Annotated in this window: 202 protein-coding genes, 6 tRNA genes and 4 pseudogenes (2 of these 212 only partly in view); 118 read left to right on the top strand and 94 right to left on the bottom strand. The window is 54.9% G+C overall.

Annotated elements, in window-relative coordinates; translation table 11 throughout:
* Together U738_RS19410 and U738_RS19405 are read right to left on the bottom strand one after the other, a co-directional pair.
* On the bottom strand, window positions 1-381 hold the start of the coding sequence (locus tag U738_RS19410) for a 3-isopropylmalate dehydratase large subunit (RefSeq protein WP_035584342.1). The gene continues 852 nt to the left of window position 1, outside the view; only the first 381 of its 1,233 coding nucleotides appear in the window; its start codon is at window positions 379-381; its stop codon lies off the left edge, out of view.
* Window positions 378-1,520 (bottom strand): homocitrate synthase/isopropylmalate synthase family protein, encoded by a 1,143-nt coding sequence (locus U738_RS19405; RefSeq protein WP_035584339.1) that lies wholly within the window; start codon window positions 1,518-1,520, stop codon window positions 378-380. Before U738_RS19405 ends, U738_RS19410 begins: the two co-directional genes overlap by 4 nt.
* 257 nt (window positions 1,521-1,777) lie before the next feature.
* Between U738_RS19405 and U738_RS23845 the strand changes: the two genes are divergently transcribed.
* On the top strand, window positions 1,778-2,407 hold the full coding sequence (locus U738_RS23845) for an acyl-homoserine-lactone synthase (RefSeq protein ID WP_035584336.1): 630 nt from the start codon (window positions 1,778-1,780) through the stop codon (window positions 2,405-2,407).
* A gap of 10 nt (window positions 2,408-2,417) precedes the next feature.
* Here U738_RS23845 and U738_RS19395 read toward each other — a convergent pair whose 3' ends face one another.
* The gene (locus U738_RS19395; protein ID WP_035584334.1) at window positions 2,418-3,125 is read right to left on the bottom strand and encodes a LuxR family transcriptional regulator; all 708 of its coding nucleotides are present in this window, start codon (window positions 3,123-3,125) and stop codon (window positions 2,418-2,420) included.
* Window positions 3,126-3,686: 561 nt separating this feature from the next.
* Between U738_RS19395 and U738_RS22740 the strand changes: the two genes are divergently transcribed.
* The 3 genes from U738_RS22740 (at window position 3,687) to U738_RS22735 (ending at window position 5,660) form a co-directional block, all read left to right on the top strand.
* Window positions 3,687-4,052 (top strand): DUF7673 family protein, encoded by a 366-nt coding sequence (locus U738_RS22740; RefSeq protein WP_051912825.1) that lies wholly within the window; start codon window positions 3,687-3,689, stop codon window positions 4,050-4,052.
* Window positions 4,053-4,145: 93 nt separating this feature from the next.
* Window positions 4,146-4,736, top strand: a complete 591-nt coding sequence (locus U738_RS19385; RefSeq protein WP_035584332.1) for a competence protein CoiA family protein — start codon at window positions 4,146-4,148, stop codon at window positions 4,734-4,736.
* Window positions 4,737-4,742: 6 nt separating this feature from the next.
* Window positions 4,743-5,660, top strand: coding sequence for a hypothetical protein (locus U738_RS22735; RefSeq protein WP_051912824.1), 918 nt, complete (start codon window positions 4,743-4,745; stop codon window positions 5,658-5,660).
* Window positions 5,661-5,699: 39 nt separating this feature from the next.
* Here the strand turns inward: U738_RS22735 and U738_RS19375 are convergent, their stop codons facing one another.
* Window positions 5,700-6,017: a hypothetical protein gene (locus tag U738_RS19375; protein WP_035584330.1), complete on the bottom strand. Its 318-nt coding sequence runs from the start codon at window positions 6,015-6,017 to the stop codon at window positions 5,700-5,702.
* A gap of 120 nt (window positions 6,018-6,137) precedes the next feature.
* Between U738_RS19375 and U738_RS19370 the strand changes: the two genes are divergently transcribed.
* On the top strand, window positions 6,138-6,923 hold the full coding sequence (locus U738_RS19370) for an SOS response-associated peptidase (RefSeq protein ID WP_327050270.1): 786 nt from the start codon (window positions 6,138-6,140) through the stop codon (window positions 6,921-6,923).
* 69 nt (window positions 6,924-6,992) lie between these two features.
* Here U738_RS19370 and U738_RS19365 read toward each other — a convergent pair whose 3' ends face one another.
* The 4 genes from U738_RS19365 to U738_RS19350 form a co-directional block, all read right to left on the bottom strand.
* On the bottom strand, window positions 6,993-7,634 hold the full coding sequence (locus U738_RS19365; RefSeq protein ID WP_035584326.1) for a hypothetical protein: 642 nt from the start codon (window positions 7,632-7,634) through the stop codon (window positions 6,993-6,995).
* 57 nt (window positions 7,635-7,691) lie between these two features.
* The gene (locus U738_RS19360; protein ID WP_152561161.1) at window positions 7,692-8,060 is read right to left on the bottom strand and encodes a hypothetical protein; all 369 of its coding nucleotides are present in this window, start codon (window positions 8,058-8,060) and stop codon (window positions 7,692-7,694) included.
* Window positions 8,061-8,104: 44 nt separating this feature from the next.
* Window positions 8,105-8,353: a helix-turn-helix domain-containing protein gene (locus tag U738_RS19355; protein ID WP_035584320.1), complete on the bottom strand. Its 249-nt coding sequence runs from the start codon at window positions 8,351-8,353 to the stop codon at window positions 8,105-8,107.
* Window positions 8,354-8,416: 63 nt separating this feature from the next.
* Window positions 8,417-8,698, bottom strand: a complete 282-nt coding sequence (locus tag U738_RS19350) for a hypothetical protein (protein WP_035584318.1) — start codon at window positions 8,696-8,698, stop codon at window positions 8,417-8,419.
* Window positions 8,699-9,451: 753 nt separating this feature from the next.
* On the opposite strand from U738_RS19350, the gene U738_RS19340 reads away from it, so the two are divergent.
* The 4 genes from U738_RS19340 (at window position 9,452) to U738_RS19320 (ending at window position 16,202) form a co-directional block, all read left to right on the top strand.
* Complete coding sequence (locus tag U738_RS19340) at window positions 9,452-9,793, top strand: hypothetical protein (RefSeq protein WP_035584315.1); 342 nt, start codon at window positions 9,452-9,454, stop codon at window positions 9,791-9,793.
* Window positions 9,794-9,805: 12 nt separating this feature from the next.
* Complete coding sequence (locus U738_RS19335; protein WP_035584312.1) at window positions 9,806-10,168, top strand: hypothetical protein; 363 nt, start codon at window positions 9,806-9,808, stop codon at window positions 10,166-10,168.
* A gap of 372 nt (window positions 10,169-10,540) precedes the next feature.
* Entirely contained in the window at window positions 10,541-14,164 is a 3,624-nt protein-coding gene (locus tag U738_RS19325) for an SIR2 family protein (RefSeq protein ID WP_035584305.1), read from the top strand.
* A 553-nt stretch (window positions 14,165-14,717) separates the two neighbouring features.
* Window positions 14,718-16,202: a hypothetical protein gene (locus tag U738_RS19320; protein ID WP_035584302.1), complete on the top strand. Its 1,485-nt coding sequence runs from the start codon at window positions 14,718-14,720 to the stop codon at window positions 16,200-16,202.
* A gap of 223 nt (window positions 16,203-16,425) precedes the next feature.
* Here U738_RS19320 and U738_RS19315 read toward each other — a convergent pair whose 3' ends face one another.
* The 5 genes and pseudogenes from U738_RS19315 to U738_RS19295 all read right to left on the bottom strand — a co-directional run bounded on the left by U738_RS19315 (window position 16,426) and on the right by U738_RS19295 (window position 19,938).
* Window positions 16,426-16,995 carry a hypothetical protein gene (locus U738_RS19315; protein ID WP_035584299.1) on the bottom strand — a complete coding sequence of 190 codons (570 nt, stop codon included), beginning with the start codon at window positions 16,993-16,995 and terminating at the stop codon, window positions 16,426-16,428.
* A gap of 192 nt (window positions 16,996-17,187) precedes the next feature.
* Window positions 17,188-17,577, bottom strand: coding sequence for a hypothetical protein (locus tag U738_RS19310; RefSeq protein ID WP_152561160.1), 390 nt, complete (start codon window positions 17,575-17,577; stop codon window positions 17,188-17,190).
* A gap of 150 nt (window positions 17,578-17,727) precedes the next feature.
* Window positions 17,728-19,326 (bottom strand): annotated as a pseudogene (gene tnpC / locus U738_RS19305) (IS66 family transposase).
* 46 nt (window positions 19,327-19,372) lie between these two features.
* Window positions 19,373-19,729, bottom strand: coding sequence for an IS66 family insertion sequence element accessory protein TnpB (tnpB, locus tag U738_RS19300; RefSeq protein ID WP_035584294.1), 357 nt, complete (start codon window positions 19,727-19,729; stop codon window positions 19,373-19,375).
* Complete coding sequence (locus U738_RS19295) at window positions 19,726-19,938, bottom strand: hypothetical protein (protein WP_035584291.1); 213 nt, start codon at window positions 19,936-19,938, stop codon at window positions 19,726-19,728. Before U738_RS19295 ends, tnpB begins: the two co-directional genes overlap by 4 nt.
* Window positions 19,939-20,040: 102 nt before the next feature.
* On the opposite strand from U738_RS19295, the gene U738_RS23365 reads away from it, so the two are divergent.
* The 6 genes and pseudogenes from U738_RS23365 (at window position 20,041) to U738_RS19275 (ending at window position 22,855) form a co-directional block, all read left to right on the top strand.
* Window positions 20,041-20,193 (top strand): hypothetical protein, encoded by a 153-nt coding sequence (locus U738_RS23365; protein WP_157693164.1) that lies wholly within the window; start codon window positions 20,041-20,043, stop codon window positions 20,191-20,193.
* Between the two features lie 35 nt (window positions 20,194-20,228).
* The gene (locus U738_RS23510) at window positions 20,229-20,465 is read left to right on the top strand and encodes a hypothetical protein (protein ID WP_197671987.1); all 237 of its coding nucleotides are present in this window, start codon (window positions 20,229-20,231) and stop codon (window positions 20,463-20,465) included.
* Between the two features lie 33 nt (window positions 20,466-20,498).
* A pseudogene (locus U738_RS23505) lies at window positions 20,499-21,008 on the top strand (IS3 family transposase).
* Between the two features lie 67 nt (window positions 21,009-21,075).
* Window positions 21,076-21,294 (top strand): annotated as a pseudogene (locus tag U738_RS23050) (integrase core domain-containing protein); the annotation flags it as partial.
* Window positions 21,295-21,441: 147 nt separating this feature from the next.
* Window positions 21,442-22,653 carry a hypothetical protein gene (locus U738_RS19280; protein ID WP_035584285.1) on the top strand — a complete coding sequence of 404 codons (1,212 nt, stop codon included), beginning with the start codon at window positions 21,442-21,444 and terminating at the stop codon, window positions 22,651-22,653.
* A 1-nt stretch (window position 22,654) separates the two neighbouring features.
* Window positions 22,655-22,855 carry a hypothetical protein gene (locus tag U738_RS19275; RefSeq protein WP_035584282.1) on the top strand — a complete coding sequence of 67 codons (201 nt, stop codon included), beginning with the start codon at window positions 22,655-22,657 and terminating at the stop codon, window positions 22,853-22,855.
* A gap of 285 nt (window positions 22,856-23,140) precedes the next feature.
* Here U738_RS19275 and U738_RS19270 read toward each other — a convergent pair.
* Window positions 23,141-23,557: pseudogene (locus U738_RS19270) on the bottom strand (ATP-binding domain-containing protein); the annotation flags it as partial.
* Window positions 23,558-23,639: 82 nt separating this feature from the next.
* Entirely contained in the window at window positions 23,640-24,530 is an 891-nt protein-coding gene (locus U738_RS19265) for a LysR family transcriptional regulator (RefSeq protein WP_035584276.1), read from the bottom strand.
* Between the two features lie 143 nt (window positions 24,531-24,673).
* On the opposite strand from U738_RS19265, the gene U738_RS19260 reads away from it, so the two are divergent.
* From U738_RS19260 to U738_RS19230, 7 genes are all read left to right on the top strand, one after another.
* Window positions 24,674-25,540: an SDR family NAD(P)-dependent oxidoreductase gene (locus U738_RS19260; protein WP_035584273.1), complete on the top strand. Its 867-nt coding sequence runs from the start codon at window positions 24,674-24,676 to the stop codon at window positions 25,538-25,540.
* Window positions 25,537-26,382 (top strand): SMP-30/gluconolactonase/LRE family protein, encoded by an 846-nt coding sequence (locus U738_RS19255; RefSeq protein ID WP_035584270.1) that lies wholly within the window; start codon window positions 25,537-25,539, stop codon window positions 26,380-26,382. The genes U738_RS19260 and U738_RS19255 overlap by 4 nt, the downstream gene beginning before the upstream one ends.
* Before the next feature lie 141 nt (window positions 26,383-26,523).
* Window positions 26,524-27,573, top strand: coding sequence for a DUF2235 domain-containing protein (locus U738_RS19250; protein ID WP_050714143.1), 1,050 nt, complete (start codon window positions 26,524-26,526; stop codon window positions 27,571-27,573).
* A gap of 208 nt (window positions 27,574-27,781) precedes the next feature.
* Window positions 27,782-28,102 (top strand): DUF427 domain-containing protein, encoded by a 321-nt coding sequence (locus U738_RS19245; protein WP_050713298.1) that lies wholly within the window; start codon window positions 27,782-27,784, stop codon window positions 28,100-28,102.
* 266 nt (window positions 28,103-28,368) lie between these two features.
* Window positions 28,369-30,507: an ATP-dependent nuclease gene (locus tag U738_RS19240; protein ID WP_035584261.1), complete on the top strand. Its 2,139-nt coding sequence runs from the start codon at window positions 28,369-28,371 to the stop codon at window positions 30,505-30,507.
* Window positions 30,507-32,288, top strand: coding sequence for a UvrD-helicase domain-containing protein (locus U738_RS19235; RefSeq protein WP_035584258.1), 1,782 nt, complete (start codon window positions 30,507-30,509; stop codon window positions 32,286-32,288). The genes U738_RS19240 and U738_RS19235 overlap by 1 nt, the downstream gene beginning before the upstream one ends.
* A 339-nt stretch (window positions 32,289-32,627) precedes the next feature.
* Complete coding sequence (locus tag U738_RS19230) at window positions 32,628-33,152, top strand: hypothetical protein (protein WP_035584255.1); 525 nt, start codon at window positions 32,628-32,630, stop codon at window positions 33,150-33,152.
* 284 nt (window positions 33,153-33,436) lie between these two features.
* Here the strand turns inward: U738_RS19230 and recD are convergent, their stop codons facing one another.
* The 4 genes from recD to U738_RS19210 are packed head-to-tail and all read right to left on the bottom strand — an operon-like array spanning window position 33,437 to window position 40,198.
* Complete coding sequence (recD, locus tag U738_RS19225) at window positions 33,437-35,710, bottom strand: exodeoxyribonuclease V subunit alpha (protein WP_035584252.1); 2,274 nt, start codon at window positions 35,708-35,710, stop codon at window positions 33,437-33,439.
* Window positions 35,711-35,730: 20 nt separating this feature from the next.
* Window positions 35,731-39,486: an exodeoxyribonuclease V subunit beta gene (recB, locus tag U738_RS19220; RefSeq protein ID WP_035584249.1), complete on the bottom strand. Its 3,756-nt coding sequence runs from the start codon at window positions 39,484-39,486 to the stop codon at window positions 35,731-35,733.
* 55 nt (window positions 39,487-39,541) lie between these two features.
* Window positions 39,542-39,850 (bottom strand): nucleotidyltransferase family protein, encoded by a 309-nt coding sequence (locus tag U738_RS19215; protein WP_035584246.1) that lies wholly within the window; start codon window positions 39,848-39,850, stop codon window positions 39,542-39,544.
* Between the two features lie 54 nt (window positions 39,851-39,904).
* Complete coding sequence (locus U738_RS19210) at window positions 39,905-40,198, bottom strand: nucleotidyltransferase domain-containing protein (protein ID WP_035584243.1); 294 nt, start codon at window positions 40,196-40,198, stop codon at window positions 39,905-39,907.
* Window positions 40,199-40,318: 120 nt separating this feature from the next.
* Between U738_RS19210 and pncB the strand changes: the two genes are divergently transcribed.
* Window positions 40,319-41,500 (top strand): nicotinate phosphoribosyltransferase, encoded by a 1,182-nt coding sequence (gene pncB / locus U738_RS19205; protein WP_035584240.1) that lies wholly within the window; start codon window positions 40,319-40,321, stop codon window positions 41,498-41,500.
* Between the two features lie 53 nt (window positions 41,501-41,553).
* Here pncB and recC read toward each other — a convergent pair whose 3' ends face one another.
* Window positions 41,554-45,171 (bottom strand): exodeoxyribonuclease V subunit gamma, encoded by a 3,618-nt coding sequence (recC, locus tag U738_RS19200; RefSeq protein WP_035584238.1) that lies wholly within the window; start codon window positions 45,169-45,171, stop codon window positions 41,554-41,556.
* A 175-nt stretch (window positions 45,172-45,346) separates the two neighbouring features.
* Here recC and U738_RS19195 point away from each other — a divergent pair, with 175 nt between their 5' ends.
* The 3 genes from U738_RS19195 (at window position 45,347) to chrA (ending at window position 48,852) form a co-directional block, all read left to right on the top strand.
* On the top strand, window positions 45,347-45,778 hold the full coding sequence (locus tag U738_RS19195) for a hypothetical protein (RefSeq protein ID WP_035584235.1): 432 nt from the start codon (window positions 45,347-45,349) through the stop codon (window positions 45,776-45,778).
* Window positions 45,779-45,863: 85 nt separating this feature from the next.
* Window positions 45,864-47,546, top strand: coding sequence for a dihydroxy-acid dehydratase (ilvD, locus tag U738_RS19190; protein ID WP_035584233.1), 1,683 nt, complete (start codon window positions 45,864-45,866; stop codon window positions 47,544-47,546).
* 112 nt (window positions 47,547-47,658) lie between these two features.
* The gene (chrA, locus tag U738_RS19185; protein WP_172821665.1) at window positions 47,659-48,852 is read left to right on the top strand and encodes a chromate efflux transporter; all 1,194 of its coding nucleotides are present in this window, start codon (window positions 47,659-47,661) and stop codon (window positions 48,850-48,852) included.
* A gap of 125 nt (window positions 48,853-48,977) precedes the next feature.
* Here chrA and U738_RS19180 read toward each other — a convergent pair whose 3' ends face one another.
* Window positions 48,978-49,250, bottom strand: a complete 273-nt coding sequence (locus U738_RS19180) for an XRE family transcriptional regulator (protein WP_008958942.1) — start codon at window positions 49,248-49,250, stop codon at window positions 48,978-48,980.
* Between the two features lie 221 nt (window positions 49,251-49,471).
* Here U738_RS19180 and purE point away from each other — a divergent pair, with 221 nt between their 5' ends.
* The 3 genes from purE to U738_RS19165 all read left to right on the top strand — a co-directional run bounded on the left by purE (window position 49,472) and on the right by U738_RS19165 (window position 52,936).
* Window positions 49,472-49,987, top strand: a complete 516-nt coding sequence (purE, locus tag U738_RS19175; RefSeq protein WP_022522693.1) for a 5-(carboxyamino)imidazole ribonucleotide mutase — start codon at window positions 49,472-49,474, stop codon at window positions 49,985-49,987.
* An 11-nt stretch (window positions 49,988-49,998) separates the two neighbouring features.
* Window positions 49,999-51,183, top strand: a complete 1,185-nt coding sequence (locus tag U738_RS19170; protein ID WP_081899158.1) for a 5-(carboxyamino)imidazole ribonucleotide synthase — start codon at window positions 49,999-50,001, stop codon at window positions 51,181-51,183.
* Between the two features lie 163 nt (window positions 51,184-51,346).
* Window positions 51,347-52,936 carry a sensor domain-containing diguanylate cyclase gene (locus tag U738_RS19165; protein WP_035584227.1) on the top strand — a complete coding sequence of 530 codons (1,590 nt, stop codon included), beginning with the start codon at window positions 51,347-51,349 and terminating at the stop codon, window positions 52,934-52,936.
* On the opposite strand, the gene U738_RS19160 is transcribed toward U738_RS19165, so the two are convergent.
* The 7 genes from U738_RS19160 to U738_RS19130 all read right to left on the bottom strand — a co-directional run bounded on the left by U738_RS19160 (window position 52,933) and on the right by U738_RS19130 (window position 58,903).
* Complete coding sequence (locus tag U738_RS19160; RefSeq protein WP_035584224.1) at window positions 52,933-53,736, bottom strand: TraX family protein; 804 nt, start codon at window positions 53,734-53,736, stop codon at window positions 52,933-52,935. The genes U738_RS19165 and U738_RS19160 overlap by 4 nt on opposite strands.
* Window positions 53,737-53,874: 138 nt before the next feature.
* Window positions 53,875-54,642, bottom strand: a complete 768-nt coding sequence (locus U738_RS19155; RefSeq protein ID WP_035584221.1) for a transporter substrate-binding domain-containing protein — start codon at window positions 54,640-54,642, stop codon at window positions 53,875-53,877.
* Window positions 54,643-54,818: 176 nt separating this feature from the next.
* A complete protein-coding gene (locus U738_RS19150; protein ID WP_035584218.1) occupies window positions 54,819-55,550 on the bottom strand; it encodes an ABC transporter permease in 732 nt (243 codons plus the stop codon).
* Window positions 55,550-56,254 (bottom strand): ABC transporter permease, encoded by a 705-nt coding sequence (locus U738_RS19145; RefSeq protein WP_008958949.1) that lies wholly within the window; start codon window positions 56,252-56,254, stop codon window positions 55,550-55,552. Before U738_RS19145 ends, U738_RS19150 begins: the two co-directional genes overlap by 1 nt.
* 15 nt (window positions 56,255-56,269) lie before the next feature.
* Window positions 56,270-57,040 carry an ABC transporter ATP-binding protein gene (locus U738_RS19140; RefSeq protein WP_035584215.1) on the bottom strand — a complete coding sequence of 257 codons (771 nt, stop codon included), beginning with the start codon at window positions 57,038-57,040 and terminating at the stop codon, window positions 56,270-56,272.
* A gap of 205 nt (window positions 57,041-57,245) precedes the next feature.
* Window positions 57,246-58,223: a succinylglutamate desuccinylase gene (locus U738_RS19135; protein WP_035584212.1), complete on the bottom strand. Its 978-nt coding sequence runs from the start codon at window positions 58,221-58,223 to the stop codon at window positions 57,246-57,248.
* A 239-nt stretch (window positions 58,224-58,462) separates the two neighbouring features.
* Window positions 58,463-58,903, bottom strand: coding sequence for a hemerythrin domain-containing protein (locus U738_RS19130; protein ID WP_035584209.1), 441 nt, complete (start codon window positions 58,901-58,903; stop codon window positions 58,463-58,465).
* Window positions 58,904-59,118: 215 nt separating this feature from the next.
* Between U738_RS19130 and wrbA the strand changes: the two genes are divergently transcribed.
* On the top strand, window positions 59,119-59,718 hold the full coding sequence (gene wrbA, locus U738_RS19125) for an NAD(P)H:quinone oxidoreductase (RefSeq protein ID WP_035584206.1): 600 nt from the start codon (window positions 59,119-59,121) through the stop codon (window positions 59,716-59,718).
* 112 nt (window positions 59,719-59,830) lie between these two features.
* Here the strand turns inward: wrbA and U738_RS19120 are convergent, their stop codons facing one another.
* Both U738_RS19120 and U738_RS19115 read right to left on the bottom strand, forming a co-directional pair.
* Window positions 59,831-60,859 carry an SMP-30/gluconolactonase/LRE family protein gene (locus U738_RS19120; protein ID WP_035584203.1) on the bottom strand — a complete coding sequence of 343 codons (1,029 nt, stop codon included), beginning with the start codon at window positions 60,857-60,859 and terminating at the stop codon, window positions 59,831-59,833.
* Window positions 60,860-61,028: 169 nt separating this feature from the next.
* Window positions 61,029-62,102, bottom strand: coding sequence for a tartrate dehydrogenase (locus U738_RS19115; RefSeq protein WP_035584200.1), 1,074 nt, complete (start codon window positions 62,100-62,102; stop codon window positions 61,029-61,031).
* 184 nt (window positions 62,103-62,286) lie between these two features.
* Between U738_RS19115 and U738_RS19110 the strand changes: the two genes are divergently transcribed.
* The gene (locus U738_RS19110; RefSeq protein WP_035584198.1) at window positions 62,287-63,210 is read left to right on the top strand and encodes a LysR family transcriptional regulator; all 924 of its coding nucleotides are present in this window, start codon (window positions 62,287-62,289) and stop codon (window positions 63,208-63,210) included.
* Window positions 63,211-63,214: 4 nt separating this feature from the next.
* On the opposite strand, the gene U738_RS19105 is transcribed toward U738_RS19110, so the two are convergent.
* Complete coding sequence (locus tag U738_RS19105; protein WP_035584195.1) at window positions 63,215-63,751, bottom strand: lipocalin family protein; 537 nt, start codon at window positions 63,749-63,751, stop codon at window positions 63,215-63,217.
* A gap of 173 nt (window positions 63,752-63,924) precedes the next feature.
* Here U738_RS19105 and U738_RS19100 point away from each other — a divergent pair, with 173 nt between their 5' ends.
* Window positions 63,925-64,353: a secondary thiamine-phosphate synthase enzyme YjbQ gene (locus tag U738_RS19100; RefSeq protein ID WP_035584192.1), complete on the top strand. Its 429-nt coding sequence runs from the start codon at window positions 63,925-63,927 to the stop codon at window positions 64,351-64,353.
* Window positions 64,354-64,466: 113 nt separating this feature from the next.
* Window positions 64,467-66,713: a glycosyltransferase gene (locus tag U738_RS19095; RefSeq protein WP_035584189.1), complete on the top strand. Its 2,247-nt coding sequence runs from the start codon at window positions 64,467-64,469 to the stop codon at window positions 66,711-66,713.
* Here the strand turns inward: U738_RS19095 and U738_RS19090 are convergent.
* The 3 genes from U738_RS19090 to U738_RS19080 all read right to left on the bottom strand — a co-directional run bounded on the left by U738_RS19090 (window position 66,695) and on the right by U738_RS19080 (window position 69,681).
* Window positions 66,695-67,414, bottom strand: coding sequence for a TVP38/TMEM64 family protein (locus U738_RS19090; RefSeq protein WP_035584187.1), 720 nt, complete (start codon window positions 67,412-67,414; stop codon window positions 66,695-66,697). The two genes, U738_RS19095 and U738_RS19090, sit on opposite strands and share 19 nt — an antisense overlap.
* Before the next feature lie 77 nt (window positions 67,415-67,491).
* Window positions 67,492-68,430, bottom strand: a complete 939-nt coding sequence (locus U738_RS19085; protein WP_035584185.1) for an ABC transporter substrate-binding protein — start codon at window positions 68,428-68,430, stop codon at window positions 67,492-67,494.
* 75 nt (window positions 68,431-68,505) lie between these two features.
* The gene (locus tag U738_RS19080; protein WP_035584182.1) at window positions 68,506-69,681 is read right to left on the bottom strand and encodes a TauD/TfdA family dioxygenase; all 1,176 of its coding nucleotides are present in this window, start codon (window positions 69,679-69,681) and stop codon (window positions 68,506-68,508) included.
* 180 nt (window positions 69,682-69,861) lie between these two features.
* On the opposite strand from U738_RS19080, the gene U738_RS19075 reads away from it, so the two are divergent.
* The 4 genes from U738_RS19075 (at window position 69,862) to U738_RS19060 (ending at window position 73,438) form a co-directional block, all read left to right on the top strand.
* Window positions 69,862-70,725, top strand: coding sequence for a LysR substrate-binding domain-containing protein (locus U738_RS19075; protein WP_035584179.1), 864 nt, complete (start codon window positions 69,862-69,864; stop codon window positions 70,723-70,725).
* 104 nt (window positions 70,726-70,829) lie between these two features.
* Window positions 70,830-72,278, top strand: a complete 1,449-nt coding sequence (locus U738_RS19070; protein ID WP_035584176.1) for an alanine/glycine:cation symporter family protein — start codon at window positions 70,830-70,832, stop codon at window positions 72,276-72,278.
* 198 nt (window positions 72,279-72,476) lie between these two features.
* On the top strand, window positions 72,477-73,085 hold the full coding sequence (locus tag U738_RS19065) for an FMN-dependent NADH-azoreductase (protein WP_035584174.1): 609 nt from the start codon (window positions 72,477-72,479) through the stop codon (window positions 73,083-73,085).
* Between the two features lie 53 nt (window positions 73,086-73,138).
* Complete coding sequence (locus tag U738_RS19060) at window positions 73,139-73,438, top strand: MGMT family protein (protein ID WP_022522712.1); 300 nt, start codon at window positions 73,139-73,141, stop codon at window positions 73,436-73,438.
* A gap of 140 nt (window positions 73,439-73,578) precedes the next feature.
* Here U738_RS19060 and U738_RS19055 read toward each other — a convergent pair whose 3' ends face one another.
* Together U738_RS19055 and U738_RS19050 are read right to left on the bottom strand one after the other, a co-directional pair.
* Complete coding sequence (locus tag U738_RS19055) at window positions 73,579-75,147, bottom strand: carbon-nitrogen hydrolase family protein (protein WP_035584172.1); 1,569 nt, start codon at window positions 75,145-75,147, stop codon at window positions 73,579-73,581.
* A 42-nt stretch (window positions 75,148-75,189) separates the two neighbouring features.
* Complete coding sequence (locus tag U738_RS19050; protein ID WP_035584169.1) at window positions 75,190-76,104, bottom strand: DMT family transporter; 915 nt, start codon at window positions 76,102-76,104, stop codon at window positions 75,190-75,192.
* A gap of 181 nt (window positions 76,105-76,285) precedes the next feature.
* Here U738_RS19050 and U738_RS19045 point away from each other — a divergent pair, with 181 nt between their 5' ends.
* The 5 genes from U738_RS19045 to U738_RS19025 all read left to right on the top strand — a co-directional run bounded on the left by U738_RS19045 (window position 76,286) and on the right by U738_RS19025 (window position 84,677).
* Entirely contained in the window at window positions 76,286-78,307 is a 2,022-nt protein-coding gene (locus U738_RS19045) for an NADPH-dependent 2,4-dienoyl-CoA reductase (protein ID WP_035584166.1), read from the top strand.
* Between the two features lie 172 nt (window positions 78,308-78,479).
* The gene (locus U738_RS19040) at window positions 78,480-79,526 is read left to right on the top strand and encodes a threonine aldolase family protein (protein WP_035584163.1); all 1,047 of its coding nucleotides are present in this window, start codon (window positions 78,480-78,482) and stop codon (window positions 79,524-79,526) included.
* A 293-nt stretch (window positions 79,527-79,819) separates the two neighbouring features.
* Window positions 79,820-81,742: a PrkA family serine protein kinase gene (locus tag U738_RS19035; RefSeq protein WP_035584159.1), complete on the top strand. Its 1,923-nt coding sequence runs from the start codon at window positions 79,820-79,822 to the stop codon at window positions 81,740-81,742.
* A 35-nt stretch (window positions 81,743-81,777) separates the two neighbouring features.
* A complete protein-coding gene (locus tag U738_RS19030) occupies window positions 81,778-83,067 on the top strand; it encodes a YeaH/YhbH family protein (protein ID WP_035584156.1) in 1,290 nt (429 codons plus the stop codon).
* Between the two features lie 41 nt (window positions 83,068-83,108).
* Window positions 83,109-84,677: a SpoVR family protein gene (locus U738_RS19025; protein ID WP_035584149.1), complete on the top strand. Its 1,569-nt coding sequence runs from the start codon at window positions 83,109-83,111 to the stop codon at window positions 84,675-84,677.
* 125 nt (window positions 84,678-84,802) lie between these two features.
* On the opposite strand, the gene U738_RS19020 is transcribed toward U738_RS19025, so the two are convergent.
* Window positions 84,803-85,117, bottom strand: a complete 315-nt coding sequence (locus U738_RS19020) for a high-potential iron-sulfur protein (protein ID WP_035584146.1) — start codon at window positions 85,115-85,117, stop codon at window positions 84,803-84,805.
* Between the two features lie 374 nt (window positions 85,118-85,491).
* Between U738_RS19020 and U738_RS19015 the strand changes: the two genes are divergently transcribed.
* Window positions 85,492-85,767, top strand: coding sequence for an Lrp/AsnC family transcriptional regulator (locus U738_RS19015; RefSeq protein ID WP_008958975.1), 276 nt, complete (start codon window positions 85,492-85,494; stop codon window positions 85,765-85,767).
* A 104-nt stretch (window positions 85,768-85,871) separates the two neighbouring features.
* A complete protein-coding gene (locus tag U738_RS19010) occupies window positions 85,872-86,717 on the top strand; it encodes a DNA/RNA non-specific endonuclease (RefSeq protein WP_035584144.1) in 846 nt (281 codons plus the stop codon).
* Between the two features lie 34 nt (window positions 86,718-86,751).
* Here the strand turns inward: U738_RS19010 and U738_RS19005 are convergent, their stop codons facing one another.
* The 6 genes from U738_RS19005 to U738_RS18980 form a co-directional block, all read right to left on the bottom strand.
* Window positions 86,752-87,657: a LysR substrate-binding domain-containing protein gene (locus tag U738_RS19005; RefSeq protein ID WP_035584142.1), complete on the bottom strand. Its 906-nt coding sequence runs from the start codon at window positions 87,655-87,657 to the stop codon at window positions 86,752-86,754.
* Between the two features lie 82 nt (window positions 87,658-87,739).
* Complete coding sequence (locus tag U738_RS19000) at window positions 87,740-89,764, bottom strand: CocE/NonD family hydrolase (protein WP_035584139.1); 2,025 nt, start codon at window positions 89,762-89,764, stop codon at window positions 87,740-87,742.
* Entirely contained in the window at window positions 89,761-91,311 is a 1,551-nt protein-coding gene (locus U738_RS18995) for a BCCT family transporter (protein ID WP_200882507.1), read from the bottom strand. Before U738_RS18995 ends, U738_RS19000 begins: the two co-directional genes overlap by 4 nt.
* A gap of 314 nt (window positions 91,312-91,625) precedes the next feature.
* A tRNA-Leu gene (locus U738_RS18990) sits at window positions 91,626-91,712 on the bottom strand.
* Window positions 91,713-91,757: 45 nt separating this feature from the next.
* A tRNA-Leu gene (locus U738_RS18985) sits at window positions 91,758-91,844 on the bottom strand.
* A gap of 79 nt (window positions 91,845-91,923) precedes the next feature.
* Window positions 91,924-92,010: transfer RNA gene (locus U738_RS18980), tRNA-Leu, on the bottom strand.
* 249 nt (window positions 92,011-92,259) lie between these two features.
* On the opposite strand from U738_RS18980, the gene rnr reads away from it, so the two are divergent.
* The 9 genes from rnr (at window position 92,260) to U738_RS18935 (ending at window position 100,233) form a co-directional block, all read left to right on the top strand.
* Window positions 92,260-94,677: a ribonuclease R gene (gene rnr / locus U738_RS18975; RefSeq protein WP_035584136.1), complete on the top strand. Its 2,418-nt coding sequence runs from the start codon at window positions 92,260-92,262 to the stop codon at window positions 94,675-94,677.
* Window positions 94,678-94,679: 2 nt separating this feature from the next.
* The gene (gene rlmB / locus U738_RS18970; RefSeq protein ID WP_035584133.1) at window positions 94,680-95,465 is read left to right on the top strand and encodes a 23S rRNA (guanosine(2251)-2'-O)-methyltransferase RlmB; all 786 of its coding nucleotides are present in this window, start codon (window positions 94,680-94,682) and stop codon (window positions 95,463-95,465) included.
* A gap of 234 nt (window positions 95,466-95,699) precedes the next feature.
* Window positions 95,700-96,077: a 30S ribosomal protein S6 gene (gene rpsF, locus U738_RS18965; RefSeq protein ID WP_007113338.1), complete on the top strand. Its 378-nt coding sequence runs from the start codon at window positions 95,700-95,702 to the stop codon at window positions 96,075-96,077.
* 33 nt (window positions 96,078-96,110) lie between these two features.
* Window positions 96,111-96,338 (top strand): 30S ribosomal protein S18, encoded by a 228-nt coding sequence (gene rpsR / locus U738_RS18960; RefSeq protein WP_007113337.1) that lies wholly within the window; start codon window positions 96,111-96,113, stop codon window positions 96,336-96,338.
* Window positions 96,339-96,350: 12 nt separating this feature from the next.
* Complete coding sequence (locus U738_RS18955) at window positions 96,351-97,202, top strand: hypothetical protein (RefSeq protein WP_035584130.1); 852 nt, start codon at window positions 96,351-96,353, stop codon at window positions 97,200-97,202.
* A 15-nt stretch (window positions 97,203-97,217) separates the two neighbouring features.
* On the top strand, window positions 97,218-97,664 hold the full coding sequence (gene rplI, locus U738_RS18950; RefSeq protein WP_035584127.1) for a 50S ribosomal protein L9: 447 nt from the start codon (window positions 97,218-97,220) through the stop codon (window positions 97,662-97,664).
* 259 nt (window positions 97,665-97,923) lie between these two features.
* On the top strand, window positions 97,924-99,312 hold the full coding sequence (gene dnaB, locus U738_RS18945; RefSeq protein ID WP_035584124.1) for a replicative DNA helicase: 1,389 nt from the start codon (window positions 97,924-97,926) through the stop codon (window positions 99,310-99,312).
* Between the two features lie 123 nt (window positions 99,313-99,435).
* Window positions 99,436-99,729 carry a hypothetical protein gene (locus U738_RS18940; protein ID WP_035584122.1) on the top strand — a complete coding sequence of 98 codons (294 nt, stop codon included), beginning with the start codon at window positions 99,436-99,438 and terminating at the stop codon, window positions 99,727-99,729.
* Window positions 99,730-99,930: 201 nt separating this feature from the next.
* On the top strand, window positions 99,931-100,233 hold the full coding sequence (locus tag U738_RS18935; protein ID WP_035584120.1) for a DUF6482 family protein: 303 nt from the start codon (window positions 99,931-99,933) through the stop codon (window positions 100,231-100,233).
* Between the two features lie 17 nt (window positions 100,234-100,250).
* On the opposite strand, the gene U738_RS18930 is transcribed toward U738_RS18935, so the two are convergent.
* The gene (locus U738_RS18930) at window positions 100,251-100,649 is read right to left on the bottom strand and encodes a thiol-disulfide oxidoreductase DCC family protein (protein WP_035584119.1); all 399 of its coding nucleotides are present in this window, start codon (window positions 100,647-100,649) and stop codon (window positions 100,251-100,253) included.
* Between the two features lie 22 nt (window positions 100,650-100,671).
* Window positions 100,672-102,273: a cryptochrome/photolyase family protein gene (locus U738_RS18925; RefSeq protein WP_035584117.1), complete on the bottom strand. Its 1,602-nt coding sequence runs from the start codon at window positions 102,271-102,273 to the stop codon at window positions 100,672-100,674.
* A 130-nt stretch (window positions 102,274-102,403) separates the two neighbouring features.
* Here U738_RS18925 and hemH point away from each other — a divergent pair, with 130 nt between their 5' ends.
* From hemH to rloA3, 13 genes are all read left to right on the top strand, one after another.
* Window positions 102,404-103,483: a ferrochelatase gene (hemH, locus tag U738_RS18920; protein WP_035584114.1), complete on the top strand. Its 1,080-nt coding sequence runs from the start codon at window positions 102,404-102,406 to the stop codon at window positions 103,481-103,483.
* A 228-nt stretch (window positions 103,484-103,711) separates the two neighbouring features.
* Window positions 103,712-106,063 carry a putative monovalent cation/H+ antiporter subunit A gene (locus tag U738_RS18915; RefSeq protein ID WP_035585644.1) on the top strand — a complete coding sequence of 784 codons (2,352 nt, stop codon included), beginning with the start codon at window positions 103,712-103,714 and terminating at the stop codon, window positions 106,061-106,063.
* Window positions 106,056-106,487 carry a Na+/H+ antiporter subunit B gene (locus tag U738_RS18910; protein ID WP_035563150.1) on the top strand — a complete coding sequence of 144 codons (432 nt, stop codon included), beginning with the start codon at window positions 106,056-106,058 and terminating at the stop codon, window positions 106,485-106,487. Before U738_RS18915 ends, U738_RS18910 begins: the two co-directional genes overlap by 8 nt.
* Window positions 106,488-106,505: 18 nt before the next feature.
* On the top strand, window positions 106,506-106,853 hold the full coding sequence (locus U738_RS18905; RefSeq protein WP_007113325.1) for a Na+/H+ antiporter subunit C: 348 nt from the start codon (window positions 106,506-106,508) through the stop codon (window positions 106,851-106,853).
* Entirely contained in the window at window positions 106,850-108,454 is a 1,605-nt protein-coding gene (locus tag U738_RS18900; protein ID WP_035584111.1) for a Na+/H+ antiporter subunit D, read from the top strand. Before U738_RS18905 ends, U738_RS18900 begins: the two co-directional genes overlap by 4 nt.
* Entirely contained in the window at window positions 108,451-108,924 is a 474-nt protein-coding gene (locus U738_RS18895; protein ID WP_022522734.1) for a Na+/H+ antiporter subunit E, read from the top strand. The genes U738_RS18900 and U738_RS18895 overlap by 4 nt, the downstream gene beginning before the upstream one ends.
* Entirely contained in the window at window positions 108,924-109,193 is a 270-nt protein-coding gene (locus U738_RS18890) for a monovalent cation/H+ antiporter complex subunit F (protein WP_035584108.1), read from the top strand. The genes U738_RS18895 and U738_RS18890 overlap by 1 nt, the downstream gene beginning before the upstream one ends.
* A complete protein-coding gene (gene mnhG, locus U738_RS18885) occupies window positions 109,186-109,590 on the top strand; it encodes a monovalent cation/H(+) antiporter subunit G (RefSeq protein WP_035584105.1) in 405 nt (134 codons plus the stop codon). The genes U738_RS18890 and mnhG overlap by 8 nt, the downstream gene beginning before the upstream one ends.
* Before the next feature lie 219 nt (window positions 109,591-109,809).
* Window positions 109,810-109,950, top strand: coding sequence for a DUF2256 domain-containing protein (locus U738_RS23045; protein WP_081899156.1), 141 nt, complete (start codon window positions 109,810-109,812; stop codon window positions 109,948-109,950).
* A 100-nt stretch (window positions 109,951-110,050) separates the two neighbouring features.
* The gene (locus U738_RS18880; RefSeq protein ID WP_035584103.1) at window positions 110,051-111,508 is read left to right on the top strand and encodes a DASH family cryptochrome; all 1,458 of its coding nucleotides are present in this window, start codon (window positions 110,051-110,053) and stop codon (window positions 111,506-111,508) included.
* Window positions 111,505-111,951, top strand: a complete 447-nt coding sequence (locus tag U738_RS18875) for a DUF3429 domain-containing protein (protein WP_035584100.1) — start codon at window positions 111,505-111,507, stop codon at window positions 111,949-111,951. Before U738_RS18880 ends, U738_RS18875 begins: the two co-directional genes overlap by 4 nt.
* A 68-nt stretch (window positions 111,952-112,019) precedes the next feature.
* On the top strand, window positions 112,020-113,291 hold the full coding sequence (locus tag U738_RS18870; protein ID WP_035584097.1) for a lytic murein transglycosylase: 1,272 nt from the start codon (window positions 112,020-112,022) through the stop codon (window positions 113,289-113,291).
* A 41-nt stretch (window positions 113,292-113,332) separates the two neighbouring features.
* Window positions 113,333-113,887, top strand: coding sequence for a retropepsin-like aspartic peptidase RloA3 (gene rloA3 / locus U738_RS18865; protein ID WP_035584094.1), 555 nt, complete (start codon window positions 113,333-113,335; stop codon window positions 113,885-113,887).
* Window positions 113,888-113,909: 22 nt separating this feature from the next.
* Here rloA3 and U738_RS18860 read toward each other — a convergent pair whose 3' ends face one another.
* A complete protein-coding gene (locus tag U738_RS18860; protein WP_035584090.1) occupies window positions 113,910-114,623 on the bottom strand; it encodes a 16S rRNA (uracil(1498)-N(3))-methyltransferase in 714 nt (237 codons plus the stop codon).
* Window positions 114,624-114,759: 136 nt separating this feature from the next.
* On the opposite strand from U738_RS18860, the gene phaR reads away from it, so the two are divergent.
* From phaR to coq7, 6 genes are all read left to right on the top strand, one after another.
* Window positions 114,760-115,275, top strand: coding sequence for a polyhydroxyalkanoate synthesis repressor PhaR (gene phaR, locus U738_RS18855; RefSeq protein WP_035584088.1), 516 nt, complete (start codon window positions 114,760-114,762; stop codon window positions 115,273-115,275).
* 67 nt (window positions 115,276-115,342) lie between these two features.
* On the top strand, window positions 115,343-116,629 hold the full coding sequence (gene purD, locus U738_RS18850; RefSeq protein ID WP_035584084.1) for a phosphoribosylamine--glycine ligase: 1,287 nt from the start codon (window positions 115,343-115,345) through the stop codon (window positions 116,627-116,629).
* Window positions 116,630-116,669: 40 nt separating this feature from the next.
* Window positions 116,670-117,110, top strand: a complete 441-nt coding sequence (locus tag U738_RS18845) for an acyl-CoA thioesterase (protein ID WP_035584081.1) — start codon at window positions 116,670-116,672, stop codon at window positions 117,108-117,110.
* Window positions 117,110-117,982 (top strand): phosphoribulokinase, encoded by an 873-nt coding sequence (locus tag U738_RS18840; protein ID WP_035584077.1) that lies wholly within the window; start codon window positions 117,110-117,112, stop codon window positions 117,980-117,982. Before U738_RS18845 ends, U738_RS18840 begins: the two co-directional genes overlap by 1 nt.
* Before the next feature lie 30 nt (window positions 117,983-118,012).
* Window positions 118,013-118,354 carry a histidine triad nucleotide-binding protein gene (locus U738_RS18835; RefSeq protein WP_035584075.1) on the top strand — a complete coding sequence of 114 codons (342 nt, stop codon included), beginning with the start codon at window positions 118,013-118,015 and terminating at the stop codon, window positions 118,352-118,354.
* A gap of 38 nt (window positions 118,355-118,392) precedes the next feature.
* Window positions 118,393-119,034, top strand: a complete 642-nt coding sequence (coq7, locus tag U738_RS18830) for a 2-polyprenyl-3-methyl-6-methoxy-1,4-benzoquinone monooxygenase (RefSeq protein ID WP_035584072.1) — start codon at window positions 118,393-118,395, stop codon at window positions 119,032-119,034.
* Window positions 119,035-119,144: 110 nt separating this feature from the next.
* On the opposite strand, the gene ettA is transcribed toward coq7, so the two are convergent.
* From ettA to U738_RS18810, 4 genes are all read right to left on the bottom strand, one after another.
* Window positions 119,145-120,806, bottom strand: a complete 1,662-nt coding sequence (gene ettA / locus U738_RS18825; protein WP_035584069.1) for an energy-dependent translational throttle protein EttA — start codon at window positions 120,804-120,806, stop codon at window positions 119,145-119,147.
* A 174-nt stretch (window positions 120,807-120,980) separates the two neighbouring features.
* The gene (locus U738_RS18820; RefSeq protein WP_035584066.1) at window positions 120,981-121,193 is read right to left on the bottom strand and encodes a PA3496 family putative envelope integrity protein; all 213 of its coding nucleotides are present in this window, start codon (window positions 121,191-121,193) and stop codon (window positions 120,981-120,983) included.
* Window positions 121,194-121,380: 187 nt separating this feature from the next.
* Window positions 121,381-121,815, bottom strand: coding sequence for a PAS domain S-box protein (locus U738_RS18815; protein WP_035584062.1), 435 nt, complete (start codon window positions 121,813-121,815; stop codon window positions 121,381-121,383).
* Window positions 121,816-122,061: 246 nt separating this feature from the next.
* On the bottom strand, window positions 122,062-123,375 hold the full coding sequence (locus U738_RS18810) for an MFS transporter (RefSeq protein WP_035584060.1): 1,314 nt from the start codon (window positions 123,373-123,375) through the stop codon (window positions 122,062-122,064).
* Window positions 123,376-123,468: 93 nt separating this feature from the next.
* Between U738_RS18810 and U738_RS18805 the strand changes: the two genes are divergently transcribed.
* The 9 genes from U738_RS18805 to U738_RS18765 all read left to right on the top strand — a co-directional run bounded on the left by U738_RS18805 (window position 123,469) and on the right by U738_RS18765 (window position 142,534).
* Window positions 123,469-123,738, top strand: coding sequence for a SelT/SelW/SelH family protein (locus U738_RS18805; RefSeq protein WP_035584056.1), 270 nt, complete (start codon window positions 123,469-123,471; stop codon window positions 123,736-123,738).
* Window positions 123,735-124,613, top strand: a complete 879-nt coding sequence (locus U738_RS18800) for a DMT family transporter (RefSeq protein ID WP_035584053.1) — start codon at window positions 123,735-123,737, stop codon at window positions 124,611-124,613. Before U738_RS18805 ends, U738_RS18800 begins: the two co-directional genes overlap by 4 nt.
* A gap of 283 nt (window positions 124,614-124,896) precedes the next feature.
* Window positions 124,897-126,480, top strand: a complete 1,584-nt coding sequence (locus U738_RS18795; protein WP_035584050.1) for a TolC family outer membrane protein — start codon at window positions 124,897-124,899, stop codon at window positions 126,478-126,480.
* A 124-nt stretch (window positions 126,481-126,604) separates the two neighbouring features.
* On the top strand, window positions 126,605-128,782 hold the full coding sequence (locus U738_RS18790) for a type I secretion system permease/ATPase (protein ID WP_035584047.1): 2,178 nt from the start codon (window positions 126,605-126,607) through the stop codon (window positions 128,780-128,782).
* Window positions 128,782-130,212 (top strand): HlyD family type I secretion periplasmic adaptor subunit, encoded by a 1,431-nt coding sequence (locus tag U738_RS18785; protein WP_035584044.1) that lies wholly within the window; start codon window positions 128,782-128,784, stop codon window positions 130,210-130,212. The genes U738_RS18790 and U738_RS18785 overlap by 1 nt, the downstream gene beginning before the upstream one ends.
* Entirely contained in the window at window positions 130,212-130,838 is a 627-nt protein-coding gene (locus tag U738_RS18780; protein WP_035584041.1) for a response regulator transcription factor, read from the top strand. Before U738_RS18785 ends, U738_RS18780 begins: the two co-directional genes overlap by 1 nt.
* A 200-nt stretch (window positions 130,839-131,038) precedes the next feature.
* Window positions 131,039-135,889, top strand: coding sequence for a retention module-containing protein (locus U738_RS23760; RefSeq protein ID WP_035584038.1), 4,851 nt, complete (start codon window positions 131,039-131,041; stop codon window positions 135,887-135,889).
* Window positions 135,780-142,127: an immunoglobulin-like domain-containing protein gene (locus U738_RS23635; protein WP_327050279.1), complete on the top strand. Its 6,348-nt coding sequence runs from the start codon at window positions 135,780-135,782 to the stop codon at window positions 142,125-142,127. The genes U738_RS23760 and U738_RS23635 overlap by 110 nt, the downstream gene beginning before the upstream one ends.
* An 86-nt stretch (window positions 142,128-142,213) precedes the next feature.
* Window positions 142,214-142,534 (top strand): hypothetical protein, encoded by a 321-nt coding sequence (locus U738_RS18765; protein ID WP_035584035.1) that lies wholly within the window; start codon window positions 142,214-142,216, stop codon window positions 142,532-142,534.
* A gap of 39 nt (window positions 142,535-142,573) precedes the next feature.
* Here the strand turns inward: U738_RS18765 and U738_RS18760 are convergent, their stop codons facing one another.
* From U738_RS18760 to U738_RS18750, 3 genes are all read right to left on the bottom strand, one after another.
* Complete coding sequence (locus U738_RS18760) at window positions 142,574-144,475, bottom strand: bifunctional diguanylate cyclase/phosphodiesterase (RefSeq protein ID WP_035584032.1); 1,902 nt, start codon at window positions 144,473-144,475, stop codon at window positions 142,574-142,576.
* A 14-nt stretch (window positions 144,476-144,489) separates the two neighbouring features.
* A complete protein-coding gene (locus tag U738_RS18755; protein ID WP_035584029.1) occupies window positions 144,490-145,191 on the bottom strand; it encodes a transglutaminase-like cysteine peptidase in 702 nt (233 codons plus the stop codon).
* 161 nt (window positions 145,192-145,352) lie between these two features.
* Window positions 145,353-146,063 (bottom strand): arylesterase, encoded by a 711-nt coding sequence (locus U738_RS18750; RefSeq protein WP_035584027.1) that lies wholly within the window; start codon window positions 146,061-146,063, stop codon window positions 145,353-145,355.
* A gap of 76 nt (window positions 146,064-146,139) precedes the next feature.
* On the opposite strand from U738_RS18750, the gene U738_RS18745 reads away from it, so the two are divergent.
* The 4 genes from U738_RS18745 (at window position 146,140) to U738_RS18730 (ending at window position 151,693) form a co-directional block, all read left to right on the top strand.
* Window positions 146,140-146,940: an ABC transporter ATP-binding protein gene (locus tag U738_RS18745; protein WP_035585641.1), complete on the top strand. Its 801-nt coding sequence runs from the start codon at window positions 146,140-146,142 to the stop codon at window positions 146,938-146,940.
* Entirely contained in the window at window positions 146,937-149,507 is a 2,571-nt protein-coding gene (locus U738_RS18740) for an ABC transporter permease (RefSeq protein WP_035584023.1), read from the top strand. The genes U738_RS18745 and U738_RS18740 overlap by 4 nt, the downstream gene beginning before the upstream one ends.
* A gap of 249 nt (window positions 149,508-149,756) precedes the next feature.
* The gene (locus U738_RS18735; RefSeq protein ID WP_035584017.1) at window positions 149,757-150,662 is read left to right on the top strand and encodes an alpha/beta fold hydrolase; all 906 of its coding nucleotides are present in this window, start codon (window positions 149,757-149,759) and stop codon (window positions 150,660-150,662) included.
* Between the two features lie 14 nt (window positions 150,663-150,676).
* Window positions 150,677-151,693 (top strand): patatin-like phospholipase family protein, encoded by a 1,017-nt coding sequence (locus U738_RS18730; protein WP_035584015.1) that lies wholly within the window; start codon window positions 150,677-150,679, stop codon window positions 151,691-151,693.
* Between the two features lie 4 nt (window positions 151,694-151,697).
* Here the strand turns inward: U738_RS18730 and U738_RS18725 are convergent, their stop codons facing one another.
* Window positions 151,698-152,267, bottom strand: coding sequence for a Smr/MutS family protein (locus tag U738_RS18725; RefSeq protein WP_035584013.1), 570 nt, complete (start codon window positions 152,265-152,267; stop codon window positions 151,698-151,700).
* Between the two features lie 162 nt (window positions 152,268-152,429).
* On the opposite strand from U738_RS18725, the gene prmB reads away from it, so the two are divergent.
* The 5 genes from prmB to phaC all read left to right on the top strand — a co-directional run bounded on the left by prmB (window position 152,430) and on the right by phaC (window position 157,632).
* Window positions 152,430-153,389, top strand: coding sequence for a 50S ribosomal protein L3 N(5)-glutamine methyltransferase (gene prmB / locus U738_RS18720; protein WP_035584011.1), 960 nt, complete (start codon window positions 152,430-152,432; stop codon window positions 153,387-153,389).
* A gap of 13 nt (window positions 153,390-153,402) precedes the next feature.
* Window positions 153,403-154,494 (top strand): chorismate synthase, encoded by a 1,092-nt coding sequence (gene aroC / locus U738_RS18715; protein WP_035584009.1) that lies wholly within the window; start codon window positions 153,403-153,405, stop codon window positions 154,492-154,494.
* Between the two features lie 90 nt (window positions 154,495-154,584).
* Complete coding sequence (locus U738_RS18710; RefSeq protein WP_035584007.1) at window positions 154,585-155,022, top strand: hypothetical protein; 438 nt, start codon at window positions 154,585-154,587, stop codon at window positions 155,020-155,022.
* A gap of 151 nt (window positions 155,023-155,173) precedes the next feature.
* Window positions 155,174-155,584, top strand: a complete 411-nt coding sequence (locus tag U738_RS18705) for a phasin family protein (RefSeq protein ID WP_035584005.1) — start codon at window positions 155,174-155,176, stop codon at window positions 155,582-155,584.
* A gap of 143 nt (window positions 155,585-155,727) precedes the next feature.
* Complete coding sequence (phaC, locus tag U738_RS18700; RefSeq protein ID WP_081899155.1) at window positions 155,728-157,632, top strand: class I poly(R)-hydroxyalkanoic acid synthase; 1,905 nt, start codon at window positions 155,728-155,730, stop codon at window positions 157,630-157,632.
* 81 nt (window positions 157,633-157,713) lie between these two features.
* Here the strand turns inward: phaC and ahpF are convergent, their stop codons facing one another.
* Entirely contained in the window at window positions 157,714-159,270 is a 1,557-nt protein-coding gene (gene ahpF, locus U738_RS18695) for an alkyl hydroperoxide reductase subunit F (protein WP_035584003.1), read from the bottom strand.
* Between the two features lie 162 nt (window positions 159,271-159,432).
* On the bottom strand, window positions 159,433-159,996 hold the full coding sequence (ahpC, locus tag U738_RS18690) for an alkyl hydroperoxide reductase subunit C (RefSeq protein ID WP_007113282.1): 564 nt from the start codon (window positions 159,994-159,996) through the stop codon (window positions 159,433-159,435).
* Window positions 159,997-160,369: 373 nt separating this feature from the next.
* Here ahpC and U738_RS18685 point away from each other — a divergent pair, with 373 nt between their 5' ends.
* From U738_RS18685 to U738_RS18670, 4 genes are all read left to right on the top strand, one after another.
* Window positions 160,370-161,473 (top strand): polyamine ABC transporter substrate-binding protein, encoded by a 1,104-nt coding sequence (locus U738_RS18685; protein ID WP_035584001.1) that lies wholly within the window; start codon window positions 160,370-160,372, stop codon window positions 161,471-161,473.
* Window positions 161,474-161,572: 99 nt separating this feature from the next.
* Window positions 161,573-162,754, top strand: coding sequence for an ABC transporter ATP-binding protein (locus U738_RS18680; protein WP_035583999.1), 1,182 nt, complete (start codon window positions 161,573-161,575; stop codon window positions 162,752-162,754).
* A 65-nt stretch (window positions 162,755-162,819) separates the two neighbouring features.
* On the top strand, window positions 162,820-163,731 hold the full coding sequence (locus tag U738_RS18675) for an ABC transporter permease subunit (RefSeq protein ID WP_035583997.1): 912 nt from the start codon (window positions 162,820-162,822) through the stop codon (window positions 163,729-163,731).
* A 10-nt stretch (window positions 163,732-163,741) separates the two neighbouring features.
* The gene (locus U738_RS18670; protein ID WP_035583995.1) at window positions 163,742-164,572 is read left to right on the top strand and encodes an ABC transporter permease subunit; all 831 of its coding nucleotides are present in this window, start codon (window positions 163,742-163,744) and stop codon (window positions 164,570-164,572) included.
* 21 nt (window positions 164,573-164,593) lie between these two features.
* Here U738_RS18670 and U738_RS18665 read toward each other — a convergent pair whose 3' ends face one another.
* Window positions 164,594-164,803 carry a CPXCG motif-containing cysteine-rich protein gene (locus U738_RS18665; RefSeq protein ID WP_035583993.1) on the bottom strand — a complete coding sequence of 70 codons (210 nt, stop codon included), beginning with the start codon at window positions 164,801-164,803 and terminating at the stop codon, window positions 164,594-164,596.
* A 146-nt stretch (window positions 164,804-164,949) separates the two neighbouring features.
* Between U738_RS18665 and U738_RS18660 the strand changes: the two genes are divergently transcribed.
* Entirely contained in the window at window positions 164,950-165,378 is a 429-nt protein-coding gene (locus U738_RS18660) for a DUF3617 domain-containing protein (RefSeq protein WP_035583991.1), read from the top strand.
* A 94-nt stretch (window positions 165,379-165,472) separates the two neighbouring features.
* Here U738_RS18660 and U738_RS18655 read toward each other — a convergent pair whose 3' ends face one another.
* A complete protein-coding gene (locus U738_RS18655; protein ID WP_035583989.1) occupies window positions 165,473-168,619 on the bottom strand; it encodes an efflux RND transporter permease subunit in 3,147 nt (1,048 codons plus the stop codon).
* Window positions 168,619-169,701, bottom strand: a complete 1,083-nt coding sequence (locus U738_RS18650; RefSeq protein WP_035583987.1) for an efflux RND transporter periplasmic adaptor subunit — start codon at window positions 169,699-169,701, stop codon at window positions 168,619-168,621. Before U738_RS18650 ends, U738_RS18655 begins: the two co-directional genes overlap by 1 nt.
* 135 nt (window positions 169,702-169,836) lie before the next feature.
* On the opposite strand from U738_RS18650, the gene U738_RS18645 reads away from it, so the two are divergent.
* A complete protein-coding gene (locus tag U738_RS18645) occupies window positions 169,837-171,021 on the top strand; it encodes an NAD(P)/FAD-dependent oxidoreductase (RefSeq protein WP_035583985.1) in 1,185 nt (394 codons plus the stop codon).
* A gap of 67 nt (window positions 171,022-171,088) precedes the next feature.
* Here the strand turns inward: U738_RS18645 and U738_RS18640 are convergent, their stop codons facing one another.
* The 4 genes from U738_RS18640 to U738_RS18625 all read right to left on the bottom strand — a co-directional run bounded on the left by U738_RS18640 (window position 171,089) and on the right by U738_RS18625 (window position 173,233).
* Window positions 171,089-171,400 carry a YqjK family protein gene (locus U738_RS18640; protein ID WP_035583983.1) on the bottom strand — a complete coding sequence of 104 codons (312 nt, stop codon included), beginning with the start codon at window positions 171,398-171,400 and terminating at the stop codon, window positions 171,089-171,091.
* On the bottom strand, window positions 171,375-171,779 hold the full coding sequence (locus U738_RS18635) for a phage holin family protein (protein WP_035583981.1): 405 nt from the start codon (window positions 171,777-171,779) through the stop codon (window positions 171,375-171,377). The genes U738_RS18640 and U738_RS18635 overlap by 26 nt, the downstream gene beginning before the upstream one ends.
* A complete protein-coding gene (locus U738_RS18630; protein ID WP_035583979.1) occupies window positions 171,779-172,111 on the bottom strand; it encodes a DUF883 family protein in 333 nt (110 codons plus the stop codon). Before U738_RS18630 ends, U738_RS18635 begins: the two co-directional genes overlap by 1 nt.
* A 90-nt stretch (window positions 172,112-172,201) precedes the next feature.
* Window positions 172,202-173,233 (bottom strand): phospholipase A, encoded by a 1,032-nt coding sequence (locus U738_RS18625; protein ID WP_035585637.1) that lies wholly within the window; start codon window positions 173,231-173,233, stop codon window positions 172,202-172,204.
* Window positions 173,234-173,432: 199 nt separating this feature from the next.
* On the opposite strand from U738_RS18625, the gene mscK reads away from it, so the two are divergent.
* Entirely contained in the window at window positions 173,433-176,750 is a 3,318-nt protein-coding gene (gene mscK, locus U738_RS18620; RefSeq protein WP_035583977.1) for a mechanosensitive channel MscK, read from the top strand.
* 9 nt (window positions 176,751-176,759) lie between these two features.
* Here mscK and U738_RS18615 read toward each other — a convergent pair whose 3' ends face one another.
* Genes U738_RS18615 through U738_RS18605 form a run of 3 tightly spaced genes read right to left on the bottom strand, consistent with a single transcriptional unit; the run spans window position 176,760 to window position 180,890 of the window.
* Window positions 176,760-177,518, bottom strand: a complete 759-nt coding sequence (locus tag U738_RS18615; RefSeq protein ID WP_035583975.1) for a TlyA family RNA methyltransferase — start codon at window positions 177,516-177,518, stop codon at window positions 176,760-176,762.
* Window positions 177,519-177,563: 45 nt separating this feature from the next.
* A complete protein-coding gene (locus U738_RS18610) occupies window positions 177,564-179,636 on the bottom strand; it encodes a hypothetical protein (protein ID WP_035583973.1) in 2,073 nt (690 codons plus the stop codon).
* 30 nt (window positions 179,637-179,666) lie between these two features.
* Window positions 179,667-180,890 (bottom strand): ATP-grasp domain-containing protein, encoded by a 1,224-nt coding sequence (locus U738_RS18605; RefSeq protein WP_035583971.1) that lies wholly within the window; start codon window positions 180,888-180,890, stop codon window positions 179,667-179,669.
* 206 nt (window positions 180,891-181,096) lie between these two features.
* On the opposite strand from U738_RS18605, the gene U738_RS18600 reads away from it, so the two are divergent.
* The 3 genes from U738_RS18600 (at window position 181,097) to U738_RS18590 (ending at window position 182,857) form a co-directional block, all read left to right on the top strand.
* Window positions 181,097-181,426 carry a DUF1820 family protein gene (locus U738_RS18600; protein WP_035583969.1) on the top strand — a complete coding sequence of 110 codons (330 nt, stop codon included), beginning with the start codon at window positions 181,097-181,099 and terminating at the stop codon, window positions 181,424-181,426.
* Window positions 181,427-181,514: 88 nt separating this feature from the next.
* A complete protein-coding gene (locus U738_RS18595) occupies window positions 181,515-182,150 on the top strand; it encodes a TIGR04211 family SH3 domain-containing protein (RefSeq protein ID WP_035583967.1) in 636 nt (211 codons plus the stop codon).
* Window positions 182,151-182,224: 74 nt separating this feature from the next.
* Entirely contained in the window at window positions 182,225-182,857 is a 633-nt protein-coding gene (locus U738_RS18590; RefSeq protein WP_035583966.1) for a hypothetical protein, read from the top strand.
* Between the two features lie 49 nt (window positions 182,858-182,906).
* Here the strand turns inward: U738_RS18590 and U738_RS18585 are convergent, their stop codons facing one another.
* A complete protein-coding gene (locus U738_RS18585) occupies window positions 182,907-183,500 on the bottom strand; it encodes a YajG family lipoprotein (RefSeq protein ID WP_035583964.1) in 594 nt (197 codons plus the stop codon).
* A 166-nt stretch (window positions 183,501-183,666) separates the two neighbouring features.
* Between U738_RS18585 and U738_RS18580 the strand changes: the two genes are divergently transcribed.
* Window positions 183,667-184,275 carry an alpha-ketoglutarate-dependent dioxygenase AlkB family protein gene (locus U738_RS18580; protein WP_035583963.1) on the top strand — a complete coding sequence of 203 codons (609 nt, stop codon included), beginning with the start codon at window positions 183,667-183,669 and terminating at the stop codon, window positions 184,273-184,275.
* A gap of 104 nt (window positions 184,276-184,379) precedes the next feature.
* Here U738_RS18580 and U738_RS18575 read toward each other — a convergent pair whose 3' ends face one another.
* From U738_RS18575 to cysP, 4 genes are read right to left on the bottom strand one after another with little or no spacing between them, the layout of a single operon-like run.
* Complete coding sequence (locus U738_RS18575; RefSeq protein WP_035583962.1) at window positions 184,380-185,474, bottom strand: sulfate/molybdate ABC transporter ATP-binding protein; 1,095 nt, start codon at window positions 185,472-185,474, stop codon at window positions 184,380-184,382.
* On the bottom strand, window positions 185,471-186,298 hold the full coding sequence (cysW, locus tag U738_RS18570; RefSeq protein WP_035583960.1) for a sulfate ABC transporter permease subunit CysW: 828 nt from the start codon (window positions 186,296-186,298) through the stop codon (window positions 185,471-185,473). Before cysW ends, U738_RS18575 begins: the two co-directional genes overlap by 4 nt.
* Complete coding sequence (gene cysT / locus U738_RS18565) at window positions 186,298-187,152, bottom strand: sulfate ABC transporter permease subunit CysT (protein WP_035583959.1); 855 nt, start codon at window positions 187,150-187,152, stop codon at window positions 186,298-186,300. Before cysT ends, cysW begins: the two co-directional genes overlap by 1 nt.
* A 26-nt stretch (window positions 187,153-187,178) precedes the next feature.
* Window positions 187,179-188,189, bottom strand: coding sequence for a thiosulfate ABC transporter substrate-binding protein CysP (cysP, locus tag U738_RS18560; protein ID WP_035583957.1), 1,011 nt, complete (start codon window positions 188,187-188,189; stop codon window positions 187,179-187,181).
* A 209-nt stretch (window positions 188,190-188,398) separates the two neighbouring features.
* Here cysP and rpe point away from each other — a divergent pair, with 209 nt between their 5' ends.
* Window positions 188,399-189,091: a ribulose-phosphate 3-epimerase gene (gene rpe / locus U738_RS18555; RefSeq protein WP_035583955.1), complete on the top strand. Its 693-nt coding sequence runs from the start codon at window positions 188,399-188,401 to the stop codon at window positions 189,089-189,091.
* A gap of 13 nt (window positions 189,092-189,104) precedes the next feature.
* On the opposite strand, the gene U738_RS18550 is transcribed toward rpe, so the two are convergent.
* Window positions 189,105-190,403 (bottom strand): NAD(P)/FAD-dependent oxidoreductase, encoded by a 1,299-nt coding sequence (locus U738_RS18550; protein WP_035583953.1) that lies wholly within the window; start codon window positions 190,401-190,403, stop codon window positions 189,105-189,107.
* 119 nt (window positions 190,404-190,522) lie between these two features.
* Between U738_RS18550 and U738_RS18545 the strand changes: the two genes are divergently transcribed.
* Complete coding sequence (locus tag U738_RS18545) at window positions 190,523-191,236, top strand: phosphoglycolate phosphatase (RefSeq protein ID WP_035583951.1); 714 nt, start codon at window positions 190,523-190,525, stop codon at window positions 191,234-191,236.
* On the opposite strand, the gene U738_RS18540 is transcribed toward U738_RS18545, so the two are convergent.
* On the bottom strand, window positions 191,213-192,133 hold the full coding sequence (locus U738_RS18540; protein WP_035583950.1) for a metal ABC transporter substrate-binding protein: 921 nt from the start codon (window positions 192,131-192,133) through the stop codon (window positions 191,213-191,215). The two genes, U738_RS18545 and U738_RS18540, sit on opposite strands and share 24 nt — an antisense overlap.
* 343 nt (window positions 192,134-192,476) lie before the next feature.
* On the opposite strand from U738_RS18540, the gene U738_RS18535 reads away from it, so the two are divergent.
* From U738_RS18535 to trpC, 3 genes are read left to right on the top strand one after another with little or no spacing between them, the layout of a single operon-like run.
* On the top strand, window positions 192,477-193,097 hold the full coding sequence (locus tag U738_RS18535; RefSeq protein WP_050713352.1) for an anthranilate synthase component II: 621 nt from the start codon (window positions 192,477-192,479) through the stop codon (window positions 193,095-193,097).
* A gap of 37 nt (window positions 193,098-193,134) precedes the next feature.
* On the top strand, window positions 193,135-194,154 hold the full coding sequence (trpD, locus tag U738_RS18530; protein WP_035583948.1) for an anthranilate phosphoribosyltransferase: 1,020 nt from the start codon (window positions 193,135-193,137) through the stop codon (window positions 194,152-194,154).
* Window positions 194,155-194,194: 40 nt separating this feature from the next.
* Window positions 194,195-194,998 (top strand): indole-3-glycerol phosphate synthase TrpC, encoded by an 804-nt coding sequence (gene trpC, locus U738_RS18525; RefSeq protein ID WP_035583946.1) that lies wholly within the window; start codon window positions 194,195-194,197, stop codon window positions 194,996-194,998.
* Between the two features lie 10 nt (window positions 194,999-195,008).
* Here trpC and U738_RS18520 read toward each other — a convergent pair whose 3' ends face one another.
* The 7 genes from U738_RS18520 to U738_RS18490 form a co-directional block, all read right to left on the bottom strand.
* A complete protein-coding gene (locus tag U738_RS18520) occupies window positions 195,009-198,149 on the bottom strand; it encodes an efflux RND transporter permease subunit (protein WP_035583944.1) in 3,141 nt (1,046 codons plus the stop codon).
* Between the two features lie 17 nt (window positions 198,150-198,166).
* The gene (locus tag U738_RS18515) at window positions 198,167-199,228 is read right to left on the bottom strand and encodes an efflux RND transporter periplasmic adaptor subunit (protein ID WP_235208664.1); all 1,062 of its coding nucleotides are present in this window, start codon (window positions 199,226-199,228) and stop codon (window positions 198,167-198,169) included.
* 135 nt (window positions 199,229-199,363) lie between these two features.
* A complete protein-coding gene (gene ydiJ / locus U738_RS18510) occupies window positions 199,364-202,465 on the bottom strand; it encodes a D-2-hydroxyglutarate dehydrogenase YdiJ (RefSeq protein WP_035583941.1) in 3,102 nt (1,033 codons plus the stop codon).
* Window positions 202,466-202,568: 103 nt separating this feature from the next.
* Window positions 202,569-203,159 carry a DUF4202 domain-containing protein gene (locus U738_RS18505; protein WP_035583939.1) on the bottom strand — a complete coding sequence of 197 codons (591 nt, stop codon included), beginning with the start codon at window positions 203,157-203,159 and terminating at the stop codon, window positions 202,569-202,571.
* A gap of 167 nt (window positions 203,160-203,326) precedes the next feature.
* Window positions 203,327-204,574, bottom strand: coding sequence for a dicarboxylate/amino acid:cation symporter (locus U738_RS18500; protein WP_035583938.1), 1,248 nt, complete (start codon window positions 204,572-204,574; stop codon window positions 203,327-203,329).
* A 309-nt stretch (window positions 204,575-204,883) separates the two neighbouring features.
* Window positions 204,884-205,162, bottom strand: a complete 279-nt coding sequence (locus tag U738_RS18495; RefSeq protein ID WP_035583936.1) for a type II toxin-antitoxin system RelE/ParE family toxin — start codon at window positions 205,160-205,162, stop codon at window positions 204,884-204,886.
* Window positions 205,159-205,443, bottom strand: a complete 285-nt coding sequence (locus tag U738_RS18490) for a type II toxin-antitoxin system RelB/DinJ family antitoxin (protein ID WP_035583934.1) — start codon at window positions 205,441-205,443, stop codon at window positions 205,159-205,161. The genes U738_RS18495 and U738_RS18490 overlap by 4 nt, the downstream gene beginning before the upstream one ends.
* Before the next feature lie 423 nt (window positions 205,444-205,866).
* On the opposite strand from U738_RS18490, the gene serS reads away from it, so the two are divergent.
* Window positions 205,867-207,144: a serine--tRNA ligase gene (gene serS, locus U738_RS18485; RefSeq protein ID WP_035583932.1), complete on the top strand. Its 1,278-nt coding sequence runs from the start codon at window positions 205,867-205,869 to the stop codon at window positions 207,142-207,144.
* On the opposite strand, the gene U738_RS18480 is transcribed toward serS, so the two are convergent.
* Window positions 207,089-207,943: an SIMPL domain-containing protein gene (locus tag U738_RS18480; protein ID WP_035583930.1), complete on the bottom strand. Its 855-nt coding sequence runs from the start codon at window positions 207,941-207,943 to the stop codon at window positions 207,089-207,091. The two genes, serS and U738_RS18480, sit on opposite strands and share 56 nt — an antisense overlap.
* Window positions 207,944-208,162: 219 nt before the next feature.
* Here U738_RS18480 and U738_RS18475 point away from each other — a divergent pair, with 219 nt between their 5' ends.
* On the top strand, window positions 208,163-209,260 hold the full coding sequence (locus U738_RS18475; protein ID WP_035583928.1) for an AI-2E family transporter: 1,098 nt from the start codon (window positions 208,163-208,165) through the stop codon (window positions 209,258-209,260).
* A 91-nt stretch (window positions 209,261-209,351) separates the two neighbouring features.
* On the opposite strand, the gene trxA is transcribed toward U738_RS18475, so the two are convergent.
* Window positions 209,352-209,675: a thioredoxin gene (gene trxA / locus U738_RS18470; protein WP_007113240.1), complete on the bottom strand. Its 324-nt coding sequence runs from the start codon at window positions 209,673-209,675 to the stop codon at window positions 209,352-209,354.
* A gap of 397 nt (window positions 209,676-210,072) precedes the next feature.
* On the opposite strand from trxA, the gene cysB reads away from it, so the two are divergent.
* Window positions 210,073-211,047 (top strand): HTH-type transcriptional regulator CysB, encoded by a 975-nt coding sequence (cysB, locus tag U738_RS18465; RefSeq protein ID WP_035566650.1) that lies wholly within the window; start codon window positions 210,073-210,075, stop codon window positions 211,045-211,047.
* Window positions 211,048-211,060: 13 nt separating this feature from the next.
* Here the strand turns inward: cysB and U738_RS18460 are convergent, their stop codons facing one another.
* A complete protein-coding gene (locus tag U738_RS18460) occupies window positions 211,061-211,681 on the bottom strand; it encodes a phosphoadenosine phosphosulfate reductase domain-containing protein (RefSeq protein WP_035583926.1) in 621 nt (206 codons plus the stop codon).
* A gap of 117 nt (window positions 211,682-211,798) precedes the next feature.
* Entirely contained in the window at window positions 211,799-213,154 is a 1,356-nt protein-coding gene (pabB, locus tag U738_RS18455; protein ID WP_035583924.1) for an aminodeoxychorismate synthase component I, read from the bottom strand.
* Window positions 213,155-213,414: 260 nt separating this feature from the next.
* On the opposite strand from pabB, the gene U738_RS18450 reads away from it, so the two are divergent.
* From U738_RS18450 to prpD, 6 genes are all read left to right on the top strand, one after another.
* Complete coding sequence (locus U738_RS18450; RefSeq protein ID WP_035583923.1) at window positions 213,415-214,158, top strand: GntR family transcriptional regulator; 744 nt, start codon at window positions 213,415-213,417, stop codon at window positions 214,156-214,158.
* A gap of 69 nt (window positions 214,159-214,227) precedes the next feature.
* Window positions 214,228-215,118: a methylisocitrate lyase gene (prpB, locus tag U738_RS18445; protein ID WP_035583921.1), complete on the top strand. Its 891-nt coding sequence runs from the start codon at window positions 214,228-214,230 to the stop codon at window positions 215,116-215,118.
* 70 nt (window positions 215,119-215,188) lie between these two features.
* Window positions 215,189-216,316 (top strand): bifunctional 2-methylcitrate synthase/citrate synthase, encoded by a 1,128-nt coding sequence (gene prpC / locus U738_RS18440; RefSeq protein WP_035583919.1) that lies wholly within the window; start codon window positions 215,189-215,191, stop codon window positions 216,314-216,316.
* Window positions 216,317-216,382: 66 nt separating this feature from the next.
* Window positions 216,383-218,995, top strand: a complete 2,613-nt coding sequence (acnD, locus tag U738_RS18435; protein ID WP_035583917.1) for a Fe/S-dependent 2-methylisocitrate dehydratase AcnD — start codon at window positions 216,383-216,385, stop codon at window positions 218,993-218,995.
* Between the two features lie 15 nt (window positions 218,996-219,010).
* Window positions 219,011-220,189: a 2-methylaconitate cis-trans isomerase PrpF gene (prpF, locus tag U738_RS18430; protein WP_035583914.1), complete on the top strand. Its 1,179-nt coding sequence runs from the start codon at window positions 219,011-219,013 to the stop codon at window positions 220,187-220,189.
* A gap of 70 nt (window positions 220,190-220,259) precedes the next feature.
* Window positions 220,260-221,768 carry a 2-methylcitrate dehydratase gene (prpD, locus tag U738_RS18425; RefSeq protein WP_035583911.1) on the top strand — a complete coding sequence of 503 codons (1,509 nt, stop codon included), beginning with the start codon at window positions 220,260-220,262 and terminating at the stop codon, window positions 221,766-221,768.
* Window positions 221,769-221,847: 79 nt separating this feature from the next.
* Here the strand turns inward: prpD and U738_RS18420 are convergent, their stop codons facing one another.
* Complete coding sequence (locus tag U738_RS18420) at window positions 221,848-222,129, bottom strand: ComEA family DNA-binding protein (RefSeq protein WP_035583909.1); 282 nt, start codon at window positions 222,127-222,129, stop codon at window positions 221,848-221,850.
* 281 nt (window positions 222,130-222,410) lie between these two features.
* On the opposite strand from U738_RS18420, the gene pyrF reads away from it, so the two are divergent.
* Window positions 222,411-223,112, top strand: coding sequence for an orotidine-5'-phosphate decarboxylase (gene pyrF / locus U738_RS18415; RefSeq protein ID WP_035583907.1), 702 nt, complete (start codon window positions 222,411-222,413; stop codon window positions 223,110-223,112).
* Window positions 223,113-223,129: 17 nt separating this feature from the next.
* Here the strand turns inward: pyrF and lapB are convergent, their stop codons facing one another.
* The 3 genes from lapB to U738_RS18400 all read right to left on the bottom strand — a co-directional run bounded on the left by lapB (window position 223,130) and on the right by U738_RS18400 (window position 225,037).
* Window positions 223,130-224,335, bottom strand: a complete 1,206-nt coding sequence (gene lapB, locus U738_RS18410; RefSeq protein ID WP_035583905.1) for a lipopolysaccharide assembly protein LapB — start codon at window positions 224,333-224,335, stop codon at window positions 223,130-223,132.
* Window positions 224,336-224,641 carry a LapA family protein gene (locus U738_RS18405; RefSeq protein ID WP_035583902.1) on the bottom strand — a complete coding sequence of 102 codons (306 nt, stop codon included), beginning with the start codon at window positions 224,639-224,641 and terminating at the stop codon, window positions 224,336-224,338.
* Between the two features lie 99 nt (window positions 224,642-224,740).
* On the bottom strand, window positions 224,741-225,037 hold the full coding sequence (locus tag U738_RS18400) for an integration host factor subunit beta (protein ID WP_007113226.1): 297 nt from the start codon (window positions 225,035-225,037) through the stop codon (window positions 224,741-224,743).
* A 206-nt stretch (window positions 225,038-225,243) separates the two neighbouring features.
* Here U738_RS18400 and U738_RS18395 point away from each other — a divergent pair, with 206 nt between their 5' ends.
* The gene (locus U738_RS18395; protein ID WP_035583899.1) at window positions 225,244-225,537 is read left to right on the top strand and encodes an FAD assembly factor SdhE; all 294 of its coding nucleotides are present in this window, start codon (window positions 225,244-225,246) and stop codon (window positions 225,535-225,537) included.
* A complete protein-coding gene (locus tag U738_RS23630) occupies window positions 225,497-225,925 on the top strand; it encodes a hypothetical protein (RefSeq protein ID WP_231896832.1) in 429 nt (142 codons plus the stop codon). Before U738_RS18395 ends, U738_RS23630 begins: the two co-directional genes overlap by 41 nt.
* Here U738_RS23630 and nadB read toward each other — a convergent pair.
* From nadB to uvrC, 6 genes are all read right to left on the bottom strand, one after another.
* Complete coding sequence (nadB, locus tag U738_RS18385; RefSeq protein ID WP_035583897.1) at window positions 225,902-227,503, bottom strand: L-aspartate oxidase; 1,602 nt, start codon at window positions 227,501-227,503, stop codon at window positions 225,902-225,904. The genes U738_RS23630 and nadB overlap by 24 nt on opposite strands.
* 535 nt (window positions 227,504-228,038) lie before the next feature.
* Window positions 228,039-228,125, bottom strand: a tRNA-Leu gene (locus U738_RS18380).
* 68 nt (window positions 228,126-228,193) lie between these two features.
* A tRNA-Cys gene (locus U738_RS18375) sits at window positions 228,194-228,267 on the bottom strand.
* An 87-nt stretch (window positions 228,268-228,354) separates the two neighbouring features.
* Window positions 228,355-228,429: transfer RNA gene (locus tag U738_RS18370), tRNA-Gly, on the bottom strand.
* A gap of 84 nt (window positions 228,430-228,513) precedes the next feature.
* Window positions 228,514-229,062 carry a CDP-diacylglycerol--glycerol-3-phosphate 3-phosphatidyltransferase gene (gene pgsA, locus U738_RS18365; RefSeq protein ID WP_035583895.1) on the bottom strand — a complete coding sequence of 183 codons (549 nt, stop codon included), beginning with the start codon at window positions 229,060-229,062 and terminating at the stop codon, window positions 228,514-228,516.
* 96 nt (window positions 229,063-229,158) lie between these two features.
* Window positions 229,159-230,686: the 3' portion of an excinuclease ABC subunit UvrC gene (gene uvrC, locus U738_RS18360; protein WP_035583893.1), read on the bottom strand. 287 nt of this gene lie beyond the right edge of the window; only the last 1,528 of its 1,815 coding nucleotides appear in the window; the start codon falls outside the window, past its right edge; the stop codon is at window positions 229,159-229,161.

Below are 230,686 nucleotides of genomic sequence, written 5' to 3'. Positions count from 1 at the left end.
GCCTGTACATGTATGCGAATCGGAACCTATAACAATTGTTCCAGGCTCATACCATCCTTGCTCAAGAGCCACCACATGGCTTATTCCCTCTCCAGCCCTAAAGACCTGTACTCCGAGCGATTCTGCAAATTCCTCTGCTTCACGGAGTCGGGCAGCAATGTGTTTGTCTGGAGACAACACCGAATGATCAAAAAACACCCCTACGTGTTCTTGATCAAACACATCCGAAAACCCGTGTTTTTTGAACAATTTGCTTATGGTTGGGGAGTTTCCGTCTTGGAGATAGACGCGATCCACACGAGCGGTGACTAGCTCACCTTCATGTATGCTGTCTCGGTCCGCATGCTTGGCAATGACCTCCTCGACGAATGGTGAGTTCATTTTGTTGCCTCCGCCTTCTGGTCCAGTTCCCGATATAAGCTCAGAAGCTGTGCTGGCTCAATTTGCGAACCCTGTCGAGTTGACTCAGTGCGTACTCTAGCAAGGCAGGCAGACAGCACTTCTTCTCTAATGGTGATACTATTCTGCTCAAGCACACTGCGTAACGTTGCACGGCCTGAATGCTTACCGATCACATAGCGTCTCTTATTTCCTACCTCTTCGGGTGTGAACGGCTCAAAGGTGGAAGTATCCTTCAACATTCCGTTAACATGTATACCCGATTCATGCGCAAATACATTATCTCCTACAACAGGTTGCCAAGCTGGGATAGGCTGTTTGCTGGCTACTGCTACTTGTTCGGACAGCTCCTTGAGCTTCGTGGTGTCCATTCCTAAGTCACGCCCATATAGATGTTTCAGTGCTAGGACCATTTGAGCCATGTCGGGCATCCCGGCTCGCTCACCCATTGCATTAACGCAAACATGAAAGTAACGTGCGCCAGCACGAAGGCCGGAAATCGTGTTAGCAACTGCAAGCCCGAAATCATTATGGCAATGGCATTGAGTATCTATAGAAGAGACTTGTCCTACTGCATCAACGCGCCTGGCATACTCTTCTGGCCCTAAAATTCCGATGGTATCTGATAACCGCAGACGGTCTGCTCCTGCTTCAGTTATTGCTATTGCATACTCCTGCAAGAAGGGTATTTCCGTTCGGCCTACGTCTTCTGCGCTAATCGATACAAAAACGCCTCTATCCTTGGCATATTTAATAAGGTCTGAGACCTTCTCAATGAGCCATACTCTATCTTTACCAATACTCCCTTTTAAGTGGTTAGTAGAAGTTGGCAGGCCTATGTGAACAGCCTTGAAACCCAAGTCTATCGAGAATGCTATGTCTTCCTTGATACCCCTGTTCCATCCAATCAGTGTTACTTCATCCCTCCGTTCGAGCATTTCTTTCAGGGTTTCTACCTCCTCACCACCCATTGCAGGTATGCCAGGCTCGATCCACTTTACTCCAGCCTCGATAAGTTTATTGAATAACTGAAGTTTTACCTCTTTTGAAAATGCTACCCCTGGTGCCTGCTCACCATCTCGGAGGCTAGTGTCTTCTAATATAATATCGTGACGCATCATGGCATAATTCCTCTGTACCTTAAGTTGTCATTTTTTCGTCATGCAGTTCTGAGTTTTAGCACAGCCACATCGGTACGCCACTGTCCTTTCAGACAGTGGCGTATCTAAAATGGCTTACCTAGGCTCGTGCTTGGCAATAGTCAAAATATGGAAAAACTTACTTTTTTGTTTTAAACAACACCACGCCGGCACCTACTCACTTCTATAAAGAATGATAGGTTATCGGTTTACTTAAGACCTAATATGAGGTATTACCTGTGCTTGCCAGACAACAATTAGAGTCGTTTTCTGTCCATACGAGCCACTACAACGATCTTGATGAGTCGACTCTCAAGCAACTTTATAAATTAAGGAAGCACGTCTTTATCGATCGCTTGAAATGGAATATTGTAAGTTATAATGGTGGGAATTCAGAGAAAGACGAATATGACAACTCAGACTCATACTATATTTATACTATGAGCGATGGCATTTTAAGTGGTTGTGTTAGGCTTCGCTCGTCCTCTAAGGCCACGCTTTTTACTGGTGCCTTAAGCTATGTTCGGCCAAGCTATTTAGAACCCTCCATATCGGCTGTAACTTGGGAGGCTAGCAGGTTTTGCCTTAAAAAGTATTCAGCGAGTAATTCATCCCCTCATAGAAACAGGTTTGGGATCGATCTCCGCACAATTTCAATATTCAAAAGTATGGTTGAGTTTGGCATTAATAATGAAATCTCTCAATATGAAGCAGCTATAGTTCCTGCAATGAGTAGGGTTTTGAGGCAATCTGGTTGGGAACACCGAATGCTTAACAAGGATGTAGCAGCCTTCGGCGAGCCTATACTCTATGTCTTATTACCCTGTACCGAAGCCATACATAGTAAGTTGTCCTATGAAATGTATTAACCTATGCAACTTATATTTCGTTATTTTTAATAGCTGCAGTTAGTGCCTGTCTTACATTGCATGCATTTAGCTTTGTGGCTGAGACGTTAATATGATATTTAACCGTTCTCTCTGTTATCCCTAATATCATGCCAACTTCGGCATATGTCTTTCCCATTGAAGCCCAGTACAAGCACTCACTCTCCCTTTCTGTGAGTATTTTATTTTTCGTTGGCATCATATAATTTGGTCTATACATATGCGAGAGATGGGCTAAATATATGAAAGTTTCCAACTCTCGTTCGACCAGCGTTTTTACTTTATCATGGTCACTTGGCGCTGCAAAGTTAACCAATCCAAAGGAGACCCCTGGTTCATGTATCGGTATTGAATAGCCTTGTTCTATTCCATAAGCACTTGATTCTTTAAAGATAGCGTCCTGATACAGATGATGCTCCGTCCAGCAAAAAGGTATCGAGCTTCGCGATGCGGTTTTTATTACAGGGTCCTTTTGATATAAATTGCTTTGGCGATATTTCTCGACCCATTCGTGAGGATAGTTACCTTCGATAACAGCCTTGCTGTGCTGGGTTTCATGTCGATATATGCAAACATAGCTAAAATAAGGGATGCTGAGCTTTGCGAAGGCCCATGAAAGCACCTCCGAATACCAGCTACAATCATCTCTTGAAAGAGTGTTTTTAACCTCCTGCAGGATGGCTTCTTTATCCTTAATCATTTTAATCCCTTATTGTTTGATTGTTTTAGGGTTTGTCTAAAATAACTCTAGTTGCGTTCAACTTTGCAAATAATCTCTGACTACAAAAATCTAGCGCGATTTGAGCCTTTCATCTGTAAGTTAACTACGTCTCGCCCTGCTCAACTATTTAACAATGTCCCTGTCGTTCGGTAATTCAGGCTATTTCCCAAGCCACCCTAGAACATTTACTGGCGATCACCTAGCCACATCGGAGGTACATGTTATGCATATCTAAAGGAAGTCTAGCGTGTCTCATGGCTTCCATCCAATGAATCCACCATCAAGTGTTCCAATTGAAGTGCGCAGGGCATGCCTACTCAGCGCAGTCTGGTAAGCTCGAGCATGGCCGCGTGTATGCATTTGGCGCGTTCGCCATCAATGTGCCAATTGTTAGGCTTTCATTCTTTCATATAGGCTATACCGCCGCTTGTAATTACCGAAGACGGGGAGCTACATGGAACCTAAATTTTGTTCCGTAAGCCAGGCAACATGGCCATGTCCATACACGGCTCGCCAAACCAGACTTTAAACAGGCCCAAGATGACGACACCGGACTCCAAGCAACTCTCTGACCACGCCAGGCAGGCACACGAAAAAGTTGATGCCTTTGAGCCCCGCAAGATTGAGATACAAGACCGCGGCCTACCTGCTCTCCAGCGCTTGGCCGCCAATGCCTTGGGATATACCCACCAGCCACACCATATCCGACGCATACTGCTGGCCACCTATAACGGGGAAGCCTGGCCCCTCGATTTGACCCGGCTACGTAGGCTGGATGCTGACCTCATCGCTGATGCGCTTACGGTCATCGAATGGTCGACCTATGCCGATGCTGAGCTGTTTGAGTATCTGCCTGACGGCGACCGCTTCATGCAGCAGCTCGCCGACATTGAACGAGAGCCCTAGCCGCATATGTCCCATACAAGCCCTACCCCCTCCCTTTCCAGGAGACAGCTACCGAGCATCTTCAGGTAGTGCGGCATCGCTTGGCGCCAGCTCATGACATACAGCGCAAAAATTCCCTACGGGCTTCGCCAGGACCGGCTGGTACATATCAGCCAGTTGACCCCGGCCGAACGCGGTGATCGTTGCGGCTGTGTCTGCCCAGAGTGCAGAACGCAGCTGATCGCCAAGATGGGCAAGATCGTTCGCCACTACTTCGCACACGCCCCGGGCATACGCCCATGCGCTGGCGGGGCTGAAACGGGCATACACCTGGCAGCGAAACAGCTGATCGCTGATCGTAAGGAAGCGCCCATCCCCCTGCTTCTAGCGCAGATCGAGGGAATGGATACCGATGGCTACAAGCACACCGAATCCAAGGTTATTTTTCCCGGCTGCGATCGGCAATCCGTGGATGACGCGAAGCTCGAGTTCAGCCTGGGTGACATCCGCCCTGATTTGATCGTGACCCTGGGCCAGGTAGAGATCCTGGTTGAGGTGGCCGTCACCCATTACATCGACGCCGAAAAACTGCAGCGACTCGAAAGCCGTGGCCTGCGCTGCATCGAAATCGACCTGGGGGATATACCGCGTGACCTGATCCCAGCTGACCTCGAGGAGCATGTCTTTAACTACCACCGGGCCTAATGGATCGTGAATCCCAAGATCCACGCAGAGCAGGAGAAACTGCGCCCCAGGCTCCAGCAGCAGATCGAGCGGGCCAACAACCGAATCGCTCAGGCAAAGGCTGCCCGGGAGCGCGAGGAACAGCGCCAGCGCGAACGCTATGCCCAGAGGGAGGCCTACTTTCAGGCACAAGCTGAGAAGCAAGCCGAGCAGAAGCGCCAATGGGAGGTGGAGCAGCGGCTGGCGCGAGAAAAGGCTCGAAAAGAGGCTGATGCCCGACAACGAGAGGCCGAGGCAACTCGCCAGCGGGAAGCCAAGGCAAGGGCCGAGGCCGAACGGAAACGGCGACAGGAATCCTGGGCTGACGAGCGCCAGCAACTCGACTTGGAAAGCATGCGCCAGCTTGCCAGGGAACTATCAGCGGCCTGCCAGCGTATCGAAAGCCACCTGGCCACGGCGCCAGCGTCATCACGGCTCTGCCTACCACTGGCACGGCGCCATGTCCAAAGAGACATCTACAGGATGGACCTGGAGCCCATCCCTGCCGCGATCGAGACACGCACCGAGTACGACTGGATGTTCGGGGTGCCTGCCCGGGAGTGGAAACTAGCGGCCTTCCTGGGGGCGGTTTATACCCGGGAGAACCTTCAACGACAGACCTGGATCGCCATCCAAGACATCGAGCGCTGCCTCGTTGAATTCGGATACCGGCCTGTCGTCGCACTTCACCGCGCCGAGCAGTTGCTGACTACGGCTCGATACTACCAAGTGCTTGAAGACGACCCCGCGATCACTGCACTTGGGCAGCTGCCACGGCCGCTGGCTGCGATCGCAGAATTCGTTGCGGAATTGGACAATTTCAACATGATCCAGCTGCGGGCAGCCGAGCTGGATGAGCTTACGCTGACCCTCAAGCCTGCCGCCAGCTGGCGCTTACGCGAATAGCCGGCTCAAAGGCCGGCTACGGAGCTGGAAGTGGGGTGCTCAGGCAGAAAGGAATTGAGATTCAGCTTTGGCCTCGGCGTCCGTATAGACCTTGATTAGAGCACCGTCAGCGATTGCTTTGCCCTCGAGCGCATCCTTGACCAGGCAATACTCGGTGAACACTTGCCTAATGAGCTGACCGGCATCAGCCAGCTCGTCATCGATGTGGGTATCAGCATCCAGGGCATCCCAGTGCAGACCTTCTGACATCCCAGTGAGCATATCCTCGGCAGTGGTTTCCCGCGGGTCAGAGTCTTGGGCGATGAAATCGCTCACCACCAGCTCGATGAGGTGTTGGCGCTTATCTGATCCGGTCATGCTTGAGTATTCAGTCATTGGCTTACCCTGGTCTCGATATGTTCGGTGGCAACGTGGCGACCTACCAACCTGCCGCTTAGGTTATGCCTCCATTGTAGTGTGCAATGCACACTTTTTGCAATGCATTTAAGCGCACACCGGCAATCAGTCCTTGTCGAGCTACCAGCGATCGGCAGCTCGCGGTGTGTTATTCGACAATCCCTCGATTGGCAGTTATTTCTTACATTAACAGCTCAATGCGGCCCACCAGGGGGAGGGGATATGTGTAGTCGATACGAGGCGCCTGATGCCGATCAGCTGATGCATGCCTTTGGCGTTGCGCCAGATCAGGGGATGCAAAGCGAACTCTGGCCAGGGTACATCGGCCCATTTCTCCGAGCGCCCCAGGCAAGCGATCCCGATGACGAGGCCGCTCCCTCTGTGGAGGCACTGACTGGGATGTTTGGCCTACTGCCGTTTTGGGCAAAGGACACCAAGCTGGCGCGGAGAACCTACAATGCGCGATCGGAAACGGCCGATAGCAAGCCGTCATTCCGTTCTGCGTGGCGCCAGGGGCAGCACTGCATTATCCCCGCGACGTCGATCTACGAGCCCGATTGGCGCTCTGGGAAGGCGGTCCCGACTCGAATTACTCGGGCAGATGGTGGCCTCATGAGTATTGCCGGTCTATGGGAGAAATGGACCAACCCAGACGGTGAGACTGTGCATAGTTACTCGATGCTCACGGTAAACGCCGACGTTCATCCCCTGATGCGAAACTACCACCGTCAGGGGAGCGAGAAGAGGATGGTGGTTGTCTTGCCGAACGGGGCGCTCAAGGACTGGCTGACAGCGCCAGCGGCAGAGAGCAAGGCGTTCATGCGGCAGTATCCAGCGGATCGACTGCAGGCTGAGCCCAGGCCCTAAGGGCTTGGCTTGATACTCAAGGGCTCAGCAATGCTGGCATGTTTAGCGGGTAATAGTTCAGGTCATGGCTTAAAGAGCTTGATTGTAAAGATTAGACAAAAACCGCTCAATAGTCTTGATAGTTGAGTCTATATAATTCATCTCGACCTTGATCTGGTTGTTCCAACCATAACCGAGGTCAGGAGTATTGTTTACAATGTTCTCTATAGTCGAAGGGGGGGTAGTGCTTTTCACATATCCCTCTTCGTGAACAATCTGGTTTCTCAGTTTATTCAAATCACTAATAGCGCTCCAAAGAGCGTTCATGCCGCCAGAACTGAAGTCTACGCTGACCATTTTTTCTAGGTACATTTTAGACCGAACAACCCCTTCACCTCTCAGGTCAGTCACCGCGATCGGCAAGCTGTTCTTCTTATCAACTCGCTTACACAGTTGGTGCATCTGCCTTTCAAGGAATGAGTAAAGAGATACGAGGGTCGACTTCCTAAATGTGTCAATGAAAGTATTTTCTATCTCGTGTATATCGTCGGATATAAACTCGATTATATCGTTGTATTCGTCCTCATCCTGACCGTAGTTATCTGGCGACAAGTCATAAGATTCGACAATCGCTCGTTTGTCACTTTGGAACTTGGCATCCAGCTCCTCCGTGTACTTTCTAAAGCCTTCAAGCCTTGCGACACAGGCGTCAATCAAAATACTTTTCATCATACTGCTGGATACTCCCCATTCTAAAAAATCGCGTGCTGCTTCCTCCCGATTATCAGCCTACCCCACCCAGGGCGTAATCGAAGTGATGGCATAAACCGAGCGCTCCGGCACACCTTCGGAGGTGTCGACACGTTCAATTTCCTGCCCCTCTGCTAAGGGCCGGTCAAGGAAGTCGATAAAAGTCTCAGTGGAATCGCCGTGACTCCACTCTGCCTGGTAGCAACGGCAGCCCTTGTTCACGTCTGTGAGCAGGAGAGGGTAGAGAGTCAATAACTCGCCAAGGTCGCTACGTTCCTTTGAATAGCCATATATCTCTTCTGTCTGCAGTCGACCATCTTGGTTCACGACTGCCACCAGGCGCATCACGCACTTGCGATCGGCCGTGTACTCAAGGTCGATCTGAATTGCCCTGTTGCCTGTAGTCATAGATGTCTCCGAGGGCATCTCATTCAACTCCATGTCTGTCAGCCTTAGCTCTTCGCCTTAGGAATCTTTACCCCATCCAGCTTGTAGTGCTCACCTAGCTCAATGGCGCGGCGCACCGACTCCAATACGGGTTTGCGCACAGCACGGTAGCGGGTCGAGCCAGGCGAGGCGAACCAACCCTTCACCGTCTCCACGCTGTACCCAGTCAGGGTGGCCACATGGGTCTGGTTCAAGCCATGCCTCTCCATAAGCTGACGGAGGGCTTCATTCGTTGGTGTCTCGGAAGTGCTCATGAATGTCTCTCTATATATCGCCACAGGCTAATGCCAGCAGCGCTAGTTCTTGGATGACGCTTACTAGGCCTCTAAGCCCCAACAGCGTCTAGCGCGATCCCTGGCACTCTCTCGGTCGAACGTATCAGGTAGAGCAGGGCAGCTGTCCTGGTTGAAGTGCGCAAGCAGATCGCCAAACAGCGAGGAGTCACGCAAGTCGAGGTCGATACCCACCAGCACATCGACCGCTTGGTGTATCTCCACGACAGACCAGGGCTCCAGTTGGGCAATGAACTCATTGTCACGAATCAGCCGCTGGATCTCTGGATGCTCCTTGATTGTCTCGAGCTGCACGGTTGACGCCATGAGGCCTCCGTTTTCATAGGTACTGTTGACAGTTTAATGTGCAATGCACACCAATTCAATACTAACCAATCGTCAAACAGCGCAAACCATAGCCCATGTAGGCAAGGGTAGAGTATGCCCCGAGCAATCTACCGCAGCCCAATCGATTATTAAAAAAGTGTTCTTTGCACACTATTATGAGGTTGCTTAGTCAACGACGCCTTATTGGGAGCCAAAATGTCCATTTACTTCATTCCACTCTTCTCGCTACCAACAATCATTGAAGGGCCTGGTGACTATCTCACTCGCGGCGGGGAGCGGGTTACTATTGAACGCACTTCAGCACGGCATGACTTGAACTGTGTGGGGCACTATTCGGAATGCGGTACAGCTGAGCGGTGGCATAAAACGGGCCGCATTATGGCGACCTCCGAGACTCGTAACGACATCGTAAAGCGCCTCTAAACGCTAACCAATGGTCAGGTATCAACCATGAACAGCCATAGCATATACCCACCGCTTAATTCGCCTGCAGTCCTGCCGGAAACCCTGAAGCGTGGCCTACAGGTTCAAACACGCTATTTCTATGCGGACAGCGCGCCTGGCAATAAAGCCACAGTAGTCCGCCACTGGAGCACTCCTGCAGGCATCCAGGTCCGCTGTAACTTTGGGAAAGACCTAGGGGGGAATAGCCTGCTGAAAACCATGCCGATCGACGCCCTATCCCTGGGAACGCCCGCATCAACTGACCAAAGAAAAAAAGGAACCGAATAGATGACCACCAAGAAGCACACCAAAAACATGCCTGACAGCAAAAAAACATTTGCGGAAACGGTAATGCCTCTCATGACTCACTTTTTGTTCTACATCACTTTATTTGCCATTTTAGTGGTGTTTTTTGTCTTCACTATAAACCCCAAGGCCTCTTTGCTTTCTGGCGCGACTATGTTGTCTATCCTCCTTCCCGCTTATCAAACCGTTAACGATAGCGGCTGGGACAAGGGGTTTCGCGAATTGCCAAAAGCCAAGCGTTGCAATCTTGTAATGACGATTATTGGCATGGTGGTGACTGCTATTTCATTCCTGGCAGGCACCAGCACTCTGTTCGTTTGCTAGCAAGGGGGAGACATGCTTGCTGAAATTCAACTGGATATGTTGTTCAACGCCGATTTGAACGCGAACGACATGGCAATCATGCGTACTCAGCGGATGATAGCTCTCGGAGGGACTAAGGAAATGGAGCTGGCGCTGGCACGAATCCAGCTTGAGCCCCATGAGGGCCGGTGGATGTGGGCAGTATCGATCAACTCTTCAAACGGCAGCGAGAGCGGATACAGGCCGTTGCCGAAGTGGGGCAAATTTGCCCAGACCCGGGAGGGCGCTCTTGGAATGGCTGCCGATGAATTGCGAGGGCAGCTAGGCCGTCTGACAGATCGAGAGCGGTTGCGTGTCATTGCTTGGTTAGGGAGCATTCTGCCCGCCACCCAATAACGATCGGAAATTAAGACACCGTACAAAGGCCTCCACTTCTGTGCAGCCAGCCATAGCTCTCAGTGTATGTATCCTGGCTAACCAAATTGTTACGCATGCGAAACATCAACGATCTTTGAAAGGCCGGGTGACCCTCTTGCTAGAAGTGGAACCCATAAAGCGCATCATTAAGATCCAGACACGCGCTTTCTATACGGTCAGTGCCCCAGGCAATAAGGCCGAAGTGGTGCACTACTGGCGATCTGCCAACAAAATTGCGGCGTTGAATTTGTCCCAGAGAGACAAGTGGTTACTGACCACTTAGGAAAAAAATAATAGGTATGCTTATCTGCATGATAGCCTGCTACGAAACTAGCGGGGGAGGAGATGCAGATGGAGAGCCTAAAGTTTTCCAATGAAGGCCCAGCGTTCCCAGGCCACTTGGTAAATGCCATGTTCGCTGGTGACGTTGTGTTCCTGTGTGGTGCTGGCATCAGCGCCCCCCAACTCCCCACCTTTAAGGCGTTGGTTGATGAGTGCTTTGCGCGTCTTCGCTTAAACATGAGCGCTTCAGAAAATCAATCTTATAAGGATGGACGGTACGAGGAAGTGCTGGGATCAGCCAGTCGTAGAATTGTCGATCCAGCCGAGTTGGAAAGAACGATCATGGACTTGCTTGGTCCGCAAATTGATCATGATCTTAGCCACCACCACACCATCCTGAAGTTGTCACGCAATCTCAATAACCAACCATTAATCATCACCACAAATTTCGATACATTGCTTGAACAGGCACTATCGGAGCAAGAAGACCCAGAGCAAATAATATCGCTTAGTTTCGCTGGGCAAGATCTCCCGCCACCAGGCAATGCAAATTTTGGTGGGATTATCCACCTTCACGGCCGCATCGAGAATGAAGAGCTCGGGCTCAGTGCGACACCATTAGTTATGACAAGCTCAGATTATGGTGAGGCGTACATGCGTGCTGGATGGGCGTCACGATTCCTCTTTGATCTGTGCCGATGCAAGACAGTCGTCTTGGCTGGGTATCGTGCTGGTGATGCACCAGTAAGATATTTTCTGAATGTGCTTGAAGCTGACCGCCAACGTTTTCCAGACTTGCATAAAGTTTATGCCCTTGAAGCGGTAACCGAGGACAAGAAAGTCGATACTCGCTGGGAGGCCTTGGCAGTAGAACCTATCGCCTATAAATATCATATTGAGCCTGAGACTAAGGCTGAAAATCACAGCGTTCTATGGCGCGATCTTGAAAGGCTTGCAGATGTGATCGAGCGCCCCAGTGTGACACGTCAACAATGGGCACGCGAAATTCTCGGCAAACCCTTTGCTGAAGCCGATCCCCTTGAGCTAGATCGTATAGCTTGGCTGTATCGCGGACATCGCGACCTTTGGTGGGTTGCCATTAAAACGATTGAGGATGCAGATTGGTTCGATTTTTTAGCTGATCGCAAGCTATGGAGTGATGAAGAGGCGCCGCGGATTCTTGCTGCGTGGGTCGCTCTTGATTTCCAATCAGCTGACCGATTTCAGTTGGCGATAGAATGGTTAAGGAAGCTGGGGAAGCCGTTCGCACATGAGATCTCTCGCCGCCTTCAGCAGCCTCAAGCGCTCCCTGAGTTCTGGGTACGTGCGTGGCGTTTGCTATCAATCAGCGAGCCTAGACCGAACAACCAATCCGATGAAGCGATGCCGTCCTTTATGCTCGTACAAGTGCTCCAAAGTGCAGTAGTGCTTAATGACGACTTGGAGCGGGCTGTTAGGCTTCTTAGGCCTGTTCTCGAGCTGAGACCAAAACTCACCAGCTTTTACACTGAACCCGATCCTGAGACACCAGAAAGGATTAATCAGCTAGCCTGGCCATATCTTCGATTGCGAGATGAAGTCGGCGCGGAAAGGCTAATGAATGCTCTTATCGAGTTTCCACAGCCTCAGGTCATTATGTCTATTGCAACCGCACAACTAGCGTCCGTAGCTAGGCTCTCGCTCGACATCGGCGACATCAGCGAAGACTTTGACAGAAGCAGTAGTAACGTACCCTCTATCGAGCCACACCCACAAAATGCTCATCGAGACGGATTGATCTACCTCGTACAACTACTCGCCAGCAAACTCCCTGAAGCGGCTGACGCGGATTGCCTTACTACCCGAAATCTTGTTGACGTGTGGCCAACGATGCCAGGCCAGCTCGGCACCCGACTTTGGCTCCATGCGTTGCGTAACAACAAGTTATTCACTGCAAATGAAGCAATTGAAGGGCTAATGGCTCTTACGCTCGCCGATTTCTGGACGTTGCGCCGCGAACTTGCCCTCGTCTTGCGAGACCGCTCAGCGGATGCCGATGCGGATTCGTTAGCCCTCATAGAACACCGTATTCTGACCGAAGGTCAGAATTACTTCGATCGCTACGAAATAGAGGCAGGGCAAGCCGACTGGCGAGTTCATGCTCTCGATACCGCCGTGTGGCTGCGGCTCAATATGCTAGCCGTTGCTGGCAGACTTTCCGATGCGGGTGCGGCCGAGTTAGAGGAAATTAAGAGGCGGCGCGATTATCTTGCTCGGGAAATCGATGACCAAGATTTTTTTGATTCATACTCATCTGGAGTGCGATTGGTCAAGGGTGACGCTCAGCCGATAATGGACGCTTCAGACACAGATCGAATTGAAATCGCACGCAAAGCTATGCACAGCCAAGACATAGAGCAGCAACTGGGCTGGAGAGCCTATTGCCAAGCCGATCCCCATGGCGCGTACGACACGCTAACGCAAGAAGAACTCGACGAGCCGAATGCCTTACTTTGGAGCGGTTTAATCGAAACCTTGTCTACTGCTAAAGAGGAGAGCGATCAGAGCCGCAATCAACTTGTATCGAGCATTTTTTCAGCTTTAGAGCCAGCAACCAACGAATTCCTCGCGCTAGTTATTAATCCCCTCGCAAACCTTTATGGCAGTGCTCAACGGCGACCTGAGTCTACAGTTATCAAATGGTGGCCGAGGCTATTCGACATTGCAGTGAATAACGATTCGACTCCCTTTGAGTTGGGTAATGATCTCATTGATGAAGCGATCAATTCACCCGGGGGGCGTCTGACAATTGCGGCTTTAAGTGACATCAGTGAACACAAGCAATCAGGCGAGCCAATCAACCTGGAGCTTATTAACGCGATCACCCAAGCTGCTTCAGCCGAGGGCCGACAGGGGGTGATGGCGCGTGCAATACTTGTTGAGAACGCGGCTTTTGTTGACTCGCTTGATGAAGAGCAGATCAACAAACCGCTTGAAATGGCTCTTAGAGGAGATACGAGCGAAGCCGTGGCGTTGCGATCGGTCATGGTAGTGCATGGGCGCCTATCGCGGCCCGCTTATCGAGCGTTCAGCAAGCATATCCTTCGTGGAGTTACTGAGGTCGATAGCCAAGGGAGTGCCCCTACTGTTGCGGCCAGGATTATTTCGCCCGCGCTGTCTATTGTAAGTGGAGATTCAGAGTCTGCGGACTGGGGCATCATGCTAACGGACGTCGCTGAGGCTCTGCGCAGTGGCCCACCAGCGTTGCGCGTGGGTGCCGCAAAATTCCTGAATCAATGGATCACCTATCAGTTCAAGGGAGACCCATCCACAGCATGGCGCAGCTACATAGGGCCATTACTCGCGAAAGTCTGGCCTCGCGAGCGGATGCTGCGTGAGAGGGAGCTAACTCCCCATTTTGCAGACTTGGCCGTAAATTCAGGAGAAGCCTTCCCAGAAGCCCTTAATATGCTGCAGCCTTATCTTGAAATATCTGAAAATCAACATGTCACACATACAATCTCTAAGACGCAAATCCCCGAGAATTTTCCCAGCGAAACGCTGGCTCTACTTTGGAAATTGTTTGGTGTGGGTAGCACCGGAGATCTATATAACGCCCACCAGATATTAGACCGACTCATCGAAGCTCAACCTAATATTGAGGTGGATAGGCGTTTTCAATGGCTAAACCAGCGTACTGTCCGATATGAATGATCAACCACACGCAAAACGGTATTAGGTAAGCCGCCACCAGGACTACACACTGCCGATCCTTCTACCGGCAGGGCAGAACTTAAAATGCCTGCTGGCGCCTTTGGGCCTGAGGGAGGTGGTTCGGATTGAGGTAGGGCGGGGAGACCCGCCTTCCCCTAGCCAGGGAAGGGGACTGAAAGGTATCCGCTACTGGCCTCGCCACAACCAGCAGGCGGCAAGGTTATCAACCATCTGCAATTACGCCTGGGCAGCCTGGCTGGCGCCAGGAGCAAGAAACAACGGCAGATAAAAACGGATTTGAAGCCGCCGATAAGCCGCTGAATGTGGCACAGCTATTTACACTACAACGGTTAGTTCTAGGGCTGTTGTAGTCGAGGAAGTGGCCCTATTAAGACTATGATCACATCACCACTGTGACAGAACCGTATTACCAATAACTTTTATAGCATTTAAGAAATTGATTTTAAACATGTTTGCATCATCATCAAAAAAGACGGTTCCACCACGTAGTGGAATGTTATAAATAGCGCTCTGTGACATTGGAATCTGACACATGTTAGCCGATACCCTGAAAACTCTTGGTCCTTGCTTGAGCACGGACCTGACAGACTACTTAGTAACCCATAAGGGGTTGTCTCAACAGGCGGCGCGTCAGCGCGTAAGCCGAGGTGGCGTGCGGATAAAGCGGCTAGCACATCTTCCTTTCGGCAGAAGGGCAAAATTTCTTTATCACGAAGACGACTTCGCGTCTCCACGGTATTGGGAAAATCTTTATGAAGCTATATTCAAAGCAAACGGACCCTATGCACGCGCCTTAGGGGCCGTTCAGGCACGTGGCGCCGTGCCACTGGAACATTTTAAAGGCGCATGTGGTGCGCCTGTTGCTCAGAGAAAGCAAATCTCCGCAAAAACATTGTTGGATCGTATGATCTCCGCGAACGTTTTAGTCGAGGAAACCTTGCCTGGGCTGGGGCTATGCGTGATGACCAAGGAGACGTATGAACGTTATCAGAACCAATTGGATAAACTAGCGGCTGCTACCCGATCTCGTCTCATCGCAGAGAGCATCTTATTGGATAGTGTTCGAGAATGGCTGCGAAGATTGGCTATGGTGAGTTACAACTCTGTTCGGACACGTGAGTCGGAGATGCCTCGTGTTGGCACCTTTAACTGGGATTTGACTGCTCCAAGCTACCTAACATCCGTAATAACTCGACAGAAGGATGAAGGGATTAAGCCAGGCTACGTAGTATGCGATATATTATTGATCGACCACGCGCAGCTTACACATGTCGAACCTTTCTTGCATAAAGTACGGTCACTAAATGCGCTCAAAAATATCGGGCGGACCATGTTTATTATGGTGGCACATAGCTACGATGAGGATGCATTCAGAGCCTTGCGATCGGCTGGCATTATGCCAGCCACCCCAAAATCTCTATTCGGAGAAGACATTGCCATTGGCTTTCGTGAACTTATTCAAACGCTCAAGAAAGCTGCCAAGGGTGTCGTCGAACCTGTTAAGTTTGATCAACTTTTCTCTACGTTCGGTAAACTTGAAGGTGCTGTCGGCAACATGCGGGGCGCTTTCTTCGAGTTATTAGTGGCCGAGGTGGTACGCAAAACAGCAGCGGGACAAGTTAAGTTGAATAAGATATGCAAGGGTGCAGACGGCGATGCAGAGGTGGACGTTTATCATCTAAACGAAGGTATCACAGCCCAAATGATCGAATGCAAAGGGGTCGCACCCGACACCTTCGTTGACGATGATGCTGTAGGGGTGTGGTTGACTACACGGATTACTCGTGTGCGTCATCATCTTCAAAGACTTGGGTGGTCAGATCCGCTTCCTCGTTTTGAACTTTGGACTAGCGGGGCGTTGTCCACACAGGCTCAGGAGAGGGTGGAAAGGACGCGGCTCGCCAATGCAAAAAAATTCGAACTCTTAGTAGTAGAGGGCGATGCGCTACGTACCTTGGTCAAGGGTTTGAACGATAAAGCATTGCTCAACACATTCGAACAACATTTTTTGCCATAGATGACCACATGAGGATTGCTTGATAAAGATCAGAAAACCTCTTCAAATTCGTAACAAAAATTCAAAGTTGATAACTCTATGAACTCTGCCGGCATCGACACCTGCGCCTTACTTACAATGCTAGGATTGATTGCTGCGGTTTGGGCAGTCGTACCAAGCACGGGAGGGATGACACGCCTTCCCCTGGCCAGGGAAGGGGGCTGAAAAGAATTCGCTACAGTGCCTAGGCTGGCCCCGATACGATCAGGAGTCGGCCATGGCTACCAACCAACCGCGATAACGCCTGGGCAGCCTGGCTGGCGCCACGCGCACGAAACAGCTGGCGCACTACCGCTGGTATGAAACGCCATGCGCCCATCAATCCCTTGGGAAGGGAGCCTTTCACCCACTCCTCAGCCATCACATCGGGATCGACCCTGATCTCTGTGATCGATAGATGCTGGTTTGTGCCAGTCCTCACCAAGCTACGGTAATACGCATCAGGCTCAAGAACAGAGGCGGCGCTAAGTTGATTCCACGGCTGGTGATAGAGGACGTTAGCTGAAGGGCTATCGCTCCACGAACCCAGGGTCTCGACTGGCCCTTCCCATTTAAGCCCCAGGACAACGCCATAGCCTCCAAAAATCTGCTGTTGCCCAGCTTGAGGCAATCGCTCGCCGTCAGCATCGAGCAACAGCATATTCAAACAGGCATCGGCACACAGCACGTCATGCGAGAACGGCTCGAATACACCACTAGACAGTATGTGATGCGCCGCTTGCGGCGAGGTAACGTGATGAAGGTAATTGGCCAAGTTGGGTTCCTCTTGTCAGTAAAGGGGTGAAATGAAGCTTCATCCCGGCAGGCTGGAGCATTAACGAGCCGGGATGGAGTGATGCAAACGATCGGGGAGCTTGTCCCCGTCTTCTAGCGTGCCAGCAGGTAATGCTTCGAGCACGCACTCGCCCATAAGTCGACGCCTAAAGCCAAAGTAGGGGGGGGGCTGTCACATGCTCAGCCATTCTGGCTGGCTCACTACCGGCAGCAGGGCGTGTCGTGTGTCCATATCGGCTTGATCCATGGTGGTGGGCACTGGCTCGCCAACCTCCAGGGCAATCGCGTACACGAGGCGATCCCAAAGTGCTCTGATCACACCATCCCCAATCGCGGCAAACGCAACGGGAAAAGTCAGTCTCGGCAGCTCGGCATAAATATCTTGAATCGATTTCGAGTCATCTACGGCAACACCGAGCAACCAGGCATTGGCGCTCGTAAGCTGCTGCAAAATCGAGTAGTGGGTATAGAGACGATTCAGCCCCCTGACTCGGCATATATGAAGACTCACATGCCTGGCCAGGCGGGTTGCCTCATTCCGAACCCGCAAATGTTGATGCATCGTTCATACCTCACAGCAGCGCGATGGCTTCAGCTCTCGTCACACTGAGCCTGAAGTAGGACGGCAATTTCTCGCTCGACTGACGCGACCACTGGCTGCAACGTCTCATCAACGTAAGCGCGCCATAAACCCCATCTATGCAGGCTTTGCTTAGACCGGTAATGTCTCTTTCCACTGCCAGGGCAACAGCGTGTTCAGTTCGTCATCGTTGTTGAGGGTGGGCAGTGTCTCGAAGACGTGCTGCAAGTACTCGTAGGGTGAGAGGCCATTGGCTTTGGCGGTTTCGATCAGGCTGTAGATCGCCGCGCTGGCCTGTGCACCGCTGGGGGTGTGGCTGAATAACCAGTTTTTGCGGCCAACGACGAACGGGCGGATGGCGTTCTCTGCTGGGTTATTGTCCAGCGGGATCAGGCCATCGTCCAGGAACCGGGTCAGGCGGGGCCACTGATGATCCAAGTAGTGCAGCGCTTTCCCCAGTGCGCTTTTGGGCAGCACCTGGGCCAGTGACTTGTCGAGCTAGGTGCGAAGTTGATCGATTAATGGGCGGCTCTTCTGGTCACGCAGTGCGTGACGCGCGTCGGGCTCAAGCGCCTTGGCCTGTTTTTCCACGCCATACAGCTTACGGATCTGGTTCAGCGCCCAGTCCGCCTTGCCGGTCTTGCCTTTGGGCTGCACCTTCTGGGCCTCGACGAACTTACGCCGGGCATGCGCCCAGCAGCCCGCATGGGTGATCCCATTGCGGCGCACAACCTCGGCGTAGCCTTCATAGCCATCGGTGATTAAGCGACCCGCATAGTCGCCCAACAGATCAACGGGCACCCGTCCGGCGCGGCTGGCGGCGTAGTCGAAAAGAACGACTTGTTGGCCCGGCGGCCCACCGCGCTGCACCCACATGTAAGACGTGGCACTCGCTTGACGATCCGCTTCTTGATTCACCTGGAGCGTTGTCTCGTCCATGTGGATCAGCGGTGCGCTGAGCAGGTGATGACGTAACGTCTCGATCAATGGGGTGATGCGTTCACCGGCCTGCACCATCCAGCGGGCCAGGGTATTGCGGGGGCTCTCGGCACCATGGCGGGCGAAGAGTTGGCTTTGTCGATATAGCGGCAAGGCATCCTGGTACTTGGCGGTCGCCACATACGCCAACAGCGTGGCGCTGGCATTGCTTTTGGGGAGTAGCTTAGCGGGTGCCGCGGCGATCTTAACGCCCTCTTCGCAGGTTCGGCACGCATACTTGCGCCGGACATGACGGATGACCTCGACCCGTGCGGGCACCACGTGAAGTTCCTCGCTAACCGCTTCACCCATGACCGTTAGCGCGGTGCCATCGTCCTGACAGTGGCGAGCTTCTTCGGGGAGTTCATGCACCACCTCAACCCGTGGAAGTTCGGGCGGCAACGCCACCCGGCCACCCCGGGTTCGGCGTGTCGTCGGCGTGGCGGGCTCGACCGTGGTGTCATCCACGACATCGTTATCTGTCGCCTCGGTGGCGCCGTCTTCCTCGTCAACCGCCACTTCGGCTTCGTTGATCAGCAAGTCTTTCTGATCCACCTGATACTTCTCAGTGGAAGGGCCGAACTGGCGCTCCAGGGCCAACCGGAACTGTTCAAACAGCGATTGCTTGGTGGCTTCCCACTGGGCTTCCTTTTTCTCCATCAACGCCACTAGCCGCGCATTTTCAGCGTCAGCAGCGGCCAGCTTGCGCTCAAGCTGGGTGATCGTTGGCGAGGAGGAATCGGCGTTTTTCATACCGCCTAGTTTACCAAAAACGCCGCTAAAACAAGAGCAAAAAAAGCTAACCAACCTGCTGAAAATACAACGCTTTGTGGGGTTGCATCGCCTTCAGATTCACACCATCCAGCAGCCAGTTAAGTTCCTGGCCCGTCAGCGTCACCGTGTCGCCTTCCAGGTGTGTTGGCCACTTAAAGCGTTCGCGTTCCAGCCGCTTGTACCACACCACAAAACCGTTACGCTCCCAAAACAGCAGCTTCACCTTATCGCGTTGGCGGTTACCGAACACAAAGAGCGCCTGCTCAAACGGATTCAAGTCCATGGCCTCCTGAACCAGCAGGGCCAACCCATCGATTTGTTTTCGCATATCCACAGGCTCGCGGCACAGGTACACCGTCAGATCGGTACCGGGGCGGATCATGTCACCACCTCCACCGACAAAAATCGCGCGGGGCGGCAACGTGGTGGCACCGGTAACCCTTGCACGCTTAACCGCCTTTCCCACGTCAGCAGGTCGGTGAGGGTTAACGCCTGTGAGTCGGCGTAATCACTTAACGGCATGTTCCGCATTGAGGCAACGTAAAGATGCCCTAACCAAAAGGCCTGGGTCGGGTTGAGTTCACAGTGCATGAGGATCTCCAAACCAAAGAGATCGTCAGTGTGATCAGCACTGATTAGCTTGCCTAGATGGGGTTAATGGCTCGCTTACGGATCGAAGAGGACCAACGCAACATGGAGACCGGGTTCCGAGTCCGGCCCAAGGCTATCCGCGAGCAGTACGAGTCCGATCTGCGGGAAACCAAGGAGGCGCTGGGCGAGGCTAACCTGCAGATCTATGCATTAAAAAAGTTCAAACGCCTGCTCGACGAGGACGAGAACTCATAAGGTCGTTGCAGGCGGAACTGGCCCAGGAGGGCCACGTGGTATCACTCGTCAAGCTATGTCAGTGGCTGGGGCTCCCCCGGCGGACGCTGTACTATCGTCTCAAACCGCGTCGCCGGGTGATCAATACCGATCTCGCCGCTCGGGTAAAGCTGGCTCTGGAGCGATTCCCCACCTATGGTTATCGTCGTCTGGCGTGTGTGCTGGGTGAGAACCGCAAACCGATCCAGCGCATCCTGCAGTTGAAGAACTGGCAGGTACGCAAGCGACCGTAGGGCTTCCGGCCGCGTGCCCGGAGTCTGCCCTCAGTGACCACACGACTGGATGAGCGCTGGGCCACCGACCTGACGCACGTTTGGTGCGGCGAGGACCGACGGGCCAGCTTGGCGATGATCATCGATTGCTGCACGCGAGAAATTCTCGGTTGGCGACTATCGGACAATGGCAGCAGCAAGACCGCCGAGGCCGCGCTGGAAGAGGCTCTGGTGTATCGATTCGGCGCGCTGGGTCGTTTTCATCAACCTCTGGCACTGAGGTCGGTTAATGGCCTCGTATTCAGCAGTCGGCATTACACGGCGACAGTGAAGGCCTATGGGCTCACCCAGGAGTTCACGACGCCATATACACCGGAGCAGAACGGGCTTGTCGAGCGCTTCTTCCGATCATTGAAGGAGGAGTGCATCTGGTAGCATCGATTTGAGTCGTTGGGCCAAGCTAGAGCGGTTCTCGGGCGCTGGATGCGGTACTACAACGAAGAACGGCCACATCAGTCACTAGGCTATGTGGCGCCCCGAGCACACCCTGCAATAGCTGCGTAGGGTGTGCAAAAACCAGGGGGGCATTACAAATCTTCCCATCCCACTCACCCGCATAACCTCCCTCGTCATCGAATCGTTCAATGGGCGCTTTCGAGATGAATGTCTGGATGAGCATTGGTTCACCAGCCTTCATCACGCCAAGGTTGTCATCGAAGCATGGCGGCGGGAGTACAACAAAGAAAGACCGAAAAAGCGTCTTGGAGGGCTGACGCCTTCAGCCTATGCCGAGCAACTGGTGGTAAAACACGATAAAGTTACTTCTGACTCTAAACTCGGCTACTACTGAAGATGGCTTGACGTCGCTCCTGTTTCTACCGGGTTGCCCAAAGTGCTGCGGTTATTCTATGAATCCAGGTGATAAAGATTTGAAACCGCTTTGTAAAGTACTTTTATCTCATTGTCCTGATACGTCAACGAACATGGAATTTGATCTATGACCCCACTTAAGCGACTTGAGAAATGGCTTTACAGAAAGGCCGAAGGAAAGCCCATGCTGCAATGGTTTGTTGATGGCGAATTTCTGTTTGACTACACAAGCCCTCCTTTGAAGATAGTGGAGCTTGGCCTTACGTTGTTTCTCGGCGTGGTTATCACGTTCTGGTGGCGCCTGCCTCCCGAAGTACCGGTTGGCCTTTATCTATCGGTGCTGATGATAACACTGCTATTGGTTGGGGGTATCAACTACTTCCAACATGTGATCGGTTCTGAAAAGCAGGGTACTTTGAACGATCTGATCAAGTCGGTCAGTCGCAATCAGGACGATCTGACCAAACTCCTAGCCACCATGCCGCCACCGCATGCGATGGAGACCTTTATTCTCTCGTACAGCAAAACGCTGGACTTGAAGCGCAATCTGGGCTCCTACATACCCGAAGATGCCGAAGGGCTTGAGCAAAGGTTGAAGGATCTGAAAACCGGTGTCTTGATGTGCCTTCATGGTTTGGCCCGACTATACGTTCAGTACGAGCATAAACCCCGCTCTACCACCTGTTATGCCCACTGGCTGGAATACAGGGGAATGGCCGACCTCAATGCGGATGATACGCTGAAGCAGGCCGTGCGGGACAAGATCCAGTTCGTGGAGAACAAGGACGATCCCCTGTATGGGTTAGCGGGTGTTCTTCATGTCGATCCCGAGATGACAGTTCAGGTAGGCCGTACAGAAGCCAAACCAAAAGCTGATGAGAACGTCACGGAGATGTATCTCCCTTTCCCCGAGGAACGGGAAAGTGACACAGCCTCCACTAAGACGCGGTTTCTCCCTGTCGCCCCGCTGGCATTCCATCTAGGGCAAGTGGACTACAACAACGTCAGCCAGCAGATTACGAAGGACAGCCTCCAGAAGGAGTGGAATATCAGTTCCGAGGTCATGGATGAGGTGCTTGAGTTTTTTGGCAAGAGTGGTTCGGTCGGCAGTGTCGTCGGCTATAAGCTGAGCCTCAACATTGAAGGCGATACTGAACATCTAGGTGTTCTGGTTGTCTCGTCAAAAAGTGAGGACTCGAAGGATGGAAAAGCTGCAATTGATGCCTACTTGAATCTTTGCCGACCATTGATTGAACTGCAAAAAGAGTTTATATCTGATATCATAATAGTCAGGGCTATGTTATCAGAGCCCAAAGCCACCACCCAGTTGGAGGTGTGAAATGGAAAAGTTAACTACTGCAGAACGAATCAAAAAGCTTCGCATGGGCAACCCCGAGAGCGCAGCCAAGATCGCTGAACGCTACTACGAGGAGTCTCAGGCTCAGATGAACGGTGAGTTCGTAAACCTGCGCGACAACGATCATTACGTCGCCAGGCCAGATGGCTCCCTGGAGAAGGTGGCCGAGGCTGCTACATTCTGACACCGCTACGAATCCCCAGAACCCGTCATCAAGCTTTTTCAGTGCATCAAATAAGTCTTTGGCTATCGCAAAATCCGCTGTCGTAGCCTAGCCAAAACACCTACTGTTCGCACTTACTAACAGCGTTTCCAACCTGCTGATCGGAACCTCATTCGCTACCGTTACTCGCCAGAGCGCGTCCTGACACTTTATTGTAAACGCGTGAGGTCGAAACCAACATATGTGAACTCAAATTGGCTGTTGGCCGAAAACCGTCACTACGAGCACTGGTAATGTCGGATTTGATTACAACCTTCTCAACCCACTCACTCTCATAACCTCCCTCGTCACCGCATCATTCAATATCCCGCGTTTGGCTTCGATCAGCCTGAGCCATTCGCGGGCGCGGGTGATGCCAGTGTAGACCAGCTCGCGGGTGAGAATGGGGTTAGGCGTGGGTGGTAGCAGCGAGGCGGTGTGCAGGAATTCCGAGCCCTGGGACTTGTGTACCGTCATCGCGAAGACGGTTTCTACCGCGTGCAGGCGGGAAGGCAGCACCCAGTCGATGGGTTTTTCCGGGTCGCTGGTGGGGAAGGCGACGCGCAGTAATGATTTACCCGGCGTGCGCAGGTTCGGCACCGCGAGGGTAATGCTAATGTCGCCGTTCATCAGCTTCAGGCCGCAGTCATTTTGCGTCACCAGTACCTGGCGGCCTTCATACCAGCTTATTCAATGCGGTGTCGTCATTGACTACCTGGATGGCGTTAGCTCCAACCAGCTAATGCCTTGCCAGGTTAAGGTGCTGTCATTCAGTCGAACGAATAAAGGCCTCAACGGGGGGAGATAAATGACGGTAACCCAACACAAGATCGAATTGAGCTTCAGAACCCGGTAACGAACGATAGCTGATTCGGTCTCCCTGAAAGCCACGCATGCTTTCGGGAACAATAGATACGCCGCCTCCGACTGCTATCAACGACAGCACGGCATGCATTCCGTGTGCCTCTTGCGTCACCCTGGGTACAAAGCCTGCATTAGCGCAAAGGCGGATAACCTGCAGGTGAAAGCCGCGCCCCTCCACCATTGGCCATAGAATGAAAGGTTCGTCAGAGAGGTCGGCAAGCGTTAATGTTGGCCGCCTACAGAGAGGATGATCTTTCGGGATGGCCATGCATAATCGATCACTATCGAAGCGTGTCTGCTCGATATCTTCAGCATTCACAAGCGGTGGGATCAAAACACCCACGTCCAGTGTTCCGTCGCGCAACGCGCCAATCTGTGCAGCAGTCGTTGCCTCACGTAGCTCAAGACGAACCTCAGGATGGCTTGTCCGAAATTCACGAATGACATCAGGTAGTCGCCCATAAAGCGAACTTCCCACATAGCCTAGGCGCACTAAACCTGCTCTGCCTGCCGCGACATCTCGTGTTGCGGTAATGGCTTGTTCTGCTCGTCGAAGCGTTTCGTATGCTTCATCAAGGAATCTCTTTCCCGCAGGGGTTAAGCCAAGAACACGGTTGCCACGCTCAATCAGGGTGACATTGATATCGCCCTCCAGCTTGCGGATCGCGCTGGTAAGAGGGGGCTGCGACATATTCAATCGCGCTGCAGCACGGTGAAAGTGTAATTCTTCCGCCACAGCCACAAATTGCTCCATTGCACGCAAGGTGATATGAGCTTTGGTGTCTGACGTCATGCTGTAACTCCGAATATGCCATTAGTAATTCAATGCTCTTATGATATTAAAAATATATCAAATCACCATATTATTAGTATTTTATGTATTGTATTGCCCGTTTCATACTTTCACTAGTGTTCTCAGAAAGAACGGAGTGTGAAATGGTGAATTTTAAAGGGCAGGTGGTACTTATCACTGGATCAGGTCGCGGGCTTGGTTTTTCGTATGCTCAATGCGTTGCACGACTTGGTGCAACAGTTCTGATCCAGGATAACGGTGCCGGTTCTGATGGTAATGGAGCGGATCCACAGGTTGCGGAGCTTGCAGCAGAGCAACTTCGGTTGGAAGGTCTGGATGCAAGAGCAGTATCAGCAGATATTGGAACGCGTGAAGGCTGCCATGCACTAGTACGCAGTGCTCTGACAATCAACGGACGGTTGGATGCTCTGATTCATAATGCAGGGTGGGTAGCCTATGAAAACATTGACGCTATAGAGGAACGCGCCTTTGACCAAATGATGGCCATCGCCGCGAAGGCACCTCTTTGGCTCGCACAGGCAGCTTGGCCTGCGATGAAAGCAGCGGGCTATGGCCGCATCGTCATGATCACTTCTTGTCGAGCGCTCTACCCACAGTATGTTCAGAACGGGCTCGCTTCCTACGCGGCTGCCAAGATGGCGGTGGTGGGAATCATGAATGTGCTTGCTGCTGAAGGCAAAAAGGATGGGATTATCGTCAATGCGGTTTCGCCCGTTGCCAAGACACGCATGTGGGGAATAGAGGGTGAACCAGATGAACTGCGTCCTACCGATGTCGCGCCAGGCGTGGCGTATCTTGCATCTTCGCAATGCGCCGAAAGTGGTTGGATACTGCGTGCCGCGAACGGGCAGTTTCATGCCACCAAGGCAATGGAATCCGAGGGAGTGGACTATCCGCGTGATCTGCGTGCAGTACGTGTCTCAACAGCGGATGAGATGGCTGCGAACTGGCCGCTGATCGCTATTCCTAGCGTGGAGCCTCGCTCATGAACGAGGTGACAGTGGCATTCTCAAGTCAAGCAGTGCTGGGAGAGTCACCTATTTGGAGCGGATCCACTGCTCGGCTTCTATGGGTAGATACCCTGGGGGCTTCGCTCAATATATTCGACCCAATAACGGGCCATAATGTAGTACATGCGATGCCCAGCCCGTTAGGCTTTGTCGCTGAGACATCGGCTGGCCGGTGGATCATTGGCACCGGTTGTCATGTTGAGCTAGTCAGCAGGTCAGGTGATAGGCAGCGAATAGCGACCGCGCCGCATGCCCAAGAAGGGTGCCGGCTCAATGATGCTAGCCTCGACCCTTCAGGCCGCCTGTGGGTGGGCTTGATGAATGAAGAGCTAAAAGAAGGCTCGGGCTATCTTTACCGACTTGATCCTGATAGCGCGTGGCACACTGTCGATTCGGGATTCACGCTCATTAATGGAATTGACTGGAGCCATGATAGGAGCACGCTCTATGTGACAGACTCCCGGCAAGGTGTCATCTACGCCTATGATCACGACCCCTTATCCGGTGAGGTTAAAAACCGACGATCCCTCATCCTTATCAGCCCCAATAAAGGCAAGCCTGATGGGCTGACGGTAGATAGGGAAGGATTCCTGCTCAGTGTTCTTTTTGATGGCGCTGCTATCGCCCGGATATCTCCAGAGGGATATATCGCTAGTACGATTGCGCTCCCTGTTCCACGCCCTACGAGCTGTGCCTTTGATGCTACGGGCCAACACCTCTTCGTTACCTCGGCACGACTTGGTTTGTCCAGAAGCGAGATAGAAAGAGCGCCTGCATCGGGGGCGCTGCTTCGAATTGACTATAAACAGGTGACGGCATGAAGTTACGACTAACCTTCATTAAATAATGTTGAGGTCGCAGGTACGTATTGCCCAAGAGAGCATTGCGCATCGTCTGCCTCTCATATACAGCGGTCATGAGCACTGTTCAAAAGCGTGCATTATCGTGGGGGGGGGGGCACCATGACGAAACAAAAACTGATTCTGCTATTCGATGGGACGTGGAACGACCCTGAAGACCAAACCAATGTTTATCGTATTACCCGGTTGATCCATGATGACGATGACGGTATCAGGCAGAGGTTCTATTACAACCCCGGCGTAGGGACATCTAAGTTTCAGCGCTTTACCGGCGGAGCCTTCGGTCACGGGCTGAGCACAAACCTACAGGAAGGCTATGACTGGCTGGCAAGGCGTTACAGTGAAGGCGATGAGATCTGGATATTCGGGTTCAGCCGTGGTGCCTACACCGCCAGAAGCCTGGTGGGGATGATTCGTAAATGCGGGCTAGTGCATGTCGTCACGCCAGGGTTGCTCGATAAGGCCGAAAGTATTTATCGAAACCGCGATTTGCACCCCGATTCTGAGGTGTGCACAGGGTTCAAGGAGAGCTTCAGCCTCCAGCCCAGGATTCATTTCATTGGTGTGTGGGATACCGTTGGCGCGCTGGGCGTGCCCGGAACCAACCTGTTCAAAAGCAAATACGATTGGCACGATACCGAGCTTTCCAGCATTGTCGATCATGCCTATCAAGCGGTCGCGCTGGACGAACACAGAGCGACTTACAACGTATCGCTCTGGACAAGCAAGGATGGCAAGCAGAAAACGGGCAATCGCGACGTAGAGCAGTGCTGGTTTATCGGCGCCCACGCCAATGTAGGCGGCGGCTATGGTGCTGACGACACACTGGCCGATATATCGCTGAGCTGGATGTTAGCCAAGGCGCAAAAGGCAGGCCTAAAAGTGGCACCCTACGAAGTTGCTGAGGATGCCTGGAAGACAGCACCCAAAGACTCGTTTTCTGATTTCCTGAGGGGGTTCTACGCCAGATACAAACGCCTTGGAAACACCTCTGACGGCCGTTTTTACCGACAATATGCGGAAGTGATGCCAGGGCAGTGTGCGGTGAATATTTCAGTCGATGAGAGTGTTTGGAAGCGCTGGGCCGATACAACGTGTGAGTACCGGCCGCGTACTTTGACCGATGTCCCCCTTTTCCCACCGGAGGAGTAGGCCGAGCGGGCACTTTTGACTCGCAGGCTACGAGCTGGCGCTATGCCGCATTCACCCAGGCGCCATAAGCAGTCGCATGAAAGTGATGGCTGACCTAGATCACGAAGTGGCCACTATCGACTAAAAACTAAGTATTCAAAGTAGGTTTAACCTAAGTTAACTGCTAGTCTCGAAGCATTAGAGCGAAAAACGCCGCAGGGATAATATGATGCAGAATGCCCGCATAACGCTTCACCCAAGCAAGCAGCGCATGCAGGTGCAGGTTGATAGCATTCTGATAGCCGACTCCACCAATACGCTCGAACTCCGCGAACACGGCTACTCGCCACGCCATTACTTTCCACGTGAAGACGTGCGGATGGATTTACTCACCGTTTCAGAGACCATCACTTATTGCCCCTTTAAAGGGCATACGGTGTATTTTTCGCTGGGTGAAAGTCGGGATATTGCTTGGAGTTATGAGGAGCCGATTGAAGGTATGAAAGCTTTAGCAGATAGGGTTGCATTTTCTGAGGAAGTTAGCGAATGACGCTTTTCGACCCAAAGCTGACGTTCGCATATGCAAATAATACGTCACAGGCAGGGTGCTTGAACGTCTACCTACTGCGTTCATAACCAAGCAGGTGGCTCAATATAATTGCACCGCAAGTTCTACCTAGAACAAATCCTACTGACGGCTGCTGCAACTCATCAAAAACTCCATTTGATGATTTATAAGGGAATATCGATACCGTTAAGTTACGCTGGTTTCCGTATAAAAAATTTATTCAAGGGAATGGGAGCATCCAGAAAACCATGCATATTTCAAAGCTGAAATTGGTCAACTATCGAAATTTTAAGAACACCACGTTGTATTTTAAGCGAGGTGTCAACACGATTATTGGCGAAAATGGTTCTGGTAAATCAAATATCCTCCGCGCTATACGTCTCCTACTGGATGACCACATGGTGCGAGCTGCCCATCGCCTGGATGAGTCAGATTTCTGTCGTTCACTAAGTCGGTGGCAAGGCCACTGGATTATCATTAGTGTGGAATTCGAGGAGATCAGCTCTGACGAAGCTGTGCAGGCGCTATTTCTACAGACCACCGCCATTCTAGAGGATGGCCCGATCGCAAAGGCGACCTATAACCTTATCTTTCGTCCTAAAAAGGAGATCCGCCTTAAGCTGGCCTCGCTTGGAGACTTCGACAATGATGAGCTAGCGGACATTCGAGACGCGATCACAATCGATGACTACGAGACAATATTCACAGGTAGAAGCAGCGCTGACTTTACTGACCAGTCGGTATACGAATCTATCGTGGGTGATTTCGATATGTGCTGTTTCAGCCCGGAGACTGAATTTCCGGAGATCGGGTCGAAAGTGCCGGGTTTTCTCTCAGTTACAAAAGAGGTTTCGCTGACTTTTGTCCAGGCCTTGCGAGATGTTGTTGCGGAGTTCCATAACAACCGAACGAACCCACTGTTTACGCTTCTTAAGAGCAAGAGCGGCGAAATAGATCCAGGAGCAATGCAGCCCATCTCTGAGATGGTTCGCAACTTGAACACCTCCATTGAAAGCCTTGAGGATGTGCAGTCGGTTCGCCAGCACATCCGTGAGACGATAAAAGATGCTGCCGGTGAGACCTACTCCCCGGCTTCGCTTTCAATCAAGTCCGACCTGCCAGACGAAGCGGAAAAACTTTTTCAATCCTTACGCCTGTTTGTGGGCGAGTCCGATGATGGCTATGAGGGTACGATTCATGAACTGAGCTTGGGTGGGGCAAATCTGATTTACCTGACGCTGAAGCTTCTTGAGTTTAAATATCAGCGCGAAAAGCTCGCTATTGCCAACTTCCTCTTAATCGAAGAACCAGAAGCTCATATCCACAACCATATTCAGAAGACCTTGTTCGATCGCATTTCTTATAACGATGCGCAGATCATCTACACTACACATTCGACCCAGATCTCCGAGGTTAGTAATGTAAGCAACGTTAATATCTTGGGTCGTCAAGGCTCTTTCTGCGAAGCCTACCAACCGGCAACAGGGCTTGATCCATCTCAAGTCGTGAGCATTCAACGCTACCTTGACGCGGTGCGTAGCAACCTACTTTTCGCTAAGAGCGTATTGCTGGTAGAAGGTGATGCCGAGGAGATACTCGTCCCAGTCCTCGTTAAGAAAGTCTTGGGACTAAGCGTCGATGAATTAGGCATCAGTGTCATCAATATTCGTAGTACAGGCTTCAAAAATGTTGCTGTATTATTTCATGACATGCGTATCCGCAAGCGCTGCGCCATAGTCACTGACCTTGACACGACATTCTTCAATGTAGAGCCAAAGTCTACTGATACTGCCGCCTTCGCAGCGAGGAAACTTAAGGCGATCGGCTCGCAGAAAGCCGGTGCTGATCGCAAAACCAATCTCGATACCTTTGTAACCGGAAACCCCTGGGTCAATGCCTTCTACGCGACGCACACGTTTGAAGTTGATTTCGTCGCGGCTAATAACCAAGAGGCAATCGTTAAAACTGCCCATAAGGTGTATAAGTCGCCAGCAACTATCGAACTAGTACTTGAGCAGCTCCGTTCAGGCAAGCTGCAACAAGTAGGCTTACGGACGCTTCTGATGGCCGAGCAAGAAGGAAAAGGCTGGTTTGCGATCCTGCTCGCCGGTGAGCTCGATCATCAAGTTGTGATACCTGATTATATCAGGAAAGCAATTTTGTTCGCGCATGGTCACTTCTCCCGTCCGCTTATTGCTAGGATTCTTCAGTATCGGGTCGACTGCCAATTCCGTGCTGATCCTTCAGCGAATACGCGTTTAGCCATCTTCGAAGATGAAATCGACCGCTTTCTTCAGGGAGAAATCACACTGCCAGAAATTAGAGCAGCATTCGCCTTAGCGGTACCCTACGATGCTATCAATCCATTCTTAGCGGAGATGACCTGATGTTTGTTTGGGAAGAGAACGAACTTGACTCGGAACAAACAGCCGCAGTGAAAGAGTCATCGAGCGTCTTCCTAGTAGCGTGTCCCGGCAGTGGAAAGACGCGCACACTCACGTATAAAATTGCTTATGAACTTTCCCGCCAAGCGGACAAACGGTTCGTCGTTGCGATCACTTATACGCATCGCGCAGCCGACGAGATACAAGAGCGTATTGAAGAAATGGGTGTCGATACGTCTGGTCTGTGGATCGGAACTATCCATTCCTTTTGCCTTGAGTGGGTTATCAAACCCTACGGTATCTACCACCCTGAGCTTGCGCATGGGTACCGTGTCCTTGGTAAGCATGATCGCGAACTCATGCTTGACCGGCTATGCGCCTCTTATTCGGGAGTGACTCATTGGGACTGCGACTACTACTTCACTGTATCTGGATACCATCTTGGATGTGTTGATACTAGAAAGCATGGGGCACTAAACAAGATCCTAAGTGAGTATTTCCACGAGCTTTCAGACACGCGGCAGATAGATTTCGAACTCATCCTTTGGTATGCGCATTCGCTTATGCGTGATCAGAAACATATCGCGCCGCTGCTCTCCCAAGTATTTTCACATATCTTCGTGGACGAATACCAAGATACGAAGCAGATTCAATACAGCCTTCTAACAACTATTCTACGCGAAGGCGAGGGGCGAACGAAGACTTTCATTGTCGGCGATCCGAACCAGGAAATTTTCGGTTCACTCGGAGGTTATGCGATTTCAGCGGCCGACTTCCGAGCGCAGGCGGGAATCCCGATCAAGGAAATGGCTCTCAGTCGAAATTATCGCTCGAGCGAAAGAATCATCAGTCATTTTTCAAACTTCAACGTGCATGCCACTAGCATTCAAGGCGTGGGGATAAACGCAACGTTTCCAAGTATAGTTTCTTACAATCAGCACATAGCTCATACTGACCTACATGACGAGTTGGTTAGGCTGATCCAAGTGAGTCTCTCCGCAGGTCACGCACCCGCGGAGATATGCGTAGTCGCTCCGTGGTGGGTATTGCTTGCGTCAACTACGCGCAAATTGGTGGCAATGTTGCCTGATCAACAGTTCGACGGCCCGGGCCTAGTCCCTTTTAGCAATGACCTGGACAATTTCTGGTTCAAACTATCGAAAATTCTGCTTACTGAGTCTTCGCCAAACATGCTTGTGCGTCGCATGCGTTGGGCTAAAGTTATAATCAACGACCTCGACGATTTTGGCTTCAACACGTCTAGTCTGACACAGCGTTTGTTATTGAGAGAGTGTAATGCACTCTCGATTGTCGAGACGGATGGACTTAACTACCTTGATCAAGCCTTTACCCAACTGTTTGAGCGGCTCGACATAGATTTAGATAGCTTTCCTCCTCTGGTGGAACACCGTGAGGCATTCTTTCGTAGTTCATATTCACGGATTGAAAGGCTTCGTAGGGATGGGGCTAGTTATATAAATGATATATCTTTCTTCAGGAAAGTATTTCGCGAAAGAACCGGCATCACTGTTTCGACCATACACGGGGTCAAGGGTGCTGAGTTCGACGTCGTCATCGCTTTTGGTCTTCTTGAGGGTATGGTTCCGCATTTCAATGAAGTTGCTGGCCAAGTTGCCGCCCAGAAACTGCTTTATGTTATAGGCTCCCGCGCACGTAAGCATCTTCACCTCATATCAGAAGCAGGTCGCCCACGAGGGCGCTACGCGCACTATGTAGCTACTGAGGCCCTAGACTCATGCGCATTCAGCTATAACAAGTGTTGATAGGATAGAAAGGAGTTCTAAATAGGTTAGATCTGCTAAGGGTTATGCAGTAAATTAAAAATTATTCTTAGTAACAAAAAAATAGCTAGTGATGGTATCATTATGATTCGGAAACCATATTCACATATAAAGCCGCGAAGATCGTTAGCCTTAGTGCCTTAGTGCCTTAGTGCCTTAGTGCCTTAGTGCCTTAGTGCCTTAGTGCCTTAGTGCCTTAGTGCCTTAGTGCCTTAGTGCCTTAGTGCCTTAGTGCCTTAGTGCCTTAGTGCCTTAGTGCCTTAGTGCCTTAGTGCCTTAGTGCCTTATGGGCTATCGCTTCGCTCAACATAATGCATCTTTATGACAGCGTTGCATAGACCAAAAGTAGCGATAGCTATCTTAGCTATAGTTTACTTGTTATCATTCGTTATCATGTCTGAATCTAATGTTGGTTCGAATTTGGCAATGATCTTTGGCATAGTTGTTCTTATCATACCTTATTTAGTTCCTTTGGTTTGGCTAGGTAGTTTTAAAAGCCGCACTAAGTATCTAGATCCGGTGTGGGTAAAAGTTGCTCTTGCATTCGTGAGTGTTGGATATTTGGCAGTTTCGACCTCATGGGCATCTGCTGTGCTAAATGAGGCTTTTCATGTCCCAGCTTCAAATTTTCCAATCACTCTTGCGATCATCACACTTGTGTACTTGCCTACCCAGTTAATTTTATTAGTAATTTTTGGCATTGTTTTGATGTCGTTGTTCGCTAATGTAGCTGTCTTTTGGGCTATTTTTTCCAGCAAAAATTGGAAGGAAACACTAAAAAAATTGTTTTCTAATCTTTTTAATAACATATCTCGGTTTTTTGCACGGAAGTTCTGGGTTTTTTGATAAAAATATGAGCCATGTCGCACAACTAATCGCAGTGAGTTTAGACTTCGATGAAAATCATCAATGCACTAACCTCAATAATACTTCTGTAGCTAAGGTGTCACATGTGGGTAATGGTAATGTAATTATATTTAATCGGAACCGGACTGAATATAAAAATTTTAATGGTTTATTCGAGTTTGCGAAGTGTGAGTTCTGGCCAGAAACTTAGTGAAAAGGCTATTTTTGATATCTGTATCGCTGTCCGTCTACAATGCTGCATTAAAAATGTAAATTAAAAATACTTAAGCATAGGTTTTAACCTCGCCAGATCCACTCACCCGCATAACCTCCCTAGTAACCGCATCATTCAATATCCCACGCTTAGCTTCGATCACCGTAAGCCAATCGCGGGCGCGGGTGATGCCGGTGTAGACCAGTTCTTGGGTGAGAATTGGGTTGGGCGTTTGCGGTAGCAGCAGGGCGGTGTGCTGGAATTCCGAGCCTTGGGATTTGTGTACCGTCATGGCGAACACGGTTTCTACTGCGTGTAGGCGGGAGGGCAGCACCCAGTGGATCGGGTTTTCCGGGTCACTGGTCGGAAAGGCAACGCGCAGTAACGATTTACCCGGCGTGCGCGGGTCAGGCGCGGCGAGGGTGATGCCGATATCGCCGTTCATCAGTTTCAGACCGTAGTCGTTTTGGGTGACCAAGACCGGGCGGCCTTCAAACCAGCCTTTTTCCAGCGTGTGGTCGTTGCCGAACAGCAGCTTTTCACTGCGTAACGTTTTGGCTATGCGCAGGTTTAAGCCTTCTACTCCCCACGGGCCTTTGCGTAGCGCGCATAGCAGCTGAAAGCGGCTGTAGGCGTTGAGTACTTGCTTAGCCCACGCATCGTAAACGTCTCTGTTCTCTTCAAACGCCAGTGCCGTATCAAGCCGCTCACTATCTAATGTGTTTAGGTAGTGACAGTAGCCGGTGGGGGGGGCAATGGACTCGCCCTTGAAATTGGTGCGGCCTTCGCCTGCGTTGGGAAAGCGTTCCGGGCTGCCGGTGATCACCAAGCGCTCCAGGGCGCTGTCTTCGTTTTGTGCGTTTGGCTTCAACACCAGGTGGTGCAGGTCGGCGTAGCTGTTATTCAGTACGCCATGCACGGCTTGGTGTTTATCCCGTTCCCGCAATGCCTCACTTAGCGGCTGGTTAATCGCCTGGGCGAGCTGGCCGATGCCGCTTGTTTCAGTAAAGCGGTGGCTTACCCGCAGCATGGTAATGGCTTGATCCAGCGGCTGGCCGTCCGGGTCGATTAATACCTTTGGCAGCGGGTGGTCGGTAAGTTCGGAAAGCCACTTTGCCGTGGCGGGGGTGTAGTGGGCAGCGTCGGCGCGGCGGCATAGGTCGCCCAGCACGGCGCCTGCTTCTACAGATGCCAGCTGGTCTTTATCCCCCAGCAGCACTAGCTTGGCGCTGGCGGGTAGGGCGCTGAGCAGCGCCGTCATCATTTCGATATCCACCATTGAGGCTTCATCTACCACCAGCACATCCAACGCCAGCGGGTTGGCGGCGTTATGGCGGAAGTGGCGGGTGTCGGCTCTGGCACCTAATAAGCGGTGAAGTGTGGTGACTTCTGTAGGGATAGTGGCTTGAAGCAGCTCTGTGGCCTTTTCTTCGCCAGCTAAAGCTGCCTCCCACAATGATATTAGCCCTTTGAAAGGTAGCTTGCTCACCTGCCCGGCGATGGATTCATTTAGCCGTGCGGCGGCTTTGCCGGTGGGGGCGGCCAGGCGGATGCGCAGCGGATGGGCGTTGGGCTGGGCCAGTTGCAGGGTTTGCAGCAGGGCCAGCAGACGCACAACCGTGGTGGTTTTACCGGTGCCGGGGCCGCCGGTGATGATCGCGAAGGGGCTGCGGGCGGCTAGGGCGCAGGCAGTTTTTTGCCAGTCTATGCTGTTGCTGGCGGGGAATAGCGTATTCAGCGCGCTTTTTAGTAACGGGCTATCCGCCTGGCTATCCACACTAACCCGGTGGGCTATTTCCTGGTGCAGGGTTTGCTCGAACTGCCAGTAGCGGCGCAGGTAGAGCCGGGTGGTGAGCGAGGAATCGCTTTTCACCAAAGGCGTATTGCCGGGGCCGTCGCTGATCAGTGTGGGGTGGTTGAACGCGGCCTGCCACTCGGGCAGCGTTAGCGTGGTCAGTACATGGCTGGGCAGCGGCGGCGGGTCGTTCAGGTCGTCGCCTTCCGGCGGCAGCGAAAGCGCAAAATCCGGCGCTTCCAGGGTGGAGGCTATATCCAGGCAGACATGGCCACGGCCAAGCTGGTGGCTGGCCAACGCTGCGCCTAGCAACAGCAGTGGCGGGGCGTTTTGGGTTTCACGGTCGAGAAAGCGCACCAGGGCCAGATCCAGATCCCGCAGCCAGCCACGGGAAACCCAACGCTCACACAGCAGGAATAGCGCGGCTGTGTCGCTTAGCGCGGGGTGCGGCTGGGTAGCACTGGCGGCTGATTCTGTCGGTGGTGTTACCGATGCGGTTGAATCAGGTGCAGCGGGCGGCGCCTCATCGGCGAACAGGTCTAGGTTCATAGATTGTGTGTCTCTATTGCTCATACCAACGCCTCTAGGCCTGTTTCTGATACTGCATCTGCTGCCGTGCCTGTAAACAGTGCATCCAGTGCTTCAATCAATGCGACCGGCGCAGGCACAGCGTGTACGCCGCGGGCGGTGGTGCGGCTGCCGCGCAGAAATACCGTCATCGAGCCGCCCAGGTGTTGGTGCGGGTCGTAGTCGGGCAGGCGCGCTTTCAGCAGCCGATGGAGGGCGAGCATATAAAGAGCTGCTTGCAGGTCGTAGCGCTTTTCGAGCATGGCATCGCGCAGAGCGTCAGTGGTATAGGCGCTGTCGTCGCTACCCAGGTAGTTGGATTTCCAGTCGAGCACATAGAAGCGGCCTTCATGCTCAAAGGCGAGGTCGATAAAGCCCTTGAGCATGCCGTTGAGGGTGTCGGCATCCAGCGCGGGGCGCGATATTCCAGGCAGTAAGTGGTCACTGACCAGTTCGTCCAGCTTGCGGGTTCCTACATGGTGCGCGGTAAACCAAAACTCCAGCTCTACCTGATAGCTTTCGAGTTCGCATAGCGCCACCTGGCTGCCTTCGCTGGGCTGTGACTGTTGTTGTAGGAGTGGCAGGGGAAGCGGCGTGGCGAGCAGCTCTTCAAACCAGCCCGCCAGGGTGACGTGCCACGCCTGCCAGCCGCGCAGCTGCACGCGCCGCCGCAGCATATCTTCTCGGGCAGCGGGGTCTTCTAGCGCTTTGTTGAAGCCCAGTTGGCCCGCCCACTCCAGCAATCCATGCAGGAAGGTGCCGGGGCCTGGGCCACGTGGAAACCGGTGCAGGTGAAACGCTTCGGTGTTGATGGCGTTGTCGTGGGGCTCGTCCAGCACTTCCAGGGTGGTGGCTTCCTGGGGGGTGGTGGGTTCCGGCGCGGGCGTTGTCAGCGGGGTGGTGCTAGATCCAGAGACGGCCCCAGAAGTACGCAGCGCCGAGTAGCTGGCGATCCACCACTGTTCTCGAGCGGGGCGTAGCGGGGTGCGGGCGTGGCCCAGTGCCTGCTGCTCCGGCGCCGGGGTGAAGCGCAGCGCGGTGGGTTCCGGGGCGTCACTTAGCGCAATATCGCTGCCTTCCACCAGCTCGCCTAGCGCGTGGGTAAACGCGCCGGGGGCGATGGCCTTGCCGCCGTTGATCAAGTGGCCGATGGCGCTGTTCTCGATGCCTTTTAGCGGCGCCAGCCCCAGCCAGGTGGCGTGGCGGGCGCGGGTGAGCGCCACGTAGAGCTTGCGCAGGTCTTCGCCCAGCCGTTCACGGTCGGCGGTGGCCAGCGTTGCTTCATCGGCGCTTAGGCTGAGTTGCAGGTTGCCTTCGCTATCGTGCCAGCGCAGCGGCAGGTCGGTGTCGCTGACCGGGCGGTGGTTGGCGATAAACGGCAGGAACACCAGCGGGTACTCCAACCCCTTGGATTTGTGAATGGTCACTACCTTGACCAGATCGGCATCGCTCTCGAGGCGCAGCTTGTGGCTGTCGCCGTGGCTATCCGGGTCGGCAATGGCTTCGGCCAGAAAGCGAATCAGCGCGTGTTCGCCATCCAGTTCCTGGCTGGCGTGCTGCAGCATTTCACCCAGGTGGAGCAGGTCGGTTAGCAAACGCTCACCCTCGGCGAACTCGCCCAGTAGCCGCGCGGCGATATCAAAATCGACCATCAAACGGCGCACCAGCGGCAGCACACCTTGGCGCTGCCACAGGCGGTGGTAGTCGCTGAACTGCTCGACCCGCGCTTCCCAGGCCAGCTCGCTCTGGTTGAGGTGGTCTAACTCTTCAAGACTTAGCCCAAGTACTGATGTTGCCAGGGCGGCGCGCAGCTTGGCTTCCGCCTGGCGGGAGTTGGCCTGGGGTTCGGCGCAGGCGCGCAGCCAAATGGCTAGCTGCGGGGCAATGGGGGAACTGAACACCTTGTCGTGATCGGAAAGGTAGACGCTCTTAATGCCTCGGCTGGCCAGCGCCAGTCGAATCGCCCGGGCTTCCTGTAGGCCGTTGACCAACACTGCCATGTCCGAGGGGGCCAGCGGAGTGAGTCCGTTATCGTCACTGTCATCAGCGGCTTTCGCAAAGCCCGCTTGCTGTTGTCGGCCTGCTTCCAGAAGTGCGGCCATGTGCGAGGCGCAGCGCTCGGCCATCTCGGTTTGGTAGGCGGTTTTGGAAAGCGGCTCTTCGCTTTCAAGTGGCCACAGAGTCATAGCTGCTAGCGGTTTGCCGTTGAGTACCAGCGTCTCCTTGGTGCCTTTGGCGTTGACAGGGTTGAACGGCAGCGGGTTGTCGCCGCCATCGGCACGGAACAGAAAGGCGCCGGCATCGTGCTGGTCAGCGTAGCTGAAGCAGTGGTTGACCGCCGCTACCATGGCGCGGCTGGAACGGAAGTTGGTGCCTAGCGTGACGTGGCGGCCATCGGTGTCTTGGCGGGCCTGCAGGTAGGTGAAGATATCCGCGCCGCGAAAGGCGTAGATCGCCTGTTTGGGATCGCCAATCAGCAGGATGGCGCTGTCGCGGCGGGGCGATGCAACGTCATACACGGCGTTGAAGATGCGGTACTGGATCGGGTCGGTATCTTGAAACTCGTCAATCAGCGCCACGGGGAACTGGCGCTGGATCTGCGCGGCCAGGGCCTCTTTGTTAGGGCCTTTCAGGGCGCGATCCAGATGGGTGAGCAGGTCGTTGGGGCCCATCTCGGCGCGGCGTTCCTGTTCGCGCTCCAGCCGGGCGCGGCACCACTGCACGGCGTGAATCAGCAAGTCGTTGCGCGGCTCGGGCAGGGCATCCAGTGCTTTCGGTAGCTGTGCCAGCGCTTGCCATGCCTGCGGGCAGGGCGGTGCGCCCTCTTTCCAGATATCCGCCATGCCGTCCGGCGTCATGCGTTTCCAAGCGGCGTCGGTGAGCGCGGGGCGGTCAGCATCCGTTTCGCACCACTCGCGCAGTGCGCCTAGCCAGTTGGCGCGGCTTTTGGCGTTGAAGCTTTGGCCCTTGAAGGCTTTGCGTGTGGCGGCCTCTTCCAGGGCGGGTACCAGCTCGTCCAGCCAGGCGGCCCAGGGGGCTTTGAGCTCGCTGAGCTGGGCGGCGCGTTCGGCCTGGGTGGCGGCCAGGGTCTCTCTGGGCTCGGGCTTTTCGTCGCCCAGCGCTTCGCTTTCGGGCAATAGCCGTTGTAGCGGGGCGTGCAGGTCGTCGGGTGATTTCCAGTAGCGAGTGACAATGCCGAGGGCGTCACTGTCCAGCGGGTAGTAGAAGCTGCGCCAGTAGTCGCGCACCACTTCCTGTTCCAGTTCGCGCTGGTCGTTTTCCAGGTTGAGGGAGAACAGGCTGCCGCTGTCGAAGGCGTGTTCGCGCAGCATGCGGTAGCACCAGCTGTGGATGGTGGAAACCGCAGCTTCGTCCATCCACTCGGCAGCCAGGGCTAAGCGCCGTGAGCAGGCGGGCCAGGTGGCGGGGTCGTATTGGTCGCGGAGTTGGAGGAGTAGTGGATCTGCCCCTCCTTCTACGTCCTCAGCTCGAAATACTTCTGCTGCTTCTACCAGTCGATTGCGGATGCGTTCGCGTAGCTCTTGGGTGGCGGCGTTGGTGAAGGTGACGACGAGGATTTCCGGCGGCGTGAGCGGGCGGATAAACGCGGTGTCATCGTCAACGCTGTGACCGCCGAGCACCAAACGCACGTAAAGCAGGGCGATGGTGAAGGTTTTACCGGTGCCAGCACTGGCCTCTATCAGTCGGCTGCCGTGAAGGGGGAGGCTCAATGGATTGAGGGGGGCGGGCTGGCTCATAAGAAGATACTGTTAATTTCAGCGGAAAAATCTTGCCTAGAGATGAACAACTGACTCATGCCGCTTCCTCATTTTCAATCGGGCTCGACTGTGCCAAGGCTATTGCTTGGAAGGGTGTGGGTTCAGCCGTCGAGACATAGGTCACGATATCCACCGGTAACTGCAAGCGCTCTTCAAGGGCCATTTTAAGTTCGGCACAAGCAAGCAGCGGAATCGTTGTCTGGGAGATCAAGAGTAGATCCACATCGCCGCCTCGCTTTGCATCATCAAGACGCGAGCCAAGCACATGAACGTTGACAACTGTGCCCATGAATTCGTGCACGCCTGAAAGAATGATGGCACGCTGCGCTTGAGTAAGACGCATGAAGACAGCTCCTGCTTGTTAAAGTCTAGTCCTGACTGAATGAGCCGCGGCTACTTAATCAATAGGCAGAGCTTCAGCTAAGGCTTTCGCCTGGAGCGGGCTTGGTTCATCGGACGGATCATAGGTTACAATGTTAACCGGCAGCTTAAGATATTCTTCTAGTATGCCTTTGAGTTCGTCGCAAGAAAGCTCGGAGATCTCTGTCTTGGAGGTCAACAATAGATCTACACTGCCGCCTAGCTTGGTATCATCAAGTCGTGAACCGAAGACAAGAACTTCCACATCAGCATCAATATACTCTTCCACCCCGGAGAGAATGATTGCGCGATGTGTTTGAGTAATGCGCATGAAGTCAGCTCCTTAACTGTATGACAGCCCCGCCACCTGATAATCTTATCGCCGAGCCACTTTAGGTGCATTTTAGTTTACGCTACCGGCGGCTTCGGTTCACTCTAACGATGGGATCTCATGCTGACATCGCTGCTGGATAATGACTTCTATAAGATCACGATGCAGAACGCCGTGATCAAACGCTTTCCTTATGCCCATGCGCGCTACGCCTTTATTAATCGTGGCGAGCATGCTTTTCCTGACGGCTTCGGCGCCGAACTTCGCCGCGAAGTCGATAAGATGGCATCGCTGCGCTTGAGCGATGAGGAGAAGCGCTATCTCGAAATAACATGCCCTTATCTCGACCCTACGTATCTCGATTTCCTCGCCGGTTTTCATTACAACCCCAGCGAGGTGACTGTAGAGCAGCAGGGGAGTGATCTTTCGGTGATCATTGAAGGGCCCTGGTACCGCACCATTCTCTGGGAAGTGCCGCTGATGGCGCTGATCAGCGAGCTCTGGTATCGGCTGCGTGGCGTGACGATCGCGCCTGACGCTGATGCGATGATTGAGCAGCACGCCCAGGAGAAAATCGAACTTTACCGCCGTTTAGGGCTGAAAATTGCTGAGTTTGGCACCCGTCGGCGCTTCTCTTCTGACGTTCACGACCGGGTAGTCGGTGCGCTTAGCCACCACGGCGGTGAGGCCTTCAGCGGCACCAGCAATGTGCTGATGGCCATGCGCCACGGCGTTAAGCCGATCGGCACCCACGCCCACGAGTGGTTTATGTTCCACGGTGCCCGCTTCGGCTTCAAAATGGCCAATAGTCTGGCGCTGGAGCATTGGGTTGATGTGTACCGGGGGGATCTGGGAATCGCCTTAACGGATACCTTTACCTCGCGGGCCTTTTACGACAGCTTCGATAAGAAATTTGCCAAGCTGTTCGATGGCGTTCGCCACGACAGCGGCGATCCTATCGAGTTTGCTTCCCAGACCATCGAGCACTACGAGCGCTTGGGCATCAACCCGCTAAGCAAGACGATTATCTTCTCCGACGCGCTAACACCGGAGAAGGTCGAGCGGATACATGCCTTCTGCAAAGGTCGCATCGGCATGGCGTTTGGTATCGGCACCAACTTCACCAACGATGTAGGCGCTGAACCGATGAACATGGTGATTAAGATGGTCGAGGCGCGGCCGGAAGGGCAGGGCTGGCTGCCGGTGATCAAGCTTTCCGACGTGGCGGAAAAGAACACCGGCGACCCGGAAATGATCGCGCTGGCGAAGCGGGTATTGTCGCTGAATGGGCAGATTATTTAGCCTGTGGCTGGTTGCTTTCGCTAATCGTTTATTCCTGGTTCGGTAACGTTAAATCACCCCTTTACCGAACGGTGCAGCGGCGCGTAGAGCGCCTCGGTCAGCGTGACAAAGCTATGCCCTAGGGCGCGCTCGTTAAACAGTCGCTCAAAACTCGACCATTGGTGAGAAAGGTAGGCGCTTTGGGTGACTTCGCCGGTTTGGAATCGGCCGCCTTCGTAGGCGGTTTCGGCGGCGGCGTAGGCGTCGCTATCGGTCTCACTGTCAGGCGTGCCAAGCTTAGCCAGCCAAGCGAAAGCGGCCTGGGGGGCCAGCGGTAGCGGGGCCTGCATGCCATCGCACCAGGCGTTGAGCATGTTTTGTAGCTGGTAGTGTGCATTCTCGGCGTCTAGCGGCTCCAGCCGCACATGGCCCGCTTTTGAGAGTAGCTGGGTGGTCATTGGTCGTTCAATATTGCCCGCCAAGTGAGCGACCCAGGGGCGCAGCAGGTGCTGCCAGCGGTACTGACCACGGCCACGCCCTTGGCTGACCAGGCTACTGCTGAGCAGTAGCAAGCGGCAGCGGTTGCCCGCGTCATCCTGGCGAAGCTCTCCCAGCCAGTCTTCCAGCGTTACCTTCCCGGCAGCTGTTTCAACAACATGCACCGCCTGGGGCGCTGCGACTACCTGGGGCCACTCCTGCAGTGCTTCTTCGTAAGCGCCAAACAGCGCCTCCATCGGTTCCGCCAGCGCTTCACGCATCCGTTCACCAAAGGCGCCCACTGCCAGCACGCCCTGGCCTTTGAAGCGCTCTAGTGCTGCATGCAGCGCTTCTATTCTTGGTTGGCCGTTATCCACTGCATGGCGCTGGGCGGCGATTAACTGATCCTGTAACTGCCAGTTTTGTAGCCCGTCCAGGGTGAAGGGCTCTACATCCAGTTGAGTGAGTTCTTCCTGCTCGAAATAGACGCCCAGGCGGTTATTGAAAAACGCTTTGGCCGGTTCGCGCAGAAAGCCGCCTAGCTGGGCCAATGTTAAGGTGCTTTGTTGCTCGGTGTCCGGTTGAAGCGACGGTGGCTCGGAGCCTTGGGCGTTTTCGCTACGTGGTGCGTGCAGGGCGTGCCATTCATGTGCATAGGTAAACAGCCGCGCCTGGGCGGGGGAGTCGCTGGCTTGGGAAGAGAAGTAGCGGCGGCTAAAAGGCTGCAGCGGGTGCTCGGTGGTTAACGCTTCCAGCAGCGCCTCGCCATTTTGCGTGTGCCAGCCCGCTTCCAGGTGATCGCGTAGTTGGCCGACCAGCACCGAGGGCGGCATGGGGTTGTTGTCGATCTGACTGCGGCCGACCCAACTGACATAAAGCTGCTGGCGGGCGGAGAGCAGCGCTTCCAGAAACAGGTAGCGGTCGTCTTCGCGCCGTGAGCGGTCGCCGGGGCGGTAGTCGCTGCCCATCAAGTCAAAGTCCAGCGGCGGCTGGGAACGGGGGTACTCACCGTCGTTCATGCCCAATAAACACACACGCTTAAACGGAATGGCGCGCATGGGCATTAGCGTGGCGAAGTTGACCGCTCCCGCCAGGAAGCGCTGGGAAAGGCTGTGCTCGTCGATTTGCCCTAGCCAGTGTTCGCGCACCATGGAGAGCGGCAGGGGATCAAAAAGCTCGGCTTCTTCGGTGCTGTCCAACAGCTGCTGTAGTGCGGTTTCGAGCTTGGTGAGCATCACGCTTTCTTGAGCGTCGTCGGTCAGGAAGTAGGTTTCCAGCAGTTCACGCAGCCGGGCCACCCAGCTGGCGGCGTCGGTGGGCTGGCAGAAGGTTTTCCAGGTGCTTTCCAGTTTTTCCAGCAGATTTGCCAGCGGGCCTGCCAAAGAGGCTTCCAGCCCGCCGATATCATCGAATGGCTCGATGCCTTGCCACGCCTCGGCACTTCCCACCGTATACCCCAGTAGCAACCGGCGCAGGCCAAAGGCCCAGGTGTTCTGGGTTAGCCCTTCGGGTAGATCCAGCCGGGTGCGCTGTTCGGCATTGAGCCCCCAGCGGATACCTGCACCCTCAATCCAGCGGCTGAGCGTAGGCAGGTCGTGTTCATCGATGCCAAAGCGTGTGCGCAGGGCGGGGACTTCCAGCAAATCGAGCAGATCGCTCACCGAAAGGCGCAATTCCGGCAGGCGCAACAATTTCTCCAGCGCGATCATCATCGGCAGGCGGTGGCGGCTGGCTTGATCCGAAAGGGTGTAGGGGATGTAGCGCGGGTCGTCGGGTCTAGCGTTCGCGTTGTAGCTACCGAAGGCGGAGCGGTACTGGCCGAATACGGCTTCAATATGGGGCGCGTAGCGGTCGATATCCGGCACCATGACGATGATATCCCGCGGGCGCAGATCCGGGTCGGCGCTGAAGGCCGCCAGCAGCTGATCGTGAAGTATCTCCACTTCCCGCTGGGGGCCGTGGGCAATATGAAACACGATGGAGTCGTCGCTGACCGGGTCTAGCGCGGGCCAGTGGGTTTGGGTCTCTGCTACCGGGCGCAGCTCGCGGATATCGTCTTGGAGTTGGCTGAGTAGGCAGTTGCGCTCTTCGCCGCTAAAGGGCTCGAACATATCGATTCGTAGCGCCTGCTGCTCAAATAGGGTTTGGTAGTTGCCCGCGTCGTCGTGTTCGTCGAGCAGGCGCAGGTAGTCGCGGCCTTGCTTGCCCCAGGCGGCCAGCAGCGGTTGGGCGTGTAGGTGCAGGGCATCGCTGGCGTCACCGGTGCCCAGCACGTCCAAAGCGTCGGGCATGCCAGCCTTGCGCTGCTGGCGGTAGCGGCTGGCGCGCAGCAGGTCTTTGTGCTCAATGATATCCGCCCAGTAGTACTGGCAGGGGTTGTGCACGCAGAGCACGATCTGGCAGCAGCGCGACAGCGCCGCCAGGGCTTCTAACGTCTGTTGCGGCAGCGATGAGATGCCGAAAATAATCAGTCGCCGGGGCAGGCCGGGTGGGCACGCTTGGCCTTCAAGCTGAACGGCGGCTTCCAGAAAGCGGCTGTGCACCTGGGCGCGGCTGCTGTTAAGGCCTGCATCGCCAAGATTATTAGCCACATCATCGCGCAGTGCGCGCCACAGCTCTGGCTGCCACAGCTGGTGTTCTTCCAGCGGGCGGGCTTCGCCACGGGCGGTGATCAACACATCGTTGCCCTTGGCCCAGGCGTCCAGCCAGTCGGCGCGATACACCTGGTACTGATCGAACAGATCCGCCAGACGCTCGGCCAGCTGGTAGTGCTTGCGCTGGTCGCGATCCACTTCTAAAAAGCGTGCTAGCGGCGCGAAGGCTTCCTGCTCGGCAAGGCTGGGCAACAGGCGCAGAAGGCGCCATATCAACCGCGACTTATCGAACGGCGAGGTTTCAGGCACCGCGTGGTCGTCATTGGTTAGCTGCGTTAGCACCGTTCGGTAGGCCTGCCATAGAAAGCGCGCGGGCAGGGTGACGTTCAATGCCGCGGCTATGCCCGCACCGCCTTGGGCCGGGTCTTCTGCTAGCGCTAGCTTTAGCCACTGCCCGATGCCGTTGCTCTGCACCAGAATGGTCTCGTTCTCCAGCGGCGAGAGCGGATGTCGGCGCATCCACTCCACCGCCAAACCGCGCAAATCTTCCAGGCGATTGGCATGCACCACCATAAAGCCCGGCGTTAGCGGCGTTTGCGTGAGCAGAGAGTTTGCAGACATGCACGATTCCTTAATGGATGGTCCCTCACGGCGGTGGCGGGGCGACTAAGTGTATGGTGCCATAAGTTTAGTTCTGAAGCTTGAAACCCTAGCGTCCTGTTTGAGAGCTGCTATGATGAATATGTGATGCATATAAGTTGTATATTGGTTGTATAGGCGTAGCAGGAGGTTGCCGATGGCAATGGGCAATGTAAAAGAATCACTTAATGAGCCTTCCGGGTATCTTGTGCCTGATTCGTTCGAGCGGTTTTTGGCTGACTTGAAGGGCGTTGCTCGAGAAGAGCGTCACCCATTGATTAACCCGAAGTTGTTTGCCAGTGCATTGAGCATCGATATTCAAACGCTTGCTAGTCAAGCGCATGTTCATCGTACGACAATCTCACGTGCCCAGGGGGCAGAAAAACTCCAACGTTATCTTCGTGATGCACTTCGTGTGCTCGGTGCAGCGGCGGATATTAATGGTGACTTTCATGACGCTCTGTTTTGGTTTCGCAACGAGCCGCTTAGCGCATTTGACTATAAAACACCCGAGCAACTCGTGAGTGAAGGGCGCTCAAATGACCTTCTGCGCTATGTTCAGTCGCTGCAAGCAGGAATGGTGGGATGATGTTTTGCCACCTCTTCTCTTGCGCGAACGCCGTGGCATCGCCAAGCTATGCGGATACCGTGAACAACGCTAAGAGAGATTTCTAATGTCTGATTCATCGCAAAACTCCCGCCGCCACTCTTCCCAAGTGGTCGATGGCCCAGGCAAAGCCGCCAGCCGCGCTATGCTGCGCGCCGTGGGCTTTAACGACGAAGATTTCAAAAAGCCTCAGGTGGGTATTGCCTCTACCTGGAGCATGGTGACGCCCTGCAATAGTCATATTAATGAACTGGCCGAGTTTGCCCGCGATGGCGCCGATGCGGGCGGTGGTAAGGGTGTGATTTTCAATACCATCACCATTTCTGATGGTATTGCCAACGGCACCGAAGGTATGAAGTACTCGTTGGTGTCGCGGGAGGTGATCGCCGATTCCATCGAAACCGTTGCTGGCTGCGAAGGCTTTGATGGTCTAGTCGCCATTGGCGGGTGCGATAAGAACATGCCGGGCTGCCTGATGGGGTTGGCGCGTTTAAACCGCCCCAGTGTGTTTGTTTACGGCGGCACCATTATGCCTGGCAAAGGCCATACCGATATCGTTTCGGTCTTCGAGGCCATGGGTGCCCACTCCCGCGGCGATATGGATCTTATCGAGCTTAAGAACATCGAAGAAACGGCGATCCCTGGCCCTGGCTCCTGTGGCGGCATGTACACCGCCAACACCATGGCGTCGGCCATTGAAGCTTTGGGCATGAGCCTGCCGGGCAGTTCGGCGCAGAACGCTATCTCTCAGGAGAAACGCGACGACTGCAAAGCGGCTGGCGAAGCGGTACTGGCGCTGTTAGCCGACGATATCAAACCCTCCGATATTATGACCCGCGAGGCGTTTGAGAACGCGATTACCGTGGTGATTGCCCTGGGCGGCTCCACCAACGCGGTACTGCACCTTATCGGCATGGCGCGCACCATAGGCGTTGAGCTTACCCTTGCTGACTTTACCGAAATTGGTAAGCGTGTGCCGGTGCTGGCAGACCTTCGCCCTAGCGGCCATTACATGATGAGCGAGCTGGTGGCGATCGGCGGTATTCAGCCGCTGATGAAGATGCTATTGGATGCTGGCCTACTCAATGGCAACTGCTTGACCGTCACCGGCAAAACGTTGGAAGAGAACCTTGCTGAGGTTGAGCCTTATCCCGCTGAACCACCAATTATTGCTCCGCTCGGTAATCCGATTAAAGCGGAAAGCCATCTGCGCATGCTTTACGGTAACCTGGCACCAGAAGGGGCGGTTGCAAAGATTACTGGTAAGGAGGGCACTCGCTTCTCTGGTTCAGCGCGGGTATTTGGCTCGGAAGAAGAGGCACAGGCGCGCATTAATGATGGCACCGTCGTTGCCGGCGATGTGGTGGTGATTCGCTATGAAGGGCCGAAAGGTGGCCCCGGTATGCGCGAAATGCTGACCCCGACCTCGGCGATTATGGGCCGCGGTTTGGGTAACGACGTGGCGCTGATTACCGATGGGCGTTTCTCTGGCGGCAGTCACGGTTTTGTGGTCGGCCATGTGTCGCCGGAAGCCTTCGACGGCGGCCCGCTGGCGCTGGTGGAGGATGGCGATACCATCACCATTGACGCCGAAGCAGATACCATCGACGTGGATCTCTCTGATGAAGAGCTGATGCGCCGTCGCGCTGCCTGGCAGCAGCCAGAGCCCCGCTATACGCGTGGTGTGCTGGCTAAGTATGCGCGTTTGGTCAGTTCGGCCAGCACCGGGGCGGTGACCGACCAGGAGTAATCCGCGTTGCCGTTATGAGCGTATCCTCATGAACGCGCTGTCATAAAGAATTAAAGCGCAAGGCTTACTATAAGAGCCTTGCGCTTTTTTATTGGGATAACAGGTGGCCGAAATGGTGGAGCAATCGCAGGCACGCGGGCGTATAGGTGAGGTGTTTTGGGTGTTTTTAGCGTTCGGCTTAACGTCCTTTGGCGGCCCGGTAGCGCACCTGGGGTATTTTCGCACGGCCTTTGTGGAGCGCCGCCAGTGGTTAACTGAAAGCGCCTACGCTGATCTAGTGGCGCTGTGTCAGTTCTTACCGGGGCCCGCCAGCAGTCAGGTGGGCTTTGCGCTTGGCCTACTGCGCGCAGGCCCTTGGGGGGCGGCCATGGCGTGGCTGGCGTTTACGCTGCCCTCGGCGATCATCCTGGTGCTGTTTGCGTTTGGCGCGGCGGTGCTGGATGGCCCCATTGCCAGTGGCATTATCCATGGCTTAAAAGTAGTGGCGGTGGCGATTGTGGCCCACGCGGTGTGGGGCATGGCGCGTAATCTTTGCCCGGATAAAACCCGCACGGGCATTGCGCTTGCGGCGGTATTTGCGGTGGTGCTAGTCAGCGGCCCGCTGGGCCAGGTGTCGGCGATTGTATTGGGTGGCTTAGCCGGGCTAGCGCTGTGTCGCGATAGTGCTGCTGTCACAGCAAGTGAATCGCTGCATTTTCCAGTAACGCGCAAGGCAGGCATGGTGGCGCTGGGGATGTTCGCCGGGCTGTTAATTCTGCTGCCGCTATTGGCGGGAGTCGCCGCTTGGCTGGATATCGCCGACGCGTTTTATCGTTCAGGTGCATTAGTATTTGGCGGCGGTCACGTGGTGCTGCCGCTGTTGGAAGCAGAAGTGGTGCAGTCGGGCTGGGTGACGCCGGATGAGTTTTTAGCCGGTTACGGCGCCGCCCAGGCGGTACCGGGGCCGCTGTTTACGTTTGCTGCTTACCTGGGAGCGCTGCTGCCCGGCATTAATGGTTTAGTTGGTGCTTTGCTAGCGCTATTGGCCATCTTCATTCCTGGCTTTTTGTTATTGGTGGGCGTGCTGCCTTTCTGGAATCAATTTCGTCAGTGGGGCAGTGTCCAGGCACTGATGCGCGGTGCCAATGCAGCGGTGGTCGGCATTTTAGGCGCAGCGCTTTATCAGCCGGTGTGGACGAGCGCGATCATTGGTGCAGAGGAGTTTGCGCTGGCGCTTACCGGTTTCTTGCTATTAACCGTATGGAAGCTGCCCGCTTGGGTCGTGGTGGTTGTTGTAGCGTTTGGGGGGATTGCGATTGCGCCATGAGCCGTCATTACGAACGAAGTGAAGTAATCTCGGGATTGGGGTAAGCGTAAAAAAACTTTCTTAGCAGACCGCCGGGAGGCGGCCTGCGTTGAGTGGAGAAGTGGGAACAGCAGAAAAAGTGTCTGCTATGGCGCCTCCAGCTCTAAGGTGCGACGCAGGGCGTGAAGTTCATCCACTCCCAGGTGCTCAAGCCTTCCGGCGAGCAAGTCGCTAATTTTCTGAACGGGAAGCCCTGCCCGGCGGGCAATTTCTCGGCTTCCTAGGTCTGATACGGCGATCAGACGCGTGATAATACGCATTAATCGCGTACGTTTTTCAAGTTCCCTGACGTCGAGGTCAGGGCTGCTTCGCGGAGGATCAAGCTGTTCCGCTGTGGCAGTTGCGCGTGCCGTGCTCATGTGGCTCCATCAGTCTGAAATGACCTTCACACAATGCCGCCAACCGATGCGCATTTCAATGCCTATTTTGATGAAAATTTCACGACCTCAGCAAAGCCCGCAAAGGGGCTAGCTCTGGTAAACTATGTGCCTTCCTATTTTTATGTGTATCGGGTTCGATGCACGCTACTTTTTCGATTTTTTATCTCGCTTTTATAGGCCGTTGGGCCGAGGAGTTTTGCATGTCGTCGAACAGCGCACCCAAGGTGGGCGTGATCATGGGATCTAAGTCTGATTGGCCGGTCATGGAGCACGCTGTCTCCATGCTGGAGCGTTTGGGCGTGGCTTATGAAACCCGCGTGGTCTCGGCGCACCGCACGCCTGACCTGCTGTTCGATTATGCCAAGAGTGCTGCCGAGCGCGGCTTGCAGGTTATCGTGGCGGGGGCGGGCGGTGCAGCCCACTTGCCGGGCATGGTGGCCTCGCAAACGCCGCTGCCCGTGCTGGGGGTGCCGGTGGAGTCGAAAGCGCTCAAAGGTTTGGATTCACTGCTCTCCATTGCGCAAATGCCGGGCGGCATTGCGGTGGGCACCTTGGCGATTGGCAAAGCGGGCGCCACTAATGCGGGGTTGCTGGCGGCGCAAATTGTCGGCCTGCAAGATGCGACTGTACGCAGCGCGGTAGAAGCGTTTCGCGCTGAGCAAACTCAGAAAGTCCTCGACAACCCTGACCCGCGCCCCGAGCCGGAAGCGGAATAAGGAGTCTGGCTATGAACTCTGGTATTGCAAAGAGCGACGTAGTTACAACTGATATCGTTAAAACTGACGTCGTACAAAACATTGGCGTACTGGGTGCAGGTCAATTAGGCCGCATGTTGGCGCTAGCGGGTTATCCGCTGGGTAATCGTTTCACTTTTTTAGATACTACGGGTAATCCCAGTGCTGGGATTGGCGATGTCATTATCGATCCTGACAACCAGCACTTGGCCGAGTTTTTGGCCAAGGTTGACGTAGTGACCTACGAGTTTGAGCACTTGCCCGTTCAGTTGGTGCGTGAGATCGAGCAGCACAAACCGGTCTACCCCAGCAGCCGTGCCATTGAAGTGTGTCAAAACCGAGTCGAGGAGAAGACACTGTTTGATCGCTTAGGCATCCCCACGCCTGCCTACCGGGTGGTTGAGAGCGCCGAGCAGCTTGAAGCGGCCGCCCGTGAGTTGGGTTGCCCCGTAGTGGCTAAATCGGTCACTGAGGGCTACGACGGCAAAGGCCAGGCAGTATTAAAGCAGCCTGAGCAGGCGGCGGATGCGTGGAGCGCTATCGGCCATTCGCAGTTAGTTGTTGAGGCCTTCGTCGACTTTGTGCGCGAAGTCTCAATGATTGCCGTTCGTGGTCGTGATGGCGAGGTGGTGTTCTACCCCATGGCCGAGAACCAGCACGTAGACGGTATTTTGCGCTACTCGGTGGCGCCTCTGCCGGATTTGGATGCCAGTGTTCAGCAGACCGCCGATGGCTATATTCGTGCGTTGCTTGATGAGCTGGATTACGTGGGCGTGCTGGCGCTAGAACTGTTTCAAACCCGCGATGGCAGCCTGCTGGCCAATGAAATGGCCCCCCGTGTGCATAACTCCGGCCACTGGACGATGGACGGCGCGGTGACCAGCCAGTTTGAAAACCACCTGCGCGCGATACAGGGCTTGCCCTTAGGCGATACCCAGGCGATTGCGCCTACCTGCATGATTAACGTGATTGGTCGTGAAGGTGACAACGCAGCGATTCTAGCGCTTGCCAATACGCACCTGCATCGCTACGACAAAGCCGAGCGCGCCGGGCGTAAGCTTGCCCACGTCAATATCCTCGCGCCTAATCATGCCGAACTGCTGGAAAAAGTGAACGCCTGCAGTGCGTTACTGCCTGAGGCACCGTCGCCACAGTTAAGCTTTTCCATCAAACAGTAGTTTCTAAAGCCGCCTGCTTAGCTCAGGCGGTTTTTTTCTACCAATGTTGACCAATCATGCAACTTTTATCGCTAAAAGTGACTGAATGCGCTAAAAAGGAGCCACAACAAAAAATCAGCTAATTATGCTGATCTTAATAGCCACTTTTAGGCGGATAGTTAGTATGCCTCACTCTTCAACTACTGGGTCTGCCCCTGGGCTGCGCAGTGGTTTCCATCGCGACCACCATGTCACTGTAAAGCGCCTGCATAGCGAAAAAGTACGTCTGCTGTACGACAATCTTTGGCAACCGGTGCTAAGCAGCGTGTTGGCAGGCATGCTGCTAGTCGCAGCCATGTGGCCAGTGGTCGCAAGCTGGGTACTGCTCACCTGGCTCGCAGTATTGACCTTTGTTTCGTTCGCTCGCCTTGCCTTGGCCTACTATTTTCGCCGCTTACCGGCACAGCAACAGCAGCGTCGCCGCTGGCTTTATCGGTTTAGCGCCGGGGCGATTGCGGCTGGCTGCGTATGGGGTGTCGGTGGCATCGTTCTGTTTACTGGCGAAAATCATGGCCAGGTTGCGGCGCTTTCGATTGTACTGGCGGGTATTGCTGCTGGTGGAGTAACCACGCTTTCTGCCGTGTGGTGGGTAGCGCTTGGTTTCGTGCTGCCAATTTTGCTCCCTCTGTTAGTACAGTTTTTACTATTAGGCTCACCGCTGGCGATCTTGATTGGCGCCATGCTTAGCCTGTTTCTCGGCCTGATTGTTACCACCAGCCGCCGGTTAAGCCGAATTATTCACGATAACATTGCCCTGCGGGTGAGTATGTCCGCCCGGGAAGCGCAGCTGCAAGAGAGCGAAAATCGCTACCGCTCGATCTTTCAACACTCGCCGTTGGGAGTGCTGCATTTCGATGGGCAGGGGTACGTCACTGATTGTAATAGCAAGCTGCTGGAGATACTGGATGTTAACCGCGCGCAGCTGCTCGGCTATCGGATGTTATCCCGCTCAGCGGATCCAGAAGTGGCCAATGCAGTACGTAATGCCCTAGCTAAGGGAACTGGCTACTACGAGGGCACTTACTATTTGCCCAAAGCGAGCGCAGGCACCCCTTTGCGAGCGTTTTTTAACGGCGTGCATAGCGCCAGTAATGAGATGGTGGGCGGTGTGGCCATTATCGAAGACTTTACCGAGCGTAAGCGCGCTGAAGCGATCATCTATCGCCAGGCGTTCTATGACTCACTCACCAATTTGCCGAATCGGCGGCTGTTTATCGAGCGTTTGGAATCCCTCTGCGATGAGAAACACAAAGGACTTCAGAGCGGTTTACTGATGTTCTTGGATATGGATCGGTTTAAATTGATTAACGATACCTTAGGACACGCTACTGGCGATAATTTGTTAGTGCAGGTGGCCCGAAGGCTGGAAAGTTGCCTGAGCGAAGGCGACATAGCCGCACGCCTAAGTGGTGATGAATTTGTGTTGCTGGCGTTGTTTGATGAGCCCTCGGCACAGCGCCTCGAAGCATGCGCTGAGAGTTATATGCTCAAGGTTCAGCAGGCGCTCTCTCAGCCTTACCGACTGGCAAGCCACGATACGGACGTAACGCCGAGTATAGGTTATACCTGCTTTACTACAGCCGCCTGTGACCACGAAGAAGTGCTTAAACAGGCGGATATTGCGATGTACCGCGCCAAAACAGAAGGTCGGGCACAGCTGTGCCGCTATCAACCCTGGATGCGCGATAAGCAATGCAGTGATCCGAACGCTTAAGCCAATTGACCGATTAGCAGCACCCACAGCGCGATTAACGCAAAGTGGCCAGGGTACCATGCTAGCCATAAACGCCGTGGCATCACTAAGTAGACGGGGGGGATTCGTTGCGCTGCACCTGCAGCAAGAATGAGTACGAACAGGCAGGTGCCTACGGTAAACGACTTGGCCATATCAGAGGCATTCATCTGCCCGGCAATCCAGAGTACCGGAAATGCCGCTAAGCCTGCCCATAGGCGCGCTTGAAAATGGCTTTCTGCTTGGCTTAGCGCATGCATGGCAAACATTAACAGCGGAATCAGCAGCAGCCCGTTGTGACCATACTCCACCCAAAAGCCGAGCAGGTACCACACGGTAACGCCTATCGCCGCGCCTGCTAACAGCCAGGGCAGACTTAACGTTTGCTGCTGGTAGTGCTGCCAGCCTTGGCGCACTAACGCCCCTAGGGCTAAACCAGTAGCCAGGGTAAAGCAGACGTTGAGTATAAAAGCGTCTGATGAGCGTGGCATCATCATGTAGGGGAGTTGGGCGACCAGGCCGATAATCAGAATACGCCGTGAGTAGCGCAACGGGTTACGGGTATTAAACAGCCCGTGCCAGGCCACCATGGCGGCAAACAGCGGGAAGGCGATGCGGCCAATGGAAGAGCCTGCCCAGCTTAAATCCCAATCACCGGGCAATACATAGCGTGTGAGGTGGTCAATGGTCATAGTGATCAGCGCCAACCATTGGCCCCAACCTGTCCAGTGAGAAGAAGGGCGAGGGAGAGCGCCTGCATGTGGGCTAGTCGAGTGAGCCATAAAACCTCCGTGTTGAACATGCGCAATGATACACAGACAGAGGTAGCTTTACCTAGTTCACTGAATTAGCAGAGTTAGACAGAAACGCATCACCCCGGCAATTGCCGGGGTGATGGATATTAAGGCTTGCTGTGAAGCTTACTCTTGCCCGCCGAAATAACGGTTGTAGATCTCGTCGTAAGTACCGTCTTCTTGCACTTCAGCCAGGGCTTCGTTGAACTGCTCGGCGAGTGCTTCGTCGCGTTGACGGAAGGCGATACCAAAGCCATCACCAAAATATTCTTTAGGTTCGGTGAGCATCTCGCCGACAACAACGTAGTTGCCTTCTTCGCTATCCAGTAGCGTTGACTTACCGACCGGGTAGTCGAGGAACAGGATGTCCAAACGCTCGGATTCCATGTCCAGCACCATGTCGTCGGCGGTAGAGTAGCGGTTGATGTCGGCGACATCGCCGTACATGTCGGTGACGTAGTTATCCTGCAGAGTACCGCGCTGAACGCCGATGGTCATGCCGGCGAGTGATTCTTCATTGGTTGCATCAAGGTCGGTGCCTTCAGGGGCAAACCAAGCGGACGGCGGGGTGATGTAGGGGTCAGAGAACAGCACTTGCTCGCGACGGTCATCATTGATCGTCATGGAGGACATAATAGCGTCGTATTTGCGGGCCATGAGACCTGGGATAATGCCGTCCCAGCCCTGTACCACCCATTCACATTCAACGCCGATACGCTCGCAGAGGGCGTTGCCCAGGTCGATATCAAAGCCGGTCAGCTCGCCATCCGGCGTGCGGTATTCCATCGGCTCGTAAGGCACATCAACCCCGATACGTACTTGGTCTTCTTGCGCCTGGGCGGCGCTTGCTGCAACGGCTAAGCCTAGCAGTGAGACAGACAGCAGTTTTTTCATTATGTATCTCCTTGGAAGCAGAGTTCATCTAAGCAACCGCCGCGTAATGGTGGCGTTGCCTATAGGGCGTTGACCACGTTAATCACAGGTTGCTTTGCGATGATCATTGTTAACTTATCCTAACTCGGCGTTGACGAAAAGCGCTTGATGATGCGTAAACCAACGTTTGTTTCACACTAGGAGTTCTGTGGCTGCAGATGGGCGAGCAGCTTTTTCTCTAGATAACGAAAGAAATACAGGATAGTGAAGGTTAAACACAGGTATATCGCCGCCACAAACAAGAATGCGTCAAAAGGTGCATAAAAACGCGCATAGACAAAGCGCGCCGCGCCGGTCAGGTCCATAATCGTCACCACGCTGGCAATAGCGCTGGCGTGTAGCATGAATATAACTTCGTTGCCGTAGGCCGGCAGGGCGCGACGAAAAGCGCTGGGGATAATAATGCGCCGCATGGTCTGCTGGGGCGACATGCCGTAGGCTCGAGCCGCTTCAATTTCACCTTTCGAGGTAGACTTAATCGCGCCGCGAAAAATCTCGGTCGTATAGGCGGCGGTGTTGAGGGTAAATGCAATGAGGGCTGGAACGAACGGTTCTTCAAGTATCACCCATAACCAGGTTTCTTGGATACCTTCCACAAATACCACGCCGTAATAAATCAAGTAGAGCTGGATGAGTAGTGGTGTGCCACGAAAGACATAGGTGTAGACAAAAATAGGCCACTTAATCCAGGCATGTTTTGAACCACGCCCAATGGCAAGGGGAACCGCCGCAATTAAACCAATGACCAGCGATAAAAATACCAGCTGCACCGTGGTGGCCAGCCCATCGCCATAGTAGGAAAGCGTTTGCAGCGTGAAAATACTGTTCTCGGCAAGCTGATTTTCGAGCCATGTCATGAAAGCGGTCATTAGTCTGCCTCCCCATAGCCAATGTTGTAGCGTTTTTGCAGACGAGCAAAGATCCACTCCGAAACGCTGGCGATGAGCAGATAGATAAGCGCAACAATAATCATGAAGGTGAAAGGTTCGCGCGTCGCTTTAGAGGCTTCTGAGGCGACACGCACCATATCAGAAAGCCCGATGACCGAGACCAGTGCGGTGGTTTTGAGCAATACCATCCAGTTGTTGGAAAGGCCGGGCAGCGCATGGCGCATCATCTGCGGAAAACGGACGCGACGAAAAACCAACCCATCGCTCATGCCATAGGCTTTACCTGCTTCGATTTGCCCGTTATCGACCGCCATAAAAGCGCCGCGAAAGGTTTCCCCCATATAGGCCCCGAAGATTAGCCCAATGGTGACAACGCCCGCAACGAAGGCATTGATATTGATAAAAATATCGATATCGAAGGAGTAGTAAAGCCAGTCGGTGATCATGTTGACGCCAATTTGACCGCCGAAAAAAAACAGCATCATCAACACGAGGTCGGGCACACCGCGAATAAGTGTGGTGTAAAGCGTGGCAAGACGATGTGCTAACCAGTTGCGCGACATCTTCGCGCTGGCGGTCAGTAGCCCTAAAATAATCGCTAAAATCAGCGACAACACCGCTAATTGGATGGTGACGCCTGCCCCCTCAATCAGCCGGGGGCCATACCCTTGTAGATCAATCATGGTCAGCCTCGCGGATCAGTATTTGGGAGCCAGAAATTGCTGCAGGCGCGGTGATTGCGGATTGTCCAGTACGTCAGCCGGCGGTCCCGCCTCTTCCACTAAGCCTTCGTGAAGATAGATGACTTGGCTGGAGACATCACGGGCAAAGCCCATCTCGTGGGTCACCACCACCATCGTGCGGCCCTCTTCAGCGAGGTCGTGCATGACTTTCAATACATCGCCAACCAATTCCGGATCAAGGGCAGAGGTGGGTTCGTCAAACAGCATTACTTCCGGATCCATTGCCAGCGCGCGAGCAATTGCTCCACGCTGCTGTTGGCCACCGGACATCTGCGCAGGATAGGCGTTGGCGCGTGCCGTTAAGCCGACGCGATCGAGCAGGGCATGGGCGTGCTCCAGGGCTTCTTTTTTGGGTTTTTTCAGCACGTGTATCGGTGCTTCGATGATATTTTCCAACAGTGTCATATGAGCCCAAAGGTTAAAGCTCTGGAACACCATGGAGAGCTTGGCGCGCATTTGTACTACCTGCTTCCAGTCTTCCGGTTCGCGGCCATGCTTAGTGGTTTTAAAGCGAATGGGGTCGCCATGAACAATGAGGTCGCCATCGTCGGGCTGCTCAAGCAGGTTCATACAGCGCAAAAAAGTACTTTTACCCGATCCAGAGGCACCTATCAGGGTAATCACATCGCCCTTTTGGGCTTGCAGTGAGAGACCTTTCAGAACTTCCGTATCGCCAAAGCGTTTTTTAATATTACGCACTTCAAGGGGAGTAGGCGTAGCGGCCATATCATTGGCTCCAGTACAGAGTTGCCGCAGCAACATGTGGGTTTGATGCGGCTGGCGCGAAAAAAGGGGCGATTCTATCAGGCTGGGCGCATTATGCGCGCTTTCCTTATAACATTATGCACTCGACGTTGGTCGTATCGACGCCAAGGGGCCTGTTATCGCCTTACCATTGTTATTGTCTTAGCTAGATTGCCTGCCTGGGAGTCTAAGCGATTGGCGCCACCAGTAGCGCGGCACGGGCGCCCACTTCCACCTGGGCGTTGGGGAACACCACGTAAAGTGGCGTATCGCCCACCCGAAAATCACCTGCCTTACCATCCTGCGCCAGCAGGGTGCCAGGCTCAAAGCGGCTAAAGTTCGCCGTGTTCTCGGCAAAACAGAGCTGGAAGTCATCGGATTGACGAATTAACTCGTGATGCACCTGAAAAAACAGAATTTCTGCGGCTGGCTGACTGGGCGGGGAGCGTCCTTCACTAAGCGCCGCGAGCAGCACACGCATAGGCTTTAGGGAGGCCATGTCGTTTTGACCGAAAGGGGCGACGCGGCCCAGTTCAAAGGTAAATGCCTGGGCGGCGTGATAGTGCTTGCTGTAGTGAGAGAACGTCCAGCTGTGCTGATGTTGGTGCAGCACCGCCTGCATGTCCGCCGCTGCTAGCCAGCCCCACTGCTCGGCGTCTGTGTGGGCCTCGGCAAAGGGTTCTACAACGAAACGGGTGTAGCGGCTATCCCGAATCGCGGTGTGTAGGTCGTAATGCAGTTTGGGTAGCCCGGAATGACGCGCATAAAAACCATCCACAGCGGCCATTAATGCCCGGGCGCGATCTGGCTCTTCACCTTCGGCGCGTAATTCGCGGCTAAATAGCCGGTTTAAATTGGTAGTAACAAAACGCTGCTGTGCCTTAAGCGCGGGTAGATTGCCTAAAATCACCAGGACGGGCGCGCCGAGCTTTATGCTGCCTGCTTCTAAGCCGCTTAGCCATTCTCCTACCAATTCAACGGGCGCGGTTTCATTGCCGTGGATGGCTGCTGAAAAAATGCACGCGCGTGCGTCCTGACTGGCGGTGTGGGGAGTGAGTTCCAAAATGCCCGGCGCATGCAAACAGTAGCTGCCGCTTGCGAAAACGCCTTGGCTGGCGGCGGGGGGCTGCCCGTCAAGCGACCAGTCGAGCCATTGGCCTAGCATTGTCGCTCCTTAGCATCTGTTGACAGTATCTTTGTCAGTTTAAAAGTGAGCCTAGCATTACCATGCTTAACGTTTGTCACAAGCCAGTAGGTCGTTCGCGTGTAAAAGCCTAGCTTATTCGTGAAAAAGCGTATTCATGCAGCAAGTTGGATTCTAACAGCTGCTTTAATCAAAAAAGCGCCCATGGGATGCATGAGCGCTTTTTCTCAATTTGCTTAGTAATTTACGTAAAATGCTGGTTACGCAGAACGCTGGCGCTGCATTTCTTCTTGATACTCGCTGGCAAGCGACGTTTTTTGTTGCTCTTGCAATCCACGCCCAGCCAATTGAAAAACCTCGTGCTCCTCTTCATCCAAGTGATGAGTGACTAAATGCTGGAGCTGCTTAGCGTGGGTTAGCCAATGCGTAGCGCTGTAGTCGGTTTCATCAAGAAGCTCTAAAAGTTCATCAATCTCATGGTGTTCAGCAACGCTATGACGGGCTTTTTCCTGGGTCAGATCAATCGACATCATGGGAATATAGAGCGCCCGTTCTTCGGCGGCAGCGTGATAGTGCAATTCGGCACGCACCTGCTGGTAAAGGTTATCGCGCTCGCCGCTGTCTCCATGTGTCTCAACTAAGCGGGCAAGCAGGTCGCGCTGAATATCGTGATCCTTGCGCAGGGCTTCAAAAATCGTCATTCCAGACTCCTTGGATACGTTTGCGATAGACAAGTCAAAAGCTAGTGGTGGATGGCATAAAGTGCAAGGTGGCGTTCGTCGATGAAATCGACGCCCACGGACGAAAACATTCGCTTTTTTCTATTCTTGAGTGCGCTATGTTGTTGGCACTACTTATTACTGGGCGACGCCCGCTGCAAGACTAATGAGTCAATGACTAAGGGAAGGAGATAGTAATGACGAAGGTACTGGTACTCTATTATTCCATGTATGGTCATATCGATACGCTGGCCCAAGCCGTGGCCGAAGGTGCAAAAGGCGTTAGTGGTGTCGAAGTCACCGTCAAGCGCGTGCCGGAAACAATGCCTGACGAGGCGTTTAAAAACGCGGGAGGCAAGCAGGACTACGATACGCCAGAAGCCACGCCCCAAGAGCTTGCCGATTACGATGCGGTCATCTTCGGTACGCCCACCCGCTTTGGTAACATGGCCGGTCAGATGCGCACCTTCCTGGATCAGACCGGTGGGCTTTGGGCAAATGGCGCCCTGCGTGGCAAAGTCGCCAGTGTGTTCACCTCTACTGGTACCGGCGGTGGCGATGAAATGACTATTACCTCTACCTGGACCACACTTGCCCACCACGGCATGATTATTGTGCCGATTGGTTACGGTATCGAAGAGCAGTTTGATATTTCTAAGGTAAGCGGCGGCACACCCTACGGTGCAGCGACCCTCGCTGGTGGTGACGGTTCGCGTCAGCCCGACGAGCGCGAACTGAAAATTGCCCGTTTCCAAGGCGAGTTAGTGGCCAAAACGGCGGCTAAACTGGCTAGCTAATTGAGCATTTCGGTCAGTAAAGTATCGAGTGCTTAACTCGTATAGCTCGTAATCTAAAAAGCCTCGCTGGAGAAATCCAGCGAGGCTTTTTTATTGGCGTTACAGCCACTGGCTACGCGCCACGTGTAGCCGTATAAATTGTGTAGACAGATTGGCTGGCCGTCATAAATAGCCGATTGCGACCCTTGCCAGCAAAACACACATTCGAGCAGACTTCGGGCAGCAACACCCGCCCCAGCAGGGTGCCTTCCGGTGAGAAGACCACCACGCCATCAATGCCCTCGCCACCATTGGCACTTGACCAGATATTGCCATCTACGTCGCAGGTCATACCGTCGAAAATGGTATCCTCGCTGGTGACAATCACCTGCCGGTCGCTCACGCTGCGGCCATCTTCGCCCAGTGTCCAGCGTAGGATCTGCGCGGGCTCGTCGAAGTGAGTGGGAGCGCTATCGCTGGCATAGAACCCTTCGCCATCGGGTGTTAGCACAATACCGTTTGGCTTGCGGATATCATCAGTCAGCATGATGGGCTCATCAAGGCTGTCATCGACGTAATAGATCGCGGTTTCGAGCTCCAGGTCGCGTTTTTTGCCCTCGTAGTCGAAGTGAGCGCCATAGCCAGGATCGGTAAAAATCACGCCACCTGACGGCAGGGCAACCACATCATTGGGTGCATTGAGTGGCTTGCCTTGATAACGCTCGGCCAGCACCGTGGTGCTGCCATCCCACTCGTAGCGTAAAACGCGTGAAGGGTAGTGTTCGCAAGCGATTAACCGACCCTGATGATCGAAGGTGTTGCCGTTGGAGTGCCCGACATTGTCTCTTAAAACGCTGACTTGGCCAGTGGATTCGTCCCAGCGCATCTGCTTGGCACGGGGTATATCGCTGAACACGACATAACGACCTATGGCGTTCCATGCTGGCCCCTCTGTCCACAGTCCTCCGCTCCAGTGGCGCTCCAGTGGGCTATTGAAAATCATATAATCACTAAAGCGAGGATCTTCGACCTTCCAGGCATCAATTGGGTATCTATCCGGGGTAGGGCCTTGTGAGGTCTGCAAAGCAAAAAGCTGAGGCGATGTGCCAACAGCGGCCAGCGCGGCCGTTGCCGAAAGGAACTGACGGCGTCCAAGTTTCATAGCATTTTCCTGATTGTTGTTTGTTAACGTTGAGTGTTGACGTGCAACGAGCGGACAGAACGGGATTTTCAGCCACTCTCAGGAAAATGTAGAACATATGTGGTTAAAAATCGCACATTGGCTGCCCGGCAGCAGTTCTCCGGGCAGCCAATGGCAGGAGGCTTAGCAGTTAGCGCAAAATCGTGTTGGCAATCGCCTTGCCTAGGCTTTCCGTGGTGCCTTGCCCGCCTACATCCCGGGTAAGTACATTGGCGTTACCCTCACTTAACACTGCTTCAATGGCAGTAACCATCGCATCACCGGCTTCTTTATAGCCAAGATGCTCCAGCATCATCGCGCCTGACCAAATCTGGCCAATAGGGTTGGCGATGCCCTTGCCCGCGATATCTGGCGCACTGCCATGCACCGGCTCAAACAGGCTGGGGAAGTGGCCTTCTGGGTTGATATTCGCCGAAGGCGCAATACCGATAGTGCCGGTACAGGCGGGGCCTAAATCCGAGAGGATATCGCCGAACAAGTTGCTGCCTACCACTACGTCGAACCAGTCAGGGTGAAGCACAAAGTTGGCGGTAAGAATATCGATATGGAATTTATCCACCGCGATTTCTGGGTAGCCCTTGGCCATTTCGACCACCCGCTCATCCCAATAAGGCATAGTGATGGAGATACCGTTGGATTTGGTCGCGGAGGTAAGCTTCTTGCGCGGGCGGGTCTGGGCCAGCTCAAAGGCGTACTTCAATACGCGGTCAACGCCAGTGCGGGTCATGACCGTGTCTTGAATAACCACTTCACGTTCGGTGCCTTCAAACATTTTGCCGCCAACGCTTGAGTACTCGCCTTCGGTGTTCTCACGCACCACGTAAAAATCGATATCCCCGGGTTCGCGGCCTGCCAGCGGGCTTTTGATCCCCGGCATCAGTTTGCAGGGGCGCAGGTTGATGTACTGGTCAAAGCGACGGCGGAACTGCAGTAGTGAGCCCCACAGGGAAATATGGTCGGGCACTTTATCGGGCCAGCCCACCGCGCCATAAAACAGTGCATCGAAGCCTTTTAACTGCTCAAACCAGTCATCCGGCAGCATTTTGCCGTGTTCCAGGTAGTAATCGCAGCTACCAAATTCAAAGGTGGTGAACTCAAGGTCAATCTTAAAACGCTTGGCGGTCGCTTCAAGGGCGCGAATGCCTTCGGGCATAACTTCGGTGCCGATGCCGTCACCGGCGATAATGGCAATACGGTGGGTCATAGTGGTTCCTTATCTTGTTAGTTGCTTTTTATGCTTGTGAGTCGTGAGTCGTGAGTCGTGAGTCGTGAGTCGTGAGTCGTGAGTTGTGAGTCGTAAATAGAGTGTAGCGGCTATTTTGGCGGAGATAATCAGGCTACTATTCAAGTTATTATTGCGTGAAAGTGCAGAATGGCTGAGGAGCGATATGGCGCACCTGGATGATTTGGCGTTTTTTCAGCACTTAGCTCGGGCGGGGAGTTTAACGGCGACCGCCCGTGAGCTGGGGCTGTCGCTCTCAGCGGTGAGCAAGCGGCTAAAACAGTTGGAGGCACGCCTGGGGGTAGAGCTGGCGGCTCGCACCACGCGGCGATTGACGCTAACCGCTGAAGGCGAGCGTTATCTGGCCCGTGGCGCGCTGATTTTAGATGAGCTGGAGGAGCTGGAAAACGCACTGGGAGAGGGGGCTGATCAGGCGCTGAGCGGTCGGTTGCGGGTTAACGCCACCTTTGGTTTTGGCCGTCGCCATATCGCACCGTTGCTGTCGCGCTTTTGTGCCGAGCACCCTGAGGTGGAAGGGTGGTTAGAGCTGACCAATTTCCCGCTTAATCTTAGCGATCACGGTTTCGATATAGGCATTCGTATTGGCGAACCACCGGAGTCGCGTTTGGTAGCTCGGCGTATTTTGGCCAATCGACGGGTCCTCTGCGCGTCGCCTGCTTATATTGCTCAGGCATTACCTATCCACACGCCGGTAGATTTGCAGCAGCACGCATGCTTAGTGATTCGCGAGAACGATAGTGATTTTCCACTGTGGCGCTTTGAGCCCTGCGATCAGCGGACAAAGCTGCAATCGGTGAAGGTGAATGGTCGCTTGGCAAGCAATGACGGCGAGGTGATCACTCGCTTGGCCTTGGATGGGCATGGGGTCATGCTGCGCTCCTGGTGGGATGTAAACGAACACCTTGCCAGCGGTGCGTTAGTTGAACTGCTACCGGGCTGGCAGGGAGTGCGGGCGGATTTTTACGCGGTGTACGAGCAGCGCCGCCATGTGCCCGCCCGGCTGCGCGCCTTTATTGACTATGTCCAGCGCGAGATTGCCGGGCGGGTATCGGCAATGCCCGAGAGTTAAGGGGCTATTGGGCAGGACACCCTTCACCTTGGGTAACGTCGATTAGTTCGTCGGTGGGGAAGTCTAGTTCAGCTGCCCTCTCGCGCAGGCGGGTCTCAGTCGCGCTATCCATCTCCGGCGTGCGCGAAAGTATCCAGAGGTAGTCGCGGTTAGGGCCAGCCACAAGCGCCCATTGGTATTCATCGTCCAATTCAAGGACGTTATAGCCGCCGTAGAAGGGGCCGAAAAAGCTGACTTTCAAACGTCCGACACTCTCTTCATCAATAAAGTAGGCGCGGCCTTCGGCTTCATCCCATTCTTGATTTTCAATATTGTAGCCACGGTTGATTACCCGCACGCCGTCGTCATCGCGCAGGCTATAAGTCGCGGTCACGCAATCCAGGCCGCGTTCAAAGGAGTGATCCAAACGGGCAATTTCGAACCACTGGCCGAGGTAGCGGTCTAGCTCAAAGCCCGAAACTGGCTGCGTACCATCGGGTATGCCGGTGCAACCCGTGAGTAAGGCCATGCTGACGACGCTGCTTCCTAGCAGGTGTTTCATAACGCGCTCCTTGGCGGTGAACTATATGTGAAGGGCTATATGTAAAGAACTATATGCGATGAACTATATGGGCAATCGACTATGGTTAGTGCTATTAGCGGTTATTTTGCCATACAAGAAGGGCACGCTGGTGATGAAGTGTCTCTGTTTACATAACCCACAAAGGAGTGTTTATGTGGTGCCAACAAGAAATCCATTTTCCCGAGCTGTCGCGCGGTTTTCATCTTATTACCGATGAAGTGGCCATGGCACTACCGTGCGTAAACGACTGCCATATTGGCATGTTGCATTTACAGCTGATGCACACCTCCGCCTCGCTAACGCTGAACGAAAACACCGACCCGGATGTGCGCCACGATTTAGATGCTTTTCTGCGCAGGCTGGTGCCCGAAGATTTAGCCTATTTCCGCCATACCTTGGAGGGCCCTGACGATATGCCAGCCCATGTGATTGCCAGCTTGCTGGGGACACAGCTTACACTGGCGGTGCGGGATGGCCGTTTGGCCTTAGGAACCTGGCAGGGATTATGGTTGGGTGAACACCGTAATCAAGCTGGGCCGCGACGGTTACTGGCCACGCTAAACGGGTGTGACGCTCGTTAACCCGAGACGCCAACTCTATGCAGCGTTGCTGTATAGTAAAGGCTTTTTTTAGGCTTAGACCGCCAGTGTGGCGGTTATATATCTCCATTTTCATCCTTGAAAAGCGCTTTTAAATGCCACGACGCTCCTTTCTTCGCCTCTCCCGCCAGCGCTGGTTGCGGCTGTTCTTCTATCTTAATCTCGCTCTGGTGGTTGGGCTGATTGCCCACCAAATCTGGCTGTACGTGGCAGAGCCTAAGTTTGAATCGGTGCATACCCTGGAAGTAGCTAATATTCGTGAGGTATTAGCGGAGCGAAGCGACTACCGCTTTGCGGTGGTCGGCAATATCAATAACTCCGTGAGCGTGTTTCAAGATGAGATTGTGCCGCTGATTAACCAGGGCGGTATCGACTTTCTGATTTCGGCGGGGAATGCCGTGAATGGGGGGCAGCAGGAGAGCTATCAGGCGATCTACCGGAGTCTGGAGCTGCTTAATGTGCCTTACCTGCTCACCTACGGCGAAAATGAAGACAGTGATTTTGGTAGCTACCTGTTTTATGAATACTTTGGCCCGCACTTTTACTCCTTTGTCGCGGGCAACAGCCACTTTATCTTTCTGGACGGTACCGGAAAGTCATCCACCTCTTGGCAGCTTGACTGGTTATCCCGGGAACTGGCGGCCTCTGAAGCGCAGCATAAGTTTTTGTTTGTTGGCCTGCCGCTGCACAATGTGGTGAGCGACGCACCGCTGTTTGAAGCGGACAATTATCTCAATGATCCGCGACTGGCGGATGGCATTATGGCGCTGGCGGAAGAGCATGGGGTTGATACGGTGTTCTCCGCTAACCTAACCCTCTTCTCCCAGCAGACGGTTAACGGTGTGGATTACGTCACAACCGGCGGAGCGGGCGGTATTCTGATCGATGCCGATAGCAGCTTCCATCACTATGTTATCGTCGATGTAGCAGGCGACAATGTCGCCATTGCCCCAGTGCGATTGAACGTGGATAGCCCCGGCTGGTGGCGTATGGTCACCAGCGTCTGGTCGACGCTTTATGCATTTTTCTACGTTAGCTACACGCGGTTTTTGCTGATTGTAGGTGTACTCACGCTACTCGCCCTGCGTTTGCATCGGCTGATTTTTGAAGATCGTGATTACTATCCCGATTTTGATATTGATCCAACGCCTTTCCTGGATAAATCACTGCGCGTGGCGATGGTCTCCAATAACTATTTCCCGTTTGTTTCCGGGGTGTCGGTATCGGTGGATCGCTTGCGCAATGGCCTACGCGCCTTAGGGCACTCCATTCAGCTGTTCGTACCGCGCTATCGAGAAGCGTGGCAGGACGATAGCGCAATAAAGCGCATACCTACGCTGATGGCGTTTGGTCAGAAGCGCGAGTTCCGGCTAACCAACCCGTTTAGCGCGCGGTTTCGGCGCTGCCTGAGGGTCTTCAAGCCTGATCTTATTCACGTTCATCATCCGTTTTGGCTGGGTTCCATGGGGCTGTTTATGGGCCGTCGGCTTAAGGTGCCGGTGGTTTACACCTACCATACCCGCCTAGAGCACTATGCCCACTTTGTGCCGTTGCCTGGCGCGCTGTTTCGTAATCTGATCTCGCATTACCTGATCAAACGCTTTTCTAACCGCTGCCAGGGGGTAATTGTGCCGACCTATTCGGCAGAAGAGTATCTGCGCATGATTGGGGTTAAAACCCCTACACTGGTGCAGCCTACGGGCATTGATGTCGAGCGTTTCTCTCAAGTTGATGAGAGTGAGCTTGACGCGTTGCGCGAGCAATTAGGTGTTAGCGCTTCAGGCAAAATATTGATCAGCGTTTCGCGGATTAGCAAAGAGAAAAATATCGGTTTTATGCTGGAATCCCTCGCCGAGCTTCGGTCTCAGGGGCACGAGGATTTTCATTTGCTGCTGATTGGTGATGGGCCAGATCGCGAGGCGATACAAACTCAAATCGATACCTTAACGTTAACTTCACAGGTCTCCCTGGTGGGGGCTGTGCCTCCGGAGCGCATGGCGCTTTATTACCATCTTGGCGATCTGTTTGTGTTTGCCTCCACCTCTGAAACCCAGGGCATGGTGATCCTTGAGGCGATGTCAGCGGGACTGCCCGTGGTGGCGGTGCGTTCCAGCGGTATTGATGACGTGGTACGCCAGGGAGTCAACGGCTTCAAAACACCGCAAAATCGCCAGGCGTGGGGGCAGAAAGTGGTGGAGTTAAAAGATAACGCAGAGCTACGCCAGCAGTTGGGCAAGCAGGCCAGCCACTTTGCCGAAGAGTTTGATATCGCCAACTTTGCTTCAGCGGTGGCTAACTTCTACGCCGAAGTGCTGGCCAAGCATCACTCACCCTCACGGTGAGTCTGCTTTTTTGATGCTTGGCGCTGATTGGCATAACGTCTAAGGCCTATTAACAGGCCAACCCCGGCCGCAAGCCCGACAGCCGCTAGAATGAGCTCTTTGGCCGACGCGGCGGTGAATAGTGCACCTAGTTGGCTACCAAGTAGAATCACTGCCGCCAGCCCCGGCACGATACCCAGAGTGGAGCCGATCATATAGTCGCGAAACTTAAGGTGGAAAGCGCCCGCCAGCATGTTGGTGAGCGTGAACGGGGCGAGCGGCAGCAGGTTAATCACCGTCATGGTTCGAATGCCGCGCTTGGATAGATAGCCGGATAAACCGCGTAGATGTCGGCCGCCATAACGCATCAGCGCCTCACGGCCTAACCAGTGACCTACCCAGTAAGACACAACCGACGAGGTCAATGTGCCTAGCGTGGCGTATGCCAGCCCCCATATCGGGCCAAACAGTAAGCCTGTGACCACCACCAGTAAGCTAAGCGGAAACATTACCAGTAGGGCGCTGGCGTAAGTGACCATCACCGCGGCAAACATCCAGGGCGCGGTTCGCCACTGGCGAATGTAACCCATCAGCTCGCTAATGCGCGCCTGGTTCAGTAGGTCATAGCTCAGCAGGTCGTAGCGCTGCAGGAGGTTCCACATAAAACCTAGCAGCACGATCGCTACCAGCAGGCCAACGCCCTTGCTTAATGTTCGCGACATGCCCACTCCCATCGGCGCAAAAAAGCGCTAGCATACGCTAGCCGTCCGATGGGATGAAGATGCTTTTACACCAAGCGTTAGTTGTTGAGCTGGGCTTCTATGATCGGCCAAGCAGGGTCGCCGTCGGTGGTGGTAACGTCGGCCAGCATGGCTTCGATACGCTCTGGGTGCTCATTGATCCACTGCTCGGCCACATCCGCTAGGTCCTGCTCTTCCTGGCCAAAGGCTTGAATCATCCAGCTCTGCTCTTCGGCGGAGAAGGTGAACTGCTCAAAGAAGGTCACCACATTGGGGTTGGCTTCAGCATAATCACTGCGCAGCAGCGTCAGCACATCGCTTTCACCATTATTCTCACCGAACAGGTCTTCGGGGTCTTCCAGGTAGCGCATGGGCAGTTCAAGGTTCATCCAGTGGGGCGTCCAGCCTACCCAGACAATCGGTTCCTCACGGGAAATGGCATCACGTGCAGCGGAAAGCATGCCTACTTCACTGGTATCGACGATCTGCCAGTCGCCTAGGCCCCAAGTGTCGTTATCAATGGCATTGTGGAGAATCTCGCTGGCGGCGGAGCCTGCACCAAAGCCATAGATCTCGCCGTCGAACTGTTCGCGATTTTCATCCAGATCAGCAAAACTTTGAATACCGCTCTCATACAGATATTCCGGCACCGCCAGGGTCATTTGTGCACCATCGACGTTATTCGCCACGTCAATCAGTACACCCGACTCCTTACGGGGATCGAACATCTCACGCTGGGCAGGCAACCAAGCCCCTAGAAAGGCGTCGATGTCGCCGCTTTCTATACCCTGGTAAATCACTTGCAGGCCGATTTCCTGGGTGCTGGTCTCGTAGCCCAGTGGGTTCAATAACTGTTCGGCGATGGCGGTCTTGACGGTAATGCCGGGCCAAGCAGGCACGCCAAAATCGAGAGTTTGATCATCAGCCTGGGCAGCCGAGGCAAATAGAGCGGTGGTGGCGAGGGCAATGCCCGAGGCGAGAGGTTTGGGGTGTGTCATAAGATCTCCTTGCTTGGTTTTATAGTCGACAGTTTTTGTCGGATAGCGGTTGTTGTTAAATAAATGAATGCCGCGTTACTCGTTGCGGGCTAGCACGCGAAGGCGTGAAGCCAGCATATCGCGGTCTAAATAGGTGCCCTGCAAATGGCGGGCGCCACTGTTGGGGTCGAACTCGCGCCGTCCATGCAGTACCCGGCGGTTATCAAAGGCGACCATCTGACCTGGGAGAAGGGTGAACTCTAGCTGGTGGGCTTCGCTGTGAAACAGTTTCCACAACAGAGCGTAGGCGCTGTACCAGGCCTCCATCTGCTCTACCGGCAGGTGAAGCGCATCGCGAATCCAGTTGTTTAAGCGCATTTCGACCAGGTTACCCGCGCTATCCAGGGTGATCACCGGTGCCCGCATGGAAATATCGTGGGTTTCATCCTGAAAGCGAAAGTCGATGGGCGTTTCGCTAAGAATCGCGAGCGCTGCCGGGTCTTGCTGGCGCAAGGCCTCGACCACACGCGCACCATCGGCAAACAACGACTCGCCACCAGTGGCGCCGTTTTGCAGGCAGTAGAGCAACTGGATATCCGGCGGTTGGCGCCAGTTGGGCAGATCGATGTGCAGCGGCAGCCCCACGGCGGTATAGGCCGCGTTATTGGGGTTGGGTTTGGAGCGCACGTCAAAGCGGGCACCAAAGTTGGTGGCACGCAGGGGGCCAATACGCTCGGCTAAACGGCTCACTTCCTCTTCCACCAGGGGGCCATCGGTCATCAATGCCAGCCCGTCCCGCAGCATGGCAGTGAGCCAAGCTTTCTCGCCTTCAGGGGTTAAAAAGTCGCTATGGCGAATGCGCTCGGGAGCAAAGTTATCTTCCCATGGCGCGACTTTTGGAACGGCTGAAGTAAGCGCGGTTTCTGGGCGGCGCTGGTATAGCCAGCCGCTATGAAAGGCGCTGACGTGACCATCCTGCCAGGTAAGGTGTAAGTGGCCCTCCGTCAGCGCAACGCTGGGCGGCTCAGTGATGGGATCAAGAGGCAAGTAGAGCCGTTCGCGGGTCTGCGGATGACGGCAGGCCGGGCAGGCGCAGTGGTCGCGCAGCCAGAGCAGGGGCAGGGTGGTTTGCTGACCGTCTTGCCACTCCAGTGCCATCCCCTTTTGAGTCAGCGTCGCGTGGGTGAGTGCCGGGCCTGATTGGTAAGGGCTTAGTTCGCCCATTTCAGGTGAATGGGGTGCCGTTGGTGAGGTTTGTAACGCGCTATTCATGATAACTCCAGGTAACTCCCATAGCGGCAGTGCCCCAGCAGTATGGATGTAAGGGCTTTGCTTAAAGGGCTTTACATAAAAGGTGTACGTAAGTGCTATCTAGGATGGGGAGTAGCCGCGGCAGTGACAAACGATTAATCTGACCCCTAAGATGTCATTTTACTTATAGGTCTCTTTTCCATGAGCCAGTTGCCGCCATTGCTATGGCTACAAGCCTTTGAATCTGCGGCGCGTACGTTGAGTTTTACCGCCGCGGGAAATGAGTTGGGCGTCACTCAGGCAGCGATTAGTCAGCGTGTTCGCTTGCTGGAAGACCGCGTGGGGCAGAAGCTGTTTGTACGCCATGCGCGCAGCTTAACCCTCACCCCCGCCGGGCAAGCCTGGCTGCCGAGCATTCACGATGCCTTTGTGCGTATCAGCGAAGGCACCTTGGAAGTATTCGGTAGTACGACAGAGCAGCCGGTGACGCTGCGTGCCACGCCGGCGATTCAGCAGTCTTGGCTGGCGCCGCGCTTAATGGCTTTCCATCGCGCTCACCCCCAAGTGGCGATTCGTCTGGTAAGCGCTATCTGGCCCGATGACTTTGGCCCCGAAGGGGCGGATATTGAGATTCGCTATGGCAAAGGGGAGTGGACGGGCATCGAAATGCAGCCGCTAGGCGAAGAGCAATTACTGCCTGTTTGCTCGCAAGCCCTAGCTGAGACGCTAACCGCGCCAAGCGATTTGGCTGGGCATACGCTGCTACACGCCGTGGGGTTTGGCGTGGGGTGGCCGGGGTGGCTGCAGGAAGCGGGAGTTGCTCATCTGGAAGCGCAGTGCTGGTCGCTCACGTGCGATAACCAGGTGATGACGCTGGCGCTTGCTAGTCAGGGCGGTGGCGTTGCGTTAACTCATCGACGCTTAATGGAGCAGCGTAGCGATTTGGTGGCACCTTTTGAGCTGAGTGTGCCCAGCGATGAACGCTTCTGGCTGGTGCGCCCTAGCCGACGCCACGTTAGCGACGAAGCCGCGCTGGTGTGGCAGTGGCTTTGCGATTCAATATGATAAGTGGTTATTGTTGTTTTAAGGTCTTTTTGCCAATTTTCTTGCCATTTTGGTGCAGCCGTGAAGAATGATGCGCCTTCATTGTTTAAAAAGGCGTGATTTTCATGGACTTTACCCTTCCTCCTTTGCTGACATCGCTGGTGGATCGCGGCAACGGCTTGCTCTGGGGCAGCGTGCTGATTTACCTGCTGATTGGTGCAGGCCTCTATTTCACAGTGATGACCCGCGGTATTCAGCTGCGCTATTTCGGCCATATGTTTAAGCTGCTGCGTAGCTCACGCCAATCAAACGGCGGTATCTCTTCGTTTCAAGCGCTCTCAACAAGTCTGGCGGCCCGGGTAGGCACCGGTAACCTGGCGGGTGTCGCGGTGGCTATTTATTTTGGTGGCCCTGGGGCCATTTTCTGGATGTGGATGACCGCAATGGTTGGGATGGCGACCAGCTTTGTGGAGTCCACCCTGGCCCAGGCGTATAAAACCGACCACGGCGACAACACTTTCCGCGGCGGCCCGGCGCGTTATATTGAGCGTGGTTTGGGCTTGCGCTGGCTGGCTGTGCTGTTCTCTATCTGTTTGATTATTGCCTTTGGGTTGGCGTTTAACAGCGTTCAGGCCAACTCTATCGCCCAGGCCATGGAACAGGCGTTCGCTATTCCCACCTGGGCCATGGGGATAGTCTTGATGGTCATTGTGGCGCCGATCATCTTTGGCGGTTTGAAGTCGATTGCCAAGGTGGCTGAACTGGTGGTTCCGCTCATGGCGCTGCTCTACTTAATTCTGGCGCTGGTGGTAGTGGGGTTGAATATCAGTGACTTGCCCGCAGCGATCATGACCATTGTGCGCAGTGCTTTTGGCTTTGAGCAGGCGGCCGGTGGGGCAGTAGGCTACGCGGTATCCCAGGCGATTATGAACGGTATTCAGCGCGGGCTGTTTTCAAATGAAGCGGGTATGGGCTCGGCGCCCAATGCCGCGGCAACGGCCTCTACGCGGCCAGATCATCCTGCTGCCCAGGGCTTTATTCAGATGCTCGGGGTGTTTCTGGATACGCTGGTGATTTGCACAGCCACGGCGGCGATCATCATTATGGCGGGGCCGGAGCTGATGGCGGGCGATGAGAACAACGGCATTCAGTTGACCCAAATGGCGCTTTCCAGCCATGTGGGCGATTGGGGCGGTATGTTTATCGCGGTGGCGATTCTGCTGTTTGCGTTTACCTCGGTGATTGCCAACTACTCCTACGGTGAGTCCAACATTGAGTATCTGGCCGGGCGCCGCGCCCCGGTTGCCGTGTTTATTTACCGCTTAGCGGTGCTGGCGATGATTATGATTGGCTCGGTGGCAAGCCTGGGGGCGATTTGGAACTTCGCCGACCTTTCCATGGGGATGATGGCGATTATTAACCTTGTCGCTATTCTGCTTCTCTCGCCAGTAGCTTTCGCACTCTTCCGCGACTACGAAGCGCAGTTGAAAGCGGGCAAAGAGCCTGTGTTTGATCCCAGCCTTTTTCCCAAGCTGGTTAATAAAGTTGATCCCAAGGCCTGGCCCAAGAAGTAATCGAGCTTAAGTAAACGAGGTAGAGCCATTTTATACACTGGCTGTGCCCTGCTTCGCATTTTGCGTCGCGGGGCTTTTTTATTGGCCGTCACATGATTCGATTTAATCGAATACAAGTCGGAAAACGTTGCGCTTTTGCATATTGGAAAGCGCCGTAGAATAGCTTCCAATCCTTCCCTATACTTTTTGGAGCTTTCAATGACGACCCGTGCCCTGGTAATTACCTCTTCTATTCTGGCTGAGAACGGCCAATCCATTGCGTTGGCTAATCGCTTTATCGAGCAGGCGAGCGCCCGCAACAATGTAAACGTTACTCAGCGTGACGTGGTGAAAACCTCGCTCCCTCACCTGGATATTAGCGAATTGGGGGCTTGGCAAGTGGTGGACGCAGAGCGTACCGCTGAGCAGCAGGCGTTAGCCGCGCGTTCGGACGAACTGCTGGCTGAGCTAAGCGCCAATGATGTGCTGGTCTTTGCGGTACCGATGTACAACCTGGGTATTCCTTCACAGCTGAAGGCGTGGTTTGACCGTGTACTGCGTGCCGGTGAAACGTTCCGCTATACCGAAAACGGCCCGCAAGGGTTGGTAGAAGGCAAGCGAGCGATTATTCTGGCAGCGCGGGGTGGACAGTACGCGGGAACTGAATTTGACAGCCAAACACCCCACCTGAAAGCCATGCTAGGGCTGATGGGAATTAAAGAGGTAGACGTGGTCTATGCTGAAGGCCTGAATTTGGGTGAGCAGCAGCGCGAAGCTGCAATAAAAGAAGCTTTTCAAGCGATCGATCAATTGGTTGAGGGGCTTTAAGCGCGTTTAGAAGCGCTCTCAAGGCATATCTCAAAGCATAGAAGGATAATCACATGGCTCGGCCGGAATTACTTGAACAGATCTACACCATTGTCGATCAAATTCCGCCTGGGCGTGTGACCACCTATGGTCGCATTGCCGCCATGACCGAAGGCGCCACGCCGCGCATGGTGGGTTCGGCGATGCGCCACCTGCCGGATGGCCACCAGTTGCCCTGGCACCGCGTGATTGCCTCCTCTTTGAAGCTTGCCGATCACGGCGGCGCAGAACGCCAGCACCGCAAATTGCGCGATGAGGGGGTGTTGTTCGATGCCAAAGGTCGAGTGCCAGCGCACCTCGTCTGGCCTGATTAAACTATATAAAACGCTTTTAGAAACAACAACGCCGCCCAATTTGGGCGGCGTTGTTGTATTTATGAATTACGTTGGTGAGCCTTCTCACGATTCACGATTCACGATTCACGATTCACGATTCACGATTCACGATTCACGATTCAATCCTCCAAATTAGCCCCCGATTTCCACGACCAGTCACGCCAGCGTAGGTCAAACAGATCCTTGCGGCGGTCTTTAAGGTTGGTCACCGAACCTTCGGCTCGTACCACCGTTAGGCGGGTTAGATCCAGATCCGAGAAGAAGATCATCTCGGTGTTGGGCGTGGTTTCCGCCAGTACCGCATCATGGGGGAAGGCGAAGTCCGACGGCGAGAACACCGCTGATTGGGCGTACTGGATATCCAGGTTTTCAATCGAGGGCAGGTTGCCGACGCTGCCGCAGAGTACCACGTAGCACTCGTTCTCAATCGCCCGCGCCTGACTGCAGTGGCGCACCCGCAGGTAACCGTTTTTGGTGTCGGTCCAGAAGGGCACAAACAGAATGTCCATATCCTGGTCGGCCAGCAGACGGCCAAGTTCTGGGAACTCAACGTCGTAGCAGATCAGGATGCCTACGCGGCCTGCGTCGGTATCAAACACCTGCAGCTCATCGCCGCCCTCGATCACCCAGTCGCGGCGCTCTTGGGGGGTAATGTGCAGCTTGGCTTGGCGCTCAACGGTGCCGTCGCGGTGGAACAGGTAGGCGATGTTGTAGAGGCGATCATCGTCGCCCACTTCAATCATCGAGCCGCCGACAATATTGATATTGTAGGAGACCGCCATACGCGACAGTTCAGTCTTAAAACGTTCGGTGAAACCGGCCAAAAAGCGAATCGCGCCCATTTGATCTTGCTGGGCAGCACGGTCTTGCAGGCCCATCAACGGCGCGTTAAACAGCTCTGGGAAAACGGCGAAGTCACTTTGGTAGTCGGAGAGCGCGTCGACGAAGTATTCGATCTGCTGTAGCGCGGCTTCTACCGATGAGAACTCACGCATCTGCCACTGCACCGCACCCACTCGCACCTGAGTCGGTTTGTTGTCGAGCACGCTGGCCGCGGGCTCAAACAGAATGTTATTCCACTCAAGCAAGGTGGCGTAACCGCGAGACTGCTCATCTTCCGGCAGGTATTTGCGCAGTAGGCGTTTTACCTGAAAGTCGTTGGCCTGCTGGAAAGACAGAATCGGATCGTAGATCTCTTTGCGGGAGACTTTATCGATGTATTGAGCAGGCGTGAGCTCATCGGCGTGCTGGTGGTACTCAGGAATACGCCCACCGGCAAGGATCGCCCGCAGGTTCATTGAGCGGCACAGCTCTTTACGTGCTTCGTAAAGGCGGCGGCCCAGGCGATAGCCCCGGTAATCCGGGTGAATCAGCACATCCAGCCCGTACATGGCGTCGCCATCCTCGTCGTTGAGGATGATCTCGCGATGGCCGATCAGGTCATCGTACTTATGCGGGTTGGAGAATTCGTCGTAATCCACCTGCACGGTGAGCGCTACGCCCACCAGAAGGCCGTCGTCTTCAATGGCAATTTGGCCGTCGGGAAATTCCTGAATTAATTTGTCGATGGTGTGCTTCGGCCATGACCCGCCGATATCGTGATAGACGGCGTCCATCAATGTCTTGAGCTGATCGTAGTCATCGCTCATTAGGTTGCGCAGATTAAGATGCAGTTCTTCCAGGGACATATCAGGGCTTCCCAGCGTTAGAAATCGACAGCCATTCTAGCATTATCGGGCGCTGCTCGGCTTATCCGAGGTTAAACCGCGTGTTAACGGACGTGTCAGCGTTTGCGCCATGATCACCCCGGCCAGGATCAGCAGTCCCCCGGTAATGTGGAACCCCGCCACCTGTTCGCCCAAGAATGCCATCGCTATCAGCGCGCTAAACAGCGGCATTAAGTTGATAAAAATACTCGACTGGTTGGCGCCAATTTGACGTACTGCGCGCATCCATAGAAAAGTGGTGATGACAGAAGCGGGGATGCCCGCATAAACAATCAGCCCGATGTTTTGGCTATCAATAGGCGTCATTGGCCCCATCAAATAGGGAGGGAGCAGGAACAGCACCGCAAAACAGACCTGAGCGTAGAGCATCACCCAGGGCGGTAAGTTCATCGACCAGCGTTTAAGCATCACCCCATACAGCGCATAACAAGTAGCCGCCACGACCATTAGCGCATCGCCAAAGGCGACCTGCAGTTGCAACAAAGAGAAGGGATTGCCGCGCCCCAGCAGTACGGTAACGCCTACGAAGGCCAGCACGCCGCCTAAAACGCCGCCTAAGGAGGGGGGCTCGCGAAGAATCAGCGCGCTAAGCAGCACGGTGAGCAACGGCACCATGGCGGCGAGAATGCCCATATTGGTAGCGGTGGTTGTTTCTGCCGCCACATAGGCCAGCCCTTGCCATAGGCCCATGCCGAGCAAGCCCAATAGCGCAAGCTTAGGCCACTGGCGACGGATTTCGTCGCGGTGGCGTAACACGGCGGGCAGCACAAATGGGGTCATCACCGCCAGGGCGAGCAGCCAGCGTAGAAAAGCAATGCTGCTTGGCGCGATGGCGCCTACGCTAAGCTGGTTAATGGTCATATTGCCCGACCAGATAAGCACGGTGGCGAGCGGCGGCAAAAAATACATCAAGGGCATAGCAACGGTTCCTTATCGTTAGCCGGGTAATGTGACGCGGATTCGCACGCTGGGCAAGAGGGTAGCTCGGCAAATCTGGCAATATTCAGGTAGGTAAAGGTCTGTACGTTGCGGCGAGTATGTCATACGCTTGTTTGAATATGCTTTAACCGTGCTACTAATAATATCAAGGAGACCCGTGATGACCCGTGCGCCCGCCTATCCGCATCTGTTCCGCCCGCTGACTATTGGCCATTTAACGCTGCCCAACCGCGTTTTAATGGGCTCAATGCACACTAACTTGGAAGAAGCACCCAATGGCTTTGAACGCTTAGCAGCTTTTTATGCTGAGCGGGCGCGGGAAGGGGTTAGCCTGATCGTCACCGGCGGTATCGCGCCTAATCCAGAGGGTGCGGTGTTCCAGGGAGCCAACGCGCTTGTGAACGAAGCGCAGTTGCCAGAACACCGAGGGGTCGTTGATGCGGTGCATGCGGAGGGCGGCCACCTATGTATGCAGATTCTCCACGCCGGGCGTTACGCTTACTCGCCGGACTTGGTTGCACCTTCGGCCATTCAAGCGCCTATCAACCCCTTTATGCCTCGGGCGCTGAGCAGCGATGAAGTCGAGCAGCAAATCGCCGACTATGTTCGCTGTGCCAAGCTTGCTCAACAGGCGGGTTACGATGGTGTAGAAATCATGGGATCAGAAGGCTACCTGATCAATCAGTTTATCTGCCAGCGGACCAACCAGCGTGACGATGAGTGGGGCGGGGCCTTTGAGAACCGTATGCGCTTTGCTGTCGAGATTGTCCGTCGGGTCCGCGCGGCGGTGGGCGAGCGTTTTGTGATTATCTTCCGCCTTTCGATGATTGATCTGGTGGAAGAGGGCAGCACTTGGGAAGAGGTCGTTACGCTGGGCCAAGCGGTCGAGGCTGCCGGGGCGAATGTCATCAATACCGGCATCGGCTGGCACGAAGCTCGGGTGCCGACCATTGTGACCAGCGTGCCCCGGGCTGCCTTTACTGAAGTGACTAAGCGCATCAAATCGGCGCTATCGATTCCGCTGATCACCACCAATCGCATCAATATGCCCGAAGTGGCCGAGCGCGTACTGGCGGCAGGTCACGCTGATATGGTCTCCATGGCGCGACCTTTTCTGGCCGACCCCGCCTGGGTTCGCAAAGCCGAGGAGGGTCTGGCGGAAGAGATCAATACCTGCATTGCCTGTAACCAGGCCTGCCTTGATCACACCTTTGCCGGAAAGCTGACGTCTTGCTTGGTTAATCCCAGGGCCTGCCACGAAACCGAACTGACCATTGAGCCTACACAAACACCCAAACGGGTGGCCGTAGTGGGCGGTGGCCCTGCTGGGCTAGCCACTGCAGTGACGGCGGCCAGCCGTGGGCACAACGTAGTGCTGTTTGAACGGCGCAGCGAGCTAGGCGGGCAGTTCAACTATGCGCGTAAGATTCCCGGTAAAGAGGAGTTTAATGAAACCTTGCGCTACTACCGGGTAATGCTGGAGAAATATGCGGTAGAGGTACGTTTGAATACCACCGCCACTGCAGAAGCGCTTGCCGATTTCGATGAGGTGGTTATGGCCACCGGCGTTCAGCCCCGGGAGCTCAATCTTCCAGGTCACGACCACGGTAAAGTGCTGAGCTACGCCGAGGCGATTGAATCCCCTGGGCGGGTTGGGCGTAAAGTAGCGGTGATTGGCGCAGGAGGTATTGGTTTTGATGTGTCGGAACTGCTGGCGCACCAAGGCCATCCAGCGTTGGACATTGCCGAATGGTGCGACGAGTGGGGCGTTGATTTAGCAGTCGGCGAGCGGGGCGGTTTAAAAGCGCCGACGGCGCCCGTGGTTCCCCGCGAAATTGTCATGCTACAGCGTAAAACCTCCAAGCCAGGCAAGTATCTGGGTAAAACCACCGGTTGGGTACACCGGGCATCGCTTAAGCAGCGCGGAGTGAAAACCCTTACCGGCTGCGAATACCTCAAAATCGACGATGGGGGGCTGCACATTCGTCGCGACGGCGTCGATCAAGTGCTCGCCGTTGACAGCATTGTCGTGTGCGCCGGGCAGGAGTCGGTGCGTGATCTGCTGGCGCCGCTGGAACGTGCAGGAACAGCGGTACATATTATTGGCGGCGCGGATGAAGCCAGCGAACTGGACGCCAAACGCGCCATTGAGCAGGGCACTCGATTGGCCGCGAGCTTGTAAAAATGAGTAGAGGGGGGACTTGATAAGGAAGCGCTTAAAAGCGCAGGTGACGTTAGCCCATAAATGGCGATAGACTAAATGACTAATCTACCTATTAAGCATAGTTAGATATTTAAGGCGCGAGTGGCACCCAGCTCGCGCTGTTCGATCGCCAGATAAAAGGACTGTCGTCATGACCTCGGAGTGTAGCCCGCGATTTTTAGCCAGTGATAACACCTCCGGTATCTGCCCGGAGGCGATGGAATATCTGCTTGAAGCCAACCGCTGCGATGATTTGGCTTACGGCAACGATCTCTGGACCGCCCGTGCCGCGGATCGCTTCCGCGAGATGTTTGACTACGACTGCGATGTCTTCTTTGTTTTCAACGGTACCGCCGCCAACTCACTGGCGCTCTCCGCCATGGGACGCAGCTACCATAGCGTAATTTGCCACGAGCTGGCGCATATCGAAACCGACGAGTGCGGCGGTCCGGAGTTTTTCTCAAACGGCGCTAAACTGCTTACCTCGCCGGGCGCCAACGGCAAGCTCACCCCGGAAGGCATTGAAGCGCTGGTCACCAAGCGCAGCGATATTCACTACCCCAAGCCTAAAGTGGTATCACTCACCCAAGCCACCGAAGTCGGCACGCTCTACTCCCGTGAAGAGCTGATGGCGATTCGCGCCATCGCCGATAAACATGACCTGCGCCTACATATGGACGGCGCCCGTTTTGCCAACGCCTGCGCTAGCCTTAATGCCACCCCGGCTGAACTTACCTGGCAGGTAGGCGTGGATGCGCTATGTTTCTCGGGTACCAAAAACGGCCTAGCGTTTGGCGAAGCGATCCTGTTCTTTAATCGGGAGCTGGCCGAGGACTTCTCCTACCGCTGCAAGCAGGCTGGGCAGTTGGCCTCAAAAATGCGCTTTGTATCTGCCCCCTGGTTAGGGTTGCTTGAAAGTGGTGCCTGGCTAACCAACGCCCAGCATGCCAACGAGATGGCGCGCTACCTATCGGAAGGGCTGCAGGCGCTACCCGGCGTATCGCTAATGTTTCCTACCCAAGCCAATAGTGTGTTCGTTGAATTGCCGCTTTCGGCGATTGAAGCGTTGAAAGCCAAAGGGTGGACCTTCTATACCTTTATTGGCGCAGGCGGTGCCCGTTTTGTTTGTGCTTGGAACACTACCGTTGAACTGTTAGATGAGCTGTTGGCCGATATTCGTTCAGTACTCGAGGGTTAAAGCCGACAGATAACCGCTTTTTCGCCACGGTTTGGCGCTTACGACCTAGCGACGCCGCTGCCAATGGCAGCGGCGTCGCTGGTTGAGTGCCTTGCGTTTATTGATGATGCGTGGACTAACGCAACTATTCGCCTGAATAATTCTCTTATCTGTATCGCCGCAGCGTTGAAGGTTTTAGTCATCACTTTTTGCTAATGCTGACTACGCTAAAAAAGCGACACCTCGTTTGGCACACCGTTGCGAGACACTTGGCTTTGCGGTGACTGCCTGGGGATGGGCCACAGGAGAGTTCCATGAGCATCTTTGATCACGTTCAAGACCGTTTTTCCCGCGTTCAGCAAGAGGACATGAGCCTTGAGGAGTACTTGGCGCTTTGTCGCCGTGATCCGAAGGTTTATGCCAGCGCCTCCGAGCGCATGCTGGAAGCCATAGGCGAGCCTGAAGTGATCGACACGGCGAAAGACCCGCGTCTATCACGTATTTTTTCTAATAAAGTGATTCGCCGCTACCCTGCCTTTGCTGAGTTTCACGGCATGGAGGAGGCCATTGAGCAGATCGTGTCCTACTTCCGCCATGCGGCGCAAGGGCTGGAAGAACGCAAGCAGATCCTTTACCTGCTTGGCCCGGTAGGTGGCGGTAAATCGTCACTCGCTGAGCGTCTAAAACTGCTCATGGAGCGCATCCCGTTTTATGCCATTAAGGGTTCACCGGTTTACGAGTCGCCGCTGGGTCTGTTCTCCCCCGAAGAGGATGGCGAACTGCTGGAGAAAGAGTACGGCATTCCACAGCGCTATTTACGCAGCGTGATGTCGCCCTGGGCGGCAAAACGGCTGAAAGAGTACGGCGGCGATATCTCCCAGTTCCGGGTAGTGCGTTTGTACCCTTCACGGCTTAACCAGATCGCGATTTCCAAAACCGAGCCGGGGGATGAGAACAACCAGGATATTTCGTCACTGGTGGGTAAAGTCGATATTCGCCAATTGGAGCTTTACTCCCAGGACGATCCGGATGCCTACAGCTTCTCCGGAGGTTTATGCCGTTCAAATCAGGGGCTGATGGAGTTTGTGGAGATGTTTAAGGCACCGATCAAGGTGCTGCATCCACTGTTAACCGCCACCCAGGAGGGCAACTACAACCCCACCGAAGGTATGGGGGCTATTCCCTTTGATGGCGTGATTCTGGCCCACTCCAATGAGTCGGAATGGCAGGCGTTTCGCAACAACCGCAATAACGAGGCGTTTCTTGATCGGGTGTATATCGTCAAAGTGCCTTACTGCCTGCGGGTCACCGAAGAGATCAAGATCTATCAAAAACTGCTCGAAGACTCTTCGCTTAACGCCGCGCCCTGCGCACCGGATACGCTGCGCATGTTGGCCCAGTTCTCGGTACTGTCACGACTCAAGGCGCCGGAAAACTCCAATATCTACTCGAAAATGCGCGTCTACGACGGTGAAAATCTGAAAGACACCGATCCTCGCGCCAAGTCGATTCAGGAGTATCGCGACGCCGCAGGTGTGGACGAGGGTATGCAGGGGCTCTCTACCCGCTTTGCGTTCAAGATTCTCTCCAAGGTCTTCAACTTTGACAGCACCGAAGTAGCGGCTAACCCAGTGCACTTGCTGTACGTGTTGGAGCAGGCGCTGGAGCGCGAACAGCTGCCATCAGAAGTGTTTGAGCGCTACTTGGGCTTTATCAAAGAGTATATGGCGCCTCGCTATGTGGACTTTATTGGCAAAGAGATCCAGACCGCTTATCTCGAATCCTACAGCGAATATGGCCAAAACATCTTTGACCGCTATGTCACTTACGCCGATTTCTGGATTCAGGATCAGGAGTACCGCGACCACGAAACCGGCGAGTTGCTAAACCGCCAGGCGCTCAACGAAGAACTGGAGAAAATCGAGAAACCCGCGGGTATCTCGAACCCCAAAGATTTCCGTCACGAGGTGGTCAACTTTGTATTGCGGGCGCGGGCGCAAAACAACGGTATGAACCCCAGCTGGCAGTCCTATGAAAAGCTCAAAGGCGTTATCGAGCACAAGATGTTCGCCAATACCGAAGAGCTGTTGCCGGTGATTTCGTTTAATGCCAAGGCGTCGCGGTCGGATCAGAAAAAGCACGAAGACTTTGTGGCGCGGATGGTCGATCGCGGCTACACCGAGAAGCAGGTTCGGCTACTTTCCGAATGGTACCTGCGCGTGCGCAAGTCTCAGTAGCGGCCCGCGTTTAAGACAAGAGCTAAGGAGGTCGTATGACCTACTTTATTGATCGCAGGCCTAACGCTAAGCATAAGAGCGCGGTAAATCGTCAGCGCTTTTTAGAGCGCTATCGGAAGCATATCAAGCGCTCTGTTGAGGAGGCCGTTAACCGCCGCTCGATTACCGATATGGAGCGCGGTGAGAAAATCTCGATACCGGCTAAGGATATCTCTGAGCCAGTATTTCAACATGGCCCCGGCGGGGCACGCAATATTGTCTCGCCGGGCAACAAAGAGTTTGTCGCCGGTGATAAAATCCGCCGCCCTAGCGGCCAGGGCGGCGGCAGTGGCGCAGGCGAGGGCGGCGCCTCCAATCAGGGCGAAGGCGTTGATGAGTTCGCCTTTACGCTTAGCCGCGAAGAGTTTTTGGAGTTTGTATTCGACGGTCTGGAGCTACCCCATCTGCAGCGCAAGCCGCTAAAATCGCTGGAAGAGGTCAAGATGGTGCGGGCGGGGCTCTCCCGCGATGGCGTACCCTCTCGAATTAGCATTACCCGCTCGATGCGTGAGGCCTATGCCCGGCGCATTGCCATGCGCGCGCCGATTAAGCGGGCGCTAAAAGAGGCGCAGGAAGCGCTGGAGGCCGAAGAGCGCAAAGACCCAGTGCTGCGCAACCCTGCCCGCATCACTGAGCTGAAAGCCGAAATTGAGCGCCTGGAGAAGCGCATCGCCGGGGTGCCGTTTATTGACACCTACGACCTGCGCTACCACCAACTAAGCGCCCAGCCGCAGCCCTCCAATCAAGCAGTGATGTTTTGCGTCATGGATGTCTCCGGCTCAATGACCCAAAACCATAAAGACATCGCCAAGCGGTTTTTCCTGCTGCTCTATCTGTTCTTGGAGAAGCACTACGAGAAAGTCGAGCTGGTGTTTGTTCGACACCATACGGCCGCCCGCGAGGTTAGCGAGGAGGAGTTTTTCTACTCAAGGGAAACCGGCGGCACGATAGTTTCCAGTGCGCTGAATCTGGTGAATAAAATCATCGAAAAGCGCTATCCCGTTGGCCAATGGAATCTGTATGTGGCCCAGGCATCTGATGGCGACAACTGGGACGATGACTCGAATATCTGCCGCGACTTACTGGTCAAACAGCTTATGCCGCAGCTGCAGTACTACGCCTACGTGGAAATCACGCCCCACGACCATCAGTCGCTGTGGCAGGAGTATGAAAGCGTGGTGAAAGAGTTCCCCGAACGCTTTGCCATGCGCCAAATCGTGGAGGCGGGCGATATTTATCCGGTCTTTCGTGAACTGTTTAAGCGTCGCTTAAGCCAGTCCCAGTGACCTTATATACAGGTTAGTGACCGTGTGCAGAGGAGTGGGCTATGAGTGCGACCCGCAAGCGTAAGCCGATTGCCACCGGCTCTGATTGGAACTTCAGCGTGCTGGAGCGTTTTGATGCGGAGCTGGCCAGACTCGCCGATGAGTATCGGTTGGACACCTATCCCAACCAGATAGAAGTCATCACAACCGAGCAAATGATGGACGCCTACGCCAGTGTCGGCATGCCGGTGGGCTATCATCACTGGTCGTTTGGCAAGCAATTCCTGGCCGTTGAGCAGGCTTATAAACGTGGCCAAATGGGCCTGGCCTATGAGCTAGTGATTAATTCTGACCCCTGCATCGCCTACTTGATGGAGGAGAATACGCTGATGATGCAGGTGCTGGTGATGGCCCACGCCTGCTATGGTCACAACTCTTTTTTTAAGGGTAACTATCTATTCCGCACCTGGACCGACGCCTCTTCAATTGTTGATTACCTAGTGTTCGCGCGACAGTATATTGCCAAGTGTGAAGAGCGCCACGGTGTGCAGGCCGTTGAGCAGCTGCTAGATGCCTGCCATGCACTGCAAAACTACGGTGTCGACCGTTATAAACGCCCCTCGCCGATTTCTGCCGAAGAGGAAGCTAAGCGCCAGGATGAGCGCGAAAGCTACCTGCAAACCCAGGTAAACTTGCTGTGGCGTACGATTCCCGATAACGCTGAGCACGGCGAACGGTTACCAGGCAGTTTATTACCCGAAGAGGATGATCCGCTCGGGCTGCATAGTGGCGGGCGCTACCCTCCGGAGCCCCAGGAGAACCTGCTCTACTTTATTGAGAAAAACGCCCCGCTTTTGGCGCCCTGGCAGCGTGAAATAGTGCGCATTGTGCGCAAGCTTGCGCAATATTTTTACCCTCAACGGCAAACACAGGTCATGAATGAGGGCTGGGCGTGTTTCTGGCACTACACGTTGATGAATCGCCTCTACGACGATGGCAATGTCGATGAAGGATTGATGCTGGAGTTTTTGCAGTCTCACGCAGCAGTCATTAACCAACCTGATTTTGATAACCCACACTTCAGTGGGATTAACCCCTATGCTCTGGGCTTCGCGATCTTTATGGACATTAAGCGGATCTGTGAAGCGCCTACCGATGAGGATCGCGAATGGTTTCCTGATATAGCAGGATCGCCATGGCGGGATACGCTGGAGTTTGCAATGCGCAACTTCAAGGATGAGTCGTTTATTCAGCAGTTTCTATCGCCGAAAGTGATGCGTGACCATAAGCTATTTTTAGTCGTGGATGACGATCAGGTGGAGACCCTTGAAGTCGCAGCGATTCATAACGAACAGGGCTACCGTCAGGTGCGTGAAGCGCTTGCCACTCAGTACGCACTCTCGGTCCGCGAACCCAATATCCAAGTCGTTGAAGCGGCTATTCGTGGGGATCGCTCTTTGACGCTTCACCACGTTCAGGATAGTCGCCGACCATTAGGGCGCAGCGTTTATCCAGTGATTCGCCATTTGCAGCAGCTGTGGGGATTTCCCGTTCATCTTGTCTCTCTGGAAGAGGGGCGTGTAACGCGGCGTTTTCACTGGCCGATAGAGGATGAAAGTCCGGTATCTTAGCTAACCTTTGGTCTTCAAGCCCTTGGTCTTCAAGCCCTTGGTCTTCAAAACCGCTGATCTTAAAAAAACTACCCCGCTCAAAAGGCGGGGTAGTGGTGTTGATACAGCTATTAAGCATGAGACGCTTACGCTTGGGCGGTCCAGGATTGGCACCAGCCGGCAGGTGCTACGCTGTTCTCTGGAAATAGCTGGCAACCCTCATTGTCTGCATTGTAGAACATACAGTTATCACAACGCTCACCCTCTTCATAAGCCGGGTGATCGCTGGCTTCGCTAGCTTCTTCTACATAGTTAAGCGCTTGGGCATTGGTTGCGGAAGGATCAAGACGCGGCAGTTCCTGAGCGAAAGCAGTCTTGGAAAGAATACCAGCACCCAGAGGAAGGGCGGCAAGGCCCAACATGCTGTTGCGCATGAAGTCACGACGGCTTTTATTAGCCATGATTTCTCCTTATCGTCACGGTCTGACGTTTGGTCACGTTATCGGGTGGTTATCCACCTCTTGATGCTCCGCATAATCTTACAAGCCGGAGCTCTCTGCTACATCTTTTAATCAGCTGTATTTTTCAACCAGTTATTTTCAACCAGCCATATCTTCTAATCCTATACTTCAACTACATGCTAGCGGATGTACAAGGGTTGTGCGAATACTGCTGCTGGTATAGCGACAATTGGTCACGCTGTCGTTGGGTGCTGCGCTCGCTTCCCCGTCGCTGCTATACTCTGACCAGCTTTAACACGACGGTTTGTGGCTATTTTTATGGCTATTTTCTCTAAACTATTTTTTTGAGTATTTTTTCTCTAAAGAGGCGCGCCATGCAAAACGCAGTCATTTTAATCAATACCGACAAAGGCCAGGTCAAGGCTGTGGCCGAGCGGCTGGCCGATGTGGAGGGGATCAGTGAGGTTTACTCCACCTGTGGCCGCTACGACCTTGTCGCGATTGCCCGCACCCGTGATTTTGAAAGCCTGGCCGAGCTGGTGACTGAGCGCTTAAACGCCGTGGAAGGGATTAGCGATACAGAAACCCTCAATGCCATGCAGGTTCACTCTCGTCACGATCTTGAAACCATGTTCTCTTTGGGTTGGTAACCTTTTATTGCTTGGGTAACTCGCACAACGACCACTAGCGTATTAACAAATGCAAAGCGCTAAATAAGCATTAAAAAGGGGAAAGTCTGTTGGGAACATCGCTTTTGAGCTGGCGTCGGCAGGGGCGACGCTTAGGCATCGCCGTGCTATTTGTCGTCGTTGGCACAGGGCTGTGGGAGTTTCAGGAGCGCCAGCATAAAGATGCCTACACTTGGATGGGGGTGCCCACCTGGGAAGAGTTTAGCCCCACGACAATGCACAGGGTGTTGCGCAATGATGGCTACTTGGTTGGCTGGTCCGATGTGCGGGTCAATCCGCTATGGGTCAGCTATCAGGTTGCAGCGGTAGACGATTCTCGCATCGGTTCGCGGCCTAATTTTCAAGCCGATTGGCGCACGCTATGGCCTGTGGGCACCGACAGCTATGCGGGTAGCGGCTACGACCGAGGCCACTTGGCGCCCAACTACGCCATCGCCGCCGTGCATGGACGCAGCGCCCAGGTCGATACCTTTCTAATGAGCAATATGACCCCGCAGCGGCCCAATTTGAACCGACAGCTCTGGCAGCGGTTGGAAGAAGCGGTCATGGATCATTTTGCGCCGCGTTTTGATCGCTTGCAGGTGATCACCGGGCCGGTGTTTCCCGAGCACTTTATGGATAACGTGTTTAATCGCGTGGGTTTGGTAGAAGTCCCAGAGGCGTTTTATAAGATTATCGTGGTGCCGCATAGCGAAGGGCCTTTAGCGCTGGCCTTCATCATGCCGCAAGACGTGCGCGGCAATGAGCCGTTAGATGACTACTTAGTGACCATCGATGAAATTGAAGCGCGTACAGGGCTTAACTTCTTCCCTGATCTGACACCAGCGGTGGAAGCAGTACTAGAAGGCGAGCTGCGCACGCAAGGGTGGGCGCTTGAGGCAGTTGCAAAGAAACCAGGGCGATATCAATAGTAGTTTAAGTGCTTAGTAGCTGATATCTATTGGATTAGTTTGTATCCAGCACCCAATGGCGGAAGGCGCGCATAGGGTCTGTCAGGTGTCGGTGCTGGGGTGTAAAAAGCGATAGTTTTCCCCTGCTGGGTATGCTGAGTGGCAGTGCCTGAACAAGGTTCCCTTGTCGAAGTTCGGCATCTAAAAGCCGCATCCAGCCTAAAGTCACTCCCTGGCCAGCCAAAGTAGCATTCATCAGTAGTTGGAAGCTGTTGGCGCGCAGCGTATGCAGCGGGGTCTGCCACTTCAGGCCAAGTTCACGGAACCATATTTCCCAGCTTAGCCAGTCATGGTAATGGTCTTCCACCACCATAAGCGTGTGATTCGTAGGCAGTTGCTCAGGTTCAATGCCATTGCCATGGCGTTCCAGGTAAATGGGGCTACAAACGGCGGCTACCATTTCATGGTCAAAAATAGCATCTGCTAAAAGACCTGGAGGATCGACTTCATTGGGTACATGGTAATAAATACCCAGGTCAAACTCCGCCAGATCAAGGCGGTGTGGATCTTCTACCGTCAATATGCGAATTTCGATATTAGGGTAAGCGCGCTGAAAGTCGGGCAACTGGCGTGCCAACCAGATCGAAGCAATGGTCGGGCTTGAGGCGAGGGTCAGCTGTCTGTCATCTCCGCGGCGCCTCAGGCGTGCAGTTTCATCGCCCAGATCGCGCAATAGTCGTTGCACAATACGAAAGTATCGCTCGCCGGTTGGGGTGAGTCGCAGTCCTTCAGGATGGCGTTCAAAAAGAAGCCGCCCTAGGTCATGCTCAAGGCGCTTGATCTGTCGGCTCACGGCGCTTTGCGAAAGATTTAGCTCGTTTCCCGCCTGCGTAAAACTGCAGTATCGTGCGGCAACTTCAAAGGCGCGCAGGCAAGATAGCGGCGGTAAAGCATCACGCATGAATCAAGCCTTAAAATAACGAGTAGTAGTTTCCAGCATACCACTGCCGAGCGGCGGCTGCCGCCCGGCCGGGTTGCAGAGACTAAACGGCCGTACGCGGGATCTCTCGCTGCCACGATTTATCGCTCACCAGCTTATCGTCTTCATAAGCGTGCTGCTCGGCATTCAGATAAAACGTGTGTTCATCGCAGTGTAGGTGGTAGCGGCTGAATACGCTGACGGCAAAGCTATCCTTCTCTCCTTCACGGCGAGCGCGGTACACCCACTCGATATCGGCGCGTGTACGAGTGGCATCGTCAGGGTGGCTGGTATAGGTCTCCTTAGCGTACTGTTCAACTTGCAAGCCGTGATCAAGAAATTTGATGTCCCCCATATCATCTTCAATGATCACGCTCACTTCGCCACTGCCCACATCTTCGCTGATGGTGCGCTTGGGGTGGCCAGTACGTAGGGTGTCCACCCGGCAGGGGGCAGCACTTTCTGGCGGCTCGAAAGGCATGGGAATATAGGGCGATTTGGATAACGGCAGCTCCAGGCTGGGTGTTCCTGATTTAAGGGTCAGGTCAGCGCGTTTTTTAGGCGACCACACCAGTGGAAAGCTGGCGCTGGAGAGGGCAATCCGTAATCGATGGCCCTTAGGCAGTCGATAGCCGATTAGATCCATGGTAAGGCGTACCTTCAAGGGTTCACCTGGTATGGGTGGCTCAATCGTCCCTGCATCGTCACGCAAATTCAGGTTAAGCGTGCCATAGGTAATCAAGGCACTTTCACCGCTGGGTGACACATCACACAAACGAGCGTGTAGCTGGCCGCACGCCTCGCTACTTTCCAGTGTCAGTGAAACCGAGGGTTGACCCAGGATGTCGAGCCCCTGTGCATAAGGCTCGGAGTCAAATGTCAGTGCAAGCGCATCGTCACGACGCTGATCGGGGGGGAAGTCAGCCCCAAACCATAATGGAATATACTCTCCTTGCAGGGCGCCAGTGGTAAGAGGCGATGCAATCAAGCAATCTTGGCTGAGATGAGTGTCGGACGCGAGGCCCTGGTCACCCAGCGTTAGCGTGATAGACCCACACTCGTCTTCAGGGGCTGGCCAACCACGGGTGCGCACCCACTGGCCCGGTCGCTCACGATACTTGGGAGCAGGCGGAACGCCATCTTGAAGGTAAAATGTGCAGGCGGGTTCATTCATTACACCTGTCTCAATACCCTTGAGCCAGTAATCCCACCAACGTAGCGCTTCTTGTAGAAAGCCAATCGCCGGGTCGGGCAGTGCGAAGTGTGGGTATTTGTGCATCCAAGGGCCCAGCAGTGCTTTTTTTGGGCATTGAAGATGCTCCATCATTCTAGGGATCGTATTGATATAGGAGTCGCCCCAGCCGCTTATCATGTAAACGGCCGCTTCAATGTCGGCATACTCCTCGCAGATGGAGCCATGCTTCCAATACTCGTCGCGATGCTGGTGCGTGAGCCAGGTTTCAGCCAGCAGAGGCATATTATCGAGGCGAGACTTCCACATATTGCGCCATCGATCGCCCACGAGTGCGGGGTCTGGTACCGCTGCTGAAAAACTTAGCATGGTGGCCGCCCAGCCAAGATTCTCCAGCAGCATATTGCCGCCCTTGTAATGAATATCATCAGCGTAGCGGTCATCGGTTGAGCAGAGCGTGATGATGGCCTTGAGCGGTGCGGGGCGCAGGGCGGCCACTTGCAGGCTATTAAAACCGCCCCAGGATATTCCCATCATGCCGAGCTGGCCATTACACCAAGGCTGGCTGGCAATCCATTCAATGACGTCAAGGGCGTCTGCCTGCTCTTGAGGGGCGTACTCATCTTCCATCAAACCATCTGATTCGCCGTTTCCGCGCATGTCTACTCGAACGCAGGCATAGCCGTGACCCGCGAAGTAGGGATGGGTCAATTCATCGCGAATCGCGGTTCCATCTCGCTTTCGGTATGGGAGATATTCCAGGATGGCTGGAACCGGTTGTGCTTCGGCGTCAACGGGCAACCAGATCCGCGCAGCTAAGCGGGTGCCGTCAGCCATTGGAATCCAAGTGTTCTCTATTTCGCGGGTGCGATGCGGAAAATCCTGCTTGATATTCATGAGTCACGCTTGTTGCTGGTGGGTGTTGGAGCACGATTAAGTTGCTCAGGGTTTTTTAGCCAGACCCAAAGCGAACCAGTGGCTATCAGCACGATAAACAGGGCTGGCAGGCCGCCTAGGTTAGACAGCATCTTGACGCCATCAATACCTACGAAACTCACCATCACCCAGGCGACGATCCCCACAATCACCCCCCAGGTGACTTTCATGGTAATCCCCGCATTGAGGTCTGAATCCGCTGTCAGCCCACGGGTGGAGAGATTGCCGATAGCATCGGTCTGGGAGTCGGCGGCCGTTACATAAGAGATATAAGCAATGAACAGCAGTAACGGTATCCACAGCCCTGAAAAGGGGAGTTGCCGGAATAGCTCATAAAGAACGTTTTCCACCCCGCGGTCATTGAGGATGGCGTAAAGATCGACGCCGGTGTGGGCCTGATAGTAAAGCGCAGTTCCAGAAAAGATCAGGATCCAGACGCTGGCGAACAGCGCTGGGTAAAGCAGGTTGACGCGAAGAAACTCACGTACGGTGTAGCCACAGGATATCTTGCCGAGAAACAGGGCGGCCACGGGGGCCCAGGAGAACCAAACGGCCCAATAAAATATCGACCACCACTGTGGCCACTGATCTTCCCCCGCCGCGCCGGTAAACAGACTCTTGGTAAAAAAGTTATCGATAAACACACCAAACGACTCTACTCCGAGAGCCAAGCTGAAAATGGTGGGGCCCGCGACGAAAGCGAACACGCCCAGAATAAGCAGCAGGACAGCATTTAGAGATGAAAATCGCGCAATACCTTTTTGCAGCCCGCTGGCGGCGGAAAGAACGAATGTTGTCACGATAATGGCGACAATAACGCCTAGCCGAAGGGGGCTGGTTTCACCACCCATATATTGGCCCACGCCACCCGCAAGCGTCAGGGCGCCGGTGCCCAGCGAAGAAGCCATGCCGGCTACCAGGGCATAGAGTGAAACGGCATCAATAAGTCCTGCAAAGCGTCTAATTCTTGAGCCGAAAAGAGGTTCAAGCATGCTGGAAATAGAGAAGCGAAGGCGCAAATTGTAAAACGCTAGGGCAAAGATCAGTGCGGGTACGGCATAAATAGCATAAGGCGTGAACGTCCAGTGTAAAAACATGGTCGACATCGCAAACACCATGGCATCGCTTGAACCAGCCTCTAAGCCACTTGAACTTGGCGGACTCATGAAATGATAAAGCGGTTCAGCGGTGGTCCAAAACAGAACCCCTACGGCTAAGGTGGTGCAAAGGGTGATCGAGAACCAACGAAAAGGTGATAAAAGAGGCTGGGCGGAAGGGCCACCAATGCGAACACGGCCGATAGGAGAGAAGTAAACAATAACCGCCATAATAAGCAGGTAAAGGCTACCTATACTGAACAGCCACGAAAAATTATTCAGGATGGCGCCATTAAGCCCGCTCGCAACGGCTAGAAAGGCGTCTAAATTGATATAGCTGGCAATGACTGCCGCAAATAGAACCAGAAATGTTGGCCAGAAGACCAACGGTCGCAGCGATTTTATCGGCATACCGTTCTCCCTTTATCGTTATTGCTATGCTTGAATTTCATGGCATAACAACCTAACGCCTTTCTAATCCTGATATAAAGCGAAGACTCGGAATGGGGGTATGCGTTGAATGCATGGGTGGCCAATAGCTTAGCTAGCCATACAGACAGCAAACGCTGGAAGTTAAAATCTAAATATAGGGGCGAGCAGGAAGCTAGAACTGGTGGCGACTTAAACCCATGGGATAAAAGAGCGCATAGGAGATGAAAGGGGATTTAGAGAGAATAGAACATACTGAAGAGAGTACACTGATGCGGACTGGCCCATGTAAGTCATGGTGCCCAGGAGAGGACTTGAACCTCCACGTCCATACGGACACTAGCACCTGAAGCTAGCGCGTCTACCAATTCCGCCACCTGGGCGCATCATCTAACGCTTAGATTAACTACTTACCGTTTGTGTTCGTATGGTGCCCAGGAGAGGACTTGAACCTCCACGTCCATACAGACACTAGCACCTGAAGCTAGCGCGTCTACCAATTCCGCCACCTGGGCGAACACAAACTTTGACTTACTTGTTACCACCTGCCTTAGCACCGTCCTGCTTATACAAATAAATAGCATAAAAGCAGTTTGGTGCCCAGAAGAGGACTTGAACCTCCACGTCCATACGGACACTAGCACCTGAAGCTAGCGCGTCTACCAATTCCGCCATCTGGGCAAGTGGCGCGTATAATACCGGGGTGATGGTTAAATGCAAGACCCCACAGGTGCTTTTTATAAAGCAAATTGTATAAACAACGTCTAAGACGGTTGGGTGATTGAACGTGCAGCGCTATACTGCGCCCATGACTAAACAAAACCCTATTCATTTCAGCTTATCAAGCATTGAAATATCCAGCCCGCAACGCACCGCGTTTGCGCCTTTTTTATGCCTCCCGCAAATGACGCCATCAAGGATGTTGATCGCATGAAGTATTGGACGTTGAGTGATGATCCGCACGCCGAGCGTGAGGCACATAAATATGGCAACCCAGCACCGAGCCGTGAGTACTTACTTGCTGCCCTAGAAAGCTATGGTAAGCCGATTACCCACGAAAATATGAGCCGCATGCTGGGGCTGGAAGACGAAGACCTTATTGAAGCCGTCAGGCGCCGATTGGCGGCGATGGAGCGGGACGGTCAAGTGCTGCGCGACCGTCGCGGCGCCTACGCGCTGATCGACAAGCTCGATCTGGTCAAAGGCAAGGTGCTGGGGCACCGAGACGGCTTTGGTTTTCTGCTGCGCGATGATGGCAAAAAGCCAGACCTAGTGTTGCCACCGCGCCAAATGCGGCGCGTTTTTCACGGTGACCATGTGTTGGCGCGCATTAGTGGGCGTGATCGCCGTGGCCGTGATGAGGCGACCATTGCCGATGTCATTGCGCGCAACACGCAAACCATCGTCGGCGTTTACCGCAGTAATACCCCTGAATTTGGTATTCTGATTCCGGAAAATCCGCGTATTACTCAGGAAGTGATTATTCCTCATAGCGCCTGCGGCGGCGCTAAAGATGGCCAGGTGATCTCGGCCAAGATTGTCCAGCAGCCGGCCACCCGAGTGCAGCCGGTGGGCGAAGTGGTCGAAGTGCTGGGGGAGCGTATGGATCCTGGTATGGAAATTGATATTGCGATTCGCAGTTACGATATTCCTGCAGAGTTTCCGCCTGAAGTGCTCGATCAGATCGCCGGTATTTCAGCAGAAGTGCTGGAAGAGGATAAGCAGCACCGCGTTGATCTGCGCGATGTGCCGCTGGTTACCATCGACGATGAGTCCGCCAAAGACTTTGACGATGCGGTATGCGCGTGGAAAACCAAATCAGGTAGTTGGAAGCTTCTCGTCGCCATTGCCGATGTTTCCCACTATGTGCGCCCAGGCACGCCGCTGGACGATGAAGGCCGTACCCGGGGTAACTCGGTCTACTTCCCCGGCCAAGTCGTTCCCATGCTGCCGGAGCTGCTGTCCAACGGGCTCTGTTCGCTGAATCCCCACGTGGATCGCCTGGTGCTGGTATGCGAGATGAATATCTCTCAAACCGGTGCTATTAGCCGCTACCGCTTCTACGAAGCCGTCATGAATTCCCACGCCCGCCTTACCTACAACAAGGTGGCCGCGATTCTCGATGAGAAGAGTGAAGAGGGTGAGGCGCTACGCGCCGAGCATAACGAGCTAGTGAAGCCGCTGAAAAATCTTGAAGAGCTTTACTACTTGTTGCGCGAAGCACGTGCGGAGCGCGGCGCGATTGATTTTGATACCACTGAAACGGCGATCATCTTTAATGATGAACGCAAAATCGAAAAAATCGTCCCGCGTAGCCGTAACAATGCCCATAAGCTGATTGAAGAGTGCATGCTGGCGGCCAACGTGGCGACCGCGCGCTTTTTGGATAAGCATGACTTGCCAGCGCTGTACCGGATCCACGAGCGTCCAACACCTGAACGGCTTGATAAGCTGCGCCTGTTCTTGAACGAGCTAGGCCTTGCGGTTGGCGGTGGCGATATGCCCACCCCGCAGGATTACCAGGCGCTACGTGAAACGATATCCGACCGTCCCGACTTTGATATCATCCAGACGGTCATGCTGCGCTCGATGAACCAGGCGGTCTACTCGCCGCAAAACGAAGGCCACTTTGGTTTGGCCTATCAGGCCTACGCCCACTTTACCTCGCCGATTCGTCGCTACCCCGACCTGCTGGTACACCGCGCCATTCGTTCGGTGATCCGCGGTCCGCGTCAGACCAATACGGTGCTTCGCGTTGAGGGTGCGCCGGTTGAGCCGCCCAGCAAGTGGTGTCCGTATACCTTCGAGCAGATGCTTGAGCTGGGTGAACACTGCTCAATGACTGAGCGCCGCGCCGACGAGGCTACGCGTGATGTAGAGAGCTGGCTGAAGTGCGAGTTTATGTCCGACAAACTCGGTGAAACCTTCGAAGGTACCATCGCTTCGGTCACCCAGTTCGGCCTGTTTGTACGCCTGGATGAGTTCTATGTGGAAGGCCTGGTGCATGTCACGTCGCTGCCCTCGGACTACTACCATTACGAGGCTGAGAAGCACCGTCTTAAAGGCGAGCGCACCGGCACGACCTACCGCTTAGGTGATGGCCTTACCGTTCAGGTGGCGCGTGTCGATATGGATGACCGTAAGATTGACTTCGGTCTGAATGATGAGAAGCCACGCCCACGCCGTCAGCCGCGTAAGAGCCGCGGTGGGGAAGAGGGCGCCGGTGCTAAAAGAGATAGTGCCAAAGCTGCTGGAGACAAGAAACCCAATAGCGAGAAGCCCGCCACCCGCCGTGGTCCCCGGCGCACCCGTAATGGCCCGCGCAAACCATCACCGAATAAGGGGTGAGCATGAAGTCGGCGTCTTCTCGGCGGGGGCCCAAGACCCCTGATGGCCTGGATCAGGTATACGGCGTTCATGCCCTGCAAAGCCTGCTAGACAGAGGTGAAGCGCCCCGGGAACTTTGGGTGCAGCAGGGGGCGGGTAGTCGCTTAAAAGAGTTGGTCGCCCAAGCCCAGGCCCACGGCGCCCGAGTGAAGGAGCAGCCACGCGACCTGCTTGATCAGTTAACCCAGGGCGCGGCCCATCAAGGGGTGGTGGCGTTCTGTCCGCCGTTAACCCCTGAAGGTGAAGAGTCGCTCTGGCTTAAGCTGCGCGCCTGGCAGGCGTCTACACCGCCGCTTCTACTTATTCTCGATGGTGTCACTGATGTGCATAACTTCGGCGCCTGCCTGCGCAGTGCTGATGCCGCCGGTGCCCACGGGGTGATTGTGGCAAAGGATAAAGCCGCGCCGCTCAATGCAACGGTGCGCAAGGTCGCTTGTGGTGCTGCCGAAGTAGTGCCGGTTTATCAAGTCACCAATCTGGCGCGTACGCTCGCCAAGCTAAAAGATGCCGGTGTGTGGATAACCGGTACGGCTGGCGAGGCTGAGGCCAGCGTCTTTGATATTGATATGACAGGCCCCACCGCACTGGTGATGGGGGCAGAAGGCAAGGGCATGCGGCGCTTGACCCGCGAAGCGTGCGATAACCTCGCCAAGCTCCCTATGGCAGGGGAGGTTTCTAGCCTTAATGTTTCGGTGGCCACCGGTATTTGTCTGTTTGAGGCTGTCCGTCAGCGCCAGCTTGCAAGTTAACCGCCGTACTACTAAGATACACGCGCCCGTTTGTCTGCAAATGGGCGTTAGCTGTAAGAACTAGTCGTTGAAACAGTAATTGAAATCGTTGTTGAAATAAAAGTTCTGTTTGATGCCCCAATAGCCGTCTAGTGCGGTGGCGGAGCACTTCAGTTAACTCCTTGCTTCCCTGTCGTCGTTTATTGCGTTTAGCAATTGCACACAACGGAAGCTGTCAAACCGCAAGGAGATCCCATGCGTCATTACGAAATCGTATTTATGGTCCACCCGGATCAAAGCGAGCAGGTGCCGGCGATGGTCGAGCGCTACACCAGCATCGTTACCGAAAACAGCGGCACTGTGCACCGTCTAGAAGATTGGGGCCGTCGTCACTTGGCTTACCCGATCAACAAGATCCACAAAGCCCACTACGTGCTGATGAACGTTGAATGTTCCGGCGAGACTCTCGACGAGATCGAGAACATCTTCCGTTACAACGACGCCATCATCCGCAGCTTGGTTGTACGCTGCAAAGAAGCGGTTACTGAAGCTTCACCGATGATGAAACCGGCAGAAGAAAAACGTCCGCGTCGCGAAGAAAAACCGCGCGCTGAAGAAGAAGAAACTGCCTGATTTTATTCACTGCACGTTTTAAGGAGCTAGTCCATGGCACGTTTTTTCCGTCGCCGTAAGTTTTGCCGCTTTACCGCTGAAGGCATCAAGCAGATCGACTACAAAGATCTGGACACGCTGAAGGCCTACGTAACCGAAACCGGCAAGATCGTTCCAAGCCGTATTACCGGCACCAAAGCACGCTATCAGCGTCAGTTGGCGACTGCTATCAAGCGCTCGCGTTATCTGGCGCTGCTGCCCTACTCCGATAGCCACCAGTAAGCGTTTAACGTGATGCTGGCACTAGCCCGGTGGCTAATGCGGGGCACGCCTTACGCTGCAGGCGGGGCGGCTCTGGCAACGCTAGTGCCGTGGTTGTTCTGGTTAGGAGCAGCCATTGCTGCGTTGATGACCCTGCGCAAAGGTTTTGCACCTGCGCTACCGGTGATCATCGCCGCAGCACTACCGGCCGGTTGGTGGTGGGCTCAGGGTGACGTGATTCCGCTTGCTAGCATACTGCTGGTAACGCTGATGGCCGTTATCCTGCGCGAGAGGATGCGTTGGGGAGAAACCTTGATTGTGGGGACCTTGGTCGCCGCTGTTATGGTTCAACTGGGCATCTTCAGTCCGCCAGGCGGCACTGAGCTAATGCTTGAGCAACTGCGTGAAGGTTCAGAAGAAGTGGATCGCATGCTCACGGAATTTGCCAATCAAGGCTACGATACTCAAACCATTGCCTCATTGGTGGTGGGTGGAGTGACTGGGCTTGTGGTGCTGTTGGCAGCCATCGTGTGCTTGGCGCTTGCGCGTAGCTGGCAAGCTGGGTTGTACAACCCAGGTGGCTTTCGCGAAGAGTTCCACGCACTGCGCTTGACCCCTAAGGAGCTGGCCGTACTGGTCGTCATTGGGGTGATAGGCATGCTGTTAGGCGCTCATGCGCTGGCGATGCTTGGTTGGATTCCGCTGTTGGTAGCTGGCGTTGCGTTAGTGCACGGGTTTATTGGAATAAAGGGGATGAACGGGCTGTGGCTGGTAGCATTTTATGTGCTACTGATCACGACCTGGCCCACGATTCTCATTGTGCTGCTGTTGGGGCTGATTGATACATTCGCGAACGTTCGCGCACGCCTTGCCCGCAGCAACTGACAAGAGGTTTACGAGATGGAAGTCATTCTGCTCGACAACATTGGTAAGCTGGGCGGCCTGGGTGACAAGGTCACCGTCAAGCCTGGTTATGGTCGTAACTACTTGGTGCCTTACGGTTTAGCCGTACCGGCAACCAAAGACAACATCGAAGCGTTTGAAGCGCAGCGTGCTGAGCTCGAAGCGCAAGCTGCTGAGCGTAAGGCTGAAGCCGAAGCGCGCGCTGAGCAGTTGAACGACATCGAACTGTCTTTGGTTTCCAAAGCAGGCGATGAAGGCAAGCTGTTTGGTTCGATTGGTCCGCGTGACCTGGCCGACGCAATTTCTTCTGCTGGCATCGATGTTGCCAAGAGCGAAGTTCGTATGCCGACGGGTCCTATTCGCCAAACGGGTGAATACGACATCGCTATTCACTTGCACGCTGAAGTGGATGCCGTTGTACGCGTGGTGGTAGTTGCAGAGTAACTAAGTAAAGACTTAGCCACTCATTGTGCTAGCACGAACGCCTCAAAAGGCGCGGGATACCCCGCGCCTTTTGTTATTTCTGATGCCTGTGTTTTACGGCAGGAGTACTGGATATTGTCATAAACCCGCCTCGGCTATTAAGGTTTGGCGTTTTTCAGACAATGTCTAGATGGGTGGTAATGTCGGTGGTCGAATGCGCCCGCTCCGGCTAACATATCCCTCTTCATCGGTTACGCTGATGTGTTTAAAGGAGCTCGCTATGCAGGATCAGCCTTCTGCTGATAAAGAAACGGCAGCGTTAAAGCTGCCGCCGCATTCGTTGGAGGCGGAGCAGTCGGTACTAGGCGGGCTCATGCTGGACAACCAGGCCTGGGATAACGTCTCAGAGCGCTTGGTCGCTGATGATTTCTACCGCTATGAGCACCGTTTGGTGTTCAACGTGATGATTCACCTGGCTGAAGCCGGCCAGCCACTGGACGTGGTGACGCTTTCCGAGGCGCTGGAAGCACGTGATCATTTGGATACGGTCGGTGGGCTGGCGTTTCTGGCTGAGCTTGCCCGTAACACGCCCTCTGCCAGTAATATTCGCGCCTACGCCGATATCGTACGTGAGCGGGCAACGCTACGTAAGCTGATCCGTGCCGCTAATCAAATTGCCGATAGTGCTTTTACCCCCCAGGGGCGCCCGGCTGATGAGTTGCTCAACGAAGCCGAGCGGCTGGTATTCCAGATTGCCGAGGAGCGTCCCAAAACAGGCGGCCCTATCGGCATGAGTGATCTATTGACCAAAGCCGTTGATCGCATTGACGAGCTGTTTAACCTTAAAGGTGAGATGACCGGGCTTTCCACCGGTTTCCGTGATCTAGATGAAATGACCACCGGCTTGCAGCCTTCGGATATGGTGGTGATTGCAGGCCGCCCCTCAATGGGTAAAACCACTTTCGCCATGAATCTGGTTGAGCATGCAGTTATTTCCAGCGACAAGCCGGTCATGGTGTTCTCCATGGAGATGCCCGCAGAATCGCTAATGCTGAGGATGCTGTCCTCGCTGGGCAGGATCGATCAAACCCGCGTGCGTACCGGTCAACTGGAAGATGAGGATTGGCCGCGTTTAACCTCCGCGGTTAATCTGCTCAAAGATAAGCAGCTGTTTATTGATGACACTGCCGCCTTATCGCCTAACGAGATGCGCTCACGGTTGCGGCGTGTGGTGCGTGAACACGGCAATATCGCGCTGGTCATGATCGATTATCTTCAGTTAATGCAGATTCCCGGCTTCAATGAAAACCGTACCGGTGAGATTTCTGAAATTTCACGCTCCTTGAAGGGCTTGGCAAAAGAGTTTAACTGCCCGGTGGTTGCGCTCTCACAGTTGAACCGCTCATTGGAGCAGCGCCCCAATAAACGTCCGGTTATGTCGGATTTGAGGGAGTCTGGAGCGATTGAGCAGGATGCGGACGTTATTGCCTTCGTTTATCGCGATGAAGTCTATAATCCAGATAACCCCGACAATCAGGGTATTGCCGAGTTAATTATCGGTAAGCAGCGTAATGGGCCTATCGGCACGGTACATATGGCGTTTATCGGCAAATATACCCGCTTTGAGGATTTGGCGCCGGATAGTTACGGCCAAGCCTTCGGCGACTAAGTTTTGATGACCGGTTCTTGATGACAGGTTTCTTTTATTACAGGCGAGTGATGAGTCACTTGAGGATGGGGAGCGAGTTCGTATAATGCCCCACCCACGATATGCAAAAAATGGGAGTAGCACATGGCAGGTGGATTTCGGCGCGGTAATCGGCAGCGTCTTCCTAAACTTGAGGGGCGCGGTGAGCTAGAGGCGCTAGAGCGCGAGGGCCCTTTCAAAGAGTGGTTGGGTATGCCAGACCTTTATCGCTACCATTTGGTCGTGGCAGGCGAGAAGTATAGCTACCAGACCGAAGACGGTGAGCTGCCCGTGACCGTGGGGGATAAGGTGGTGTTCCGTTACAAAGAGACCAAAGGCGGCAACTGGATTGACCGCAATTCGCTGGGTAAAGCCATCGACCCCTCTGAATATCAATGATGTCTTGACCTTCCGGTCAGGAACTCTCTTGCACTATTGGCCTCCTAGCTATTAATGTCTAGTGATTGCTTGTTGTCATTACATTGCAATGACGGGGCAACAGAAGTGTCATGGGGTGCAGTCATGCTGTGCCCTGATGACATATCTGAAGGCATACCGTCTGACATTCCTTATGACATCGCCAAATAATAGGAGGGAACCATGGAACTGAAGGATCTTAAGCAGTTTGTCGCCAGTCACGACAACTTTGAAATTCGCGTGATTACCCATTCGGGTAGCCGCTTTTATCAGGTTGAACTGGAAGACGTTGAAGGCGAGCGGCACATGCTGATGCAGCGTACCAAGCCGATGCTATTTCGCTCGCTGGACGATGCCTATATGGAGCTTAAGCGTGCTGGGATTCACCGTGCTTACTTAGTGCAGCATGTGCCCCACGACGAAGTGATTGGCCGCGATGCGCATTATAGCGAGCCGCTGACATCGCGCATGCCGCTTGTTTTCTAAGGCGCTATTCTCACCCATTAACGTTTAGCCTGACGCTTTTCCCACCACCGCCCAAGCCGAATTCGACGACGGGCAAAAAACCGGTAACCGGCGTTCATTGCGCCGTATAGAGCCGGTAAGCACGAAAGCCTCACCAGCCGCCGATAGCCCAACACTGCATAGAGGGCACGGCTGGCATCCATACCGATAAACCACTCTCCTTGGCTGTCGCGCAGGTGCAACTGGCCCATCATGGCGTTAAATTCTTTTCCATACTCATGGGCGTTAAAGTCCTGAGCCTGAATATCGACCAGCGCGATGTGTTCCCGATGGCGATGCTTTTCCAGCCACGCAACTTCCTGCTGGCAAAAGGGGCAGTGGCCGTCGTGAAATAGCGTGACCGGCGGTAACGCGTTTAACGGTGCGAAGCGGCTCATGGTGACTCCTGGTTGGTATTGTTCATATGGGTATCGATCGTATGCCATCGGTTTTGGTAGTGGCATAGCCGGCGGTGTGACAGGCTTGCCCATAGCCAGGTGACACTTCCAGTTGAGCCAAGAAGCTTTCAGCCTGTTGGCGCATTGCTTCACGCTTGTCATCGGACATTCTGCTGAGCGAGCCGTAAATTAGCTTCATGCGCGGGTTCTGGTTCAATTGCTCGGCATTAGTTTCCAGGAAGTGCCAGTAAAGGCTGTTGAAAGGGCAGGCCTTTGGCCCTGTAACCTGCTTAGGCGAGTAGCGACAGTGCTGGCAATGATCTGACATCTTGTCGATATATTTACCCGATGCACAATAAGGTTTGGAGCCCATTAAGCCGCCATCCGCATGGAGTACCATGCCCAAGGTATTGGGCAGTTCCACCCATTCGCTGGCATCGGCATAAACAGCCAGGTACCAGTCGCATAGCGCCTCGGGTTTGACCCCACACAGCAGGGCAAAATTGCCCGTGACCATTAGTCGTTGAATATGGTGGGCGTAGCTATTATCGATGGTCATCTGTATGGCACGCTGCAGGCAGCGCATATCGGTATTCGCATCCCAGTAAAACGCTGGTAGCTCGCGGTTGAAGCCGAGCTGATTAGCGCTTTTGTAGTTGGGCATCTGTGTCCAGTAGAGCCCGCGTACGTATTCTCGCCAGCCAAGAATTTGGCGGATAAAGCCTTCGGCGGCGTTGATCGGCACATCGCCGTCATAGTAGCGCTGCTCGACGGCTGCACAGACTTCATGGGGCGACAGCAAGCCGAGGTTCATCGCGGCTGAGAGCCGTGAGTGATATAGATAGGGCGCTGAATCGCTAATCGCATCCTGATAGCAGCCAAAGTCAGCCAGCCCATGCTCAGTGAAGTGATTTAAATCTACCAGCGCTTGTCGGCGGGTGACCGGCAGGTTGAAGTTTTCCACACAACCTATGTGATCACCAAAGTGGCGTTCCGCATCGGCCAATGCGTCTTTTGTCAGCGTGTCAAAGCGGTGTTGTGGCAGGTCAGGAAACTCAAGCGCTGCTTTGATAGGTTGGCGATTGTCGTGGTCAAAATTCCACTTGCCGCCAGCGGGTTCATTGCCCTCCATCAAGATCCCGGTACGCTTGCGCTGCTCGCGATAAAAGTATTCTAGGCGCAGCTGCTTGCGGCCTGTGGCCCAGTTGGCGAAATCCTTTGGCGTGGTAAAGAAGCGCTCATCTTCAAGTAGCCGCCATGGAGTCGTTGCGTCTTTGCGCTGCTGCATCGCCTCCCACAGCCGCCATTCACCTGGTCGGGCAACGCGTATCTCATCGCAGCCATACTGTTGGGCGATGCGCTCAGCTTCATCAATGAGGGAGTGACAGTTATCCGCATCGTCCAGAGCGCTGTAGTGAACTTGAAAGCCTTTTTCACGCAGCGCTTGGGCAAAGTGACGCATGGCGGCCAAAAAGAGGCCGATTTTATGTATATGATGCGGCACATAGCGGGCTTCTTCAGCCACTTCGCAAAGGGCAACCACGGCATTGGCGGGGGCGTCTTGCAGCGTTGTTAGTGAAAAAGAGAGCTGGTCACCAAGAACCAAAAGCAAAGGCTTGGACATGAATTGCCTCGGAGTTATACAAATAATGTTGATAGTATAACTTTATGCCGCCAGTTTGCCGAAAAGTGATAGCATTTAATTAGCTTGTACCGAGTGTTAGCGAGATCGTAATTTTCCAGGAGCATGACTAATGACCGAGAATGTCGTCAAGGATCAGCCGGGCGAGGGCCGCTTGGCCCATGCACCTAGCGATCATCCACCGGTGCCACGTGCCAAAGTGGGCGTGGTGCTAGCGAACTTGGGAACCCCGGATGCCACTGACTATTGGTCAATGCGTCGTTACCTGAATGAATTTCTGTCTGATAAGCGCGTGGTCGACTATGCCGGTTGGAAATGGCAGCCGTTGCTACAGCTGATTATTTTGACCAAGCGGCCATTCTCATCGGGTAAAGCGTACCGAAGTATTTGGAACAACGAGAAAAACGAAAGCCCGCTGCTGACAACTACTCGCGCTCAGACTGAAAAAATGACCGCACGGTTAAAAGCGCTTTACGGTGATGACGTCGAAGTCGATTTTTGCATGCGCTACGGCAATCCCTCGACGGAAAGCGTGCTGACGCGATTAAAAGAGAAAGGGTGCGAGCGAATCGTGTTTTTTCCGCTTTACCCTCAGTACGGTTCACCGACCACGGCCACGGCGAATGACCAGGCATTTCGCACCCTGATGAAGATGAAATGGCAACCTTATATACGCACGGTGCCGGCTTATTTTGAACATCCTGCCTACATTCAGGCGTTGGCCAATTCAGTACAAGAAGCCTACGACGGTTTATCAACCCGGCCTACTAAGCTGGTGGCCAGCTACCATGGTGTCCCCGAGCGCTATCTGATGGAGGGGGATCCTTACCACTGTCAGTGCCAGAAAACCACGCGCCTGCTGCGTGAGAAGCTGGGTTTTAGTAAAGAGGAGGTGGATACCGCTTTTCAGTCGCAGTTTGGGCCCGAAAAATGGGTCGGCCCGCAAACTGTCAAGCATGTGGCGGAACTCGCCAAGCAGGGACATAAACACATTGCCATTATGTCGCCTGCCTTCTCTTCCGACTGTGTCGAAACCTTGGAGGAGATCGAGGAGGAGATACACGATAGCTTTATGGAAGCGGGGGGCGAAACGTTCAGCTATATCCCTTGCCTGAATGATCGTGACGACCATATCGAGGCCTTGCTTGCCGTCATCAATAATGAATTAGCCGGATGGCTATCGGCTCCTTAGCGCCACATTTATCGTCAATGCTAGCTCAAACTAGCCGCAGTGCGAATCAAGACGCCTGCGGCTATTTGCGTTTAAGGGTTTGACTGGTCAGCCAAAACTGACTGTTATAAGGTGTACAACTTTAGAATCACTATTATTCAACGCTGGCATGCCAGTGATAAGGCACGATGCCTGGGCTTTAGCCGCTGTTTGATGGTGAGCCTTGCATTATTCAGGAGGTTTCGCTTGATACAATTCGCCGTATTAATGGGTTTCGTGCTGGCGGCGTTGTCGCCAATGTTGAACGGCTGGTTCGGTCAGCGCACTAGCTTGGTGCTGGCTATGTTTCCCGCTGGCCTGGCGGCGTGGTTGGCACTCCAAGCCCCCGCGGTCATTGAGCATGGCAGCCTACTGTTAGAGTGGCAGTGGGTGCCTTCGCTGGGTATTAGCCTTACTTTCCTGCTGGACGGTTTATCGCTGCTGTTTGGGCTGCTGATTACCGTTATGGGGGCCTGTGTGCTGGTGTATGCCGGCGGCTACCTTAAAGGTCACCCTGATCTACCACGCTTTCATATCGCCTTAGTCGCTTTCATGGTCTCGATGCTGGGGCTGGTATTAGCGGATGGGCTGTTGACGCTATTTATTTTCTGGGAATTGACCAGCATTACCTCCTATTTGCTGATTGGTTTTAATCACGCTGACATTAATGCGCGTAAATCAGCACGGCAGGGCTTATTCGTCACCGTGGCGGGCGGTTTGGCATTAATGGCTGGGTTGGTGCTGTTAGGGATTGCCAGCGGTAGCTGGTCGCTGGCGGAGATTCTGGGCCAGGAAGCCGACCTGCGCGAACATGCGCTCTACACACCCATGCTGATCTGTTTGCTGCTGGGCGCTTTCACCAAATCGGCGCAATTTCCGTTTCATTTCTGGTTGCCTAACGCCATGGCGGCGCCGACCCCGGTTTCCGCCTACCTGCACTCTGCCACTATGGTGAAAGCAGGCATCTATTTATTAGCACGTTTACACCCGGAGCTTGGCGGTACGGCGATGTGGGTCGGCATTCTTTCCGTGGTCGGCGCAACCACGATGCTGGTCGGGGCGTTTTTAGCGATTCACCACACTAATATCAAAAAGCTGCTTGCCTACTCAACCATAATGGCGCTGGGCACGCTGACGATGTTATTAGGCATCGGCAGCGAGTACGCGATGACCGCCTTTGTCACCTTCCTGTTAGCGCACTCGCTCTATAAAGGCGCGCTGTTTATGGTCGCCGGTATTCTTGATCACGAAACTGGCACCAAAGACGTCACTCAGATGGGTGGACTACGCCCGCTGATGCCGGTAACCGCCACGGTTGCTTTGGTCGCAGCACTCTCGTTTGCTGGTGTGCCGCCGCTACTTGGTTTTATCGGTAAAGAGTTAATGCTTGAGTCAGTGCTCGGCGCCGATAGCTTCCAAACGCTATTGGTATTGTTCGCCTTCCTGGCTTCAATATTGACTATCGCCGTTGCCTTTATTGTGGCGTTACGCCCTTTTTACGGTAAACGTCACCATACACCGCTTGAGCCTCATGAAGCGCCGTTTAGCATGCTAATAGGACCTGCGTTACTCGCGTTGGGATCGCTTTTACTGGGCCTAATGCCCGCTTTGTTGGGCGCTGATGCGTTATTAACGGCAACCGCCACGGCGATATCCGGGCAAACGATAGAGGTGGCGCTGTCGCTTTGGTATGGCATCAATGTCGCGTTGATAATGTCGATCATTAGCCTTGGCCTCGGCTTTTTGCTGTTTAAGCGTTGGGACAGCGTGCGAGGCAAGCTTGCTGTGCTGGCACCGGTGATGCGTCATGGCCCCGAAGCCGGATATGAAAGCATGATGAATGGCATTGTGCACTTCTCAGAGTGGCAAACACGGCTACTGCAAAACGGCTATATGCGTAACTACATCCTGGTGATGTTAATCACGCTCATAGCGCTGATTGGTAATTCAATTCTGCTGCGCCATTCGCCAGTGTTTGCCTTTGACCTGGATGTGCGTTTCCACGAGGTGGTTGTGGCGGGCACCATGGTGATGGGGGCACTATTTGCGACCATTTCTCGATCGCGGCTGGGGGCAGTAGTTTCCGTAGGTGTCATGGGTTTCTCCATTGCGTTAATTTTTATTCTGTTCAGTGCGCCAGATCTAGCCATTACCCAACTGTTGGTAGAGACCTTAACGGTTATTTTGCTGGTACTGGTGCTGTTCCGGCTGCCGCGCTTTTCGAATCTTTCCACCAGTCTGGAACGCATACGTGACGGCGTGGTGGCCGCGATGGTAGGTATCTTGATATGCCTGCTGATTATGACTTCGTGGAGCATTCAACAGTTTGAACCCATTTCGACCTATATGATTGAGAACAGTGCACCTTTGGCCTACGGCCGCAATATCGTCAATGTCATTTTGGTCGATTACCGTGCCTTGGATACGCTAGGCGAGATGTTCGTGTTAGCCCTCGCCGCGATCGGTGTTATCGCCATGTTAAAGCTGCGTCATGGAGAAAACAGCGACGCAAAAACCGCCGAGAGCAGCAAAGTGGCTGCGAAGGAGCCTTACGATGGTTAAGTCGGGCACGATTATTCTTAATACTGCTGCGCGCTTTTTAATGCCTCTACAGCTGCTGTTTTCTGTTTTCCTGCTGTTAAGGGGGCACGATGAGCCGGGCGGCGGGTTCATTGCCGGGTTGGTAGCAGCGGGGGCGTTTACGCTCTACCTGTTTGCCTTCGGGGTAAGCGCCACAAAAGAAGTGCTGCGCATGGTCGACCCCCGTGACCTGATTGGCATTGGCTTATTGCTGGGGATGATTTCGGTGGTGCCGGCTTGGTTTATGGGCCAACCCTTTTTGACCGCCCAATGGTGGACCATCCCCATCATCGACTTTAAAGCGTCTACGCCGCTGATTTTCGATATAGGCGTCTATTTTGCCGTGCTGGGTTCGGTCACCGGTATGGTGATGACGCTTATGGAGGTCGACAAGGATGAACCTTGAGTTAACAGGAGGCACAGCATGGAACCATTAATGGCAGTGGCCATTGGCCTGCTCTATGCGACGGCTATTTTTATGATGTTACGCCGCTCTATCGTTAAATTGGTGATTGGCTTAATGCTGCTCTCTAATGCTGCCAATTTACTGATTTTTACCACGGCGGGCATGACCCGTGGGGCACCACCGCTTATCCCTGAAGGTATGATGCAGCCCCCCAGCGGCGTGGCCGACCCCTTGCCCCAGGCGGTCGTGTTGACAGCGATCGTGATTGCTTTTGGGGTGCTTGCCTTTGCTGTGGTGTTGATTCGACGCGCCTACGAAGTGGTTAAGGCCGATGATCTCGATAAGATGAAGGATACTGATACGTGAGGCCTGAAGTTGCCCTTCCCGTCCTCTTGCCCTTGCTATCAGGGGCAATCTCTCTGCTGTTTTGGCGTTCGCGCCCCATGCAGCGCTTTATGGCCGTAGCAGGCAATGTTGCGCTGCTGATGGTTAGCCTTTGGTTGTTTGTAGTGACGTTGTCGGATGGCTACGTCACTATGCAGATGGGGAGCTGGCCAGCCCCCTTTGGTATTACCTTGATTGCTGACCTGTTGAGCGCGGTGATGGTATTGATGACCGCGATTATTGGCTTGGCAATGGGTATTTACTCGCTGGCCACGACTGGTAGAGGCCATGAGAAATTTGGCTACTATCCATTAATGCATTTGTTGCTCGCCGGCGTGATGGGCGCCTTTTTGACCGGTGATATTTTTAACCTCTACGTATGGTTTGAGGTAATGCTGGTAGCCTCTTTTGCGTTGTTAATCCTGGGTGGCGAACGGGCGCAGATGGAAGGGGCGATTAAATACGTCACCCTTAACCTGTTGGCATCGGTCATCTTCCTGACCGCGGTAGGGCTGCTTTATGGCATGGTAGGCACCCTCAACATGGCAGACATCGCGCTGCGCATGGACGAGGCGGAGCATACTGGCATGGTCGAAGTACTAGCGGTCATGTTTATGGTGGCCTTTGGGATCAAAGCAGCCGCCTTTCCACTGTTTTTCTGGTTGCCAGCCTCTTACCACACCCCTCCGGTAGCTGTTTCTGCCCTGTTTGCCGGGCTGCTCACCAAAGTGGGTGTTTACGCCATGTTCCGTGTTTTCACCCTGATGTTTGATCAAACCATGGGTTATCTCCAGGACATCATGCTCTGGGGCGCTGCTTTTACCATGGTCACGGGCGTGCTCGGCGCTGCAGCCCAGCACGAATTCCGGCGTATTCTGTCGTTTCATATTGTCAGCCAGATTGGCTACATGATTCTAGGCTTGGCGTTGTACACCCCTCTGGCAATCGCCGGGGGGGTGTTTGCCATCGTGCATAATATGGTAGTCAAGACCAACCTCTTCTTGATCAGTGGCATCACCCATCGTTTGCAAGCTACCTACCAGCTTAAAAAAATGGGCGGGTTGTACCGAGAGCGCCCTTGGCTGTCGGTGGCGTTCTTTCTGTCTGCCTTCTCGCTGGCGGGGATACCGCCGCTATCAGGGTTTTTTGCCAAGTTTGTGATTGTGCGTGCCGGTTTAGAGCTTGAAGCCTATTGGGTTACCGGCATCGCGCTGGCCGTAGGACTAATGACGCTCTACTCCATGGTGAAAATTTGGAATGAGGTGTTTTGGAAGTCTCTTCCAGAAGACAATCACGTTCCTGAAACAACCACACCTACTGGCGATGACGGGCGGTTGCTAAAGCCCAGCCTGTGGATGATGTATTTGCCGGTAATGGTGTTGGCGTTATTTTCACTGCTCATCGGTGTGCTTGCCGAGCCCATTATGTGGGTGATGATGGGCATTGGTGATCAACTGTTTGAACCCTCGGGGTATATAGAAGCCGTGCTAGGAGCATCAGCGAGCGTCGAAAATGTGCTGCTGGAACCTTCCACCACAGCAGAAAAGCAACCTGAGGCTGACGCCGGGGAGGCAGTGCAATGACTGGGGCCATTTGGAACCTGCTGCTAGGCCTTGCGTGGGTGCTTTTAAGCGGTGACTTCAGCGGCTTAAACCTCCTTGTCGGGCTAATATTTGGTTACATTACGCTGATACTCATTGAGCCTCAGCTCGACTCCCTGAAGGGCTACCCGGCGCGAGTCCCGCGTTTTATTGGTTTTATCGGTTTTTTTCTTAAAGAATTGGTGCAAGCCAACTTGCGCGTCGCTTTCGATATTGTCACTCCCCCTTGGCATATGAAACCTGGGGTCATTGCGATGCCGCTTTCTGCCCGCACCGAAATGGAAATTACCCTGGTGGCTAATCTCATTTCACTGACACCCGGCACTTTAAGCCTGGATGTGTCGGATGATCGCAAGGTACTGTATATCCATGCGATGTTTTTAGATAACGAGGAGGAGCTGCGGCGCAACTTAAAAGAGATGGAGCACCGGGCTTTGGAGCTGTTTCGCTAATGGATACTGTCATTTTAATAAGCCAAGTCATTATGAGCCTGGCATTAATTCTTACTTTTGTGCGTGTGGTGCGTGGCCCAAGCTTGCCCGATCGCGTCGTGGCGTTAGAACTGTTTTCAACTACCGTGGTGGGCTTAGTTGGGGTTTATGCCATCAAGTCGAACGTGGCTAGTTTTCTGGATGCGGCCATTGTGATTGCCTTGATGGGGTTCTTAGCGGCCATTGCGTTTGCACGCTTTCTGGAAAGGGGAGGCCCGCGAGATGATTGATTTTATAAAAGGCACATTGATCATCGCTGGCGCGCTGTTTATGTTGCTTGCCTCCGTCGGGCTGCTGCGGCTACCTGATTTGTTAACCCGTATGCATGCCACCACCAAAGCCGCGGCGCTCGGCGTCATTTTAATTATGTTGGCAGCCGCCATGCACTTTGCTGAAGTGGGTATCGTGGCACGTTCGTTTGCCATCATTGTGTTTATTTTGATGACCGCACCGGTAGCCGCTCACGTGATTGGCCGCGCCGGGTACTTTGTCGGCTCAAAGCTGTGGAGCGGTACTGTAAAGGATGAGTTACGCCCTAACTACGACCCTTTAACCCACGAGCTTAAAAGTGGCCTGGAAACCCAGGAAAATGCCAAGCGACAACCCCGCGAGACTGACCCTGACTAGGCTTGACTAGAGCAGGTCACATCGTTAGCCATTGAATAACGCAAAAAAGCCACCCGAAGGTGGCTTTTTTGCGTCTGGGATAGTGAGTGTTCAAGCAACCCTAATTATTTCGACAGAAGCAAAGTCTGTACAATAAAATAATGTACAATAGTTGTACTGTATAAGATAATGCGTTCATGTTTATTAACATGCTACGCAAAAGTGTGATGAGACGAGAGCATGCGACGCAAACAACATCTGCCGCAAAAAACTTGCGCTCATTGCCAGCGACCGTTCACTTGGCGAAGAAAGTGGGCGCGCTGTTGGGACGAGGTGCGCTACTGCAGCGAAAGGTGCCGCCGTAGTGCTAAGGCCTGCTGACGTTTCATCGCGATAGTGAGTGAAACGTCAGCAGGCCCTAAGCAGCTAATGCGCTTGGCACCCAGTTCTGGGTAGTCATGTACCCCTAGGAGGCACAAGCATGTACAGCACGATTGATATAGTCTGGTTGCAAGACGACCTGCGTGTTGCTGATAACCCGCTTCTACATTTCACCTCGCCCCCTAGTTATCTGCTGTGTCTTTATGTGTTAGATGAGCAGTGGTTCTCGCCGCTAATCGATGGCGAATCGACACCACGTATAGGGCCTGCGCGCTTGCGCTTTTTATGGCAAAGCTTAATGGAGTTGCGCGGGGAGCTACTGCAGCGCGGTAGTGACCTGCTGGTACGTATCGGTAAGCCAAGTGATGTGGTGATTGAGCTGGCATCAACGCTTAACGCCCGGCAAGTACGTGTAGCCGACCATGCTGGCGTTGAGGAAACCGCGCATATTGCCGCGGTTGCACAAGATTTGCCCAGCCAGACCGCGCTAGATTGTTTAGAGAGTGGGCGGCTGATTAATCGCCAGTCACTGCCTTTTGAACGCGAAGCGCTGCCTGGCAGCTTTTCTGCCTTTAGGCGCAGTGTTGAGGATGAATGCGCTGTCCCCGCCAGCCGCTGCGCCCCAGTAACGCTGCCCCCCTGGCCAGAGGCAGCTAGAGGTTTCCCTCCGCTAAAAGCCGTTTGCGAGCAGAGCGCCAACTGGCAGCCTGATCCGCGCCAAGGTTATGCCTATTGGGGAGGGGAATCGGCGGCGCATGCGCGGCTGAAAGATTACCTTTGGCGCCAACAGGGCGGCGAAGCGTACAAAAAAACCCGCAATGGGCTGCTGGGGGCTAATTTCTCAACCCGCGTTTCACCCTGGCTGGCGCGTGGTTGCCTGTCGGCTCGCCAAGTCAATGACGCGGTGAAAGCGTGGGAAGTGGAAAACGGAAGCAATGAATCGAGCTATTGGATTACCTTCGAGCTACTCTGGCGAGAGTATTTTATCCGCGCTGCCCAATTGGAAGGTGAGAAGATGTTTGGCGCTCGGCAGACTGACAAGCCGTGTGCTGCTTTCAATGCTTGGCGTAATGGCACCACGGGGCTGCCGTTTGTGGATGCCGCGATGCTGGAACTTCGCCACACTGGTTGGCTATCCAATCGTGCCCGACAAAACGTTGCCAGCTTTTTGGTCAAAGACTTAAAGGTTGATTGGCGTTTGGGGGCATTATGGTTTGAGCACTGCCTGATTGATTATGACGTTGCCAGCAACTGGGGCAACTGGCGCTATATTGCGGGGGTTGGTCGAGACCCACGCCAAGATCGTTACTTTAATGTACTCAAGCAGGCGGGGCATTACGACCCCCAGGGGCTTTATGTGGCTCATTGGCTGAAGCCGCTTGAAAAGCTACCCTACGGTTTAGCGCGCCAACAGCCGTGGCGGGCAGATCCCTCTGCGTTTGAGGCTCCCTGCGTTGTGCCCGAGCAGTGGGAGCGATGGCTAATTCCTTGCTTAGAACATCAAGCAAGTGATGAAGTGAGTCGTCATGAACTTGCTGTAAGGGCTAAGGCGCTATGACGTTGTGGAGTAGCGAGCGCCGCCTCGCGTGGTGTCTGGGACTCGCTGGTCTTGTTCCATTCATCACTGGCGGCGTACTGGTATGGTTCGCGCCGTTGGTATGGCAGGCAACTGCCATTGATGGATTTGTTTACTACAGCGCTATAATTCTCTCTTTCTTGGGTGGTGTGCACTGGGGCAGTGCGTTGCAGGTGGCTAGGCCAGGTAATCGTTGGCGTTTACTGTTAGCCATGCTGCCCAGCTTAATCGCATGGCCTGCACTGCTGCTTAACGTTGCAGCGGGACTTTGGGTACTATTGGCCGGGTTTATTCTGATTGGCAGCTACGATTGTAGTCGTGTCGGTCGGAAGGGCTTTCCTACTTGGTACTTTACACTTCGTGGCTTGCTTACTGTGGTAGTGGGGCTATTACACTTGGTCGTTTTACTACGCCTGAGAGGGTAGGGCTAGTATCCGTTGCTTTTCTGGGCCATTATCAGAACAATGCCATGGATTGCCGAGAGATTGATGCTATGTCTTTGAAAGTAAATGGGTCAGCCAAGGGGCGCCCTGCTCTGTATGCGACGTTTCTATTTTTTGTCGGTGCACTGGCACTGAGCAGTGGCCGGGTGCAAGCAAGCCCCCAACTGATGTCAGAAGTCGACACTCAGGCTGCTTCAGAGGTTAGCTACGCTAATTTCCAACAGTGGCTGCGAGATTTTCGCCAATATGCTGCTGGCCAAGGGATCAGCGAAGCGACGCTAAGTAACGCCCTGGATGGCATTCGTTTCCGTGAGCGTGTGATTGAACTGGACGGCTACCAGCCTGAGTTTGTCCGCCCTATTTGGGAGTATCTTGATACTGCGGTTTCATCCACGCGTATTACTAACGGCCAAGAGAAGCTGGCTGATCACCGTGATACCGCGCAGCAAATGGAGCAGCGCTATGGGGTGCCCGCTGAAATAATCGTCGCCATTTGGGGTATTGAGAGCAATTACGGCAGTAATTTTGGCGATTTTTCGACCTTGGAATCTCTCGCCACACTGGCTTACGATGGTCGGCGCCGAGACTTTGCCCGCGGTGAACTGCTCGCGGCTTTACGTATTATTGACCAAGGTGATATCGCCGCTGAACAGATGAAAGGCTCCTGGGCTGGGGCCATGGGCCATACCCAGTTTATTCCCAGCAGCTTTGAAGCCTATGCGGTTGATGGCGATGGTGATGGTCGGCGCGATATTTGGGACAGTATTCCCGATGTTATGGCGTCTACGGCCAACTATCTTGATCGGGCTGGATGGCAAGCCGGCCAGCCCTGGGGGGTTGAGGTACGCCTGCCTGAAGGGTTTGATTACGCCCAGACCGAGCGACGCAGCAGCGATGAGTGGCGCAGTCAAGGCGTGCGGGCGCAGCAGGGTGAATTGCCGAACTTTGATAGTGCAGCCATTGTGATACCCGCTGGCGCGGATGGCCCCGCCTTTTTGGTAGGTGCCAATTTCCGTGCGATCTTACGCTATAACAATGCCACCAGTTATGCACTGGCTGTCGCGACGTTAGGCGATGCGATCGCTGGACGCGAGGGCATTCAGCACAGCTGGCCGCGGGAGCAAGCGCCGCTGACCCGTGACGATGTTCAAGAACTTCAGCGCGCATTAAACCGTGTAGGCTACTCAGTGGGTGGCGCTGACGGCGTTATGGGGCCCAATACGCGGCAAGGGTTGCGGAACTTTCAGCGTGATCAAGGGGTAATACCGGATGGGTTTGCGACCCAGGAGCTGCTTGAACAGCTACGTCAGCGTTCGCAGTAAGTCGCGTTTATCGGATGCTTTTACTTTCCAAGGATGATGTTATGCAATTGATGGGTAAGATATTTGTTAGCAGTGTGGTATTAGGAGCCTTTCTGTCTGCCTCCACGACGATGGCAGATGATGATCAGGTATTCGGCTGGGTTGAAAAAGCCACCCTACAACCCTGGGATATCGAAGTAAAAGCCAAGCTCGATAGCGGAGCATTAACCTCCTCGTTAGACGCCCGGGATATTGAGATGTTCGAGCAGGATGACGAGGAGTGGGTTCGTTTTCGGTTGAAGCTTGAAGATCAGGGAAGTGGTGAAGTGTTTAGCGATCAAATCGAGCGGCCGCTCTACCGCGAGCTTACCGTGCGCGGTGCAGGTGGTCGTGATGAGCGCCCCGTGGTGCTGTTGGAAGTTTGTATGGGCGATACCATTTACGAAGAACAGTTTAGTCTGCGCGACCGTGGCGATATGAACTACCCGCTGCTGCTTGGGCGCCGCACCATTAGCCACCTTGGCCTACTGGATGTGCGTGAAACCTTTTTGCAAGAGCCAGGGTGCGGGGAAAACGCGACCGTTGTGCCCCACGACCCGGAAGATGATCAGTCCTGATGGGTTCATCCTGCTAAGATGTTTAAAACAGCCGTGACAGAAGCGCGGTCACGGCTGTTTCAACGCGTAAAATGCGTGGACCAAGATGCATCCCCTCGCAGCCTGCCAAGATGAGTTGCTCTACCTCCCAAGCAATAAAGCCGCCCTCAGGGCCTACCAATAGCAAGGTGGGGTCACTGATACCTCTGGGGCAGGCATTGGGCATGCCTGGGTGGGCCACCAGTCCCCGGCGCTCGCTGAGCAATTCAGGCAGTTGCTGCTGCAAAAAAGGACGAAAGCCTTTACTTAGGGTAACCGAGGGTAGCTGGGTGTCGCGGGCTTGCTCTAAGCCAAGCACCAAGTGCTGGTGAATTTTATCCGGGCGTAACTCTGGGGACTGCCAGTAGCTCTTCTCAACCCGCTTGGTATGGAGCAGGGTGATCTCTTTGACACCTAGCGCGGTCACGTGCTCCAAGGTACGTGCCAACATGCGCGGGCGGGGTAGGGCCAATACCAAATGCACGGGTAGCGGTGGTGGAGGCGGTTCGTCGAGGGTTTCCAGTTGGAAATAGGCCCGCTCAGCGGTGAGTTCTTTTAGCAGCGCTTTACCCATCGTGCCGCCTTGAACACCAACGGTTAGCAGGTCGCCGGGGGCCGAGCGATGGACATCTCGAAGATGTGTCAGTCGACGTGGATCGGTAATGCAGACGTGGCCATCGTCAGTGAGATCGTTGGGATTGAGCAGAATCAAATTCATAATGATGGTCTATTGGTCACAAAGCAGGCACGGTACGCCTTGCTAAACTATTAAGGTGGCTTGCATGGGCGCGTAGTGCAGGCACAATATCAGTAACGGGAATAAAAAGTCCCTATCGCGTTTAAGGAGATGCGCCGTGCGCGTGATTCGCAAATATGCAAACCGCAGGTTGTACGATACTCAGCAGAGCCGATATGTGACGCTGGAAGACCTGCGCCGTTTAATCATCGAAGAAGAACCGTTTCGGGTGGAAGACGCCAAAAGCGGAGAAGATCTAACGCGGACTATTCTGCTCTCTATCATTATCGAGCAGGAGCAGGCTGACAGTGAAGCAGAAGTGTTTTCTAACGACCTGTTGGCACAGTTAATCCGTGTTTACGATATGACCTCACCGCTGCCGCTGTCGCGTTACCTTGAGCAGGGAACCCAACTGATGTTGGAGCAGCAGAAACGTCTGCAGAGTCAGTGGAAGCAGGCAATGCGTAACACACCGTTGGAATTTATGCGCGAGCTCGCCGAAGAGAACATGCGCTTTTGGCAAAATACCTTGAATCAGCCGGGTCAAGCCGATGAGTCGGGTAATACCGAGCAGCATGAGGGCGATGCCAGCGAAGCCAACGATGCCAACAAAGATAACAAACCCTCCTCCTGACCCCACTTGGTGCTGCGCTGTGGCATAATGCCGCCGATATACGCTCTCCCGTTTGAGAAGGATGCACATGAAGGTTTTGATGATAGGCGGCGGTGGTCGCGAGCATGCCCTGGCTTGGAAGTTGGCGCAATCTAATCTGGTTGAGCAGGTATTTGTGGCCCCCGGCAATGCGGGCACCGCGACGGAAGCAACGCTGACCAACGTAGCGATTGCTGCAACAGATCTAGATAGTCTGGTCGCCTTTGCCCGTGATGAGCAGATTGGCTTAACGGTGGTGGGTCCAGAAGCCCCCTTGGTAGACGGTGTTGTTGACCGTTTTCAGGCGGCTGGTTTAACTATTTTTGGCCCTACTCAAGCGGCCGCCCAGTTGGAAGGTTCAAAATCATTTACCAAGGACTTCTTGGCCCGCCACAATATTCCTTCAGCTGACTATCAAACGTTTACTGAAGTTGACCCAGCGCTTGCCTATTTAGGCAAAATGGGCGCGCCTATTGTGATTAAAGCGGATGGTTTGGCGGCGGGCAAAGGCGTCATTGTGGCGCTGAGCGAAGCCGAAGCTGAGGCGGCTATTCGCGACATGCTGGAAGCTAACGCCTTTGGCGATGCGGGCGCGCGTGTCGTCATCGAAGAGTTTTTGGAGGGCGAAGAGGCGAGCTTTATTGTCATGGTGGACGGTGAAAATGTCGTCCCCATGGCTACAAGCCAAGACCACAAGCGTGCCTATGATGGTGATACCGGCCCCAATACCGGCGGTATGGGCGCCTATTCGCCAGCGCCGGTGGTCACGCCTGAAGTTGACGCACGTATCATGGAGCAGGTCATTCTGCCCACTGTGCGTGGTATGGCCGCAGAGGGCAATGCCTACACGGGGTTCTTATACGCAGGCCTGATGATCGACGCAGCCGGTAACCCCAAGGTTATTGAGTACAACTGCCGCTTTGGTGATCCTGAAACCCAGCCTATTATGCTGCGCCTAACCTCTGATTTCGCTGAACTCTGTTTAGCGGGTGCCCAGGGCAAGCTAGCTGGACAACGCTGCGAATGGGATCCCCGTGCCGCTGTGGGCGTGGTTTTGGCGGCTGGCGGCTACCCAGGCAGCTATCGCAAAGGCGATGTGATTCACGGTTTGGCAGCGGCCGAGCAAACGGGTTGCAAAGTATTTCACGCGGGCACCGCGCAAAATACCCAGGGCGAGATCATCACGGCAGGCGGCCGGGTGCTATGCGTGACAGCACTGGGTGACAGCGTCTCTGAGGCGCAGCAGCAAGCGTATCAAGGCGTTAACGCTATTCACTGGGACGGTGTTGAGTGTCGTCGTGATATCGCCTTTAGGGCGATTACCCGCGAGGGGTAAGCAGGCCTTACGCCAAGCTAAGACTAACGAGGAAACAGGCATGGAGCGTGTCAAGCTGGATTTTCCCGCTGAGGCGGTCATACATCGTCACCCTTTGACGGTGCGGGTAACCGACATGAACTATGGCCGCCACTTGGGGCATGATGCGCTGGTATCGCTGCTTCACGAGGCGCGCACTCAAGCCTTCGCGGCCCTCGATCTGCCTGAGTGGGATATGCACGGGTATCCTACGGTGGTCGCTGATCTCGCCGTACAGTATCAAAGTGAAGCGCGCTGGCCCGATGCGTTAACGATTGCCACCGCCGTGCCTGAACCGCAAGGTAAAGCATTGACGATTTATCAGCGTATTTATCAAGCGGACTCCCAGCAGGTAGTTGCCACCGCGAGAGTCAATCAGCTATTGATCGATGTGACTACCGGGCGTCCTGTCGAGGTGCCTGAGCCGGTGAAACAAGCGCTTTCTCATGCGAGGTGTGGCTGATGTCACGGGAGTATCCGATTATCGCGGTGACCGGCTCTTCAGGGGCGGGGACGACCACCGTTCGGCGCAGCTTCGAGCGCATGTTCCTGCGCGAAGATGTGCATGCGGCGATGGTCGATGGTGATGCCTTTCACCGCTATACCCGCGATGATTTGCACCGCATCTTCCGGGAAGAGCCCGAGCGTAAGGACGAGCTTTCGCATTTTGCCGTAGAGGCGAACTTGCTGGACCGCTTGGAAGGGCTGTTCAGTGAGTATGGCGAGCACGGCTCGGGTACTTTTCGGCACTATATCCACGCCGAAGATAAGCAGAAAATCGAAGCTGGCTGCCGGGTAGGTACCTTCACCGAGTGGCAGTCGCTGCCTTGTGGCACCGACCTGCTGTTTTATGAAGGCTTGCATGGCGGGCTGGTTACCGAAGAGTATGATATTGCCCGCCATGTGGACTTGTTGGTAGGTGTGGCGCCGACCATGAATCTTGAGTGGATTCAAAAAATTGACCGCGACACCAAGCTGCGTGGCTACTCACAGGAAGCGGTTATCGACACTATCCTGGGCCGGATGGATGACTATGTACGCTATATCCAACCGCAGTTTTCGCGTACGCACATCAATTTTCAACGTGTGCCGACTGTCGATACCTCTAACCCTTTTGAAGTGCAGGATATTCCCACCGATGCTGAGTCCTTCGTGGTCATCCGCTTTCGGGATCCCTCCACCGTTGATTTCCCTTGGCTGCTGGCGATGATTAAGGACTCGTTTATGACCCGCCCGCATACGTTGGTGGTGCCGGGGGCGCGGATGTCGTTGGCGATGGAGCTAATTCTTGCGCCCTTGGTTCGCCACTTATTATCTCAGCGGCGTTTTCGTTAAGTGACAAGGAACTCATAAAAGGAGAGCGGTATGGATTGTCTGTTTTGCAAAATCATCCAGGGTGAAATTCCCGCTGATATCGTTTATGAAGATGACCACGTGATGGCATTCAATGATATCAACCCCCAAGCGCCTACTCATCAGTTGATCATCCCTAAAAAGCATATCGCCACGCTCAATGATATCGAAGAGGCTGAGCTTGCCATGATAGGGCGGCTTCAGTTTACCGCTGCCAAGCTTGCCCGTGAGCAGGGCTTTGCTGAGGATGGCTATCGCGTGGTGATGAACTGCAACGAAATGGGCGGACAAACGGTCTACCATATCCATATGCATTTACTGGGTGGGCGCGCATTCACATGGCCTGCCGGTTGAGCTAAGCAGACCGCTATCGCAAACAACGAGGTGTTGCCATGGATCGTCAACAGAGTCGTTCAGATCGCCTAATACATCAGTTTGATACCGTTTTACGGACGCTTATGCCACATGCTGCTTCGCCGCAGCGTACCAGTCCTGCTGAAGGTGTGGCCGAGGGAACGCTCGACGATCAAGATCGCCGCCATGCGGCGGGTTTAATGCGCATTAATCATGCCGGAGGGGTGTGTGCTCAGGCGCTCTATCAGGGTCAGGGCGTGACCGCTAAACTTCCGCATGGGCGTCACCAGTTGGAACAGTCGGCACGGGAAGAGATTGATCATCTAGCCTGGTGCGATGAGCGTTTAGAGCAGTTGCAGAGTCGAACGAGCTACTTAAATCCGCTGTTCTATGTCGCCTCCTTTGGCATTGGCGCAGCCACTGGGGCGGTCAGCGATCGCATCAGCTTAGGTTTGGTCGCCGCGGCCGAGGAGCAGGCAGGCAAACAGCTTGAATCAGATCAACAGTCGCTAGCCAGCGGCGACACCCGCTCGCGGGCCATACTGCGCCAAATGGCCGTTGATGATGCTCACCACGCCCAGCTGGCTTTAGAGGCTGGCGGTGTCCGTTTTCCGGCACCGGCTAAGTGGGGTGTGCGTTTGGTTGCAAAAATGGTGACCAAAAGCGTCTATCATTTTTGACGCGTACTGATAGCGCTATCGATTTTACAATCCAGGCTTTAGAACCTAAAAGGCCCCGCTGTGCGGGGCCTTTGCGCTGTCAATGTCGACTGTCAACGTGATGCTGGTGATCAGGCATCAATGCGCTTGTACTTCATGCGCTTAGGCGTATCGTTACCTACCCGTTTTCTATGGTCCTCTTCGTACTCCGCGTAGTTGCCTTCAAATAAGACCACTTCGGAGTCACCCTCAAAGGCCATAATGTGCGTGGCGATCCGGTCAAGGAACCAGCGGTCGTGGGAGATCACCATGGCGCAGCCAGGGAAGGCCAGAAGTGCGTCTTCCAGTGCCCGCAGGGTTTCGATATCCAGATCGTTGGAGGGCTCATCAAGCAGTAGCACGTTCGCGCCTTGCTTAAGCGTTTGAGCAAGCTGTAAACGGCCGCGTTCACCGCCAGAAAGCTCCGATAAGCGTTTCTGCTGATCGTTGCCTTTAAAGTTAAATCGGCCCACATAGGCGCGCGAGGAGACTTCGTAGCCATTAATGTTGAGGATGTCCTGGCCATCGGAAACGGCTTCCCAGACGCTCTGCTTGTCGTCCAAGCCGTCGCGTAGCTGCTCGACGTAAGCGATATCGACCGTCTCACCCACCAGGACTTCGCCCTCATCTGGCTGCTCTTTACCAGTGATCAGTTTGAAGAGTGTCGATTTACCCGCACCGTTACCGCCGACGATGCCGACAATCGCACCTTGGGGAATGGTGAAGGAGAGGTTCTGGTAGAGCAGCTTGTCATCGAAGCGCTTGGCCACATCACGAAACTCAATGACGTTATCGCCCAGGCGCGGGCCAGGCGGAATATAAATCTCATTGGTTTCATTACGTTTTTGGAAGTCGCCTGACTGCATCTCTTCAAAGCGGTTAAGACGCGCTTTGCTTTTTGCCTGGCGGCCCTTGGCGTTACTGCGCACCCACTCAAGCTCTTGCTTGATGGCTTTCTGACGCGAGGCTTCCTGCTTGGCTTCTTGATTCAGACGCTGGTCTTTCTGCTCCAGCCACTGGGAATAGTTACCCTCAAACGGGATGCCCTGGCCACGGTCAAGCTCCAGAATCCAACCCGCCACATTGTCTAGGAAGTAGCGGTCGTGGGTGATTGCCACGACGGTTCCGTTGTAGTCGTGAAGGAAACGTTCTAGCCACGCCACCGACTCTGCGTCAAGGTGGTTGGTTGGCTCGTCAAGCAGCAGCATATCGGGGCTGGAAAGCAGTAGGCGGCAGAGTGCTACACGACGGCGCTCACCGCCCGAGAGATTGCCCACTTTGGCCTCCCAGGGGGGCAGGCGCAGTGCTTCCGCAGCCACTTCAAGCTTGCGCTCCAGGTTGTGAGCATCCGCAGCTTCGATAATATTTTCAAGCCGGGCCTGCTCGCTGGCCAGCGCATCAAAGTCGGCGTCGGGCTCTGCATAGGCCGCATACACACCATCCAACTTCTCCTGCGCCTGTTTAATCTCCCCTAGCGCTTCTTCGACGGTGTCGCGGACGTTTTTCTCGTCGTCTAGCTGCGGCTCCTGGGGCAGGTAGCCAACATTGATGCCGGGCATCGGACGAGCTTCACCTTCAAACTCTTTATCGACACCGGCCATAATGCGCAGCAGTGTGGATTTACCCGAACCGTTAAGACCCAGTACGCCGATTTTGGCGCCCGGGAAAAACGAGAGCGAAATATCCTTGAGAATTTGCTTTTTGGGTGGCACTACTTTGCCAACCCGGTTCATGGTGAAAACGTATTGCGCCATGGAGATCCGTTAAGTTGATGAAAAGAATAAAGCGACAGCAGCGGGCTACTGACTCTTATTACTAACTGCTATTACTGACCAGGGAGTGATGATAGTGGTCTGCGCCAGGAAAGGCTAGGAGCGTATAACTTAGCTGGCCCGCTCATTCGCTGAGAAGGCCGAGCCGTAAAAAGTTTACTCTTCTTCGTCCCAGTCATCTTCAATGGCACGCTGGAGGCGGCGTTCTTCCAGCCATGCTTCAACTTGGCGTCGCGCGCGCAAGCTGTCAGCTTTGCTTGGTTTGCTTTTGCTGTAGTGATCGTCATTGACAGCGTCTAAGCTTTCGAACTCGTCTGATTCGAGTGCATCGGTAGTAAACGTTTCACGACTTAGGGGATCACGGCTCATGTGATGTCCTCCAACCCAGCCGGCGTGCCGGCGTAACAATGGCTTCATACGCGGACATGTGAGGTTCAAAAACACATGCCATCCGCAAAGTGAAGCACCTAGCGCAGTTTAAGCGCCTTGCCGCTATATAACGCCAGTTGGGATGAAGTTCAAGCTTTATAGTTTTTTTTAGTGAGAAAGTTAATGATTAGCTGTTTTCTCGCTGCTTTTGCAGCTCCGCTAGCGCAAGCTGCGCTTCCACGCGTTCGGTAACGTCTTTTTGCACGCCAATGTAATACATCAACTCATCTGCTTCGTCGTAGACCGGCGTAATGGACAGCTCATTCCAAAACATAGTGCCGTCTTTGCGATAGTTACGCAGTACTTCGCGAGAAGGTCGGCCATCTTTAAGCGCATCCCGGATAGCAACTAGCGCGTCCTGATCGCGGTCTTCATTTTGCAAGAAGCGGCAGTCGCGATACAAGATTTCATCCGCACTATAGCCGGTTAGGCGCTCAAAGCCTTTGTTGACGTAGATGAGGATATTTTCATCCCCCTCCTGTTCGGCAACGACAATGCCGTCTTCCGATGCATCAACAATTCGTTCGAGCAGTTCTGGACTGATCAATGGAGATCGTTTCATCAAGGGGTTCCTGTTGCAGCTCAAGTCCTTTTCCATCGTTCACGGCAGTTCAGTTTGTCCGTGAAACTCCGGAATTTCCAATTGCTTATTATAGGCAGCGTAGCAAATGCTCCAACACCTTGCTGCTATTAGGCTCTATCATGGCGAGCGTTGTCACGCATTGCAATCTTGAGCAGCACCTTAACCTTGGCAGTCTTGTGGATAGCCGCTGTGGTGCTCATTTTTTGAGGTGAAGGCCGTGCCATGTCACTCCACCTCAGGTAGTTGGTGAGCGCTAAGGATAGCTCCCACGGCGGTAGCCGCTAGAATGAGGAGTAATACGCTACTACCAAACCACTGTGCAAAGGCGCCAATGATGCCGCCTACGATGAGCATTAACACGCCGGTTAAAGTATTCGAAAGCGCCACATAAAGTGCACGGTTATCTTGGCTAGCCATATCGACGAGATAGGTTTTACGCCCTAAGCGTACGCCGTGGTGAATAATGACTAATAACGCGTAAACTGCCGCATAGGGCCATATGCTGTGTGTCCACCCACCGGGTAGCCAAGTCAGGCTGGCGCCCAGTAAGCAGCAAATAGCGGTACCGATCGCCGCATCGCGCATCACACCACGGCTCGACTGATCTGCCCGTTTTCCCCAGACCGGGCTTGCTATCATGGCAGCAAGCCCCGATACCACAACCAGTATACCCAAGCCCCCCAGGTCGGTGCCGCTTTGGTTTTGTCCTAGTAGTGCAATGTAGGGGAGGGCGAGGGCACTTGACAGCAGAAGTGCCCGGGCAAGGTTGAAATGTAAAAAAGTGCGGTCATTTTTTAGCAATGATAGGCCCAATTTAATACTGTCCCAGCCGTTTTCGCCGCCTTTTACTGCGCCGGGGGCCTCCTGAATACGGGCAGCGGCGATGGCATTCATTAGCCAGCCGCTAGCAGCTATGGCCAGCAATATCGCTAACACTAAATTGCCTGGGTGGCCATCAAATAGCATTAACACAGCCCCTGCCACTAGCGTGGCAGCGCCGGCAATGCTGCCGCTCCAGCCCATTAGCGTGCCGCGTCGGCGCTTGGCAATGGTTTTGCCCAGCACATCTTTTGTAGCAATTGAAGATAACCCTCGGGCCAGCGAGAGTAGAATTAACGCTGCGAGTACTAACGCACCGCCTAAGGTGCCGGAGGCGAATAACGCAAGCACGGCAAGGACTAACGCAGCGAGCCCTTGAACCAGCGCGCCGGTTACCCACACCCATTTTCGCTTAGGTTTTAAGCGGATAAACCCAGCTACAAAAATTTGCGGCAACAGGGCGCCTGCCTCTCGAATGGGTACCAGTAGCCCTACCATCCAGACGGGAGCGCCAATAATCCCCATCAGCCAGGGTAGCACTAAACGCGCGCTAGACAGCTCGTCAGCCAGCTTATTACCCAAAGAAGCCCATACGTGCAGAAAAAAATTGCGCGGCTGTTCGTTGCAAGCGCTTTCAGGTATGTCGTCGCACATGCGGCTATCGTCATCGCCCGTTAGCCACTCATACAGGCGAGTTTGCGAAACGTGATGCTCGGCCATCGGGGCTCCTTCTTAATCGACCTATCTCAGGCTAACTCAAAATGACAGAATGTCTGCTTAGGATGCCATATTAACTTGTCTAGGAGGCCAGGGATGTCACGTATTCAAATCCGCTATTGCACTCAATGCCAGTGGCTACTGCGTAGCGGTTGGTATGCACAGGAATTGCTCTCAACCTTTGGCGAAGGATTAAGTGAGGTATCGCTCTCCCCCTCCCATGGCGGCACGTTCGAGATCTGGTGTGATGATGAGCTGTTATGGGAGCGAAAGCGTGATGGTGGCTTTCCGGATATCAAGCTTCTTAAGCAACGTGTGCGAGACCAGTTGGAGCCAGGTCGAGATTTAGGGCATATCGATCGATGAGCCAAGATCGGTATGCCATTTTATGCGGGTTGGGAGCAGTAGCGCTTTGGTCAACGGTGGCAACGGCCTTCAAAGTGGCGCTTGCTTGGATGAGCCCTGTGGAGCTGATGTGGCTCGCAGCACTTGTTTCCTGGGCATTGATGGGGGCGCTGGTCATTAAGCAGGGGAATATCAGCATAGCGTTGCGCACCGGTTGGAAAACAGCCGCGTGGGCGGGGCTGATGAATCCCGTGGCCTATTATTTGGTGCTCTTCGCCGCTTATGACCGCCTCCCTGGGCAAGAGGCTATGACCCTAAATTACACTTGGGCCTTGGCGATGGCGTTTTTAGCTGTGCCTTTGCTTGGGCAGCGCTTGACGCGTATGGATATCGCTGCTGGGTTGGTCGCCTACGCAGGTGTATGGGTAATCGCTACCCGTGGCTCGGTTTTTAATGTTTCTTTCGCCGACCCGCTAGGGGTCGTGCTGGCACTTGCTTCGACGTTGCTATGGGCACTTTATTGGCTGCTCAATGCGCGTGATAGGCGCCCACTCCTTGTAGGCCAGTGGCAGAACTTTAGTGTTGGCCTGCCCGTGTTGACCGTCTTGTTACTGTTGGGTCCAGGATTGCAATGGCACGGTTGGCCCGCCTTTGGTGCCGGTGTCTATGTGGGCTTATTTGAGATGGGTGTGGCGTTTATTCTCTGGCAGTTGGCGGTACACAAGGTGTCGCGCACGGCCAAAGTCTCCAACCTGATCTTTCTTTCACCTCCTGTTTCACTGCTGTTACTTTTCCTGGTCGTTGGAGAGCCTATCTTGCCTTCAACCTTGATTGGGCTAGTGCTGATACTACTGGGGCTCGGGCTGCAACAAGCCCAGAAAAACGAACAATCCTGAATTTTTTTTGTGATTTAATGATGTTCTTATTGTAATTTTTTGTGACATTTGGTTTTATGTCCTCACGATGAGTAGGAAATTAACTAAATTAAGCTAAGCTCAGCTGATTAAGTATTAACTACCATTGGCTTAATTCAAAAATTGGGCGCTCGTAGGGATATAAGCTCACTTAGCGATGAGGTTTCGTGGGCTGATACTTGATGCAATAGTGCAACATAGCTCAATGGATCATACGAATAATGAGCTGCGTGCGATGAGTGCCACACTATAGGGAACGCTGACGATGAAAAAAAATGCCGTATCGAGACTCAAAAAAATCTTCTGTCACCATGTTTTTAAGCCGCTGACAGTGACCACGTTAGCGTGTGTCCCGCTTACGGCATTGGCGCAGTCTCTTCCCGCTAGCCTCTACGCGCCTGGCAACACCGATCTTCCCAGCACTATTCAACAAACGATCATTTCCAATCCCGATGTCAATGCTGCTTGGGCGAATTTTAGCGCTTCCGGGAGCGATGTCAGAGTCGCAAAGGGTAACTATTTGCCTTCGATTGATGTCTCTGCCGGTGTGGGGCGGCAAGACCAGCAAAATGATGGGCGCGGAAGCTACAGCAGTGACTTTGCTGAACTCACGCTCACCCAAATGGTATTTGATGGGTTTGCCACCCGTAGTGAAGTAGAACGTTTGGATCGCACTCGGCTGATTGCCTATTTTGAATTGCTGGGTGCAAGTGAAGAGGTGACCCTTGAAGCTTTTCAAACCTATCTTGACGTGCTTCGCTACCGTGAGATGGTGCGTTTAGCTCAAGACAACTATCGCGAACACCAACGGGTGTTCGCGCAAATTGAAGAGCGCGCTCTTTCCGGAGCAGGCCGTGGCGTTGACCTGGAGCAAATCAGCGGCCGCTTGGCGTTAGCCGAATCCAACTTGATGACCGAAGCGTCAAACCTGCACGATGTAACGGCCCGTTATCAGCGTATCGTAGGCGAACTTCCTCCTCAGAATATGTCGCCTGCACCTAGCTTGGCCGATGAACTGCCCGCTGATGTTAGCCAGGCCGTCGAAATGGCGTTCGAGGGGAACCCGGATTTCCATGCCGCGATCGAAAATATTGCTGTGCAACGGGCGGAACAAGGAGCTGCGAAGGCCGCCTTTATGCCCCGCCTGGATATTCAGGGGCGCACGGGAACCAATAATCAAGACGACTCAATAGCTGGGCGCAGTGATGAGCACAGTATTCAGCTAGTCGCCAGCATGAACCTCTATCGCGGTGGTTCTGATAGTGCGGCCTTTGATGCGGCGACCACGCGTATTGAACAAGCCGTCAATCAGCGCGAAACGGCCTGTACGAACGTACGTCAAACCACTCAAATTGCTTACAACGATACCCAGCGCTTGGGAGAGCAATTGAGCTACCTGAACGAGCATCGCCAATCAATTAACCGGGTTCGTGGGGCCTACCAGCAGCAGTTTGATATTGGCCAGCGTACTTTGTTGGACGTACTTGATAGTGAGAACGAGTACTTCGAGGCCAGCCGAGCCTACGCGAATGCAGAGTTTGACTTAACCTTGGCCCAAGCGCGTACGCTAGCCGCAATGGGTCAACTTATGCATACCCTTGAAGTGGTTCGTGACGATATCCCCACTCTAGCTGAATTGGGTTACGACGACGCCATGCTTAGCGCAGAGATGGCCTGTGGAACGGAAGGGCCTCGTGGCTTTAATTTAGAAGACTTTACTCGCGGTATTTCTTCGTTACCCGCTCAAGCTGATACGCTAGCGTCGTCGTATGCCGCCAACGAGCTGCTAGTCATGACCTCCCCGTATCTGCAGTTGAACCACGAGGATACGCTGGTCACTAGCGGCTAACGTTTTTGAATAGTCTTCTGTACAGAAAGAGAATGATTCGTCGTTTGGCGGCGAAGGGTTAGCGGCTTTCGCTAATCATGGGGGAAATAGATGCCTAAATAGGCATTAGGGGAATGAGGTCTCTGTGACACAAACCAAGCTGGAAAGGCCGACCGCTGCAAATGCTAGCGAGCAGCCAATAGGCGATGAGTTACTCGAATGTTTGAAAGCGGTTGCCTCATTTCATCAGCATGAGGTGTCATCAGAGGCCCTTAGAGCCGGCTTGCCCTTGGAGCAGGGCAAGCTAACACCTTCCGTATTTGGTAGGGCCGCCTCCCGTGCTGGACTAACGGCGCGGATTGTGAAAAGCAAGCTGTCGGCGCTTAACCCAGCACTCTTTCCGGCTATTCTCTTGCTGGAACCAGGTCGGGCGTGCGTGCTGTTGGGGATTGATCTCAAACAGCAAAAAGCGAACGTCATTTTTCCTGAGCTATCTGAATCAAACGTTGAACTGCCCCTTGAAGAGCTGTATGCGGGCTATAGCGGCGAAGCTATTTACGTTCGCCCTAAATTTCTAGCGGATAATGCGTCTGAACCAGGGGTCAAGAAACGCCGCGATCAGCACTGGTTTTGGGGCGTCATTCGCGAAAACAGACCTCTCTATCGCGATATCGTATTGGGCTCGGTGGCGATCAATGTTTTCGCCATCGCAATGCCGCTGTTTGTTCTTAATGTCTATGATCGAGTAGTGCCCAACCAGGCAACGGAAACGCTATGGGTGCTCGCGATAGGCATCTTTATCGTGCTGTGTTTTGATCTGGTGCTCAGGCTGATGCGTAGCAGCTTTGTTGACTTAGCCGCTAGCAGAGCAGACGTGAAGCTCTCTTCCTCTATCATGGCCAAAGCACTGGGCCTGCGTTTAGAAGAGCGTCCGGCATCAACTGGGTCGTTCACTTCCACGCTGCAATCCTTTGAGTCGGTACGTGCCTTTATTGGTTCGGCAACTATTTTAAGCATTGTCGATTTACCCTTTGTGCTGATGTTTGCGGCGATTATCGCGCTGATTAATCCCTGGCTAGTGCTGCCGGTGTTGGTGGGCATCGTGTTTGTACTGCTCTATGCGCTGGCTGCACAAGGCAAGCTCCATGAGCTTTCGCAAACTACCTGGGAAGTCGGCGCACAGCGCAATTCACTGTTGGTGGAATCGATATCCCAGTTAGAAAATGTTAAGGCGCTGCGGGCAGAGAGCCGCATTCAGCGCCACTGGGAGAAGTCGTCGGCCTTTCTTTCCCGTACCGGCGCGCAGTTAAAGATGGTCAGCACTTCGGTCTCCAATGTGGCCCAATGGGCACAGCACAGTGTGGCGGTGTGCGTGATTATTGTGGGTGTTTATCAGATCATCGAAGGTAACCTCACCCAGGGTGGGTTGATTGCCGCTTATATGCTCTCTTCACGTGCAATGGCGCCGATCAGTCAAGCTGCGGCGCTGCTGGCGCAATATCATCAATCCTCAACGGCGCTTGAGTCACTAAACGCTGTGATGGATAAAAAGGTAGAGCGCCATGAGGGCAAAGCCTACGTAGAAAAGCCCAGCTTTGTAGGCAATATACGCCTTGAAAAAGTCACGTTGCGTTACCCCAATGAAGAGCGCGAAGCGCTGAAGGATGTTTCGATAACCGTCAAAGCTGGCGAAAAGGTCGCGCTACTTGGTCGCATTGGTTGCGGTAAATCGTCATTAAACAAATTGGTGCTAGGGTTTTATCAGCCAACATCGGGTGCCGTGCTGGTTGATAACGTGGATATTCGCCAGCTAGACCCGCTGCAGCTGCGTCGCCATATCGGCTACGTTCCTCAAGATGTAAGCCTGTTTTCAGGTTCGCTACGGGACAATATTGTGGCTGGGGGCGGCAGCGATCGGGTTGATGATGAGGCGCTGCTTAGGGCGATTGAGTTGGCGGGTTTGGAGTCTCTCGTCAATAGCCACCCGCATGGTGTGGATTTGCAAGTAGGCGAGCGCGGCCAAGCGCTTTCCGGCGGGCAAAAACAGTCCGTCGCTATTGCCCGTGCGCTGGTGCAGGATCCGCCTATTTTATTGTTGGACGAACCCACAAGCTCAATGGATAACGCCAGCGAAGAGGCATTTAAAGTTAACCTGACAAACGTGGCTGCAGGAAAAACCATCCTGGTGGTCACACACCGCACCTCGCTGCTTTCACTGGTTGATCGAATTATTGTTATGGATGGTGGCAAGGTCGTGGCTGATGGTCCGCGTGACACCGTGGTCGAGGCCTTGCGTAAAGGCCAGATCGGGAGGGCATCGTAATGGCGCGTAAACCCTCATCCACGACCGAGCAAAAAGGCTTTGACGCCATTGGCCGTTTCTCAGAAAAAGGTCAAAAACCGTTTCGTCCTTTTATGGATCGGTTGTTTGCCAAGCGAGTGTCTTCCGCCCACTTAAGCCGTGATTGGGCTAGCGATACCGATTGGGCGCGCATGCAGCAAGAGCCCATTCGTGCCCGGCTATTTCTCTATACCGTACTGATCACCGTTGTGGCGCTTTTAGTGTGGGCTTACTTTGCCTCTATCGATGAAGTAACTCGTGGAGCGGGGCGTGTGATACCCGCCAGCCAGCTACAGCGTATTCAGTCGTTTGACGGTGGCGTTGTTGAACAAATCTTTATTCGCGAAGGACAGATTGTCGAGGCGGGCCAAGTGCTGATGCAAATTGACCCCACCCGTTTTGTATCTGATTTTCGTGAAAACCGCGCTCAACGCTATGCGCTTCAAGCGCGCGCTGAAAGGCTACGGGCGTTAGCAACGGGTACGGCCTTTGAGCCTTCCGAAGAGTTGCGGCAAGAAGTCCCTGATATCGTGATGCAAGAGCGCGAAGTGTATGAAAGCCGCCGTGAAGAGATGCGCGAACAGGAGAACGTTTTAAGGGATCGTATCCGCCAGCGTGAGGAGGAGCTGCGTGAGGCACAGGCACGCCGTGATACTGCCCAGCGAGAGGTCAATATGGCGAGCCAAGAATTAAATCTAACGCGCCCACTACTGGCCTCGGGTGCTGTTTCTGAAGTAGAAGTGCTGCGTTTGCAAAGAGATGTATCAAGTGCAACCGGCGAGCGTAATCAGGCTGATGCCGCTGTTTCACGCCTAGAGGCTGGGGTGGAAGAAGCTGAGGGGCAACTGCTGGAGCTAGGCGCAGAGCGAAGAAGTGAATGGCGAAACGATCTGGCTCAAACGCTGGGCGACTTAAATGCGTTGCAACAATCGGGAACAGGGTTGCAGGATCGCGTTCGGTTAACCGAAATTCGTTCGCCGGTTGACGGTATTGTTCAACGCATTCATATCAGTACCATTGGTGGCGTCGCTCAGCCTGGCCAGGAGATGGTGGAAATAGTCCCCACCGATGACCAACTGCTGGTTGAAGCGCGCATTGCACCTCAAGATATCGCCTTTCTGCATCCAGGGCAGCCCGCGACTATCAAGCTCACGGCTTATGACTATGCCATTTATGGTGGCTTACAGGCCGAACTTGAGCGTATTAGTGCCGATACCATTACTGATGATGACGGTAATACCTTCTACCAAGTGCGGGTGCGCAGTTTAGAAAACGAAAATGTCGCCGATAGACTACAAGTAATTCCCGGCATGACGGCGCAGGTGGACATAGTGACGGGCAAGCGCACGGTGATGCAGTTTATGCTGAAACCTGTCTTAAGAGCGTGGCGTGATTCCATGGGGGAGCGCTGATGAAGCATTGGTTTATTACCACCGACGGTAGTTTAAAAGGACGTTGGAAAAACGCATTTGAAAATGTTGCTTCATCAGACCCGGAAACGATTCTTCAGTCGGCTCAACCGAATGATTTGGTTTGGCTCTCCACCACGGTTGAACATTGGCCGCAGTTAGTTCCTTCAATTATTGCTGAAGGTGCCGTTGCCGTGGTGCTCAGTTATGCGCCGGATGACCGGGAAGCGCTCAGAGCGTTAGATCTTGGTGCGCGTGGCTACGTGCATACCCTGGCCGCGCCTGAGGTGCTTAAGCAGGTTGCCTTAGTGGTATCCAATCAAGGCGTATGGGTAGGCCAAGAGCTGCTAGCCAAGGTGTTGGGGGGCTCGTTTAAAGCGTTGCAGCAGCGCAACCAAGGTGGTTCATTTCAGCATAGTGAATATCTCGATTTGCTAACTGAGCGTGAGCGAGGAGTGGCGCTTGCGGTTGCCCGTGGTGCTACCAACAAAGAGGTGGCGAGACAGCTCGACATTACCGAGCGCACCGTAAAAGCGCACCTTAGTGCTATTTTTAAAAAGCTTGCTGTTCGGGATCGCTTACAGCTAATTCTGAAGCTGGCGCCGGTTACTGAACAGTTAAGTTCCTAGCATAGCTAGTGTCGAATTGTGGTAGTTATCCTGCATTACAAATTGAGGCCTAAATGGCCTCATTTTTTTGTCCATCAGTACAATACTTTTTAATTGCCTACTCCCCTAGGATGGATTCATATGCCGCTAATCTGACTAGTGCTCACGCGCTAGATTAAGTGGCGCCAAACAATGATCGAGCAATGATCCAGGAGTGACACATGGCAATGGCAACAGTAATCGCGATTACAGGGCAAGCATGGGCTCGTGACGAAGCGGGTAATCTACGTGAGCTGCGCATTGGCGATACGCTTCAAGAAGGCGAAACGCTAATTACCTCCAACGATGGTCGCGTAGAGCTTGATTTTGCTGATGGGTCGGGCGCCAATGTCGTAGAAGGTGGTCAGGAAGTTGCCGTCACTCCTGAGTTAAACAGCGACCAGATTGTTGCTACTGAAGATGCCAGTGTGCAAGACGACGATCTTGACACATTACTTGCCGCCCTAGACGACGAGGGTGATCTGCTCGACCTTCTTGACGCGACTGCAGCCGGCGGTGGTGCCGGTGGCGGTGGTGGCGGTAGTGACTTTGTACGCGTTGCCCGTATTGCTGAAGAGACGGATACTCTTAGTTTCAGCACCGAAGGCGGCCTAGAAGGTGCTGAATTTTTTGAATTTGATGGCGGTGAAGTTGCTGCGGCCGTTGCTGATGACCTCCCAGAGCCAGAGCCGACTCCAGGTAATGGAGAGACCGATGTTATTACCCTAAGTGTTCCTCAGCAGGTCATTGAAGGCGAGCCGATCACTGTTTCGGCCAGTGTTAGCAACGCTCCTCAGGCCAGCCCGTTGGTTATTACGCTGAATAATGGGCAACAGATCACTATTGCCGTTGGTGAAACAACTGGCAGCGTGACGTTCGCCAGCCGTGAAGACGACGTCTTCCAGCAAGGCGACGAGGGCCAGACCCTCAGCATCACCGACACCGACGGTGGCAACTACGAAGCCCTCGACACGACCAGCACCGCCACAGTGACCACGGTCGACGACAGCGACGTCACCACCATCACCCTGGACGCCCCGGACACCGTCACCGAAGGCAACGACATCACCGTCACCGCCCGCGTGAACAACGCCCCGGCCACGGACCTCACGATCACGCTGTCCAACGGTGAGCAGATCGTCATTGCCGCCAACGCCACCGAAGGCAGCGTGACGTTCGCCAGCCGTGAAGACGACGTCTTCCAGCAAGGCGACGAGGGCCAGACCCTCAGCATCACCGACACCGACGGTGGCAACTACGAAGCCCTCGACACGACCAGCACCGCCACGGTGACCACGGTCGACGACAGCGACGTCACCACCATCACCCTGGACGCCCCGGACACCGTCACCGAAGGCAACGACATCACCGTCACCGCCCGCGTGAACAACGCCCCGGCCACGGACCTCACGATCACGCTGTCCAACGGTGAGCAGATCGTCATTGCCGCCAACGCCACCGAAGGCAGCGTGACGTTCGCCAGCCGGGCAGACGACGTCTTCCAGCAAGGCGACGAGGGCCAGACCCTCAGCATCACCGACACCGACGGTGGCAACTACGAAGCCCTCGACACGACCAGCACCGCCACGGTGACCACGGTCGACGACAGCGACGTCACCACCATCACCCTGGACGCCCCGGACACCGTCACCGAAGGCAACGACATCACCGTCACCGCCCGCGTGAACAACGCCCCGGCCACGGACCTCACGATCACGCTGTCCAACGGTGAGCAGATCGTCATTGCCGCCAACGCCACCGAAGGCAGCGTGACGTTCGCCAGCCGTGAAGACGACGTCTTCCAGCAAGGCGACGAGGGCCAGACCCTCAGCATCACCGACACCGACGGTGGCAACTACGAAGCCCTCGACACGACCAGCACCGCCACGGTGACCACGGTCGACGACAGCGACGTCACCACCATCACCCTGGACGCCCCGGACACCGTCACCGAAGGCAACGACATCACCGTCACCGCCCGCGTGAACAACGCCCCGGCCACGGACCTCACGATCACGCTGTCCAACGGTGAGCAGATCGTCATTGCCGCCAACGCCACCGAAGGCAGCGTGACGTTCGCCAGCCGTGAAGACGACGTCTTCCAGCAAGGCGACGAGGGCCAGACCCTCAGCATCACCGACACCGACGGTGGCAACTACGAAGCCCTCGACACGACCAGCACCGCCACGGTGACCACGGTCGACGACAGCGACGTCACCACCATCACCCTGGACGCCCCGGACACCGTCACCGAAGGCAACGACATCACCGTCACCGCCCGCGTGAACAACGCCCCGGCCACGGACCTCACGATCACGCTGTCCAACGGTGAGCAGATCGTCATTGCCGCCAACGCCACCGAAGGCAGCGTGACGTTCGCCAGCCGTGAAGACGACGTCTTCCAGCAAGGCGACGAGGGCCAGACCCTCAGCATCACCGACACCGACGGTGGCAACTACGAAGCCCTCGACACGACCAGCACCGCCACGGTGACCACGGTCGACGACAGCGACGTCACCACCATCACCCTGGACGCCCCGGACACCGTCACCGAAGGCAACGACATCACCGTCACCGCCCGCGTGAACAACGCCCCGGCCACGGACCTCACGATCACGCTGTCCAACGGTGAGCAGATCGTCATTGCCGCCAACGCCACCGAAGGCAGCGTGACGTTCGCCAGCCGTGAAGACGACGTCTTCCAGCAAGGCGACGAGGGCCAGACCCTCAGCATCACCGACACCGACGGTGGCAACTACGAAGCCCTCGACACGACCAGCACCGCCACGGTGACCACGGTCGACGACAGCGACGTCACCACCATCACCCTGGACGCCCCGGACACCGTCACCGAAGGCAACGACATCACCGTCACCGCCCGCGTGAACAACGCCCCGGCCACGGACCTCACGATCACGCTGTCCAACGGTGAGCAGATCGTCATTGCCGCCAACGCCACCGAAGGCAGCGTGACGTTCGCCAGCCGTGAAGACGACGTCTTCCAGCAAGGCGACGAGGGCCAGACCCTCAGCATCACCGACACCGACGGTGGCAACTACGAAGCCCTCGACACGACCAGCACCGCCACGGTGACCACGGTCGACGACAGCGACGTCACCACCATCACCCTGGACGCCCCGGACACCGTCACCGAAGGCAACGACATCACCGTCACCGCCCGCGTGAACAACGCCCCGGCCACGGACCTCACGATCACGCTGTCCAACGGTGAGCAGATCGTCATTGCCGCCAACGCCACCGAAGGCAGCGTGACGTTCGCCAGCCGTGAAGACGACGTCTTCCAGCAAGGCGACGAGGGCCAGACCCTCAGCATCACCGACACCGACGGTGGCAACTACGAAGCCCTCGACACGACCAGCACCGCCACGGTGACCACGGTCGACGACAGCGACGTCACCACCATCACCCTGGACGCCCCGGACACCGTCACCGAAGGCAACGACATCACCGTCACCGCCCGCGTGAACAACGCCCCGGCCACGGACCTCACGATCACGCTGTCCAACGGTGAGCAGATCGTCATTGCCGCCAACGCCACCGAAGGCAGCGTGACGTTCGCCAGCCGTGAAGACGACGTCTTCCAGCAAGGCGACGAGGGCCAGACCCTCAGCATCACCGACACCGACGGTGGCAACTACGAAGCCCTCGACACGACCAGCACCGCCACGGTGACCACGGTCGACGACAGCGACGTCACCACCATCACCCTGGACGCCCCGGACACCGTCACCGAAGGCAACGACATCACCGTCACCGCCCGCGTGAACAACGCCCCGGCCACGGACCTCACGATCACGCTGTCCAACGGTGAGCAGATCGTCATTGCCGCCAACGCCACCGAAGGCAGCGTGACGTTCGCCAGCCGTGAAGACGACGTCTTCCAGCAAGGCGACGAGGGCCAGACCCTCAGCATCACCGACACCGACGGTGGCAACTACGAAGCCCTCGACACGACCAGCACCGCCACGGTGACCACGGTCGACGACAGCGACGTCACCACCATCACCCTGGACGCCCCGGACACCGTCACCGAAGGCAACGACATCACCGTCACCGCCCGCGTGAACAACGCCCCGGCCACGGACCTCACGATCACGCTGTCCAACGGTGAGCAGATCGTCATTGCCGCCAACGCCACCGAAGGCAGCGTGACGTTCGCCAGCCGTGAAGACGACGTCTTCCAGCAAGGCGACGAGGGCCAGACCCTCAGCATCACCGACACCGACGGTGGCAACTACGAAGCCCTCGACACGACCAGCACCGCCACGGTGACCACGGTCGACGACAGCGACGTCACCACCATCACCCTGGACGCCCCGGACACCGTCACCGAAGGCAACGACATCACCGTCACCGCCCGCGTGAACAACGCCCCGGCCACGGACCTCACGATCACGCTGTCCAACGGTGAGCAGATCGTCATTGCCGCCAACGCCACCGAAGGCAGCGTGACGTTCGCCAGCCGTGCAGACGACGTCTTCCAGCAAGGCGACGAGGGCCAGACCCTCAGCATCACCGACACCGACGGTGGCAACTACGAAGCCCTCGACACGACCAGCACCGCCACGGTGACCACGGTCGACGACAGCGACGTCACCACCATCACCCTGGACGCCCCGGACACCGTCACCGAAGGCAACGACATCACCGTCACCGCCCGCGTGAACAACGCCCCGGCCACGGACCTCACGATCACGCTGTCCAACGGTGAGCAGATCGTCATTGCCGCCAACGCCACCGAAGGCAGCGTGACGTTCGCCAGCCGTGAAGACGACGTCTTCCAGCAAGGCGACGAGGGCCAGACCCTCAGCATCACCGACACCGACGGTGGCAACTACGAAGCCCTCGACACGACCAGCACCGCCACAGGTGACCACGGTCGACGACAGCGACGTCACCACCATCACCCTGGACGCCCCGGACACCGTCACCGAAGGCAACGACATCACCGTCACCGCCCGCGTGAACAACGCCCCGGCCACGGACCTCACGATCACGCTGTCCAACGGTGAGCAGATCGTCATTGCCGCCAACGCCACCGAAGGCAGCGTGACGTTCGCCAGCCGTGAAGACGACGTCTTCCAGCAAGGCGACGAGGGCCAGACCCTCAGCATCACCGACACCGACGGTGGCAACTACGAAGCCCTCGACACGACCAGCACCGCCACGGTGACCACGGTCGACGACAGCGACGTCACCACCATCACCCTGGACGCCCCGGACACCGTCACCGAAGGCAACGACATCACCGTCACCGCCCGCGTGAACAACGCCCCGGCCACGGACCTCACGATCACGCTGTCCAACGGTGAGCAGATCGTCATTGCCGCCAACGCCACCGAAGGCAGCGTGACGTTCGCCAGCCGTGAAGACGACGTCTTCCAGCAAGGCGACGAGGGCCAGACCCTCAGCATCACCGACACCGACGGTGGCAACTACGAAGCCCTCGACACGACCAGCACCGCCACGGTGACCACGGTCGACGACAGCGACGTCACCACCATCACCCTGGACGCCCCGGACACCGTCACCGAAGGCAACGACATCACCGTCACCGCCCGCGTGAACAACGCCCCGGCCACGGACCTCACGATCACGCTGTCCAACGGTGAGCAGATCGTCATTGCCGCCAACGCCACCGAAGGCAGCGTGACGTTCGCCAGCCGTGAAGACGACGTCTTCCAGCAAGGCGACGAGGGCCAGACCCTCAGCATCACCGACACCGACGGTGGCAACTACGAAGCCCTCGACACGACCAGCACCGCCACGGTGACCACGGTCGACGACAGCGACGTCACCACCATCACCCTGGACGCCCCGGACACCGTCACCGAAGGCAACGACATCACCGTCACCGCCCGCGTGAACAACGCCCCGGCCACGGACCTCACGATCACGCTGTCCAACGGTGAGCAGATCGTCATTGCCGCCAACGCCACCGAAGGCAGCGTGACGTTCGCCAGCCGTGAAGACGACGTCTTCCAGCAAGGCGACGAGGGCCAGACCCTCAGCATCACCGACACCGACGGTGGCAACTACGAAGCCCTCGACACGACCAGCACCGCCACGGTGACCACGGTCGACGACAGCGACGTCACCACCATCACCCTGGACGCCCCGGACACCGTCACCGAAGGCAACGACATCACCGTCACCGCCCGCGTGAACAACGCCCCGGCCACGGACCTCACGATCACGCTGTCCAACGGTGAGCAGATCGTCATTGCCGCCAACGCCACCGAAGGCAGCGTGACGTTCGCCAGCCGGGCAGACGACGTCTTCCAGCAAGGCGACGAGGGCCAGACCCTCAGCATCACCGACACCGACGGTGGCAACTACGAAGCCCTCGACACGACCAGCACCGCCACAGTGACCACGGTCGACGACAGCGACGTCACCACCATCACCCTGGACGCCCCGGACACCGTCACCGAAGGCAACGACATCACCGTCACCGCCCGCGTGAACAACGCCCCGGCCACGGACCTCACGATCACGCTGTCCAACGGTGAGCAGATCGTCATTGCCGCCAACGCCACCGAAGGCAGCGTGACGTTCGCCAGCCGTGAAGACGACGTCTTCCAGCAAGGCGACGAGGGCCAGACCCTCAGCATCACCGACACCGACGGTGGCAACTACGAAGCCCTCGACACGACCAGCACCGCCACGGTGACCACGGTCGACGACAGCGACGTCACCACCATCACCCTGGACGCCCCGGACACCGTCACCGAAGGCAACGACATCACCGTCACCGCCCGCGTGAACAACGCCCCGGCCACGGACCTCACGATCACGCTGTCCAACGGTGAGCAGATCGTCATTGCCGCCAACGCCACCGAAGGCAGCGTGACGTTCGCCAGCCGGGCAGACGACGTCTTCCAGCAAGGCGACGAGGGCCAGACCCTCAGCATCACCGACACCGACGGTGGCAACTACGAAGCCCTCGACACGACCAGCACCGCCACGGTGACCACGGTCGACGACAGCGACGTCACCACCATCACCCTGGACGCCCCGGACACCGTCACCGAAGGCAACGACATCACCGTCACCGCCCGCGTGAACAACGCCCCGGCCACGGACCTCACGATCACGCTGTCCAACGGTGAGCAGATCGTCATTGCCGCCAACGCCACCGAAGGCAGCGTGACGTTCGCCAGCCGTGAAGACGACGTCTTCCAGCAAGGCGACGAGGGCCAGACCCTCAGCATCACCGACACCGACGGTGGCAACTACGAAGCCCTCGACACGACCAGCACCGCCACGGTGACCACGGTCGACGACAGCGACGTCACCACCATCACCCTGGACGCCCCGGACACCGTCACCGAAGGCAACGACATCACCGTCACCGCCCGCGTGAACAACGCCCCGGCCACGGACCTCACGATCACGCTGTCCAACGGTGAGCAGATCGTCATTGCCGCCAACGCCACCGAAGGCAGCGTGACGTTCGCCAGCCGTGAAGACGACGTCTTCCAGCAAGGCGACGAGGGCCAGACCCTCAGCATCACCGACACCGACGGTGGCAACTACGAAGCCCTCGACACGACCAGCACCGCCACGGTGACCACGGTCGACGACAGCGACGTCACCACCATCACCCTGGACGCCCCGGACACCGTCACCGAAGGCAACGACATCACCGTCACCGCCCGCGTGAACAACGCCCCGGCCACGGACCTCACGATCACGCTGTCCAACGGTGAGCAGATCGTCATTGCCGCCAACGCCACCGAAGGCAGCGTGACGTTCGCCAGCCGTGAAGACGACGTCTTCCAGCAAGGCGACGAGGGCCAGACCCTCAGCATCACCGACACCGACGGTGGCAACTACGAAGCCCTCGACACGACCAGCACCGCCACGGTGACCACGGTCGACGACAGCGACGTCACCACCATCACCCTGGACGCCCCGGACACCGTCACCGAAGGCAACGACATCACCGTCACCGCCCGCGTGAACAACGCCCCGGCCACGGACCTCACGATCACGCTGTCCAACGGTGAGCAGATCGTCATTGCCGCCAACGCCACCGAAGGCAGCGTGACGTTCGCCAGCCGTGAAGACGACGTCTTCCAGCAAGGCGACGAGGGCCAGACCCTCAGCATCACCGACACCGACGGTGGCAACTACGAAGCCCTCGACACGACCAGCACCGCCACGGTGACCACGGTCGACGACAGCGACGTTACAACGCTAAGCCTAAGTGATGTCACTGTAAAAGAGGGAACAGGAACCGCTACTATCTCCGCCACACTTAGCAACGCGGCGGGTCAAGACTTCACTGTTACGCTAAGTAATGGGGCCACTATCACGTTTGCTGAAGGCGCTACCGAGGGCACCTCGACACCGTTCGATATCCAGGGTGACGATGTCTACATTGATCCTGAAAGCTACGTGGTCACTGTCGTCGATCAAGGCGATAACAACTTCGAAGACCTAGATACCACTGATACTGCTACGGTTAAGGTCAACGACACTATCGATACCACCGACGTCAGCATTAGCGCGATTGTGACGAAAACATCCGTTATTAACGTTGGCAATGTAGATAATACCGATAGCTTTACCGTAACGGCTTCCAACCCTAATGGTAGTGAAGGGACTGTTTCCAAAGTGACGGGAACCAATCATGATGGATTTGGTGTGGTTGGGAGCACTACCGGCGGGGGAGCGAACAGTGAGCTTGGTTTCGGCAATGCAGGCAGTGAAAGTATCGTTGTCAACTTCAATAACGAGGTGAAAAACTTCAACGTTCAGTTCGCTTGGCGGAACAACAATGAACGAGCAAAAGTAGAGTTCTTTGACAAAGACGGAAACTCTGTTGGTTCAGCGATAGTTTCGGGTGGCGGTACATCAACGGAAGCCTTGGTTACCTACTATGACGCCAATGGTGATGTAACCAGGACTGAGCGGGCGCAGGGTGGTTCTGACCGCGTTGACAATGCCTATACCTTTGAACCGGGAAGCGGCGACACATTCACAAGCGCCGAGTTCACGGCGGTCGGCTATGACGACGACTACCTGATCCACTCAATCGCCTACAAAGAAGTAATGAACGGTGATGCGACCAGTCTAGGCGGTGCCTCTGACGTTACCTTTGAAGTCGAGACGTCTAATCCACCTGATGAAAGTCAGTTCGACTTCATTGACACTTTCCCGACAGCCACGGTCAATATTGGTGGTCAGGAGTACACGGTCAATCTTGATCGTAACGGTAAGGGCAGTGTCTCGGTTGAAACGGATGGCCAAAGTGACCTGACTGCTGAGGTTATTAGCGTCAATGGTAACTTTGAGAACGTTGATGTTCCTGTTAGCCTGACGCTGTACAAGGGCGATCTTGAAACCGCGAATAACGGTGATAACACTATCCAGGGTGGTCAAGGCGACGACGTTGTAGTGGGTGACTTGGGCGGCAATAAAATCGTTACCACGCCTGGTCAGAACTATAATGTCTCATTGATTGTGGACTCTTCAGGGAGTATCGCCAATCAGTTGACCATGCTGAAGAATGCACTTAATAAGCTCGCTGATCAGCTTGTCAATCACGATGGCACCATCAACTTCCAGCTTGTCAGCTTCGACAGCAATGCTGAAACTTTATTGGCGCTGAGTGACATCACGAATACGGATGATGCACTTAGCACGATTAAGTCAGCCATTCAAAGCCTGGATGCAAGTGGCGGTACGAACTATGAGGCCGCTTTTGTAGAAGCCAAGCAGTGGTTCGATGGTCAAGGGAACGACTATGAGAATCTGACTTTCTTCCTGACAGATGGCGATCCAACCTATCATCTTGATGCGTCGGCTAACCCCACCAGTGATGGTAGCGGCTCTCAGACCAGTCAGGGGAATTTACAGAATGCTCTTGATGCCTTCACACCCCTGTCGAATATAAGTACCGTGCATGGTATTGGCTTGGGAAGTAATAACGTTAATGAAGAGTATCTAAAATTCTTCGATAACACTGAGACACTGGGACAAGGTAGCGTTTCATTTGGTACGTCAGAGCTCAAACTGGCGGACTTTAAAGGATCCAATGATCAGCTCGATAATTTGAGTAAATGGATTAAGCTAAGCAATAGTGACGCTTCAGGCAATGTTACCAAGTCGTATGGTGAGTTCTTGACGATCCAGGACTCCATTAGCCTTGGTGCCACTTTCGTAGTGAGTAGTGCCTTTGAGGTATCTGTTGACGGAAGTCTGATTGAGTTTGATTACCGAACCTTTAACTCACGTTCTGGAGACGAATTTGGGTGGAAACTTCAGAAACAAGCTGGTTCAAGTTGGGAAGATGTAAGCGATTTTAAAGCGTTGGCAACTTCGTCAGAATGGACAGATAACCAAAGTAGTGATCTTGCCGCGGGTGCCTACAGGCTAGTTTTCAGTGTTGAAGACAATAGCTTCTCAGGTGACTCTGACCTGGATATTGATAATATTAAGTTGACTACACCTAACTTGGTCAGTGGTCAGGTTGGTCAGCCATCATTGATCGACACTGCTGAAGATCTTGATAACGTGCTTATAAGTGGCTCCACCAATACCGAGCTTGATGAGCTGGGCGATGACGTTGTCAACGGCGGGGATGGCAACGACATCCTCTTCGGTGACGCCATCAATACCGACGCTCTGGATTGGGCTGGACGTGAACTGCCAGACGGTTCGGGCATGGCTGCGCTGAAGGAGTACTTGAAAGTCAGCAACGGTGGAGAAGAGCCTACCGAGCAGCAGCTGTATGACTATATCAAGGCCGGTAACGCCGAGCTGAACGTCGCAGGCGATACGCGCGGCGGAAACGATGAGTTATATGGTGGCAAGGGAGACGACATTCTCTATGGTCAGGGGGGGGACGATCTGCTGGTCGGGGGCGAAGGCGATGACCTCCTCTTTGGAGGAGCAGGTGCTGATACTTTCGCCTGGGAATTTGGTGATCAGGGTACGACAGACCAGCCAGCCATGGATCAGGTAATGGACTTCACCCAGGGAGAATTTGGTACGGACGAAAATGCTGATAGGCTCGACCTTTCTGATCTTTTAAAGGGTGAGAATAGCAGCGAGTACATTTTTGCCGAGGAAGATGGGTCTGGCAACGTCGTCCTTAATATCAGCGCTCAAGGCAGTCCGAGCGGTGCTGATCAGAAGATAGCGCTTGAAGGCAAATCCTTTAGTGACTTTGGCGTCAATAATGGAGAGGATTTGATCGCTAAACTGATCACGGATGGTCAACTGAAAATCGACCAATAATCTATAATTGTTCTATTGATTAGCTTGATAGCCGCTCTGAAAGGGGCGGCTTTCTTAATTGAGAACAGCTTTCTTTAGGGGGGACTATGCTCTACATCAACCGCAATACATCCGGCGAGATCGTGATGCTCAGCAAAGAGCCAACGGCAGAGTGCAGTGAAACGATCGCCTCCGATTCACCTGAGGTACTGGCTTTCCTTGCCGATCAGCCGGGATCTTCAGCGCACTTTATTGCCTCTGACTTAGCGTTTGTCAGGGTGGTAGAAGATATTCTTGAGGTGTTGCTGGACAAAGGAATCATCACGTTCACTGACCTGCCGGAAGCTGCGCAGGCCAAAGTGATGGAGCGTAAGTCGTTGCGGTCAAAAAATGATGTCGGTTTACTAAGCGACGACGACACTATATAAAGCCATCGTCGCTTGGGACCGATATGCCGGAGTTTTGCGTCAGAGTTGCACGCCTGGCCCGGTGGCTCCATCAACCCCCACGCGGAACAGACAGGCGATCTCCTCATCGTCTGCAACACCTTCCCCTATTACCTGAATGCCCAGTGAATGGCAGAGCGTGGCCATGCCGCGCACGATGGTCTGCTGCTCATTTGAAGCATGCAGTTGGTGGATAAGACTGCTATCCATTTTTAAGTAAGCAAGCCCCACATCGTGCAAATCTGCCAGTTTGGTGAACTCTGCGCCTACGTGTTCGATGCCAAAGGTACATCCCAGTGGTCGTAAGGCTGTACACAGACCTCGTAAGCTGCCAATCGCGTGGGTGCTAAGCGTGGCGGGCACTTCAAAGCAGAGCTGTTTGGCCAATAGCGGGTGTGCGACTAGCAGTGTACGCAGCTCGTTAACAAACTGGGTATTGGTAATCGACGCCGCGGAAAGGTTAATGCCTACCGGCTTGAGATCATCTTCTAGGTTAGTGAGTGCTTTTTTCACCACGGCTAAGTCGAGCGCTGGTTCCATCTCAAAACGGGTTATCCAGGGGATAAAGACGCCGGCAGTTTGCCACTCACCGCCGAGCAGTAAGCGGGCCGGACATTCGTAATGGATGATGTCGCCTTGGGCGTCTACTACTGGGAAGTACGCTAACTCTGGGCCTACCAGAATGGCAGCTTCCAGTGCGTTCCGCCATTCGGCATGGCTGCTATAGAGTGAGATACGCTTGCGCTGTCGCACGACTACCTGTTCAAAGGAGGTCAGGCTTTCGGCTTGCGCCAAGGCGTCATCCAGAGTAGCTAACAGTGTGCCGCGTTCATCGTGCGCAGCATAAGGTACAATCGCTGTTGGTAGATAAACCTCGATGTCGGGCTGTGTGGCGGTTACCTCGGCCAATGCTGCCATTACCTGGATTCTGAGTTCCTCAACATCATCCATAAGCGGCAGCATAAAGATAAAATCACTACCGTTAAGGCGTCCTATCATTGGCTCTGCCGATGCAGTATCCAACTGCCCTAACTGGGTAACCAGTGTACTTAATAGCTGGTCGGTGGCGGCGTAGCCGAGCTGTTCGTTGAGCGTTTCTAAGGCCTGAACGCGAACCATGACCAGCATGCCTGTTGAGCGAGCGTCCTCACTGTTCAGTTGAGAGGCGAGTTTGCCCATAAATACATCGCGATTAAGCGCACCGGTGACACGGTCATGCTGCAAATGGCGGCGCAACTCGTCCAGCTTATGGCTTTCGTGACTTAGCATCTGATGCACATTGGCAGACAGCACGTTCATTGCTTGAGTAACTTGGCGTAATTCCAGCGTGCGCGGCTCTTTAATAGTGGTAAAACGCCGCGCGCTGATATCTTGCGCCTGAGTAACGACGCGGGAAAGTGGGTGCTTAATACCACGAACGATCACGGTGGCAATCGCTAAGCTGATTACCCCAGCGAGTACAAACCAAGCGGCGAGTTCGAGCATGCTGCGCCATAAAGAGGTATAAGCAAAACTGTGCTGGCTCTCAAGCTCCAAGGTGCCGTACTGGCGCCAACCGTCTTGAATTGTCGCTGTGCCGCTGGGCACCTCAAACTCAACGAGTTGACGAAACCAGGCAGGCACATCGCCACTATATTGTTCAGAGGAGCGCTCGATGAGTACGCTTCCTTCTGTATCGCGCAGGGTGATTTGGCGGTAGTAGCCGGTGTCAAACTGAGCGGCGATTAACAGTTCCAGAGTGACAAGGTCTTTGTCGAGCTGGCTCATGGAAAGCGCCAACGCAGTGGCATTGTCTTCATTCTTAATGCGCACTTCCTGCTCAATATAGTCGCGGCTGGTGGCAATGCTAATGGCAAGGCTGCCTATGAACGACAGCAGTAGCAGGGCGATAATGGCAAGCCAAAGTTGTTTAATAAGTGACATCGTGCCTGTTCCTCTTAAATGAAACCCTGGGTTTGCATACGTTCGATGACGCTGCGCCAGCGTGATAGCCGAGCCAATGGATCTGCGCGGGATTCAGAAGAACCACCCGCCCAGAGCCCGTCACTGTTAAAACTAAACAGTGGGTCGAGATCCGTACGCTGAGAGGCAGGGGTGATGGACGGTACAATATTGTCTAGCACCAACGGTTCTGCATCGGGGGTTGAGTAATAGCCCAGCACCATATGGGCTTGGGTAATTTGACTACGTCCAATGCGTGCGCGGACATAAATCATACGTAGATACTGGCTCGTAACGCCCAATTGCTTAAGGGTAATATACTTGGCAATGGAGTAGTCCTCGCAATCGCCTTGGCCTTTACCCATCGCTTCCAGAGGTGTGGCCCAATAATCCTCTTGCCCCCAAACCTGGATGTCGTCAATCCACCGGATACGGCGATTAAAGAAGTCATTAACCCCGCGAAGCTTGGCTTGAACGTCTTGGGTCTGCAGTTGTTGAAGTAGGTCAAACCACTCCTCTAATACTGACAAACCGGCCTGGCCATACTGTTGTTGCATACTTTGGCGTAGGCGTTGCGGGTCAAATGCTGCTGCAGGCGTTGGGTGAATGCCAAGACTTGCGCCTAAGCACAGCGCGCCGACAGTAGCTAAGAACTGCCGACGCGAGAATGCAGGAGTGTGATGCGAAGATGCAGGCATGAGTCGCCGTTAGTAACCGCCAAATTGAGGTTAAGATTACAAGCTGGCGGGTTGAAGTGCTATACCTCTCAGCCAAAAGGGTGGCGCTAAGCGCTGCATTTTCGCCGATTTATGCCTTGTCTGGCCTTCGCTCGCCGACTTTTCAGACACAGCCTGGTTGCTTATTGAACTGCTGCCTGCTGCGTTGTTTCTAACGGTCGCTCAACCAGCGGCTCAATCAGTTGTTCAAGTTCTGGCCACACATTGTCTAGGATAATCGGCTGCGCATCGGCGGTAGGGTGAATGCCATCACTCTGCATTAGTGCATCGTTTAGGGCGATATCCTCAAGTAAAAAGGGCACTAATGATACGTCATACTCCTCTGCCAGAGAGTAAAAGACGCCGGTAAAAGCATCTCGATACGCTTGGCCATAATTAGGCGGGATATCGATCCCCAACAGCAGTACCTGAGCACCTGCATCCTGGCTCTGCTCAATCATACTGGCTAGATTCGCCTGCATCTGATTGGGTGATAGGCCGCGTAGGCCATCGTTGCCGCCCAGTTCAATGAGAACAATATCCGGCTGCCGTTGTCCGATAATCTCAGAGAACCTTTGTAGCCCCCCGGATGTGGTTTCACCGCTAATGCTGGCGTTAATAACGTGCGCATCGCCTTCTAAACGCGCTGCTAGCAAACTCACCCAGCCCTCATCACGCTCTATACCGTAAGCGGCGCTTAAACTATCGCCCATCACCAATAGGGTGGGGCCAGCGTCTGTATTGACAGGCTCTGCGTTGATAGACGGTGAGGCAACGGTGACTATCAGCAGCACCAGCCATCCGGTTACCATGCGGTTCAGTCCATGCCATGCCATAGGGATGCCACGCTTCATGTCTTACTCCTCAAATTCCAGCTCTTCAAATTCCAACTCCTTAGATCAAACTGCGAATTCATCTATCGATAAAACAGTGTCAAGCGAGTCACCCCAAGGCGAGCGCCAGTCTACTACCGACAGCCAAGCGGTTAACGATGTTCCCCACGGCGCTGTTAGGCCCCCCGTACTACACGCGGATAAGCTGTCTAAAAAAGTCACCAGCGGGGAACGCTCGCTCACCATCTTACACGACCTGTCGCTGAGCGTAGCGGCGGGGGAGAGCGTCGCCATCCTGGGTAAAAGCGGCGCAGGCAAATCAACGCTGCTAGGCATGTTGGCCGGTCTTGATACGCCAAGCGATGGCGAGCTAACGCTGTTTGGCCACGCGCTGAGCCGTTTGGATGAGGATGGCCGCGCCGCGCTGCGGGCTGGGCGAGTGGGGTTTGTGTTTCAGAACTTCCAACTGCTGCCCACCTTGAGTGCACTAGAGAACGTCATGCTACCCCTTGAACTGTCGCCGCGCGCCGGGGAGACGCAGACGGCTGCTCAGTGGTTAGTGCGAGTAGGCCTGGGCGAGCGGGTGAATCACTTGCCCAAGCAGCTATCCGGTGGCGAGCAGCAGCGGGTAGCCGTTGCCCGTGCTTTTGTTACCGACCCTGAACTGGTATTCGCCGATGAGCCAACCGGCAATCTGGACCCTGACACCGGGGCGCAAATCATTGATCTGCTCTTCACCCTAAACCGTGAGGCGGGCACCACGCTTATTCTAGTCACCCACGACCACGCCCTGGCGCGTCGCTGTGATCGCTGCCTGCGGTTAGATCATGGCAAGTTAGAGGCCGTACCTGAAAACATCGTACCCACAGCGGCTTCGATTGATGAGGGTACGCAATGAGTGATGTGAATTGGCGTTTGGCGATGCGCAGTCTTAAGCGAGATCTGCGCGCTGCCGATGTGCGTGCGCTGTTTATTGCCTTGGTTCTGGCCGTGGCAGCCTCCACCATGATCGCGTTTTTTCTTGACCGTTTAGAGCGCGGCTTGGAGCGCCAGGCGGGGCAGATGCTGGGTGGCGACCTGGTGCTGGAACAGCGTGATCCGTTTTCCGAGGAGCTGCGCGAACGTCTGGAGAGCGCGGGTTTTGTCCTTAGCGACCAGATAGATCTGGTGTCGATGATTAGCCGCGATGGCCGTTTTCAGCCCGCCAGCTTAAAAGCCGTGGATGAGGTCTACCCACACTACGGTGTCTCCTACGTGGATTTTGGCGATGGCACTGAGCAAATAGCCTCTGGCCCGCCGCCTGGAGAGGCATGGGCTGACCCGCGACTGATGGAGCTGGTCGAGATCGAGCTGGGCGACCGGGTGCAAGTGGGGCAAACCGAACTGACCGTTAGCGGGATTATTGAGCGCGAAGCGGATCAGTCCGGTGGGTTTGGTAATTTTAATCCGCGCCTGATGATGAACACGGCGGATGTCGAGGCCACTGGCCTGGTTCAAGAGGGCTCGCGGATTGAGTTTGAAATACTAGCCGCAGGGGCGCCTGCAGCGCTGGATCAAGTGCAGGAGCTGCTTGCCGAGCTACGCCGCGACGGAGTCGAGGTGCGCGATGTACGCGTTGACCGCCCACAGCTCGGCAATGCGCTGCAGCGTGCGGAAAGCTACCTGGGGTTAGCTGGTTTAGCGGCGGTGCTGCTAGCGGGCGTGGCCGTGGCAATGTCTACCCGCCGCTATGTGGAGCGCCACCTGGATACCGCTGCGCTGCTGCGCTGCTTTGGTGCCAGCCAGCGTCAATTAGTGACGATTTTTACTCTTCAATTACTCGGCTTAGCATTGGTTGCAGCAGTGATTGGGGCGCTACTTGGGCTGCTGGGCCAAGCGGTACTGATCTGGTTGTTGGTGAGTTTTCTACCCATGACGCTCCCGCCACCGGGGCTGATGCCACTAGGATTAGGGGTATTCACTGCTCTTGCTGTGTTAGTTGGCTTTGCCGGGCCAACGCTGCTGCGTATCAAGCAAGTCAGTGCTCTAAAAGTGCTACGTCGTGAGCTTGATCCACTGCCGCCTTCGGCTTGGCTGGTCGTCGGTGTAGCGAGTATCGTGTTTGGCGGGCTGCTGTGGCTCTATTCGGGCAGTCTGCCGCTGGCGATTGGGTTGTTGATCGGTGGGGCTCTGTTACTTGGTGTGCTGTGGATGATTAGCGCGCTGCTGCTTAGCGGCCTATTACGCGTTGTGCAGCGGTTCTCTGGGCGTAGTGAGTGGTCACAGGCGCTGAGGCTAGGTGGCCGCCAGTTGGCACGCAGGCGTCAAGCGGGGCTGGGTCAATTGCTGGCTTTCTCAGTGACTTTCTTTGCCATGGCGATGATCGTGCTAGTGCGTGGCGATTTGCTAAGCACCTGGCAGGATCAACTGCCCGAAAATACCCCCAACTATTTTGCTATCAATATTCAGCCTTCTGAGCGTGATCCCTTTGAAGCCGCGGTCTCGCCGCGAGTGGAAACCCAAAGCACGCTCTACCCGATGGTGCGTGGCCGGGTGATTGCGATTAATGATCAGCCGCCGAGAGACGCTGTTCCACCGGATGCGCGGGGCGACAACTCGTTACGCCGAGAGCTCAACCTTACCTGGCAATCAGACGTGCCGGAAGGCAATGAAGTGGTGGCCGGCGAGTGGTTCTCTGCCGCGCAAACTGAGGGAGACGCGAGTCAAGGCTGGATGAGCGCCGTCGACGCAACGCCCCAATCGGCGCCAGTGCCTATTTCGATGGAAGATGGGCTGGCTGAAAGGCTTGGGTTGGGCATTGGTGACGAGATGACGTTCTCGGTGGGTAGCGACGAGATTACTACCCAAATTACCAGCCTGCGGAGTCTGAATTGGGATAGTTTTCAGCCTAACTTCTTCGTCATCTTCCCGCCGGGCGTACTTGAGCAGTTTGGCCATAGCTACATTACCGCTTTTCACCTACCTGAGGCGGAGCAAGGGCTGATCCGCGAACTGATCACTGACTTCCCCGGTGTCTCGCTGCTTAACGTGGACGCGATTTTAGGACAGGTACGGGATGTGCTTGCCCAGGTCACCCGGGCAGTGGAGTTAGTGCTCGCCTTGGTGCTACTGGCAGGGATTAGCGTGCTGTATGCCGCGCTGACCGCAAGCCGCCCGGTGCGCGCCCATGAAAGTGGCCTGCTGCGCGTATTTGGCGCAGGCAGCCGGATGATTTCACGGGTACAGGGGGCTGAATACGCGTTGTTGGGCTTTGCCAGCGGTTTGATGGGCGCAGTGCTTGCGGAGCTCACGTCGGCGGTGCTGTATGTTTACCTGCTGGATCTCACTCCGCGTTTGCACCTAGGGCTATGGGTATTCCTGCCCATTGGCGGGGCACTGTTGATCGGTGTCATTGGTCATGCGCTTTCGCGGGGATTACGTCGTCAGGCACCGGCGGCCAGCCTAGGCCTGCTCGGTGAGGCCTAGTGAGCAACCAAATGCTTATTTGGCAAGCCAAAAACCGACGACAGTGGCGCTGATAACAGCAATAAAAAAGACCAGATTACGGGCGCGGGTATCGCGACGGGGTTTCATAACGGCACCAATGCAATGTTAAGTACAATGTTGAAGTAAAATATGCCTAGCATGGTAACGTTTGTCGCCTTCGCCGTCATCCTGCCTTTGAGAGGTGGTGTTTATTTAGAATCGCTAGCTGTTTATTCAGGACTGTGAATTATGCCTCAATCTAGCTCTACGGCTGCGCGCGCTTATGCGCCGCAGCCGCTTTCACTTGCTCAGGGTCGCCTAGCGGCGCTGAGCTGGGGGCGTTCTGATGCCCCAACCTGGTTGGCCTTGCATGGCTGGCTGGATAATGCGGCCAGCTTTACCCGGTTAGCCCCGCTATTGGTAGAGGCGTTGGGTATTCGGATTGTGGCGCTGGATTTTCGAGGCCACGGCCATTCGGCCCACGCGCCACCAGCCGGTGATTATGCTCTATGGGACTATTGCCAAGACGTACTGGACGCCATGGAGACCTTGGCGCTGGAGCAAACCAGCCTGCTGGCCCACTCTATGGGCGCTGCGGTGGCCTGCTTGCTCGCTGCTGCGCTACCTGAGCGGGTTGAACGGCTAACGCTAATTGATGGGCTGGGGGCGCTCAATACGCCTATCGAAGAGACCGCAAGCCAGCTGCGAAAGGGGTTAATTGCCTACCGTCGACCACTTTCCCGCGCACCGCGCTATCCCGATATCGAGAGTGCCGTGGCCGCCCGAGTGGCGGGTGGCGTTACGCCCATAGATAGCATAACGGCAACCCCGCTAGTGGAGCGTAATACCCAGCCTACCACCGATGGTCATGTGCAAATGCGCACTGATAGCCGATTGCTGAAGCCGTCTCTGGTGCGCTTTACACCCGAACAGGTCATTGCACTACTGGCGGACATTACCGCGCCGCTGCTATTGATAGAAGGCGAGCAGGGTATTCTGGGCGAACGGAAATGGGCCCAAGAGGCGCGGCAAGCTGTCAAGGGGTTAACCCGCCAGGTGCTCAAGGGTGGCCATCACTTACACTTGGAGCCCAGGGCTGTGGCGCAAGTCGCCTCAGTTATCGGCGGACACTGGGGCAATACCGGTACCGTTTAGGTAAGGAACGTAGCATGAATGAATTGGCGCATTTGAATAGTGGCAATAAGGTCGCACTAGTACTGGGTAGCGGTGGCGCTCGCGGCTATGCGCATATCGGCGTGATTGAAGCGCTAGAGGCGCGTGGATTTGAAATCGTGGCCGTATCCGGATGTTCGATGGGGGCGGTGATTGGCGGGATTTATGCCGCAGGTAAGCTGCCGGAATACCGAGACTGGGTGTGCCAGCTAGACTACCTTGATGTGCTCAAACTGGTCGATGTCACCTGGAGCCCTATGGGCGCTATGCGTGCCAGTAAAGTTATGAGCAAACTAGAATCGCTGGTCGGCGATATTCTCATCGAAGACCTGGCGATCCCCGTTACCACGGTTGCGACAGACCTGGTGCGACAGCGGGAAGTGTGGTTTCAAAGTGGCCCGTTGCTGCAGGCGATTCGTGCCTCCATGGCCGTACCAGGTGTTATCACACCGGTTCATCTAGGCGAGCAGGTGCTGGTGGACGGCGGGTTGCTCAACCCACTGCCGATTATGCCCATGGTCGCCGCCCACCAAGCGGACTTTGTGGTCGCGGTTAATGTAACTGCCCATAGCCCGTTGCCGGTGACCTTAGAGGAGTTACTGCCTAAAGAAGAGGAAACAGCCGATAGTCGTACTCAGAACGAAATTGATCGTGATCAACGCATGGGAAGTTGGATAGGTGATGTGCGTGCCGTTACCCAAAAGCTGTGGGCAGGGTTGGGAGCAAATGGCGAGAGCGACGACGAAGAGCTAGAAGAAATAACTGAAGCGCGAGGCAAGCGCGAGTGGAGCAAGCTCGATATGATTTTGGAGTCGTTTGATATTACCCAGGCGGCGTTGGCCAAGTACAAGGTGGCGGGGTACCCGCCCGATGTACTGATCGAAATACCCAAAACGGTGTGTAGCACTTATGAATTTTACCGGGGCCGTGACTTGATTCGCCTTGGCCGCCATTTGGCAGATGAAGCGCTGGAACGCCGCATGCCCAGCATTGCTTCTGACGCTACCGAGTAGAAGCCTACTGGCCCCGCTTACGTAGCAATATATAGACTGCTCCGGTGCCACCGTCGATATCGATGGCCGAGCAGAAGGCCAGCACTCCCGGCCACTCCCGCAGCCAGGTGTTGGTATGGCTCTTGAGCACCGGAAAGTCTGAGGTGGTGCCCCACGCCTTGCCGTGCACCACCAACACGCAGCGCAGTCCTTGCCCCGCCGAATCGCGTAAAAAACTCTCTAACTCCGCGCGAGCCTCCTCCAGCGTATAGCCATGCAGATCAAGCCCCGCCTGCCACGCCGTTTGGCCGCGTTTTAACTGACTAAACGTACGCCATGGCAAGTCGGGTACGCTGAACTCTAGGTACTCAGAGGGACGTACGGCTTCCACCCGGCCATCCGAGGTGCGTCCACTGGCTTGTGGTGTGCTGTTCTCAACCGCTGCGCTGCGACGCGCCTCATGAACCTTATTGTCGCGTTTGGGCTTGCCAGGGTCGGCCTGATTGGTGGCGATAGGGCGAACCCCCGCCGCCTTCAAAGCGTCGCGGAAGGCACTGATATCGTCATCATTAGGCAGGTGGCGGCGTCGCGTCATGGCAGGCTCGGGTGGCAGAAAAAGTGGCAAAAAAGGTGAATCAACTAAACGAGCACAGTATAGCGGGCTGAGCGTTGCTGTGAACCGGACGAAGTGAAAGGTACAATCTTTTTATCCGTTATCTGTATAACGCGTTATTGCCATGAACAACCAGGAGCCGCTGTGACCACGCATCTAAACGTTGAGCATTCTCACTCAACCCTTTCCCTGTCAGAGTCGTTGCTGGTGAGTCAGCTGTTTACGCTGCGCGACTACCTGCGCTGGGTCTCCAGCGAGTTTTATCTGGCAGGGCTGCACTATGGCCATGGCACTGACTCAGCCTGGGATGAGGCGGTGGCGCTGTGCTTAGGCGCGCTACACCTGCCGTGGAATATTGACCCCAGTGTCCTTGAAGCGCGGCTGCTGCCCGTTGAACGCCAGCGGATTATTGCCCTGGCGCGTGAGCGTATCACTACCCGCCGCCCACTGCCTTATTTGCTCGGTGAGAGCTTCTTTGCCGGCCACCCGTTTAACGTTGATGAGCGCGTGCTGGTTCCGCGCTCTCCGATTGCCGAGCTGATTGAAGATGGCTTTGCCGCCTGGTTCCCCGAAGAGCCGCCCGCCAGCGTGTTGGATCTATGCACCGGCTCCGGCTGTATCGGCATTGCCACCGCCCTCTATTTGCCCACCTGCGAAGTGACGCTGGCCGATATCAGCCAGGATGCCCTCGCCGTGGCACGGCAAAATATTACCCGCCATGATGTGGGTGACCGGGTGCGAGCGGTCGAATCGGATGTGTTCAATGGCTTGGAGGGGCGGCGTTTTGATCTCATCGTCTCCAATCCACCCTATGTAGATGCCCGCGACCTTGCCACCATGCCCGCCGAGTTTCGCCATGAGCCTTCGTTAGCGCTGGGCGCAGGCAGCGATGGCCTGGATATTGTGCGGCGTATACTGCGTGAAGCGCGGGAGCACTTAACCGATGAGGGCTGGCTGATTGTAGAAGTCGGCAACTCTGATCGCCATGTGGAAGCCGCGTTTCCCGACGTGCCTTTCCTGTGGCTTGAATTCGAGCGTGGCGGCCAGGGCGTATTTGCCTTGAGCGCCGCTGAACTCGACGCCCATGCGGCGTCTTTCCTGTGAGGAACTAACCGCCATGTCTGGCAATACCTTTGGCAAACTATTTACCGTCACTACGTTTGGTGAGAGTCACGGCCCTGCGCTCGGCGCGATCGTTGATGGCTGCCCGCCTGGGTTACCGTTAAGCGAAGCAGATTTGCAGCACGATCTGGATCGCCGTCGGCCGGGCAGTTCGCGGCATACCACCCAGCGCAAAGAGCCTGATCAGGTGCGCATCCTATCCGGGGTGTTTGAAGGTAAGACCACCGGTACCTCTATTGGCCTGTTAATCGAAAATACCGACCAGCGCTCTAACGACTACTCAAAAATCAAAGAGCAGTTTCGGCCTGCTCACGCGGACTACACCTACCACCATAAATATGGCCACCGGGACTACCGCGGCGGCGGGCGCTCCAGCGCCCGTGAAACCGCTATGCGAGTGGCCGCTGGAGCGATCGCCAAGAAATATCTGGCCGCTCAAGGGGTGCAGATTCGCGGTTATATGAGCCAGCTAGGCCCGATTAAGATTGAATTCAAGCAGTGGGAGTCGGTGGGCCAAAATGCGTTTTTCTGCCCTGACCCGGAGCGCGTAGCCGAACTGGAAGCCTATATGGATCAGCTACGCCGCGACCAGGACTCCGTGGGTGCAGAGATTACCGTGATTGCCGAAGGCGTGCCGGTTGGGCTGGGAGAGCCGGTGTTTGACCGCTTAGATGCTGATCTGGCGCATGGTTTGATGAGTATTAATGCGGTAAAAGGGGTTGAGATAGGTGCAGGGTTTGGCTGTGTCGCCCAACGCGGCAGCGAGCACCGTGACGAGATGACGCCTGAAGGCTTCCTCTCTAATCATGCGGGTGGCGTGCTGGGGGGTATCTCCAGCGGCCAGCCCATTGTAGCTCGTTTGGCGCTAAAACCGACGTCCAGCATTACCACGCCTGGCCGCTCTATCGACATCCATGGACAGGCCGTCGAAGTGATTACCAAAGGCCGTCACGACCCCTGCGTGGGTATTCGTGCAACGCCCATTGCTGAAGCGATGATGGCGATTACCCTGTTGGATCACTGGCTGCGTCAGCGCGGTCAAAATGGCGAAGTAAGCGTTGATACGCCGCGTTTAACCCAGCGCTAACGCAATACGGTGAGATTTGCAGTTCGCTGCTACACTCAAACAAAACAAATGCATGACTAATGGTCGTGACAAACAGTGCAGGAGCCGCCTATGAAGATTAACGTTGAGTTTGATCTTACTCCGGATGAATTTCGCCAATCACTGGGCCTGCCGGATGTCGAAGCCTTCCAGAAAAACCTGCTGGAAAATATCCAGCGGCAGATGGAGTCTGGGGTAGAGGGCTACGACCCCATGAGTCTGATGCGGCCTTTTCTGCAGCAGCCGATGATGCAGCCAGGGCTCTCCCAGGGGTTATCCGAAGGACTGTCTCAAGGACTTGCTAATTTCGGCACTTATCAGCAAATGATGCTGGATATGCTGCGCCAAGCGGGTACCACTGGAGAAACGGCAGCGACTGATAAACAAACGCGTCAGTCTGCATCGAATAAAACGTCAACCGATAAAGCGTCGTCGGATAAAGCGGCATCAAGCGAAAAAAGTGACAAGGCCAAAGCCACCGCTTCCTCTCGCTCTCGAGCAAAAGGTTAGTGGGTAAGAGTGCGAGCGGAAGTATGTTGCAATGCAGCATGGTAGGCGCTACTCTTTTTGCAGTGCAGCAAATTAACGTAAAGCAGGAAAAGCTACATCACGATGAGTCACTCCAAGGCTCATGCCAAGGAACGAAACAGGAGCAGACACTATGCAAGACAATATGATGGACGCCTTTAACGCCCAAACTAAGCAAATGTTTGAACCCATGCGCAAAATCAATTCGCTGATGCTCAATAACATGGAGAAAATGACCCAATATCAGTTGGAAGCCATGAAGCGCTACAGCCAGATGGGTACTGAGCGCATTCGAAGTGCCACTGAAATTCAGGACGCAGAAAGCCTGCGTGATTTTGGCACTAAACAAGCAGAAATGATGAACGAGCTTTCCCAGCAGATGCAGGAAGACGCGCGGGTCATGAGCGAGATGAGCCTGCAATTCAAGTCTGAAATGGAAAAGATGTTCAGCGAAGCCGGTCAGCAAATGTCTGAGCAAGCCAAGGCGGCTACTAAAGGTGAGCAACCTGCCAAAGCCTCCAGTCAGTCATCGCGTAAGAGCTGATTAGCGACATCATCGCGGCGCCCAAGGGCGCCGCGATGCATTTATAAGCTTTAATTTATATATAATATGAACTTATAAATTCTTAAAATTGGTCATAGCCAAAATGGTCGGTGCGCCCGAAGATAGGCGTGGGGAGAATAAGTATGCAGTCAGCGTGGCACAATCCATTTCAGGCAATGTCAGGGCTAACTGAAAGCCTGTCGCAAGGATTTTCTGAAGGGCTGCCTGAAGGGCTATCCCCGGCGGAGATTGAAGCCTGGAATAATCAGCTTAAAGAGATAGGTGAACAGTACCAAGGATTGATGCAGGAGCTGCTTTCTCGTATCGCGCCCAGTGAAGCCGCCGACTCCATTTACAGTGATATGCGCGAGAGCTTTGAAGCGGGTGCTCAGTCGCTGATGCAAAACCCCACCCTACTGTGGGAGACCCAAACCCGATTACTCCAAGATCAGTGGTTATTGTGGCAACAGGCCATGCGTAGTATGGCCGGTGAGCAGGTTACGCCGCTGATTATGCCCGACAAGAGTGACCGTCGCTTTAAAGACGACGCCTGGACGCAAGATCCCCACTATATGTCCATTATGCAGCAGTATTTGCTGTTCTCGCAGATGGTGGAAGAGCTGGTTGAAAGCTTGGGTGGTTTGGATGACACCCATAAGCGTAATTTGGAGTTTTACGCCCGCCAGCTGGTCAATGCGATGGCGCCGACTAACTTTATTTCGACTAATCCAGAAGTCATGCGCCGTACGCTTGAAACCCGCGGCCAAAATTTAATCGATGGTTTGGAGCGGTTGCGAGAGGATTTAGGCAATTCAGCTGAAGGTATTAATGTCCGTATGACTGACCGCGGCGCCTTTGGCGTGGGTGAAAACATAGCGGTAACGCCCGGTTCGGTGGTATATGAAAATGAATTGATCCAGTTGATCCAATACACGCCAACCACGGAAAAGACCTTTAAAACACCGCTGCTGATGGTGCCGCCGTGGATCAATAAGTACTACATCCTTGACCTGCGTGAAGATAACTCAATGGTTAAGTGGCTTGTGGATCAAGGCCACACAGTGTTTCTTATCTCCTGGCGTAACCCTGGCCCGGAGCAGCGCGATATCACCTGGGCCGACTATATGCAGATGGGGCCAATTAGCGCCATGGAAGCCATCGAACAGGCCTGTGGCGAGAAGTCGGTGAACCTGCTCAGCTACTGCGTAGGCGGTACGTTAACCGCCTCAACGGTGGCGTACCTGACCAGCACCCGGCGCGGGCGCAAAGTAAAGTCGGTGACCTATATGGCCACGCTGCAGGATTTCCGTGACCCTGGCGACATCGGCGTATTTCTTAATGAGCGGGTGGTTGAGGGGATTGAGCAAACGCTAGAAGCGAAGGGCTACCTTGATGGACGCTCTATGGCTTACACCTTCAACCTGCTGCGTGAGAATGATCTGTTTTGGTCGTTCTATATTAATAATTACTTGAAGGGCGAGACGCCCGCTGCCTTTGATCTGCTCTACTGGAACACTGATGGCACTAACTTACCTGCTGGGACGCATGCTTGGTACCTGCGCCATATGTATCTGGAAAACCGTCTGGTTGAGCCCGGTGGCATTGAGCTGGATGGCGTGAAAATTGATCTGCGTAAGGTATCGGCGCCCAGCTACTTTGTGTCTACCAAAGAAGACCATATTGCCAAGTGGAACAGTACTTACTACGGGGCCTTGCTTCCCAAGGGGCCGGTTACCTTTGTACTAGGCGGCTCGGGGCATATCGCGGGTATCGTTAACCCGCCCCATAAGAACAAGTATGGCTACTGGACGAGCGACGCACTGCCGGAAAGTCATGAGGCGTGGCTGGAAAGCGCTAAGGCTCAGGAAGGTTCCTGGTGGCCCCATTGGCAGGCGTGGATGACCGACAATGGCTATGCCGATAGCGAAAAAATGCTGCCTGTACGTCAACCCGGTGACGGCGAGCTCAAGGTGATCGAGCCTGCGCCAGGGCGCTATGTGAAAACCACCATTCCCGAAGTGCTGGGAGAAATCCCGTCTAAGTCTTAATGGCGTGTCTTAATGGCGTCGTCGCTGATATTAAAACCCAAAAAAGCCCGCTGAAATCAGCGGGCTTCGTTTTATCATGGTTCAATTACGAATTAAGTAGTCGAAAGCACCCAACGATGCCTTGGCGCCTTCTCCCATGGCAATAATGATCTGCTTATAAGGCACGGTAGTCACATCGCCCGCGGCGAATACCCCAGGTACGGAGGTCATACCGTGAGCATCGACGATGATCTCACCGCGGGGCGTCATCTCAATCGGTGAGCCTTTTAACCACTCGGTGTTAGGCACCAGACCAATCTGAACAAAGATACCTTCCAGCGCGATGGATTTGCTCTCATCAGACGTGCGGTCTTTATAGTTCAAGCCATTAACACGGCTACCATCACCAGTGACTTCAGTGGTTTGTGCGTTGAGAATAATCTCGACGTTAGGCAGGCTCTTAAGCTTTTTCTGCAGCACTGCATCGGCGCGCATCTCACCCATAAACTCTACCAGCGTGACATGGCCGACAATACCCGCCAGATCGATCGCCGCTTCAACGCCAGAGTTACCGCCGCCGATCACCGCTACCCGTTTACCTTTGAACAGCGGGCCGTCACAGTGAGGGCAGTAGGCCACCCCTTTATTGCGGTACTGCTGTTCGCCGGGCACATTCATTTCGCGCCAGCGGGCGCCCGTCGCCAATACCAGGGTTTTGCTCTTAAGCGTCGCGCCGGACTCAAAAGTGACTTCGTGCAAACCACCTTCCGCTTCGGCGGCTTTAAAGGTAGTGGCAAGTTGCAGGTTCATGACATCGACTTCGTAATCTTTTACGTGCTCTTCAAGCGCGCTAACCAGCTTGGGGCCTTCGGTATGGGAGACGGAGATAAAGTTTTCAATTCCCATCGTGTCAGCCACCTGACCACCGAAACGCTCAGCGGCAATGCCTGTGTTAATACCTTTACGGGCTGAGTAAATGGCGGCCGCCGCGCCTGCCGGGCCGCCACCAATCACCAGCGTATCGAAAGCGGCTTTTTCACTTAGCTTTTTGGCATCGCGCTCCGCGGCACCGGTATCCACCTTGGCCAGAATCTGTTCAAGGGTCATGCGGCCTTGATCGAACGGTTTACCGTTCAGGTAGATGCTCGGTACCGACATGATTTCCCGCGACTCGACTTCATCCTGGAACAGCGCGCCGTCGATAGCGACATGGCGCACCTTCGGGTTGAAAATAGCCATCAGGTTAAGCGCTTGAACCACGTCAGGGCAGTTCTGGCAGGAGAGCGAGTAGTAAGTCTCGAAAAGCATCTCGCCGTCGAGCTCTTTAATTTGCTTGAGTAGCTCATCAGAGGTTTTGGGTGGATGGCCGCCGACTTGCAGCAGCGCTAAAACCAGCGATGTGAACTCGTGGCCCATGGGGATGCCAGCAAACACCACGCCCGTCTCTTCGCCGGGGCGGTTGATTGCAAACGATGGCTTGCGGTCGTCCTGGCCGTCACTGTGTAGAGTAATCTTATCGCTCAGGCTGCTGATGTCCTCAAGCAGGCCGAGAAGTTCTTGTGACTTGGCACCGTCATCGAGGGAGGCAACAATCTCGAACGGCTGAGTCACTTTTTCCAGATACGCTTTTAACTGGGATTTTAAATTGGCGTCCAGCATGACAGTAGCTTCCTCGCAAGTAACAGACGTATTAAATACACGCGTGTGACGGTGCTAATCATTAATAATTTAAAACAGAACGCCCGGGCGAAACCCGGGCGTTGAACCTGCACGCTCTTGCGCCACGCAAATAAGAGCAAGCGCGTGAAAGCCGTAGGCGGTTTAGATTTTGCCTACAAGATCCAGTGAAGGTGCCAGTGTTTCTTCACCTTCTTTCCATTTGGCCGGGCATACTTCGTTCGGGTTGGCACGAACGTATTGAGCGGCTTTCACTTTACGCAGCAGCTCTTCAGCATTACGACCGATGTTGCCAGCGTTGATTTCAACAATCTGGATTTTGCCATCGGGGTCGACGACAAAGGTGCCGCGCTCAGCAAGACCCGCTTCTTCAATCAACACTTCGAAGTTGCGTGAAATGCGCAGCGTCGGATCAGCAATCATCGGGTACTGCAGTTTGCCGATAGTTTCAGAGCTGTCGTGCCAGGCTTTGTGCGTAAAGTGGGTATCGGTTGAAACACTGTAGATTTCAACGCCCAACTTCTTGAATTCAGCGTAGTGATCGGCCAAATCGCCAAGCTCAGTCGGGCAAACGAAAGTAAAGTCGGCTGGGTAGAAGAAGAAAATAGACCACTGGCCTTGTAGATCCGCTTCAGTCACATCGACAAATTCGCCATTCAGGTAAGCGGTAGCTTTAAACGGCTTTACTTCAGTGTTGATCAAGGACATTGAGATAGTCTCCTGGTGTCATGAGTGTAGGGTTTATAAAGTATGGCTAATACTAACGGCTAGCGACTAATGTCTAAAATTAAAAAAAGCCATCCAACCAATAGCGTTGCCCTATTGGCGGATAAAAGAGCGTTGTTTTACCTGCTACTTAATGGGGACGGTAGGGCAAAATACAAGAATTTTTCACATTGGCTTGCGGTAGCCGTCACTGCACCGCAAAATTCGCACGGTCAGCATTATGGCCTACGCTATTGTTAGCCGCTGATGGCAGGCTTTGTGGCGCACTGGGTAAGAAGCACTTGATAGGCAACCCTTGGCAAATTATTTGGTTGAATCGTTTACTAAAATAGTTAGGACAACAGGAGCAGTGATAATGGGGAACATCCACAAACTTTCCGCGGCCGTTGCGGCTATCTCCTTCGCCGCAGCGGCTAGCGCTGCCCACGCCGAAGAGGTGCGGGTGTTTAACTGGTCAGACTACATTGCACCGGAAACGCTGGAAAAGTTCACCGAGCGTACCGGCATTGAGGTGACCTATGACGTTTATGATAGCAATGAGATTTTGGATGCTGCACTGCTCGCAGGGCGCTCCGGTTACGATGTGGTAGTACCCTCTACCTACTATTTTACCCGCCAAGTGAAAGCCGGTGTTTTCCAGCCGCTTGACCATGAGTTACTGCCCAATTTAGACAATCTCAACCCCGAACTGATGGCCAACTTGGAAACTATCGACGCTGGTAGCGAATACTCGGTTCCTTATATGTGGGGCACCAATGGGATTGGCTATAACGTTGATCGCGTTAAAGAAATTTTGGGTGACGACGCGCCGGTAGATAGCTGGGCGCTGCTGTTTGATCCGGAAATAACCGCCGCGTTGAGCGAGGCGGGCTGCGGCTTGTCGATGCTGGATTCCGCTGATGAGATGCTCTCACCCGCCATGGCTTATTTGGGGTTAGATCCGCTGAGTGAGAATATCGACGATCTGGAAGCCGCCGGTGAACTGATCGCCGAAGTGCGCGACGACATGACCTACTTCCACTCTTCGCGCTATGTGTCCGATCTGGCCAATGGTGATATCTGCGTGGCCGCAGGCTATTCTGGCGATATTTTCCAGGCCGCCGAGCGTGCAGAAGAGGCGGGGCGCGATTTTAGTATTGGTTACAGCATTCCTAAAGAAGGCGCAGCGCTCTGGTTCGATATGATGGCGGTACCCGCTGACGCGCCGAACACTGAAAACGCCCACGCCTTTATCAACTTTATTCTCGACCCTGAAATCGCCGCTGAAATTACCGAGTACGTTCGTTATGCCAACCCTAACGCGGCGGCCAATGAATATCTCTCCGATGAGATCCTCAATGACCCGGCTATTTACCCGGAAACCGAGGTCATGCAAAACCTATACGTCCAGGCCGAAAAGCCTCAAGATGTGCTACGTGCCCGTACGCGTATTTGGAATCGCGTAAAGTCGGGTCGTTAAGCCGACATTTATCCGACGGCGAGCCTGGGGTTGATACGCAGGCTCGCTGTTCGTCTTTTTTAATGCCCGGATTTCCGGGCCTTTTGATGGGAGTGGCGAATGGTCACTACGCCCCTGTCGAACGAGCCTTCATCTGCTTCACCCATCACGCCTTCAGCGTCGCGGCCCCAGGGTAAAATCCCGCGGTTCGCTGAGGATGTGGTGCTGGAAGTTAAACGCTTAAGCAAGCGGTTTGATGATGCGCTGGCGGTGGATGATGTTAATTTGCAGGTTAAACGCGGAGAAATCTTCGCGCTATTGGGTGGTTCTGGGTCAGGTAAATCAACCCTGCTGCGGATGCTGGCGGGCTTTGAAACCCCAACAGAAGGCCGCATTCTATTAGACGGTGAAAATATCACCGCGATGCCTCCGCACAAGCGGCCTATCAATATGATGTTCCAGTCCTATGCGCTATTTCCGCATATGACAGTGGCGCAGAATATTGCTTTTGGCTTAAAGCAGGACAAACTGCCCAAGGCGGATATCGATGCTCGCGTCGAGCAAATGCTCAAACTGGTGCATATGCAGCGCTTTGCCAAGCGTAAGCCGCATCAGCTCTCGGGTGGTCAGCGCCAGCGAGTGGCACTGGCGCGTTCACTGGCCAAACGACCCAAGCTGCTACTGCTAGACGAACCTATGGGCGCGCTGGATAAAAAGCTGCGCACGGAAATGCAGCTAGAGGTGGTTGAAATCATCGAGCAGGTCGGCGTTACCTGCATTATGGTCACCCACGATCAGGAAGAAGCCATGACCATGGCCGACCGTGTGGCGATTATGGCCGATGGCTGGATCGAACAGATAGGCTCGCCCATCGATATTTATGAAAGCCCGGTGAGCCGCATGGTGGCCGAATTCGTCGGCACGGTGAATCTGTTCGAGGGCGAGATTATTGAAGATGCAGCCGACCACTGCCGCATTGTTGCCCCCGCGCTTGAGCGCCCCATCTATATTGACCATGGTATTACCACCCAGGCGTCGAATCGTCGGGTTTGGGTCGCACTTCGGCCTGAAAAAATCTGGCTTACCCGCGAGAAACCCACCACTGAATATAACTGGGCGGAAGGCAAGGTGGACGATATCGCCTACTTAGGTGGTTTCTCGCTCTATTACGTGCGCACACCGTCGGGCCAGATCATTAAGGTCAGTATGGCCAATACCGAGCGTCGCGGTGATCGCCCCACCTGGGAAGACAACGTCTATGTCTACTGGGAAGATCACAGTACGATTGTGCTCAATCGCTGATGGCTGGGTTTCTCATGACTGGACTTCTTACCACTGAGTTACTTTCTGGGAGGAGACTGCCTTAAATGATGCCATCTCGTGTTTCAGCATTACTCAAACGCTGGCAATTGGGGCGAAGGGCAGTGATAGCGTTTCCATTAGTGTGGCTAACACTATTTTTCTTGCTGCCTTTTGCACTAGTACTCAAAATCAGCCTGTCCGAGGCCGCGATTGCCATTCCGCCTTATGGGCCGCTGCTTGAGTACGCCGATCAGACGTTGCATGTCTTTTTTAATTTAGGCAATTACCTCTTTCTGCTGTCGGACTCGCTGTATATCGCCGCCTACTGGGGCTCGGTGAAGACGGCGTTTATGGCCACGCTGGCCTGTTTGCTGCTGGGTTACCCGATGGCCTATGCCATGGCGCGGGCACCGGCGCGCTGGCAACTGCTGTTACTGCTGCTGGTGATGTTGCCGTCGTGGACGTCGTTTTTGATTCGTGTCTACGCCTGGATGGGAATTCTCAGTAATAGCGGCTTAATCAACAACCTCTTGATTGGGCTGGGTCTGATCGATTCGCCGCTGCGCATGATGAATACCCAGTTCGCGGTCACCATTGGCATTGTTTATGCCTACTTGCCGTTTATGGTGTTGCCACTGTATGCCCACCTGACCCGGATGGATAACTCGCTGCTTGAGGCTGCTGCAGACCTTGGCTCGCGCAAGCTCAATACGTTTTTAAAGGTCACTTTGCCGCTCTCTACAGGAGGTATCGTGGCGGGGTCGATGCTGGTGTTTATCCCAGCGGTGGGGGAGTTCGTGATTCCTGAACTGCTTGGTGGCCCGGATACATTAATGATTGGCAAAGTGTTGTGGGAGGAGTTCTTCCTCAACCGCGATTGGCCGGTGGCGTCGGCGCTGGCCATGGTAATGCTGCTGCTGTTACTGGTACCGATTGTCTGGTTCCACCGCTATCAATCCCGCGAACTTGAAGAGTGAGGCTGGCAACATGAGTAGAGTGCTGCGGATTAATTTCTCCACAACTATGCTGGTGCTTGGCCTGCTGTTCCTCTATCTGCCGATGTTTGTGCTGGTGGTGTATTCGTTTAATGCTTCAAAGTTGGTCACGGTGTGGGCAGGGTTTTCCACTCAGTGGTACGGCGAACTGTTTCGCGACCAGCAGATTTTATCGGCGGTATGGACGAGCCTGCGCATCGCCTTTTTTGCGGCCAGCATGGCGGTTTGCTTGGGTACCGTGGCCGCTTTTGTGATGACCCGCTACGGACACTTTCGAGGCAAAACAGCCCTCTCTAGCATGGTGACGGCGCCGCTGGTCATGCCCGAAGTTATTACGGGGCTTTCGTTACTGCTGCTATTTGTGCAGATGGCGCAAATTACTGGCTGGCCTGCAGACAGGGGGATGGCGACCATCTGGATTGCGCACACCACCTTTTGTAGTGCCTACGTGGCGGTGGTGGTGGCCGCAAGGCTGCGGGAAGTGGATCATTCAATTGAAGAGGCCGCTATGGATTTAGGCTCGCCGCCACTTAAAACCTTCTTCTCCATTACGCTGCCGATTATTACTCCCGCGTTGGCGGCGGGCTGGCTACTCGCGTTTACGCTCTCCCTCGACGACCTGGTGATTGCCAGCTTTGTCTCGGGTCCTGGGGCGAATACGCTGCCCATGGTGGTGTTCTCGTCGGTGCGGATGGGGGTGTCACCGAAGATTAATGCGCTGGCCACGCTAATTATTTTGACCGTATCCCTGGCGACGTTATTGGCGTGGTTTTTTATGCGCCGCAACGAAACCAAGCGCAAGGCTGCCTTGCGAGACGTTTAATACAAGACGTTACATTCAAGGCTAGAGAACGTCATCGTCGCGTCCGGCAACGACGCTGTCGAGTTCGCCGGTGACGGGTGAGACAACAATTTGCAACTGGATGGGCGCGCAGCACTGGTGGCAATCTTCCCAGGTATCGTGACTGCCCTGGGACGTATCGATCAGGAAGGTCAGCGGCGAATCGCAGTAGGGGCAGTGAAAGTCATAATTGACCAGAGCGTCGTCTTGCATTGTTGGCTACCTTGTATAGCGGGTGCGCTGAATAAGCTTGTTATTCGTTCAGTGTAGCAGTGTGGTCGTTGGGTAGGGCATCGTGGGATTGAATCAGGTAGGATACCTAGGCTCTAAATTCCTAAAGCAACGCAGTGAGAGTAGCGATGATGTTACGTAACATGGCAGTAGCGGCCCTAGTGGCCTTTCCGATGGTCGCGTTGGCTGAAACCCCTAATGTGACCGCTGGTGAGTGGGAGTTTGTTAGCAAAACCAGTGTCAGTGGTGAAATGGAAATTCCGGATCAAACCGAAACCGAGCGCCAGTGTATTAGCCAGGAAGAACTTGATGATGCCGAATTCGGTTTCATTGAGGAAGAAGAAGGCTGTGAGTTGCTTGACCAGGACATGAACGAGGATGGCCTAAGCTACAGCATGGTGTGCCGCGCTGAGGGTGGTGAGGCGACTATTGATGGCGAAATGCGTTTTATGGGTGAGCGCATTGAAGGTAACGTCGATATCCTGACCCAGTCACCCATGGGTGAGCTAAGCATGAATACCGTGATCGAAGGCGAGTATCTTGGCGAGTGTGAGTAATCGCTGCCTTTTAGTTAATATCTCGTTAGTTCATAACTAACCGGTAGCTTATCAAAAGGGTGCCCCTCTGGGGCGCCCTTTTGGTTTGCTGTTTTTAATTGTCGGATGTTCCCCCCGGCGCGTTAGCTATTTCCTCCTCTAACTGTCGTTTCACCGCTCCTGGTGAACCGGTGTGGCGTGCCAGCAAGTCGTAAGCGACGGGTACGACAAACAGCGTAAACAGCGTTGCCGAGCCTACCCCCGCCATAATCACGGTGCCGATGACCAGGCGCGACTCAGCCCCGGGGCCGGTCGAGACAATCAATGGAATGGCGCCGGCCATGGTCGTCACTGCGGTCATTAAAATGGGTCTTAAACGTGTCACAGAGGCTTCAATCAGCGCCGCTCGAAACGCTTTACCTTCATCGCGCAATTGGTTGGCAAACTCGACGATCAGAATGCCGTTTTTAGCTGCCAGGCCAATCAGCAGGACTAGGCCTACCTGGCTATAGATATTCAGTGACTGACCGCTAAGCAGTAGCGCAAGCAGGGCACCGCTCATCGCTAGCGGCACTGTGAGCATGATCACAAAGGGGTGAATCAGACTCTCAAACTGCGCTGCTAGTACCAAAAAGACCACTAGCGCGCCAAGTATCAGCAGGAAAGCGGTGGCGCCGCTGGCCTGCTGGAAATCCCGTGAAGCCCCTGCCACATTGGTTTGCGCTTCTTCCGGCAGTAGCTCCGCGGCGCTCTGCTCCAAGTAGGCCAAGGCTTCGCCGAGGGGGTAGCCATCCGCCAAGTTAGCCTCAATAGTGATGGCGCGAATGCGGTCAAAGCGGTTTAAGGTGCTGGCACCCGCAAAGTCTGAGAGGGAAACCAAGCTTGCCAGGGGAATCAGTTCACCTGTGCGCGCAGAGCGGACCTGTATGTTATCTAGCGTCCTTGGGCTGTTTTGGCTGCCGCGATCGCCTTCCAAGATCACATCGTACTCTTCACCGTCATCCACATAGCGAGTGACATTACGGCCACCTAATAGGACTTCCAGCGTCCTACCGATCTCGGTCACGGTAACGCCTAGCGACGCCGCCCGCTCGTAGTCAATATCTACCCTCAGCTGCGGCTGGGTTTCGTTGTAGTTGCTCTCTAGTGCCATTAAGCGGGGGTTGTTTTCGCGCACATGATTCATCAAGGTGTCGCGCCACTGGGCAATTTCTTCGTAACTACCGCCGCCCAGGACAAACTGCACTGGCTTCTCTGTTCGTTGACCAAACCCTTGGCGCATCACCGGGAAAGCCTGCACACCTGGCAGTGAACTAAGGCTTTGGCGTACCTCGGCCATAATCTCCCAGGCGCTGCGTCGGCTGCCCCAGTCGGCCATATTGACGATAATAAAGCCGCTATTAAAATTCTCGATGTTGCCGTAGCCACGTGGGGCGCGAACGACTACGCGCTCCAGCTCGCCGCTTTCTACTAGCGGCGTCATTCGCGCTTCGATCTCATCCATATAGTCCATCATGTAGTCGAAGGTGGCGCCTTCAGGGCCATTGACTAGCACAATAAAATTGCCGCGGTCCTCCTGGGGGGTGTATTCGTTGGGCAGCACCGTGGCCAGCCAGGCGGTGGCGGCAATCAGCAATGCAAACGCGGCCACCACCAGCCAGCGCATTTTGAGCATCCACTCTAACACCGCCTGATAGCGGCGCTGGGTGCCGCTGAGCAGCCACTGCACCGCTTTGCCAATCCGGCTGTCGTGCATGCCCGGTTTAAGAATTTTAGACGCCATCATCGGCGTCAGCGTCAGCGCCAGCAGGGTAGAGACCACCACCGCGGCGGCCATGGTCAGCGCGAACTCGGAAAATAGCCGACCAATATCGCCTTGCAACATACTGAGTGGCACGAAAACCGCCACTAACACCAGGGTGGTCGCAATCACGGCAAAGGCGATTTGGCGAGTGCCGCGGAAGGCGGCGACGAGCGGCGTTTCGCCGTAGTCGTGCATACGCCGGTTAATGTTTTCAAGTACCACGATGGCGTCATCGACAATCAGGCCGATTGCCAGCACCAGTGCTAGCAGCGTCAGCAGGTTGATCGAAAAATTCATTGCTGCCAAAGCGGTAAAGGCGCCGATGACGGCGATCGGTACGGTCACCGCTGGGACCAGGGTGGTGCGCAAATTACCTAAAAACATAAAGATCACCACCACGACCAGCCCCATGGCGATAAACAGCGTCATGACCACCTGCTCAATGGCGCCTGAGACAAATAGCGAGGCGTCGTAATTCAGGCTCAATGACATGCCTTCTGGCAGCGTGCCCTGCAGGCGTTCAAGCTCCCCCTGCACCGCTTCGGAAAGTTCGATCACATTAGCCGTGGACTGCATGATCATCCCCAGCCCAACCATGGGGATGCCGTTGGAGCGGAACACTGAGCGATCCTCTACCGCGCCCACTTCTACCCTGGCCACATCAGCAAGGCGTACCAGGTAGCCATTTTCGCCCTGATTGAGGGAGGCATTGCGGGGAGAATTGAGAGCAAGGCGCTGAAAATCTTCGGCGCTGGCAAAGCTGCGGGGTAGGCGCACAATAAACTGACGATCTTCAGATTCAATCGAGCCCGCAGGCAGTTCAACGTTCTCGGCCCGTAGTGCATCTTCGATATCGCTGACGGTGAGCTCACGTGCGGCTAGGGCGTTGCGGTCTAGCCACACGCGCATAGCGTAGTCGCTGCCGCCGCCGACACGCACCCTTGCCACTCCTGGCTGAACGGAAAGGCTGTCGACTAGAAAGCGGTTAGCATAGTCGGTCAGCTCGGTGATCGAGTAGTCTTCACCGGAAAGGCTGAGCCACACGACGATCTCTTCGCTGCTATCGGCTTTGGTGACCTCGGGGTTGTCGGCGTCGTCGGGCAGGTTGCGCAGCGCGCCAGAAATGCGGTCGCGAATATCGTTGGCGGCGGCATTAATATCCATATCAATGCTAAATTCGATCTCAATCTGAGAGCGGCCATCTTCGCTTTCCGAGGTGATCAGCTCAATGCCTTCAACGCCCGCAATACGGTCTTCTAACACTTGAGTAATGCGTGTTTCGACAACGCTGGCTGAGGCGCCGGGGTAGCGGGTGTCGATGGTGACCACGGGTGGGTCGATGGTGGGGTACTCTTGCAGCGGCAGGCGATTGAGCGCTAGAAGACCAAAGGCAATAATGAGCGCTGCGATCACCATCGCGAGGACGGGGCGCTGAACAGAGATATCCGATAAGCGCATTAGCGGTCGGCCTCCAGCAGCGCGCGTATACCTGTCTCGTCATCGGCGATCCCGATTAACCTCGCCTCTTGCCCATCGCGGGCAAGCTGTAGGCCATGAAAGACAATTAAATCGTCCTGGGCTAACCCTTCGAGAATTTCCACCTCGCCATTGCGCCGCTCGCCAATCCTGACTTCACGCTGGGCTAGGCGGGTAGTGCCATCTTGCTGTTCTATCAGCATAACGAAATGCCGATCACCGCTAGGCTCAATGGCCGCTTCAGGGATCACAATGGTGTCGCGGACGCGTTGCTGAACGATCACTTCCATCAACATACCAGGACGCAAGCGACCATCAGCATTATCGAGCTCCGCACGAACGCTTACGCTGCGTTTTACCGGGTCTACACGCGTACCGATGGTGGCAATTTCGCCGCTAAAGAGGTCGTCAGGGTAGGCCGCAGTGGTGGCATTGAGCATCAAACCTGGCGAGAGGCGGCCCAGAAACACCTCGGGGACGCTGAAATCGAGCTGCATAACATCCAGCTTATCTAGCGTCACCAAGTCCATTCCTGGAGTGACCAGAGCGCCGATACTGATAGTGCGAAAACCAACGCGGCCGCTGAAAGGCGCCTCTATCCGATAATTGGATAGCTCCGCTTCAATTGCTTGAATATCGGCGTCTGCCTGACGCAGTCGTGATCGACTATCTTCTACATCGGCGCGAGCCGCAAGGTTGCGATCTTGCAGCTGCGAAGCACGATTTGACGCGTTGAGGCGCTCTTCGCGAAGTGCCTGGGAGGCCCTGAGTTGCGCCTGCTCTTCCGCGTCTTCTAAGCGAATAAGCAGCCGACCCTCTTCGACCAGCTCTCCATCACGAAAATTGATCTCGGCAACAATATCGGTGACGGTGGCGGATAGCGTGACACTTTCATCCGCGCTAAGTGTGCCTAAGGCTTCCAGTGGATCCGACCAAGTGGTCATGACCGCCCGTGTGCCGATGACTGACGGCGCCGTTTGAGCAAACGCCACGGCGGATAGCAGCAGGATGAAAGGTACAAGCGCGAGTCGCAGCAGCCGTCGTCGGCGAAGGGGCAAAAGCATAGTCTTCTCAGCGTTAGATATTATTTATACAGTTATTGTATAGAGGAATTCGATCATATAATAATTTTTAAGACTGACCCTGTTAGAATGCCTGCTTTTTACAGCGAGAGTCGCCCCCATTATGAGCTGTCCACTATGATCTATGACGTTGTCATCATCGGTGCTGGCGCCGCGGGCTTAATGTGCGCGGCGCAAGCGGGTTATACCGGCAAGCGGGTGTTAGTGCTTGATCATGCTAACAAAGCGGGCAAGAAAATTCTGATGTCTGGGGGTGGCCGTTGCAACTTTACCCATCTTGGCACGACGCCGCAGCACTTTTACTCGTCAAACCCTCACTTTTGTATTTCGGCGCTCAAGCGCTACCGGCCTGAGCACTTTGTCGAGTTGGTTGAGCGCCATGGCGTTGAACATGTGGAGAAAACCCCAGGGCAGCTATTCTGTGCAACCTCGGCCAAAGAGATCGTCCGCACGCTACTGACCGAGTGCGAATGGGCAGGGGCTGATATAAAACTCAGCACACAGATTACTCGCGTGGAGCAGCAGGGCGGTGCCATGCGGCTAACCACTTCGATAGGTAACATTGATGCGGGTGTGGTGGTCGTGGCGAGCGGCGGGCTTTCCATTCCGAGCATGGGGGCGACGGGATTGGGTTACGATATAGCCCGTCAATTTGGCTTGGAAGTATTCGATACCCGCCCGGGGCTGGTGCCGTTCACGCTGAGCGATACTTGGAAGGCACGCGCAGCAGAGCTATCAGGCGTCAGCGTGCCAGTGGCCGTTAGCGCAGGCAGTCGCCGCTTTGTAGAGCCCATGCTATTTACCCACCGTGGCTTGTCTGGGCCTGCGATGCTGCAGATATCCAGCGTTTGGCAGCCAGGGGAGGCGATTAACATTGATCTGCTGCCCGGTGAGAACGTGGCGGAGTCACTGCGCGAAGCGCGCCAAGAGACCCCAAAGCGCCAACTCTCTACCTGGCTTGGCGAACGCTTCCCGAAACGCTTGGCGCAAGCGCTGTTGGAGTGGTACCCCGACAGTGACCCGGCGCGACCACTGGCCCAGTATGCCAACACAGCGCTGGATGAGTGGGCAGGAAGGCTCAACGCCTGGCAACTGAAGCCAGCGGGCACCGAAGGTTGGCGCACCGCAGAGGTGACCATGGGCGGGGTCAATACCGAGGCGCTATCATCCAAGACCTTTGAAGTTAAAGGCCTGCCGCAACTGCGCTTTATTGGAGAGGTATTGGATGTGACGGGAGAGCTAGGCGGGTATAACTTTCAGTGGGCGTGGGCGAGTGGCGTCGCTTGTGGGCAAGCCTGCTAGGCTAGGAAATGCGTTTTACGTACATCCTAGCCCAGTACAAAAAAGCCCAGTACAAAAAAGCTTTAACTTAAGTAGCCACTTTGGCTAATAACTTAAGCTTTTTGAATAGCATGTAGCCCGCAAGCGCTTTTCGGCCTGCTGCCATAGCACCACCAGGGTGGCGTGCTAGCTTATAAGCAGCAAAGCCGCCGACGGCGTAGAGCGGCAGTTTAAAGCTTTGCCAGCTTTGGTCTAGCGGCGAGGCTGCCTGCTGCAAATAGTCGCTATCCACCAAAATATCCACGCGCTGCTGCTCTAATTCGGCTAGCAGCAGCGCTTTGCGCTCAGCGCGGCTTAAAGGTTTGGTTGGCGGTTTAGCGGTGTCTGCGGATGGTTTCATCACTTGGCTCCTCAAGCAGTGCTCGATCAGCGGCAAGCTGTTTGAGTGTTTCTTTTAAAAGCGAGTGACGCTTAGACTGGCGGATGGCGATAACCGCGAGTAGCAAACTGGCGCCTATCAACACACCTGCACTGATCGCAATGGCGGTTAAGCGATAGGTATCCCAGAACAGCACCACTACCAATGCCGTCAGTGTGGCAATACCCAACAAGAGCAGCAGTAAGCTTGCTCCTGCGAGAAGCAGTAGTACCAGTAAGCGCGCACGCTCCTCTTCTAACTCAAACACCGCCAAACGCAGGCGGGTTTCGCTATTAGCAATCAGCGATTTCAGTAAGCGTTTGGCGGCAGAGAAGACGCGTTGGGTGGGACCCAAAGCCATTAGCGACGACCGAGCAGCATACCCACAACCAAACCTGCTGCGGCACCAATGCCAATGCTTGTCCAGGGATTGTCATGCACGTAGCGATCACATGCATCGGCTTGGTGGGTCAATGAATCGCGGGTTTCGTCATAAATACGCTCGCCGCGAGCTTCAAGACGCGCACGCGTGTCTTTCAAACGGCGCTCAGCGCGGGTGCGCAAATCGTTCATCTCTCCGCTGGCGTCTTTAGCGGTCGCATTGACCAGCTCTTCAACGGTTTCACTCAAGTGGCGCAGATCATCTTTGAGTTGATCGGCTTGAGTAGAGTAAGTGGGTTGACGTTTAGCCATGGAGTCTTCCTTTGACGAATGAATGATTGGACTGTTAGCTCCTACATTTATAAGCATAGCAGCCACGCACTAACAGACAAGCAAATGCGCCTAACGGTTCAGCCCTGTGGCACTAAATAAGGGATTTAAACTAAACCCAAGGCTTAAACGGTGCACGCGATGATCATAATCGATCATGCTTTCACCATATCCGTAGTAGTACTGTACATGCGCCCGCAAGCTGTTGAATGCTGGCCAGCTGTAGTCAATCTGGGTGCCTATATTGCCAGCACTAGGGTTGCCACGTAATTGACCACTCACTTCATGGTTGTTGTTAAGGCGTTTGGCGAGTCGAATATCGCCGTAACCCATGTAGCGTTCGATATCCGGGTTGTCGTCATCCTCTGATGATTCGGGTATACGCCAATGCGGTGCCAGCGTGAACGCCCAATCGCCGCGTTGAAAGGTGCTTTCAAGATACACCCGGTTCCAGCTACGTGAGAGCGGATCCGAGCGACCATTAGACTGGTGGTTAAGGGATACCCGGTTGCGGGTATTTACCCAGCCAAGCGCCTCCCAGGCATTATCAAAGTCGATGAATATTTCAGGCTCGTAGTTGGTTTCCCGAAAGGGCGACGAGGCATCGGTATTATAAGCCTGCCACCAGCTACGCTGGGTGTAGCCAAAGTAGACATCACCGTAGTTGCCAAACACCTGCTCGGCGAGATTAACCTTGGCGCTGAACTGGAATTTCAACTCCACGCTATCTGCTGGGGTGCCGTTAGCCACGGTGCGAAAGCTTTCACGGTTTTGGTTGGCATTGTAACTAACTGGGAACAGGTAGTTAGTGCGGTGGGTGGTGATTGAAAACGGGTTCCGGCTTGACTCCTGCTCAAGTTCACGGCGCTCGCTTAAGTCTTCCCGTGCAGCCTCTTCAGGCAACTGTTCAAATGGTAAGCCTATTGCAGCTTCTTCGGGATTTTCTATCTGCTGCAACTGCTGATGCAGATCATACAGCTCGGCATTGAGGGCACGGATACGCGCCTCAATCTCTTGTTGAGACTCGGCGAGGGCATTGGCACTAAAGGTAGCAAGGCTGAGCAGAACAATGAGTTTCGTCAACGGCAGTTTTCGGGTGACCATCAAGGTGACTCGCAAAATGAGTGAATAGGCAAATGCCATGCTTGTTTCTATCACGCCGCCTGCAGAAGTCAACAGCTCTGATTGCGCTGGCTATCAGAACGCCTGACAATAACCCTATTATCCGTGTCTGCGGAGCTTTCGATGTCAACGAGGCATAAGTAACGTGGTGAGATGCGCCTTTAGGTGGAGTATAACCTGTTTGTTCCTGCTGCTGGTGATTAGCAGTGCCGCTTTTAATCCAGCCCACGCTGCGCTCCAGTCTAGCCTCCTTGAACGGGTGCCTGAGCAAGAAGAGCTGTCCTCAAGGCTAGCTCAGTTGGAAGCGCTTGAGGGAACATTGACTGACCAGCAGGTAAGCGACAAGGAGACCCTGGAAGCGGCGCTCGACGCCTATGAGCGGCTGGCTTCCGTGGATGAGCGCCTAGCGGCGTTAGACACCCGCGTAGAACAGGCCCCTGAACTGCTGGTACGTCTGCAGCGTGAGTTGAGCGAAGCTGAAGAGGCCTCGCAGCAGCTAACCGTTTCCGACTTGAGCGATCGTCCCCTCGACGAGCTGGAAACGCTGCAAACCAACGCCGTGGTTGAGCTACAGCAGTTGCAAAGCCAGCTAGCGGAAGTGAATTCGCAACTGCTGGCCGCCCAAACACTGCCCGAGCGTGCCCAGCAGTCCATTGCGGAAACCCTTCAGCGCGCGGAGAGTTTGCGCCGACAGCACGATGAGCGCGAGGCACTGCTGGCGGATCGTCAGCTCTCTGCGCTGAGCGATGCACGGCTTATCCAGCTGCGTCTGGAACGGGCGCTTGCCGAGCGCGAAATAAGCTTTTATCAGCGTGAGCTAAGCGCTAATAGCCGGCTGCGAGAATTAGCCCAAGAGCGCCGCGATGTGCTGATGGCGCAGGTCGATTATCGAGAGCAGCAGTTAACGATGTTGCAAGGGGTGATTGACCAGCAGCGTCGGTTGGCCTCGGAGCAAGCCATTGCCGATGCCGCCAGGGATAACCCATTAATCGCCGCTGGGCATCCGGTGGTGGCGCAGGCGCAGCAAACCAACCAGACACTCAGTCTGGAGCTATTGCGGGCGACGGATCGCGCTAACAGTGTTGTGCGCGAAAATATTGAAGCCCAGCGGCAGTTGGAGAACGTGCGTCAGCTACAGCGCAGCCTTAATGAACAAATTGAGGCTATCCGCGGCAGCCAACTGCTGTCGCGTATTCTGCGCGAACAGCGCAAGTCGCTGCCTCCCTTACCAGCTCCACGGGATTTGCAGGACGAAATTGCCGACCTGCGCTTAAAGCAGTTTGATTTAGTCCGCCAGCGTGACCAGCTGCGCCAAAGCGAGCAGTATGCCGCCACGCGCTTAGCCGAGGCGGGTATAGAGGCAACGCCTGGGCTAGTGGATTCACTTTCGCAGCTTTACCAATCGCGGCGTGAGCTGGTCGAACAACTGGAGCAGTCGTATGGCAGTTTATTGAGTGCGGCGATTGAACTGCAGCTCAATCAACAGCAGCTAGTAACGACGACCAGCGAACTGCGTAAAACCATTGATGAACAGCTGTTTTGGGTCGCCAATAGTCGCCCGCTGGATCTGAGCTGGGCGCGCCAGTTACCTCGTAACCTCAAGCTCGAGTGGCAGGAAGGAGAGTGGCGCACCATTTTACCCACCCATTGGCAAGGATTCTCATGGGAAGTGCTCAGAGGGGCGCCGCTGGTGGTGTTAAGCCTGGTATTGATTGGCTTACGGGGTCGAATTAAGGCGCGTTTGGCCAAGTTGCATTCGCAGATTGGCCGATTAAAAAGCGATACCCAGCTGCATACCCCCAAAGCGGTGCTGCTGAATGCGCTGCTGGCGATCCCCGGCCCGCTGGCATTAGCCGGTGTTGGCGTTGGGCTGCTTGGGGCGGCGGGGTCGTTAGCTAATAGCGTTGCCCCGGCGCTGCTTCAGTTAGCGCTTAGCTGGGCAGCCGTCGCATGGTTGCGCAGGCTGCTGGTCACCGATGGCGTGGCCGAACGCCACTTTACCTGGTCGCCGCAGTACAACGCCCGCTTACGCCAACTGTTAGGTGGGTTGGGCATTGCCTTGATACCGGTGATTGCCATTGCGGCGATGTCTGGAGAGATGGAAACGGCGCTGGCCCTGCGTCCTGTCGCCTTGGGGCTGTTGTCGTTTGGCTTGATGGCGATGAGCTGGTGGTTGGCGCAGTTGATATTGGCACATATCCCCATTTTTGGCTTGCGCCTGTTTCGCTTGCTGCTGGGACTGGCGATGGCGTCGGTGCCTCTGATGCTGCTGGGATTGGTCGTCTGGGGCTATGAATACACTGCGCTACGCTTGGTAGGGCGGTTCGCGATTACCCTTTACTTGCTGGGTCTATGGGTTGTGGTGGAAGCCACCTTGGTAAGAAGTCTTGCGGTGGCCGCACGACGGCTCGCCTATCGCCGCGCATTGGCTCGCCGTCGCGCTCAGGTACAAGAGGGTGCGGAGGGTGGGCTCGAAGTAGTAGAAGAGCCCCCCCTTGATATGGAGCAGATCAACAGCCAGTCGCTGCGGCTTTCTAAACTGATTGTGCTGATTGGCTTTAGCGCGCTGCTCTATTTGGTGTGGGCCGACCTGATTTCGGTGCTTGGCTACTTGGACAACGTATCGTTATGGGAGTCCCAGGATGGGGAACTGGTCGATAATGCGCTGTCGATCTCCGACATCTTTGCGGCCCTGCTGATTGTCGCGATTACGTTTATTATGGCAGGCAATTTACCCGGCCTGTTGGAAGTGATGGTGCTATCGCGGCTGTCATTGAAACAGGGTAGCGCCTATGCGATTAGCTCGCTGCTCTCCTACACCATTGTGGGCACGGGGATAGTCATGGGGCTTTCGACGCTGGGCGTCTCCTGGGACAAGCTGCAGTGGCTGGTGGCAGCCCTGAGTGTGGGCTTGGGGTTTGGACTGCAGGAGATTTTTGCCAACTTTATATCGGGCTTGATCATTCTGTTTGAGCGCCCAATTCGGATTGGCGACACCATCACACTCGGTAATTTGCACGGTACCGTCAGCCGTATACGCATCCGTGCGACCACCGTCACCGACTTTGATCGTAAAGAGATCATTATCCCCAATAAAACCTTTGTGACCGACCAACTGATCAACTGGTCGCTGTCGGATAATATCACCCGTGTCGTGCTGACCTACGGCGTGGCACACGGCTCCGATATGGCCAAAGTGCACCAGCTATTACGTAAGGTGGCGGATGAAAACCCCCGTGTGCTAACCGACCCAGAACCCCAGGTTTTCTGTTTAAGCTATGGGCAGCACAGCCTTAACTTCGAGCTGCGTATTTTCGTCAACGATCTGCTCGATCGGCTGTTTGCCGCCGATGAAATCAACTGCCGGATAGATGCGCTGTTTCGTGAAGCGGGCGTACGCGTGGCGTTTGAACAGATGGATGTGTGGCTACACCCTGATCAGGGGGAGGCGGTCAAAGTGCAGTCCGCTAATCATCTGATGCCCCCTGCGTCGACTTAGTCCTCTTTTTTAAACCTCTTTTACAGCGTGCAGGAGAAACTCTCGATTGCCGTCACCGCCGGTAATCGGGCTCTCCTGCCAGTGGCGAATGGTGAGTCCGCAGGCGTCGCAGGTGCTGCGAATGTTGGTTTCCACCTCTGCAAAGCGCTTAGCGTCGCGAACCACACCACGTTTATCCAGGGCGCCGGGGGTTAGCTCAAACTGCGGTTTAACCAGTGAAATCAACTGCCCCTCAGGTGGTAGCAGGGCGGCAATTTCGGGCAAAATCAGCGTTTGAGATATAAATGAAACGTCCATAATGGCGCTATCAATGGGCTGAACGGAAAGCACGCTACTGAGTGCTTCACTGCTACTCATTGAACGTGCATTTAACCCTTCCAGGCAGGTGACGCGTGGGTCGCCGCGCAGCTCAGGTGCAAGCTGTCCATGGCCAACTTCTACGCCAATCACGTGGCGGGCGCCAAAACGCAGCGCGCAGTCGGTGAAGCCGCCGGTTGATTGGCCAATATCGAGCACGCTGCAACCGTCAAACCGCAACTCAAGCGCAGTGAGCACCGCCTCTAACTTCAATCCTGCCCGGGAGACATAGCGCTCTTCGGGATCATCTTCTACTTCAAAACGGGTCTCTTCGGGCCATTTCTCGGACGCTTTGATTAACGGCTTGCCACTATCGGCAAGCCGTATCCGCCCGTGACGAATAAGTCTTTGGGCGCGGGTACGCGAGTTGGCCAGCCCCTGGCTGACCAACAGTTGATCGAGTCGCATCATAGTGGTTGAAAGTGTCGTGGTTGAAAGTATCGCTCAGCGTACCTGTTACCCTTCGTCTGGGGGCGTATCCGGTAGCGGTGATTGGGGAAGGGTTGAATTGGAGCCCTGATCCGCTTGCAGCTCAGTCGGTGGTAAGCGAGAAGCGCCCCAGCTACGGTGCAAGTAGTGTTTAACATTTTCCACCTCTTCGCTGGTGACATCGGCTATGTCAACGCGCTCTAGAGGATCGTAGTGATAGATATACAGCCGCGATGCAAAACGATCGAAAGGCAGTGAGGCCTCACCAAAGCGTTCACCATTGCCTGATGTGCTGACTATGACGTCATCGCCCCAATCCTGCCCACTGTCATTGTTAGGGTTGTAGAAGTACACCCGCATAACATCAGAAGGGTCGAGGGAGGCTCGCAAAATAGTAATTGCGTGCCAACCGATAAAACGCGCTGCGCTGTCGGTGACCGCAATGCCCGCGGGTTGGGGATGAATCAGCGGCTGATTGCCATTGTAATAGGGGTGATAGTAGGCGAAGAAGTGGCGTATAAAGTCATCCACATCGCTTAGTTGGCCAGTGGCCACGTCGACGTTGATGCGGAAACCGCGGCCTGACCACCAGCCGTGAAATTCAGGATTCACCCAGCGGTGGGGATCACCTTCCCGGCCAATGCAGCGTCGACCCATTTCGGCATAAATGCGATCCAGATGCGGCACTACAATCAGCGAAACCGGATCAAGATCGATGGGCAGCTGGGTTGCCACACCAGAGAGACTCGCCATGGATGAGATGGCTTGCCCCTCGAAATGCATAATGATTTCGTCGTCGCGGGCTGCCCAAGCCACCATCTGCAGCAGATAGTCTGGGTCGTTATACGCCCACATGGAGAGCGCTCGGGCTGACTGGCAGGTGGGGTTGTTGCCCTGGCCAACGCCGAGTGGCAGTCCCAGCATGCAGAGCACGCCTTCAATTAAGCGTGCGCGTGGAGAAACAGTGTCGCCATAAGCCATGGATAGCCGCGACTGCGCCCACTCCGAGAGCGGCAGGTTCAGTTGACGCCACATCGCGGGTGCCACTGGCGGCTGATAGAGAATACCGCGCTCCAGCATCAGCGCGAGGCCATACACTGCTTGTGCCGTGGCAGGGTAAACGCCGCCACGTATCAGCGCTTGAACCAGCTCGCGATAGCAGAGTAGGCAGTCACGGCCGGTAGATGAAAGCCCCAGCGCCTCGGAGAGTAAGTGGTCACCCTCTTCAAGTAGATGACGCAACAGCACGGCGTGATAGGGCGATACCAGACCGGTGTCATGCATCGCCCGGGCGAAGCCGGTGGATTCAGCCTGCAGGGCAGCCTGATCCATATGTTCTAACCGGTCACGATAAATATCCACGCCGGGGTCTTCGCGACAGGCTTGGGTGGGCCCGTAAAGCGAGCTGACCAGACGGTCAGCTCCCTGGCCACTCGCGCCAAGATCAATCGCTGGGTTAGCCTGACACAGCGCGATTTGGGTGATCATCTGTTTGATCGAATCAACCTGAATCGGGCGTTGTTTTAAGATGCGCCAAATCTCATCAATCAGTTGATCAACAATATGTTCGTAGCCAATGCGATCGGCGAGATGTTGGAAGAGATGGCGAGGGATGGTCGCCAGTCGCCCTTGGGTTTCCCGCTCGGCTTCGCTAGGCGGTAAAAACAGCAGCCATAAATTAATCGCCATTACCTGAGTAAGGTAGTGGTGGGCATGCTCTGCGGAAACCAGCGGATGCTCAAAATTGCCTTTAGCGACAGCCAGGAGTCGAAGCTCGCTTAAGGCCTCAATGACGACCACATTGGCATCTGCGCTTTTCAACGCGAAGGTTGTTAGGGTCGGCACCAAGTATTGAGGTGTTTCCCAATCGGAGCCCAAAAACACACCAGCGTCCTCAAACGCTTGGGCGCGGGACTCCAGTGCTTCACAGCCGCCATCCTGAAGCAGTACACGTCGCGCGGTATCCATCACCCGCGGCAGCTTGGCGGGCTTTGAGAAGGCGGGCGCCTGCGTAAGCAGACGCACGGCGTCATCAAAGTTGCTCAACAGTCCATTGAGCTTGCTATCTTCTTGAGAAGACGTTACTTGATCTGTCTCCACGGTGACTCCTTATCCCAGCATCAGCGGGGATTATACATAGAAGTCGAGATCTTCTTGGCGTTTTAGCAGATCGCGAATCGTATGCGCATCCTCGCCTTTAAAGTAGATCAGACCCCAATGGGTACCAAACGCGGTGCGCTTAGTAACGGTTTCTTCTACTGGTGAGGTTAGTTCATGAGACTCAAAATAGGGATGATCTTCGGTCTCTTCGGGAATTTCCAAGCGGCTGACCACACGACGGCGGGGGTAAACGCCAAAGCAACCGGCAAAACCATCGGCATCAACCACTTCTTTCGGGAAGAATTTGGCCACTTCTTCTTTAGTGGTTTTCGGGTCAAACACCAGCATTGAAGCTTGATAAGCATTAAAGCCGTAAACACGTTCGAGCAGTTCAAATACTTTGAAGCCGGGCGGACGGTAAGCTACTTCGCCAAAGTACATCTCACCATCGCTGGTGACAAAGTATTCTGGGTGGATCAAGCCAAACTCAATATCAAAGGCTTTAATCAGTTTCTCGATTTGCTGAGTGATCTGTTCGCGGTAAATCTCAAGTTCAGGTGAGGCGGGCACAAACACCGAGTAACCCAGCGTCACGTATTCGGAGATGTTCAAGAAGGCAATTTTGCCATCGTGAATCCACGCTTCAACGGCAAATTCCCAACCATCCAGGTGCGACTCCATCAACACCGGGAACTCTTCCTCCGGGATGGTATCGACTTCATCTGGGGTACGAATAACGCGGTGGCCAAGGCAGCCCGCTTTATCAAACGCTTTAAGGTGAATCGGGTCGTTGGGGTCGCCGTCCAGTTTGAGCAGCGTCTGGTTAACCCGCTTCAGAAAGCGTACCACGTCTTCTTTATCGTGGGCTTCTTCAAAAATACCCACGCGGATACCGCCTAGCTGGGCACGGCGCTTCATCAATGCTTTATCGCGCAACAGCAGCGACTGGCCGTAAAGGCGTGGGTTATCCAGTAGCACAGAGTTGATGGCCCCGGCCCACTCAACGGTCTCTTCGTATAGTGGGATGGCGACATCAACGCCTTTCTCTTTCAGTGTCTCGGCAATTTCCATCGAGCGGTCATTGAGTCGCTCGAAATTCCAAGGCACGTAGGGAATATCATGTTTTTGGCAATACTCTTCCGCCCAATCAGGTGCAACGACAATGTAGCGACGGTCAAAATTTTCGGCCGCTTCAATCGCATTGAGACTCCAGCCTAGCAGGGCAATATAGCCCTTATTGGGATCTTTCTGCATGTTGATGACTCCTACTTGGTGAATAAATATTATTGCCAAACCACGCTCACCACCATACACGAGGGGGGCATGCGCGGCTAATGAGCGCATTGTCCGTCGCATTAACGCTAAGCTTGCTAAGGGTTTAGCCTAAAGGCGTGGCGGCAGGAATATGCTAAGCTAGGCGGTCCAACTTAATGTACGAATGGCAAGAGGATTAGGCCAAGATGGCGGCCAAGCCGATCTACCGTGTGGTGGTTCACCAGCAGGGTGAAATTTGGGATTTATACGTCCGAGAGATCTTTCAAAGCGAACTCTGGGGCTTTATTGAAGTCGAGGAGTTTGTCTTTGAAGATGCTTCACGGGTAGTGGTCGACCCTGCGACTGAAAAATTGCAACGAACCTTCGATGGCGTGAAGCGTAGCTACCTGCCATTAAATGCTATTGTGCGCATTGATGAAGTAGAGCGCGAAGGGCCATTGAAGGCGGTCAAAACCGATGCCCGGGTAGCGGAGTTCCCCCGTCCCTTTCCGTTGCCCCCGCGCGGAGAAGGGTAAGCGTATGAGACAAGCGCACCGCTAAGTTAGGCGATAAGCGCTGCTGGCTTCGTCCGCCTTGCAGCGTTTTTAATTAGGACATGATGTCATGCTAGTAAATAGAACTCGTTATCGAAATTACGCCGCTGCGGCTGGTCTTTTACTTACTGTTACCAGCTTCAATGCCACCGCCCAGTCCGCTAACCAAGCGTGGGTGACCGATGAGTTGAGCACCTATGTGCGCAGCGGTCCAACCGATGGGTACCGCATCATCGGTACGCTTAACGCAGGTGAGCAGGTGGAGGTGCTGGAAACCAGCGGTGACTATACCCGTGTGCGCAACAGCGAGGGTAATGCCGTTTGGGTATTGAGCAATGAGCTTCAGCAAACCCCCAGTGCGGTTGAGCAGCTACCCGCGTTAGAAGCTCAGGTAGAGGAACTTACCGCCGAGCTTGAGGGTATCAATGAAACCTGGGAACAGCGTACGGCCTCAATGACGGAAACGCTCGAAGTTCGCGAACGCCGTATTGCCGAGCTTGAGGCGAGTAACCAGGAATTGGATAGTCAGGCAGAACAGTCACGCCAGCAGGTAAGAGGGCTGCAGGCCCGCTTGGAGACTCAAGAAGAAGACTTGCTGATGCGCTACTTTATGTACGGCGGCGGTGTCGCTGGCGCGGGCTTGCTGGTGGGGTTGATTGTGCCGCACCTGCCACGTCGGCGTAAAAAGCGTGACCGTTGGTTCTAAAAGCGCGATAAGCCCTATTCGCGGATGCATCCCTAATCTGTGGTTAGCGCAAGCGACGACAAGGTGGCTAGACAATGAGCGATCAATGGCGCAAGCGCTGGCAAGAAGGGCGTATTGGCTTTCACTTGCAGCAAGCGCACCCGGCATTGTTGCGCCATTGGGCGTCGCTTGGCGTTGCAAATCGCACCAAGGTGCTGGTGCCGCTGTGCGGTAAAAGCCTGGATATGCGCTGGTTGGCGGATGAAGGGTATCCCGTTTTGGGGATTGAGTTTGCCCCTGAGGCCATTGAGCAGTTTTTGGCCCAGCGCAGCACGGCCGTATCCCGTTACCGTCAGGCAGGGTTTACGATTTCTCGCCAGGGCAGCGTGGAATTATGGTGCGGGGACTTTTTTCACCTGCATATACAACAAGCCGCTGAGATAGGGGCGTTTTATGATCGCGCCTCGCTGATAGCGCTGCCACCTGCTACAAGGCAGCGCTATGCGTTTCACCTTGCTCAGCTGGTGCCGCCTGGTGCCAAGGGGTTGCTGATTAGTTTGTCGCATCCTGATGGCAGTGCTGGGCCGCCTTATAGCGTGCCCAAAAGTGAAATCGAAAGCCTGTTCACCCCCAACTTCACGCTAACCTTTCTGGAAGAGGGCAGCCCTGATGAGCGTGGCCGAACGGAAAGCGTGTGGGCACTGGAACGACGCGGGCCGCGGCTCTAGAAGTAAAGAGGCGCAGCCCGTGTCAAAGGTGTTTCTATAGAGGTGTGTCTTAGCGTGCGAGCAAATTGCCCAGTTCTGGATCGCTAAAAGCACGGTTCATGCCATCGCTAAGTAGATCGCTCAGCATGCGCGTATTGCTGTCGGCATCGGGCTTCAGGGCGTAGCCCTGAGTACGGCGTGAGGTGTAGGTGCCGGTATAGGTGGTGCCCTTGTTTTGAGCGATAGCGCGGAAAACACCTTCAAGACGTGCTTCATCGACCAGCGGCTGGCCGCTGTCGCCACGGGCGTAGTTCAGGCTGGCAAGTTCTAGCGTTAAGCTTGGGCGGCCCTCGGCCTGCTCGGTGGTAGGGCTAAAGCCCATATCCCGCACGGCGCGCTCAGCCTCTTCCTGCAGACGTGGGATTAGCTCGTGGCTGCTAACGGTAATATGTGCCGTCGACATGCCGCCGCCAGCACGATTGCCGATAATGTCGCTCTCGCGGCCATCCTGGGCAATGACCGTGACCTGCTGGCCTGAGCCCACTTGCGGCACCTGCGCACTGCGCTCGGGACTGAGCTGTAAGTATTGGGGGCTGGCGCAACCAGCAAGCCATGCACTGGCAAGCAGCACACCTGAAATCCGTAAAAAGTGACGCCGAAGCATGGTCTTCCTCCGCTATGGCTAAAACACCAGTATAACGCGGGTAGCGCTGTGGCGGTATGTTCTAGCGGTGTGGGGTTTCCAACGAAGGTTAAGTTTCGCTTGTGGCTGCCAACTTTCCAATAACCTAGGCATGCCATAACGCACTGGGCACTAACGAGGTCTTGGTATGGATCTGTTTGAAAACGATGGCATGAAGTTGGTTAATCTGCTTCCACAGGATGGCGAGGCTTATTACCACGGTAAAATCTTAGTAGCTGAGATCGCGGATATGTATTTGGATCAGTGCATTAACGAATTGCATTGGGAGCATGACCGAGCATTTATTTATGGCAAAGAGATTGTCACCAAACGGAAAATTGCCTGGTACGCGGATGAGCCGGTCGACTATACCTACTCGGGGTATACCAAGAGGGCGTTGGTATGGCCGGACTGTCTACGCGAGATTAAACAACGGGTGGAGAGCCATTGCGGAGAGGTGTTTAATTCATGCCTGGGCAATTTTTATAGCTCAGGCGAGGAGGGCATGAGTTGGCACAGTGATGCCGAGAAAGACCTTGTTGAGAATGGGGTCATCGGGGCGTTGAGTTTAGGTGGGGAGAGGAAGTTCTCGTTTAAACATAGACACACAGGGGAGAGCGTTTCGCTTACTTTAGGGCACGGTAGCTTGCTGGTTATGAAAGGCAGCACGCAAAAAAATTGGTTACACAGCCTGCCCAAAACCAAGAAAGTTGTTGAGCCGCGGGTGAGCTTAACCTTTAGGCAAATGCGCTTTTGAGCGAATCCTATTAAAGCCCCGACAACGTTAGCTGCTGGGGCTTTAAGTGCTAAGGTTTTTAAGTACTGAAGTTATTAAATGCTGGGGATTTAAGAACGTTCTTCCTAAGCGACGCGGGTTTGTTCTGCCGCTTTCGCTTCTATCTTAGGGAAACGACGCCAGTGGCGCGGATGAGCGAATAAGCGCTGCCCACGTTGTAGCGCCAGGTGTTCAAAGTCCGTATGGCGCACGGTGGCCAGCCACGGCTGGGCCAGCCAATCAGCCTCTAGCTCCACGCGTACTTCGGCACCCACTGGCGAGATCGCCGTGATGGTGACCGGTAGGTGGCTTTCAGCGGTGGGCTGTTCGGTTAGGCGTACTTCATGAGGGCGCAGCAATAGCTCTTGATGACCATCGGGCAGATCAGCGTGCCAGTAGGCGTCACCGCAGGTCAGAACACCGTTGCTTACGTTGCCTTCAAGATGATTTACATCGCCCAGAAACTCAAACACAAAGCGGTTTTTGGGTGTGCGGTAGAGCTCATCGGGAGTGTCAATCTGCTCAATGCGGCCATTGCTCATTACCACCACGCGGTCAGATAACTCCAGCGCCTCTTCCTGATCGTGGGTGACAAACACACTGGTAAAGTTGAGTTCGTCGTGGAGATGGCGCAGCCAGCGGCGAAGCTCCTGACGTACCTTGGCATCGAGTGCGCCAAACGGCTCGTCCAACAGCAGTACTTCCGGCTCTACGGCTAATGCGCGGGCCAGCGAGACCCGCTGCTGCTGGCCGCCTGAAAGCTGGGCAGGGTAACGATTGGCAAGGTGCTCCAGCTTGACCATTTCCAGCAGCCTAAATACCCGGGCACGGATCTCGCCACTGCTGGGGCGGCGCTTGCGGGATAGAACGGTCAACCCAAAGGCCACGTTGTCGTAAACACTCATATGGCGGAACAGCGCGTAGTGCTGGAACACGAAGCCGATACGCCGGTCGCGCACATGCACGTTGGTAACATCGCGGTCGCCGAACAGAATCTTACCCGGTTGATTAGAGCGGTCAGCATTTTCCAAACCGGCGATAATCCGCAGCAGGGTGGTTTTGCCCGACCCCGAAGGGCCGAGTAGACCAACCAGCTCGCCCTCGTGAATATCCAGGTTGATCGGCTCTAGCGCCTGGGTATTGCCGAAGTGCTTAGCGATGTTATGTAAATGAATGCTCATGCAAATGCCTCCCGGCGCGCTGCGCGCCATTCCAGCCCGGCCTTGGCGGCGAGCGTCAGTAGGGCAATCAATGCGAGTAGGGCCGCGCAGGCAAATGCCCCCACGGCGTTATAATCCTGATAAAGCTGCTCAAGGTGCAGTGGTAGCGTATTGGTCTTGCCGCGAATAGCGCCGGAGACCACCGATACAGCACCAAACTCCCCCACCGCACGGGCGTTGGTAAGAATCACGCCATACAGTAGTGCCCAGCGAATGTTGGGCAGCGTGACGCGACGAAAAGTTGTCCAGCCGGATGCGCCCAGAACCACGGCGGCTTCCTCTTCACGGGAACCCTGCGCCTGCATCAGCGGAATCAGCTCCCGGGCGATAAAGGGGCAGGTGACAAAAATGGTCACCATTAGAATGCCCGGCCAGGAGAACATCAGCTGGATATCGTAGCTATCCAGCCATCCGCCGATCCAGCCGTTGCGACCATATAGCAAAAGATAAATAAGGCCAGCAACAACGGGCGATACCGCAAAGGGAATATCGATAAGCGTTTGCAGAATGCGTCGGCCAGGAAAACTGAAGCGCGTGACCAGCCATGCCAGAGCAACGCCGAATACCAGGCACACGGGGATGGTTAACAGCGCAATCATCAGCGTTAAGCCAATCGCAAGCAGGGTAAAGGTATCACTGACGTTGGCCCAGAAAACCATAACGCCCTGTGAGAACGCCTGGGCAAAAATGGCAACTAACGGCAGCAGCAAGAACAGCGCCGACAGCACCAGAGCGATACCGATCAATAGGCGCCGGATAAGCGGCGCATCACCAATTCGACGCATTACCCCTTACCTCCATGCAGGCGGCGCACAAAGCGGCCCTGCCAAATATTAATCGCCAGTAGCAGTGCAAGCGATACGAACAATACCACTGAGGCAATTGCCGATGCCCCGGCATAGTCATACTCCTGCAGCTTGACGAAAATCATCAGCGCGGTGATTTCCGTTTCGTAAGGCATATTGCCAGCGATAAAGATAATCGCGCCGAACTCGCCCAGCGAACGCACAAACGCAAGCCCAGTACCGGTCACCAAGGCGGGCCAGATATGCGGCAGGATGACACGGCGAAATGCCACACCGTCGGTAGCACCCAGCGACATGGCGGCTTCGTCGACTTCGGTAGGCAAGTCCTCTAACACCGGCTGCACCGTACGCACGACAAATGGAATACTGGTAAACGCCATGGCCAGCGCAATGCCCACCCAGGTGTAAGCGACTTGAAAGCCCAGCGGCTCCAGCAATCCACCCATCCAGCCGCTGCTGGCGTAAAGCGTTGCCAGCGTAATGCCTGCCACGGCGGTGGGCAGCGCGAAAGGTAGATCCATCAGCGCGTCGAGCAGTCGTTTACCGGGAAATTCATAGCGCACCAATACCCAAGCTAGTAACAGCCCAAAGATGGCGTTAATGATGGCTGCCACTGCCGCTGCGCCGATGGTGACCATGTAGCTGGCGACGACGCGACCTTCGGTGATGATTGCCCAGTACTCGGCAAGGCTAAGCCCCGCTAACTGGCCAAACAGGCCGGTAATCGGCAGCAGCAGTACCAGCGAAATAAATAGCACGCTGATGCCCATAGAAAGGCCAAAACCCGGCAGCACGCGTGTGCTGCCGGATCGCCAGGAGGCAAGTTGACTCATAGTTCAGGCTGGCTCATAGGTGAATATTAGCGACGCTGTAACTGGTCGAGAAGGGCGCCACCCTCAAAGTGGGTCTCCATGGCCTCGTCCCAGCTGCCGAACACATCATCAACTTCAAGCAGTTCGGTTTCCGGGAATTGATCGGCAAACTCTTCAACCACGGCTTCGTTATGCACCCGGTAGTTGAAGCCCGCGAGCAGGCGCTGAGTCTCTTCGGTATAGAGGTACTCAAGATAGCTCTGGGCCAAATCGCTGTTACCGTTGCGCTCGGCGTTTTCACCGACGACCGCCACCGGGAATTCGGCCAGGATGCTCACGGGGGGCACGATCACTTCGTAATCGTCGCTGCCGTATTCGCTGCGGATGTTGTTCACTTCCGACTCAAAGCTAATCAGCACATCGCCAATTTCACGCTCGATAAAACTAGTGGTCGCCCCACGGCCGCCGGTATCAAATACCGCTACGTTGGCCAAGAAGGTGCGCATAAACTCTTCGATTTGCTCTTCATCGCCATCAAATTCGTTTTCGGCAAAGCCCCAAGCCGCTAAGTAGGTGTAGCGACCATTGCCCGAGGTTTTGGGGTTAGGGAACACCATTTCCACGTCTTCATTAACCAAGTCGTCCCAGCTTTCGATGCCTTTAGGGTTGCCTTTACGCACTAAGAACGCGGTAGTGGAGTAATAGGGCGAAGCGTTGTTCTCAAACGCATCCTGCCAATCTTCGGCCACCAGCCCGGCCTCGGCAAGTACCTGCACGTCGGTCACCTGGTTGAAGGTCACCACATCGGCACGCAGGCCCTGCAAAATTGCGCGCGCTTGGGCAGAGGAGCCGCCGTGGGACTGGCTGATCTCAATCTCTTCGCCGTGCTCTTCCTGCCACCAGGCTTGAAACTCAGGATTAATCGCCGCAAACAGCTCGCGAGCGATATCGTAGGACGAATTAAGCAGTTCACGCTCCTGGGCAGCGGCAGGGCTGCTCACCGTGACGCCTAAGGCAAGCGCAATCAGGCTGCGGCGGAAAATAGTCGGCAGTGTCATAAACTAGCTCCTTCAAAAGTGTAAGCGCGTCTTATCGCAATATGGGCAAGGTTAAATCTATCAATGTGGAATTACAATCATGTTTTATATTCTATTTGAGAATATGAGTGTGCGCAGATGCCCAATGCAAAGTCGTGTAGGTGATGGGGCTTAGTGGGTGGCTCTGGTAACATAGAAGGCTCATTCCCCTGTTAATTTAGGAACGTGCTATGACCGCTGCGCAGGACTTTTTGATTGCCCCCTCTATTCTTTCCGCTAACTTTGCGCGGCTTGGCGAGGAAGTAGATAACGTGCTGGCGGCTGGCGCGGATGTGGTGCACTTCGATGTCATGGACAATCACTATGTGCCCAACCTCACCATTGGCCCTATGGTATGCAAAGCGTTGCGCCAGCACGGGGTGACGGCACCGATTGACGTCCACCTAATGGTCAAGCCGGTAGACCGCATGATCAGTGACTTTATTGAGGCGGGTGCCAGCTACATTACGTTTCACCCGGAAGCCTCTGAGCACGTTGATCGCTCATTGCAGTTAATTCGTGATGGCGGTTGTCAGGCAGGCTTAGTGTTTAACCCGGCCACGCCGCTCTCCTATCTCGACTACGTGATGGATAAAGTCGATATGGTGCTGCTGATGAGCGTTAACCCTGGCTTTGGCGGTCAGTCCTTTATCCCTGGCACGTTAAACAAACTACGCGAGGCGCGGGCGCGCATTGATGCCTCAGGACGTCCGATTCGTCTGGAGATCGACGGTGGGGTGAAAGTGGATAATATCGGCGAGATCGCCGCCGCGGGCGCTGACACCTTTGTGGCCGGATCTGCTATCTTTAGCGCTCACCAAGCCAGCGACCCGCACGGCTATGACACCGTGATCAAGCAGATGCGTGCTGCGCTGGCCAAGTAAACGTCAGTGTTGTTTAGTGAAGCTTCATGCGCGGCTTTAAGTAGCGATTCAGCTTATCGACCAGCCACGCTAGCCCCGTCTTCGGCGCCCCATGAATAGAGAGCTGGTGCATGCGGTAGAGCGATGCATAGGCTTGGCGAGCCAGCCAGCCCTCTAAAAATAGCCCCTTGGAGGCGGAACTACGCATTAAATTGCCCACTGCATCGTATCGGGCTAACGATACTAGCGAGCCGTGATCGCGGTAGCGGAAATCGGCGAGCGGTTTGCCTTCCAGTTGATTAACGATATTTTTGGCGAGCAGCTTGGCCTGCTGATGAGCCGCCTGGGCGCGAGGCGGCACCGTGCCACTTTCCCCCATTGGGCAACTGGCGCAATCGCCTAAGGCAAAAATCTTCTCATCATCGACACTCTGCAGAGTGCTGTTGACTTCAATTTGGTTTTTCTTATTCGTCGTAAGGCCTAGTTCCGCCAAAAACGGGGGTGCTTTGATCCCCGCTGCCCAGACGTTAATGTCGGTCTTAATCACTTCATCATCACCAGTGACCAACTGATACGCTTGCGCTTCTTTCACGGCGGTATCGGTGTGAACCGTCACGCCCATCTCTTCAAGTTCTGTTTTAACCGTTTGACTGACCCGTTCCGAAAGCCCCGGCAGCAAACGCGGGGCTGCTTCTAGCAAGTGCACACTGATTTGCTGGTTATCCAGCGCCGTCACGCCATAGGCATTGAGCATGCGCGAAGCGTCAAACAATTCGGCGGCAAGCTCTACTCCCGTGGCGCCACCCCCCACAATCCCAATGGTCAACTGAGTATGCTGACGCAGGTTGGGATCGGTATAGCGCAGAAAGGTATTGATCATATCGCGCTGGAACGCCTTGGCCTGCTGGGGCGAGTCAATAAAGTGGCAGTGCTCCGCAACGCCGGGTGTGCCGAAATCGTTGGAGACGCTGCCTATGGCCATGACCAGATAGTCATAGGTAAGCTCCCTGGCGGGTAGCACTTCTTGACCGTCCTCATCATTGATAGGCGCGAGTTGCAGTGTCCGCTGCTCGCGATTTATGCCGGTCAGCGAGCCACGCTGGTAGCGATAGAAGTGAGCAGAGGAGTGCCCGCGAAGATCCACCTCGTCCATGCTCGAATTCAGCACGCCAGTGGCCAGTTCGTGGAGCAGCGGTTTCCAGACATGGGTGGTATTGCGATCCAGCAGCACAATTTCTGCGCGTTTGCGCTTACCTAAGGTACGGCCTAATCGCGTGGCAAGGGCTAAGCCGCCCGCACCGCCGCCAACAATCACGATTCTGGGAGTGGGCATATCACTACCTCCTTAACTAAATTAGCCCTAGCATAGAAGGTTCTCGCGCTTCTGACTAATGCGATCCTTTGTTTTAAGCAGGTAAACTGGTTTTCAAATCCACATGGGAATAGAGAGCATTGAAAGTACATCCAATCCACTACTCAGAACTACATTCAGTGCTACAGGGGAAGCGGCTGCTTGCCTTCGACTTGGACGGCACTCTGATCGACTCAGTGCCCGACCTTGCAGTCGCAGTGGCGCGCACGTTAAGCGAGCTGGCGTTGCCCATGCCGGGTGAAACAGAGGTGCGGGGCTGGGTTGGCAATGGCGCGCCGGTATTAGTCGAAAGAGCCCTGACCTGGGCGCGAAAAGCAGCGCCCGACCCCGTGCTTCAGCAGCGCGCCTATGAGGCATTTATGCGCCACTATGGCGCGGCATCCAATACCCTGACGACGCTGTACCCTGGGGTTAAGCAGGCACTTCAGGCACTGTATCAACACGGCCTAACGTTGGTGCTGATCACCAATAAGCCCGAGCGCTTTATTGAACCGCTGCTAACACACTTCGAGCTGTTGGACTATTTTACCCTCTTGATTGGCGGCGATTCGCTGGCCGAAAAAAAGCCCCACCCTCTGCCGCTGCTGCACGCTGCTCAACACTGCCAAATAGCGCCAGATGAGTGTGTGATGATCGGCGATTCACGTCACGATATGGCGGCTGGTAAGGCGGCGGGCTTTACCACCCTCGGGTTGCCCTACGGCTATAATCATGGGGAGCCGATCGACAACAGTCACCCTGATCTAGTGCTGAGTTCGTTAACCGAACTGCTACTCGGCCGTCGCGCCCCCTAGAGCGGTATGCATCACTTCAGCATTATGTTGCAGCATCGCTGAGTAGTTGGCCGCCGGGCCATCTGCACCGCTCAGCGAGTCGACATACAGCGGGCCTGCTAGGGGAAGCGAGGCCTCCCGTGATAGGGCGTCCATATGAATACTGGGCGTGGTGCTTTCAAAAAACAGCGCTGGCGGGCGAGGGCGGTTATTAGCCAGATATTCGCTCATCTTGGCCATTGCCTCGGCACTGCCCTGGGTCTCGTGATTAACGCCCCACACTCCCAGGGTTTCAAAGGCGTAGGCGCGGGCGAAATAGCCAAAACCAGCTTCACTGGTCATTAAGGTTCGGTTGGTTTGTGGAATCCCATCAAGCCGCTCTTTCACTGTTTGGTTAAGCGTGCTCAGTGCCTTGCGTGCCTCTTCAGCCCGAGCATAAAAGGCATCGGCCTGGTCGGGTAAATGCTCAGCTAGCGTCTCGGCAATTACATCGATGTAGGCGGCAGCCCCCTCGGGATCCATCCACATATGTGGGTCTAACTCGCCTTTATACTGCCCTGTTGAGATCATTAGCGGTGAATAGTCGGCCTTTTCCGCCACCTCTACTAGGGTCAGCTGGTCGTGGGACATCGCTTCAACATGGCGTATCCACGGCTCCAGCCCCAGCCCGTTATAAAACACAATATGGGTCTCTTCTAACGCCAGTACATTGGGCGGGGTTAACTCCCAGCGATGAACATCTTCTCCTCGTGGAACAATGACGTTGACGCTAACCGTGTCGCCGGCCACCCGTTTGACCAACTCCTCCATGACTGAGAAAGAGGCAATAACGCGTAGCGTTGTGCTGGCATAGGCTGGCGCAGCACTTATCAGCGCGGCAAATAAGAGCGTACACACCCAGGTAACCCGCTTTGACATTCCACGCTCCTAACTGGCTGAAAAACTACTACAAAAACGATCACAAACACTATGACAAAAATGATCACAAAAGACGGCAGATAATAAAGACTGCGCTGGCCTGTTGCCAGTTCCAATGCAACGTTAGGCCAAAACAGATATTGCCCAAGGAGGGATTCACCCTCGGGAAAAGTGCCACTATGCTGAACACTACTATACATATAAGCATAGCTTGCCTTATGAATTGCCGAACGGTTTCTTCGTGGTGGTACTTAACCCCTGCAAGGGAGTGCTCGGTTGCGGTATCATCATCGCTTAGCGGTTTCATCTGTGACCGAAATGACGCAATGGAGTAAGTGGGGCGATGGCGCAAGCTCAGTCGGTGCTAAATCAGGCAGCGCAGAAAGTGCTCATGATCGACAACTACGACAGCTTTACGTTTAACATTGTCCAGTACCTGGGCGAGCTGGGCGCGGAAGTGATCACTTATCTTAATGACCACATTACCATTGAGCGGATCGAAGCGCTGGCGCCGACGCACTTAATGGTGTCGCCAGGACCCTGCACGCCCAATGAAGCAGGAATCTCCATGGCTGCCATTGAGTATTTCGCTGGCAAGCTGCCTATTCTAGGCGTCTGCCTGGGGCATCAGGCGATTGGCCAAGTGTATGGTGGCAAGGTAGTGCACGCCCCGCAGGTGATGCACGGTAAAACCTCGGCTGTACTGCATGCTAACCAAGGCGTGTTCGAAGGGCTGGATAATCCTGTTGAGGTTACCCGCTATCACTCCCTGGTGGTCGATAAGGCAAGCTTGCCCGACTGTTTGGAAGTCACTGCCTGGACAGGTGATGACGACGTGACCCCCGGTTTAGTCATGGGATTTCGTCACCGCGAGCTGGATATTGAAGGGGTGCAGTTTCACCCTGAGTCGATTCTTACCCGCCAAGGCCATGAGCTGTTGGCCAACTTTTTAAAACGCGGCTGATGGCCGGTTTCACACGCTTTTAGGGGCCCCTCTGCTCATGCAAATGCGAGACGCGATTAATGCGGTGATGCGCCGCGAAGACCTCTCTTTCGATGCCATGCACGCCTTGATGCGCCAAATCATGACCGGCGATGCGTCTGACGCGCAAATTGGTGGCCTGCTGGTCGGTTTAGCCATGAAGGGCGAAAGCGCGGTAGAGATCAGCGCCGCCGCGCAGGTAATGCGCGAGCTGATGAAGCGCGTAGAACTGCAGGCCGAAAACGTTGTAGACATCGTCGGCACCGGTGGCGATGGTGCGAACCTGTTTAACGTTTCCACCGCCGCCAGTTTTGTCGCCGCCGCCGCCGGTGCCCATGTGGCCAAGCACGGTAACCGCAGCGTTTCATCATCGTCGGGCAGTGCTGATCTGTTTGATGTAGCGGGTATTTACCTGGATCTTAAGCCTGACCAGGTGGCGCGCTGTATTGAGCAGGTGGGCGTAGGCTTTATGTTCGCCCCCAACCACCACCCGGCGATGCGCTATGCCATCGGCCCCCGCCGTGAAATGGGCGTGCGCACGCTGTTTAATATTTTGGGCCCGTTGACCAACCCGGCGGGCGCTCCCAACCAAGTGCTGGGCGTTTACGCGCCGGAGCTGGTGCCGCTGATGGCGGAAGTGCTGAAAACCCTCGGCAGCCGCCACGTGATGGTGGTGCACTCAGAGGATGGCCTGGATGAGATTTCCCTGGCTAGTCCCACCTTGGTGGCTGAACTCAAAGAGGGTGAGATTACCCAGTACACCATTACACCCGAAGCGTTAGGCATAGAGCGCCAGAGCCTGGCAACGCTGAAAGCTAATAGTGCGGAAGATAGCCTGCGCTTGGTTAAAGCCGCGCTTTCCGGTGAGGGAGCCGCGGCCGATATGGTCGCGCTAAATGCCGGGGCCGCGCTCTACTGTGCGGGCGTCGCGGATACGTTAAAAGAGGGTGTGATGGTGGCCCAGGACGCCCAAGCCTCCAAACTGCCGCTTGAGAAGCTTAAAGAGCTTTCGCACTTCACCAGCGTTTTTAAGCAGTAGGCTCATAAACAAGATAAGTGTTAAACCAAAAGAGATCACCATGACTCAACAGGCAACGCCGACTATTTTAACGCGCATTCTGGCCCGTAAGGATCAGGAGGTGGCTGAGCGCCGTCAGGCAGTTTCGGAAGCTGATCTGCTCGCCCTCGGGGAGAAGCAGAGCGCCCCGCGTGGTTTTATCGAAGCCCTCAACGCGCGCATTGCAGCGGGTGATCCGGCGATTATTGCGGAGGTGAAAAAAGCGTCGCCCTCGAAGGGGGTAATTCGCGAAGAGTTTCATCCTTCGGATATTGCCAAAAGCTATGCCCAGGGCGGTGCGGCTTGTTTGTCGGTACTCACCGACGCGGACTTTTTTCAGGGCCACGAAGACTATCTGATTGCCGCACGGGATGTGTGTTCGCTGCCGGTGATTCGCAAAGACTTTATCACCCACGGCTATCAGGTCAGTGAAGCGCGGGCGATCGGTGCGGACTGTATTCTGCTGATCGTGGCTGCGCTTGACGATGCCCAGCTACGCGACCTGAACCAGCAGGCTATTCAGTTGGGAATGGATGTACTGGTTGAGGTTCACGATGCGGACGAGCTAGAGCGCGCTTTAGCGCTGGATTTAAAGCTGGTAGGTATCAATAACCGTAACCTGCACACCTTTGACACCAGTCTTAATACCACCCTTGATCTGCTGCCACGTATTCCCGAAGGCGTCACGGTGATTACCGAATCCGGCATTCATACCCGTGATGACGTTGAGCTGATGCGCGACCATAACGTCAATGGTTTTCTGGTTGGCGAAGCCTTTATGCGTGAAAGCGATCCCGGATTGGCGCTTAAGCGGCTGTTTTTTTAACCCGCAGCTTTTAGTTCGCCTTTTTGGTTTTCCAACTGAGCACGGCAACCGTAAGGGCGGGCAGAAAAGTAACGGTGACGATGGCCGTGCCGAGCAGCCCGAACAGCACAATGGCGCCGACGCCGCGGTAAAGCTCGGTGCCTTCCCCCGGTAAAAACACCAGCGGTGAAAGGCCACACAGGGTAGTGAGGGTGGTCATGGCGATAGGCCGCAAACGGCTCTCAACCGCCTGTTGAACGGCCTCACGAACGCCCATAGATGCCGTGCGTAGATTCTCCCTTGCCTGATGAACCACCAGTATTGGGTTGTTGACCACCGTGCCCATCAGTATCAAAAAGCCCAGCATGGTGATCATATCAAACGGCTGGCTAATGGCGTTCAAGCCTATTTTTGGCAGTTGGGCGCCTACAGTATTCATCAGCCAGAGCCCGACAATCCCGCCTGCGGCACCCAATGGAATGGTAGCGAGAATCAGCAGTGGATAGCCCCAATGGGCGAAAATCGCCACCAATAAAAGATACACAATCGCCAGCGCAATCAGTGCATTGCCGGTCAGCGCCTGCCGGGTAGCGTCTAACTGATCCCCGGCACCGCTCACCGTGACATTAATGTTAGCGGGTAGCGCGCCTTCATCGCTTAAGTAGTCGATCACCTCCCGCTGCATCCGCTCGATACCCGCTTCCAACGCCACGCTGCGCGGAGGAATAACATCCAGGGTGACGCTGCGGCGACCATCTACTCGCCGTAATGTGGCGGTTCCCACCGTTTCCCGTATGTCAGCGAGGGTGTTGAGCGGAACGTTAATTCCCGACGGGGTGTGAATCGGCAGCGTGGCGAGGGCATCCAGGTTGATATCTCCTGCTTCGGGGCCGTAGCCGTAAAGATCGATTTTTTCGTCGTCGAGGTAAAAGTCATCTAGGTAGGCGCCGTTGGTAAGTACCGCCACGGTGGTACCCAGCTCGCCGGTATCCATGCCGACTTCGGCGGCGCGCTCCCAGTCAGGGTAAATCTCAATCAGCGGCTGACCAAGATCCAAGGCAGAGGGCCGCGACTGAATGCGCGGGTTGTCGAAAACCGTCTGGGCGCGCTGGTAAATCGCATTGGCGGTGGTGTAAAGCTGGTTTAAATCATTGCCAGCAATATCCAGCGTTATGCTGCGCGTACCGCCATCGTTGCTGGAGATAATTGAGCCACGGGCGGCAAAAGCGCGCATGTCTGGATATCTTTCAAAGCGTTGGGTGAGGGCGTCCATCAAGGCTTCGATATGGGTGGGGTCAATGGTTTCAGCAATAATCCGCAAACTCTGGGCTTCAGCCTGAATGCCCATGGTGCGAATCGGCGGAACATCGGTATCGCCACGCTCAAAATTTTCAGGGTCGGCGCCTACATGGGGTTCAAGCTCACGCTGCAGGGTTTGGGCAATGGCATCCATGGTAGCCAGATTGTAACTCGCCGGGGCATTCATACTGGCAAAGGTCTTGGCCTCTTCGCCTTCCGGCAGGTACTCCGCTGGGGGTGTTAGCCAAACAAAAATGCCGATACCTCCCACAACGCCCAGCACGATGGCAAGAAAGCGCCGTGAAGCCGTGCGGATCATGCCATCAACCACCCATAAACAGCTGCGTACCCATCGTGGTGATGAGGTTGATGCGCTCTCTTTGCCGCGAAAATCGATATGCGCACCCAGGGTGGGGATCACGGTAATTGCCACTACCATCGAGACAATAATCGAGGTTGAGATGGCCACCGCAATATCGGAGTAGAGCTGACCGGCTTCCTGCTGAATAAAGAAGATCGGCACAAAGACTAAAATAGTCGTGAGGGTTGAGGCCAGAACTGCGGGCCATACTTGCTTAACGCCCTCCAAAGCGGCTTCAAAACGCGCGAGCCCACGGCGGCGCTGGGTCTCGATGCTCTCCAGTACCACGATGGTGTTATCAATGGTCATGCCAATGGCGAAAGCGACACCCGCCAGTGAAATAACGTTGAGCGTGCGGCCTGCCAGCAGCAGGCCTAGAAAGGCAGCGATGGTGCAGATGGGAATGCCGATCACACCAGCAAAAGTGGCTCGGGCTGAGCGTAGAAAAGCGTACATCACTAGGGTGGCAAACAGCGCACCCAGGCCCAGGTTGACCCACACATTGGCAATTGACGACTCCACGTAGCGCACATCGTCGCTGGAGAGCGTCATGCGCATACCCTGCTCAGCCAGCAGGCCTTCGTTTAGCGCGTCGACTTCTTCCAGCATGGCGCGCTTGATATCGATGACATTGGCGCCTGGCTCCCGGCGAACCTGCACGCTAAGCACCGGATCCCCCGCTGAGTTGTAGGCTCTGGAAGTGAGCTCAGCATAGGATTGGCGCACTTCAGCCACATCGCTTAGCCGGGTGACTGCGTCACCTTCGCGGGCTAGAATCAGCGCTTCAAGGCTTTCGACATCTTCGAAACGCCCCACGGTACGCAGCAGATAACGACGCTTGCCGCTCTCTAAATTACCGCCAGAGACATCCTGGTTGCGGGCCTGCAGGGCTGCCTGTATATCGCTAATGCTCAACTCGCGGGCGGCCAGTGCCTCGGGATTAATCAACAACTGCATTTGCCGCTCTGCGCCCCCGGAAACCGTGACTTCCGAGACGCCCGCAACGCTCTCCAGGCGCGGGCGGACGTTATCTTCCAGGTAATCGCGCATGGCCGGCATATCGAGCTGGCGCGGGTTGCCTTCCCGTGGGCCAACGTTAAAGTACATAAAGGCGTTAGCGGAAAAAGAGTTAGCGACAATGCGCGGCTGGTCGACGTTGTTGGGATAGGAGGGCACTTGGCTAAGCGCGTTGTTAACCCGAATCAAGGTTTCGGTGAGATCAACGCCGAAGGGGAACTCCAGTTCTATCTCGGCGCTACCGCTGCTGGCGGTAGACTCCATGCGCTGCAGGTTGGGCACATTGCGCAGGAACTCCTCCTGCTCAATCAAGATGTCCTTCTCGATATCTTGCGGTGTCGCACCCGGCCACTGGGTCTCGATGCCCACTACGCGGGTTTCCAGGTCGGGGATCATCTGTACGGGTATGCGCCAGATAGCAGCGATACCCAGAATCAACAGGATTAGCGTGATCACGCTAACCAAGATGCCGTGACGGATAATAGCGGCAAACATAGCTGAGGGCGGCTCCTTTAGTCGTCGCTTAGGGACACGCTTTGCCCCTCTTCAAGGCGTTCGTTGCCGACGACGATGACGCGATCACCCGCCGAGAGGCCCTCTTTGATGGCGACTTCGCCCTGGTGGCTACTGCCGATCTCAACCCGCTGTTCAAACGCTTGCCACGTCTCCTCCTCTTGGCGGGTGAGCCAAACGCTAACGCTACCATCCGGTCGGCGGATTAGCGCATCCCGCGGCACGCTGGGGCCACTTTCGCCGTTAAGCTGCAAACGGCCTTCTACGGCCATGCCTGGGAGCATTTCCAGTGGCTCTTCCGGCACCGCGCGGAGTAGAAACTGCCGTGAACGGGCATCAAGGGGAATGCGCGCTAGTGTTCGCGCTGGGTACCACTGATCACTACCCTCTAAACGCACCTCTAGCTGCGAGCCTTCAAAGCGCTGGTAGGCGGAGAGCGGTACTGAAAAATCCAGCGTCAGGGCAGATAAATCAATCAGCGTCAGCAGCGTATCGCCGGGGTTGACCCACTCACCCACATTGCTCTCCCGCTGGGTGACCATGCCATCAAAGGGGGCACGTATTTGGTGACGCTCCAGCTGTAGTTGGGTGAGCGAGTAATCCGCTTCCCGTGCTTCCAGCGCGGCCTGAGCAGCGGCTAAAACACTTTCACGCTGGCGGCGTTCGCTTGCGGCAATACTTTGCGCCGAGAGCTGGTTGGCCTCGCTCACCAAGCGTTGGGCTTCGTCGCGCTCAGCTTCGGCCTGGGCCAAGTCGGCGCGGGCACGCTGGCTCTCCAGGCTAATGTCGCGGGTATCGAGGGAGAGTAGCGGTTGGTCCTGAGTGACGGTGTCGCCCATCTCTACCGTTAGTTCGCTGACCTGACCCGCTTCAGCGCTCGACAACTGTGAGGTTTGCGGAGCGGTGACGCTACCGGTGAGCGGCAAAATCTCTACCCGGGGAGTGTCTTCGACCACCTGCGTTTCAACGCGGCTTTCCTGGGCGACAGCTGTGACCGTCAGGCTTAGCATAAGCACAACGCCAGCGCCTAGGCGGGCCAAGGTGGGGAGTAAAGGCAGCAAGAGGGCTCCTGAAAAATGGACACGTTGGTAGAGAGCGTGACAGCTTTTTGTGCTGCACACCAATTATTATATCAACGTTAGACAAGAAGTCTTCTGAGTACAACGACACCTTGCTCGCTGTTTGTTTATCACGCCCTAGTGCCGCTTCAATGCAGCCAATAGCGCTTGCAATGGATGGGGCAGCACTTGCTTCGAGTAACGTTTCACCTGGCTGCGGCAGGAGTAGCCGGTAGCCAGTAGCCTGCCACTGTTTTCCGTGGCCTCTACCTGAGGTTGCCACGACTGGGCGTATATGGTTTTTGAGGTGGCGGCGTTGCGGGTTTCGTGGCCGTAGGTGCCGGACATGCCGCAGCAGCCACTGGCCATCAGTTCGAGCTCTAACCCAAACGCCGCGAACACCTGCTGCCACGCCTTGGGGCTACCCGGCGCGTTGGTTTTCTCGGTGCAGTGGGAGAGCAGCTTAAAGCCTGGGTCGGTTAGCTGGAGCTGGTTGGGCGCTAGCGTGTTAATGCGGGTCGCCAGCCACTCCTGCAGCATCAGCACTTCCGGCACCGCCTCATTGCCCAGCGCTTTAACGTACTCTTGCCGGTAGGTCAGCGTCATCGCCGGGTCGATACCGACCATGGGTATATCAAAGCGCGCCAGGGTGCGGAGCCGCTCGGCCTGCTTGGCGGCGGTGCGCTCGAAGGCGCCCAAAAAGCCCTGCACCTGGAGCGGTTTGCCGTTCGCGGAAAAGGGCATCACAAACACGCGTAGATTGAGCCGAGACAACAGCTCCACCACGTCCATTACCAGCTTGGCTTCAAAGTGGGTGGTGAAAGCATCCTGGACGATAATCACGCTATTGGCGCGCTGCTGTTCGGTTAATAGCGCCAGCGAGAGCGGCGTTGCTTCAGCGATGCCCCAGGCCTTCAGCTGTTTCTTCACGCTGGCGCGAGAGAGGGCGGGTGAATCACTCATGCCCAATGTGCTGCGCATTAGTTTTTCCACCCAGCCCTGGCCAATCACCGCGTTATACAGCGGTGCGGCCTTGGCCAGGGTGGGCAGCATAAACTCGGTGCCGCCGATCACGTAGTCGCGCAGCGGGCGCAGGTAGCGGCCATGGTAGACCTCTAGAAACTGTGAGCGAAACTGGGGGACATTGACCTTGATGGGGCATTGCCCCGCGCAGGATTTACACGCCAAACAGCCCGCCATAGCGTCGTAAACCTCGTGGGAGTAGTCGTGGTGCTGCTTGCGGCTTAGTGTGTTCGCCACCCGCAGTGGAAGGCTTTTAATAAAGCCCCAGCCGCCTTCGACTTTCTTCTTACGTGACTCTTCAACGACGTCGATCCCTGCCTGTGACTGTAGGCGTAGCCATTCGCGGATCAAGCTAGCGCGGCCTTTGGGCGAGTGGCGGCGGTCCCGCGTTGCCTTCCACGAAGGGCACATGGGGTCGTCAAAGTCATAGTTGTAGCAGGCGCCGTTGCCGTTGCAGTAGACCGCAGCGTCGTAAGCCTGCCAGGCACGCTCGTCGATGGTGCGGTCAAACTGGCCGCGCATGGGTACGCCATCGATGGTGAGTAGATCGGGGTCGCTATCCTTGGCGATTAGCGCGCTATCTTCGGCAGGTGATGCGATTTTGCCAGGGTTAAGCTGATTAAACGGATCAAACGCCGCTTTGACCCGCTGTAGGCTAGGGTAGAGTTCGCCAAAGAATTTGGGCGCGTACTCCGAGCGCACGCCCTTGCCGTGTTCGCCCCACAGCAGGCCACCATATTTCTGGGTAAGTGCTGCCACCTCATCGGAAACTTCACGAATCAGTTTTTCCTGTTCGGGATCCTTCATATCGATGGCGGGGCGCACGTGCAGCACTCCCGCATCCACATGGCCAAACATGCCGTATGAAAGCCCTCGGGCATCCAGCGCGGCGCGGAACTCGGCGATAAAATCGGCTAGATGCTCTGGCGGTACGGCGGTGTCTTCCACAAAGGCAATGGGTCGCTTCTCGCCCTGCACGTTGCCAAGCAGGCCCACCGAGCGTTTGCGCATGGCGTAGACTTTCTGGATCTGCCCTCGCCCTTCGGCCAGGGTGTAGCCTAGCCGCGCTACGGCGGTGTCTTGGCTTAGCTGTTCAGTAAATGCCCTTACCCGCTCGGCGAGGGCGCTTTCATCGTCGTCATTAAACTCGATCAGGTTAATACCGCGAATGGGTTCGCTATCGGTTGCCGGGAAAAACGCTGCCACGCTGTCCCAGACAAAGTCCTCCATGGCCAGTTGAAGCACTGTGTCATCCACCGTTTCGATGGAGGTTGGCCGAGCGCTGGCGGCTTTCAGCGTTTTGGCATCCCGCAAGGCGTCCATAAAGCTGGTATAGCGCACATTGACCAGTGTGGAGTGCTTGGGGATCGGCAACACGTTCAGCACGGCTTCGTTTAGAAAGCCCAATGAGCCTTCTGAGCCGCACAGCAGGCTGTTGAGATTAAGCTGGCCTTCATCATCGCGCAGGTGGGCTAAATCGTAGCCGGTTAAACAGCGGTTGAGCGGCGGAAATTTTGACTCTATCAGGCCGCGCTGCTGGTCGATAATCTCGGCGGCGGTGGTATGCACGCGACCAAGAATGCCTTCCTGCTGGCGCTCAGTCTGCTCTTCATCCTGGGTTAACGCACGACTGTGCAGATGCTTGCCGCCGATCAGAACGGTATCGAGTTCCAGCACGTGGTCGCGGGTTTTGCCGTATTCGCAGCTGCCCTGGCCACTGGCATCGGTGGAAATCATGCCGCCAATGGTGGCGCGATTGGAGGTGGAGAGTTCTGGGGCGAAAAACAGCCCATGGGGTTTTAGCGCAGCGTTGAGCTGGTCTTTGATCACCCCGGCCTGGACGCGTACCCGACGGTTTTCAACATCGATGTTAAGGATTTGGTTCATATGGCGGGAGATATCCACCACAATGCCGTCTGTGAGTGACTGACCGTTAGTGCCGGTGCCGCCGCCGCGGGGCGTTAACACAATCCCTCGATGGGTGGTTTGCGCGGCCAGCCGGGTCAGGCGCTCAATATCTTCTGCGTGCTTGGGGTAAACCGCTGCCTGGGGCAAAAGCTGATAAATCGAGTTGTCCGTTGCCAGCACCGTGCGGTTGGCATAATCGGGGGCTATTTCGCCCTCAAAGCCGCGGGTTTTGAGGGCTTGTAGAAATCGCACGTAATCTTTGCCCAAACGTTCAAACGGGGCGGTACGGGTGTCCAAGGATGCAATCATAGTTGATCAGGCCGTCAGTGCCGGGGGGCGCAATAAAAGAAGACCGCTACTTTACCGCAGCGGCTGCCCGGCTGCATCTCACGCTAGCGCTTTACTCCACACCTTATTCCGCTCCTAGGGCCTCTTTTACCAGCGCTAATGAGGCGTCAGTCATTGGCAGCGTTAGGGCCAATTCGTGGGCGCGGGGCGACATTTTGCGCCAAGTCATTTGCACAATACGTACCATATGGTCGTGCTCGATCTTGCGCGAGAAATCGGCAAAGTAGTTTTCTAAGAATACCAAGCAGGCGCAATCTTCCAGTGCCTGCACATCGGCGTCTCGACCCAGGCCTTTTTTACCAATAATTTTCGCGGCTCGGTCGGCGTCTTCGTCACTGTAGCCAGCATCGCGCATTAGCTGAGCGGTCGTCTCGCCCGCGCGCTTGCCCTGGTCACGCCGCCAAGTTAAATAACCCACGCGTCCTTCAGGATACTCTTCCCGCGGTACCAACCAGCGCTGCAAGTGCTGGGCCCGAACGGCTAATCGAAGCACTTCATCCGGTGCGTCATGCACATGGTCTAGCCACCCACTCATGCGCTGAGCATAGGCCAGTTCCTGGGGCATTGATGTGTCATCGGCGAGGGTGGTGGAACGTGGATCCTCGGCATGCAGGGCATCGATGGCGGCAAGCGTTTGATCAAAAGCGGTAGGCATGGCAGCGGTGCTCGGCTGGAAAGTGGTCGACAATAGAGACTAGGTTGCCGAGAAACCGCACGAATCACAACTGCTGTAGGTGGGGAGGTTATGAAAAAGGGAAGCATCGCGTCCGCTGCTAACCACAGCGGACGCTTTTTCATACGCTATAAATGCTAGCGTCAAAATTAGCGGTGGTTGTAGATTTCTTCGTTAAGTTCACCCTCGCTTTTACCCACCAGGGTCGTCACCATTAAATCACCGGCGACGTTGACGCTGGTGCGTGCCATATCAAGGATACGATCAATCCCTGCGACCACGGCGATGGCTTCCAACGGCAGGCCAACCTGCGCCATCACAATCGAGAGCATAATCAAGCCTGCGCCCGGCACCCCCGCAGTGCCAATGGAAGCCAGCGTGCCGGTGGCGACAATCATGCCGTAATCCATCATGCTCAAATCTGTACCGGTCATTTGGGCAATAAATAGCACCACTACGCCCTGATAAAGCGCGGTGCCATCCATATTGATGGTGGCGCCCACGGGCAGTACAAACCCAGAAACTCCTTCAGAAACGCCAAGGTTCTTTTGAGCACAGCGGATCGAGACCGGCAGGGTGCCCGCAGAGGAGGCGGACGAGAACGCCACCACAATAGCGTCCAGGCTGCCCTGCAAATAGCGCATAGGATTTAGCCGACCCAGTAGCGAGATAAAGCCTGAGTAGATCACTAGCACGTGCAGGATACTGGCCAGGTATGCCACGCCAATCAGTTTGGCCAGTGGTAGCAGTATCTCTAAGCCGTACTGGCCCGAGACGTGGGCGATTAAGCCAAATACGCCGAACGGGGCGAAGGCCATCACAATGCCGGTGAGCTTGTACATCGCCTCGGCAAAGCTGTCGAATACCTTCATTACTGGCTCGCCTTTATCGCCAATCAGCGTCAGCGAAATACCCAAACCAATGGCAAACACAATGATCTGCATAATGTTGCCGTTGGCTAGGGCGTCCAGCGGGTTACGCGGCACTAAGTTAACCAGAATAGAGACCAGTGATGGCGCTTCGCTGGCGGCCACTTCAGAATCGAAGCTTAAATCAACACCCACGCCCGGCTGCAGAAGGGTGGAAAGCACCAAGCCGATAGAGATAGCAAAGGCGGTAGTGACCAAATAGAGCGTAATGGTGCGCGCGCCAATGCGGCCCATTTTCTGAGGGTCGCGCATGGAGGTAATACCCACCACCAAAGTGGAAAATACCAGCGGCACAATCAGCATCATAATGGCGTTAATAAAAATATCGCCCAGCGGCTTAAACACGCTGGCGGTTTCACCTAGCAGCGCTCCCGCTAAAATACCCAGCGCCAACCCTGCGAGAATCTTCTTCCATAGGGCAATTCGTCGCCACCAAGCAAACTTTCCTTGCTGTGCTGTCTCCTGCACTGCCTTTCTCCTGTCCAAAAGTGTGAAAACCTATTATTCATCGATTCGCCAGTCGAATCGGCGGGCACTCTATCACTTTTGACTAATGAGCGGGGGTGGTTATGCCGAGTGGTAATAGTGCATGCGGTCGCTTCGATCATTCTACTTAGCTAGCGGCGCGGCTGTAGTTGGGGGCTTGAAGCGTGGCTATCAAAATAGGGAGTTCAGATGCACGGTCATGTAGGGCACACTTCTCACCATAGTGATAATCAGAGAATAGCGTCTACTTATCCGCTAGAAATATACCTATCTGCTGTCTCGCTAAGTTGATCATTCAATCGGAAACTTTTGTTTTTGATGAAGCACTCGCATGATGCGAATAGTGGGGCCATCCACCCAGTAGGAAATAATCAGCGATACTTCAGGGACGATAAGCAATCTGCCTGGAATACCCTCTCTTTGCACACCCATCATCGGTTGCTCGAGCAGGTTTTCAGCTTTAGCTTCGATCATGTCATCAGTTTTCTCCGCCACTAAAGGGTTAAATTCGTAAAGAAACTCGAAGATCACCTCACGATCATTAAGGGACTCTTCTTCCCAAAAAATCATGGCGTAGCTCGATGGCGGATTTTAGCTTTGCGTTCAGCCATATGGGCTTTCGCGCTTTCATGATCAATGAAGGAAGCTTTTCCCTCATCATATTTCTCAAACGCCCGATTAACTTGCTGTGTCAACCATGTATCGTGAGATAACATCTTGCGCTGTTGCTCAGCCAGTTGCTCGGTAAATTCACGGCAGGCATCACTAAGCGTTCGCCCCTGGCTCTCAGCCATTTGTTGGCTTAAACGTTTTGTTTCCTCATCAACACGAAACTGAATTCTGGTGTCCATGGTGAGTTCCTATCCAAATCTATGCGTGTGTACAGATGTTAGCACAAGTGTGACTGGCAAGGTGGCTGACGAGTTTAGGTGAATCATGTGTGCGCGATGACGATTAAGCAGTTCTGATGCTGCGAGGGAGATCCATCTTAGAGTTTCAATCCACGCGCCCATGTAGGGCGCGACAGTCATGAGTGAGCGTAAAAGTGCGACGATTTAGGTGGCATTTGCATGGCTCAACATGATTAATTATTTAGTCACCTTAGCCTTAAAGTATCCCCTTTTTCTATAGCTAAATGTTTACACTGTACAAGCTATTGCTTAGCCCCTGAGGCCACCCATAGCCCCCCGCCGCGCTTTTGCCTACAATAGACCCCTTTATGCACGCGCATTGGCGCGGTGCTTTTATTGTTTTCAGGCCAAGGGACAGGATTCATGCTCGATCCGAAACTGCTGCGCGGTGATCTTGACACGGTTGCTCATCAACTGGCCCGCCGGGGCTTTGTGCTTGATAAGGCGGGGCTACAGGTGCTGGAGTCGCGTCGCCGCGAGCTGCAAACGCAAACCGAGCAGCTGCAAAACGAGCGTAATATGCGCTCCAAAGCAATTGGCAAGGCCAAGGCTAACGGTGAAGATATTCAGCCGCTGCTAGATGAAGTCAGCGATTTAGGCGATCGCCTGGATAAAGCCAAGAAAGAATTGGCCGAGGTGCAGGAAGAGTGGGACGACGCCATTAGCGGTATTCCCAACCTGCCCCACGAAAGCGTGCCGGAAGGCAAAAGCGAAGACGATAACGTTGAACTACACCGTTGGGGCACGCCGCGGGCGTTTGATTTCAAGGTGCTGGATCACGTTGATCTGGGTAAGAAGTCGGGCTATCTCGATTTTGAGCTGGCGGCTAAAATCACCGGTGCTCGCTTTGCGGTCATGCGTGGGCCGATCGCGCGCCTGCATCGGGCGCTGGCGCAATTTATGCTGGATACCCAAACCGAGCAGCACGGTTATGAAGAGTGCTACGTGCCGTATATGGTCAACCGTGATTCGCTTATGGGCACCGGCCAACTGCCGAAGTTTGGCGAAGATCTGTTTAGGCTAGACGATGAGCGCGAATACCACCTGATTCCCACTTCAGAAGTGCCGCTGACCAATTTTGTGCGCGATGAAATTGTCGAGCAGGCGGCGCTGCCGATGAAGCTTACCGCCCATACGCCGTGTTTCCGCAGTGAGGCGGGCTCCCACGGGCGCGATACTCGCGGCATGATCCGTCAGCACCAGTTCGATAAAGTCGAAATGGTACAGATCGTAGAGCCGGAGACGAGCTACGCAGCGCTGGAAGAGATGCGCGGCCATGCGGAGGCGATCCTGCAGGCGCTGGAGTTGCCGTATCGCGTAGTAACGCTTTGCACTGGGGATATGGGCTTTGGGGCCACGAAGACTTATGACTTGGAAGTCTGGCTGCCCAGCCAGGAGACTTACCGGGAAATATCGTCGGTCTCTAACTGCGAAGATTTCCAGGCCCGGCGTATGCAAGCGCGGTATCGCCATCCGGATGCTAAAAAGCCACAGCTGCTGCATACGCTGAACGGTTCAGGGCTGGCGGTTGGTCGTTGCCTGCTGGCGGTGCTTGAAAACCACCAGCAGGCGGATGGCTCGGTAACTATTCCTGAGCCGCTACGTCGCTATCTGGGCGGCGTGGAGCGTCTGGCCCTTTAAGCGCCCACTCAACGCTAACCCCGGCATCAATACGAATGGTGCCGGGGCTGTAATCACTGGCGGCACCCGATTGGTTGGCAGCAGAATCGCTTTCTGCCCGCATTGCCATCATGCGTGGTTGGAAAATAGGCGATTGGGTCTCTTCAATGCGCTGCACATGGTCAAGCTCGGCATCTAAGCTGTCGGCCATCAAATTGGCCTTGTGTTGCGCTTTCTCTAGCGCTTTAACCAGTGCTTCGTCGGTGGCTGCATCACGGTCTTGCAGGTCAAACTGAACACCGTCCAGTGAGTTAACACCGGCGGCTATTAGCGCGTCTAATACTTGGCTTAACTGATCCAGGTCGGTTAGTTCGACGGTGATTGGGCGCTCAAGGCGCGTGCGCTGCAGGGTTTCATGCTCACCGTCTTCATTGCGGGGCCCTTGAACATGTTCAGGATAGACATTCAGCGAGCCCGCATTAATAGCGTTGCGTTCAAGGCCGGTGGCTTCCATCTGTTCGATTAATTCGCTGGCGCGGCTCTCCAAACGCTCGCGGGCATCGCTAAGTGCGCTACTATCGCTCTCTTCCAAGGTGGAAAGAGCGGGAGTGTTCTCCCATAGCCGTGCATTTAAAGTGGCTTTGTCAGGCTCTACCTCCACCCATGACTGTGCTTGAACATGTAGGCTGGGTTGTGGCGGAGTGGGCGGTGAAGCGTGTGCTAAAGGCGCGCTTAGGAGTGCCAGCAGGGCACTGCCAAGCAGACCGTAGCCTAGAAATTGAGAGCGCAGCCGCGTAGAGATAGGTGATATTGCTTTCATAGATGGCTTCCTTAATGAGCGGACAATCGTGCCGCTAAGTTAATACCCGGTTTTACAAAAGCTGTTTCAAGAAGTTAGGGCAGACGGAGCTTGGAAGCGCAGTGGAAAAGAAAGTTCAGCAGGGAAGAGTGAACGCAAAACAGTTGCTTATTATTTGCACGGTTTGTGCAATATGCCGTATGCAGCCATTATACACTGACAGCAAGCTAAGGATGGATTATGCCGAAATTATCGGATGAGGATTACCGCAGTATACCGCTCCATGCCACCTTGGCGCTCGCCGCCTTGGTCGTGATTATTGCGGGCATGAAAGCAGGCGCTGATCTACTCGTGCCGCTGTTACTGGCGATATTTATTGCGGTAGTGTGCACCTCACCTGTGCAGTGGCTGCATCGCTGTGGCTTAAGTATGCGGGTGTCGGCCTTTCTAACCTTGATGGTGTTACTGGGGTTTTTATCGCTTATTGGTCTGCTGGTGGTCAACAGCTTTAGTACCTTTGTGACGGCGTTGCCGGAAATCGAGTCGCGGCTATATGAACAGTACTGGAACTTGCTTAATGCGCTCTCTTCACGAGGGTTAGCGATTAATCCCGACCAGATCAACTCGCTGTTCGAGATGGATGATGAAGGCTCCTGGATGCCAGAGGTATTGAGCCAGCTTGGTAACCTCTTTATGCAGAGCATCATTGTCGGGTTACTGGTCATCTTTATGCTGTTTGAAACCCTAAATGTGCGCGACAAAATTTCCCGTGCCTTGGAAAATCCTGCACCTAGCTTGAAACGCTTTAGTGAGTTCAGCTTAACGCTGAAGCGCTATCTGGCTGTTAAGACGGTTATTAGCCTGGCAACGGGCGCGTTGGTTTGGCTTTCTTGCATGGTCGTTGGGGTTGATTTTCCGCTGCTATGGGGCGTGCTGGCGTTTGCCCTCAACTTTATCCCCAATATCGGCTCAGCCATTGCTGCCATTCCTCCCGTGCTATTGCTCTTGGTCTCCCAAGATGGCGGCGCCTTTCAGGCACTACTGCTGGCTTCCGCTTATCTGGTGATCAACTTTGTACTCGGCAATTTGATCGAACCGCGGGTAATGGGGCAGGCGTTGGGGCTTTCTACCTTTGTGGCGTTTTTATCGCTGGTGGTATGGGGGTGGATTTTTGGTGCGGCGGGGATGCTGCTGTCGGTGGTGCTGACAATGACGCTTAAGATTGCTCTCGATAGTCATCCACAAACCCGTTGGATTGCTCGACTGCTAGGGCCAGGGAAACGTCGCGTGAAAGACGGTCGGGCGAGTGATGCAAACTTGCCACCCTGGAAGCGATAAGGCGAAAGAAGTGAACTGAGTAGTAATCGAACTGGGTAGCAGGACAGCTACCGCCGACAGGGTCGGCGGTAGTTTTACGCGGGCACATTCATCAAGCGTTTTGTTCGATGAACTGCGTCAGTTGTGATTTAGATTGCGCGCCAACCAGTGAAGCGACTTTGGTGCCGGACTTAAACAGCATCACGGTAGGTACACCGCGCACGCCTTGTTCGGCCGCAATTTCAGGTGCATCGTCGACATTAACGCTAACCACTTTCAGGCTCTCCTGACGTTCTGCAGCTACTTCATCCACAACCGGGGCCATGACCTTGCACGGGCCACACCAGGGCGCCCAGAATTTCATTAGCACAGGCTGTTCAGCGTTGAGGACTTCTTGCTCAAAATTGGCGTTGGTGACATCAACATTATTAGCCATTTGCTTCTCCGTTTGCGTTGCTCTTGCTGTTTCGTTGCCTCAAATGGAGCAACGGTCATTACGCGATCAATCGGCGCTCTTTCACCACGCCACGTGACTATCGCGATAAGCGTGGGCAGATGTTAGCGGGCGCGAAGGTTGCTGGCAAATTTCCTGCATAGTGAGTTAACTAAATAGCAGAAATTAAAGGGTGCCGATAGCACATATTTTTTATAATATAAAAGTATTATTTTGGTGTTTTTTATTCTATATGGTGCTGTAGAGTGCCGAATCGACAACACGACCTCTCAGATGCGATGAGCAGTAGCGCTTTAGGGTGTTGGTTGAATGTGTTGTTAGGGTTTGTTGATAGGTACGGTCTACATAGATCTGTTTAGAGAATAAATAAGGTGAGGATATGAAGCTACAACAGCTACGCTATATCTGGGAAGTCAATCGACATAACCTAAACGTCTCAGCCACAGCGCAAAGTCTATTTACCTCACAGCCAGGGATCTCCAAACAGATACGGTTGTTGGAAGATGAGCTTGGCGTCGAAATTTTTGCCCGCAGCGGGAAGCACCTGACACGGGTTACGCCAGCCGGGCAGTCGATTATTGACTTGGCCGGGCAGGTTCTGCGCCTCACCGAAAACATCAAGCAGGTGGCCCAGGAGCATAGCGACGAGCGCCGCGGTAGCCTAGCCATTGCGACGACTCATACTCAAGCTCGCTACGCGCTGCCGCCCATTATCAGCGAATTTACTCTGAAATACCCCGATGTGGCGCTGCATATGCAGCAGGGTACGCCTAAGCAGATCGCGCAGATGGTCAGTGAAGGTCAGGCAGATTTTGCTATTGCGACCGAATCGCTAGAACTATTTACCGATTTAGTGCTGTTGCCGTGCTATCGCTGGAACCGCTGCGTATTGGTGCCTAAGGGTCATCCTTTGGCAACCCATAACGGCCCGCTGACACTAGAAGCGCTCGCTGAACATCCGTTGGTGACCTATGTGTTTGGATTTACCGGCCGCTCGCAGTTAGACGATGCCTTTAAAGCCAAGGGCCTAACGCCCAATGTGGTGCTAACCGCCGCCGATGCTGACGTGATCAAAACCTACGTGCGGTTGGGCATGGGGGTTGGCATTGTGGCGCATATGGCCGTGGATGAAGCGCTTGATGATGATTTGGTAGCGCTCGATGCTAGCCACTTATTTGCTAGCTCCACGACCAAGATTGGTATTCGTCGTGGCACTTTTATGCGCGGCTATATGTATGATTTTTTAGAGCGTTTTGCGCCTCATTTAACCCGCGACCGGGTAGAGGAAGCGCTAATGGCAGGCCCGCGTCATGAACAGTCTCTATTCGATGACTTAGACCTGCCTGAGTATTAATCTGCTGTGTGAATCAGTGCTGTAAATGCAGCCCGCATTCACGCTTCTCTTCCACCTTGGTAGGGTCGAAGTAGTCGAAGTTGTTGGGCAGATTATGCGCCTGTAGGTACTGGTACATATCTTTGGCACTCCACTGCAGCAGCGGAGCAACTTTCAATAGGCCGTCGCTGTTGCGGCTAACCGGCTGCATTTTGGCCCGCTCCGCGGTGTCTTCGGCGCGCAGCGCGGTAAACCATACGTCGGGCTGCATTTCACGCAGCGCGCGCTCAAAGGGCTCGATTTTGACTTCCTGAGTAAAGGCCGCGTGGCGCGGGTCGTCGATACCGGGCATGGGGCCTTCCAGCGCTTCACGATGGGCGCGGGTGCGCTGGGGGATAAAGCTCACCAGATTGAGATTGAGCTGTTTAATGACCTCATCAGCAAATTGATAGGTCGCCTCAGTATTGTAGCCGCTGTCCATCCATACAATGGGAATATCCGGGCGTACCTGGGTGACCATATGCAGAATCACCGCCTCAAAAGGGCGAAAATTGGTGGTGCAAATAGGTCGGGCGCCCTGAGCCAGTGCCCACTCAACTAACCCTTGAGGATTGTTGGCGAAATCTCTGTTAATCGCTTCAAGCTCTGAGGACATGCTGCCTCCTAATCGAAAGTTAAATAATACTGACTAGGCTACCAAACAGGAGGCAGCGAACCCCAATACCGTTTAGTTTGGCTTTTATATTCCTTTTTGATATAGAGCTTGCGCTGCTTATTCCAAAGCGCCAATTAGGTGGCGGATTTTATCCAGCGTCTCGGTGTACTCTTCCTCCGCTTGGGAGTCTGCCACCAAGCCCCCGCCGCCCCATACATGCAGTCTTCCCGCCTCGGCCACCATGGTGCGAATAGCGATGGAGGTATCCATGCTGCCGCGTACATCCACATAGCCAAGGCTGCCGCAATACACGCTGCGATGGCAGGGCTCCAGTTCATCGATAATCTGCATCGCACGAATCTTGGGTGCGCCGGTAATGGAGCCGCCGGGAAACGCCGCCTTAAGTAGTGCCAGCGGGGTGTAGTGTTCGGCCAGGGTTCCCTGCACTACGCTAACCAAGTGGTGCACGTTGGGGTAGCTCTCTAAGTGGCATAGCTGCGGTACGCGAATGGATCCCGGCTGGCAGACGCGGCCCAGGTCATTGCGCAGCAGATCGACAATCATCACATTCTCAGCGCGGTCTTTAGTACTGCTTATTAGCTGCTCAGCCAGCGCCTGATCCTCTTCAAGCGTTGCGCCGCGCGGGCGGGTGCCTTTAATTGGACGGGTTTCGACTTCGCGGTTGCGGCACTGAATAAACCGTTCGGGTGAAAGCGAGAGCACGGCCTTGTCATCCCAGGCCATAAAGCCTGAATAGGGCGTGGGGGTGGCTTTTCGCAACTGTCGGTACGCCTGCCACTCATCCCCCTGGTAGTCGGCATAAAAACGCTGGGCCAGGTTGATTTGATAGCAGTCACCCGCCCGAATATAGCGTTGTACGGCGTTAAAGCGCGTCACGTATTGGGCGTGGCTAAGCTCGGCCTTAAAGGCACCCGTTAGGGTAAAGGATTTAGTCGGCGTTGGCGTCTGAGTCAGCCAGCTCTCCACCTGCTCACGGCGCTCTGGTGAGGCGATTAACCACGCCTGTTGGGTCACGTGGTCGAGCGTAATACACCAGTCGTAAAGCCCTAAACGGGCTTGCGGTAGTGGTGCCGGGCTCGCCTGTCGACTTGGGATTGATAAGCTTTTACGGCCTAAATCGTAACCCCAGTAGCCAATCAGCCCGCCGAGAAAAGGTAGGTCGCTGCACTCATCAAAGGTGTCTAATTGATCCAGTAGCCACTGCTGAAGACCAAACACATCGTTGACAAAGTGTGCCGGGGGGCTAAGTTGATCCGACACGACATTGGTGTCGCCATGATGAGTAACTTCCAACGTAGCGAGTGGGTCGCTACTGATAATATCAAAGCGACCGGTGGCGATAGGTCGGCCGCTATCGAGTAGTACCGCGCCGGGCCTTTCACGCAGGCAGGCGAATATCCCCAATGGATCGGGTGAGTAGGGCAGGGCAGATATCGTCAACGCCTTGATCATTAAGCAAACGCCTAGCCAGTAAAGGGCGAGCTATTTTAGAGGGGCGTAGACGATGACACCAGTGCACGGCTTCGACGCCTTTCTCACGCAGAGCCTTATCGATAGTTTTACGCACAATAATGACTTGATTGTTGACAGCAAGGGTTTTGTTGCGCCTGCTAATACAACGAAAGGGGTATAAAATCGGCTAACAAGGTTAGTTGACGGTTTAATTGGCACGCGCTAGAGTCTGTGTACTTTCCAATTGTCGACAATTAATTATGGCTCCTCTCGCTACTTCCTCATTAAACGCCACGGAAAATTCGCCTGAATCGAATTCTTCAGAAGTGCGCACGCTCGCCGAGCGGGTATTTAATCAGCTCCAGGATGCCATCGTCCGCGGCGAACTGGCCCCTGGCAGTAAAATCACCGAACCGGGATTGTCTAAAACCTACGGCATATCACGGGGGCCACTGCGCGAGGCAATGCGGCGTCTGGAAGCGCACCGCCTGATTGAGCGCGTTCCTCATGTGGGCGCCCGTGTTGTCCAGCTCTCAATGAAAGAGCTGCTAGAGCTGTTTGATCTGCGCGAAGCCCTGGAAAGCATGGCCGCCCGGCTGGCCGCAGAAAATATGACGCCGGAAGAGGTTCAGGGCCTGCGGGATGTGCTGGCGCTACACGAAGGCCAGGCGGACTTAAAGCGTGGCGAAGCTTACTACCAGCGTGAGGGCGATCTCGATTTTCATTACTGCATCGTGCAGGGCAGCCACAACAAGATGCTAATGAACCTGCTCTGCGACGACCTTTACTACCTTGTGCGCCTCTACCGGACCCAGTTTAGTGCCAGTGGCACCCGGCCTCAGCGCGCTTTTGTAGAGCACCACCGCATTGTCGATGCCATTGAGGCGGGTGATGCGGAGTTGGCCGAGCTATTGATGCGCCGTCATGTCAGCGCCTCTCGAGCCAATGTGGCCGATCGCTACGCCGCGGCTCTCGAACAGTCAGTATCTAAATCACAACGCTAGAACATAACTAAAAAGTAGCTAAACCAGAGCTTATCCAAAGCTCCGCCAGATCAACAGGAGAAACGCCCCATGTCCCAGATGACTCCCGGCGCCCGCTTTCGGGCCGCGCTTGAGGCTAACCGCCCGCTGCCCATTTTAGGCACTATCAATGCCTACACTGCGCTAATGGCCGATAAAGTGGGCCATCAGGCCATTTACCTCTCCGGTGGCGGTGTGGCGAATGCCTCGTTCGGCTTGCCGGATCTGGGCATGACCACCATGAACGATGTGGTGGAGGATGCTCATCGCATTTGCGGCGCCACCGAGCTACCGCTGCTGGTGGATATCGATACCGGTTGGGGCGGCGCTTTCAATATTGCTCGCACCGTCAAAGAGATGCAGCGCGCTGGCGTGGCGGCGGTTCATATGGAAGACCAGGTGGCGCAAAAGCGCTGTGGTCACCGTCCGAATAAAGCGATTGTTTCCCAGCAGGAAATGGTTGACCGCATTAAAGCCGCAGCGGATGCCAAGATTGATCCTGACTTCTATTTGATTGCCCGCACCGATGCGTTCCAGAAAGAGGGACTTGATGCGGCCATTGAACGGGCTAACGCCTGTGTGGAAGCGGGCGCGGATGCCATCTTCGCCGAGGCCGTGCACACCCTGGACGATTACAAAGCCTTCTGCCAGAGGGTCAATGCGCCGATTTTAGCTAACATCACCGAATTTGGTGCGACCCCACTGTTTACTCAAACAGAGCTTGGCGACGTTGGCTGCCGTATGGTGCTTTATCCGCTCTCCGCGTTCCGCGCCATGAACGCCGCGGCACTGCAGGTTTACCAAAGCATCCTCGACAACGGCCACCAAAAAGACGTTGTACCGCTGATGCAAACCCGCGACGAGCTCTACGACTTCCTGAACTACCACGATTTTGAACAGAAGCTGGACGCCCTGTTTGCTGAAAAAGGCGATGACCAGTAGGCCAAACGCCAATGTAACGAACCACCATATTCATAAAAAATATTAAAAAAGTAACGATAGGAGACACACCATGGCTGATAAACCCGTGACAGGTGCAGGACTACGTGGCCAAAGTGCCGGTTCCACCGCGCTGTGTACGGTAGGCAAAACAGGTTCAGGCCTGACCTACCGTGGCTTCGATATCAAAGAGTTAGCTGAAAAAGCCAAATTTGAAGAAGTGGCTTACCTACTGTTAAAGGGCAAGCTGCCCAATCAAGCCGAGCTGGATCACTACACCAGCAAACTGAAAAGCCTGCGTGGGCTGCCCGATGCGCTGAAAACGGTGCTTGAGCAGATCCCTAAAGATGCCCACCCGATGGATGTGATGCGCACCGGCACCTCAATGTTAGGCAATCTGGAAACCGAGGAGAACTTTGATCAGCAGCAGGACGTCGCCGACCGGCTGCTAGCCGTGCTGCCCTCAATTATCTGCTACTGGTACCGCTTCTCCCACGACGGCGTACGCATCGATACCGAAACGGATGATGTCTCGGTAGGCGGTCACTTCTTGAATATGCTGCGCGGCGAGCCCGCTTCTGAGCTGCATGCGCGGGTAATGAACGTATCGCTGATTCTCTATGCCGAGCACGAGTTTAACGCCTCTACCTTTACCGCTCGGGTCTGCGCCTCGACGCTTTCTGATATGCACTCCTGCGTGACCGGTGCGATTGGCTCGCTACGCGGCCCACTGCACGGCGGCGCTAACGAGGCTGCCATGGCGATGATCGAAGATTGGCAGTCGCCTGAAGAAGCAGAAAGCAAGATTATGGGCATGCTGGAGCGCAAGGATAAGATCATGGGCTTCGGCCACGCGATCTATCGCGAGTCCGACCCACGCAATGCGATTATCAAAGAGTGGTCAAAAAAGCTGGCTGATGATGTCGGCGATAAAGTGCTTTACCCGGTTTCCGAGCGGGTTGAAGAGGTCATGTGGCGGGAGAAGAAACTGTTCTGTAACGCTGATTTCTTTCATGCCAGTGCGTACCACTTTATGGACATTCCCACCAAGCTGTTCACGCCGATTTTTGTTATGTCGCGGCTCACCGGCTGGGCGGCACACGTGTTTGAACAGCGCGCCAATAACCGCATTATTCGCCCCAGCGCCGATTACACGGGTCCCGAGAAGAGCGAGTGGGTGCCGATAGAAGCGCGAGACTGATCCGCGTGCTGCCCGGTGGCTTGGCCACCGGGCTTTTTTCCGCCCCTTCTTGTGAGTCTGCCTGCTATGAATACCGATTACCGTAAACCTCTGCCCGGCACAGCGCTTGAGTTTTTTGATGCTCGCGAGGCAGTGGAAGATATCCAGCCCGGTGCCTATGCACAGCTGCCCTATACCTCCCGCGTGCTGGCCGAACAGCTGGTGCGCCGCTGCGATCCTGCGCTGCTCACCGATGCCTTGAAACAATTGATTGAGCGCAAAAGCGACCTGGATTTCCCCTGGTACCCGGCACGCGTGGTCTGTCACGACATCCTGGGCCAAACCGCGCTGGTCGATCTTGCCGGACTACGCGACGCCATTGCGGAAAAGGGCGGCGACCCCGCCAAAGTGAATCCCGTAGTGCCGACCCAGTTAATTGTTGATCACTCGTTGGCAGTGGAGCATGCAGGATCGGAAGAGGGTGCCTTTGAGAAAAACCGTGCCATTGAAGATCGCCGCAACGATGACCGTTTTCACTTTATCAACTGGACCAAAACGGCCTTTGAGAACGTCGATGTGATTCCCCCCGGTAACGGCATTATGCACCAGATTAATCTGGAGAAGATGTCGCCGGTGGTGCAAAACCGCGATGGCATTGCCTACCCGGATACCTGTGTGGGCACCGATAGCCATACGCCCATGGTTGATGCTTTGGGCGTTATCTCCGTGGGCGTGGGTGGTCTGGAGGCCGAAAGCGTGATGCTGGGCCGTGCTTCCATGATGCGCCTGCCGGATATCGTCGGCGTAGAGTTGACCGGCAAACTGCAGCCAGGCATTACCGGCACCGATATGGTGCTGGCGATTACCGAATTCCTGCGTAAAGAGCGGGTGGTCGGTGCTTATCTGGAATTTTACGGCGAAGGAGCCAATGCGCTTACCGTGGGTGACCGCGCCACGATCTCGAATATGACCCCCGAGTACGGCGCCACGGCGGCGATGTTCTATATTGACGGCCAAACTATCGATTACCTGAAACTTACCGGTCGCGAGGACGAACAGGTAGCGCTGGTCGAAACCTATGCCAAGCATACTGGCCTGTGGGCGGACAGCTTGAGCGAGGTTGAGTATGAGCGAGTGCTGACATTTGACCTCTCGTCGGTCACCCGCACCCTGGCAGGCCCCTCCAATCCCCATGCCCACCTGCCTACTTCAGAGCTTGCCCAGCGCGGTATTGCCGTGGGGCTTGAGGCGGCGCAGGCGGAAGAGAAGGCCGGTAAAATGCCCGATGGCGCGGTGATCATCGCCGCCATTACCAGCTGCACCAATACTTCTAACCCCCGCAATATGGTAGCCGCCGGGCTGATTGCCCGTAACGCTAACCGGCTGGGTCTGCTGCGCAAGCCCTGGGTGAAGTCGTCGCTGGCGCCAGGCTCAAAAACCGTCAAGATGTATCTGGAAGAGGCCGGTTTGATGAGCGAACTGGAAAATCTCGGCTTCGGGGTGGTGGCCTACGCTTGCACCACTTGCAACGGGATGTCTGGGGCGCTGGAGCCAAAAATTGCCCAGGAAATTATCGAGCGAGACCTTTACGCCACGGCGGTGCTTTCCGGTAACCGTAACTTTGATGGTCGGATTCACCCCCACGCCCAGCAGGCCTTTTTAGCGTCACCGCCGCTGGTGGTCGCCTACGCCATTGCGGGCACCATTCGCTTTGATATTGAGAAAGATATTCTGGGTATCGATCAAGCGGGTAACCCCGTTACCTTGAAGGATATCTGGCCCGCCGATGAGGAGATCGACGCCATTGTCAAAGCGTCGGTAAAACCGGAGCAGTTCCGCCAGACCTATATTCCCATGTTCGACCTGGATAAAAGCGCCCGGGCCCAGGTGAGCCCGCTGTATGACTGGCGGCCCCAGAGCACCTATATCCGTCGCCCGCCCTACTGGGAAGGCAATATGGCCAAAGTGCGCACCCTCAAAGGCATGCGGCCGCTGGCGATACTGCCAGACAATATCACTACCGATCATCTGTCGCCCTCCAACGCGATTCAGTTGAACAGCGCGGCGGGTGAGTATCTGGATAAAATGGGCGTGCCGGAGGAGGACTTCAACTCCTACGCCACCCACCGTGGCGATCACCTCACTGCACAGCGCGCCACCTTCGCCAACCCCAAGCTGTTTAACGAGATGGTGCGCGACGCTGACGGCAAAGTAAAACAGGGGTCGTTGGCGCGGATAGAGCCAGAGGGCGAAGTGACCCGCATGTGGGAAGCCATCGAAACCTATATGGCGCGTAAGCAGCCGCTGATTATTATCGCCGGGGCGGATTACGGCCAGGGCTCTTCCCGGGACTGGGCAGCCAAAGGCGTGGCACTAGCGGGCGTAGAAGCAATTGCTGCCGAAGGCTTTGAGCGTATTCACCGCACCAACCTGATCGGCATGGGGGTGATGCCGCTGGAGTTTGAACCCGGCACCACTCGCATAACCCTAGGCCTGGATGGCACCGAAACCTTTGATGTCGTAGGCGCAGTTTCGCCAGGCGCGCAGCTTTCCTTGGTGATCCATCGCGACAGCGGTGACAGCGAGCGGGTAGCGGTGAAGTGCCGTTTGGATACCGCCGAGGAGGTGTCGATCTACACCGCCGGTGGCGTACTGCAGCGTTTTGCTCAGGACTTTCTTGAATCCACCAGCGCTGCATAGCCGGAGAGAATGCTTATGCCTTATGCCCCTCAGATTAAAATCCCCGCCACCTATATGCGTGGCGGCACCAGTAAGGGTGTGTTTTTTAAACTTAGCGATCTACCCGAAGCCGCCCAGCAGCCGGGCGTTGCGCGGGATCAACTGTTGTTGCGGGTTATTGGCAGTCCCGACCCTTATGAGAAGCAGATTGATGGTATGGGGGCAGCGACCTCCAGTACCAGCAAAACGGTGATTTTGTCGAAAAGCGACTCTCCCGAGCATGATGTGGATTATCTGTTTGGTCAGGTTTCCATCGATAAACCCTTTGTGGATTGGAGCGGCAACTGTGGCAATCTCTCCGCGGCGGTAGGCCCCTTTGCGATTGCCAATGGCTTGGTTGACCCGGCCCGTATCCCCGAAAATGGGGTGGTTGAGGTGCGCATTTGGCAGGCGAATATCCACAAAACCATTGTGTCGCGAGTGCCGATTAGTAACGGGGAAGTACAGGAAACAGGCGACTTTGAGCTTGATGGGGTGACCTTTCCCGCGGCTGAAATTCCAGTGGCGTTTATGGATCCGGCCGACGGGGAGGGGGCAATTTTCCCTACCGGTAACCTGATTGACCAGCTTGACGTTCCAGGCGTAGGAATATTGAAAGCAACGCTGATTAATGCCGGTATCCCCACGGTGTTTATAAATGCCGCTGATATTGGCTATACCGGCACGGAGCTGCAGGAGGCCATCAACGGCGACAGCAAAGCACTTAAGATGTTTGAAACCATTCGTGCCCACGGCGCTGTGCTTATGGGGCTGATCAGTGACATCAGCGAAGCCGCTAACCGTCAACATACGCCCAAAGTCGCTTTTGTAGGGCCTCCCGCAGACTATCTCTCATCAAGTGGTAAAAGCGTAAAGGCTGCTGACATTGATTTGGTGGTACGAGCACTCTCCATGGGCAAGCTACACCATGCCATGATGGGCACCGCCGCAGTGGCTATTGCTGCAGCCGCGGCCATTGAAGGTACGCTAGTTAACTTGGCAGCAGGTGGCGGCAAACTTAATGCCGTCACCTTTGGGCATCCTTCGGGTAGCCTGCGCGTCGGTGCAGAAGCAAATCTGATAGAGGGGCGTTGGCATATCGAGCAGGCGGTGATGAGTCGCAGCGCCCGGGTATTGATGGAAGGATGGGTAAGAATTCCTGATGACAGCTTTTAGGGCGCGTTCCTTGGGCCATACTGACTTTGAGCCATACTGAGTAGGTGATTCAACCGCAGGAGAGAGCGCTATGTTTTCCAGACCGTCTGCAAAATCGACAGTCACATCCGAAGCCAATGAGCGGCCTGATTACGACCCCGAGCTACAGGCGATCGCCGACTATGTACTCAATTATCAGGTGGCGTCCGATGAAGCACTGGAAACTGCCCGCTACTGCTTAATGGACACGCTGGGTTGTGGGCTGTTGGCGCTGCGTTTTCCTGAATGCACCAAGCACCTTGGGCCGATAGTCGAAGGCACAGTGGTGCCCTTTGGGGCACGGGTGCCGGGTACCTCGCTACGCCTTGACCCGGTGAAGGCGGCGTGGGACATCGGCTGTATCATCCGCTGGTTGGATTATAACGACACCTGGCTTGCCGCCGAGTGGGGCCATCCCTCCGATAATCTTGGTGCGATACTTGCCGTCGCTGACCATCTCTCCCAGCAGCGGGTCGCTCAAGGTGAAGCGCCACTGGTGATGCGTGATGTGCTCAACACCATGGTTATGGCCCATGAGATTCAGGGCGTGCTGGCGCTGGAGAATAGCTTCAATCGTGTCGGCCTTGACCATGTGGTGCTGGTCAAAGTCGCATCCACGGCGGTGGCCGCCAAGCTTTTGGGTGCCAACCGCGAGCAGCTGCTGTCGGCACTCTCCCACGCATGGGTGGATGGCCAAAGCCTGCGCACCTATCGCCACGCGCCCAATGCCGGGTCGCGTAAAAGCTGGGCCGCTGGGGACGCCACTTCACGGGGCGTGCGCTTGGCAGATATCGCCCTGCGCGGTGAAATGGGTATTCCCAGTGCATTATCGGCGCCCCAGTGGGGGTTCTACGATGTGCTGTTTAGCCATGCCAACAAAGATTTGAGCCTGAAGCCGGAAGCTGACCGCCGCCTACGCTTTCAGCGCGAATTCGGCAGCTACGTGATGGAGAATATTCTGTTTAAAATCTCCTTCCCCGCTGAGTTTCACGCCCAAACCGCTTGCGAAGCCGCTGTGACGCTGCACCCTCAGGTGAAAGATCGACTAGATGAGATCGATAAGATCGTGCTCACCACCCACGATTCAGCCATTCGGATTATTTCTAAAACCGGCGCGCTCGCCAATCCAGCGGACCGCGACCACTGCTTGCAATATATGACTGCGGTGCCGCTTATCTTCGGCGCGCTGACCGCGGAGCACTATGAAGATAGCTTCCATGCGGCCCATCCGCTGATAGATGAGCTGCGTGACAAGATGGTGGTGGAGGAGAATACTGAATATTCAGCGGCTTATCACGACCCGGATAAACGCTCTATCGCTAATGCGGTGCAGGTGTTTTTCAACGATGGCACGTCAACTGATCACATCGCGGTAGAGTACCCGGTCGGCCATCGGCGTCGGCGAGAAGAGGGGATGCCGTTATTAGTTGAGAAGTTTGAGCGCCATTTGGCGACACGTTTTGCGGCAAGTCGTTGCCAAGCCATTACTGAGCTATGTCGCCAACAGACAGCGCTTGAAGCCTTGCCCGTACACAAATTTATGGATTTGTGGATGATTTAAGGCGTGTCTCAACAATAGCCCGATGCTTATGCCACCGGGCTATTGTAGTGGTTTACGAAAGATAGGCTCCCCAATAAGTCTATTCAAACGTTACTTGTTCGCGCATGCGGTCCACCGTGGCAGGGCCAATGCCGCTGACGCGTTCAAGATCCTCAACGCTTTCAAAGGCGCCATTGGCTTCACGCTCTTCAATGAGCGCTTCAGCCCGGCTGGGACCAATGCCCGGTAGTTCGGCCAGTAGTTCAGCGTCGGCGGTATTGACGTTAATCGGGGCCACTTCTTGAGCCATCACGCCACTTGAAAGTCCTAAGCTAACGCTAAGCAGTAGTGCGGCCAACATTGCTTTAAGTGTCATGTTCATCCTCAATGATCCTTTTAATAACGTTGGAGTACGTGGGTTGCATAGACGACGTTGGGTAGTGGTTTTTACCCATGCCCAAGTTATTGATGAGCAAGATAAGCGCCGCTGCATTATTAACTTAGCTTTATTGAAAGCGCGTTTCTGTAAGAGATCTATGACGGCGTTTGTAAGTTTTTAGCTATCGATATATGGCAAAAGGCTTACATATAGCTTACATGTGGGGGGCGCGAGGAGAGGGAAGAGGCTGATACAATGGCCGAAAACGTATTTGGAGCAAGGTTGTGGCCACCGATTCCCCGATTATTATTGCCCTTGACTATCCCTCCCTAGATGCTGCGCTGTGTATGGCTGATCAACTAGATCCCGCCCGCTGCCGGGTGAAAGTGGGTAAAGAGCTGTTCACCCGCAGCGGCCCCGCTGTGCTTGAGGCGTTACACGGGCGTGGCTTTGAAGTATTTCTGGATCTTAAATTTCACGATATTCCCAACACCGTAGCCAGCGCCGTGCAGGCGGCGGCGGAGCAGGGTGTGTGGATGGTCAACGTGCACGCTAGCGGGGGGCGGCGGATGATGGAGGCGGCTGTGCAGCGCCTGGATCAGCACGCTTTAACGACCCACTTAATCGCCGTCACTGTATTGACCAGTATGCAGGCCGACGATTTGGCGGAGTTAGGCATAAAGGCCCCGCTGGCCGAGCACGTGGAGCGCTTGGCGCTGCTGGCGAAGCAGAGTGGTTTGCAAGGAGTGGTCTGCTCAGCCCAGGAGTCAGCGCGGATTAAAACCCTATGCGGCGAGTCTTTCTTGAAGGTGACCCCCGGTATTCGGCCAAGCTTTGCAGCCGCTAATGACCAGCAGCGGACGATGAGCCCCAGCGAAGCCATTGAGGCGGGGAGTAGTCATCTGGTGATAGGGCGACCTGTTACTCAGGCCGAGGACCCTATGGCCGCGCTGGAGGCGATTGAGGCTGAGTTGGCGCACCGCTAAACGAATAGCACGGCTAACTATTCTCCCTCTACGCCTATGACCGGCTTAATCGTGCCCCAGTAGCGGCAGCTGGGGCACTGCCACTGTAGCGCGTCGCTGGCAAAGCCGCAGCGTTGGCAGCGGTGGCGCGTACGGTTAAGCAGCAGCGCATCAGTATGATGTTTTAGTAGCAACAGGCGGGTATCAGGTGAGGGTTTTCCGCTAAGCCGCTGGCTTTCAATATATAGGTCGATCAGATAATCCAGCCCGCCTAAGCTTGGCACTGCGCGCAGGCGTTCGCCTATCAACTCAATCGCTTTGTCGACACCGTCACGCTGATGAACGAGCTGCCCTAGCGCAATAATGGTACTGGTGTAAGGTGCTTGCTCCAGTAGACGGTAGAGGTGAGCCTCAAAACCCGCTTCATCATTATTGCGCAAATAGGCGTGCTTGAGGGCAGGCAGGATGGTGGGAATATGAGCTATGTCCTGCCTCGGGATGTTGTCTAATCGCTCAACTGCGCGGGCATAATGTCCGTTGTCCATCTCTAATTCTGCCAGCAGCAGCGTGGCGCGAACGCAGTTTTCATCCAGTTGCAGGGCTTTCTTGAGGTGCTTTTTAGCCAGTGCTCGGCTGGCTTCACTAATTTCTTCCAGCGCCAGTTCGCATAGCCAGTGAGCCGCGGGACGGCGCATCTTGGGATACTGTTTGAGCAGCGGCTGGATCACATCGAAGGCTTGCTGCCAGGCTTTCTCGCGCTCCAATAAGTCGACGAGCAGCTGTTTGGCAGCATAGCGGTGATCATCATCACCGCTGTTTTCCAGCAGCGTATTGAGTAGCCGCTGCGCACGGTCGTGAACACCAAGGGTCATAAAGTCCCGGGCAAGTTCAAGCTGGATCTGTTCGTTGGTATGCTGCGAAAGGGCGGGCCGCGCCAATAGGTTTTGGTGAATGCTGACCGCTTTATCGGCCTCGCCGCGGGCGCGAAACAGTTTACCAAGCGCGATATGGGTATGAACCGTGTCGCTGTTGACCGAAAGCACGTTGATAAAGGTATTAATTGCTTCGTCGGGCTGCTCGTTAAGCAGGTAGTTTAGCCCGACGAAGTAATCCCGGGAGAGCGCCTGCGAGGAGGGCGCAGACGGCTGGGAGCGATGTCGGCGGCGTCCGGCTTGGCGATAACCTAACCCGTAACCGATGGCAATGGCGACCAACAGTACGCTTAGCAGCGCGACATCCAGCATTTATGCCAGTTCCTTGAACTCCTGGGTGCGTAGGCTATCCAGCTCTTTACGTTGCTGCTTATTGTGTCGCTGACTGCGGGCCAGGGTCGCCTTTAATCGCACGTAGACACCCAGCATGGCGAGCATGCCCAGCACAACGCCAAACACCAGTGTCGCTAGCAGCCAAACCGATAGCGATACCGCTGGCAGCTCCAACCAAATAAGGTTCAAGGCTATGGTTTGCTGATTATTAACGGCAAACAGAATGCCTACCAGCACTACAATGAGCAAAATGACGGCTAGAATCAGCCCTTTGATCCAACGCATGTGAGTTTCCTAGTCTGTGACGTTCACGGTAGCGCTATTGTGTACGACTCGAGCGGCGACGTCATCCCACAGAAGGTCGGATAACCCTAATAGCCGCGATTAGTAACCGAGTGCTCGACTAGCATCTACCTGCTCGCGTAGCTCCTTGCCTGGCTTAAAGTGCGGCACATACTTGCCTTCCAGATCAACCGCGTCGCCTGTTTTTGGATTGCGCCCTACCCGCGGTTCCCGGTAGTGCAGTGAAAAACTGCCGAAACCACGGATCTCAACGCGACCACCGCTAGAAAGAGAATCCGTCATGTCGTCCAGGATAATACGCACCGCCGTTTCAACATCTTTGGCGGACAACTCCGGCTGACGCATCGCAATTTGTTCGATTAATTCAGATTTAGTCATCGGTTGGCTCCCTGCAAACATTGAAGGCCGTGACGCGCTATCGACCTCGCTAACATCAAATTCAGCATACTGCGCAATTCACTATAAAACAATTCAGATAAAACAAGGTTCTAGGTACTTTTACAGCATAGGCGAAGTAGGGCGCTGGCGCGACCCTGTGGCTTAGGTATACTGGCCCTTCATTTCTTAGATCGGAGCGGCTGACGTTGAACGACGACAATTCCCCAGCAGCCATTTTGCGCAAACGGCTTTACTGGCACTCCCGGCGCGGCATGTGGGAGCTTGATCTGCTGCTTATCCCTTTTCTTGAACAGCGTTTTGACCATATCAGCGAAGCGGATCAACAGGCCTATCAGCAGCTGATTGAAGGTGAAGATCAGGATCTTTTTGTTTGGCTGATGCACCGCGAGTGGCCCGAGGAGCCTAGCCAGCGGCGTATCGTACAAATGATCGTTGAACATGCTGAAACCACCGATAATTCTGCCTATCGTACCCTCTAAGTATTGGCTACTGGCCCAATGTGGGTTGTTGATTGGGGTAGTGGTGCTGAGCTATTGGGTAGGGGGTAAGCTCGCGGCAGGGGCGATGGTAGTGTTAGGCGCTGCCTTTGGGTGGCGGGGCTATCTTCGCCAACCCAAAGGAGTGCTCTCGCTGACGTCGATGGGGTCACATTTCCAGGGCCGCTGGCTGCGCGATTCGCAGTCAGCGGAGGCGGGCCTGACCCAACATGAGGTGCAGGGTGAAGCGCATCAAGTGCACTGCGACTATTTAGGGCCCTGGTTGATCGGACTTTACGTGGGTAAACAGCGGGTTTGGCTCTGGCCTGATAGTGCGCCGCAAAAAAGCCTGCGAGAAACACGTAAGTTATTTCACCGTCCCGGTCGTTAAATCGGTTATCGAAAGCGCAGAGGCAATGGCTTCGGGCTGATGGTGGGGCCAGTCGGTGGCGTAATGCAGTCCGCGGGACTCATGGCGCTGCTGAGCGGCGAGTACCGTCAATATGGCTAGCTGTAGCGTTTGCTGTAAGCGTTTGCCTTCCGGGGCAGTTAAGGCCCCTTCTAGTTCTTCCAGGCTGTTTAGCAGCGCCTTCAAGTTCGCCAGGGCAGTATTTAGCCCGGTTGCGCTGCGCACAATGGAGACATGCTGGCTCATGGTGGTTCGCATCTGTTGGCGTATGGCGCTGAGCTTTGCCTTGGGAAAAACGGCTGCAGCCCGCGCCGGGGGCTGGAACTCGCTAATGTGGATAGTTTGGTCGCCTTGTTCCTGTCCGTCTGCTAACAGCGCCTGGGCACAGCTGCGTGCAAACACTAAACACTCTAACAGTGAGTTGCTGGCCATTCGGTTAGCGCCGTGCAGGCCCGTGCAGGCCGTTTCTCCGATAGCATAGAGGTGGGCTACGTCGGTGGCGCCTTGTAGGTTGGTGGCGACACCGCCGCAGCTATAGTGGGCGGCAGGCACCACGGGAATGGCCTGCTGGGTGATGTCGATGCCTCGGGAGGCACAGTGCCCCAGAATAGTGGGGAAGTGGTGACGAATCGCTTGTTCACCTAAATGGCGAATGTCCAGCCACACGTGCCCCAGGGAGCTGCGCTGTATTTCAGCATCAATGGCGCGGGCTACCACATCGCGAGGAGCTAATTCTGCGCGGTTATCCAGTGCCAGCATAAAACGCTGCCCCGCCTCGTTAAGCAAATGCCCGCCTTCACCACGAACTGCCTCACTAATCAAAAACGCCGGGCCTTCGGGGTCAAACAGGCAGGTGGGGTGAAACTGCTGAAACTCTAGGTTCATTAGCCTAGCGCCCAGCTCTGCGGCCATCATCATGCCTTCACCGCTGCTTGGAGCGGGCGTCGTGGTGTGGCGGTAAAGACCGCTTGCCCCGCCGGTTGCCAACACGGTATGGCGTGCGGTGAGCGAATGCCACCGGTGGTTAGTATCGTTGCCATAGGCTCCGCAGCAGGCGCCTTGATCATCTTTTAGCAGGCCGACTACGGTTAGATCGTTGCGTTGGGTTATGTTGGCATGCCGTGCAACGTTGGCTAATAAGGTGTCCACCACGGCGCGGCCTGTGGCGTCGTCAGCGTGGATGATGCGCCGGGCATTGTGACCACCTTCACGGGTGAGGTGATAAGGGTAGCGCGCGGCGGGGTCGGGCTCGGGTGTAAAGGGAACGCCCTTATCAATCAGCCACTGAATAGCCGCGGGTCCGTGGGTAACGGTAAAGCGAACGGCCTCGATATCGCATAGCCCATCACCCGCGATCAGAGTGTCGTTGATATGCGCTTCGAGATCGTCATCCGGCGAGAGCACGGCGGCAATACCGCCTTGGGCCCAACGGCTGGCCCCTTGGTCGTCTTGAGCGGGGCGCACCAGTGTTACTGACATATGATCAGCAATTTCCAGGGCAAGGGTCAGTCCAGCGACGCCGCCGCCAATGATAAGTACATCGGATGTTGGCGTGCTCATAGTGCCCGCTCCTTCTTGATACTGACCAAAATATTGCAACCCTTAGGGCCTGTTGACGTTTCAGCGCGAACCGCGTTGCACCACAAAGCGCGCCAGACAAGGCGCAAAACGCAGGGAAGGGTGGTTCCCTTTTCAAGTTTTGCAACGCCGTATGGCGCGCTTTGTGGTGTAACCCGTAGGGCTGGGCCCGTTTTTACCCGCGGCGGCGTTAGTCGTCGTTCATTTGGAACCACCAAACGTCTCTCCTCCTGCCTTGCCGCGAATAAAAACGGGCTCCAGCGCGGCCGCGAGTGAAACGTCAACAGGCCCTAGCTTCGCCGAGCGCAAATAGTTAGGAGGCAGGCATCATAGCGTGGCGATTCGCGTTTAGCGATGTTTTAGGGTAAGAAATACGTGATTCTGGGCGCTCAAATGAGCCATGTTCTGACGCACTGACGGTCGCAACAGAGGCAATGTAAATAGATAACCAGAATAAGAAGTTGAATCACTAGAAGAGGTAATGCGGAAGGCAGGGGGTAAGCAGCTAACTAGATAATGGTGCCCGGAGCCGGACTTGAACCGGCACGGGGTTTCCCCCGAGAGATTTTAAGTCTCTTGCGTCTACCGATTTCGCCATCCGGGCTATACATTACAAACAATCACATCACAATGCTGTTTCATGCTACTTAAAACATCATTGCGGTACAAAAATGGAGGCTGGAGTCGGAATCGAACCGGCGTACACGGAGTTGCAGTCCGCTGCATAACCACTCTGCCATCCAGCCTCAAGAGTCGTTAGGGCGGGAAAGGAGATACGATCGGACTGGCGCACCAGCTCACGACCCTAGCCTGCTTTACCACACTATCCAAGTTGGAGCGGGAAAGGAGATTCGAACTCCCGACCCTCGCCTTGGCAAGGCGATGCTCTACCACTGAGCTATTCCCGCTCGACTCGAGGGCGAATTATACGGATCGCCACCGGGTTGTCAATCAATGAATTAATTCGCGTTCCCTATTTACTAATCAGCAGCTTACATGGAACGGCTAAGATGCGGCCAGGCGGCTTTCAGGTACTGAATCATTGACCACAGCGTCAGGATAGCGGCGGTATACAGCACTACAACACCCAGCAGTGCAAATTCGTGCGACGGCGGCAGCGCCAGCAAGATTAGCAGCGACACCATTTGCAGGGTCGTTTTCAATTTGCCCACCCAAGAAACCGCCACCATGCCGCGTTTGCCCATTTCGGCCATCCACTCGCGCAGCGCTGAAATAACAATTTCACGGCCAATAATCACCAGCGCCGGAAGCGTTAGCACCAGGGTGTCGTAACGCTCGATCAATAACGCCAGGGCCACGACGACCATGAGCTTGTCGGCGACCGGGTCTAAAAAAGCGCCGAAGGGCGTTGACTGGTTCCAGCGTCGCGCTAAATAGCCGTCCAGCCAGTCGGTGATGGAGGCCAGTCCAAATAGGCCCGCCGCCACGGGCATGCTCCAACTGAAGGGTAGATAAAACAGCACCACCAGCAGTGGAATAAAGGCGATTCTCGCCAGTGTCAGTATGTTGGGTATGTTCATCGCAGGGTGCGATCCTTGCCGGAAAATCAGAGGATTCGAAGTGTCTGGGGCTCATTCTATCCCCCTTGGTCGATAGCATCCATGCCAAACGGGCGTTTATCCGTTGAGCGCCCGATAAATACTCTCTGCTAACGACGCATTAATGCCGGGTACGCGGGCGAGTTCATCGCGGCTGGCCTTTTGCACTCCCTGCAGGCCGCCAAAGAAACGTAATAACTCCCGCCGACGTTTAGGGCCAATGCCGGGAATATCCTGCAGGGTGGAGGTGCGTCGCGCTTTATCGCGCTGAGCACGGTGGCCCGCAATGGCGAAACGGTGTGATTCATCGCGAATATGCTGGATCAGATGCAAAGCGGGGGAGGCCGGGTCCAGATCGAGCGGGTTGTCAGCGGTTTCCACAAACAGGCTTTCGAGCCCCGCTTTGCGCGTAGTGCCCTTGGCGACGCCCAATAGCATGATGTTGCTGATGTCGAGTTGTTTAAACACCTCGCGGGCCATATTAAGCTGCCCCTTGCCCCCGTCGACGATCAAAATATCGGGGGCAATCGCTTCACCACTTTTTACCCGCTTAAGGCGCCGTGTCAGGGCCTGCTGCATAGCCGCGTAGTCGTCGCCGGCGGCGACCCCCTCAATGCGGAAGTGGCGGTAGTCGCTTTTACGGGGACCTTGATGATCAAAAACCACGCAGGAGGCAACGGTCGCCTCGCCGTGGCTATGGCTAATGTCGAAACACTCAAGACGCTGTGGCGTGTTCTCTAAGCCCAACGCTTTCTGCAGGGCGGTAAAGCGCTGGGTAAGCTGGGTTTGATTGGCCAGTTGCGAGGCCAGCTGCTGCTCAGCATTAGTAATGGCGAGCTGTTGCCACTGGGCGCGGTGGCCGCGCACTTGGCTGGTGACGCGAATGCGTTTGCCCGCCTGTTGGGTCAGCGCTTCGGCGATCAGTTCGCTGTCGTCTAACGGATGGCTAGTAATCACCTCGCTGGGCACGCTGTGCGGTTGACCAAAATAGTACTGGCTAACCACCTCGGTGAGTAGCGTCTCTAGCGGTAGGTCCAGATCGTTTTTTGGCGTGTGATGGCGTGCCCCCAATAGGCGGCCGTCACGGACGCTTAACACGGAAACACCCAGTGCACCGGGGCGCTGGGCGAGGGCAAAAATGTCGGCATCACCGCCACCGGTATCAACAAACTGGCGCTGCTGAAGCTGGCGCAACTGCTGAACCTGATCACGCAAGCGAGCGGCTTCCTCAAAGTTAAGCGCCTGGCTGGCGGCTTCCATCGCCTCCATCAGCTCCTGAGTCACACGCTCACTTTTGCCTTCAAGGCACATCACCGCGTGTTCGAGATCGCGTCGGTAGTCCTCGGCGGAGATATAGTCGACGCAGGGGGCGCTGCAGCGCTGAATCTGATACTGCAAGCAGGGGCGCGAGCGGTGGGCAAACACGCTGTCTTCGCAGTTGCGAATATGAAATATCTTTTGCATCAGCGCTAAGCTTTCGCGCACGGCGCCGCTGCTGGGGTAGGGGCCTAAATAGCGGCCGTCGTCGCTGCGTTGCCGGGCGCGTTTATACTCAAGAGCCGGGTAGGGGTGGCGGTCAGTGACAAACACAAACGGGTAGGACTTA

This window comes from Halomonas sp. TG39a, assembly GCF_000744395.1.
Taxonomy (GTDB): domain Bacteria; phylum Pseudomonadota; class Gammaproteobacteria; order Pseudomonadales; family Halomonadaceae; genus Vreelandella; species Vreelandella ventosae_B.
The sequence above is the reverse complement of the archived record's forward strand: the minus strand, read 5'-3'. Positions and strand labels throughout refer to the sequence as shown.

What these genes read in the sequence shown, in the direction of transcription:
- U738_RS19405 (WP_035584339.1), bottom strand. Translation starts at nt 1,520, where the DNA reads ATGATGCGTCACGATATTATATTAGAAGACACTAGCCTCCGAGATGGT.
- U738_RS19395 (WP_035584334.1), bottom strand. Translation starts at nt 3,125, where the DNA reads ATGATTAAGGATAAAGAAGCCATCCTGCAGGAGGTTAAAAACACTCTT.
- U738_RS22740 (WP_051912825.1), top strand. Translation starts at nt 3,687, where the DNA reads ATGACGACACCGGACTCCAAGCAACTCTCTGACCACGCCAGGCAGGCA.
- U738_RS19385 (WP_035584332.1), top strand. Translation starts at nt 4,146, where the DNA reads ATGACATACAGCGCAAAAATTCCCTACGGGCTTCGCCAGGACCGGCTG.
- U738_RS19375 (WP_035584330.1), bottom strand. Translation starts at nt 6,017, where the DNA reads ATGACCGGATCAGATAAGCGCCAACACCTCATCGAGCTGGTGGTGAGC.
- U738_RS19370 (WP_327050270.1), top strand. Translation starts at nt 6,138, where the DNA reads ATGCATTTAAGCGCACACCGGCAATCAGTCCTTGTCGAGCTACCAGCG.
- U738_RS19365 (WP_035584326.1), bottom strand. Translation starts at nt 7,634, where the DNA reads ATGATGAAAAGTATTTTGATTGACGCCTGTGTCGCAAGGCTTGAAGGC.
- U738_RS19360 (WP_152561161.1), bottom strand. Translation starts at nt 8,060, where the DNA reads ATGACTACAGGCAACAGGGCAATTCAGATCGACCTTGAGTACACGGCC.
- U738_RS19355 (WP_035584320.1), bottom strand. Translation starts at nt 8,353, where the DNA reads ATGAGCACTTCCGAGACACCAACGAATGAAGCCCTCCGTCAGCTTATG.
- U738_RS19350 (WP_035584318.1), bottom strand. Translation starts at nt 8,698, where the DNA reads ATGGCGTCAACCGTGCAGCTCGAGACAATCAAGGAGCATCCAGAGATC.
- U738_RS19340 (WP_035584315.1), top strand. Translation starts at nt 9,452, where the DNA reads ATGACCACCAAGAAGCACACCAAAAACATGCCTGACAGCAAAAAAACA.
- U738_RS19335 (WP_035584312.1), top strand. Translation starts at nt 9,806, where the DNA reads ATGCTTGCTGAAATTCAACTGGATATGTTGTTCAACGCCGATTTGAAC.
- U738_RS19325 (WP_035584305.1), top strand. Translation starts at nt 10,541, where the DNA reads ATGGAGAGCCTAAAGTTTTCCAATGAAGGCCCAGCGTTCCCAGGCCAC.
- U738_RS19320 (WP_035584302.1), top strand. Translation starts at nt 14,718, where the DNA reads ATGTTAGCCGATACCCTGAAAACTCTTGGTCCTTGCTTGAGCACGGAC.
- U738_RS19310 (WP_152561160.1), bottom strand. Translation starts at nt 17,577, where the DNA reads ATGCATCAACATTTGCGGGTTCGGAATGAGGCAACCCGCCTGGCCAGG.
- tnpB (WP_035584294.1), bottom strand. Translation starts at nt 19,729, where the DNA reads ATGATCCGCCCCGGTACCGATCTGACGGTGTACCTGTGCCGCGAGCCT.
- U738_RS19295 (WP_035584291.1), bottom strand. Translation starts at nt 19,938, where the DNA reads ATGCACTGTGAACTCAACCCGACCCAGGCCTTTTGGTTAGGGCATCTT.
- U738_RS23365 (WP_157693164.1), top strand. Translation starts at nt 20,041, where the DNA reads ATGGAGACCGGGTTCCGAGTCCGGCCCAAGGCTATCCGCGAGCAGTAC.
- U738_RS19280 (WP_035584285.1), top strand. Translation starts at nt 21,442, where the DNA reads ATGACCCCACTTAAGCGACTTGAGAAATGGCTTTACAGAAAGGCCGAA.
- U738_RS19275 (WP_035584282.1), top strand. Translation starts at nt 22,655, where the DNA reads ATGGAAAAGTTAACTACTGCAGAACGAATCAAAAAGCTTCGCATGGGC.
- U738_RS19265 (WP_035584276.1), bottom strand. Translation starts at nt 24,530, where the DNA reads ATGACGTCAGACACCAAAGCTCATATCACCTTGCGTGCAATGGAGCAA.
- U738_RS19260 (WP_035584273.1), top strand. Translation starts at nt 24,674, where the DNA reads ATGGTGAATTTTAAAGGGCAGGTGGTACTTATCACTGGATCAGGTCGC.
- U738_RS19255 (WP_035584270.1), top strand. Translation starts at nt 25,537, where the DNA reads ATGAACGAGGTGACAGTGGCATTCTCAAGTCAAGCAGTGCTGGGAGAG.
- U738_RS19250 (WP_050714143.1), top strand. Translation starts at nt 26,524, where the DNA reads ATGACGAAACAAAAACTGATTCTGCTATTCGATGGGACGTGGAACGAC.
- U738_RS19245 (WP_050713298.1), top strand. Translation starts at nt 27,782, where the DNA reads ATGCAGAATGCCCGCATAACGCTTCACCCAAGCAAGCAGCGCATGCAG.
- U738_RS19240 (WP_035584261.1), top strand. Translation starts at nt 28,369, where the DNA reads ATGCATATTTCAAAGCTGAAATTGGTCAACTATCGAAATTTTAAGAAC.
- U738_RS19235 (WP_035584258.1), top strand. Translation starts at nt 30,507, where the DNA reads ATGTTTGTTTGGGAAGAGAACGAACTTGACTCGGAACAAACAGCCGCA.
- U738_RS19230 (WP_035584255.1), top strand. Translation starts at nt 32,628, where the DNA reads ATGACAGCGTTGCATAGACCAAAAGTAGCGATAGCTATCTTAGCTATA.
- recD (WP_035584252.1), bottom strand. Translation starts at nt 35,710, where the DNA reads ATGAACCTAGACCTGTTCGCCGATGAGGCGCCGCCCGCTGCACCTGAT.
- recB (WP_035584249.1), bottom strand. Translation starts at nt 39,486, where the DNA reads ATGAGCCAGCCCGCCCCCCTCAATCCATTGAGCCTCCCCCTTCACGGC.
- U738_RS19215 (WP_035584246.1), bottom strand. Translation starts at nt 39,850, where the DNA reads ATGCGTCTTACTCAAGCGCAGCGTGCCATCATTCTTTCAGGCGTGCAC.
- U738_RS19210 (WP_035584243.1), bottom strand. Translation starts at nt 40,198, where the DNA reads ATGCGCATTACTCAAACACATCGCGCAATCATTCTCTCCGGGGTGGAA.
- pncB (WP_035584240.1), top strand. Translation starts at nt 40,319, where the DNA reads ATGCTGACATCGCTGCTGGATAATGACTTCTATAAGATCACGATGCAG.
- recC (WP_035584238.1), bottom strand. Translation starts at nt 45,171, where the DNA reads ATGTCTGCAAACTCTCTGCTCACGCAAACGCCGCTAACGCCGGGCTTT.
- U738_RS19195 (WP_035584235.1), top strand. Translation starts at nt 45,347, where the DNA reads ATGGCAATGGGCAATGTAAAAGAATCACTTAATGAGCCTTCCGGGTAT.
- ilvD (WP_035584233.1), top strand. Translation starts at nt 45,864, where the DNA reads ATGTCTGATTCATCGCAAAACTCCCGCCGCCACTCTTCCCAAGTGGTC.
- chrA (WP_172821665.1), top strand. Translation starts at nt 47,659, where the DNA reads ATGGTGGAGCAATCGCAGGCACGCGGGCGTATAGGTGAGGTGTTTTGG.
- U738_RS19180 (WP_008958942.1), bottom strand. Translation starts at nt 49,250, where the DNA reads ATGAGCACGGCACGCGCAACTGCCACAGCGGAACAGCTTGATCCTCCG.
- purE (WP_022522693.1), top strand. Translation starts at nt 49,472, where the DNA reads ATGTCGTCGAACAGCGCACCCAAGGTGGGCGTGATCATGGGATCTAAG.
- U738_RS19170 (WP_081899158.1), top strand. Translation starts at nt 49,999, where the DNA reads ATGAACTCTGGTATTGCAAAGAGCGACGTAGTTACAACTGATATCGTT.
- U738_RS19165 (WP_035584227.1), top strand. Translation starts at nt 51,347, where the DNA reads ATGCCTCACTCTTCAACTACTGGGTCTGCCCCTGGGCTGCGCAGTGGT.
- U738_RS19160 (WP_035584224.1), bottom strand. Translation starts at nt 53,736, where the DNA reads ATGGCTCACTCGACTAGCCCACATGCAGGCGCTCTCCCTCGCCCTTCT.
- U738_RS19155 (WP_035584221.1), bottom strand. Translation starts at nt 54,642, where the DNA reads ATGAAAAAACTGCTGTCTGTCTCACTGCTAGGCTTAGCCGTTGCAGCA.
- U738_RS19150 (WP_035584218.1), bottom strand. Translation starts at nt 55,550, where the DNA reads ATGACCGCTTTCATGACATGGCTCGAAAATCAGCTTGCCGAGAACAGT.
- U738_RS19145 (WP_008958949.1), bottom strand. Translation starts at nt 56,254, where the DNA reads ATGATTGATCTACAAGGGTATGGCCCCCGGCTGATTGAGGGGGCAGGC.
- U738_RS19140 (WP_035584215.1), bottom strand. Translation starts at nt 57,040, where the DNA reads ATGGCCGCTACGCCTACTCCCCTTGAAGTGCGTAATATTAAAAAACGC.
- U738_RS19135 (WP_035584212.1), bottom strand. Translation starts at nt 58,223, where the DNA reads ATGCTAGGCCAATGGCTCGACTGGTCGCTTGACGGGCAGCCCCCCGCC.
- U738_RS19130 (WP_035584209.1), bottom strand. Translation starts at nt 58,903, where the DNA reads ATGACGATTTTTGAAGCCCTGCGCAAGGATCACGATATTCAGCGCGAC.
- wrbA (WP_035584206.1), top strand. Translation starts at nt 59,119, where the DNA reads ATGACGAAGGTACTGGTACTCTATTATTCCATGTATGGTCATATCGAT.
- U738_RS19120 (WP_035584203.1), bottom strand. Translation starts at nt 60,859, where the DNA reads ATGAAACTTGGACGCCGTCAGTTCCTTTCGGCAACGGCCGCGCTGGCC.
- U738_RS19115 (WP_035584200.1), bottom strand. Translation starts at nt 62,102, where the DNA reads ATGACCCACCGTATTGCCATTATCGCCGGTGACGGCATCGGCACCGAA.
- U738_RS19110 (WP_035584198.1), top strand. Translation starts at nt 62,287, where the DNA reads ATGGCGCACCTGGATGATTTGGCGTTTTTTCAGCACTTAGCTCGGGCG.
- U738_RS19105 (WP_035584195.1), bottom strand. Translation starts at nt 63,751, where the DNA reads ATGAAACACCTGCTAGGAAGCAGCGTCGTCAGCATGGCCTTACTCACG.
- U738_RS19100 (WP_035584192.1), top strand. Translation starts at nt 63,925, where the DNA reads ATGTGGTGCCAACAAGAAATCCATTTTCCCGAGCTGTCGCGCGGTTTT.
- U738_RS19095 (WP_035584189.1), top strand. Translation starts at nt 64,467, where the DNA reads ATGCCACGACGCTCCTTTCTTCGCCTCTCCCGCCAGCGCTGGTTGCGG.
- U738_RS19090 (WP_035584187.1), bottom strand. Translation starts at nt 67,414, where the DNA reads ATGTCGCGAACATTAAGCAAGGGCGTTGGCCTGCTGGTAGCGATCGTG.
- U738_RS19085 (WP_035584185.1), bottom strand. Translation starts at nt 68,430, where the DNA reads ATGACACACCCCAAACCTCTCGCCTCGGGCATTGCCCTCGCCACCACC.
- U738_RS19080 (WP_035584182.1), bottom strand. Translation starts at nt 69,681, where the DNA reads ATGAATAGCGCGTTACAAACCTCACCAACGGCACCCCATTCACCTGAA.
- U738_RS19075 (WP_035584179.1), top strand. Translation starts at nt 69,862, where the DNA reads ATGAGCCAGTTGCCGCCATTGCTATGGCTACAAGCCTTTGAATCTGCG.
- U738_RS19070 (WP_035584176.1), top strand. Translation starts at nt 70,830, where the DNA reads ATGGACTTTACCCTTCCTCCTTTGCTGACATCGCTGGTGGATCGCGGC.
- U738_RS19065 (WP_035584174.1), top strand. Translation starts at nt 72,477, where the DNA reads ATGACGACCCGTGCCCTGGTAATTACCTCTTCTATTCTGGCTGAGAAC.
- U738_RS19060 (WP_022522712.1), top strand. Translation starts at nt 73,139, where the DNA reads ATGGCTCGGCCGGAATTACTTGAACAGATCTACACCATTGTCGATCAA.
- U738_RS19055 (WP_035584172.1), bottom strand. Translation starts at nt 75,147, where the DNA reads ATGTCCCTGGAAGAACTGCATCTTAATCTGCGCAACCTAATGAGCGAT.
- U738_RS19050 (WP_035584169.1), bottom strand. Translation starts at nt 76,104, where the DNA reads ATGCCCTTGATGTATTTTTTGCCGCCGCTCGCCACCGTGCTTATCTGG.
- U738_RS19045 (WP_035584166.1), top strand. Translation starts at nt 76,286, where the DNA reads ATGACCCGTGCGCCCGCCTATCCGCATCTGTTCCGCCCGCTGACTATT.
- U738_RS19040 (WP_035584163.1), top strand. Translation starts at nt 78,480, where the DNA reads ATGACCTCGGAGTGTAGCCCGCGATTTTTAGCCAGTGATAACACCTCC.
- U738_RS19035 (WP_035584159.1), top strand. Translation starts at nt 79,820, where the DNA reads ATGAGCATCTTTGATCACGTTCAAGACCGTTTTTCCCGCGTTCAGCAA.
- U738_RS19030 (WP_035584156.1), top strand. Translation starts at nt 81,778, where the DNA reads ATGACCTACTTTATTGATCGCAGGCCTAACGCTAAGCATAAGAGCGCG.
- U738_RS19025 (WP_035584149.1), top strand. Translation starts at nt 83,109, where the DNA reads ATGAGTGCGACCCGCAAGCGTAAGCCGATTGCCACCGGCTCTGATTGG.
- U738_RS19020 (WP_035584146.1), bottom strand. Translation starts at nt 85,117, where the DNA reads ATGGCTAATAAAAGCCGTCGTGACTTCATGCGCAACAGCATGTTGGGC.
- U738_RS19015 (WP_008958975.1), top strand. Translation starts at nt 85,492, where the DNA reads ATGCAAAACGCAGTCATTTTAATCAATACCGACAAAGGCCAGGTCAAG.
- U738_RS19005 (WP_035584142.1), bottom strand. Translation starts at nt 87,657, where the DNA reads ATGCGTGATGCTTTACCGCCGCTATCTTGCCTGCGCGCCTTTGAAGTT.
- U738_RS19000 (WP_035584139.1), bottom strand. Translation starts at nt 89,764, where the DNA reads ATGAATATCAAGCAGGATTTTCCGCATCGCACCCGCGAAATAGAGAAC.
- U738_RS18995 (WP_200882507.1), bottom strand. Translation starts at nt 91,311, where the DNA reads ATGCCGATAAAATCGCTGCGACCGTTGGTCTTCTGGCCAACATTTCTG.
- rnr (WP_035584136.1), top strand. Translation starts at nt 92,260, where the DNA reads ATGAAGTATTGGACGTTGAGTGATGATCCGCACGCCGAGCGTGAGGCA.
- rlmB (WP_035584133.1), top strand. Translation starts at nt 94,680, where the DNA reads ATGAAGTCGGCGTCTTCTCGGCGGGGGCCCAAGACCCCTGATGGCCTG.
- rpsF (WP_007113338.1), top strand. Translation starts at nt 95,700, where the DNA reads ATGCGTCATTACGAAATCGTATTTATGGTCCACCCGGATCAAAGCGAG.
- rpsR (WP_007113337.1), top strand. Translation starts at nt 96,111, where the DNA reads ATGGCACGTTTTTTCCGTCGCCGTAAGTTTTGCCGCTTTACCGCTGAA.
- U738_RS18955 (WP_035584130.1), top strand. Translation starts at nt 96,351, where the DNA reads ATGCTGGCACTAGCCCGGTGGCTAATGCGGGGCACGCCTTACGCTGCA.
- rplI (WP_035584127.1), top strand. Translation starts at nt 97,218, where the DNA reads ATGGAAGTCATTCTGCTCGACAACATTGGTAAGCTGGGCGGCCTGGGT.
- dnaB (WP_035584124.1), top strand. Translation starts at nt 97,924, where the DNA reads ATGCAGGATCAGCCTTCTGCTGATAAAGAAACGGCAGCGTTAAAGCTG.
- U738_RS18940 (WP_035584122.1), top strand. Translation starts at nt 99,436, where the DNA reads ATGGCAGGTGGATTTCGGCGCGGTAATCGGCAGCGTCTTCCTAAACTT.
- U738_RS18935 (WP_035584120.1), top strand. Translation starts at nt 99,931, where the DNA reads ATGGAACTGAAGGATCTTAAGCAGTTTGTCGCCAGTCACGACAACTTT.
- U738_RS18930 (WP_035584119.1), bottom strand. Translation starts at nt 100,649, where the DNA reads ATGAGCCGCTTCGCACCGTTAAACGCGTTACCGCCGGTCACGCTATTT.
- U738_RS18925 (WP_035584117.1), bottom strand. Translation starts at nt 102,273, where the DNA reads ATGTCCAAGCCTTTGCTTTTGGTTCTTGGTGACCAGCTCTCTTTTTCA.
- hemH (WP_035584114.1), top strand. Translation starts at nt 102,404, where the DNA reads ATGACCGAGAATGTCGTCAAGGATCAGCCGGGCGAGGGCCGCTTGGCC.
- U738_RS18910 (WP_035563150.1), top strand. Translation starts at nt 106,056, where the DNA reads ATGGTTAAGTCGGGCACGATTATTCTTAATACTGCTGCGCGCTTTTTA.
- U738_RS18905 (WP_007113325.1), top strand. Translation starts at nt 106,506, where the DNA reads ATGGAACCATTAATGGCAGTGGCCATTGGCCTGCTCTATGCGACGGCT.
- U738_RS18895 (WP_022522734.1), top strand. Translation starts at nt 108,451, where the DNA reads ATGACTGGGGCCATTTGGAACCTGCTGCTAGGCCTTGCGTGGGTGCTT.
- U738_RS18890 (WP_035584108.1), top strand. Translation starts at nt 108,924, where the DNA reads ATGGATACTGTCATTTTAATAAGCCAAGTCATTATGAGCCTGGCATTA.
- mnhG (WP_035584105.1), top strand. Translation starts at nt 109,186, where the DNA reads ATGATTGATTTTATAAAAGGCACATTGATCATCGCTGGCGCGCTGTTT.
- U738_RS23045 (WP_081899156.1), top strand. Translation starts at nt 109,810, where the DNA reads ATGCGACGCAAACAACATCTGCCGCAAAAAACTTGCGCTCATTGCCAG.
- U738_RS18880 (WP_035584103.1), top strand. Translation starts at nt 110,051, where the DNA reads ATGTACAGCACGATTGATATAGTCTGGTTGCAAGACGACCTGCGTGTT.
- U738_RS18875 (WP_035584100.1), top strand. Translation starts at nt 111,505, where the DNA reads ATGACGTTGTGGAGTAGCGAGCGCCGCCTCGCGTGGTGTCTGGGACTC.
- U738_RS18870 (WP_035584097.1), top strand. Translation starts at nt 112,020, where the DNA reads ATGTCTTTGAAAGTAAATGGGTCAGCCAAGGGGCGCCCTGCTCTGTAT.
- rloA3 (WP_035584094.1), top strand. Translation starts at nt 113,333, where the DNA reads ATGCAATTGATGGGTAAGATATTTGTTAGCAGTGTGGTATTAGGAGCC.
- U738_RS18860 (WP_035584090.1), bottom strand. Translation starts at nt 114,623, where the DNA reads ATGAATTTGATTCTGCTCAATCCCAACGATCTCACTGACGATGGCCAC.
- purD (WP_035584084.1), top strand. Translation starts at nt 115,343, where the DNA reads ATGAAGGTTTTGATGATAGGCGGCGGTGGTCGCGAGCATGCCCTGGCT.
- U738_RS18845 (WP_035584081.1), top strand. Translation starts at nt 116,670, where the DNA reads ATGGAGCGTGTCAAGCTGGATTTTCCCGCTGAGGCGGTCATACATCGT.
- U738_RS18840 (WP_035584077.1), top strand. Translation starts at nt 117,110, where the DNA reads ATGTCACGGGAGTATCCGATTATCGCGGTGACCGGCTCTTCAGGGGCG.
- U738_RS18835 (WP_035584075.1), top strand. Translation starts at nt 118,013, where the DNA reads ATGGATTGTCTGTTTTGCAAAATCATCCAGGGTGAAATTCCCGCTGAT.
- coq7 (WP_035584072.1), top strand. Translation starts at nt 118,393, where the DNA reads ATGGATCGTCAACAGAGTCGTTCAGATCGCCTAATACATCAGTTTGAT.
- ettA (WP_035584069.1), bottom strand. Translation starts at nt 120,806, where the DNA reads ATGGCGCAATACGTTTTCACCATGAACCGGGTTGGCAAAGTAGTGCCA.
- U738_RS18820 (WP_035584066.1), bottom strand. Translation starts at nt 121,193, where the DNA reads ATGAGCCGTGATCCCCTAAGTCGTGAAACGTTTACTACCGATGCACTC.
- U738_RS18815 (WP_035584062.1), bottom strand. Translation starts at nt 121,815, where the DNA reads ATGAAACGATCTCCATTGATCAGTCCAGAACTGCTCGAACGAATTGTT.
- U738_RS18810 (WP_035584060.1), bottom strand. Translation starts at nt 123,375, where the DNA reads ATGGCCGAGCATCACGTTTCGCAAACTCGCCTGTATGAGTGGCTAACG.
- U738_RS18805 (WP_035584056.1), top strand. Translation starts at nt 123,469, where the DNA reads ATGTCACGTATTCAAATCCGCTATTGCACTCAATGCCAGTGGCTACTG.
- U738_RS18800 (WP_035584053.1), top strand. Translation starts at nt 123,735, where the DNA reads ATGAGCCAAGATCGGTATGCCATTTTATGCGGGTTGGGAGCAGTAGCG.
- U738_RS18795 (WP_035584050.1), top strand. Translation starts at nt 124,897, where the DNA reads ATGAAAAAAAATGCCGTATCGAGACTCAAAAAAATCTTCTGTCACCAT.
- U738_RS18785 (WP_035584044.1), top strand. Translation starts at nt 128,782, where the DNA reads ATGGCGCGTAAACCCTCATCCACGACCGAGCAAAAAGGCTTTGACGCC.
- U738_RS18780 (WP_035584041.1), top strand. Translation starts at nt 130,212, where the DNA reads ATGAAGCATTGGTTTATTACCACCGACGGTAGTTTAAAAGGACGTTGG.
- U738_RS23760 (WP_035584038.1), top strand. Translation starts at nt 131,039, where the DNA reads ATGGCAATGGCAACAGTAATCGCGATTACAGGGCAAGCATGGGCTCGT.
- U738_RS18765 (WP_035584035.1), top strand. Translation starts at nt 142,214, where the DNA reads ATGCTCTACATCAACCGCAATACATCCGGCGAGATCGTGATGCTCAGC.
- U738_RS18760 (WP_035584032.1), bottom strand. Translation starts at nt 144,475, where the DNA reads ATGTCACTTATTAAACAACTTTGGCTTGCCATTATCGCCCTGCTACTG.
- U738_RS18755 (WP_035584029.1), bottom strand. Translation starts at nt 145,191, where the DNA reads ATGCCTGCATCTTCGCATCACACTCCTGCATTCTCGCGTCGGCAGTTC.
- U738_RS18750 (WP_035584027.1), bottom strand. Translation starts at nt 146,063, where the DNA reads ATGAAGCGTGGCATCCCTATGGCATGGCATGGACTGAACCGCATGGTA.
- U738_RS18740 (WP_035584023.1), top strand. Translation starts at nt 146,937, where the DNA reads ATGAGTGATGTGAATTGGCGTTTGGCGATGCGCAGTCTTAAGCGAGAT.
- U738_RS18735 (WP_035584017.1), top strand. Translation starts at nt 149,757, where the DNA reads ATGCCTCAATCTAGCTCTACGGCTGCGCGCGCTTATGCGCCGCAGCCG.
- U738_RS18730 (WP_035584015.1), top strand. Translation starts at nt 150,677, where the DNA reads ATGAATGAATTGGCGCATTTGAATAGTGGCAATAAGGTCGCACTAGTA.
- U738_RS18725 (WP_035584013.1), bottom strand. Translation starts at nt 152,267, where the DNA reads ATGACGCGACGCCGCCACCTGCCTAATGATGACGATATCAGTGCCTTC.
- aroC (WP_035584009.1), top strand. Translation starts at nt 153,403, where the DNA reads ATGTCTGGCAATACCTTTGGCAAACTATTTACCGTCACTACGTTTGGT.
- U738_RS18710 (WP_035584007.1), top strand. Translation starts at nt 154,585, where the DNA reads ATGAAGATTAACGTTGAGTTTGATCTTACTCCGGATGAATTTCGCCAA.
- U738_RS18705 (WP_035584005.1), top strand. Translation starts at nt 155,174, where the DNA reads ATGCAAGACAATATGATGGACGCCTTTAACGCCCAAACTAAGCAAATG.
- phaC (WP_081899155.1), top strand. Translation starts at nt 155,728, where the DNA reads ATGCAGTCAGCGTGGCACAATCCATTTCAGGCAATGTCAGGGCTAACT.
- ahpF (WP_035584003.1), bottom strand. Translation starts at nt 159,270, where the DNA reads ATGCTGGACGCCAATTTAAAATCCCAGTTAAAAGCGTATCTGGAAAAA.
- ahpC (WP_007113282.1), bottom strand. Translation starts at nt 159,996, where the DNA reads ATGTCCTTGATCAACACTGAAGTAAAGCCGTTTAAAGCTACCGCTTAC.
- U738_RS18685 (WP_035584001.1), top strand. Translation starts at nt 160,370, where the DNA reads ATGGGGAACATCCACAAACTTTCCGCGGCCGTTGCGGCTATCTCCTTC.
- U738_RS18680 (WP_035583999.1), top strand. Translation starts at nt 161,573, where the DNA reads ATGGTCACTACGCCCCTGTCGAACGAGCCTTCATCTGCTTCACCCATC.
- U738_RS18675 (WP_035583997.1), top strand. Translation starts at nt 162,820, where the DNA reads ATGATGCCATCTCGTGTTTCAGCATTACTCAAACGCTGGCAATTGGGG.
- U738_RS18670 (WP_035583995.1), top strand. Translation starts at nt 163,742, where the DNA reads ATGAGTAGAGTGCTGCGGATTAATTTCTCCACAACTATGCTGGTGCTT.
- U738_RS18665 (WP_035583993.1), bottom strand. Translation starts at nt 164,803, where the DNA reads ATGCAAGACGACGCTCTGGTCAATTATGACTTTCACTGCCCCTACTGC.
- U738_RS18660 (WP_035583991.1), top strand. Translation starts at nt 164,950, where the DNA reads ATGATGTTACGTAACATGGCAGTAGCGGCCCTAGTGGCCTTTCCGATG.
- U738_RS18655 (WP_035583989.1), bottom strand. Translation starts at nt 168,619, where the DNA reads ATGCGCTTATCGGATATCTCTGTTCAGCGCCCCGTCCTCGCGATGGTG.
- U738_RS18650 (WP_035583987.1), bottom strand. Translation starts at nt 169,701, where the DNA reads ATGCTTTTGCCCCTTCGCCGACGACGGCTGCTGCGACTCGCGCTTGTA.
- U738_RS18645 (WP_035583985.1), top strand. Translation starts at nt 169,837, where the DNA reads ATGATCTATGACGTTGTCATCATCGGTGCTGGCGCCGCGGGCTTAATG.
- U738_RS18640 (WP_035583983.1), bottom strand. Translation starts at nt 171,400, where the DNA reads ATGAAACCATCCGCAGACACCGCTAAACCGCCAACCAAACCTTTAAGC.
- U738_RS18635 (WP_035583981.1), bottom strand. Translation starts at nt 171,779, where the DNA reads ATGGCTTTGGGTCCCACCCAACGCGTCTTCTCTGCCGCCAAACGCTTA.
- U738_RS18630 (WP_035583979.1), bottom strand. Translation starts at nt 172,111, where the DNA reads ATGGCTAAACGTCAACCCACTTACTCTACTCAAGCCGATCAACTCAAA.
- U738_RS18625 (WP_035585637.1), bottom strand. Translation starts at nt 173,233, where the DNA reads ATGGTCACCCGAAAACTGCCGTTGACGAAACTCATTGTTCTGCTCAGC.
- U738_RS18615 (WP_035583975.1), bottom strand. Translation starts at nt 177,518, where the DNA reads ATGATGCGACTCGATCAACTGTTGGTCAGCCAGGGGCTGGCCAACTCG.
- U738_RS18605 (WP_035583971.1), bottom strand. Translation starts at nt 180,890, where the DNA reads ATGCAGAAAGATCCCAATAAGGGCTATATTGCCCTGCTAGGCTGGAGT.
- U738_RS18600 (WP_035583969.1), top strand. Translation starts at nt 181,097, where the DNA reads ATGGCGGCCAAGCCGATCTACCGTGTGGTGGTTCACCAGCAGGGTGAA.
- U738_RS18595 (WP_035583967.1), top strand. Translation starts at nt 181,515, where the DNA reads ATGCTAGTAAATAGAACTCGTTATCGAAATTACGCCGCTGCGGCTGGT.
- U738_RS18590 (WP_035583966.1), top strand. Translation starts at nt 182,225, where the DNA reads ATGAGCGATCAATGGCGCAAGCGCTGGCAAGAAGGGCGTATTGGCTTT.
- U738_RS18585 (WP_035583964.1), bottom strand. Translation starts at nt 183,500, where the DNA reads ATGCTTCGGCGTCACTTTTTACGGATTTCAGGTGTGCTGCTTGCCAGT.
- U738_RS18580 (WP_035583963.1), top strand. Translation starts at nt 183,667, where the DNA reads ATGGATCTGTTTGAAAACGATGGCATGAAGTTGGTTAATCTGCTTCCA.
- U738_RS18575 (WP_035583962.1), bottom strand. Translation starts at nt 185,474, where the DNA reads ATGAGCATTCATTTACATAACATCGCTAAGCACTTCGGCAATACCCAG.
- cysW (WP_035583960.1), bottom strand. Translation starts at nt 186,298, where the DNA reads ATGCGTCGAATTGGTGATGCGCCGCTTATCCGGCGCCTATTGATCGGT.
- cysT (WP_035583959.1), bottom strand. Translation starts at nt 187,152, where the DNA reads ATGAGTCAACTTGCCTCCTGGCGATCCGGCAGCACACGCGTGCTGCCG.
- cysP (WP_035583957.1), bottom strand. Translation starts at nt 188,189, where the DNA reads ATGACACTGCCGACTATTTTCCGCCGCAGCCTGATTGCGCTTGCCTTA.
- rpe (WP_035583955.1), top strand. Translation starts at nt 188,399, where the DNA reads ATGACCGCTGCGCAGGACTTTTTGATTGCCCCCTCTATTCTTTCCGCT.
- U738_RS18550 (WP_035583953.1), bottom strand. Translation starts at nt 190,403, where the DNA reads ATGCCCACTCCCAGAATCGTGATTGTTGGCGGCGGTGCGGGCGGCTTA.
- U738_RS18540 (WP_035583950.1), bottom strand. Translation starts at nt 192,133, where the DNA reads ATGTCAAAGCGGGTTACCTGGGTGTGTACGCTCTTATTTGCCGCGCTG.
- U738_RS18535 (WP_050713352.1), top strand. Translation starts at nt 192,477, where the DNA reads ATGGCGCAAGCTCAGTCGGTGCTAAATCAGGCAGCGCAGAAAGTGCTC.
- trpD (WP_035583948.1), top strand. Translation starts at nt 193,135, where the DNA reads ATGCAAATGCGAGACGCGATTAATGCGGTGATGCGCCGCGAAGACCTC.
- trpC (WP_035583946.1), top strand. Translation starts at nt 194,195, where the DNA reads ATGACTCAACAGGCAACGCCGACTATTTTAACGCGCATTCTGGCCCGT.
- U738_RS18520 (WP_035583944.1), bottom strand. Translation starts at nt 198,149, where the DNA reads ATGTTTGCCGCTATTATCCGTCACGGCATCTTGGTTAGCGTGATCACG.
- ydiJ (WP_035583941.1), bottom strand. Translation starts at nt 202,465, where the DNA reads ATGATTGCATCCTTGGACACCCGTACCGCCCCGTTTGAACGTTTGGGC.
- U738_RS18505 (WP_035583939.1), bottom strand. Translation starts at nt 203,159, where the DNA reads ATGCCTACCGCTTTTGATCAAACGCTTGCCGCCATCGATGCCCTGCAT.
- U738_RS18495 (WP_035583936.1), bottom strand. Translation starts at nt 205,162, where the DNA reads ATGATTTTTTGGGAAGAAGAGTCCCTTAATGATCGTGAGGTGATCTTC.
- U738_RS18490 (WP_035583934.1), bottom strand. Translation starts at nt 205,443, where the DNA reads ATGGACACCAGAATTCAGTTTCGTGTTGATGAGGAAACAAAACGTTTA.
- serS (WP_035583932.1), top strand. Translation starts at nt 205,867, where the DNA reads ATGCTCGATCCGAAACTGCTGCGCGGTGATCTTGACACGGTTGCTCAT.
- U738_RS18480 (WP_035583930.1), bottom strand. Translation starts at nt 207,943, where the DNA reads ATGAAAGCAATATCACCTATCTCTACGCGGCTGCGCTCTCAATTTCTA.
- U738_RS18475 (WP_035583928.1), top strand. Translation starts at nt 208,163, where the DNA reads ATGCCGAAATTATCGGATGAGGATTACCGCAGTATACCGCTCCATGCC.
- trxA (WP_007113240.1), bottom strand. Translation starts at nt 209,675, where the DNA reads ATGGCTAATAATGTTGATGTCACCAACGCCAATTTTGAGCAAGAAGTC.
- cysB (WP_035566650.1), top strand. Translation starts at nt 210,073, where the DNA reads ATGAAGCTACAACAGCTACGCTATATCTGGGAAGTCAATCGACATAAC.
- U738_RS18460 (WP_035583926.1), bottom strand. Translation starts at nt 211,681, where the DNA reads ATGTCCTCAGAGCTTGAAGCGATTAACAGAGATTTCGCCAACAATCCT.
- pabB (WP_035583924.1), bottom strand. Translation starts at nt 213,154, where the DNA reads ATGATCAAGGCGTTGACGATATCTGCCCTGCCCTACTCACCCGATCCA.
- U738_RS18450 (WP_035583923.1), top strand. Translation starts at nt 213,415, where the DNA reads ATGGCTCCTCTCGCTACTTCCTCATTAAACGCCACGGAAAATTCGCCT.
- prpB (WP_035583921.1), top strand. Translation starts at nt 214,228, where the DNA reads ATGTCCCAGATGACTCCCGGCGCCCGCTTTCGGGCCGCGCTTGAGGCT.
- prpC (WP_035583919.1), top strand. Translation starts at nt 215,189, where the DNA reads ATGGCTGATAAACCCGTGACAGGTGCAGGACTACGTGGCCAAAGTGCC.
- acnD (WP_035583917.1), top strand. Translation starts at nt 216,383, where the DNA reads ATGAATACCGATTACCGTAAACCTCTGCCCGGCACAGCGCTTGAGTTT.
- prpF (WP_035583914.1), top strand. Translation starts at nt 219,011, where the DNA reads ATGCCTTATGCCCCTCAGATTAAAATCCCCGCCACCTATATGCGTGGC.
- prpD (WP_035583911.1), top strand. Translation starts at nt 220,260, where the DNA reads ATGTTTTCCAGACCGTCTGCAAAATCGACAGTCACATCCGAAGCCAAT.
- U738_RS18420 (WP_035583909.1), bottom strand. Translation starts at nt 222,129, where the DNA reads ATGAACATGACACTTAAAGCAATGTTGGCCGCACTACTGCTTAGCGTT.
- lapB (WP_035583905.1), bottom strand. Translation starts at nt 224,335, where the DNA reads ATGCTGGATGTCGCGCTGCTAAGCGTACTGTTGGTCGCCATTGCCATC.
- U738_RS18405 (WP_035583902.1), bottom strand. Translation starts at nt 224,641, where the DNA reads ATGCGTTGGATCAAAGGGCTGATTCTAGCCGTCATTTTGCTCATTGTA.
- U738_RS18400 (WP_007113226.1), bottom strand. Translation starts at nt 225,037, where the DNA reads ATGACTAAATCTGAATTAATCGAACAAATTGCGATGCGTCAGCCGGAG.
- U738_RS23630 (WP_231896832.1), top strand. Translation starts at nt 225,497, where the DNA reads ATGCTGAAACCACCGATAATTCTGCCTATCGTACCCTCTAAGTATTGG.
- nadB (WP_035583897.1), bottom strand. Translation starts at nt 227,503, where the DNA reads ATGAGCACGCCAACATCCGATGTACTTATCATTGGCGGCGGCGTCGCT.
- pgsA (WP_035583895.1), bottom strand. Translation starts at nt 229,062, where the DNA reads ATGAACATACCCAACATACTGACACTGGCGAGAATCGCCTTTATTCCA.